General features: G+C 43.9%; 208 protein-coding genes, 4 pseudogenes and 1 other annotated feature (2 of these 213 only partly in view). Of the genes and pseudogenes, 179 read left to right on the top strand and 33 right to left on the bottom strand.

Going from position 1 to position 230,686, the window contains the following annotated elements; genetic code table 11:
• From OIU26_RS04765 to OIU26_RS04625, 29 genes are all read left to right on the top strand, one after another.
• Nucleotides 1-261: the 3' portion of a hypothetical protein gene (locus tag OIU26_RS04765; protein ID WP_264216092.1), read on the top strand. It extends 537 nt beyond the left edge of the window; the window shows 261 of its 798 coding nt (coding positions 538-798); its start codon lies off the left edge, out of view; it ends in the stop codon at nucleotides 259-261.
• Between the two features lie 123 nt (nucleotides 262-384).
• On the top strand, nucleotides 385-1,173 hold the full coding sequence (locus OIU26_RS04760; RefSeq protein ID WP_043886028.1) for a YwiC-like family protein: 789 nt from the start codon (nucleotides 385-387) through the stop codon (nucleotides 1,171-1,173).
• 15 nt (nucleotides 1,174-1,188) lie between these two features.
• Nucleotides 1,189-2,295: a TIGR04053 family radical SAM/SPASM domain-containing protein gene (locus OIU26_RS04755; RefSeq protein WP_264216091.1), complete on the top strand. Its 1,107-nt coding sequence runs from the start codon at nucleotides 1,189-1,191 to the stop codon at nucleotides 2,293-2,295.
• Complete coding sequence (hemY, locus tag OIU26_RS04750) at nucleotides 2,288-3,709, top strand: protoporphyrinogen oxidase (protein ID WP_264216090.1); 1,422 nt, start codon at nucleotides 2,288-2,290, stop codon at nucleotides 3,707-3,709. Before OIU26_RS04755 ends, hemY begins: the two co-directional genes overlap by 8 nt.
• Nucleotides 3,710-3,818: 109 nt before the next feature.
• Entirely contained in the window at nucleotides 3,819-4,526 is a 708-nt protein-coding gene (locus OIU26_RS04745; RefSeq protein WP_040103187.1) for a DUF542 domain-containing protein, read from the top strand.
• A 46-nt stretch (nucleotides 4,527-4,572) separates the two neighbouring features.
• Nucleotides 4,573-5,424: a molybdate ABC transporter substrate-binding protein gene (modA, locus tag OIU26_RS04740; protein ID WP_164964560.1), complete on the top strand. Its 852-nt coding sequence runs from the start codon at nucleotides 4,573-4,575 to the stop codon at nucleotides 5,422-5,424.
• Nucleotides 5,425-5,426: 2 nt separating this feature from the next.
• Nucleotides 5,427-6,098: a molybdate ABC transporter permease subunit gene (gene modB, locus OIU26_RS04735; RefSeq protein ID WP_264216089.1), complete on the top strand. Its 672-nt coding sequence runs from the start codon at nucleotides 5,427-5,429 to the stop codon at nucleotides 6,096-6,098.
• Nucleotides 6,099-6,296: 198 nt separating this feature from the next.
• Complete coding sequence (locus OIU26_RS04730) at nucleotides 6,297-9,971, top strand: nitrate reductase subunit alpha (protein WP_040103189.1); 3,675 nt, start codon at nucleotides 6,297-6,299, stop codon at nucleotides 9,969-9,971.
• On the top strand, nucleotides 9,961-11,550 hold the full coding sequence (narH, locus tag OIU26_RS04725; protein WP_016324613.1) for a nitrate reductase subunit beta: 1,590 nt from the start codon (nucleotides 9,961-9,963) through the stop codon (nucleotides 11,548-11,550). Before OIU26_RS04730 ends, narH begins: the two co-directional genes overlap by 11 nt.
• Nucleotides 11,543-12,109 carry a nitrate reductase molybdenum cofactor assembly chaperone gene (narJ, locus tag OIU26_RS04720; protein WP_013372382.1) on the top strand — a complete coding sequence of 189 codons (567 nt, stop codon included), beginning with the start codon at nucleotides 11,543-11,545 and terminating at the stop codon, nucleotides 12,107-12,109. Before narH ends, narJ begins: the two co-directional genes overlap by 8 nt.
• Nucleotides 12,106-12,789: a respiratory nitrate reductase subunit gamma gene (narI, locus tag OIU26_RS04715; RefSeq protein ID WP_013372381.1), complete on the top strand. Its 684-nt coding sequence runs from the start codon at nucleotides 12,106-12,108 to the stop codon at nucleotides 12,787-12,789. The genes narJ and narI overlap by 4 nt, the downstream gene beginning before the upstream one ends.
• A gap of 45 nt (nucleotides 12,790-12,834) precedes the next feature.
• Nucleotides 12,835-13,287, top strand: a complete 453-nt coding sequence (locus tag OIU26_RS04710; RefSeq protein WP_013372380.1) for a GAF domain-containing protein — start codon at nucleotides 12,835-12,837, stop codon at nucleotides 13,285-13,287.
• A gap of 1 nt (nucleotide 13,288) precedes the next feature.
• The gene (locus OIU26_RS04705; protein WP_165081900.1) at nucleotides 13,289-14,353 is read left to right on the top strand and encodes an ATP-binding protein; all 1,065 of its coding nucleotides are present in this window, start codon (nucleotides 13,289-13,291) and stop codon (nucleotides 14,351-14,353) included.
• A gap of 7 nt (nucleotides 14,354-14,360) precedes the next feature.
• The gene (locus tag OIU26_RS04700) at nucleotides 14,361-15,008 is read left to right on the top strand and encodes a response regulator transcription factor (protein WP_038978085.1); all 648 of its coding nucleotides are present in this window, start codon (nucleotides 14,361-14,363) and stop codon (nucleotides 15,006-15,008) included.
• Nucleotides 15,009-15,215: 207 nt separating this feature from the next.
• Entirely contained in the window at nucleotides 15,216-16,430 is a 1,215-nt protein-coding gene (locus tag OIU26_RS04695) for an MFS transporter (protein WP_264216088.1), read from the top strand.
• Between the two features lie 23 nt (nucleotides 16,431-16,453).
• Nucleotides 16,454-17,473, top strand: a complete 1,020-nt coding sequence (locus tag OIU26_RS04690) for a ThiF family adenylyltransferase (RefSeq protein ID WP_264216087.1) — start codon at nucleotides 16,454-16,456, stop codon at nucleotides 17,471-17,473.
• An 86-nt stretch (nucleotides 17,474-17,559) separates the two neighbouring features.
• Nucleotides 17,560-18,003: a molybdenum cofactor biosynthesis protein MoaE gene (locus OIU26_RS04685; protein WP_058830144.1), complete on the top strand. Its 444-nt coding sequence runs from the start codon at nucleotides 17,560-17,562 to the stop codon at nucleotides 18,001-18,003.
• The gene (locus OIU26_RS04680) at nucleotides 17,996-18,229 is read left to right on the top strand and encodes a MoaD/ThiS family protein (protein ID WP_025679245.1); all 234 of its coding nucleotides are present in this window, start codon (nucleotides 17,996-17,998) and stop codon (nucleotides 18,227-18,229) included. Before OIU26_RS04685 ends, OIU26_RS04680 begins: the two co-directional genes overlap by 8 nt.
• A 69-nt stretch (nucleotides 18,230-18,298) precedes the next feature.
• A complete protein-coding gene (gene moaA / locus OIU26_RS04675) occupies nucleotides 18,299-19,315 on the top strand; it encodes a GTP 3',8-cyclase MoaA (protein ID WP_264216086.1) in 1,017 nt (338 codons plus the stop codon).
• A 10-nt stretch (nucleotides 19,316-19,325) separates the two neighbouring features.
• Nucleotides 19,326-19,511, top strand: a complete 186-nt coding sequence (locus OIU26_RS04670; RefSeq protein ID WP_102163596.1) for a hypothetical protein — start codon at nucleotides 19,326-19,328, stop codon at nucleotides 19,509-19,511.
• A gap of 203 nt (nucleotides 19,512-19,714) precedes the next feature.
• Entirely contained in the window at nucleotides 19,715-20,539 is an 825-nt protein-coding gene (gene licT, locus OIU26_RS04665) for a BglG family transcription antiterminator LicT (RefSeq protein ID WP_025679241.1), read from the top strand.
• Nucleotides 20,540-20,655: 116 nt separating this feature from the next.
• The gene (locus tag OIU26_RS04660; RefSeq protein WP_165081915.1) at nucleotides 20,656-22,572 is read left to right on the top strand and encodes a beta-glucoside-specific PTS transporter subunit IIABC; all 1,917 of its coding nucleotides are present in this window, start codon (nucleotides 20,656-20,658) and stop codon (nucleotides 22,570-22,572) included.
• A gap of 28 nt (nucleotides 22,573-22,600) precedes the next feature.
• Nucleotides 22,601-24,058, top strand: a complete 1,458-nt coding sequence (locus OIU26_RS04655; RefSeq protein ID WP_264216085.1) for a 6-phospho-beta-glucosidase — start codon at nucleotides 22,601-22,603, stop codon at nucleotides 24,056-24,058.
• A gap of 225 nt (nucleotides 24,059-24,283) precedes the next feature.
• Nucleotides 24,284-25,120, top strand: a complete 837-nt coding sequence (locus OIU26_RS04650; RefSeq protein ID WP_264216084.1) for a methyl-accepting chemotaxis protein — start codon at nucleotides 24,284-24,286, stop codon at nucleotides 25,118-25,120.
• 112 nt (nucleotides 25,121-25,232) lie between these two features.
• The gene (locus tag OIU26_RS04645; protein WP_264216083.1) at nucleotides 25,233-25,391 is read left to right on the top strand and encodes a hypothetical protein; all 159 of its coding nucleotides are present in this window, start codon (nucleotides 25,233-25,235) and stop codon (nucleotides 25,389-25,391) included.
• Between the two features lie 261 nt (nucleotides 25,392-25,652).
• Entirely contained in the window at nucleotides 25,653-26,459 is an 807-nt protein-coding gene (locus OIU26_RS04640) for an alpha/beta fold hydrolase (protein WP_165081919.1), read from the top strand.
• Nucleotides 26,460-26,490: 31 nt separating this feature from the next.
• Complete coding sequence (locus tag OIU26_RS04635) at nucleotides 26,491-27,474, top strand: sensor domain-containing diguanylate cyclase (protein ID WP_264216082.1); 984 nt, start codon at nucleotides 26,491-26,493, stop codon at nucleotides 27,472-27,474.
• Nucleotides 27,475-27,517: 43 nt separating this feature from the next.
• Nucleotides 27,518-27,913, top strand: coding sequence for a hypothetical protein (locus OIU26_RS04630; protein ID WP_264216081.1), 396 nt, complete (start codon nucleotides 27,518-27,520; stop codon nucleotides 27,911-27,913).
• A 137-nt stretch (nucleotides 27,914-28,050) separates the two neighbouring features.
• Nucleotides 28,051-29,013 (top strand): helix-turn-helix domain-containing protein, encoded by a 963-nt coding sequence (locus tag OIU26_RS04625; RefSeq protein ID WP_436449016.1) that lies wholly within the window; start codon nucleotides 28,051-28,053, stop codon nucleotides 29,011-29,013.
• Nucleotides 29,014-29,101: 88 nt separating this feature from the next.
• Here OIU26_RS04625 and OIU26_RS04620 read toward each other — a convergent pair whose 3' ends face one another.
• Complete coding sequence (locus tag OIU26_RS04620) at nucleotides 29,102-30,697, bottom strand: S-layer homology domain-containing protein (RefSeq protein WP_264216079.1); 1,596 nt, start codon at nucleotides 30,695-30,697, stop codon at nucleotides 29,102-29,104.
• Between the two features lie 297 nt (nucleotides 30,698-30,994).
• Nucleotides 30,995-32,731 (bottom strand): methyl-accepting chemotaxis protein, encoded by a 1,737-nt coding sequence (locus tag OIU26_RS04615; RefSeq protein WP_264216078.1) that lies wholly within the window; start codon nucleotides 32,729-32,731, stop codon nucleotides 30,995-30,997.
• A gap of 384 nt (nucleotides 32,732-33,115) precedes the next feature.
• On the opposite strand from OIU26_RS04615, the gene OIU26_RS04610 reads away from it, so the two are divergent.
• The 4 genes from OIU26_RS04610 (at nucleotide 33,116) to OIU26_RS04595 (ending at nucleotide 35,236) form a co-directional block, all read left to right on the top strand.
• The gene (locus OIU26_RS04610; protein WP_264216077.1) at nucleotides 33,116-34,318 is read left to right on the top strand and encodes an MFS transporter; all 1,203 of its coding nucleotides are present in this window, start codon (nucleotides 33,116-33,118) and stop codon (nucleotides 34,316-34,318) included.
• Between the two features lie 115 nt (nucleotides 34,319-34,433).
• Nucleotides 34,434-34,577 carry a hypothetical protein gene (locus OIU26_RS04605; protein WP_264216076.1) on the top strand — a complete coding sequence of 48 codons (144 nt, stop codon included), beginning with the start codon at nucleotides 34,434-34,436 and terminating at the stop codon, nucleotides 34,575-34,577.
• Complete coding sequence (locus OIU26_RS04600; protein ID WP_264216075.1) at nucleotides 34,555-34,812, top strand: hypothetical protein; 258 nt, start codon at nucleotides 34,555-34,557, stop codon at nucleotides 34,810-34,812. Before OIU26_RS04605 ends, OIU26_RS04600 begins: the two co-directional genes overlap by 23 nt.
• 22 nt (nucleotides 34,813-34,834) lie before the next feature.
• Entirely contained in the window at nucleotides 34,835-35,236 is a 402-nt protein-coding gene (locus OIU26_RS04595) for a hypothetical protein (RefSeq protein WP_264216074.1), read from the top strand.
• A 128-nt stretch (nucleotides 35,237-35,364) separates the two neighbouring features.
• Here OIU26_RS04595 and OIU26_RS04590 read toward each other — a convergent pair whose 3' ends face one another.
• Nucleotides 35,365-36,369: a hypothetical protein gene (locus tag OIU26_RS04590; protein WP_264216073.1), complete on the bottom strand. Its 1,005-nt coding sequence runs from the start codon at nucleotides 36,367-36,369 to the stop codon at nucleotides 35,365-35,367.
• A 260-nt stretch (nucleotides 36,370-36,629) separates the two neighbouring features.
• Here OIU26_RS04590 and OIU26_RS04585 point away from each other — a divergent pair, with 260 nt between their 5' ends.
• The 9 genes from OIU26_RS04585 (at nucleotide 36,630) to OIU26_RS04545 (ending at nucleotide 46,277) form a co-directional block, all read left to right on the top strand.
• Nucleotides 36,630-39,392, top strand: a complete 2,763-nt coding sequence (locus OIU26_RS04585; RefSeq protein ID WP_264216072.1) for an alpha-L-rhamnosidase — start codon at nucleotides 36,630-36,632, stop codon at nucleotides 39,390-39,392.
• 14 nt (nucleotides 39,393-39,406) lie between these two features.
• Nucleotides 39,407-40,471, top strand: coding sequence for an MFS transporter (locus tag OIU26_RS04580; RefSeq protein ID WP_264216071.1), 1,065 nt, complete (start codon nucleotides 39,407-39,409; stop codon nucleotides 40,469-40,471).
• 157 nt (nucleotides 40,472-40,628) lie between these two features.
• Nucleotides 40,629-41,627, top strand: coding sequence for a helix-turn-helix domain-containing protein (locus OIU26_RS04575; protein WP_264216070.1), 999 nt, complete (start codon nucleotides 40,629-40,631; stop codon nucleotides 41,625-41,627).
• Between the two features lie 93 nt (nucleotides 41,628-41,720).
• Nucleotides 41,721-42,728, top strand: a complete 1,008-nt coding sequence (locus OIU26_RS04570; RefSeq protein ID WP_264216069.1) for a phosphotransferase — start codon at nucleotides 41,721-41,723, stop codon at nucleotides 42,726-42,728.
• Nucleotides 42,729-42,819: 91 nt separating this feature from the next.
• Nucleotides 42,820-43,980 carry an immunity 26/phosphotriesterase HocA family protein gene (locus OIU26_RS04565; RefSeq protein WP_137078976.1) on the top strand — a complete coding sequence of 387 codons (1,161 nt, stop codon included), beginning with the start codon at nucleotides 42,820-42,822 and terminating at the stop codon, nucleotides 43,978-43,980.
• 30 nt (nucleotides 43,981-44,010) lie between these two features.
• Complete coding sequence (locus tag OIU26_RS04560) at nucleotides 44,011-44,529, top strand: hypothetical protein (protein WP_264216068.1); 519 nt, start codon at nucleotides 44,011-44,013, stop codon at nucleotides 44,527-44,529.
• 35 nt (nucleotides 44,530-44,564) lie between these two features.
• Entirely contained in the window at nucleotides 44,565-45,224 is a 660-nt protein-coding gene (locus OIU26_RS04555; protein ID WP_264216067.1) for a DUF2625 domain-containing protein, read from the top strand.
• 29 nt (nucleotides 45,225-45,253) lie between these two features.
• On the top strand, nucleotides 45,254-45,697 hold the full coding sequence (locus OIU26_RS04550) for a hypothetical protein (RefSeq protein ID WP_264216066.1): 444 nt from the start codon (nucleotides 45,254-45,256) through the stop codon (nucleotides 45,695-45,697).
• A 43-nt stretch (nucleotides 45,698-45,740) separates the two neighbouring features.
• Nucleotides 45,741-46,277: an SMI1/KNR4 family protein gene (locus tag OIU26_RS04545; protein WP_264216065.1), complete on the top strand. Its 537-nt coding sequence runs from the start codon at nucleotides 45,741-45,743 to the stop codon at nucleotides 46,275-46,277.
• Nucleotides 46,278-46,384: 107 nt separating this feature from the next.
• Here OIU26_RS04545 and OIU26_RS04540 read toward each other — a convergent pair whose 3' ends face one another.
• Complete coding sequence (locus OIU26_RS04540) at nucleotides 46,385-46,972, bottom strand: alpha/beta hydrolase (RefSeq protein ID WP_264216064.1); 588 nt, start codon at nucleotides 46,970-46,972, stop codon at nucleotides 46,385-46,387.
• 348 nt (nucleotides 46,973-47,320) lie between these two features.
• Here OIU26_RS04540 and OIU26_RS04535 point away from each other — a divergent pair, with 348 nt between their 5' ends.
• Both OIU26_RS04535 and OIU26_RS04530 read left to right on the top strand, forming a co-directional pair.
• Complete coding sequence (locus OIU26_RS04535) at nucleotides 47,321-49,066, top strand: HAMP domain-containing methyl-accepting chemotaxis protein (RefSeq protein WP_264216063.1); 1,746 nt, start codon at nucleotides 47,321-47,323, stop codon at nucleotides 49,064-49,066.
• A gap of 219 nt (nucleotides 49,067-49,285) precedes the next feature.
• On the top strand, nucleotides 49,286-52,690 hold the full coding sequence (locus OIU26_RS04530; RefSeq protein ID WP_264216062.1) for a hypothetical protein: 3,405 nt from the start codon (nucleotides 49,286-49,288) through the stop codon (nucleotides 52,688-52,690).
• Between the two features lie 102 nt (nucleotides 52,691-52,792).
• Here the strand turns inward: OIU26_RS04530 and OIU26_RS04525 are convergent, their stop codons facing one another.
• Both OIU26_RS04525 and OIU26_RS04520 read right to left on the bottom strand, forming a co-directional pair.
• On the bottom strand, nucleotides 52,793-53,362 hold the full coding sequence (locus tag OIU26_RS04525) for a DUF1697 domain-containing protein (RefSeq protein WP_264216061.1): 570 nt from the start codon (nucleotides 53,360-53,362) through the stop codon (nucleotides 52,793-52,795).
• Nucleotides 53,363-53,396: 34 nt separating this feature from the next.
• Nucleotides 53,397-54,047, bottom strand: coding sequence for a hypothetical protein (locus tag OIU26_RS04520; RefSeq protein WP_264216060.1), 651 nt, complete (start codon nucleotides 54,045-54,047; stop codon nucleotides 53,397-53,399).
• 217 nt (nucleotides 54,048-54,264) lie between these two features.
• Here OIU26_RS04520 and OIU26_RS04515 point away from each other — a divergent pair, with 217 nt between their 5' ends.
• From OIU26_RS04515 to OIU26_RS04500, 4 genes are all read left to right on the top strand, one after another.
• Entirely contained in the window at nucleotides 54,265-55,260 is a 996-nt protein-coding gene (locus tag OIU26_RS04515; protein WP_113050027.1) for a hypothetical protein, read from the top strand.
• The gene (locus OIU26_RS04510) at nucleotides 55,257-56,345 is read left to right on the top strand and encodes a hypothetical protein (protein WP_264216059.1); all 1,089 of its coding nucleotides are present in this window, start codon (nucleotides 55,257-55,259) and stop codon (nucleotides 56,343-56,345) included. Before OIU26_RS04515 ends, OIU26_RS04510 begins: the two co-directional genes overlap by 4 nt.
• A gap of 84 nt (nucleotides 56,346-56,429) precedes the next feature.
• Complete coding sequence (locus OIU26_RS04505; protein ID WP_264216058.1) at nucleotides 56,430-57,371, top strand: ADP-ribosylglycohydrolase family protein; 942 nt, start codon at nucleotides 56,430-56,432, stop codon at nucleotides 57,369-57,371.
• A gap of 210 nt (nucleotides 57,372-57,581) precedes the next feature.
• Nucleotides 57,582-58,502, top strand: a complete 921-nt coding sequence (locus tag OIU26_RS04500; protein ID WP_264216057.1) for a hypothetical protein — start codon at nucleotides 57,582-57,584, stop codon at nucleotides 58,500-58,502.
• Nucleotides 58,503-58,545: 43 nt separating this feature from the next.
• Here OIU26_RS04500 and OIU26_RS04495 read toward each other — a convergent pair whose 3' ends face one another.
• Nucleotides 58,546-59,115, bottom strand: a complete 570-nt coding sequence (locus OIU26_RS04495; RefSeq protein ID WP_025365467.1) for a TerD family protein — start codon at nucleotides 59,113-59,115, stop codon at nucleotides 58,546-58,548.
• Between the two features lie 178 nt (nucleotides 59,116-59,293).
• Here OIU26_RS04495 and OIU26_RS04490 point away from each other — a divergent pair.
• From OIU26_RS04490 to OIU26_RS04415, 16 genes and pseudogenes are all read left to right on the top strand, one after another.
• A pseudogene (locus OIU26_RS04490) lies at nucleotides 59,294-61,677 on the top strand (polyprenyl synthetase family protein).
• Nucleotides 61,678-61,812: 135 nt separating this feature from the next.
• On the top strand, nucleotides 61,813-62,352 hold the full coding sequence (locus OIU26_RS04485) for a CueP family metal-binding protein (protein WP_264216056.1): 540 nt from the start codon (nucleotides 61,813-61,815) through the stop codon (nucleotides 62,350-62,352).
• Between the two features lie 282 nt (nucleotides 62,353-62,634).
• On the top strand, nucleotides 62,635-64,698 hold the full coding sequence (locus OIU26_RS04480; RefSeq protein ID WP_264216055.1) for a methyl-accepting chemotaxis protein: 2,064 nt from the start codon (nucleotides 62,635-62,637) through the stop codon (nucleotides 64,696-64,698).
• Between the two features lie 412 nt (nucleotides 64,699-65,110).
• The gene (locus OIU26_RS04475) at nucleotides 65,111-65,290 is read left to right on the top strand and encodes a hypothetical protein (protein ID WP_264216054.1); all 180 of its coding nucleotides are present in this window, start codon (nucleotides 65,111-65,113) and stop codon (nucleotides 65,288-65,290) included.
• Nucleotides 65,287-65,688: pseudogene (locus tag OIU26_RS04470) on the top strand (tyrosine-type recombinase/integrase). Before OIU26_RS04475 ends, OIU26_RS04470 begins: the two are co-directional and overlap by 4 nt.
• A 443-nt stretch (nucleotides 65,689-66,131) precedes the next feature.
• The gene (locus OIU26_RS04465; RefSeq protein ID WP_228552500.1) at nucleotides 66,132-66,419 is read left to right on the top strand and encodes a hypothetical protein; all 288 of its coding nucleotides are present in this window, start codon (nucleotides 66,132-66,134) and stop codon (nucleotides 66,417-66,419) included.
• 95 nt (nucleotides 66,420-66,514) lie between these two features.
• On the top strand, nucleotides 66,515-67,699 hold the full coding sequence (locus OIU26_RS04460; RefSeq protein ID WP_264216053.1) for a DUF3800 domain-containing protein: 1,185 nt from the start codon (nucleotides 66,515-66,517) through the stop codon (nucleotides 67,697-67,699).
• A 213-nt stretch (nucleotides 67,700-67,912) separates the two neighbouring features.
• Nucleotides 67,913-68,740, top strand: a complete 828-nt coding sequence (locus OIU26_RS04455) for a hypothetical protein (RefSeq protein WP_090889584.1) — start codon at nucleotides 67,913-67,915, stop codon at nucleotides 68,738-68,740.
• A gap of 149 nt (nucleotides 68,741-68,889) precedes the next feature.
• Nucleotides 68,890-70,083, top strand: a complete 1,194-nt coding sequence (locus tag OIU26_RS04450) for a hypothetical protein (protein WP_264216052.1) — start codon at nucleotides 68,890-68,892, stop codon at nucleotides 70,081-70,083.
• A 205-nt stretch (nucleotides 70,084-70,288) separates the two neighbouring features.
• Nucleotides 70,289-70,897, top strand: coding sequence for a TRADD-N-associated membrane domain-containing protein (locus OIU26_RS04445; RefSeq protein ID WP_044788084.1), 609 nt, complete (start codon nucleotides 70,289-70,291; stop codon nucleotides 70,895-70,897).
• A 178-nt stretch (nucleotides 70,898-71,075) separates the two neighbouring features.
• Nucleotides 71,076-71,849 carry a hypothetical protein gene (locus OIU26_RS04440; protein ID WP_044788083.1) on the top strand — a complete coding sequence of 258 codons (774 nt, stop codon included), beginning with the start codon at nucleotides 71,076-71,078 and terminating at the stop codon, nucleotides 71,847-71,849.
• A gap of 249 nt (nucleotides 71,850-72,098) precedes the next feature.
• Nucleotides 72,099-72,533, top strand: a complete 435-nt coding sequence (locus OIU26_RS04435) for a hypothetical protein (RefSeq protein ID WP_044788082.1) — start codon at nucleotides 72,099-72,101, stop codon at nucleotides 72,531-72,533.
• A gap of 289 nt (nucleotides 72,534-72,822) precedes the next feature.
• On the top strand, nucleotides 72,823-73,731 hold the full coding sequence (locus OIU26_RS04430) for a hypothetical protein (RefSeq protein WP_264216051.1): 909 nt from the start codon (nucleotides 72,823-72,825) through the stop codon (nucleotides 73,729-73,731).
• Between the two features lie 29 nt (nucleotides 73,732-73,760).
• Nucleotides 73,761-74,336, top strand: coding sequence for a DUF6037 family protein (locus tag OIU26_RS04425; RefSeq protein WP_044788081.1), 576 nt, complete (start codon nucleotides 73,761-73,763; stop codon nucleotides 74,334-74,336).
• Nucleotides 74,337-74,478: 142 nt separating this feature from the next.
• Nucleotides 74,479-75,237, top strand: coding sequence for a hypothetical protein (locus tag OIU26_RS04420; protein WP_264216050.1), 759 nt, complete (start codon nucleotides 74,479-74,481; stop codon nucleotides 75,235-75,237).
• 202 nt (nucleotides 75,238-75,439) lie between these two features.
• Nucleotides 75,440-76,378, top strand: coding sequence for an AlbA family DNA-binding domain-containing protein (locus tag OIU26_RS04415; RefSeq protein ID WP_052833380.1), 939 nt, complete (start codon nucleotides 75,440-75,442; stop codon nucleotides 76,376-76,378).
• Nucleotides 76,379-76,576: 198 nt separating this feature from the next.
• On the opposite strand, the gene OIU26_RS04410 is transcribed toward OIU26_RS04415, so the two are convergent.
• The gene (locus tag OIU26_RS04410; RefSeq protein ID WP_044788079.1) at nucleotides 76,577-76,849 is read right to left on the bottom strand and encodes a DUF6809 family protein; all 273 of its coding nucleotides are present in this window, start codon (nucleotides 76,847-76,849) and stop codon (nucleotides 76,577-76,579) included.
• 153 nt (nucleotides 76,850-77,002) lie between these two features.
• Between OIU26_RS04410 and OIU26_RS04405 the strand changes: the two genes are divergently transcribed.
• The 13 genes from OIU26_RS04405 (at nucleotide 77,003) to OIU26_RS04345 (ending at nucleotide 87,926) form a co-directional block, all read left to right on the top strand.
• Entirely contained in the window at nucleotides 77,003-77,227 is a 225-nt protein-coding gene (locus OIU26_RS04405) for a helix-turn-helix domain-containing protein (RefSeq protein ID WP_044788078.1), read from the top strand.
• A gap of 140 nt (nucleotides 77,228-77,367) precedes the next feature.
• Nucleotides 77,368-77,835, top strand: coding sequence for a DUF2691 family protein (locus tag OIU26_RS04400; RefSeq protein ID WP_044788077.1), 468 nt, complete (start codon nucleotides 77,368-77,370; stop codon nucleotides 77,833-77,835).
• A 204-nt stretch (nucleotides 77,836-78,039) separates the two neighbouring features.
• The gene (locus tag OIU26_RS04395; RefSeq protein WP_264216049.1) at nucleotides 78,040-78,939 is read left to right on the top strand and encodes a hypothetical protein; all 900 of its coding nucleotides are present in this window, start codon (nucleotides 78,040-78,042) and stop codon (nucleotides 78,937-78,939) included.
• A gap of 466 nt (nucleotides 78,940-79,405) precedes the next feature.
• Nucleotides 79,406-79,888: a hypothetical protein gene (locus OIU26_RS04390; RefSeq protein ID WP_264216048.1), complete on the top strand. Its 483-nt coding sequence runs from the start codon at nucleotides 79,406-79,408 to the stop codon at nucleotides 79,886-79,888.
• Nucleotides 79,889-79,929: 41 nt separating this feature from the next.
• Complete coding sequence (locus tag OIU26_RS04385) at nucleotides 79,930-80,775, top strand: hypothetical protein (RefSeq protein WP_264216047.1); 846 nt, start codon at nucleotides 79,930-79,932, stop codon at nucleotides 80,773-80,775.
• 80 nt (nucleotides 80,776-80,855) lie between these two features.
• Nucleotides 80,856-81,401, top strand: a complete 546-nt coding sequence (locus tag OIU26_RS04380) for a hypothetical protein (RefSeq protein WP_264216046.1) — start codon at nucleotides 80,856-80,858, stop codon at nucleotides 81,399-81,401.
• Between the two features lie 178 nt (nucleotides 81,402-81,579).
• Nucleotides 81,580-81,975, top strand: coding sequence for a contact-dependent growth inhibition system immunity protein (locus OIU26_RS04375; protein ID WP_044788072.1), 396 nt, complete (start codon nucleotides 81,580-81,582; stop codon nucleotides 81,973-81,975).
• A gap of 139 nt (nucleotides 81,976-82,114) precedes the next feature.
• Nucleotides 82,115-82,615 (top strand): hypothetical protein, encoded by a 501-nt coding sequence (locus tag OIU26_RS04370; protein WP_017428272.1) that lies wholly within the window; start codon nucleotides 82,115-82,117, stop codon nucleotides 82,613-82,615.
• Nucleotides 82,616-82,849: 234 nt separating this feature from the next.
• The gene (locus OIU26_RS04365; protein ID WP_264216045.1) at nucleotides 82,850-83,125 is read left to right on the top strand and encodes a hypothetical protein; all 276 of its coding nucleotides are present in this window, start codon (nucleotides 82,850-82,852) and stop codon (nucleotides 83,123-83,125) included.
• A gap of 108 nt (nucleotides 83,126-83,233) precedes the next feature.
• Nucleotides 83,234-84,274: an ABC transporter substrate-binding protein gene (locus OIU26_RS04360; protein ID WP_264216044.1), complete on the top strand. Its 1,041-nt coding sequence runs from the start codon at nucleotides 83,234-83,236 to the stop codon at nucleotides 84,272-84,274.
• A 1-nt stretch (nucleotide 84,275) separates the two neighbouring features.
• Nucleotides 84,276-85,052, top strand: a complete 777-nt coding sequence (locus tag OIU26_RS04355; protein WP_264216043.1) for a (2Fe-2S)-binding protein — start codon at nucleotides 84,276-84,278, stop codon at nucleotides 85,050-85,052.
• Between the two features lie 109 nt (nucleotides 85,053-85,161).
• Nucleotides 85,162-86,883 (top strand): helix-turn-helix domain-containing protein, encoded by a 1,722-nt coding sequence (locus OIU26_RS04350; RefSeq protein WP_264216042.1) that lies wholly within the window; start codon nucleotides 85,162-85,164, stop codon nucleotides 86,881-86,883.
• A 683-nt stretch (nucleotides 86,884-87,566) separates the two neighbouring features.
• Nucleotides 87,567-87,926, top strand: coding sequence for a hypothetical protein (locus OIU26_RS04345; protein WP_264216041.1), 360 nt, complete (start codon nucleotides 87,567-87,569; stop codon nucleotides 87,924-87,926).
• A 367-nt stretch (nucleotides 87,927-88,293) separates the two neighbouring features.
• Here the strand turns inward: OIU26_RS04345 and OIU26_RS04340 are convergent, their stop codons facing one another.
• On the bottom strand, nucleotides 88,294-89,043 hold the full coding sequence (locus tag OIU26_RS04340; RefSeq protein WP_264216040.1) for an SDR family NAD(P)-dependent oxidoreductase: 750 nt from the start codon (nucleotides 89,041-89,043) through the stop codon (nucleotides 88,294-88,296).
• A gap of 239 nt (nucleotides 89,044-89,282) precedes the next feature.
• Between OIU26_RS04340 and OIU26_RS04335 the strand changes: the two genes are divergently transcribed.
• The 9 genes from OIU26_RS04335 to OIU26_RS04295 all read left to right on the top strand — a co-directional run bounded on the left by OIU26_RS04335 (nucleotide 89,283) and on the right by OIU26_RS04295 (nucleotide 95,422).
• A complete protein-coding gene (locus tag OIU26_RS04335) occupies nucleotides 89,283-89,852 on the top strand; it encodes a TetR/AcrR family transcriptional regulator (protein ID WP_264216039.1) in 570 nt (189 codons plus the stop codon).
• A 10-nt stretch (nucleotides 89,853-89,862) separates the two neighbouring features.
• Nucleotides 89,863-90,105 (top strand): hypothetical protein, encoded by a 243-nt coding sequence (locus OIU26_RS04330; protein WP_264216038.1) that lies wholly within the window; start codon nucleotides 89,863-89,865, stop codon nucleotides 90,103-90,105.
• A 173-nt stretch (nucleotides 90,106-90,278) separates the two neighbouring features.
• Nucleotides 90,279-90,728 carry a GNAT family N-acetyltransferase gene (locus tag OIU26_RS04325; protein ID WP_264216037.1) on the top strand — a complete coding sequence of 150 codons (450 nt, stop codon included), beginning with the start codon at nucleotides 90,279-90,281 and terminating at the stop codon, nucleotides 90,726-90,728.
• An 88-nt stretch (nucleotides 90,729-90,816) separates the two neighbouring features.
• Nucleotides 90,817-91,230: a GNAT family N-acetyltransferase gene (locus OIU26_RS04320; protein WP_090738669.1), complete on the top strand. Its 414-nt coding sequence runs from the start codon at nucleotides 90,817-90,819 to the stop codon at nucleotides 91,228-91,230.
• 809 nt (nucleotides 91,231-92,039) lie between these two features.
• The gene (locus OIU26_RS04315) at nucleotides 92,040-92,570 is read left to right on the top strand and encodes a hypothetical protein (RefSeq protein WP_164964522.1); all 531 of its coding nucleotides are present in this window, start codon (nucleotides 92,040-92,042) and stop codon (nucleotides 92,568-92,570) included.
• 553 nt (nucleotides 92,571-93,123) lie between these two features.
• Nucleotides 93,124-93,579: a DinB family protein gene (locus OIU26_RS04310; RefSeq protein WP_264216036.1), complete on the top strand. Its 456-nt coding sequence runs from the start codon at nucleotides 93,124-93,126 to the stop codon at nucleotides 93,577-93,579.
• Nucleotides 93,580-93,600: 21 nt separating this feature from the next.
• Nucleotides 93,601-94,224 (top strand): class I SAM-dependent methyltransferase, encoded by a 624-nt coding sequence (locus OIU26_RS04305; protein WP_264216035.1) that lies wholly within the window; start codon nucleotides 93,601-93,603, stop codon nucleotides 94,222-94,224.
• Nucleotides 94,225-94,362: 138 nt separating this feature from the next.
• Nucleotides 94,363-94,731 carry a hypothetical protein gene (locus tag OIU26_RS04300; RefSeq protein WP_264216034.1) on the top strand — a complete coding sequence of 123 codons (369 nt, stop codon included), beginning with the start codon at nucleotides 94,363-94,365 and terminating at the stop codon, nucleotides 94,729-94,731.
• Nucleotides 94,732-94,822: 91 nt separating this feature from the next.
• The gene (locus tag OIU26_RS04295; RefSeq protein ID WP_264216033.1) at nucleotides 94,823-95,422 is read left to right on the top strand and encodes a DUF1801 domain-containing protein; all 600 of its coding nucleotides are present in this window, start codon (nucleotides 94,823-94,825) and stop codon (nucleotides 95,420-95,422) included.
• Nucleotides 95,423-95,511: 89 nt separating this feature from the next.
• On the opposite strand, the gene OIU26_RS04290 is transcribed toward OIU26_RS04295, so the two are convergent.
• Complete coding sequence (locus tag OIU26_RS04290) at nucleotides 95,512-96,375, bottom strand: sulfurtransferase (RefSeq protein WP_264216032.1); 864 nt, start codon at nucleotides 96,373-96,375, stop codon at nucleotides 95,512-95,514.
• 74 nt (nucleotides 96,376-96,449) lie between these two features.
• The gene (locus tag OIU26_RS04285; RefSeq protein ID WP_264216031.1) at nucleotides 96,450-97,394 is read right to left on the bottom strand and encodes a DMT family transporter; all 945 of its coding nucleotides are present in this window, start codon (nucleotides 97,392-97,394) and stop codon (nucleotides 96,450-96,452) included.
• Nucleotides 97,395-97,627: 233 nt separating this feature from the next.
• Between OIU26_RS04285 and OIU26_RS04280 the strand changes: the two genes are divergently transcribed.
• From OIU26_RS04280 to OIU26_RS04250, 7 genes are all read left to right on the top strand, one after another.
• On the top strand, nucleotides 97,628-98,533 hold the full coding sequence (locus OIU26_RS04280) for a hypothetical protein (RefSeq protein ID WP_264216030.1): 906 nt from the start codon (nucleotides 97,628-97,630) through the stop codon (nucleotides 98,531-98,533).
• 212 nt (nucleotides 98,534-98,745) lie between these two features.
• Entirely contained in the window at nucleotides 98,746-99,459 is a 714-nt protein-coding gene (dapD, locus tag OIU26_RS04275; protein WP_013372273.1) for a 2,3,4,5-tetrahydropyridine-2,6-dicarboxylate N-acetyltransferase, read from the top strand.
• A 182-nt stretch (nucleotides 99,460-99,641) separates the two neighbouring features.
• Nucleotides 99,642-100,796, top strand: a complete 1,155-nt coding sequence (locus OIU26_RS04270; protein WP_264216029.1) for an N-acetyldiaminopimelate deacetylase — start codon at nucleotides 99,642-99,644, stop codon at nucleotides 100,794-100,796.
• Nucleotides 100,797-100,853: 57 nt separating this feature from the next.
• On the top strand, nucleotides 100,854-101,963 hold the full coding sequence (locus OIU26_RS04265; RefSeq protein WP_264216028.1) for an ABC transporter ATP-binding protein: 1,110 nt from the start codon (nucleotides 100,854-100,856) through the stop codon (nucleotides 101,961-101,963).
• Nucleotides 101,953-102,765, top strand: coding sequence for an ABC transporter permease (locus OIU26_RS04260; protein WP_264216027.1), 813 nt, complete (start codon nucleotides 101,953-101,955; stop codon nucleotides 102,763-102,765). The genes OIU26_RS04265 and OIU26_RS04260 overlap by 11 nt, the downstream gene beginning before the upstream one ends.
• The gene (locus tag OIU26_RS04255) at nucleotides 102,755-103,576 is read left to right on the top strand and encodes an ABC transporter permease (RefSeq protein ID WP_264216026.1); all 822 of its coding nucleotides are present in this window, start codon (nucleotides 102,755-102,757) and stop codon (nucleotides 103,574-103,576) included. Before OIU26_RS04260 ends, OIU26_RS04255 begins: the two co-directional genes overlap by 11 nt.
• Entirely contained in the window at nucleotides 103,573-104,646 is a 1,074-nt protein-coding gene (locus tag OIU26_RS04250) for an ABC transporter substrate-binding protein (protein ID WP_264216025.1), read from the top strand. Before OIU26_RS04255 ends, OIU26_RS04250 begins: the two co-directional genes overlap by 4 nt.
• A 624-nt stretch (nucleotides 104,647-105,270) precedes the next feature.
• Here OIU26_RS04250 and OIU26_RS04245 read toward each other — a convergent pair.
• Nucleotides 105,271-106,212: a zinc-binding dehydrogenase gene (locus OIU26_RS04245; RefSeq protein WP_264216024.1), complete on the bottom strand. Its 942-nt coding sequence runs from the start codon at nucleotides 106,210-106,212 to the stop codon at nucleotides 105,271-105,273.
• A gap of 120 nt (nucleotides 106,213-106,332) precedes the next feature.
• On the opposite strand from OIU26_RS04245, the gene OIU26_RS04240 reads away from it, so the two are divergent.
• Nucleotides 106,333-107,211: a hypothetical protein gene (locus tag OIU26_RS04240; protein ID WP_264216023.1), complete on the top strand. Its 879-nt coding sequence runs from the start codon at nucleotides 106,333-106,335 to the stop codon at nucleotides 107,209-107,211.
• Between the two features lie 453 nt (nucleotides 107,212-107,664).
• Here OIU26_RS04240 and OIU26_RS04235 read toward each other — a convergent pair whose 3' ends face one another.
• Nucleotides 107,665-108,828, bottom strand: a complete 1,164-nt coding sequence (locus tag OIU26_RS04235; protein ID WP_264216022.1) for an aminotransferase A — start codon at nucleotides 108,826-108,828, stop codon at nucleotides 107,665-107,667.
• 465 nt (nucleotides 108,829-109,293) lie between these two features.
• Here OIU26_RS04235 and OIU26_RS04230 point away from each other — a divergent pair, with 465 nt between their 5' ends.
• The 4 genes from OIU26_RS04230 (at nucleotide 109,294) to OIU26_RS04215 (ending at nucleotide 112,707) form a co-directional block, all read left to right on the top strand.
• Nucleotides 109,294-109,695, top strand: coding sequence for a VOC family protein (locus OIU26_RS04230; protein ID WP_040103254.1), 402 nt, complete (start codon nucleotides 109,294-109,296; stop codon nucleotides 109,693-109,695).
• Between the two features lie 109 nt (nucleotides 109,696-109,804).
• Nucleotides 109,805-110,335 (top strand): GNAT family N-acetyltransferase, encoded by a 531-nt coding sequence (locus tag OIU26_RS04225; RefSeq protein WP_264216021.1) that lies wholly within the window; start codon nucleotides 109,805-109,807, stop codon nucleotides 110,333-110,335.
• A 198-nt stretch (nucleotides 110,336-110,533) separates the two neighbouring features.
• Nucleotides 110,534-111,943: an aspartate ammonia-lyase gene (aspA, locus tag OIU26_RS04220; protein WP_264216260.1), complete on the top strand. Its 1,410-nt coding sequence runs from the start codon at nucleotides 110,534-110,536 to the stop codon at nucleotides 111,941-111,943.
• A 167-nt stretch (nucleotides 111,944-112,110) separates the two neighbouring features.
• Nucleotides 112,111-112,707: a restriction endonuclease gene (locus OIU26_RS04215; RefSeq protein WP_264216020.1), complete on the top strand. Its 597-nt coding sequence runs from the start codon at nucleotides 112,111-112,113 to the stop codon at nucleotides 112,705-112,707.
• A gap of 88 nt (nucleotides 112,708-112,795) precedes the next feature.
• On the opposite strand, the gene OIU26_RS04210 is transcribed toward OIU26_RS04215, so the two are convergent.
• Nucleotides 112,796-115,972, bottom strand: coding sequence for a bifunctional cytochrome P450/NADPH--P450 reductase (locus tag OIU26_RS04210; protein WP_264216019.1), 3,177 nt, complete (start codon nucleotides 115,970-115,972; stop codon nucleotides 112,796-112,798).
• Between the two features lie 296 nt (nucleotides 115,973-116,268).
• Between OIU26_RS04210 and OIU26_RS04205 the strand changes: the two genes are divergently transcribed.
• The 6 genes from OIU26_RS04205 to OIU26_RS04180 all read left to right on the top strand — a co-directional run bounded on the left by OIU26_RS04205 (nucleotide 116,269) and on the right by OIU26_RS04180 (nucleotide 124,297).
• Nucleotides 116,269-117,273, top strand: coding sequence for a BMP family ABC transporter substrate-binding protein (locus tag OIU26_RS04205; protein WP_264216018.1), 1,005 nt, complete (start codon nucleotides 116,269-116,271; stop codon nucleotides 117,271-117,273).
• Nucleotides 117,274-117,300: 27 nt separating this feature from the next.
• A complete protein-coding gene (locus tag OIU26_RS04200; RefSeq protein ID WP_264216017.1) occupies nucleotides 117,301-118,965 on the top strand; it encodes a methyl-accepting chemotaxis protein in 1,665 nt (554 codons plus the stop codon).
• A gap of 204 nt (nucleotides 118,966-119,169) precedes the next feature.
• Complete coding sequence (locus OIU26_RS04195) at nucleotides 119,170-121,611, top strand: AraC family transcriptional regulator (protein ID WP_264216016.1); 2,442 nt, start codon at nucleotides 119,170-119,172, stop codon at nucleotides 121,609-121,611.
• A gap of 129 nt (nucleotides 121,612-121,740) precedes the next feature.
• A complete protein-coding gene (locus OIU26_RS04190) occupies nucleotides 121,741-122,748 on the top strand; it encodes a tripartite tricarboxylate transporter substrate binding protein (protein WP_264216015.1) in 1,008 nt (335 codons plus the stop codon).
• A 48-nt stretch (nucleotides 122,749-122,796) separates the two neighbouring features.
• Entirely contained in the window at nucleotides 122,797-123,798 is a 1,002-nt protein-coding gene (gene kdgT, locus OIU26_RS04185) for a 2-keto-3-deoxygluconate transporter (protein ID WP_264216014.1), read from the top strand.
• A 145-nt stretch (nucleotides 123,799-123,943) separates the two neighbouring features.
• On the top strand, nucleotides 123,944-124,297 hold the full coding sequence (locus OIU26_RS04180; RefSeq protein WP_264216013.1) for a hypothetical protein: 354 nt from the start codon (nucleotides 123,944-123,946) through the stop codon (nucleotides 124,295-124,297).
• 81 nt (nucleotides 124,298-124,378) lie between these two features.
• Here OIU26_RS04180 and OIU26_RS04175 read toward each other — a convergent pair whose 3' ends face one another.
• Entirely contained in the window at nucleotides 124,379-124,861 is a 483-nt protein-coding gene (locus tag OIU26_RS04175) for a DUF1641 domain-containing protein (RefSeq protein ID WP_264216012.1), read from the bottom strand.
• A gap of 12 nt (nucleotides 124,862-124,873) precedes the next feature.
• Nucleotides 124,874-127,816, bottom strand: coding sequence for a formate dehydrogenase subunit alpha (gene fdhF, locus OIU26_RS04170; RefSeq protein WP_264216011.1), 2,943 nt, complete (start codon nucleotides 127,814-127,816; stop codon nucleotides 124,874-124,876).
• A 602-nt stretch (nucleotides 127,817-128,418) separates the two neighbouring features.
• Between fdhF and moaA (OIU26_RS04165) the strand changes: the two genes are divergently transcribed.
• From moaA (OIU26_RS04165) to OIU26_RS04115, 11 genes are all read left to right on the top strand, one after another.
• Nucleotides 128,419-129,432 (top strand): GTP 3',8-cyclase MoaA, encoded by a 1,014-nt coding sequence (gene moaA, locus OIU26_RS04165; protein ID WP_264216010.1) that lies wholly within the window; start codon nucleotides 128,419-128,421, stop codon nucleotides 129,430-129,432.
• A 40-nt stretch (nucleotides 129,433-129,472) separates the two neighbouring features.
• Nucleotides 129,473-130,285 carry a formate dehydrogenase accessory sulfurtransferase FdhD gene (fdhD, locus tag OIU26_RS04160; RefSeq protein ID WP_013372251.1) on the top strand — a complete coding sequence of 271 codons (813 nt, stop codon included), beginning with the start codon at nucleotides 129,473-129,475 and terminating at the stop codon, nucleotides 130,283-130,285.
• A gap of 135 nt (nucleotides 130,286-130,420) precedes the next feature.
• Complete coding sequence (moaD, locus tag OIU26_RS04155) at nucleotides 130,421-130,669, top strand: molybdopterin converting factor subunit 1 (protein ID WP_025675143.1); 249 nt, start codon at nucleotides 130,421-130,423, stop codon at nucleotides 130,667-130,669.
• Between the two features lie 63 nt (nucleotides 130,670-130,732).
• Nucleotides 130,733-131,437, top strand: a complete 705-nt coding sequence (locus OIU26_RS04150) for a molybdenum cofactor biosynthesis protein (RefSeq protein WP_436449015.1) — start codon at nucleotides 130,733-130,735, stop codon at nucleotides 131,435-131,437.
• A gap of 89 nt (nucleotides 131,438-131,526) precedes the next feature.
• Nucleotides 131,527-132,606, top strand: coding sequence for a thiazole biosynthesis adenylyltransferase ThiF (locus tag OIU26_RS04145; RefSeq protein ID WP_434063631.1), 1,080 nt, complete (start codon nucleotides 131,527-131,529; stop codon nucleotides 132,604-132,606).
• 74 nt (nucleotides 132,607-132,680) lie between these two features.
• Complete coding sequence (gene modA / locus OIU26_RS04140; RefSeq protein WP_264216009.1) at nucleotides 132,681-133,496, top strand: molybdate ABC transporter substrate-binding protein; 816 nt, start codon at nucleotides 132,681-132,683, stop codon at nucleotides 133,494-133,496.
• Between the two features lie 27 nt (nucleotides 133,497-133,523).
• Nucleotides 133,524-134,189 carry a molybdate ABC transporter permease subunit gene (gene modB / locus OIU26_RS04135; protein ID WP_090738696.1) on the top strand — a complete coding sequence of 222 codons (666 nt, stop codon included), beginning with the start codon at nucleotides 133,524-133,526 and terminating at the stop codon, nucleotides 134,187-134,189.
• Between the two features lie 184 nt (nucleotides 134,190-134,373).
• Nucleotides 134,374-134,721 carry a DUF2294 domain-containing protein gene (locus OIU26_RS04130; RefSeq protein WP_013372245.1) on the top strand — a complete coding sequence of 116 codons (348 nt, stop codon included), beginning with the start codon at nucleotides 134,374-134,376 and terminating at the stop codon, nucleotides 134,719-134,721.
• A gap of 105 nt (nucleotides 134,722-134,826) precedes the next feature.
• The gene (locus OIU26_RS04125; RefSeq protein WP_264216008.1) at nucleotides 134,827-135,564 is read left to right on the top strand and encodes a tRNA(His) guanylyltransferase Thg1 family protein; all 738 of its coding nucleotides are present in this window, start codon (nucleotides 134,827-134,829) and stop codon (nucleotides 135,562-135,564) included.
• A 3-nt stretch (nucleotides 135,565-135,567) separates the two neighbouring features.
• Nucleotides 135,568-136,005, top strand: coding sequence for an ATP-binding protein (locus OIU26_RS04120; protein ID WP_264216007.1), 438 nt, complete (start codon nucleotides 135,568-135,570; stop codon nucleotides 136,003-136,005).
• A gap of 26 nt (nucleotides 136,006-136,031) precedes the next feature.
• Entirely contained in the window at nucleotides 136,032-136,862 is an 831-nt protein-coding gene (locus OIU26_RS04115; protein WP_013372242.1) for a hypothetical protein, read from the top strand.
• Nucleotides 136,863-136,899: 37 nt separating this feature from the next.
• On the opposite strand, the gene OIU26_RS04110 is transcribed toward OIU26_RS04115, so the two are convergent.
• Entirely contained in the window at nucleotides 136,900-137,388 is a 489-nt protein-coding gene (locus OIU26_RS04110; RefSeq protein WP_013372241.1) for a hypothetical protein, read from the bottom strand.
• Nucleotides 137,389-137,722: 334 nt separating this feature from the next.
• On the opposite strand from OIU26_RS04110, the gene OIU26_RS04105 reads away from it, so the two are divergent.
• From OIU26_RS04105 to OIU26_RS04090, 4 genes are all read left to right on the top strand, one after another.
• Nucleotides 137,723-139,189, top strand: a complete 1,467-nt coding sequence (locus OIU26_RS04105; protein WP_264216006.1) for an Ig-like domain-containing protein — start codon at nucleotides 137,723-137,725, stop codon at nucleotides 139,187-139,189.
• Nucleotides 139,190-139,401: 212 nt separating this feature from the next.
• Entirely contained in the window at nucleotides 139,402-140,280 is an 879-nt protein-coding gene (locus OIU26_RS04100; protein WP_264216005.1) for a hypothetical protein, read from the top strand.
• Between the two features lie 231 nt (nucleotides 140,281-140,511).
• Nucleotides 140,512-145,104 (top strand): fibronectin type III domain-containing protein, encoded by a 4,593-nt coding sequence (locus tag OIU26_RS04095; protein WP_264216004.1) that lies wholly within the window; start codon nucleotides 140,512-140,514, stop codon nucleotides 145,102-145,104.
• 584 nt (nucleotides 145,105-145,688) lie between these two features.
• Nucleotides 145,689-146,393 carry a hypothetical protein gene (locus tag OIU26_RS04090; protein ID WP_264216003.1) on the top strand — a complete coding sequence of 235 codons (705 nt, stop codon included), beginning with the start codon at nucleotides 145,689-145,691 and terminating at the stop codon, nucleotides 146,391-146,393.
• Between the two features lie 197 nt (nucleotides 146,394-146,590).
• On the opposite strand, the gene OIU26_RS04085 is transcribed toward OIU26_RS04090, so the two are convergent.
• The 5 genes from OIU26_RS04085 to aiiA all read right to left on the bottom strand — a co-directional run bounded on the left by OIU26_RS04085 (nucleotide 146,591) and on the right by aiiA (nucleotide 151,111).
• Nucleotides 146,591-147,202 carry a TetR/AcrR family transcriptional regulator gene (locus OIU26_RS04085; RefSeq protein ID WP_264216002.1) on the bottom strand — a complete coding sequence of 204 codons (612 nt, stop codon included), beginning with the start codon at nucleotides 147,200-147,202 and terminating at the stop codon, nucleotides 146,591-146,593.
• 158 nt (nucleotides 147,203-147,360) lie between these two features.
• A complete protein-coding gene (locus tag OIU26_RS04080; protein ID WP_264216001.1) occupies nucleotides 147,361-147,552 on the bottom strand; it encodes a hypothetical protein in 192 nt (63 codons plus the stop codon).
• Between the two features lie 29 nt (nucleotides 147,553-147,581).
• Nucleotides 147,582-148,970, bottom strand: a complete 1,389-nt coding sequence (locus OIU26_RS04075) for an amidase (protein WP_264216000.1) — start codon at nucleotides 148,968-148,970, stop codon at nucleotides 147,582-147,584.
• Nucleotides 148,971-149,015: 45 nt separating this feature from the next.
• Nucleotides 149,016-150,338 carry an MFS transporter gene (locus OIU26_RS04070; RefSeq protein WP_264215999.1) on the bottom strand — a complete coding sequence of 441 codons (1,323 nt, stop codon included), beginning with the start codon at nucleotides 150,336-150,338 and terminating at the stop codon, nucleotides 149,016-149,018.
• A gap of 14 nt (nucleotides 150,339-150,352) precedes the next feature.
• On the bottom strand, nucleotides 150,353-151,111 hold the full coding sequence (aiiA, locus tag OIU26_RS04065; RefSeq protein ID WP_264215998.1) for a quorum-quenching N-acyl homoserine lactonase AiiA: 759 nt from the start codon (nucleotides 151,109-151,111) through the stop codon (nucleotides 150,353-150,355).
• Nucleotides 151,112-151,348: 237 nt separating this feature from the next.
• Here aiiA and OIU26_RS04060 point away from each other — a divergent pair, with 237 nt between their 5' ends.
• The 4 genes from OIU26_RS04060 (at nucleotide 151,349) to OIU26_RS04045 (ending at nucleotide 152,841) form a co-directional block, all read left to right on the top strand.
• On the top strand, nucleotides 151,349-151,597 hold the full coding sequence (locus tag OIU26_RS04060) for a hypothetical protein (RefSeq protein WP_264215997.1): 249 nt from the start codon (nucleotides 151,349-151,351) through the stop codon (nucleotides 151,595-151,597).
• Nucleotides 151,598-151,743: 146 nt separating this feature from the next.
• Nucleotides 151,744-151,893 carry a hypothetical protein gene (locus tag OIU26_RS04055; protein ID WP_264215996.1) on the top strand — a complete coding sequence of 50 codons (150 nt, stop codon included), beginning with the start codon at nucleotides 151,744-151,746 and terminating at the stop codon, nucleotides 151,891-151,893.
• Nucleotides 151,894-152,205: 312 nt separating this feature from the next.
• Nucleotides 152,206-152,523: a hypothetical protein gene (locus OIU26_RS04050; protein WP_264215995.1), complete on the top strand. Its 318-nt coding sequence runs from the start codon at nucleotides 152,206-152,208 to the stop codon at nucleotides 152,521-152,523.
• Between the two features lie 57 nt (nucleotides 152,524-152,580).
• Nucleotides 152,581-152,841, top strand: a complete 261-nt coding sequence (locus tag OIU26_RS04045; protein ID WP_264215994.1) for a hypothetical protein — start codon at nucleotides 152,581-152,583, stop codon at nucleotides 152,839-152,841.
• A 1,075-nt stretch (nucleotides 152,842-153,916) separates the two neighbouring features.
• Here OIU26_RS04045 and OIU26_RS04040 read toward each other — a convergent pair.
• Nucleotides 153,917-154,084 carry a hypothetical protein gene (locus tag OIU26_RS04040; RefSeq protein ID WP_264215993.1) on the bottom strand — a complete coding sequence of 56 codons (168 nt, stop codon included), beginning with the start codon at nucleotides 154,082-154,084 and terminating at the stop codon, nucleotides 153,917-153,919.
• A 347-nt stretch (nucleotides 154,085-154,431) separates the two neighbouring features.
• Between OIU26_RS04040 and OIU26_RS04035 the strand changes: the two genes are divergently transcribed.
• Both OIU26_RS04035 and sigK read left to right on the top strand, forming a co-directional pair.
• Entirely contained in the window at nucleotides 154,432-154,803 is a 372-nt protein-coding gene (locus tag OIU26_RS04035) for a hypothetical protein (RefSeq protein WP_264215992.1), read from the top strand.
• Nucleotides 154,804-155,083: 280 nt separating this feature from the next.
• Complete coding sequence (sigK, locus tag OIU26_RS04030) at nucleotides 155,084-155,785, top strand: RNA polymerase sporulation sigma factor SigK (RefSeq protein ID WP_025365394.1); 702 nt, start codon at nucleotides 155,084-155,086, stop codon at nucleotides 155,783-155,785.
• Nucleotides 155,786-156,129: 344 nt separating this feature from the next.
• Here the strand turns inward: sigK and OIU26_RS04025 are convergent, their stop codons facing one another.
• Nucleotides 156,130-157,104 carry an alpha/beta hydrolase gene (locus OIU26_RS04025; RefSeq protein WP_264215991.1) on the bottom strand — a complete coding sequence of 325 codons (975 nt, stop codon included), beginning with the start codon at nucleotides 157,102-157,104 and terminating at the stop codon, nucleotides 156,130-156,132.
• On the bottom strand, nucleotides 157,101-157,730 hold the full coding sequence (locus tag OIU26_RS04020) for a TetR/AcrR family transcriptional regulator (RefSeq protein ID WP_090738707.1): 630 nt from the start codon (nucleotides 157,728-157,730) through the stop codon (nucleotides 157,101-157,103). Before OIU26_RS04020 ends, OIU26_RS04025 begins: the two co-directional genes overlap by 4 nt.
• A gap of 221 nt (nucleotides 157,731-157,951) precedes the next feature.
• Here OIU26_RS04020 and OIU26_RS04015 point away from each other — a divergent pair.
• Both OIU26_RS04015 and OIU26_RS04010 read left to right on the top strand, forming a co-directional pair.
• Nucleotides 157,952-158,178, top strand: a pseudogene (locus OIU26_RS04015) (sigma factor); the annotation flags it as partial.
• A gap of 155 nt (nucleotides 158,179-158,333) precedes the next feature.
• Nucleotides 158,334-158,795, top strand: a complete 462-nt coding sequence (locus OIU26_RS04010) for a DUF523 domain-containing protein (RefSeq protein WP_165079547.1) — start codon at nucleotides 158,334-158,336, stop codon at nucleotides 158,793-158,795.
• A 104-nt stretch (nucleotides 158,796-158,899) separates the two neighbouring features.
• On the opposite strand, the gene OIU26_RS04005 is transcribed toward OIU26_RS04010, so the two are convergent.
• On the bottom strand, nucleotides 158,900-159,649 hold the full coding sequence (locus OIU26_RS04005) for a YdcF family protein (RefSeq protein ID WP_264215990.1): 750 nt from the start codon (nucleotides 159,647-159,649) through the stop codon (nucleotides 158,900-158,902).
• Between the two features lie 147 nt (nucleotides 159,650-159,796).
• Between OIU26_RS04005 and OIU26_RS04000 the strand changes: the two genes are divergently transcribed.
• From OIU26_RS04000 to OIU26_RS03980, 5 genes are all read left to right on the top strand, one after another.
• The gene (locus OIU26_RS04000; protein ID WP_013372220.1) at nucleotides 159,797-160,684 is read left to right on the top strand and encodes a DMT family transporter; all 888 of its coding nucleotides are present in this window, start codon (nucleotides 159,797-159,799) and stop codon (nucleotides 160,682-160,684) included.
• A 166-nt stretch (nucleotides 160,685-160,850) separates the two neighbouring features.
• Nucleotides 160,851-161,627, top strand: coding sequence for an NAD-dependent epimerase/dehydratase family protein (locus tag OIU26_RS03995; protein ID WP_264215989.1), 777 nt, complete (start codon nucleotides 160,851-160,853; stop codon nucleotides 161,625-161,627).
• A gap of 233 nt (nucleotides 161,628-161,860) precedes the next feature.
• On the top strand, nucleotides 161,861-162,853 hold the full coding sequence (locus tag OIU26_RS03990; RefSeq protein ID WP_013372218.1) for an ABC transporter permease: 993 nt from the start codon (nucleotides 161,861-161,863) through the stop codon (nucleotides 162,851-162,853).
• Between the two features lie 18 nt (nucleotides 162,854-162,871).
• Complete coding sequence (locus OIU26_RS03985; protein ID WP_264215988.1) at nucleotides 162,872-163,765, top strand: carbohydrate ABC transporter permease; 894 nt, start codon at nucleotides 162,872-162,874, stop codon at nucleotides 163,763-163,765.
• A 111-nt stretch (nucleotides 163,766-163,876) separates the two neighbouring features.
• Nucleotides 163,877-165,418 carry an extracellular solute-binding protein gene (locus tag OIU26_RS03980; RefSeq protein WP_264215987.1) on the top strand — a complete coding sequence of 514 codons (1,542 nt, stop codon included), beginning with the start codon at nucleotides 163,877-163,879 and terminating at the stop codon, nucleotides 165,416-165,418.
• A gap of 72 nt (nucleotides 165,419-165,490) precedes the next feature.
• Here the strand turns inward: OIU26_RS03980 and OIU26_RS03975 are convergent, their stop codons facing one another.
• On the bottom strand, nucleotides 165,491-167,752 hold the full coding sequence (locus OIU26_RS03975; protein WP_264215986.1) for an AraC family transcriptional regulator: 2,262 nt from the start codon (nucleotides 167,750-167,752) through the stop codon (nucleotides 165,491-165,493).
• Between the two features lie 230 nt (nucleotides 167,753-167,982).
• Complete coding sequence (locus tag OIU26_RS03970) at nucleotides 167,983-168,696, bottom strand: expansin EXLX1 family cellulose-binding protein (RefSeq protein WP_040103278.1); 714 nt, start codon at nucleotides 168,694-168,696, stop codon at nucleotides 167,983-167,985.
• A 350-nt stretch (nucleotides 168,697-169,046) separates the two neighbouring features.
• Here OIU26_RS03970 and OIU26_RS03965 point away from each other — a divergent pair, with 350 nt between their 5' ends.
• Nucleotides 169,047-169,763: a metal-dependent hydrolase gene (locus OIU26_RS03965; RefSeq protein WP_058710248.1), complete on the top strand. Its 717-nt coding sequence runs from the start codon at nucleotides 169,047-169,049 to the stop codon at nucleotides 169,761-169,763.
• A 93-nt stretch (nucleotides 169,764-169,856) separates the two neighbouring features.
• On the opposite strand, the gene OIU26_RS03960 is transcribed toward OIU26_RS03965, so the two are convergent.
• Nucleotides 169,857-170,936: a M42 family metallopeptidase gene (locus OIU26_RS03960; protein WP_016324571.1), complete on the bottom strand. Its 1,080-nt coding sequence runs from the start codon at nucleotides 170,934-170,936 to the stop codon at nucleotides 169,857-169,859.
• A 184-nt stretch (nucleotides 170,937-171,120) separates the two neighbouring features.
• Between OIU26_RS03960 and spoVAC the strand changes: the two genes are divergently transcribed.
• The 15 genes from spoVAC (at nucleotide 171,121) to OIU26_RS03885 (ending at nucleotide 184,016) form a co-directional block, all read left to right on the top strand.
• A complete protein-coding gene (gene spoVAC / locus OIU26_RS03955; RefSeq protein WP_016821646.1) occupies nucleotides 171,121-171,627 on the top strand; it encodes a stage V sporulation protein AC in 507 nt (168 codons plus the stop codon).
• Nucleotides 171,624-172,646, top strand: a complete 1,023-nt coding sequence (spoVAD, locus tag OIU26_RS03950; RefSeq protein WP_013372210.1) for a stage V sporulation protein AD — start codon at nucleotides 171,624-171,626, stop codon at nucleotides 172,644-172,646. The genes spoVAC and spoVAD overlap by 4 nt, the downstream gene beginning before the upstream one ends.
• Nucleotides 172,643-172,999 carry a stage V sporulation protein AE gene (gene spoVAE / locus OIU26_RS03945; protein ID WP_013372209.1) on the top strand — a complete coding sequence of 119 codons (357 nt, stop codon included), beginning with the start codon at nucleotides 172,643-172,645 and terminating at the stop codon, nucleotides 172,997-172,999. The genes spoVAD and spoVAE overlap by 4 nt, the downstream gene beginning before the upstream one ends.
• A 216-nt stretch (nucleotides 173,000-173,215) precedes the next feature.
• Complete coding sequence (locus OIU26_RS03940) at nucleotides 173,216-174,175, top strand: AAA family ATPase (RefSeq protein ID WP_264215985.1); 960 nt, start codon at nucleotides 173,216-173,218, stop codon at nucleotides 174,173-174,175.
• A 3-nt stretch (nucleotides 174,176-174,178) separates the two neighbouring features.
• Entirely contained in the window at nucleotides 174,179-175,426 is a 1,248-nt protein-coding gene (locus tag OIU26_RS03935; RefSeq protein ID WP_025675588.1) for a DUF58 domain-containing protein, read from the top strand.
• Nucleotides 175,423-177,669, top strand: a complete 2,247-nt coding sequence (locus tag OIU26_RS03930) for a DUF3488 and transglutaminase-like domain-containing protein (RefSeq protein ID WP_264215984.1) — start codon at nucleotides 175,423-175,425, stop codon at nucleotides 177,667-177,669. Before OIU26_RS03935 ends, OIU26_RS03930 begins: the two co-directional genes overlap by 4 nt.
• Nucleotides 177,670-177,811: 142 nt before the next feature.
• Entirely contained in the window at nucleotides 177,812-178,342 is a 531-nt protein-coding gene (locus OIU26_RS03925) for a YqeG family HAD IIIA-type phosphatase (protein ID WP_013372205.1), read from the top strand.
• The gene (yqeH, locus tag OIU26_RS03920) at nucleotides 178,335-179,462 is read left to right on the top strand and encodes a ribosome biogenesis GTPase YqeH (RefSeq protein WP_013372204.1); all 1,128 of its coding nucleotides are present in this window, start codon (nucleotides 178,335-178,337) and stop codon (nucleotides 179,460-179,462) included. The genes OIU26_RS03925 and yqeH overlap by 8 nt, the downstream gene beginning before the upstream one ends.
• A gap of 105 nt (nucleotides 179,463-179,567) precedes the next feature.
• The gene (aroE, locus tag OIU26_RS03915) at nucleotides 179,568-180,437 is read left to right on the top strand and encodes a shikimate dehydrogenase (RefSeq protein ID WP_264215983.1); all 870 of its coding nucleotides are present in this window, start codon (nucleotides 179,568-179,570) and stop codon (nucleotides 180,435-180,437) included.
• Nucleotides 180,438-180,505: 68 nt separating this feature from the next.
• On the top strand, nucleotides 180,506-180,802 hold the full coding sequence (yhbY, locus tag OIU26_RS03910; RefSeq protein ID WP_013372202.1) for a ribosome assembly RNA-binding protein YhbY: 297 nt from the start codon (nucleotides 180,506-180,508) through the stop codon (nucleotides 180,800-180,802).
• Nucleotides 180,803-180,819: 17 nt separating this feature from the next.
• Nucleotides 180,820-181,410, top strand: a complete 591-nt coding sequence (gene nadD, locus OIU26_RS03905; protein WP_013372201.1) for a nicotinate-nucleotide adenylyltransferase — start codon at nucleotides 180,820-180,822, stop codon at nucleotides 181,408-181,410.
• Nucleotides 181,394-181,990, top strand: coding sequence for a bis(5'-nucleosyl)-tetraphosphatase (symmetrical) YqeK (yqeK, locus tag OIU26_RS03900; RefSeq protein WP_264215982.1), 597 nt, complete (start codon nucleotides 181,394-181,396; stop codon nucleotides 181,988-181,990). Before nadD ends, yqeK begins: the two co-directional genes overlap by 17 nt.
• Nucleotides 181,987-182,334 (top strand): ribosome silencing factor, encoded by a 348-nt coding sequence (rsfS, locus tag OIU26_RS03895; RefSeq protein ID WP_013372199.1) that lies wholly within the window; start codon nucleotides 181,987-181,989, stop codon nucleotides 182,332-182,334. The genes yqeK and rsfS overlap by 4 nt, the downstream gene beginning before the upstream one ends.
• Nucleotides 182,331-183,239 carry a CvfB family protein gene (locus OIU26_RS03890; RefSeq protein WP_013372198.1) on the top strand — a complete coding sequence of 303 codons (909 nt, stop codon included), beginning with the start codon at nucleotides 182,331-182,333 and terminating at the stop codon, nucleotides 183,237-183,239. The genes rsfS and OIU26_RS03890 overlap by 4 nt, the downstream gene beginning before the upstream one ends.
• A 3-nt stretch (nucleotides 183,240-183,242) precedes the next feature.
• Nucleotides 183,243-184,016, top strand: a complete 774-nt coding sequence (locus OIU26_RS03885) for a class I SAM-dependent DNA methyltransferase (protein WP_016821634.1) — start codon at nucleotides 183,243-183,245, stop codon at nucleotides 184,014-184,016.
• Nucleotides 184,017-184,088: 72 nt separating this feature from the next.
• Here OIU26_RS03885 and OIU26_RS03880 read toward each other — a convergent pair whose 3' ends face one another.
• A complete protein-coding gene (locus OIU26_RS03880; protein ID WP_264215981.1) occupies nucleotides 184,089-184,478 on the bottom strand; it encodes a tautomerase family protein in 390 nt (129 codons plus the stop codon).
• A 179-nt stretch (nucleotides 184,479-184,657) separates the two neighbouring features.
• Nucleotides 184,658-184,915, top strand: a binding site (T-box leader).
• Between the two features lie 61 nt (nucleotides 184,916-184,976).
• On the opposite strand from OIU26_RS03880, the gene leuS reads away from it, so the two are divergent.
• Nucleotides 184,977-187,415 carry a leucine--tRNA ligase gene (gene leuS / locus OIU26_RS03875; RefSeq protein WP_013372195.1) on the top strand — a complete coding sequence of 813 codons (2,439 nt, stop codon included), beginning with the start codon at nucleotides 184,977-184,979 and terminating at the stop codon, nucleotides 187,413-187,415.
• On the opposite strand, the gene comER is transcribed toward leuS, so the two are convergent.
• Nucleotides 187,396-188,241, bottom strand: coding sequence for a late competence protein ComER (gene comER, locus OIU26_RS03870; RefSeq protein ID WP_264215980.1), 846 nt, complete (start codon nucleotides 188,239-188,241; stop codon nucleotides 187,396-187,398). The two genes, leuS and comER, sit on opposite strands and share 20 nt — an antisense overlap.
• A gap of 287 nt (nucleotides 188,242-188,528) precedes the next feature.
• Between comER and OIU26_RS03865 the strand changes: the two genes are divergently transcribed.
• From OIU26_RS03865 to holA, 6 genes and pseudogenes are all read left to right on the top strand, one after another.
• Entirely contained in the window at nucleotides 188,529-189,176 is a 648-nt protein-coding gene (locus OIU26_RS03865) for a ComEA family DNA-binding protein (protein WP_264215979.1), read from the top strand.
• 87 nt (nucleotides 189,177-189,263) lie between these two features.
• Entirely contained in the window at nucleotides 189,264-189,782 is a 519-nt protein-coding gene (locus OIU26_RS03860; RefSeq protein WP_013372191.1) for a deoxycytidylate deaminase, read from the top strand.
• Between the two features lie 256 nt (nucleotides 189,783-190,038).
• A pseudogene (locus OIU26_RS03855) lies at nucleotides 190,039-192,605 on the top strand (ComEC/Rec2 family competence protein).
• A gap of 394 nt (nucleotides 192,606-192,999) precedes the next feature.
• Nucleotides 193,000-193,548, top strand: coding sequence for an RNA polymerase sigma factor (locus OIU26_RS03850; RefSeq protein WP_013311184.1), 549 nt, complete (start codon nucleotides 193,000-193,002; stop codon nucleotides 193,546-193,548).
• Complete coding sequence (locus OIU26_RS03845) at nucleotides 193,545-195,008, top strand: zf-HC2 domain-containing protein (RefSeq protein WP_264215976.1); 1,464 nt, start codon at nucleotides 193,545-193,547, stop codon at nucleotides 195,006-195,008. The genes OIU26_RS03850 and OIU26_RS03845 overlap by 4 nt, the downstream gene beginning before the upstream one ends.
• A gap of 213 nt (nucleotides 195,009-195,221) precedes the next feature.
• A complete protein-coding gene (gene holA / locus OIU26_RS03840; protein ID WP_025674274.1) occupies nucleotides 195,222-196,253 on the top strand; it encodes a DNA polymerase III subunit delta in 1,032 nt (343 codons plus the stop codon).
• 83 nt (nucleotides 196,254-196,336) lie between these two features.
• Here holA and rpsT read toward each other — a convergent pair whose 3' ends face one another.
• Nucleotides 196,337-196,609: a 30S ribosomal protein S20 gene (gene rpsT / locus OIU26_RS03835; RefSeq protein WP_013372187.1), complete on the bottom strand. Its 273-nt coding sequence runs from the start codon at nucleotides 196,607-196,609 to the stop codon at nucleotides 196,337-196,339.
• Nucleotides 196,610-196,807: 198 nt separating this feature from the next.
• On the opposite strand from rpsT, the gene gpr reads away from it, so the two are divergent.
• From gpr to OIU26_RS03730, 21 genes are all read left to right on the top strand, one after another.
• A complete protein-coding gene (gene gpr, locus OIU26_RS03830) occupies nucleotides 196,808-197,809 on the top strand; it encodes a GPR endopeptidase (protein WP_264215975.1) in 1,002 nt (333 codons plus the stop codon).
• A 232-nt stretch (nucleotides 197,810-198,041) separates the two neighbouring features.
• Nucleotides 198,042-199,301 (top strand): stage II sporulation protein P, encoded by a 1,260-nt coding sequence (locus tag OIU26_RS03825; protein ID WP_264215974.1) that lies wholly within the window; start codon nucleotides 198,042-198,044, stop codon nucleotides 199,299-199,301.
• 26 nt (nucleotides 199,302-199,327) lie between these two features.
• Nucleotides 199,328-199,837 carry a hypothetical protein gene (locus OIU26_RS03820; RefSeq protein ID WP_264215973.1) on the top strand — a complete coding sequence of 170 codons (510 nt, stop codon included), beginning with the start codon at nucleotides 199,328-199,330 and terminating at the stop codon, nucleotides 199,835-199,837.
• 71 nt (nucleotides 199,838-199,908) lie between these two features.
• A complete protein-coding gene (gene lepA / locus OIU26_RS03815) occupies nucleotides 199,909-201,723 on the top strand; it encodes a translation elongation factor 4 (RefSeq protein WP_013372182.1) in 1,815 nt (604 codons plus the stop codon).
• 417 nt (nucleotides 201,724-202,140) lie between these two features.
• On the top strand, nucleotides 202,141-203,328 hold the full coding sequence (gene hemW, locus OIU26_RS03810) for a radical SAM family heme chaperone HemW (RefSeq protein WP_264215972.1): 1,188 nt from the start codon (nucleotides 202,141-202,143) through the stop codon (nucleotides 203,326-203,328).
• A gap of 156 nt (nucleotides 203,329-203,484) precedes the next feature.
• Entirely contained in the window at nucleotides 203,485-203,961 is a 477-nt protein-coding gene (locus OIU26_RS03805) for an N-acetyltransferase (RefSeq protein WP_025674283.1), read from the top strand.
• Nucleotides 203,962-204,939: 978 nt separating this feature from the next.
• The gene (gene hrcA, locus OIU26_RS03800) at nucleotides 204,940-205,971 is read left to right on the top strand and encodes a heat-inducible transcriptional repressor HrcA (RefSeq protein ID WP_013372178.1); all 1,032 of its coding nucleotides are present in this window, start codon (nucleotides 204,940-204,942) and stop codon (nucleotides 205,969-205,971) included.
• 121 nt (nucleotides 205,972-206,092) lie between these two features.
• Nucleotides 206,093-206,665: a nucleotide exchange factor GrpE gene (grpE, locus tag OIU26_RS03795; protein ID WP_264215971.1), complete on the top strand. Its 573-nt coding sequence runs from the start codon at nucleotides 206,093-206,095 to the stop codon at nucleotides 206,663-206,665.
• A gap of 87 nt (nucleotides 206,666-206,752) precedes the next feature.
• Nucleotides 206,753-208,588, top strand: a complete 1,836-nt coding sequence (gene dnaK / locus OIU26_RS03790; protein ID WP_264215970.1) for a molecular chaperone DnaK — start codon at nucleotides 206,753-206,755, stop codon at nucleotides 208,586-208,588.
• A gap of 247 nt (nucleotides 208,589-208,835) precedes the next feature.
• The gene (gene dnaJ, locus OIU26_RS03785; RefSeq protein ID WP_013372174.1) at nucleotides 208,836-209,960 is read left to right on the top strand and encodes a molecular chaperone DnaJ; all 1,125 of its coding nucleotides are present in this window, start codon (nucleotides 208,836-208,838) and stop codon (nucleotides 209,958-209,960) included.
• 153 nt (nucleotides 209,961-210,113) lie between these two features.
• Nucleotides 210,114-211,769 carry a DcuS/MalK family sensor histidine kinase gene (gene dcuS / locus OIU26_RS03780; protein WP_080771905.1) on the top strand — a complete coding sequence of 552 codons (1,656 nt, stop codon included), beginning with the start codon at nucleotides 210,114-210,116 and terminating at the stop codon, nucleotides 211,767-211,769.
• Nucleotides 211,762-212,469: a two-component system response regulator DcuR gene (dcuR, locus tag OIU26_RS03775; protein ID WP_264215969.1), complete on the top strand. Its 708-nt coding sequence runs from the start codon at nucleotides 211,762-211,764 to the stop codon at nucleotides 212,467-212,469. The genes dcuS and dcuR overlap by 8 nt, the downstream gene beginning before the upstream one ends.
• A gap of 120 nt (nucleotides 212,470-212,589) precedes the next feature.
• Entirely contained in the window at nucleotides 212,590-213,936 is a 1,347-nt protein-coding gene (locus OIU26_RS03770) for a 2-hydroxycarboxylate transporter family protein (protein WP_264215968.1), read from the top strand.
• A gap of 63 nt (nucleotides 213,937-213,999) precedes the next feature.
• Entirely contained in the window at nucleotides 214,000-215,196 is a 1,197-nt protein-coding gene (locus OIU26_RS03765; RefSeq protein ID WP_064962102.1) for an NAD(P)-dependent malic enzyme, read from the top strand.
• A 179-nt stretch (nucleotides 215,197-215,375) separates the two neighbouring features.
• Nucleotides 215,376-215,750, top strand: a complete 375-nt coding sequence (locus OIU26_RS03760; RefSeq protein WP_016821610.1) for a hypothetical protein — start codon at nucleotides 215,376-215,378, stop codon at nucleotides 215,748-215,750.
• 24 nt (nucleotides 215,751-215,774) lie between these two features.
• Nucleotides 215,775-215,960, top strand: a complete 186-nt coding sequence (locus OIU26_RS03755) for a YfhD family protein (protein ID WP_016821609.1) — start codon at nucleotides 215,775-215,777, stop codon at nucleotides 215,958-215,960.
• A gap of 247 nt (nucleotides 215,961-216,207) precedes the next feature.
• A complete protein-coding gene (prmA, locus tag OIU26_RS03750; protein ID WP_040103299.1) occupies nucleotides 216,208-217,173 on the top strand; it encodes a 50S ribosomal protein L11 methyltransferase in 966 nt (321 codons plus the stop codon).
• A 2-nt stretch (nucleotides 217,174-217,175) separates the two neighbouring features.
• On the top strand, nucleotides 217,176-217,868 hold the full coding sequence (locus OIU26_RS03745) for a site-2 protease family protein (RefSeq protein ID WP_013372166.1): 693 nt from the start codon (nucleotides 217,176-217,178) through the stop codon (nucleotides 217,866-217,868).
• 159 nt (nucleotides 217,869-218,027) lie between these two features.
• Entirely contained in the window at nucleotides 218,028-218,792 is a 765-nt protein-coding gene (locus OIU26_RS03740) for a 16S rRNA (uracil(1498)-N(3))-methyltransferase (protein WP_264215967.1), read from the top strand.
• A 1-nt stretch (nucleotide 218,793) separates the two neighbouring features.
• Nucleotides 218,794-220,137, top strand: a complete 1,344-nt coding sequence (mtaB, locus tag OIU26_RS03735; RefSeq protein ID WP_013372164.1) for a tRNA (N(6)-L-threonylcarbamoyladenosine(37)-C(2))-methylthiotransferase MtaB — start codon at nucleotides 218,794-218,796, stop codon at nucleotides 220,135-220,137.
• 103 nt (nucleotides 220,138-220,240) lie between these two features.
• Nucleotides 220,241-220,675 carry an NUDIX hydrolase gene (locus OIU26_RS03730; protein WP_264215966.1) on the top strand — a complete coding sequence of 145 codons (435 nt, stop codon included), beginning with the start codon at nucleotides 220,241-220,243 and terminating at the stop codon, nucleotides 220,673-220,675.
• Here OIU26_RS03730 and OIU26_RS03725 read toward each other — a convergent pair.
• Nucleotides 220,665-221,687 (bottom strand): Na/Pi symporter, encoded by a 1,023-nt coding sequence (locus OIU26_RS03725; protein WP_264215965.1) that lies wholly within the window; start codon nucleotides 221,685-221,687, stop codon nucleotides 220,665-220,667. The genes OIU26_RS03730 and OIU26_RS03725 overlap by 11 nt on opposite strands.
• A gap of 289 nt (nucleotides 221,688-221,976) precedes the next feature.
• Here OIU26_RS03725 and OIU26_RS03720 point away from each other — a divergent pair, with 289 nt between their 5' ends.
• The 3 genes from OIU26_RS03720 to addA all read left to right on the top strand — a co-directional run.
• The gene (locus OIU26_RS03720) at nucleotides 221,977-223,356 is read left to right on the top strand and encodes a class I SAM-dependent rRNA methyltransferase (RefSeq protein ID WP_264215964.1); all 1,380 of its coding nucleotides are present in this window, start codon (nucleotides 221,977-221,979) and stop codon (nucleotides 223,354-223,356) included.
• Nucleotides 223,357-223,596: 240 nt separating this feature from the next.
• A complete protein-coding gene (gene addB, locus OIU26_RS03715) occupies nucleotides 223,597-227,163 on the top strand; it encodes a helicase-exonuclease AddAB subunit AddB (protein WP_264215963.1) in 3,567 nt (1,188 codons plus the stop codon).
• A protein-coding gene (addA, locus tag OIU26_RS03710) for a helicase-exonuclease AddAB subunit AddA (protein ID WP_264215962.1) crosses the window boundary here: on the top strand, nucleotides 227,160-230,686 show its 5' portion. 493 nt of this gene lie beyond the right edge of the window; the window shows 3,527 of its 4,020 coding nt (coding positions 1-3,527); the start codon lies at nucleotides 227,160-227,162; the stop codon falls past the right edge of the window. Before addB ends, addA begins: the two co-directional genes overlap by 4 nt.

The raw sequence follows: 230,686 nt of genomic DNA, 5'->3' as shown, positions 1-230,686 counted from the left end.
ATGCTGGAAGCGGTTCAGGACTGTGAGGATCAGAACGGTCCACGACAATTGGAGAAGCGCTGGAAAGATGTGCTCCCATCCAGTAAAAATGAACGCGATGTGGCTATGGAAGTATGGGGATATGCAGGATTGCTCACACCACGGGACACACCTCGCAGGCGCCGCGGCGGCAATGATGATTTTTGTTCGGTAGCAGCCTGGCAAGGAGATGACGGATACTCACAGGAAGCGCTCGACTATTACTTCGGTACGTTTTTATAAAGAAAGTGAAGGTTTATCTTCAGGTTAGGCTATTCCCCCAAACAAATAAGGGAACTCCCTGATTGGTTCAATTGGACAGAATACTTAGAATTAAAGTAGGGTGAAAAATTGAACTTTGGGGGAATGGATGATGAGTCGATTAACCGTAGCTACAAAGATGTTACACATTGTGAAAAAAGGATCAAGACTTTGAAAGGGATCAGTAGATACATCCCCAATCAGCATGGAGCTTGGGCAATGCTCATTCTTCCATTTTTGTTTGGCTTAGCTGCTTCTCCAAAACAATTCATTCATATACCTTTATTCGTATGCTGGTTTTTTATCTATTTATTTAGTTTTCCTGTTCTCCAATGGATCAAAACAGGAAACAGTAAAAGATACCGTAAACCTGTTGTTATTTACGGAGCAATACTCCTTCCTCTTTTAGCTTCTCTAGTATGGGTTAAACCTGCGTTGATCTGGTACGGAGTTCTGCTTCTGTTCTTTTTTATGGCTAATATGTATTACGCCAAAATGAAGAATGAGCGTGCTTTGTTAAATGATATTGCCGCGATTCTGCTTTTCTGCTCTTTTATATATCCTGTTGTTCATATTGGAGAAGGCGGAGATTGGACGCTAACCACAGAGCTGTTTTTGCTGTTGGTGTGTTATTTCATAGGAACGGCTCTTTATGTTAAAACGATCATCCGTGAAAGAAAAAATCCACGTTACTATTATGCGTCTATTATCTATCATCTGATCATTGTGCTGTTTGCCGCCTGGATCAAGGTGTTTTTGGTTATTCCATTTTTAATTTTGTTCATACGAGCTATATGGCTTCCTAAGTTCGAGTTAAAGGCAAAGCATGTAGGCATGGCTGAAATTGGATTTTCATTGATGCTCTATGTATCTGTGCTGTTTTTATATTTTTAAAAAGGAGAGACATCAATGATATCTTTGCAAACGCCACGAGATTATCGCGTAGACCCGTTTATCGTCATTTGGGAGGTAACAAGAGCTTGCGCATTAAAATGCCTTCACTGTAGAGCGGAAGCCCAATATAAGCCTGACCCTCGTCAGCTGACATTTGAAGAGGGCAAAAAGCTGCTTGATCAAATCGCCGAGATGAATCATCCATTAGTGGTTTTCACAGGTGGAGATCCGTTAGCGCGTCCTGATTTGTTTGAGCTGGCTCAATATGCAATTGAGGAAAAAAAGTTATCGGTTTCAATGACTCCCAGTGCTACCCCGAAAGTGACACGAGCAGCAGTCGAAAAAGCAAAGCAGGTTGGTTTATCACGGTGGGCTTTTAGCCTGGACGGTTCATGCGCGGACATTCACGATCATTTTCGAGGGACTGTGGGTTCTTATAATACGACCATGCGGGGAATTGGCTATTTGAAGGAATTGAACATCCCTATCCAAGTGAACACAACCGTGTCCCGATACAATCTTCACGATCTGGAGCGAATTGCAGAGAAGGTAAAGGAAATGCAGGCGGTATTATGGAGTTTGTTTTTTCTCGTTCCAACCGGGCGTGGTATGGAAAAAGATATGATTACTCCTGATGAGCATGAGGCTGTAATGAAGTGGTTGTATCAGATACAGCAACAGATGCCCTACGGTGTAAAGGCTACCGAAGCACCTCACTATCGAAGGGTGGTTCTACAGGAAAAGCACAAAGCAGGACAGCATAGTGCAACGTTCGAACAAAAAAGGGCAGATGTTCTGGGACGTGCCCCTAAAGGTGTAAATGATGGAGATGGATTTGTTTTTATCAGTCATGTCGGCGAAGTGTACCCGAGTGGTTTCCTGCCGCTAACATGCGGGAATGTACGAAAGGATAGTTTGGCCCATATTTATCGGAACTCTCCGATTATGAATAATCTTCGGGATAAATCTCTGCTTAAAGGCAAGTGTGGAGTCTGCGAGTTCAATACAGTCTGTGGAGGCTCCAGAGCAAGAGCTTTTGCAATCACAGGAGACTACTTGGAGAGTGACCCTTATTGTGCATATATGCCTGGAGTGGGGAAGGAAACGTGTGCTCATGAATAAAAATGCCAAAAGAGTTATGATCCTCGGTGGAGGAATAAGCGGTTTAAGTGCTGCCTTTTATGTGAAGAAGCTGGCGGAGGACAGGCAGCTTGAAGTGGAGATTACACTGGTGGAGAAAAGCGATCGCCTGGGAGGAAAGCTGCAAACGGTTCGCCAAAATCATTTTATGATCGAAAAAGGACCAGATGCTTTCCTGGCCAGAAAGACGGCTATATTGGATCTGACTATGGAGTTGGGACTGGAAGCTGATTTGGTGTCAACAAATCCGAAGGCCAAGTCGGCCTCCATTTTGCATAAAGGTAAGCTGCACACCATGCCGATGGGCTTTATTTTAGGTATTCCAACCAAGTTAACTCCCTTCATTCGGACAGGACTAATTTCTCCACTGGGAAAAGCGCGCGCAGCCCTGGATTTAATCATTCCAGGCAAGCAAGGCGACATGGATGAATCTCTGGGAGATTTTATCAAGCGGCGTCTAGGTAAAGAGGTGTTGGAGCAGATTACAGAGCCTTTGTTATCTGGTATTTACGCTGGCGATACGTATTCTCTTAGCCTCAAGTCAACCTTCCCTCAATTTAAGCAGATGGAACAAAAGCATGGAAGTCTGATTATAGGTATGGCTAAAGGGGCGGGGAGAAAGTCGGGTGCACCTAACAAATTGCCGGAAATCGCCAAGAAAAGCATGTTTCTTTCCTATCGACATGGATTATCGACCATCGTGGAGCGGTTAAAGGAAAAGCTCGACACTGTCCAATTTGTGATGGAGCAGCGTGTGGCTGAGATAAGAAAAGAGAACGGTTATCAGGTAGTCCTGGACCAAGGACAAATCATAGATGCAGATGCAATAATCTGCGCTATTCCAGCCTTTGAGGCGGCTAAATTATTTTCCGATATCACAAGTGTGAGCTGGCTTAATAAGATCAATTACGTTTCGGTAGCCAATATTTCCTTGGCGTATAAAAATTCAGACCTTCATCTTTCCTATGAGGGTACAGGATTTTTAGTTCCTCGTAAGGAAGGAAAAATGATTACGGCCTGTACTTGGTCATCTACAAAGTGGAGCCATACCGCACCTGAAGGGTATACACTCTTACGGACTTACATTGGTCATGCAGGTGCACAGGAATGGGTTCAGATGACAGACGAGGAACTAGTGGAAGCAGCCCGCAAAGACCTGAAAGATCTAATGGGGATCGATGCTCAACCTGAAATGACCGAGGTCAGTCGGTGTAATCAATCCATGCCACAATATCCGATTGGGCACCAAGAACAGATGGCGAAGGTGAGACATGATTTGTCACAGTATTTTCCGAATGTGTTTCTTTGTGGCGCTGGTTATGGAGGCGTTGGCATTCCAGATTGTATCGCTCAAGGCAAAGAAGCAGCTGAACAGCTGGTCTCAGGTTTCTTATAATCAGGCTCTTTCCACGAGTGAAAAAGGGATCACCCTAATTGGTTCAGCCTTGAGAGAGACATAGAATGAGAGTTGAGTATAAAACTGAAGTAAGATGGGGGAATGAAAAATGAGCCAGTTAACGGAAGAAACATGGGTAGCGGACATTGTGAAAGAAGTACCCAAAACAAGTGACTTGTTCCGTAAACTACGGATTGACTTCTGCTGTGGCGGGAAAATATCGCTCCGTGAAGCAGCTGCCAGCCGGGGGCTTCACGCTGGTGAACTGCTGGCGCGGGTGCATGAAGTGGAGGAAAATCAGGCACAGCACAAGCAAATGCAACCTTCCTCACTCGAACCCAAAGAACTGATCGCCTATATTCAGAATGAGTATCACACAAAGTTATGTGAAGAACTAGCGGCGCTCACACCGTATATTACCAAACTAACGCGGGTTCATGGCGAACGTTATTCGCACCTAAAGCGAGTGAATGAACTTTATACCTTGCTTAAACAGAAGTTAACGATACATATTCAATTCAAGGAAAGCCTTCTGTTTCCGTTGATTCAAGCGTTTTTTCAAGACTCGGCATTTGAGCGTGTGGACGCACTTCACTTTCATTTATCCGAGTTGCAAGAGGAGCATCAAGCGGTTGTGGATTTACTGCAGGAGCTGCGCTTGATTACCAATGGCTTTGAGCCGCTGCAGGAAGCTTGTGGTACGCATCGACTTGTATTGAAGCGTTTGGAGGATCTGGAAGCAGACATTTATAATCATATTCTTCTTGAGAATTGTACCTTAGTTGAACGTACCAGACAGGCACAACTCCATTCATAATGTAACCTCTCACTTAATGACAGGCTGAACGTAAGGAGCCAATAAAATGAAGAAATTTGTTAAACATAGTCAGGCACTCTTTTTTATTTTTGCCATTGTGTTATTACTTGCGGGGTGCGGTGCGGGGCAACAATCAGCTTCAAGTGGTAGCAGCACGGCCCAGAATGAGGTCTCCGGCCAGGATTCATCGAACAAGGCTGAAACTGTTGATCTGACCATTTCCGCAGCCGCGAGCTTAACAGATGCACTCAAAGAAATTCAACCGTTGTACGAATCATCCCATAAAGGTATTAAATTGAATTTCAACTTTGGTGGTTCTGGTGCACTGGAAAAGCAGATTGAGCAAGGAGCTCCATCGGACTTGTTTTTGTCTGCTTCGAAGAAAAACATGAAGTCTCTCGTAGATCAGCAGTTAATCGAGAGCAATCAACAAAAAACATGGCTGACGAACGAGTTGGTAGCGGTGATCCCTGCAGACGGGACGATGAGCATCACGAGTGTAAAGGATTTAACGCAAAGCGAAGTGAAAAAGGTAGCAATCGGTATTCCTGAGAGTGTTCCTGCAGGCAAATATGCACAGGAAGCACTGACGAACGTAAAGCTTTGGGATGTGCTACAGGACAAGCTCGTTCAGGCAAAAGATGTTAGACAAGTGCTGCAATATGTGGAAACGGGTAACGCAGATGTCGGATTTGTGTATAAGACAGATGCGTTGACTTCGCAAAAGGCGAAAATTGCCTTTGAGGTGGACTCTAAAACTTATTCAACGGTTGAGTACCCTATCGGGATCATCAAAGCTTCCAAGCACATCCAAGAAGCCGAAAGCTTCTATGAATACCTTCAATCGCAAGAAGCTCTGAATATTATGGCTAAGTATGGATTTACCATACCGAAGTGAGCATGCAGGCTATAGATTGGAACGAATATTGGCCTCCGATCCGATTATCGTTACAGGTTGCACTGTTATCCAGCGTTTTGGTGATCCTATTAGGCTTGTTTGCGGCATGGTCCATGTCGCGGTTAGGATTATTCAAAGGGAAAACACTCGTTGAAACCGTGCTTATGCTGCCTTTGGTACTCCCACCAACGGTAGTTGGATTTTTACTGTTAATCTTACTCGGACGAAAAAGTTGGTTTGGACGTTTGGTGGAGCAATGGTTTGGCGAGCCTATTGTATTTTCATGGTGGGCTGGGGTTGTGGCCGCGGTGGTTGTGGCTTTTCCTCTAGTCTATCGAACACTGAGAATGGGATTCGCTTCAGTGGATCAGGACTTGGAAAACGCGGGACGCTCAATGGGGGCAAATGAATGGCAGGTCTTTCGATATATCACCTTTCCGTTGATTTTCTCTTCTTTTAAAGCGGCCTTTATACTCGGGTTTGCCCGTGGGCTGGGCGAATTCGGGGCTACGCTGATGATTGCCGGAAATATTCCGGGTAAAACACAAACGATCCCTACAGCCATCTATATTGCAGTAGATTCTGGTCATCTTCCTATGGCCTGGGTATGGACATGCTCTATTATACTGATTTCCTTTATGATGCTCCTGTTAACAGGCCAAAAGAACAATTAATTTATTCATACAAGCTTCCCTCTGGTAGAGGGGGCTTTTTTTGTATCTTTCCATAGAACGAGGGATTTTCTATAGCGCTATAGGACATTCCCTAATGGGAACGGAGATGAATGAATTACATAATGAGAGTAAGCGAATGAATCTTCCCCGTGAGTTTGCGATGGGATGATTCATTCTGAAAAGGAGCGTTGATCACCGATGAAAAAAAAATACAGTCTCAACTTCTTCAAGCCAATCGAGAGCTATTCTGGAAATTGGTCAATCCTTGAAGAAAAAAATAGAGAATGGGAAAACGTGTATCGCCAGCGTTGGTCTCATGACAAAGTGATTCGTACGACGCATGGTGTTAACTGTACTGGCTCCTGTAGCTGGAAGGTTTTTGTTAAGAATGGCATCATCACCTGGGAAAATCAGCAAATCGATTACCCCTCCTGCGGTCCAGACATGCCGGAATTTGAGCCGCGTGGATGCCCGCGTGGGGCTTCATTTTCTTGGTATGAATACAGCCCGTTACGTGTGAAATATCCATATATGCGCGGTAAGTTATTGCGACTCTGGCAAGCTGCCCTCAAGGAGCATAGCAATCCGGTAGACGCATGGGCCAGCATTGTGGAAGATCCGGAGAAAGCCAAGCTCTACAAATCGGCTCGCGGCAAAGGCGGGCATGTTCGTGTGGCTTGGGATGATGTTCTGCACCTGATTTCGGCTCAATTAATTTACACAATCCGTAAGTACGGTCCTGACCGGATTGCAGGCTTCACCCCCATTCCGGCGATGTCAATGATTAGCTACGCCTCGGGAGCTCGGTTCATTTCTCTGCTTGGTGGGGAGATGTTGAGCTTTTACGATTGGTATGCCGATCTTCCGCCTGCTTCTCCTCAAATTTGGGGTGAGCAAACGGACGTACCTGAATCCTCAGATTGGTACAACGCAGGTTATCTGATCATGTGGGGCTCGAACGTGCCGCTTACCCGGACGCCAGATGCCCATTTTATGACGGAAGTACGCTATAAAGGAACGAAGGTTGTATCCGTGGCTCCGGATTTGGCGGAAAATGTGAAGTTCGCTGATAACTGGCTTGCACCTAATCCAGGTACAGACGCCGCTGTTGCACAGGCGATGACGCATGTCATTCTGGATGAGTTCTATCAAGAACGCCAGGAACCTATGTTCATTAACTATGCCAAGCAATATACAGATATGCCATTCATGATTCTGCTTGATCCCCACGAAGGAGCCTGGAAAGGCGGACGTTTTCTGCGGGCCAGCGATCTGGGGGATGCTTCACAACATGCAGATTGGAAACCGGTCATATTCGATGAAGTAGCAGGCGAAATGATGGTTCCGAACGGTACAATGGGACAGCGCTGGGAGCAAGATAAGAAATGGAATCTGATCTTGGAGCGGGAAGACGGAACAAAGGTTGAACCTGCGCTCACGGTGGTAGGTCATGACGAGCAATGGGAAGAAATCGTATTCCCTTATTTTGATAACGCAGGTAACGGAACGTTTAAACGTGTCATTCCGGCGAAAAAAGTACGTCTGGCTGATGGTTCAGAGCGTTTCGTAGCCACCGTATATGATTTGATGATGAGCCAGTATGGTGTCGCTCGCAATGATAGCCCTCATAATGCAAAGGACTATTACGATGCAGCTTGTCATTATACTCCTGCCTGGCAGGAAAAGATCACGGGAGTCAAGGCATCGGTTGTAGTGCAAGTTGCTCGCGAATTTGCTCAAAACGCAATCGACACCCAAGGACGTTCTATGATCATTATGGGGGCGGGTATCAATCACTGGTTCAACAGTGACACCATTTATCGCTCCATCTTGAACCTGGTCGTGCTGACTGCTTCCCAAGGTGTCAACGGCGGAGGCTGGGCGCATTATGTAGGTCAAGAGAAGTGCCGTCCTATTGAAGGCTGGTCAACGATTGCCTTTGCAAAAGACTGGCAGGGACCGGCTCGATTGCAAAATGCTACTTCATTTTTCTATTTTGCAACAGAACAGTGGCGCTATGAAGAAAGTGGCACCGACACATTGAAATCCCCGACTGCGGGAGATGTCAGTTACCAGCATCCGGCGGACTACAATGTGCTTGCTGCCCGGTTGGGTTGGATGCCTTCTTACCCGCAGTTTAATAAAAACAGCTTGCTATTCGCAGAAGAAGCAGCGCAATTAGGCAAGAAGTCAAACGAGGAAATCATTAACCACACTGTGGAAGAGATTAAATCGCGTAAGACCCGTTTCGCTATTGAAGATCCAGGGGCAGCAGAGAACTTCCCGCGTTCACTCTTTATTTGGCGGTCCAACCTCATTTCCAGCTCGGCCAAGGGACAGGAATATTTCATGAAGCATTTGCTCGGAGCCTCCGACGCGCTGCTTGCCCGACCGAACGAAGATCAGAAGCCAGAGGAAATCGTTTGGCGGGAAGATGTAGAAGGAAAGCTTGATTTGATGGTCGCACTTGATTTCCGGATGACCACAACGCCATTGTATGCGGATGTCGTGCTTCCGGCGGCAACCTGGTATGAGAAGACGGATTTGTCCTCAACAGACATGCACCCGTTCGTACATCCATTTAATCCGGCGGTAAATCCGCTTTGGGAATCCCGCTCAGACTGGGATATTTACCGTCAGCTGTCTGAAACCTTCTCGAACATGGCCAAAGTGCATCTGCCGGGAATATATAAAGACCTTGTAACTGCACCGCTTGGACATGATTCTATAGGCGAAATTTCGCAGCCGATGGGTCTTGTCAAGGATTGGACGAAGGGCGAGGTCGCTGCTGTACCGGGTAAAACTATGCCTAATTTCAGCATCGTAGAACGCGATTACACGAAAATCTACGATAAGTATGTCTCGCTCGGTCCCAATTTGGCTACAGGAAAAACGGGCGCGCACGGCGTTAGCTTCTCGGTAGCGGAGGAATATGAGGAATTGAAGAAGCTGAACGGGGTCTATTACGATGAGTCCATCAAAGATGGACTGCCGAAAATCCAGACAGCTCGCCAAGTGGCCGATACGATTCTCCATCTGTCGTCGGCAACCAATGGTCGTGTCTCCCAAAAAGCCTACGAAGAGGCGGAAAAGGATCACGGGGTGAAGCTGATGGACATCTCAGCCGACCGCGCAGCCGAGAAAATCACGTTCCAAAGCATTACAGCGCAGCCGCGTGAAGTTATACCGACACCGGTATTCAGTGGCTCCAACAAACAGGGACGTCGCTACTCGCCATTTACCACAAATATTGAGCGTCTCGTTCCGTTCCGGACTTTGACAGGAAGACAGCATTTCTATATCGATCATGAAATCTTCCAGCAGTTTGGGGAGTCGCTGCCTATCTATAAACCGACTTTGCCACCGATGGTATTCGGCACGCGTGATCGGGAAATCAAGGGTGGTCAGGATTCACTGGTGCTTCGTTATCTGACTCCACACGGGAAATGGAATATACACTCCACCTACCAGGATAATCAGCATATGCTTACGCTATTCCGCGGAGGTCCTACGGTATGGATCAATAACGAAGATGCAGCAACTCATGCTATTGCCGACAATGACTGGCTGGAGGTGTACAACCGTAACGGTGTCGTAACCGCCCGGGCAGTTGTCAGCCACCGGATGCCAAGAGGAACGATGTTTATGTACCATGCTCAAGATAAGCACATTCAAGTGCCAGGCTCCGAAATCACGGATACACGCGGGGGCAGTCATAATGCGCCAACAAGAATTCATCTCAAACCGACCCAGATGGTTGGTGGATACGCTCAGCTTAGCTACGGATTCAACTATTACGGTCCGATCGGCAACCAGCGCGATGTGTACGTAGCGGTACGTAAAATGAAGGAGGTTAACTGGCTTGAAGATTAAAGCTCAAATTGCCATGGTCATGAACCTGGATAAATGTATTGGCTGCCATACGTGCAGCGTGACGTGTAAAACAACTTGGACAAACCGCAAAGGTGCGGAATATATGTGGTTCAACAACGTGGAAACCAAACCTGGTATTGGGTATCCAAAACGCTGGGAAGACCAGGAGCAGTATAAGGGCGGCTGGCAGCTTCGCAAAGGGAAGCTTGAACTGAAGTCAGGGAACAAGCTGTCCAAGATAGCGCTAGGTAAAATTTTCTACAACCCCGATATGCCTGAAATGAAAGATTATTATGAGCCGTGGACCTACAATTATGAACATTTGACCAACGCTAAAGAGCAGAAGCATTCTCCGGTAGCACGTGCACAATCTGCTGTAACAGGCGAAAAAATGGATCTGAATTGGGGACCAAACTGGGAAGACGATTTGGCAGGCACCCATGTGACAGGACCTCTTGATCCCAATATTCAGAAAATCGAAGAAGAGATTAAATTCAATTTCGAAAAGTCGTTCATGTTGTATCTCCCTCGGCTTTGCGAGCACTGTCTGAATCCGAGCTGTGTCGCATCCTGCCCTTCGGGTGCTATGTACAAACGGGACGAGGATGGCATCGTGCTCGTGGATCAGGAAGCATGTCGCGGCTGGCGATATTGCATGACGGGTTGTCCATACAAGAAAGTGTACTTCAACTGGCAGACGAACAAAGCAGAAAAATGTACCTTCTGCTTCCCGCGCGTGGAAGCCGGGTTGCCAACCGTCTGCTCCGAGACATGTACTGGACGAATTCGTTACCTTGGCGTTCTATTGTATGACGCGGATAAGGTGCAAGAGGCTGCTTCTAAAGAGGATGAGAAAGATCTGTATAAAGCACAGTGTGATTTATTCTTGGACCCAAGTGATCCGGCAGTGATTGCGCAGGCCAAAAAAGATGGGATCTCGCAAGACTGGATTGAGGCAGCGCAGAACTCACCGGTCTACAAGCTTGCGATTGAATATAAGCTGGCATTCCCGCTTCATCCGGAATACCGCACGTTGCCGATGGTCTGGTATGTACCACCACTTAGTCCCATCATGAATTACTTTGAAGGGAAAGACTCCATCGAGAATCCGGATATGATCTTTCCAGCTATCGAAGAAATGCGCACGCCTATTCAGTATCTTGCCAATATGTTGACGGCGGGCGACACCCAGACGGTGAAAGAATCGCTGCAGCGGATGGCTATGATGCGCTCCTATATGCGCGCCCAGTCCACAGGACAATCTTTCGATGAAAGCCGTCTGGAACGCACTGGCATGACAGCACGTCAGGCAGAGCAAATGTACCGGCTTCTGGCCATTGCCAAATACGAGGACCGTTTCGTCATTCCGACATCGCATAAAGAGGGTTATGCCAATCCATATCGCGCCCAAGGAGCTGCCGGTTACGGTGATACTTTAGGGACTATGGATAGTTGTGGAACTCAAGGAGCTGGCTGTAGCGGTTGTAGCCTGGGAAGCTCCACAGGAATGGAAGAGCCTTCGAAAACAGGCAAGCAAATGTATGAAGAAAACTTCTACGGGGGTATTTGGCGTGATTAATGTAGCGAAACTGTATGAATTCAAGCCTTCATTCGGGTTTTTCGCCCAACAACTCATGTACCCAGAAAAGCTGGATTTTCATCCGGCTTTTCTGGAAGCATCCTTTAATCCGGATCATCCTGCGTATACGCATGCTAATATGTACTGGTCTTTGATGCAAGAGTTTAGTATGGAAGAAATCCAGGAAATGTATACGGAAACTTTTGATTTTCAAAAAAATTGCGCACTATATATGACTTACTTCAAGTTCGAAGATGCAAAGGAAAGAGGGCAAATGCTGGTCAAGTTAAAGGTCCTCTATGAAATGTATGGTCTTGAAATGCCAGATGGAGAGCTGCCTGATTATCTGCCGCTCATGTGTGAATTTCTATATGCCGCTGAATGGGTGCAGGATGCAAAGACGACAGAAAACTTCCGCATGCCCATCGCGATTTTGGAAGACGGCACCTATCATTTGCTTAAAGCGCTGGAAAAAATGGAAAGCCCGTATTTTCATCTGGTCAAGGGACTGCGCGAAACGCTTAAAGCTTGCGTAGAACAGGAGGCAGCCGCGTTATGATGATGGAGCAGTTTTTATGGGTCATTTTCCCTTATATGTGCGTGGTCATCTTTATCGTAGGTCATATCTTCCGCTATAGAACTGACCAGTTCAATTGGACGGCAAAATCGAGTGAATTTATTGAAAAGAAACAATTGATGATTGGAAGTCTCTTATTCCACTTGGGGATTATTCCTGTTATATTTGGTCATGTGTCTGGTCTGGGCATACCCAAAACCTGGATGCATGCGCTGGGTGTAAACGATCATCTATATCACATTGGAGCGGTCTATATTGGTGGAATATTTGGGGCTATGACGTTCCTGGGGATGTTGATACTTACCTCTCGACGTTTTACAATTCGTAATGTGCGCCGTTTAAGTACAGCTTCTGATTTGATTGTAAATGTATTGCTGTTGGCGCTTGTATGCATGGGGATGTTTGCAACTCTCGTAACGAATGCGGTACAGCCTGAATTCGATTATCGGGAGACGATCTCAATCTGGTTCCGCGGCCTGTTCATATTCCGTGTCGACCCGACACTGATGAGAGATGTACCGATTTCTTTCAAGCTTCATGTACTTATGGGTTTTGCGATTTTTGCGTTCTGGCCGTTTACCCGGCTTGTACATGTGTGGAGCGTTCCGTTGAATTATGTGCGCAGAAGTTATATCCTGTACAGAAGACATAAATCGAACTAGGAAAGCGGGCCCTGCCTTCTTTCCTAGTTTTATTAGGAGAGAGTGATGAATAATAAGATGGATTATCAAAGGGAGCTTGAGCGAATACGCGAACATTTCGGTTATGATTTTATGGCACTTGCTCTGGTTGAACCGGCCGAATATCAATACGTCATTAAATGGAAAAATGCCGCTGGCAATTTAAATGATCGATTTAAGCGGATTGTGCTGCAATCTGGAAAGGGCATAGCAGGAGTCGTGTTTAAAACCGGGAAGTCTGTCTTTATTCCATCTGTTCATCAATATGTTGGGGCAGAGAACCTATTTAACTATCCGATCGTTCAATCCGAAAAGCTCAAGAGTCTCGGGGCTGTGCCTCTGTGGAACGATGCTCGCGTCGCGGGCGTACTATTGGGTGGATTTCGAGAAGAACAACTGATGACCGAAGCCATGATGCGTGATTTGGAAGCCTTGGCACATGAGGGGTTTGGAGAGTTGAACGGGAAGGAAGTGATTTGAATTGACATTGTCTATAGGGACAGACTCTTTGAGTGCGCTAATGGTGAAGATGTTTGAGAACAGCACAGAAGCTATCTTCTTTTTTGATAGGGAAGGGAAAACCCTAGCCATGAATCCGGCGGCTGAGGAGATTGTAGGCGATGACGTTCTCATTCAACTCTATGAAGGACAGGACAGAGCTTTATGCGGAACATGCAGGGGCTACACAAGCGACACAGAGCCCCGCACCTGCCTTGACTGTTATTTCAATGTGCCTGAATCCGACAAATTTGCTTCTTTTCAAGTCTATTTGGAAACAAAAAGCAATGGTATGGTTCCCTATGCCGCTTCTTTCCATACCGTTGATTCTACAAATGGAATCCGGGTGCTGATGCTGAGAGATTTGACCCCGCAATTTCAGACGCAGGAAAAATTGTATCAAAACAAAATGATGAAGCATGTCATTGAAGCACAGGAAAACGAGCGTAAACGGCTTTCTAGAGAGCTGCACGACAGCGTCGCCCAGGAATTGATGAGCGCGGTTGTTGAACTACGAGTGTTAAAATACATGACGAATGATGATCAGCTCATTAAAAACATGAAGCAGACGGAAGCATCCATGACACGCTTGCTGGATGATATCCGTAACCTGTCTGTGGAACTCCGGCCTGCCACCCTTGATGATTTTGGACTTGAAGCGGCATTCCGTTCCCACTTTAAGCGGGTCGAGCAAAGCTTTGGTCTAGTGGTTGAGTTCGCATCTGATCTTCCCCAAAAGCGGTATGGAAGCGAAAAAGAAACAGTCATTTACCGCGTCTGCCAGGAGGCTGTGCTCAATGCGTTGAAGTATGCCCAGGTCGACACCATTAAAGTTTCTTTGTCCGAGCATGAACATTCGCTTCGTTTAACTGTAGAGGATGATGGGATTGGCTTTGATAAAGGGGGCAAACCTATTGGAACGGGACTTGGTCTGTATGGTATGCAGGAGCGAGCAGAGCTGGTAGGTGGAAGTTTTGGCGTCCTTTCTAATGTTGGTCAAGGAACCAAAGTCTTTTTACAAATTCCGATTGGACATGAGGAGGAATAGAAACTTGATCAAAATTGTATTAGCGGATGACCATGCCATTGTACGAAGTGGATTTTCCATGATTCTGAACTTCCAATCGGATATGGAGGTTGTCGGAACGGCTGCGGACGGTATTGAAGCGTATACTATGGTAGCTAAGCATCAGCCGGATATTTTAATTATGGACCTTAGTATGCCACCAGGCGAAAGTGGATTGATCGCTACAGGCAAGATTAAAGAGGACCACCCCGATACTAAAATTCTGATTTTGACCATGCATGACGACGAAGAATATCTATTTCATATTTTGAAGAACGGTGCTTCAGGATATGTTTTGAAAAATGCACCCGATGAGGAGCTATTGCTTGCCATACGCACCATTCATGGGGGTGGGACTTATATCCATCCTAAAATGGCTACTTCTCTTGTGCGTGAGTTCATCAAGAAAGATACAACCTCACAAACCGAAGATCCTTATGAGATCCTGTCCAAGCGTGAGTTGGAGATTCTCCCTCTGGTCGCAAAGGGATACGGTAACAAGGAAGTTGCCGAAAAGCTGTTCATCTCTGTCAAGACCGTGGAAGCGAACAAAGCTAAAATCATGGAGAAATTGAATTTAAAAAGCCGGCCTGAGCTGGTCCAGTATGCTTTAAAGAAAAAAATGCTGGATTTTTAGTTTATGAAGAAGATCATTTTTAGTCCAATAATATATCTAGAATGAATCAAGCAGCTTCTTACGGGAAGCGGCTTTTTTATTTTCAGGGACTCCCCTGACTGGGAAAGGGGAGTCCCCTATATTCGAAAGGAACGGCTAGCGGCTACAATAGGAACAGAAAAATGCAAATCAATCATTCGACAGAAAAAAGTTGAAAAGGTGAGTTAAATGATTAGAAAAATGCAGTTGCCGCTACAAACATTGAACTTGATTCTTGGATTCATGGTGTGGGTCATCATTTCTTCCCTCATGCCGTTCATTACGGAGGATATCGTGATTCCACCCGGAAAACTGGCCATGGTTACGGCGATTCCGGTCGTGCTTGGATCGATTCTGCGCATTCCGCTTGGTTATTATGCCAATATTTTCGGGGCGAGAATCGTTTTCCTCGTTAGCTTTGTTTTGCTTTTGTTTCCGGTCTACTATATCAGTGAAGCTTCTACGATGACGGATTTAATTATCGGTGGCTTATTCCTTGGAATTGGGGGAGCGGTGTTCTCGGTTGGAGTGACTTCACTGCCCAAGTATTATCCGAAGGAAAGACATGGCTTTGTCAACGGGATGTATGGTGTGGGCAACTTGGGGACAGCGGTAACGACTTTCTCTGCTCCAATTGTAGCAACACAGGTAGGATGGGCACTTACAGTCAAGCTGTACCTTATTCTATTGCTTGTTTTTATCGTTTTGAACTTCTTCTTTGGGGACCGTCATGAAGCTAAAGTCAAAACCCCGATTATGGAGCAAATCAAAGGGGTTTACAAAAATGAAAAGCTTTGGTTTTTCTCGCTCTTTTATTTTATTACGTTTGGCTCATTTGTAGCTTTTACGGTGTATCTACCGAATTTTCTCGTATCAAACTTTGAACTGGATAAAGTGGATGCAGGGATGCGTACAGCAGGCTTTATCGCGATTGCCACATTCTTCCGCCCAATCGGTGGCTGGCTGGCGGATCGTTTTCAGCCCTTGTTCCTGCTGGTAGGTACGTTTGCTGTGTATACGGTTGCTGCGATTCTTCTGGCTTTTTCACCAGACATCACCTTGTATACCGTAGGGTGCTTGGCTATCGCTGTGAGTGCAGGAATCGGGAACGGTGTCATTTTCAAGCTAGTTCCATTTTATTTTAATAAACAGGCAGGTATAGTGAACGGAATTGTATCCATGATGGGTGGCCTGGGTGGCTTTTTCCCTCCGATCTTGTTATCGACGATTCATGCCGCTACTGGCCAATATTCCATTGGGTTCATGTTGCTCTCCCAAGTGGCACTGGCTAGTCTGATCCTCGTGATATGGCTGTATTATCAAGCACGCTTCCCTGTAGCTGCCGAAGCACTCGACTCGGTGGGGCAGGGCCGCTTTAAGAAACAAAAGGAACTTCAGCAGTAAGAGAAAAGGTATGGGACATTGTGATGAAGGAACGTTATTCAAGACAGATCTTATTTAGACCCATCGGCAGTGAAGGACAACGTAATCTGTCTGAAGCTGTTGTAACCATTATCGGCTCCGGGGCACTAGGTTCCGCCATTGCTGAAACATTAGTAAGAGCGGGCGTCGGAGAGATTCACCTGGTTGACCGTGATTATGTGGAGACGTCGAATCTGCAACGCCAGCAGTTATTCACGGAGCAGGATGCTGTACAAATGCTCCCCAAGGTTATGGCTGCTGAAAAAAGACTGAAGGCGATACGAGAAGACGTACGCTTGTATACCTATCTCGACAGCCTGGATGCCGGGCTTGCTCAAGAGCTTGCTGGTAAAAGCACATTGCTGATGGATGCAACGGACAATTTTGAAACTCGGTTACTTATAAACGATGCTGCACTAAAGGCTGAAATTCCATGGATTTACGGCGCCTGTGTTGGAAGCACAGGCGTTGTTTTTCCGTTCGTGCCGGGCAAGTCGGCATGTTTTCGCTGCCTTGTGCCCTCGCTGCCAGCGATCAATCAGACCTGTGATACGGCTGGAATCATATCGCCTGCTGTCCAAGTGACGGCCGCCCTCCAATGTACAGAAGCCATGAAGTGGCTGAGCGGCAAACGTGATAAGATGCGCAGCAAGGTTCATCTATTTGATCTATGGGAAAATACGCAAATGGACATAGGGATTTCCCGCATCCGGAATCCAGATTGTCCAACCTGTGGAGAACAGCCTGAGTTTCCTGCACTGACAGCAACCCATCGCTCGGCATATGCGGCGCTGTGCGGGCGGGATGTGGTGCAGGTTCTTCCAGACCCTCATCGTCCGATCACGCTGGACGATGCAGAGAAGATGGGCAGGCTTATGGCGGAACATGTAAAAAGGACCCCTTATTTCGTTGAATTTTATGCCTTTAAGCATCGAATGATTTTATTTAAAAACGGAAGACTCCTCATTCACGGGATCGGAAGTGTTGCCAGAGGTCAAAAGCTATACCATCAGTTATTTGGTTGAACAAGAGATATAGATCCGATAAATGTAAATAATGTATAGAGTTTTTCTAGCAGAGTAGCTTGCAGGATGGCTGGAAGGTGGAAAAAATGAGTGTATTTGAAATCGTGACGGAGCCCATTCTCCCACAGGCCTATGCGGATTATGTCTTAAGACCGGAAGCAGGAGCAGTGACCCTATTTACAGGGCATGTAAGAGAGTGGACCCAAGGCGTACGGACGTTATACCTTGCATACGAAGCTTATGTGCCTATGGCCGAGAAAAAGCTTGCAGAGATTGGCCGCGAAATTGAACAGAAATGGGAAGGGACAAGAGTAGCAATTGCACATCGGATTGGTGAACTTCAGATCGGTGATATTGCCGTTGTCATCGCCGTCTCCTCACCACACCGCTCGGATGCATATCAGGCGAATGAATACGCAATCGAGCGAATCAAGGAAATCGTCCCAATCTGGAAACGAGAGATTTGGGAAGACGGAACGCAATGGATCGGACAACAAAAGAAAAAACCGGAGGAAATCAGTCATGATTAAGCTGTACTATTTTGCAGGACTCCGTGAGGTGACGGGGAAATCTGAAGAAATGGCAGATTTGGCAGGACAAACTGTAGGAGAATTATGCAGTTGGATTACAGATAAATATCCAGATATGCCGATCAAGTCTACACGAATTGCAGTAAACGAAGAGTACGCGTTGCTTACAGATGTACTGCAGGATGGAGATATCGCAGCTTTTATTCCGCCTGTTAGCGGTGGCTAGTGAAAATGCTCGTCATGTGTCCATTTCTGCAACGTCAAATACAGCTAATGAAAAAAAGAAGGTGGTCACATGAGTTCACATTCACTGAAAGACCTATTGCGGCGTCCGATCCGCGATTTACGTATATCTGTTACGGATCGCTGCAATTTCCGCTGTTCCTACTGTATGCCAAAAGAAATTTTCGGCGACGATTTTGCCTTTCTTCCCAAAAGCGAATGCCTATCGTTTGAAGAGATCCATCGCCTTACGGAGCTCTTTGTAGGCCTTGGGGTCAAAAAAATCCGGCTCACAGGCGGTGAGCCATTAATGCGGCCGAATCTTCCCGACCTTGTCTCTCGAATTTTGTCTATCAACGGAGTGGAGGATATGGGGTTGACCACAAATGGCTTGCTACTAGGGCAACAGGCTCAGCACCTCTATGATGCGGGGCTGCGACGACTGAATGTCAGTGTAGATGCTCTGAACCCCGAGCTATTTGGGCGGATGAATGGACGGGGCATTAAGCCTGCTTTTATTTTGAAGCAGATTGATTGTGCAAGAGAAATCGGATTTGAGATCAAGGTCAATATGGTGGTTCAAAAAGGTGTTAATGATTCTGAAATTTTGCCGATGGCCGCTTATTTTAAGGAGCAGGGAATAACCCTTCGTTTTATTGAGTTTATGGATGTAGGTAACGATACCGGGTGGAGCTTCAAAAAGGTTGTAACAAAAGAAGAAATTATTGAGCTTCTTAAGAATGCGTACGAGCTGGAGCCGATAGATCAAAATTACTTTGGAGAAGTGGCAAAACGTTACCGTTATAAAGACAGCGACGCGCAAGTTGGCTTTATTACTTCGGTTTCTGATTCATTTTGCTCATCCTGCACGCGTGCCCGTCTATCTTCTGATGGCAAGTTTTATACGTGTTTATTTGCTTCAGACGGATTCGATTTGCGCCAGATGCTTCGTAACGGGGCGAATAATGAGGAGCTACTCGATGCGATTACTTCAGTATGGGAACAACGCTTAGATCGGTATTCCGATGAACGTACTGAAGAGACTGCAAACAACCGAAAAAAAATTAACATGTCCTATATTGGGGGCTGACATTTTTATCATGGCAATGGGCCGTATTCAAGGTGCTGCCCCCAAAAAGAAAGCGCAAACATTTTTGTTGGCAAAACTTAAATTTGATGTTATTATGATCTTGGGATTGTTACTGAAAAGGCAAAACCCGGGACATGGAACTGGATTTCCATGTGTTGGGTTTTGCCTTTTCTTTTTGTATACAGATTTGCAATAACGCAGAAAGGTGAGTGATGATGTAGGGCTTATCTCTCTTTATGAATGCGCTTTCAATACAATGGAGTTGTAGATCTTTACTGCACTTTATAGTTTGGTTTGCAATGAAAGTTGATCGGCTATTACCGTCTTGTGACCTATCTGAAATATCGCCCAGCATCTAAATCCTTTTTTAAATTATTACGGGATCAGGGGGCAGCCAGAATGATCATAACAAAGATATTTAATAATAACGCCATAATAGCCAAAGATTCAAAAAGGCATGAATTTGTTGTTATGGGTCGTGGAATTGCATTCAAAAAGAATGCAGGAGAACAAGTAGAAGAGCATTTAATTGAAAAGGTGTTTGTGCTTAAACAAAAAGATGCTTCAGAAAAATTTAAATTATTGTTAGAGGATGTCCCTACAGAATATGTTTCGTTATGCTATGACATCATTGAATATGGAAAAAGCATATTGGAAGCACAACTGAGTGACTATGTATATGTTTCGCTTACAGATCACATGAACAATGCATTTAAAATGTTTGATGAAGGGTTTAAAAATGCGAACCCGCTCATCTGGGAAATTAAAAAATTTTATCCTAAAGAATTTGGAGTTGGCTTAAAAGCACTGGAGTTTATTGAAGACGAAACAGGTAAACGATTGTCTGAAGATGAAGCAGGGAATATAGCTCTTCATTTAATCAATGCTCAAGTAAACGGCTCCAACCATAAAGTAACTGATGTCGCTCAGCAAACTCAAAAAATACAGGATATCTTAAATATTATTAAGTACTCTTACAATATTACGCTAGACGAACACTCGACCAGCTATGAACGATTTATTACACATTTAAGGTTTTTCTTTCAGCGGTTAATTCAAAAAGAAAAATTAGCACTGGAAGATGATTTTCTATTAAGGCAAGTGAAAGCAAAGTACAAAAAAGCTTACAGCTGTATGCTAAAGATTGAGAAATACTTGGACACGGTATTATCAGATGAAGAAAAACTGTATATAACGATTCATATTCAGCGCGTAACTCAATGACCAATTGAATAACTCCTTGGATTGTTACTGGTAATGCAGGCGAAACCAACCTAGATCGAATTTGATCTATTTTGGTTTTGCCTTTTTTTATAAATACAAATAAAGGGGCAGTTACAATGAAGTATGAGACATTAGCACAAGACATCATCAGAAATGTCGGCGGCAAAGAAAATGTAAATAGTCTAACTCATTGTATTACACGCTTGCGCTTCAAGCTAAAAGATGAAAATAAGGCCAATACAGAGGTTCTGAAAAACATGGATGGTGTTGTCACTGTGGTAAAAAGCGGCGGGCAATACCAAGTGGTGATCGGTAATCATGTGCCCGAGGTTTATGCGGATGTTGCCACGATAGGTGGTTTCCAGGCAGGTGATTCAGAAGAAGCCTCAGGTGAAAAAGTGAGTTTGTTCAATAGGTTTATTGATACCATTTCAGGTGTATTTACACCCACGCTGGGTGTCTTGAGTGCCACGGGTATGATTAAGGGCTTCACAGCATTGTTTGTAGCCTTGGGCTGGTTGACCGCAACATCAGGTACCTATCAAATTCTCAATGCTTTAGGAGATTGCTTGTTTTACTTCTTCCCTATTTTCCTGGGGTATACGTCGGCCAAAAAGTTCAATGCCAACATTTTTATAGGTATGGCGATCGGGGCGTCACTTGTTTATCCAACCTTTAGCACGATAACAGCCTCGGGTAAACCGCTATACACTCTATTTAGCGGCACTATATTTGAGTCACCAGTATACATCACCTTCTTAGGTATTCCGGTCATTCTGATGAGCTATGCATCAACTGTTCTTCCGATTATCATATCCACCTATGTAGGCTCAAAAATAGAAAATTTCTTTAAAAAGGTCATCCCTAGCGTAGTGAGAACATTCTTGGTACCGTTTTTCACCTTGTTAGTTATTGTTCCATTAGCACTGATTGTGATTGGACCGCTCTCGACTTGGGCAGGTCAACTGCTTGGCGCAGCAACGCTCTTTGTGTATAACTTAAGCCCAATTATAGAAGGTACCATCATGGGTGCTTTCTGGCAAGTATTTGTTATTTTTGGATTACACTGGGGTCTTGTTCCTATCGCTATGAACAACTTGGCGGTGCTCAAATTCGATCCGATCCTCGCTGCGACGCTGGGAGCTTCCTTTGCTCAAACAGGTGTTGTGCTGGCGATTTTGTTCAAAACCAAAAATGTAAAGCTGAGATCCCTTTCCATTCCAGCTGTCATCTCCGGGATCTTTGGTGTGACAGAACCAGCGATTTACGGGATTACACTACCACGTAAGAAACCATTCATTTTAAGCTGTATAGCGTCTGCGGTAGGTGGCGGTATTATAGGCATGATGGGAACGAAAGGCTATATTATTGGCGGCTTGGGCATTTTCGCGATTCCGAGCTATATCAGTCCATCAGGAATAGACAGCGGATTTTATGGGGCTGTTATCGGTATCCTGGTAAGTTTCGTATTAGGCTTCTTGCTTATGTTCTTTGGCGGATTCAGAGATGATGAGGTGAAAGAAACGAAAAAAGAAGCGAGTACAACAGGGGCAGCAAAAGGAGGGGAAGTATTAGTAAGGCAGGAGACGGTGATCAGTCCGTTAATGGGTGACGTAAAGCCTTTATCTGAGGTAACTGATGAAGCCTTTTCCACAGGTGCTTTGGGTAAAGGGATTGCCATTGAGCCTTCCGAAGGCAAGGTTGTTTCACCTGTAGATGGTGTATTAACATCCTTATTTTCGTCAGGTCATGCCATCGGAATTACCAGTGATCAGGGCGTGGAGATCCTCATCCATGTAGGCAAGGATACGGTCAAATTAAAAGGTAAACATTTTTATCCCAAAGTAAAACAAGGGGAAGCCGTCAAAAAAGGGCAATTGCTCATGGAGTTTGATATGGAGGCGATCAAAGAGGCAGGTTACGTTCTGACTACCCCTGTGATCGTTGCCAACACTGCTAGTTACTTGGATGTCATTGAAACGGAGAAAAAGACGATTGGTTATAAAGAGGATTTATTGACGGTCATGGTCTAAGCTACCAATATTTTAGGAGGAATGAACAATGAACAATAATATAACCAAGAAGTTTCCGCAAGGATTTTTATGGGGAGGGGCCACGGCTGCTAACCAATTTGAGGGTGGGTATAACGTTGATGGTAAGGGACTAAGCACTGCTGATGTCATAACAGCCGGGACACATACTGTTTCCCGAAGAATTACGCCTGTGTTGGAAGAAGGCATGAACTATCCAAGTCACGAGGCGATTGATTTCTACCATCATTATAAAGAGGATATCCGATTATTTGCTGAAATGGGTTTCAAGGTCTTTAGAATGTCGATTGCTTGGTCCAGAATATTTCCTAACGGAGATGATACAGAGCCGAATGAGCAAGGCTTGCAGTTCTATGATCGTGTGTTCGCAGAATTGAAAAAGTACAACATTGAGCCTTTGGTTACAATCTCACATTATGAAGCACCGTTCCATTTAGCCCAAAAATATAATGGCTGGTCAGACCGCAGAGTCGTCGATTTTTATGTAAGATATTGTGAAGTTCTTTTTAACAGATACAAAGATGTCGTAAAATACTGGCTCACCTTTAATGAAATCAATATCTTAACCTTGTCTTTCGGAGTGTTCATGGCCGGAGCGATGATGCCAGAGGGAAATGGAGAGCTTGCCCATGCTACAGTGAAGGATGAGCAGGTATTGTATCAAGCTTTGCATCATCAATTTGTAGCCAGCGCAAAGGCGGTAAAGCTAGGACATGAGATCAATAAAGATTTTAAAATTGGCTGTATGATTGCTTATATGTGTTCATATCCACTTACCTGTAACCCTGATGATGTTTTGCTGGCTCAACAAAAGGATAACTTGAGTAATTTCCTATGCTCAGATGTTCAAGTAAGAGGTGCTTATCCGGGATATGCTAAACGATATTTTAAAGAACATAATATCCAAATTACGATGCAGGACAATGATGAGGATGTCTTAAAAGAAGGTTGCGTAGATTTTTATACCTTCAGTTATTATTCATCTACTTGTGTCAGTGCAGACCCCAATCAGGAGAAGGTGGGTGGCAATTTATCCATGGGATTAAAGAATCCCTACTTAAAAGCAAGCGCCTGGGACTGGCAAATCGATCCACAGGGATTGAGATGGTCCCTCAATAACATTTATAACCGATATGAAATTCCGTTAATGGTTGTGGAGAATGGTCTGGGTGCCGTGGATACCGTGGAAGAAGATGGCTCCATTCAGGATGATTATCGAATTGATTATCTGAAGCAACACATTGAGCAAATGAAAGAAGCCATTGCTGATGGAGTAGATTTAATAGGTTATACGCCTTGGGGATGTATTGATCTGGTAAGTGCGGGAACCGGTGAAATGAAAAAACGCTATGGATTCATATACGTCGATAAGGATAATGAAGGTAAAGGAACACTTGCCAGATCCAGAAAGAAGAGCTTCTATTGGTATAAGAGCGTGATCGAAACCAATGGAGAACAGCTGGATTAATGCTTAGTGTGTGTCTTCAAAAAGTTGTACAGTCAGCGCGTGCCTATTCCATAGGTATGCGCTGTTTGGATTTAAAACGACTTCCCTTCAGGAAACTACGGTAAATGTATACAAATTAGGGACTCAACCTAGCCAATAGTATGATAATTCGCTAAACACACGGGATGAAAATGTCGACATAGAGGGTAGGATGGATAACAAAATATAAGGAAGTGGATACATATTATGAATCAAGTAGAAGCTGTTTTGACTGCCATGCCGTTGATTAGAGAAGCTGCACGACAAGATGTTTTAATTTCCGTAATGAATAGGGAAAAATTTCTATTCTTTCAGTCGGGTAAAAGTTTAGTCTATGACTTCAAGGCAGGCGACCCTCTTCCTGATGTACACAAGAACTTCAAAATGCTAGTAGGCGGAGAAAAGACCAGAGTGCGTTATGATGCCGAAGTTTTTGGGTTTGCTGCTGATTCTTACTTTCATCCGATCAAGAATGAACAGAATGAGATCGAGGCAGTAATGTGCATCACCTATAGTATGGATAATCAGGATCAACTGAAGAAGTTGATGAGCCAAGCAGAGGATGTTACAAGCAAGCTAGTGGAAGGGATTCAGCATGTAGCAGCCCATTCGGAGGAGCTTAGTGCGACGGCCGAGGACATTTTAAGCAATACGAAAAAGGCGGTTGAGGATTCTGGTAATGTGACTGAGGTGGCAGGCTACATCAAGGAAATTTCAGAGCAGACAAACTTGCTTGGATTAAATGCAGCCATTGAAGCTGCTCGGGTGGGTGAGGCAGGAGCAGGATTTGGAGTGGTTGCCGCAGAAATCCGCAAGATGTCTACGGGCACCAAGGAAGCCACTGGGCGAATCGAGCAATCCTTGCAAGCTGTCAGACATTCCGTTTATAGTATGGAACAAGAGATTGCGCAGATTACAGTATCCTCCCAAGAGCAGGCCAAGCTTGTGTCAGAGTTTATGAATATTATTGATCAATTAAATGAAACCAACCAAGGCTTGAGAGGTTTAATAGAGAAAATCACGAATGATATTGATGCAAAATAAAGATTGAAAAAAAGTCTCGGTCTGTGAATTGTGCATTCCGTCATGGAAATGTAGATCACAGGGCGAGACTTTTTTTAAGTTTATAGATGAATAACTTGGAGTGGATACATGTATGAATTTGAATGGGTTGAATGAACAGAGTTACACAGAACTAGAGGATTATTGGGTGCGTGTATTTCTAAATGTAGTACAAGATCAGGATAAGGAGAACTGGGTGATTCCTTATTATAACACAGAAAGTCATGGATATGAACCCCATTTTTTCGGCTAAATCAAAATTAAGTCATAAATCCATCAGAATCATTCAAGAAACGGTTAATGAAGAGGATGACGTACACTATTGGTTAGAAACGAATGGGAAAAATGAATTAGTTATTATTTGTTCCCCATCACAGCAACATGTGCACAAGGTAAAGGGGATCATGAAACGCTGGATTTATGAATGAGATCCATTATCCATAATCAAATCTTTTCCGATATAATAGGGAAGAGAAGCCATAGAACAGATACTACCTCAGAGAGGTGATTTACAATGACCGTTGATATTCTCCTACGTAATAATGTAAAAGTGCTGGGCACAGGTAGCCAGACGATTGTGTTTGCTCACGGCTTTGGATGCGACCAGGATATGTGGCGTTATATCGTCCCTAGCTTTATCGACAACTACCAAATCGTCTTATTTGATTACGTTGGTTCCGGAGATTCTCAAATAAAATACTATGATTCCAAAAAGTACAGTGACTTGCAAGGGTATGCCCAAGATGTGCTGGATATTATGGAAGCGTTAGACTTACGAAATACCATATTCGTCGGACACTCCGTTAGCAGCATGATCGGAATGCTCGCATCCATCCGCAGCCCTCAATATTTTGAACGCATTGTCATGCTCGGTCCTTCTCCACGCTATGTGAATGACCTGCCTTCTTATTATGGAGGCTTCGATAAGAGTGATATTGATGAATTACTGGATATGATGCAAATGAACTTTATTGGCTGGGCTAGTTACATGGCGCCCATCGCTATGCAGAATCCCGAGCGAGGGGACTTAACCGAAGAGTTGGAAAAGGCATTTTGCTCCAGAGATCCTCATATTGCACGGCAATTCGCAGAGGTTACATTTTTTTCAGATTGCCGTGTCGATCTTCAGCATGCTTCGGTTCCTACGCTTATTCTCCAGTGCTCAGACGATAGTATTGCTCCAATTGAGGTAGGGGACTATTTGCATACCCATCTTAGAAATAGCAGACTTCAGCAGATGAGAGCAAAGGGGCATTATCCTCATTTAAGCCAACCAGGAGAAACGAGCAATTTAATCAAAGAATATTTAGCCAGCGTGTAGCGTGTAATATCGTATGAAAGGCAGTCATGCAATGGATATTCAATTAGATAAAGCTCCCTGTGGATACTTTTCAATTTCGGACGCTGGGATCATTCAATCGGTAAATCAAACTTTATTGGACATGCTTCTGTATGAACGCGATCAATTGCTCGGGCGGCCGATTGAAACGACAATGTCTGTTACGAACAAGCTATTTTTTCATACTTATTTTTATCCCTACATTCAGTTGTACGGGCGTGTCGATGAGATGTACTTTTCGTTTCGCACAAGTGATCGACAGGATGTGCCTATACTACTAAACGGGGTTCGCCAGGAACGAAATGGGGAAGCAGTGATTGACTGTGTAGTGCTTGTGATGCGTAAGCGTATTGAACACGAGAAAGATATACTACAGACCAAAACCAAGCTTCAGGAATTATATCAGGCTACGAATGAAGCCAACCAGAAGCTTGAACGATTGCACGAAGAATATGAAATCAAGCAGCAGGAATTAGTGAGGATCAATCTCCAGCTAGAAACGATGGCGTCAACCGACCCGTTAACTGGGCTAAAGAATAGAAGATATTTTCAAGATCAATTACTAATCAGCCTAGCCTCTTTTCAAGAGACTGGAATACCTTTTTCGCTGCTGCTCATTGATATTGATCATTTCAAAAGCATTAACGACACTTATGGTCATCCGGTGGGCGACCTGGTGCTCACTCATCTGGCAGAATTACTACAATCCATTTCACGGGAAATGGACATTGTCGCTCGTTACGGTGGCGAGGAATTTGTAATTATCCTTCCCGGCAACAATCAACAGGAAGCCATTCGTACGGCAGAAAGATATCGTTCCATGACGGCCTCAAGGGATTGGGGAGAATACAGCATTACTGTGAGTATCGGTGTGGCAACGGTTACGCAAGCCGATACGGAACAATCGATAGTTCATCAAGCGGATTTGGCACTGTATGCTTCTAAGAGTGGCGGGAGAAACCAAGTCACGCATTCAGCAAGTCTCGTAAAGAAATAAATGAGGCTTCAATAACCGCATGAAGAGTTGGGGAGTGATAAACATGGGGGAAGCGTACAAGCTGGACTGTGATACCTGTGCTTATACTAAGAACATATTTGTAGGGTTTGGTTTTTCATATATGAGTTTGGAATCCATTGCTTCGTTTGTACAGGATACTGTCCTTAAACGACGTATTGGGGAATTCATAGGCAACCCTTCGACGAGATATGCTGCTTATGACGCGATATATGTATGTCCGGTCTGTCAGGCCATCCGCAATGAACTGTTTATTGAGATGATATCGGACTCATCACAGTATAAAATTTCTTATGCTTGTCCTAGATGCGCGAGTGTTATGGAGCAGGAACACATTGAAAACAATGTGCCTGTTCATTTGAGTTGCCCAGCATGTGAAAAGGGGAAATTGAAAGCAATGTTTTATATGGATTGGGATTAATAGATTCCCCGAATATCACGTATCACTACAGCATACTCCAATAAGTCTGGTCAAACCATTCAAATTCAGCTAATATTAATGATAACGATTCTCATTTGAATCATCAAAATGAATGAAAACCTTTGAGGTGGATGCTTGTGAATTCAAATTCGTTATCATTAATATATCAGCATTATTTAGAAAAAACTCCGTTTAGAAAACAAAATGAGCATACCTATATGATGTTACCAGAAGCGGGTAACGGACATATTTACCGAGTTACAACTTACAGCGGAATCGAGATTGTGTATTCGCACATTCAATATCACGAGCCTTACCCGACGAACTTTGCTTCCAGAGGACAAATGATTGAACTTCAATTTGCACTTTCGGGGCAACGTCATGTGAATATAGCTGGTCTGGACTATACACTCCCGTCGGGGCGGGGGGCTCTTATTTTTTTACAGGATTTCAAAGCACGCTTCCATCCTCCGGTTAACGAACAATACCAATCATTTGCACTTGGTATTCCTGTTTCGTTGTTTAATTATGCGGCTTCACAGTTGGCGGCTCGTCGACAGGTAGCTATTGAATTTAATCAAATTCTGAAGGGGGCTGCATTCTATCACCTTGGTTTTGAACTGGATCACAGAAGTATAGTGATGATTGAACATTTGATCAAAGACTTGAAAAGTGTGCATAGATCGCCTTTATTAATGGAAGCAGCAGCACTAGAGATTTTAAATCGACTTATGATTCAATTATTTGATTTAACCCCCATGCCCGAAGGCTTATCTAAAGAAGATGTCAGAAAGTTGCATATGGCTCGGCAAATCCTTGAATCCAGCATGATTGATCCTCCTTCACTGATCGCATTATCCAAAAAAGTAGGATTAAACGATTTTAAATTAAAAAAAGGATTCAAAGCATGTTTTGGAACGACTGTATTTGAATATTTGCGCCAAATTCGTCTCGATTATGCGATGAAGCTGCTTCGAAGCCAGGAGAGCAATGTAACAGAAGCTGCGATGGCTGTAGGGTACAGCAATGTGAGTGCATTTTCAGAGCAATTTTTCCGGGAATACGGAGTGAAACCATCATCCTTGAAGAAAGTATTTTAAAATTTCTTTTTTGACCATTCTAAAGATATCAAGTAAACAAAAAGCTGGAACCCTGTTATAGAAAGGATGCCAGCTTTTTATTTGGTGCTTATTTTACGAAAGTTTCTGTACCCTCTGAATTGATGGTTGAAGTATGGGTACGAGACGCTTCTTCAATATTTTTGAATGCCCAGTAATCTACTGGTACATCCTTCCAAGTAGCCTGAATTGTTCCTTCCAGGGGTCCTCGCTTTAAGATAGTGTTCAAAATGGTAACAGTCTCTACTCGTGTTATATATTTATTGGGTTGGAAGCTGTTGTCGTTATAACCGGTAATCCATCCTGCATTAGCTAGCGCTACAATGGAATCTCTTGCCCAATGCTTTTCGATATCGGTATAGGGAGACGCTGCGGTTTGTGTACCTTTAAGCTGCTTCCAGGATGCGAGTATTGCTGCCATTTCTGCACGGGTAATGGGTTGCTCTGGCCGAAATGTTCCATCTGCATACCCATTCATGAGGTGCTGTGTCGTAAGCGCTATAATCGAATCCTTTGCCCAATACATGTTAGGTACATCTTTGTATGTCGTTGAGCCTTCTTTTGTCTCCAGCTTCATAATTCTAGCCATCATCGCGGCGGTTTCAGCTCGTGTAATGGACTGGTCCGGTCGGAATGTACCATCCTGATAACCCGTTATATATTTTTCATGCGCAACCTCGGATTGCTCTACGGGCATGATTTCCGGAGTCGGTACATCCGTTGTTGAAACCGATGGTGATGAAGATGTGGTTGTTTCACTGGAAAAAGATGAATCACTGCTATCCGCGTTATCCTTCTTATCTTTTTTATTACTACTGCTGCTGTCGTTACCAGTAGTAGCACCGGTTCCGCTCGTACTTCCAGTACCACCAGTGCCTGCATCTCCGTTTACAACCTGTATATACGCTTCAGAGGTACTCGGCGCGAATCGAACATCTCCACTGTATATAGCAGTAATCGGGTGGCTTCCCACACTTAAGTTGCTTGTAGTGTAGTACGCATTGGCATAACCATTCGAAATGCCCACTGGCTCCATCGTCAGCGTATCTAATATATTCGTGCCGTCCATAAGGATGACCGTTCCGGTTAAATCGCCCGAAGTTTGTGGGTTCGAAGTTGTCCTCACGCTAAACCTTACTTCTTGGCCGTGACTAGACGGATTTGGCGAACTCAGTACTGTAGTTACTGTAGGTCTCAGTGAAGGTGTAGTCGTAGGTGTAGATGCATTTACGACCTGAATGTATGGCTCAGATGTGCTGGGAGCAAATCGAGCATCCCCACTATAAATAGCAGTAATCGGATGACTTCCCACACTTAAATCGCTTGTGGTGTAGGTCGCAGTGGCATATCCATTCGCAATGCCATTTGGCCTCATCGTCAGCGTATCTAATATATCCGTACCGTCCATAAGGATAACCGAGCCGGTTAAATCTTTCGTAATTTGTGGGGTTGAGATGGTTTTGATGCTAAACGTTACGGATTGACCTTGTTTAGAAGGATTTGTCCAACTCGTTACCGTGGTTTCAGTAGCATACACAGCATCCGTTACACTAGGTGCTGGTGAGGAGGTTGCATACACAGTACTCTCGGAAAAACTCCATGTCCAGGTTCCAAATAAGACGATAACAGCAAGATAAGTTAAACAAAAAGACTTGAATTTACTCATAAACTTCCTCCATAAATTTCCGGTGTCACGATGAGCTTACTAAGATTCTCCATGATGACTAACCTACGAATATGATTTTCTTACACTACTGAATTACTATACTAAATACCTCTGAACCAATTCTGAACCAAATCAACAAAAACCGTGCCCAATTCACATCGCTAGAAGGGGATCATGATTTGCAAGCCTTTTCAGTAATTCCTCAGAACAATGCAAAAAGGGTCAACCAGAAAGAACCGGTTGACCTCATAATATGAAGAACAGTTTAGAGCGATGTTTTGGAAAGACTTATTTCCGTTAGTATTTAAATTTGACCGTTAGATCTTGTAACTTCTGTGACATATCCGACAAGGTCGTTGCCAGGCTGGTGATCTGCTGCATCGAAGCCAGCTGCTCTTCTGCAGACGCTGCAATATTCTGCGAGTTGTCCGCTGCTTGAAGCGCCAGACTGGATACGTTCTCTCCGCTCGCCGAAATCTCCTGGACACTTGCGGTTATTTGCTCCGTGATGCTCGCGAGCTCTTCCGTTTGCTGTGCGATATGATTGGTGGACGTCACAATTTTGTTAAACTGCTGCTCCGTCTCATTGGCAATTTTAATGCCGGAGTCTACATCCTGTTTTACGCGTTCCATGGTCTTAAGCGAATGCTCCATATCTTTGCGCATATTCTGAATCAACTCGGAAATCTGCCCGGAAGACTGGTTCGATTGTTCGGCCAGCTTTCTTACCTCTGAAGCAACTACGGAGAAGCCGCGGCCTTCTTCGCCTGCACGGGCAGCCTCAATTGAAGCATTTAAGGCAAGCAGATTGGTCTGCTGTGCGATATCCGTAATGGCATGTAGCATCGTGTCGATCTGTTGAGTGCGTTCATCCAGCATTCTCATAACCGCATCGGTTTCATTGACGGAATGGTTAATCAAGTCCATTTGCTTCACCGTATGTTGTACAGCAGTACCGCCAAGGCTCGCCATTTCCATCGCGTCTGCAGACGATTCAGCAATAGTCAAGGAGCTATCCGTGATCCGCTGCATGCCTATTGAAATTTCCTCAAGCGAGCTGGTTGTCTTCTGGAGCATCAGTTGCTGCTCCTTCGCACCGGCCGCCGATTCTTGAATCGCGATGGTGATATGCTCGGTTGCCTGCCCAGTATGCTCTGCACCAAGGGTTAATTCTTTCGAGGAAGCTGCTACCTGCTTTGTGGACAGGTTTACTTCACCGATCAAATATCTAATATTTTTAATCATATGATTGAAATCCTGTGCCAGCTCGCCAACCTCATCTTTTGAATTCATTTTGACTTCTTCGACCGTTAAATCACCGTCCGCAACTGCATTAAGCCGCTTTGCAATCATGATAATAGGCTTCGTAAAACGTCCCGAAACAAAGCTTACGATAATTGCTCCCAGAATAACTGCAATAGTCGTAATAATCAGGACAATATAAAGGACCTTGGTCGCCCCGCTGTTAAATTCGTTAAAATATGCTCCAGAACCGATGATCCATCCCCAATAAGGATCCCTTTCAACGTACGAAATTTTCGTCTCCACTTGATCTGTACCAGGTAAAGCCCATTTATAAGTGACGAATCCCCCGCCGTTTGTACCGGCTTCTACAAACTCTTTTCCCACATGCACACCGTCTTCCGATACGGCATTTATTAAATCCTGGCCTTCATTTGAAGGGTTCATCACTGAAACGGCATCTTGGTTGACTGCCCACGGATAACCTGTTTTACCTACAGTATATTTAATCTTTACCGGTCTTTTGTTATTAGCATCTTTTACACCGAGCAGCTCGATGCGCAGTTTTTCCTGTGCTTCTTCCAATGTTAAATTACCGGCTTCGACTTGCCCATTGAGGAAACTAATCATACCAATTACCATTTGCACACTATTCTTAAGTGCTACTTTGCCTGATTCATTCATTTCATTCTTGGAAACAACATAAGAACTGATTCCAATCACGAATGTGGGTACAATTAAAATAATCAAGCACATTATGGTTAACTTCGTTCTTAACGATCTTACCTTCATGATTGATCCTATTTTTGTTTTCACTGAGATTTCCCCCTTAGACATCGATATACAGACTCAACCCACAGCTACGCTAATTACTAAAGGCAAAAGACTGTACATCATATATCGTAATAACATGCCAGGAAATGAAGCCCTTCCATCCAGTCAGCGATGAAGAGACCGATGTAGTTCATTTCACAACGAAAGAGCGACTCTATAATTAACGACGCCCATTGGGCCATAGAATGCAGGCCATTTTTTACTGTCTGAAGACTGGCTGCTGTTTTATACGCAAAATTAAATCCGTTTAACCGCAAATTTATCCGTCTATAGGCAGTAGCTTTTTGGTATGCCCCGTATACTTCTGCATAGAGAGATTCTATAACAGAGGAGTGTACGAGGATGAATAGAATAAAAGGGAGCATCTTTTTCAGTGTATTTGTGGCTATGCTAGGGCTCATGCTTATTGCTCCGATTATGCCGCCTCTTATTCGTGAGTTAGGCTTAAAAGAAAGCCATTCCGGATTAATAATATTGCTTGGCTCTATAACGATGGCCTTAATGGCTCCAGTATGGGGAAATCTGAGTGATGCAAAGGGACGCAAGCCGGTGATTCTGCTTGGTTTCATAGGGATGTGTGTAAGCTGCCTGTTGTTTACACTTACTCTTTTTGCAGGATTAAATGGTTGGCTCAGTGGGGGGCTACTGTTAGTCCTGCTGATTGTTACACGCGGCTTAATTGGCGGCTTTATCCCGGCGGTGTTGTCATCGTCCCAAGCTTATATGGGAGATGTAACGGAAGGAGAAGAGCGTGGAAGTGGTATGGCTATTATTAGTGCGGCGAATGGGCTTGGGCTGGTATTTGGCCCCGCGATTGCAGGTGCCTTTACTTTAATAGGGCTGTTATGGCCCTTATATTTTGGAATTGTCATTGCCGCTGTTGCATTCGTGGTGTCTCTGCTGGCGATTCCGGCGGCCCATCCCGTTATTCAGCAAAAACCCGCTCGAATTAACCCCCTCCAGCCAGGTCTAAGAATGTATTTGTTTGCAGGCTTGGTTACGATGATAAGTATTGTGACTATTCAGGTTATAGGTGGTTTTTATTTTCAAGATCAGTTAGGTCTTACATCCGAAGAAACAGCAAGAGTCGTGTCCTTTGGACTTATGTTCTCCGGGGCAGCGATGCTGATTGTGCAGATCATCCAGATGAAATGGCTTAAATGGCAGCCTAAGCCGATGATTTTGCTCGGTTCTCTATTTCTGATTGCTGGAATGGCATTATTTCTGATTTCAGCCAGCTTGGTCGTTTACTATGCAGCATTCTTTATGTTTGGCATAGGCACAGGCTTACTGATGCCCGGTTTTATGGCAGGTGCTTCGCTTTCGGTCAGTCAAGAGCAGCAAGGGGGAGCAGCGGGGCTGGTAGCTGCGGTACAGGGAATTTCCGCGATCATTGCTCCTATTTTGACGACCACCTTGTATCGAGTGGACAAATATATTCCCTTTATGCTTATAGCAGTTTTGGTAGCTGTTATGGCTGTTATTATGTTGGGAGTGAGAAAAAGAAACGGGAATAGTGAGCCTGTTCCTCATAAGGCAAAATAAATAAAAGATTGGTTAGATGAATCCATAGGCTTCCAGGGTATACTCACCGGAAGCCTATATCTATTATAATAAGTTATAAGAAATTTCAGGAAAATCAGAAGGAAGTGGGGGGCTTATGGAAATCCAGCAAAAATGGGTGGCACTAAACAAAAGATATAGTTTGTACGCACCCAGTTCCGAGGCTGTACAAGCCATGTACCAATTGAAGGAAGAGCTTGAGGGCTTAGAAAGCGAGCATGCTACAGGGAACATTTCATGACCCTGCTTGCTGTAGGGATGAGGATGGTTTTGTTCTGCTTCAGAATAATTCTGATTGGCCTGAAGCGCTTCAGATTTCAGTGGAAGAGGCAAGAAATATTGAAGGGTTAGAAGATGATGAACCTTATATCTATTGTCTATTTCATATCGGCGGCGGAGATGCGATGAGGTTGAGGGAAGGAATGTGTAGGGCACTGGAAGAAGAGAAATGCGCTGCGGATTGGTTCGAGTTGTAGCCGAAGAGAGGAGTAAGAGAGAGTGACTAAGAAAGGAAAAACAGAGATTCAGACACTAATCTATCGCTATAGTGGTCCAAGAGCCAATATTGGATATACTTTTGAACCGCTGCGCTATGGAGATACAGATGAGCCAAAGCTGGAGGAGATGATCTTCATCTACGCAGATGACTTTGATATCGTGCTGTCTGTGTTAAAGTCCAAATATCCACTTGTCGATTCTGACACGGGGGAAACGTATGAGGCTTTTGATGCCTGCTGGGATAATCCGATTCAGGCGTCGGTATGGCATGAAATATTAACAGAATTGGATGCTTGGCCTGCCAAGGAGCCAGAATTACGCATATTTATCGATTCCTTTACAGCATGGGTCAGAGCGCATTTGAAGCAAGCAGATGGTATTATCGTGACCGGAAATCTGTAGAGGAAGGCAATGCACTGCAATCCGTATTTTCGCTGCTCCTCGCTTCGAGGAGCAACTGGAAAGCGAGCTGCTGGGTCAAATGCCTCGTTCTTTACATTGCATGCGACAGGCTCCTTATGGCAACTGGATTATTGACGTTGCTTCCGAATCCTGAGTAACTTTTGCTCCAATTTGGTATCACTCATAAATTTGCTGACAGATACAGCAAGCTGATATTGAATGGTCCCCATATTGTTAGCGGCAGGTTGAAGAACCCCTTTTATCGTTTGCCATAACGAAGTAGCCTGTCGGCTTTTTGCTCCAAAATGCATGATGATGTGGATACAGGTTGTAATTATATTGCGGCCAAGTCCGTACAGGAACCATTCTTTTTCCTTCGTAATAAGCGGAATGATGGTTGCCATCGTTTCCCAAGCTTCATCCCATCGTCCTGTTTCAATGAGCTTTTCTGCCAAGCTGGATGCAGTAGAACAGTAGTTACTAGAATTTTCTTCTATTTTCTCCATTTCGACCAGCTTTTTGAGAGCTTCAATTTCACCTTCTACATGGTTGCGCCATCTCTCATGATAAACGAGTGCCTGTAAATTTCCTTTGTTCCAATCCGTCTGCTCTCTGATCCACAGATCGATAAATAATGATAGATATACATCTTCCCCGAGTTCACTTGCGATATTGATGCAATCTTCAAGATCAGCTGTATCTTTGCTGAATAAATATGTTTCCAAAATCAACGCAGGGTCAAACCCGGCATATGTATCAAAATTGGCCTTCTTGGCCTGCTGGAACAAAACTTGGTCCTGCTCACGCTCATATTTTTGCAGTAAAAAAACGGCGTAGTATAGAGCATCGCCAATCCCCTGAAAACTGTTCGTTTCCCTGTCTATAATCTCATTAACGAGCAGTCTTCTCACAATCGGTTCATAATGCGGGGCATATCGATCCTCATGATTATACATAGCCAAAAGCACCTTCAAGCGATTCGTATAATTGGCATCACTTTTTCCATATTCCTCACTGTGTTGCTCCAAATAGTCAACCTTCGAAAAATCGGCGTGATCACTTATTAGACTCTGCAGCATTTCATCATAGGGTGCCATCATCTGATCCAGCAGCTTTTTGTAGTTCGTTTCCATTACTGTAATTCTCCTTTCACGGATCGGCTTAATACTACAATCCATATGTACAAAAAACAAGAGTTTACCTTTTGAGTACTGCGCTGTCGTGCGTACATATTTTTCTAATAAACCCATTTTAAGATTCGATATGAGGGATGGACATTCAACACCTGTAAATCAAGCATACAACATGCAGGGATACAACATTGCGCACAACTAATGGAAGCGTTTTAATTTGAGTATAGAAACACAAAAGAAGATCTCAGGGAGGACATAAGATGCTAAAAGTGAAAGCGCTTAGATGTGAACATGTAAACAATCCGATTGGACTGGGTTGTCTAAAGCCTCGATTGAGCTGGCAAATTGAATCTGACAACATATATGTTTTCCAAAAACGCTTCCAATTGCAAGTATCCATAAATCCTGTTTTTGAACCGCTGCTCTGGAATCATTTTTCGTATTCGGAACAATCCATTCTGTTTCCCTATGAAGGTCCTCCACTCGAATCAGGACAAAGATATTATTACCGGGTAAAAGTATGGGCTCAGGGAGCGGGTGACACCGAACCGGAGGAATCGGAATGGAGTGAGATTGGCTTTTGGGAAATGGGGCTGCTCCATGAGCAGGACTGGAAGGCACAATGGATTACAGTGAAGGATCGAAGCATTCATGAAAAGTTTCAGACAAGAGCCCCTTTTGCCGCTTCCAAGTGTTTTTTGGTTGAGGGAAAAGTGAAAAAAGCAGTCATTTATGCCACAAGCCTTGGTCTGTATGAGCTGGAGCTCAATGGACAAAGAGTAGGCGATGCCTACTTTACCCCGGGATGGACAGATTATAACGATCGTGTTCAGGTGCAAGCCTATGATGTGACTTCTACCGTTCGAGAACAACATAACCGCATCACAGCAACGGTGGGAGAAGGCTGGTACAGCGGCTATCTAGGCTGGCAAAAGCGCAAGGATACCTACGGGAACACGAATGCTTTGCTATTTCAAATGAAGATTAGCTATGAAGATGGCCGTTCAGGACTCATTTGCTCTGATTCTTCCTGGGAGGAAACGAGCTGTGCCATTTTGATGTCAGATATTTATAACGGCGAAATCTATGATGCTCGACTGGAGCAGCAGGCAGCCGAACATCGCTTCTTGAACGAACGGAAAATGATGCAGGTCGTCCCGTTTCCGTTAAGTCATCTGGTTGCTCAGGAGAACGAGCCTGTCCGTGTAATGAACCGATTAAAGCCTGTTGAACTGATTCGGACTCCTAAAGGCGAACTAGTACTTAACTTGGGTCAAAATATGGTAGGCTGGCTGGAATTTAAAGTGGAAGCCCCCGAAGGTACGGTTCTGAATCTGGTTCATGGTGAAGTGCTGGATCAGCAAGGGAATTTTTACCGAGATAATATTCGTGATGCAGCGCAGCAGATTACGTACATTTGCAGCGGCAAGGGGACGGAGATATTTAGGCCGCATTTCACTTTTCAAGGCTTCCAGTATGTGAAGCTTGAGGGCTTTCCGGCTGACGTAGCCATTGAAGATTTTACAGGCGTTGTTTTGCATTCAGACATGGCAACAATTGGCTTGTTCGAGACATCCGATCCAAAGCTGAACCAACTCCAGCACAATATTGTATGGGGACAAAAGGGGAACTTCCTGGATGTGCCGACCGATTGCCCGCAGCGTGATGAGCGATTAGGCTGGACCGGCGATGCACAGATTTTTGCCAGAACGGCCAGCTTCAATATGAATAGTGCTTCCTTCTTTCGAAAGTGGCTGAAAGATTTGGCTTACAACCAGCTGGAGAATGGGGCTGTGCCTTTTGTCGTGCCGGATGTCCTCAAAGGAACCTTTGCAGACAATATGGACCAAACGACAGCCGCATGGGGAGATGCAGCGGTTATATGTCCGTGGACGATCTATCAATGTTATGGGGATAAGCAAATTCTAGCTCAGCAGTATGACAGTATGAAAGCATGGGTCGATTATATTCGTGCCCAGGGGACCGAGGAACATCTGTGGGATACTGGTTTGCAGCTGGGAGACTGGCTGGCGCTGGATAGCGAGGAAGGAAGCTATTTTGGAGCGACCGATGGAACGCTGGTAGCGACTGCATACTTTGCGTATTCGACTCATATCTTGGCGCAGACGGCCAAACTGCTGAATCGGTATACCGATTACAACACCTATCAAAGCTTGCATGAGGGGATTAGAAGCGCTTTTGCGAACCGTTATTTTGATGACGCTGGCAAACTGACTTCGAATACCCAGACTGCACAGGTTGTGGCTTTGCACTTCGGATTGGTACCAGAAAAATATAAAAAGCAAGTGGTTCAGGAGCTCGTACGGCTGATAGAAAAAAATGATATGCATCTGGATACTGGCTTTGTAGGCACACCTTATCTATGCCTGGTTTTATCCGACAATGGCTATACAGATATAGCTTATAAAATTTTATTTCAGAAAGATTATCCTTCTTGGCTCTATCAGGTTGAACGGGGAGCAACGACCATGTGGGAGCATTGGGACAGTATCAAAGTGGACGGCTCGTTCTGGAGCACCGATATGAACTCGTTCAATCACTATTCGTACGGTTCAGTTGGAGACTTTATGTACCAAAATATTGCCGGAATCAATGTACTTGAAGCGGGCTACAAAAAGTCGCGGTTAGCACCCAAACCGCCTGTTAATCTTACTTCGGCCCATGGCAAGCTGGAGACACCTTATGGTGAGCTTGCTGTCCATTGGGAAATCGTGAATGAAGAAATGCGGATGACGGTTCACGTACCACATAATACGACAGCTGAGATTACGCTTCCAGGCGTTCTAGAGCCAGATGCATTACAACAGACCATTACTACGCAATACCCGTCGATTCAGTATCCGCCTGGTAATGTGCCACAAGAGCTGGCCGGGAAATTAGGTTCTCCCGGAGAACAGGCGATTTTCCAACTGAGTGGAGATCATGAATTGACGTTTACCGTCGGATCTGGACAGTATACGTTCCAGTACAAATACAACCAGAGGCTAAATAACATAGACTAGAGGTGAGAAGCTTGATGAATATTAAAAACAAAATATGGTTTAAAACAGCATTGTTGTCCATTTCCTTAGTCCTGACATCAGCGAGTGCTATTTCAGCTATCATCCCGATGATGCTGAACCAATTACCGGGAGTCTCCAGTTCACTGATTGAAAGCATAGTTACAATCCCATCTTTCTCGATGATGCTGTTTGTGCTGTTGAGTGGCCCGATCTCTTCCCGCTTGGGTAAAAGAAATACAGTCCTGCTAGGACTTTTGCTCGTGGTCATCGGCGGAATACTTCCTATGCTCACTACGAACATTACATGGATTCTCGCGTTGCGTTTGGTGCTAGGTGCAGGTCTGGGGATGTTCAATTCGCTGGCTGTCAGTTTAATTAGTGATTTTTTTGAAGGGGACGAACGTGCTCAATTGGTAGGCTTTCAAAGCGCTGTACAAGGGCTCGGAAGCAGCTTGGCTACCTTTGTGGCAGGACAGCTTGCCCTAATCGACTGGCCGTTTGCTTTTTTGTGCTATGCGATCACTATTCCTATCGCACTGTTGTTCTTTTTTGTCATTCCTGAACCAGAGCGTGAGGAGCCTACAGCGAGCACGACAGGAACGGGCCACAAGAGCGAGGGAATGTCCCTACCTGTACTTGGATTAGGGGCTGCACTTTTCCTGTTTATGACCTTTATCATGATTGTGTATACCAAAACAGGTATTATGATTGCTGAAAAGAGTATGCCTAACGCAGGGTTTTTAGGGACCGCTTTGACGCTGTTCTCCTTATCAACTATGATTGCAGGCTTCTTGTTCGGTAGAATATATAAATGGTTCAGAAATTACGCACCTTTTATCTCCAGTTTATTAACAGCGACAGGTTTTGTCCTGCTGTGGTTTGCTCAGAATGTGACCATGGTTACGGTTGCCATGCTGATCATTGGCTTTAGCTTTGCGCTGTTTATTCCTTATATTTTTACGATACTAACTAAAATCGTACCTAAAGGCAGTGAGACGATATCTATTTCGATTGCAATGGTAGGCTCCAATTTGGGAGCGTTTGCTTCGCCTTATGTTATCAAGTTAGTTGGGGTGTAGTCTGGGAATGAAACTGCCTCATTTTCCTTTCTCGTCTCTGCGATTGTATTTATGATTGCTGCGCTCCTCTGTCTGGGAATCGCTATTAGAGGAAAGGGAAGCAAAACACAGACGGCAGTTCACAGTTAATGGGAGTCTGAAGGAGGAGTCTGTGTTTATGAACCTTCATGAGCTGGATCAGTTGCTGAGAAGTAAAACTGAAATTGAGCTTTTACAACAGCAAAACAATCAAGTGATTAATGATCTCTCCAAAGAATCGGAAAATGAGCGATTTTTTGATATAAATCAGAATATGTATCGAATGCCTGCTTTATTTTTCTTCGGAGAACATGATATTTATATTAGCAAGCACAACAGGTTTGCTCCGATGCTGGAGCACATGCATGAATTTATTGAATTAAACTATGTTTACTCAGGTAAATGCAACCAAATTATAGCAGGCAAAGAGATTCAGCTTTGTGAAGGCCAAGTGTGTGTCCTCGATAAGGATGTGCCGCACAGCATCGCACCTTTGGGAGAAAACGATATACTGATTAATATCCTCCTGCAAAGAGAAACGATTTCATCCCTATTTCTACAGCGGCTATCTAAGAAAAAAAGTTTGATCGGCGAGTTTCTTGCCAATTCAGTCCTCCAGCATCAGCATCATAATCACTTTATTATTTTTGAGTCACAGCATAATGAAAACCTTCAATATATATTGCGTAGAATCTTGATCGAATATTTTTCCAGGCAAGAGGATTCAATGGAGCTGGTCAAGGCTTATTTGCCCATTGTATTTGGGGAATTGGTCCGTGTATTGGAAAGCGAGCATAATATTCACTTAAACCAGCAGGAAAGTAATATTACTTCTATTCTGAATTACATGGAAGAGCATTATCAGCATTTAAGCCTCCAGCAATTATCTACTCATTTTAATTACAATAGTACGTATTTAAGTAATAAGTTGAAAAAAGTAACCGGTCTTACTTACACGCAGCTTATTGCCAACATTAAACTTAATGCGGCCTATTCTTTGGTAGTGAATACCAACCTGCCATTCGAAATGATCTTTAAGCAGGTCGGATATAACAGCATGAGTTTTTTCTATAAAAAATTTAAAACAGCGTATGGTGCCACCCCGCAGAATATCCGAAACAAACAAATGAGGAAATGAAGGATACACAAGGACGTCCAATTCTAATGGGCGTCTATATTTGTTATAATAACTGCAAATTTATAAGCGGATGTTTAATAGGGAGGATACATTTTGGAAGCGGTATTAAGACGGCACTGGCCGGAGTGGGACGGGATACTACAGAGACGAACCGGAGGTTGGAATAATACGACGTATTTTGTTAAGAGCGGTGGGCGAAGTGGGGTACTGCGCATCTACGATACACACAGGGATCGGAACAAAATCGAATTTGAGCATGCGGTTTTGCAGGAATTGAGCAGGCATTCTCTATCATTCAGGGTTCCAATGCCAATCCGAACGATTACGGGAGAGACACTTGCACAGGTTGAGAAGGATAGTGGCAAATATGTGTGTCTGTTCGAATACATAGAAGGCACATCCCCATCGGAGCAGGATCCTAGCTTTGCCTATTCTTTTGGCGAGACAGCTGGCGAATTATCTGCTGCACTTGCAACACTTAATCTTGATATGACTCCAGTCTATCGGCCGTATTATGCTTTGCAGCAATCCTATCCATTATGTAACCGGGAAGTAATCCAAGGCTTTTGTTTAAACCCGCCGGAGCCTCTAAAAGATTTACATGAGGAGCTGCGTTTGATAGGAAAAGTATATGAAGAGATTATAGATTCACTTCATGCATTGGAAGACTTGCCGCATCAGCTTGTACATGGAGATTTGAACGCTTCCAATTTGTTGGTAAAGGATTCTGATCATAGTCAGGTCGCTGCCCTACTTGATTTTGAATTTTGCACGCTAGACGTTCGGGTAATGGAACCAGCGATCATCTTATCAGGATTTTTGGGACAATCGGAGGAGACAACAGCTGTTCGTGATTTTTGCCGGGGCTTCAGCCGTCAGATCCGTTTAAGCCAACCCGAGATCGACGCTTTGCCTGTGTTAATGCTGCTTAGAAAGGTAGACGTATTTCTTCATTTTGTGAGTCGCTTTCTGGAAGGAACAGATCAGCCACACGTATTGCAAGAACAGGTCAAACAGATCACAGCCGACTTGCTCCGACTGTCTACCAGCAGTAGCTGGATTCAGGAGGAACTGGCCCAAGCTGGAACAATGTATGAATAAACGAGCTACATGCCGTATTATGTTATAATTTCTGGAATAACAGAAATGAAGTCTATTGAATTAAACTCGGAACATGGAACAGGAGGAGCAGATGAATAGTTGGTTAACGAACGCGTTACGACCCTATTTTGGGCTGGAGGCGCTGGAAGAACATTGGGACGTAGTAGAAATTAAAGAAGGATATTTTATTTGTATGGATGGAGATGTTATTCGTAAGCGAATTTCTTCCAAAGAGGATGCTTATGGAGAAGCTGATGTAGAGATTTTTACTCGTGATCGGGCATTTGTTCTGCCTAAAACGGCTCGTGGCAAAGAGAAAAAACTGAATTATACAAGTGTTTCGAGCATCACAGCAGAAGGTGTGTCCTTTTCAGCAGGCATCCGAAGAGATCGTCCTATTAGTTATGTTACTGCTGTGAATAGCAAAACTGGCGTAAGATTGCCCATCACTGGATGTGAGCATTTACATAGTAAAGAAGAGATCATCGATTGGCTTCAACGTTACCCGTCGCTTGTGCCTAACGACTATGATCGTAAGCTGGAACGATTGAAGCATATGAAAAACCTGCGTTATAAAACCATTCCGGGAGACATCTTCCGCGTGGAAATAGACCTTTTTACAGATGGCTATGTACTGGTCGTCGGAGATTTGCGCCAAATGCAAAAGGATCAGTTGTTTGCAAAGGAGAGCATATGGAACAGTGTCATGACGATGCCTTTATTCGTACGTCCGTATTTGTGTACAAGTCGTGACCGTTCAATAACTTTGGAATCCATCACGGCCGCCCCGTTATCTGATACAACCTGGATTGTCATGGATGATTCCTTTATGCGAGGGTCCTACGAGCGGATAGGGCATAAAGCGTTGGCGGAAGAGGATATTGTGTTTCCGATTGGTTATGGCAGTAGCATAGATAGCAGTAAAGAAAGAATATATAGACTCTCCTGGGGAACGGGCACAATTTCCAAACCGGAAGGGAAGACAGTGTTCAAGTCTTCGCGCGAATTGTTAAATAACGGTGTATATTCAGGTGTCATTGCAGACTGTTTTGGTCCTTGGGAAGAGCGGGAGTGGCACCACACGCTGGATAACCCGTTGTATCGGGAAGAGCGCCGAAAAGCACTGGCCGAATTCGGATTCCCGGAAGACATTTCGTACGATGAGTTCAATCGCCAAACAGGAGGACTGACGCGTTCGGAATATCTCGCATATTTGACAAGAATCTATAGCGGAAAAAGAAAGATGAAATGACACGGTTATACATCCTTTTAGGAGGTACGAATGAAATATCTTAAAGATTGTCCAGAACCAGGCATGGGAACCTGGTATTTTGAAATAGACTCAGACGGCGTAGCCTATCGGCAAATTGTGATCCAAGATGACGGTACTTTTATTGCTTCTAATCGTAAGCACGAGAAATATCATTTCTTGTTAGCAGAGAAAGCGATTGATGATACAGAGCCATATTATACGAAAATTACAAAAAAAGAGTTTGAAGAAATCTGGTCCAGCAATCTTCACACCTCCAACAAGGAATGGCATCAAGTCAAAACCGCACTGCCGGTTGGGACTAAGGTAACTGGATATATTGAAGCCTTTTTTCCACACGGAACACTAATTCATATTTTCCAGCACAATGCAGTCGGATTGGCAGACACCCATTCATATGCGGAAAAGGCCCCATCCGAGTGGATGTATCCGAGGCATGAGATCACGGCGATTGTCCAAGGCTACGACGAGCTGAATCAGTGGGTGATTTTAGAGCAAACGCAAGTTTTCGAAAATCAGTTCACAGGTTGAAAGATGGATATTGGAATATAGGAAGGGGAATGGATATGCATACGTTAACGGTTGATGAGCTAATGGATCAGGACAACCATGCATGGGAAGAGGTCAGAAACATTCTGCAAGAAGGGAATAATCCATATCGCATTGTACCGGCAGAATCGGAGTCTGTTAGGGGAGATTCGCTCTACCGTTTGCAAGTGAGCACAAAATCGTACTTGGGAACGGTTGCCTATGAAACAGGAGGGATCATATTTGACCACGGATGGATCACCTTACTGGGTGCAGGTGGGCCTGAAATTTACGGTAGTTTGGCTTCGTGGAACGGGCTGCAAGAGCCAGCGAGCGTTCCTGCACTTGGGGGAATGCTGATTGTGGCCTATGATGCAGCAGGTGGCTTCTTTGGATTGGATACAGGGAAGTTTGGACGTAGCGGCCATATCTACTATTTTGCACCGGATGCATTGGAGTGGGAATCCACTGAGCTGGCCTATTCCGGTTTCTTGAGCTGGTTGGCTGAGGGAGATTTGGGCTTGTTCTACCAGACATTCCGTTGGAATGGTTGGCAGTCGGATATGGAGCAACTTCAGCCAGGAGAGGTATTTGCTTATTATCCGCCGCTATGGGCTCAGGAAGGTGGCGGAGAGACCAGCCACAAATCACCTACAGCAATAACAGAAGCGTGGCAGGCGGTGACGGATCGGGAATAGCCGCGAGTGGGAAGGGGGGACATAGGATCATGAATCATTCCATTCAATCCAAACTGATGCAGCTGAATGAAATACTTTCTCAAAATAACATTGACCATTATTACATTTATGATTATACAAGTCGCCCTAAGCTGGTACTAGCAGGGAGCTTTGACTTTAGCTATTATCACAACATAGAGATTACATTTTACGAGGTCTCGTTTCTTTCCTGTCCGGGCGGTGTATTTTCAATTGAATGCTTTAGACTGGCTAATGACAAGGAACTGGAAATGTTAAAAACTGTCTCTTACGGATTTCTTGAGGGGCCTGTGATTTGTATGGAGGATCAAACGTTTGGTACCCGATTTTTCATTGCTGCGGAAAGCTTAGATTACGAGCTCAAGACCGTTTTTTACTATAAACGTGAGAACCTTCAACCTCATGAAAGTGTGGCTGAATGGGTTGGAAAAGATGGAAAAGTTTTAAAAAGGTAGCAACAACAACTTTTAGAGACGTCAAGGTAGGAGGGTGGTTATTATGTGGAGTATTCACTTTGAACATCAATTTATAAAATGTCCGGAAGCAACTGGTGAACAAATCGCGAATTTTTTGAGCACATGGAACATCAAGCTATCGAAGCAGGAAATTCACGAAATCCAACAAAGACAAGTGAACCCTTTTCCGAAATCGTCTCCATTTTATGATCAATATAAACCGCTAGATCCTGTTAGCTGGCATTTGCCCCAAGGACAATTTCCTGATAGTTACATAGAATTGCTGAAATATTCTAATGGCGGTGAATTTCAGAATGGAGAACGTTATTTCCAGTTTTTCAATACTGAAGATTTGAGAGAAATGAACCTTGCCTACGAGCTGCCAGAATATATGCCGGGTGCCGTGTCGTTTGCGATGGATGGTAGCGGAAACCACTATATGTTTGATATGAGAGAGGAAAAAAGAAACAACGAATATCCCATTCTTTTTGCTCATTCTGGTAGTTTGGGGTATGACGAATGTGAACAGGTTGCCCATTCATTTATAGAGCTGTGTACGGAAAAATGGGCATTATATTGATATCTTGACTAAACATACGCTTTATTTTCCATAGTTCATCCATTAAAAAATGTAAAACCCGCAAGTTGGACCCTTTTTTGCCAGGTCTATCTTGCGGGTTTTTAACGCTACTTATTTTCATTCATCATTTCCATTAACACTTGATATACCATCGGTAAGGTAGTAAAACCGTCACTCTGTAAAAAGTGCCCCCCATGATCTACTTCGTGGAAATCAGCCTGCATATCTTCCGCTAGTTTCTTACTAAGTGCAAAGGGGACAATTGCGTCGTCCTTTGAAGCTATAACTACACGCTCCTTTAGCGAATTCATGATTTGCTGATCATCCAAATGGTCATTTGTAAACTCATCTAATGATGGTAGGCTTGGCACTGGGTCAGCAAAACCGGAAACGAAAATTCCACCACCCAGTGGTTCCGGGATATTTACTTGCTGCAGGTACCTTAATATGGATACACATCCCAAGCTATGTCCAATAAAATAGGTGTCTTTATGTAGAACTTTAATATTTTGTAGTAGATGCTCAATCCACTCGTTGAGTTTGGGCGCTTGCGAGTTGGGCATATCTAGTATATTTACCGAAACCCCGTCTTCCTGTAATTTGTCTTGTAACCAAGGAAACCAATGATCTGTTGGCGAAGCTGTGTATCCGTGGATTATATATACTTGTTTTTGATTTTGTATGTTTGTCACCATACGTTCTCCCCCATCATCCAGTGTTTAGATCTTAGTTTGCATATGTGTCCCACTTCATGTAAAAATCCCTCTCTAGTTTACCAAACATCCAATGCTTATGAGTACCTAAAATTGTTGATTCATGTAGCAAGCCTATGTATGAATTTGCCTATTATAATATTCATTATTTTTGCAGTACTGTAATTTGGCTAATAAATTTAAGCGCTTTCTACCGATATATATAGCATCACGTTTTGTAATCTGCTTCATTTTGTTGTATGGAGGGCAGCATCAAGAGGAAGACCAGAGTACTCGTGAAAGTTGAGAGCAGCGTGAACTATTATCCATAGACGAGCTGGAGGGGTTTGAATGAGTAACCAACTATCGGACAGGACTAAAAAAGGAAAAGGTTTTAGAGATTTAAAGATCACGACAACGATGATCTCCATGATTATGATCAGCTTAGTGGGTTTGCTCATTGTATCGTTGGTAGGAGTTATCGGTATGTATCAAGCTAAAGAGGGTCAAGGTATTTTGTATACAGATCGCTTTCAACACCAGACGAATATTCTTGAGGTCAAAAGTGACTTTTATAACATGCGAGCCAATTATACAAAAATACTCGACAATAAGGAGTATACAGATAAACAGTATAAGCAGGTGCAGAAAGGAAAAAATAGCGTTACAACTGGGCTAAATGAATTTTCACAAAGGACATTGGATACTAAGGAACAGAAATTGTTTGAGGAACTACAGAGGAGTATAGACACGTATTTTCAGGACATCGAACAGATCATGGCCGTCAAAAAGAATACTGGAACCTATGACACAGAAGAGAGAGGCCGGATCAATAAATCTAGTACGGCCATTGTTACGATGCTGACTACGATTTCAGATTATAACAATGAGCAATCCGCCAACCTATATCAAAATACGCAAAACGAGATCAAAATGCGCACAATTGTTTTAATCACAGTTCTTGCTCTCGTGTTGGCTGTTCTGATCATAATCTCCTTTGCAGCCATTCGAAATATCCGTTCCCGGATGAGCACCATTACGAAATATTGTGAAGAGATTACCCAAGGGAATTTAACGGCAGCACTTGATCCTGCCTTGCTCAAAGGAAATAATGAGATCGCTGTTATAGCTCGTGCCATTCAGCAAATGACAGATTCAACCTCAATGGTCATCACAGGGGTGATCAATGAGTCACGTCAAATTAACCAACTGAGTGATCAGACGAATCATAATATGACAGATCTCAATGAGCGGATTCGCGATGTATCAGCCACGGTCGAACAGCTGTCAGCAGCTATGGAAGAGACTTCGGCATACACCGAAAATATGAACCATTCTGCGGAAGAAATGCAGCGGGCAGCAGAGTATATCTCGGTCAAAACTCAAGAAAGAGCTCAGTCTGCCTATGATACGAGTGTAAAAGCTGAAACATTGAAGCAGGCGGCTAGTCAATCCAATAAAGCGGCCAAAGAAATTTACCAAAAAGCTAATGAAAAGATGACGGAAGCGTTAGAGCGAGCCAAGGCAGTAGACCAGATTCGTATACTTTCTCAGTCTATCTTGGAAATTACGGCACAGACCAATTTGCTGGCTCTAAATGCATCCATTGAAGCAGCTCGTGCCGGTGAGTCAGGTCGAGGGTTTGCGGTTGTAGCTAACGAGATTCGTAAGTTGGCAGACGGCTCCAAACACGCGGTAGACCAAATTCAGAGTGTTACTCAAGAGGTTGTGCAGTCTGTAGAAAATCTGACTACCAATGCCGAAGAATTACTGCACTTCTTGCAAGCCCAGGTGGGCAAGGATTATCAGCTGCTTGAGGATACAGCAGGGCAATATTACAATGATGCCGTGGAGCATACGAACACAGTCAATGATTTGAACGCCACCTCTAAGCAGGTAAATGAAACCATCCAAACCATGGTGAGAGCGATCCATGAGATTGCTACCGCCAGCGAACAGTCCGCCATATCTACCCAACACATTGCTGAGAATATGGTGTCTTCAACGGAAAAATCTCGTGAAGTGGCATACCAGTCTGATCAGGTGAAGGAAAGTGCAGCTCGACTAAATGAACTGGTTGCAGGCTTTAAAATTTAATGAGGACCATACGGTGTTGGTATTTAAATGAAGGGAGAAAAAAACGGCTGGGGAGCCGTAAGGAGGCTCCCTTTTGAACTTAATGAATTTATGGATAGTAAAAGAAAAGCCCTTTTTACAATCACAGATTACTTTATTAAGTTAGAAAGTAAAGCATGAAGTATAACACATTCATAGGATTCAAAGATGAATATATCAGTCTTAGAAAGATGGGAGATTATGAAAAATAATTATGATTTTCACGCATTATTAGATGACGTTGAATTTGAGGCGTTGGCAATAGATATTGTTCGAGTTCGAGAAAATTTAGAACCCAATGTATTTCGCAGATATCCTAAAGGTAGGGATGGAGGCATTGATGGGTATAGGTACAGTGATAATACTATTATTCAAGCAAAATGCTATAAAAATGATTTTAACATTTTGAAAGGAAGTTTGAAAAAAGAAGTATTAAAGTTGCGTAATTTGAAGCCGAGTCGATATATTTTAGTAACATCAGTTGGATTGAATAAAGAACAACAAAGGGAAATAATGGATTTATTTAAAGGATACATCCATTCTGATGAAGATATAATTGGTAGAATAGAACTAAATGAGTATCTTGCTGACCCAAAGTTTTCTATTATTCAATTAAAATACAATAATTTATGGACGCCTAGTACAGTAGTTTTTGAATATATTTTAGAAAATATTATTTTGCGTGGACCCAATAATTTTAATCAATTTCACTTAAATGAAATGAAAAATAACGTTGAGTACTACATAAAAACGAAAGCTTATCATGAATCACTTGATATTATGGATTCATATAATTGTTTATTGGTATATGGTGAACCGGGAATTGGGAAAACGATGCTAGGTTTTAATATAGCGCTCCATTATTTGATGCAAAATGAGGAGCTTGATCTTTTTTTTACAGATACTATTGAAGATGTGTATAAATTTTATCGCTCAGATAAAAAGCAATTATTTATAGTAGATGACTTTTTAGGTGTAAATTACGTCAATAATCAGATCCAAAATGGTGAATCTAAAATTTATCGAATGCTTAAGAGCATTATTAGTGGAAATAATCATAAAATTGTATTGATTTCGAGAAAAAATATTCTTTTTGAAGGTATGAAATTATTACATGAGTTAAAGGTAATAATTCAAAATATGAGTGTTGAGTTATCTTCAACTAGCTTAGAAAGCTTAGACAAGATGAGGATATGTTGGAGTATTCTAAAAAAGTCAAACTTACAGTACAGTCTTTTGCACAGCATTGTAATAGTTTCTGACAAAATTATTAATCACGATAATTATAATCCCCGATTTATTAATGATGCGATCCATCTTCTTTCTAAAATAAAGCATGATGGTATGTATCCGGGAAAAATACTGTTGGAAACATTGAAGAATCCCAATGAAATTTATGAGAGAATGTATAATCACCTTCATGAGACTTCAAAAAGTGCAGTTTATCTTGGTGTATGTATGGCGATCTTTGGATATCCGGTTGAATTAAATATTTTAAGAAAATGCTACGGGAACTTACAAGAAAGTCTTCCTTGGGAAGAGTGGCAAAGTTTTGATGATGCTTTAGATCAATTGTCCGCCTCTTTTTGTTTCGTTAGAGATATGAATTTTATCAGAACATTGACAGGTATCGACTTTGAAGCAAAAAAAACAATTATAGGATTTAACAATCATAGCATGATGGAATTTTGGAGGCATTTAATATCGAAAAATCTGTCACTGTATGGGCTAAATATTATTAAGAGTATTAATTTAATGAATCCTATTTTGTTTTTCGCTCACAATTTACTTTTACTAAATTTAATTGATGAACATAATAATATGGAGTTTGAGCAGACAATTATTCCAGGAATTATTGATAGAATCGCTAAAGATTACGAACGTTTAGATTTTATCTACTCCAATGGGCTAGAGGAATACTGTACAGATGATAGATTTACAGACTTTTATTTCTCTTCAGATTATACCAACAGTTACAATCTTAAATTAAGACAAATATTAGATTTGAATGAACAATATAACTCTCAAAAATTAAGGGATGTAATAGAAAAGTTAAAGGCGTTTTTTATTAATAGTTTGTTAAAAGATGACCGTCATGCACTTTCTGATGAAGAGAAGTATGGCGTTCCTAAGATTGTCAATAAGTTATTAAAGCAAGGGTTCGAAATCCCTGCTATGAAAGAGTTATTAGATGGCTACCGTTCTAAAATAAATTTTTTGAAATTTTACATCGTTTTTTATGAATTCGGAGATATATATGGTCAAGACTTTGACTGCTATCTCCAAGAAAACTACAACGAAATTTCTGATAATATTGTTTGGCTTATTGAGGATGATTATGAATTTTATGCATCCGATTATTTGAAAATTGAGATTGAGCAATTGTTATTCGAAGACGTTCCAGAAGTGTTCGAATTATATAACGTAAAGATTGAAAAAAAATCCCTTAAGGCCATGAGAACATTGGAAAAAACTATAAATTGGGACGGATATCCAGTAAAGTGGAATAGAATTCATTCTAACTTTGAAGAAACTTTAAATCGTAATCCTAATAAAAGCCAAGTCGAATTTCATGAAGATGATATTTTTGTGGAAGAAACAAGTGAAAGGGATTTTATGGAGGAGTTGCTTCCCTATATACATAGGGATGATCAAGATAGTTGGGATTCTTTAATTAATTTAGCTGGAATAGTAGGCTGTGAAATTACTATCATGGATCGAGTTCAAGAAGATTTGTTCATGGGAAAATCTAAATGGAAAGGAACATATTATTCTACTGATCCGCTTTTTCTCGCGAAAATTGTTGATGAATATAAACGAGGTAATAGAATAGAGAATCAGATTCGCAATTTCTTCAACAACATGTTTAGTTCAATTGATTGTTCCGAATATGAAATTCTTACCAAGATTGCAGTTGCAGCGCAGGAACATAATGAAATGTATTTTAATCGGGATAATTTGAAACAATGGCTCAATATATCAAATGAAGAATGGAACTTGATTAAAGAGAGTAGCTACTTGGGGCATAATAATGGATGGTTGTATTTTATAGCCTCTGAGATTCAAGTTTATCTATTATGTAAGAATATTAATGACCATTCATATAATAAAGTCAAAATTTTGAGCTTGATTGACTGGATTATTAACGAGTCCGAATTTCATACTTATATTTATAACGTATTTTGTATTCTTGTTGAGTTTTTTGCGGATGAAAGTAAAAATTATTTTTTGGAAAGCATTCAACCTTTTATTGAGCACATGAAGGAACTGAATGGTACAGAACAATTGGCATTTGGTTTATCTTCTGTCTATGCACTTCAAGAGATGAACGATAACCAAGAAGTATCGAGTACAATTAAAAATTGGACTTTACTTAGGTTTTTAGAAATGTTAGAAGTAGAGTTTAATGAAGTGACCTCTGATTTGTCTTATGATTTATTTCAAAGGATCGCCACAAATAAGTACGAGACAGAATGTGCAATTGATTATGAATATTGCATAGCGCACCCAGAAAAGTTAGCTCCATTGCTTACCACTTCTTCAGTTGAACAAATGATAAAGGATGATCTAACAAAGATTGATAGTTTCATCGAACAATATTTTTGAAGAATTTTTTTAAAACAGCCAGCACCTTTGTAATAAGATGTTGGCTGTTTAATCACTATATGTTTTTTTATTTTGTCTATCCCTATTTAAACACGACTGCAGTCATGCGTCCATATCCTGCAACTCTTCCTGTTCAGCCATTTGCATCAGCTTATAAATCTGACGGGTTGTGTTCACATTACGTACCGTCATTTGCTGATACAGCTTAGTGCCTACTAATTTTGTTAACCCGCTTTTTGTGACTTGTTCCTTGCTAACAGAAAACAGAACGGCCCCGGTCGTATATATGACATGCCCAATTCCCGGTTTCAAAGGAAGCTTGTCCAGAACGGTAATATCGTTAATTTCATCCCACAGAAACATTACGTCACTTTTCATCTGTGTATCATTAGCCCATTCATCCGGCAGTGCCTCCATAATGCTCTGAATCTCCTTCATATTACGGACGATGACACGGATGGGTAAGCTAAAATCCTCCAGAATCGCCTGTTCCAGTACGAGCGATAGCTCCTGGTTAGACCGCTCCTGACTGGAAAAAATAATGTTTCCAGAATTGATGTAAGTCGTCACATGCCCCATACCTGCATGTTCAAACGTTTGCTTGAGCTTCTTCATCTCGATCTTGTTGTTGCCGCCAACATTGATGCCCCGCAGTAATGCGATATAGATCATAAAAAGCCCCACCTCTCTTTAACAAATAGGATTTTTAACAGAAGGATAGGTATTTCAGCAAATACGTGGTTTGGTTCTCGCCCAGTAAGTGATGCAGCAATGGTTTTACGTGCTCGATATATGCTGCTTTGGTTTCGTATGTATCTTCATCTACCAATTCTCCCTTAAAGGTACAGGCACCTTCAATCAGGATGGAAAGAGCCGTAAAGAAGTTAGCTAAAGAGTCGGCAACCTGCTGCGCTGCGCCACCTTCAATTGCAGCATATACAGGAGAATCGGGTGCGCTAGTATCGACAATGAGTGGATCGTCATTAAACGTGGCAATTACAACATGATGGGAGGGCCACGAAGAAGACTCTTGGACAAGCTCACCAGACGTAACGAAGCGATACCCCAGCTGTTGGCGATACAGATGTTCTGGTGCGACAAAAAAGAGAACTGCGGCATCCCCAACTTCAACTGCCGCGTTTTTTAATTTGTGTGTTCTCGCTGCCTTGGCATCGATCATTTCATAGTGGCTATACATGTACGCAAGCTCAGGAGATAGAGGAATCCGACTGTCCCAGCAATCTGTTATACTCTCTGAACGGGGCTGGATATCGTGGTCTTGGAACAGCCCGTAGGCTTCATTATACAAGTTTTGCTGGTGTACAAACCGGGTAAGCGCTTCGCTCAGCTGCTTCATAGGTGTTCATTCCTTTCTAATCGGTAGGCTATGGTCTCTGAAATAACGTTTCATTTCTAGTATAAAGATATCATAATATAGAAAAGAAGAACATATGTTTCTGTATTTATGCCGCCTTGCCAGTCGATCCAGATTAATTTTACAATATAGGAGTTCGGATTAATGTGTTATGCCAGGTTCAACATGAAGTTTGTCTTGCTGTGCAAGGAGGAGAGAAATGTCTTTTTCTAAAATATACGATTACAAATTAAGAGCCTATTTTAATGAGCGTATTTCTGATTTAAGTCATGAAGATCTATTTTATTCCTATCCTGATCAAGAGCAAAATTTAAGAATATTAACTCTGAATATAAATGAGCAGGATCATATTTCTTTAGTGCGATGGCATGATTTATTTGACAGGTCGCTATTTACAAAAATGGATCATCCCATTCTAAGCGTAGCAGATGCTGAACGTCTGATTCGATTGCTTTCGCTCATTTTTAACATTTTTGATATACATAAAGATATTGCTTATAGCCAAAAAAACTTATGTTGTGTTTATTATCAATATCAAGTTTCACATCTAGCAGAGAGAGGGAATGAATTCTCGCCTACTCAGGACAGGCTACTTTTTCTTCACCAACTCTTATTTGAACTGGGTTTAGGGGATGACATTTATGATCGTCTAACGATTGAAAATAATAAGCTGATGTACAGCATGGAAGACGCACGGCAGTATGATATGCATATTCTAATTGACATTTTGCATGAGCATATTAACAAAAATGAGATGGATATAGATACCCGAGCAGCGCTAGGAAAAATAAAAATTTTGCAAGGTCAGTTGGTCAGCTTCATCCTAGGCAGTCATGATGTATATGATTTTCCGTATGACGATTTCAACAAGCCGTTTGCAGAAGCAACGATGTTTATACATGCCTATAACTCTAATAAAAATAGGGTATTAGAGGTGCTGATCGACTGTATAAATGAGCATCAATCGCCAACAGAGAAGTTCATCTCCAATTTGATCTTGATGAATTACTCCTATTTTATTCTCAAAAGTAATCCTAGCGAAATTACATATTTTAAATGTTTCTGCAAGAAAAAACCGGGAGTTTTTATGAAAGTATTATCTGCATTGCTTGAAATCAGATTTTTTATCGATAAATCCAGCTTCACAAATACGGGTATAAATTATTATTTATCCAGATTAAAAGGGGTTAAATGATGCCATTTCATCACGTTTCTTTACCTGATTTACCACAGACTATCGGACGTCTTACGGCCATTCATCCACTAAAGGGTGGCTCTCAGGGAAGCATAACCCTGCTAGCACTAAACACACAGGCAGAACTGTGGAGACTAGAACTTCGCTCTGGCAGCGCAGAATTATGCACACATATTTGTATTCCTGATTTTAATCCCCTGCAACCTGTCCAAATGGTTACCAGTCCTGACGGCAAGTATGTGGCGATCTCCAATCGATTTGGCCGACATGCGGCAGTGTATGATTTAGTCCATGCTCAAGAAAAAATGCAATTATCACGGGACGAATACCACTACGATAAAAGTATGTTTCCCCTGGCCTTTGTACATCAAGACGGTGCATGTATCCTTGTTCATGGGACGGAATGGAATCGGCTGGATCTGACGGATGTAGAAACCGGGATGCTTTTGACAGCAAGACCAACCCCTGTTTATAACAGCGAAAGTAGAGATGAGCATTATCTAGATTATTTTCATGGGAGGCTGCTGGTTTCACCAGAGGGAAAGTGGATTGCGGATACGGGATGGGCATGGGCTCCCTTAGGAGTGGTCCGAACCTGGTCATTATCAGATTGGCTGCTGAACCCATGGGAATCGGAGAATGGTTCGTCAGTTCGCCATCTTTGGCAAACCATAGATTGGGATGGGCCAGTATGCTGGACAGGACCCGATACATTGGCGGTATGGGGACAGATGGATGCCGATTTACTGGAGGAGGAAGATTGGGGAGAGGAGGGAGTGGAACCGGCGGTTGTCCTATTCGATATGACTCAGCCTGGGTATCGACGTGTGCTACCTGCGATCCCGCCTCTAAATTGTAAGCCTGAAGAAGACGGGATTTATCCATATCCCCAAGCGGATATGGCCGTTTCCGGCGACCGATTATTCTTGTGGGGAAAAGGAGTACCGCTTCAGGTATGGCGGCTTTCAAACGGTGTGCGTGAATATGTAGATACGGAGCGATTTCCGCTCATTTACCATCATGAGGCAGGGATTTTCATTGAATTAAATCCAGATAGCGGTTGTACAGCCTTAAGCTACGAATAAATGGCGTTACCAGATTTTCTTCCTTCCAGTGTTATGGAAATATACGAATTAGCTATAACAATAATTAAAGGAGTGTACATCAAAATGGCACTGATCAAGGATCGTTTTTTGGGATGCCTGGTTGGGCTGGCTGTGGGTGATGCTTTGGGAACCACAGTAGAGTTTAGCAGTCCAGGCACATTTGAACCTGTAACGGATATCGTAGGCGGCGGTGTATTTGGGTTGAAGGCGGGGCAGTGGACGGACGATACGTCTATGGCGCTCTGTTTAGCCGAGAGTATGGTGCAAAAAGATAGCTTTGATCCAGCAGACCAAATGCGCCGTTACACCAATTGGTACCACATGGGTTATATGAGCAGCACGGGAACGTGCTTTGATATCGGTGGTGCGACGAGAGCAGCACTACATCGCTTCGAGGCCACTAGAGAGCCGTATAGTGGGTCCGTTGACCCCATGACTGCCGGTAATGGCTCGATTATGAGGCTTGCACCTGTTGCCATGGCCTATGCGAACCGTCCGGAAGAGGCAGTGATGTACGCCGAGCTGAGCTCGCGAACCACCCATGGAGCAGTCGAAAGTGTGGAGGCCTGTGCTGTGCTTGCTTCAATCCTTGTGGCAAGTCTGCGGGGAGCGGACAAAGAATCCATGTTATCAGCCGACATCTGCTATAAGTGGCCGCGGCAGGAACAGCCAGCTTATTCGGCAGCCATTGAAGAAATCATTCAGGGATCTTACAAGGATAAGGAGCCGCCCGAAATACAGGGAACCGGCTATGTCATTCGTTCCCTTGAGGCTGCGCTGTGGGCATTTCACCATTCGACTTCGTTTGAAGAGGGGGCACTGCTGGCCGTAAATCTGGGGGATGATGCCGATACGACCGGGGCAGTTTACGGGCAAATTGCAGGGGCTTATTACGGGCAAAGCGGTATCCCGAGTCACTGGCGCGAGAAGCTGGCGATGAAGGAGACGATCGATGAGCTGATTGAGGCTTTATGGCAGAAGGCCGACAAGGGCCAGACATTTTAAGAGGGACATCTATAAAGATCAAGCTGGGTTGCTTTTATTATGAGCAGAACCCGGCTTTTTTTGTTCCCAATATTTTTGCCGATGACTCACTCTTGGGATAACTATCCATATCGCCATACTTCCGCCCTCCTCAGTTACATGTCGTTATGACAAAATGAAGTCCAGTACAAATCATACTTCACTTTACTGATCTTTAGAGGAGGAACTACGTTGTCACATCAATATAGACAGATTCATTCATTTGCTGATATTTCCAACTATACTAAAGGGTTTGAGATCGTTTCAACCCAATTTGGCCCTGATGGGCGCGTGTATATTTTGCTAATTGATAAAGTCCCAGAACGAGTGCGGGGGATGTTCCCGCCTGCCTCTCTTAAAGAGAGACGTACTTACAAGATACTCATTCTAGACGATCATATTGAAGAAGTGTATGTGGAGGGACAGCAGTTTAACTATCATTATGTACAGCCTCTACATCATCATCTACTGCTTGTCGGAGCGCGATGTCATTATTATGGATCCGGCCAATATGATTTAAATGGTAAAATCATTGATTATGAAGGCCGTACTGTGAATGAACTGCTGCTTGGAGACGGTATCCAGAGTGTTCAGGTTACAGGGGAAGGTACGATCTGGACCAGCTATTTTGATGAAGGTATATTTGGGAATTATGGTTGGAATGAGCCTGTGGGATCCTCCGGCCTTGTCGCCTGGAATAAAGAGGGACACAAAATATATGAGAACCAAGCGGCAGATATTCATGATTGCTATGCTTTGAACGTGATCAGCGAACAGGAAATCTGGTTTTATTACTATTCAGACTTTTCATTAGGGTATATTTCCGGTAGCGACCGTACGAATATTACGTTTGTGAATCCGAGGATTTCCGGCTGCTCCGGGGTGGCTACAGATGGGTATCACTTTTTGTTCGACGGCGGGTATGGCAAGAATGGACAATATGTCCTGAAAAAGAATGTGAAGCCAGGCAGCTTGAGCAAAGGACAACACATTCGCTTTTTAAATGACAATCAAAAGTTCCTTCAACCGCATGAACAGGATTTCAGAAAAGATCGCCTGCTGCTCCGTGAAGGTTCTCTGCTGTATCAGGTGGCTGTTGAAGAGATAGTATAAAAACCCACGTCAGACGTGGGTTTTTCCTTAACACCAAAAATACTTATTCATACGTTTTGACAAGCTCATTCAGGGAGGTAATGGTGCTGCCTTCCCCAATAGCACCGAATTTCCACTCCCCTCCATAGCGGTATACTTCACCTACACGGATGCTACACATCCCTTTATAGTCCTCTGTCAAATTGTATCGGAGAATCTCTTCATCTTGCGACGCATCCAATACTCGAATATAAGCATTGTTCACCATACTGAAATCCTTACGTCTACCAAAGCTGAAAAAACGGAATATATTCACAATAAATACGACTCTATGCACTTCAGGTGGTAGTTGTTGAAGGGATACAGTAATGACTTCATCATCACCGTCACCATGACCTGTCAAGTTGTCACCACTATGTACGACGGCCCCGCAAGGGCTATTTTTGTTTCCGAAATATACTAGATTTTTCGTCTGAGTCAGCTTGCCGTTCTCATTAAGAAGCAGTGCTGATGCATCAATATCCATGGATCTGCCCCTCATAGGGTCCCATCCAAGTCCTACTTTGAGCACGGATAAATGTGGATTATTTTTGGTTAGGTCTACCTTCTGCCCTTTAATTAGACTAATACTCAACGTTATGCCTCCCTATCATTATTTTTGTTCTACTCTGAAATTGTAGCATATATATAGAAGGATATAATCTATTCGTAACTTCACAGATTTTTTTCCGTATAAAGATAAAAACATGATCCAAATTCGTTCCCTTAGGGAGAAATGCAACCATGTTTAAACAAAATGAGAAGTTGAGGTAATGCATCATATGAATGAAAAATTTCGAGCCGATACAGGATACCAGCTGGCTGAGCAGAAGGCGCTCCAGTATTTTGCATCACTCTATAATCAGGTCAAGGATAAGACTTATGTGACTTCTCTTACAGAAGATATCCATATATGGAAAAGGAATCATATCCATTCTTCTTCATGGTTATCCTTCTTTTCGCGGAATAAGAGAAAGCCGGATACTCGGGATTATGACAGATATATTCAATGGCTGAGTTACACGGGGAAGTTAGATGAATATCTGAAGCGGAGTGTCTCTTATATTTACATGAGGGATCTAGGCAAGGCTCTAGATTCTGCACACACACAGACCCGGATTCAGCGCGTTATTGCTGACGTGAAAAGATATTTGCTTCACCCTACCCGTGCTAACAGAAGAAATCAACCGGAATTTATGAATATAGCCGGGGTGTATCGGTGGTCTCAAAAGGAAGGGATCGAAGCCACTGTAATCTGGCTAATCAACAAGCTTAACTCTGTATCTTCTCATATTCCTGAGGAAATGGATGCAGAGCACGCTCAGCGCAAACTGATTAAAATCATCATTGGGGTTATTCTGCATGTGATGGAAGAAATGGACGAAGCCGTGCCACCTGTTGAGCGTTCGCGCAGACTGGATGAAGCGATTAGGCTTGGGTACTCCTATGGGCTGACCTACCCTTTTATTGATGATCTTCTCGATTCTCAGCTGTTGACCATTCAGGAGAAAGGGCAATACTCCCATATGATACGTAACGCGCTTCTTACCGGATCTGTGCCAGAGCTGGGCGACTGGACCGGTGAGCATATGAAGTTTATTCGCTATATCCATTCGGAGCTCTCGGATGCTTTTGAGTATATTAAGGCACATCAGCGGTCAGACACACAACAAATCTTTTTCGAGCAGTCCTACGTTTTCTTTCATTCTCAAGATATCGACCGGGATAAGAATCTAGCGAAAGCCAATTACACCAATGAAGAACTTTATATACCCGTGATTTTAAAATCTGCTTCTTCCCGCTTGATTGTCCGTTCCGTCATTAGTGCTCCTGAGGATGAAGGGTTTGAGCAACGAACATTCTATTATGGTATCTATAACCAGCTTGCTGATGATTTTGCAGATATGGCTGACGATATGAGGGATGGTGCGGTAACACCCTATACCTATTATTTAAAATATCATCGTCAGAGATCGGATTTGATCAATCCCTTCGAACTATACTGGGCGGTCATCTCTCACTTGATTCATAACGTGTATGACACGGATGCTATGGCTCGCGAGGTGATACTGGATCGTGCAATAAATGGACTCAAACGTTATAAAGAACGGGTAGGTGCAGAAAAGTACAATGAAATAATGGGGATTTTTGCATCCGGAAATCCTGAATTTAATCGTCTCATCCAGAAGATGGTGGGCAAAGCAGAGGATGTAGATTTCTTCGATAAGCTGCTTCGGGATCAGATGATCAACTGAAAAATGATTCAAGAGAAAAAGAAGACTTTATGAATACGGTCAAAACAGTCCGTGACCAGATTAACAACCAATTGAAAATTACCAAGCCTTCTGGGATCGAGGCCATGAAAGAACAGCTTATTGAGGCTGCCAATTATAGTCTTGAGGGGGATGGGAAAAGGATACGCCCTATATTGACCTGGGTCATGGGTGTGAACGAATATGGCTTAGACGCATTGGCAATCGTGCCTCTTCTAAGATCATTGGAATATATGCATACAGCCTCCCTGATTTTTGATGATTTGCCTTCCCAGGATAACGCGTCTACCCGTAGAGGACGTCAGACATTACATCAGGTGCACAATAGCGCTACTGCGGAATTAACCGGTCTGTATCTGATCCAGAAGGCCATCGGGGAACAAGCATCACTGAACCAGTTCAATACTGAGACTGTACTTGCCTTGATCCAATACTCGGCCCGTAAGGCAGAGGATATGTGTATGGGTCAGGCGATGGATCTGGATTCCAAAGGAAAGGCTTTGACCTTGGAGCAGCTGAATATGATGTGCTTTTACAAAACAGGAGTGGCGTTCGAGGCTTGTCTCGTTATGCCAGCCATGCTCGCACAGGCCGAGGAATCAGAGATTGCCGCTTTGCAGAAATTCGCCTATCATATGGGGATTGCTTTCCAGATCAAAGATGATTTGCTTGATGTGGAAGGAGATACGCTCTTACTTGGAAAACCTGTGGGTCAGGATTCGGATAACAACAATTCGAATTTTGTGTCCATCCTTGGTTACGAAGGTGCCAGTCAAGAGATGTGGGAGCACTACTGTCTTGCCATGGAAGCATTAAAAGAGGTGCCCCGCAATATCGCTTTTCTGAAGCATCTAATGAATTATATTGTGAACCGGGACCGTTAAAAAGAGTTGTGTCCCAGATATGTCTGAATAAACAAGCAAAGATGTGAATATCTGGTGTCTTCATTGCCGTATTTTGTCCGTTACGGCGCATTCTCTATTATAATGTTTTAAAACGGACAAGGAGATGAACTCCAGATGAAAAAAGGAATTTTGGTCGCTTCAGGGTTGGTTGTTGCGGCATTAGGCACGTACCTGATTGCAGGAAATATGTGGAAAGAAGGAGCGGACAAGCTTGGGACAACCGATATCAAGCAATTGGTGCATGATTTCAGCGCAGGCAAGGCAACAGCCCAATCCGCCTCCATTAATTCCAGTCAGTTAATTGTTAACGAAGACCATACACAACCCATAACTTATGATTTGCCTGACAACGAGTTTTTTGTTTCGATAGCGCCATATGTAGAAGAGACCCACCCTTGTGCAACTCATAGTCTTACCGGCTGCCAAGGCGAAATAAAAAACGGAGAATTCAATGTGACCGTTCAAGACTCCGAAGGGAATGTCATTATGGAGAATGCTGCCATGAAATCACAACCCAATGGTTTTATTGATCTGTGGCTGCCAAGGGATAAAACCTACCGCATTAGCGTGAATCATGAAGGCAAAACGGCCCAAACGGAATTCTCTACATATGAGAAAGACGATACATGCATCACAACGATGCAGTTGGGTTAACGATAGAGAATAAAGGTTGAGCTTACGGATCGCTCGAACGCTTTAAGTCTGCAAAACCTCGCGTGTTCATAGCTTTTTTAGTAAAGAGCCTGCGTCTGACGGAGGCTCTTTGTGCTGCTCTAATCTTTTGCTGGAGTTACCGAACAGGTTGGGAAGAAATCTATGAGGAATCAGATAGCAAAACTTTAAATTGTGTATACTAAAAACCTATTCAAACAGCTGCAAACTTCCGACATATTATCTAAGAGCTTTTCGCTCAATATTCCTCGGGGAGATGGCAGCATGTCACAAAATATGAAGAAGCGCGCAATCAGATCATCCAGCATCGCCAACACATTGGCCATGGTCTTGTTAGTTATTATCGTTGTCGTCTTTGCAACCTTGGGGACGTTCATGTATGCGAGCACGCAAAGCATGCTTGTCAAGCAGCAAGAGGCCATGCTCCAGACCAAGACGCAGGCCACCGTCAGTCAATTTGATGCGTTATTTAAGGAAAAGGGCTCACTTGTCAAACAAATGGCAACAAATAATCTTTTTCGGCAGTATATAGAGACCACCGAATCAGCTGAAACGGTAAAAACTTCCCCACACGCTGCGGAAACCGAAGCGACTCTGGCAGCGATTGTAAAGGCAGAGCCATCATTTGCTGATGCTTGGATTGCGGGAATAGCTGGTAAAGGCTTCTTTCTACAAAATGATGGTGCTGTTTCCAAGCCGGATTTCGATATCAATACACGCCCATACTTCAAGCCAGCTGTTGAAGCAGACGGTTTATACTACTCAGAACCCTATAAGGACGTCAATACGGGGAATGTGGTCATGGGCATTTTCTATCCGATCAAGGATAGCGGTAACCAATTAATCGGATTTGCTGCTGTCGATATTGCTTTCAAAGACATCCCTGCTGTTATGCAAAGCTATTCGCTTGGAAGCACAGGCTATTCAATTCTTGCGTCCAAAACAGGTGATATTTTGTATCACCCTGATCAAAATAAAGTGCTGAAAGAAAAGATTAACGAAAGCACAGGTGATCTTGGCGAGATCGGTAAGAAAATGATTGCTGGTGAGTCTGGAGTACAGTTGATTAATGATAATGGCGAGCGTCGTTACATTGGGTATGCAACCAGTAAAGATACGGGGTGGTCCGTAGGCTTAACCATCTCTGAACAAGAGGCACTCTCAGAACTAAGAACCTTTACCTGGATTACGATTGGCGGTTTTGCTGCAGCTACCATCCTGCTGGTTATAATTTGTTATATAACGCTCCGCTATCTGTTGAGATCAATCCCGAAATTGCTTGCCAAAATCAAGCTGATTGAAAATGGGGATTTGACCGTTCAGTTTGATACGCATTCCAACAACGAAATCGGGCAAATTTCTCAAGGAATTTACAATATGGTTCAAAAAATTCAAGGCATGCTCCAAATGGTGGGCGGCTCAGCCCAAGTCTTGAATCAGTCCTCAAATGATTTGCAATCCATTTCTTCCAGAACCGCGATCACGATGAACGATACGGCGACAGCAATTAATGAAATTGCCAATGCGACGAACTACCAGTCCATCGAGACGGATAACATTTTACAAAAAACCGGAGCCTTATCCGGCCAAATTGACGAAATTGCTAATGATGCCAAAACCATCGAAACGATGGTGCAAATCTCTGCTGAGCAAAGCGGACAGGGGCTTGCGGTAGTAGATCAGTTATCCAGATGGGCGGAAGAAAATCACAATTCCACACAAGCGATGTCGGCCATCATTCAGGATATCGATCTGAGCCGTCATGAGATTTCGGGGATCGTGGATACGGTCAACCAAATTGCAACACAGACCAACCTACTGGCGCTCAATGCTTCTATTGAAGCTGCGCGTGCAGGAGAACAGGGCAAAGGGTTTGCTGTGGTTGCCGGGGAGGTTCGCAAATTGGCTGAGCAGACTGCACTGGCAACACAGGAAATCTACAAGAAGGTACGAGTCATCGAAGAAAAAACTAGCGTATCGGTTGAGCATACCGTTCATGGTCTGAAAATTGCAGAAGAAAATGCCAGATCGGTAGAGGACACGAAGCAAGTGTTCTTTAGCATTAACAAGGATTTGGAAGATTTGAAATTACGAATGATCCAGATCAGCACCAACACCTCCAAAGTCCACAAGCACAAAGATGAGATTTTGCAGGCGCTGGAGATCATCTCTTCCACCACCGAAGAGAATTCCGCTTCAACCGAAGAGGTCAGCGCCAGCACGCAGGAACAATTGGAGAGCTTCGAACAGGTTGCTGAACTATCCAAACAATTAAACCAATTGTCCAATAAGCTTCAAGACGAATTAAAACAGTTCAAGGTTGAGTAGCAAGTCTACTAGGCATGATTTTGACTTATATACAGCAAAGCCCGCGATCAGCGCGGGCTTTTTAGCGGCTTATCTTATTTTCTTAATAAAATAATCAGGCTATTCTTTTGTTTTTTCGGTGAGGTGACGGAGGAACTAGGCAAGTAAAGGCAAGACACTTTGTGATGATGAAAATTGGACTTAATGGATCAATAATTCACTCTGAAAGAATCAGGGACTTAAGATGAATATCCATCTTAAGTCCCTTTTTTTGTGTAAAATTAGATTTCCAATTTTTTGAACCGCTGATATACTAAGGAGACAAGGGGGGACAGCAGCAAGACGATTAAAGCATACATATCGCAAACGGAACGTTTTTTTGCAAGATTGCAAGGGACCGAAGCAAGCATAAATGATGCGACGGTGCAAAAATATGCGTTGGCGCTGCTCGAAACACGCTTATGTTAACCAAGCGATCAGCGCGCTGAAATTTTACTTTCGCCATGTGCTAAAGCAGCCCAAATCCGCCGCCTATATTCGTCCGAAAAAGGAGAGTAAACTGCCAGATGTGCTGTCCATGAATGAGGTTATGCATCTGTTGAAAGCGCAGTGAAAAATCCAAAGCATAAGGCTATTCTGTACCTGACGTATACATCCGGGCTGCGGGTAAGCGAAGTGGTGAGGTTGCGTCTTGAAGACTGCGACCGTGAACGGAAAGTACTGAAAATTCGTCAGGGAAAGGGCAGGAAGGATCGGCAAACGCTGCTATCCGAAGCGGCTTTTGCGGTGGTCGAGCAGTATATAGGGGGGGAGCAGCCAGCAGACTGGCTGTTTCCAGGGCAGAGGGAAGGCCGCCACCTGACGGAACATTCAGCGTAGAAAGTGTTTGAAAAAGCGCTGGCTGAAGCGGGCATTCGCAAACAGGTGAGTATCCATTCGCTAAGGCATTCCTTTGCGACCCACTTGCTGGAGAATGGGATTGATCTTCGCTATATTCAGGAACTCTGCTAGGGCATCAGAGTGTACGAACGACGGAGCGGTATACACATGTGAACAGACGGGACATTGGGCGGATTCAAAGTCCGTTGGATCGGATGAGCGGGCTGGAGGATTGAAACGCAGAAAGTGCGGGAATAGGGAGAAAAGTGCAGAATTCACGAAGTTCGTGAATATGACGAAGAGAGTATTCTTTCGGAAGTTCGTAAATAAGACGTTATCTGCAATTTCTCAAATACATTTAGGGAGGGAGAAGTAATGAAAAATCATGATGATGAAAAATCTGCCTTAGAAGAAGCTGCCGTTAGCATCTTTGTAAATTTATATATTTAAATCGCGAAGATCACTTAGAAGTAATAGAGAGACGTGAGCGTCCAGATTATATCTTAAAGAGCATAAAAGATGGATTAGTAGGTCTAGAAGTAACTCACCTATTCTACGATGCCGACGAAGCTAAAATGTTATTTGGAAGATCGGCTGAGGAAATGCATGGATTAGAAAATTCAGCAAGCTATATGCAGGTTCTTAATGAACTACTGAAACAGAAGGAAAAAAAGATAGAGAAGTATGATGCTGCATATCCAATAGTGCTTTTAATTAGGAACGCTTCTCCTATATTCGGAATGAGTGATTTTCTTAGAAATAAAAATGCAATATACAAGCCAGAAAAATACACTCATATTTGGTTTGTTTCAAAAGACGGAAATGATAATGAATGGTCGTTAAAAGACTTGCTTACTGTTTAGTCAAAGAAGTGAGAAACAGCAGATAACATAATATTCATGCATCGGACATTCGTCCTCGGTCCGGCAGTCGCCGGACACCCAGCATGCGCTGGGTCATGAATACAAGAACGTTAGATGAAATCGGCAAAGGAAAGGAAAAAAAGATGACTATTCATGATCTATATTGTGATGAATCCGGTAATAGTGGCGGAAACTACTTGGATCCTCAACAGCCATTTTATGTACTAGCAGGATGGCTTATTCAGAAAGATCAAAGATTTAAAGTAGATAGTATAGTTCAAAGATATTTGAAAGAATACTATCCCGAGAAGACTGAATTAAAGGGAGCAGAAATTCTCAAAAGTAATCAAGGTCAAAAAATCGCAAATCAACTATTTCATGAAGTGGGGAAATTAGGCTGTGTACCGTTTTATATTATTGCTGAAAAAAAATACTGTATCGCTGGAAAAATTGTTGAAACATTTTTAGATTCAGAACATAATGACATTGTTCTTCCAGTCTTTTCTTGGATGAATGGAGTGAAAAAATCAATTGCAGAGATAATCTATAATGTTTGTCCTCAATCAATAGCTAAGTTTGCAAATGTTCATAATAATCTTTTTATTGAAGGGATTAGTGATGTTCAACAGACTATTATTTCAGAATTAAATGATTCTGGTCATTACAAAATAGCTCAAGCTATAAGCGGATCATCTGGATACATGGGGGATATTCTTTGGGAAGAGACTCATTCACTAACAGCGATGAAAAACAAAGCATTACGTAGTCTAAACTTACCTACATTTGCCTCGTTTATTCAATTATCAGAGAGTTTTGCTCGCAAAGTTGGAATGAGAAAGGTTAGATTTTTTCATGATGAGACAAGACAATTTGAGGAAGCATATCCAGAAGCTTTTAACTGGTATAGAAAAGGGGGAAAAGCAACTTTTAGGTTAGAGAATGGGGCTGAGATCATTTCCGGTTTTGACTGTTTGCAAGTATTTAAGATGGTTAAGTCAACTGACAATCCAATGATTCAATTGGCAGACCTATTTGCAAGTTTTACGAATCTTTTTGCAACTAGGGTCTATTTAAATAAGAAAATATCTCATGAGACAATAGAGTTTGGAAAACTTATAATTGGTGGAATGCTCGCAAGTGATAATGAAGTTGAATTAAAAATGAATGACACAGTAACTTCTATAAATTGCCTTGCTACACTACTGAAAAGTGTGGGATTACAGGTTAAAATACCCAGAATTAATAAAAATACAGGAATTGAAAGGTACTTGAGTAAATAGTTTATCGAAGAAGAGCCGACATCATCAAACATAATATTTCTGCATCGTCGCGTTTGCTCCTTGGTCGCGAAGAGGAGTATCAGGGAAGTAATTTAGGCGACACATTCAACTGGCCAAGTCTGACGCCCCGTTCCCTTTGGTCACTTAAGCCACTTGAACGTCAGAAATGCCAAACGTTAGGCGAAATCGACTTAATGTATTGGGGGAGTTCCAATGACAGAAATTAAAGAAAAGATTTTACAAGATATTTTAAAAACAGGCTTCCCCCTTGAAATGGAAGTTGCAAATAAATTTAAAAGAAACCATTGGTCAGTAGACCATAATACTTACTATATTGACAAGGATGAACTTAAAGGTAGAGAGATAGATTTAGTCGTTACATATTTTTTAAGTAATCCTGTTTCTGTCCTTTCAAGTGATTATTTTGAACTACATTTTGTTATGCCGATCGAGATTAAACTTGCAAATAAAAAACCATGGGTGTTTTTCTCAAGCGAAACGACCCCATTTGAGCAACTGATGAATAACCAAATTATTAAGAGCTCTGTAGGTTTTAAAAGCGAACATCATTTATATTATGAATTAATTAAAAATCACGGTACTACACTGAATGAAAATTTAGGAAGATCATTTTATGAAGCTTTCTCGGGAAACGGTTCTAGGGATGACATCTATAAGGCACTTACCGGAACAATCAAAACACTAGAACATCTTATAGAAGATTGTTCCCACGATGAAGAGAAAAGTGAAGAGTATTCGAGTAGATACCTTTATCTCTATGAACCAACTATTCTTGTAAAGGGATCTATGTACGTAGCTAAAATCGAAAATGAAAATATTTTAATTGAAGAAACGGATTATGTACAAGTGGCGTTTAATTACCTGTCACCAAATTATAAGAAAAAAGACTATATTGTACATGTAATAAATCACGAGAAGTTACCGCAATATATCTCTTCTAAGGAAAGTAAAATGAAGCTTTTGTACAAAAAATTAAGTGAACTTGAAGGTATATCATTGGAAGAAGTCGACTTTGCCTAACATTATATTCACGTATTGGGCATACGCCCTCGGTCCGGCAAGAAGGATTTCGGGGAAGCAGGATTAGCCTGCCACACCTGGCATTCGCCAGGCGTCATGAATACAGGAACGTTAGGCGAAAGTGCTTGATAAGTCTAGGAGGTTGAAACGTGGAAGAAAGAATAAAAGAAACATTAAAAAAGATAAATTCCAAAATAACATTTGATATTGATATTGAGTCAGAGATTGTTGTTATTACTGACCCAAGGTGGCCTGATGAAATTGAATTTTCATTTGACAGCTCGAATTTAGATGCTTTTTTTGATGAAGTTAAAGTTTTTTTGTACAGCAAATATATACCTATTACTGGATGCTATAGAGAAGATTACTTTGAAGTTTTGGTAGATATCAAAGATTTAATTTTGGGGAATGGATTAGAAGAAGTTGAACTTTCAGGAATGCAATCAGATGGACAGAAGATATATTATGAAATAAGTGCTTATTCTGGAGAAATTAGAAAGCTAATTAATTTAAACCAAAACTATAGAGAGCTTTTAGAAGAAGATTGGTATTCCAGTCTGAAAATTTATAACTTAAATACAAATTTAAACTTTGATATTGATGATCCTAATGCTATAGAAAGTATGATGTTTATTGCAAAGTCTGTTTTATTTGAATTGTCATATAAATATTCTGTTGAACTTCGAATAATTGAACTGCCGGAATCTGATGAAAATAATGCAGATGATATAGTGTATGAACAAACAGAGGCATTAAATTCAATAAGTAATACAGTAGTGAAAGTAACTTACGATAGCGAAATGTTGAATTACTATTATCGAGCTATGATTATGGATAATAACGAGTTCAAATGCTTAGCGTTTTATCAGATATTAGAATGCATCTTTGATGAAGTATATCAATATGAACTAGTTCAAGATGTTAAGCAGATTCTAAATTCTAACTGGTTTTCAACTCACAATGAAGAACATATTTCAAAAATGATCAGATTGGTAGAGCAATATAACAACAAGAAAACAGATGTAGAAAAATTAAGAATGGTTCTAGAAAGATATTTCAAGGGCGATATACATGATAATGCATTCATTCTAGTTAATAATGAAGTAATAAATGAACTAAAAAGTCTTCATATTATTTCTAAGGAAGAAGAAATCAAAAATATATCAGTAATTGCAAAACACCTATTTGATTTTAGATGCGAATGTACCCACTCCAATAGGAAATTCCCCACAAAAAATAAGGTTTCTTTCGACAAAACCAAGTCGGAGTTGGATAGTTATATTCAATTAATAAAGATGATTTCATCCAGAGTTATTTGCAATTATAAAGTTAAAGAACTATGAATTTATAGATAAGGGTTTGAGGGATTATTCGAAAAAAAGCACCTCCGCCTAACATTATATTCACGCATCGGGCATACGCCCTTGGTCCGGCAGATGGATTTTCGGGGAAGTGGAGGCAGCCGAACACACCTGGCATTCGCCAGGCGTCGTGAATACAGGAACGTTATACAAAAGGCTCTGAAAAAATCTATTGGAGGATTCACACATGTCGTTTGATCCAGTAATTCAAATTGTACAATCTGTAACAGTAGCAGTTCTTGCAGCTTCGGTTCTGCTGAGCGTAAAACAAGCTTTTGATAGGAAACGAAGTAAAGAAGAAGAAAAAGAAGTACAAAAAGAAGTAACAAAAGCAATAGAAAATTTTTCAAATGATGAATCAAATGACATTCTACGGTTAATGAGAAGAAATGTTGGGGAGATAAAAGAATATTATACAATAAACAAACAACAAGCTAGAAATGCGTTTTCTTCAGCCTTAATTATTTGTTTCTTAGGATTTATTATATTTGCTTCAGGATTTATCAGTATCTATTTCATAGAGGACAAGAGCAATATAGTTATCTATACAACAATTTCTGGCTCAATTGTTGAAGTTATTTCAGGCTTATTCTTTTGGTTATATAGTCAATCTCTTAAACAAATCAATCTTTTTCATGATAGTTTAAGGAATACGGAAAAGTTCCTGACCGCTATACAATTAGCAGAGAATTTATCAGAAAAAAATAAAGATTTAATTTATGGATTTATTATTCAAAGTATTTTTAAAAATGACAATTTAAATATAACAAAGAATGAAAGTGATAAATCTTTTTAGCATATTCTAAGAAGTTGAGTCCTTCATATAACATAATATTCAAGATGCTGCTCCGTTGGAGCCTTGGTCTGCTGGATGGATTTCGAAGAGGCATTTTAGCAGATAACCCCTCCGGGGTTCATGAATACAATAACGTTATCTGAAAGTGCAAAGAGATATTTTAAGAGGGTGAGTATGTGTGAAGGAGAATGAAATAATAATTGAAGATTTAAGAATGTATAGGAAAGTAGGAGTGAAAGCTGAAAACGATGATAGATTAATTATTATGCAAGATGTTGAATCTTTTATTCTTGATGGGAAAAGAGTTGAATTTACAAGCCCTAATAACATTGCAATATGTTTAAGTAAAGCGATGAAAGAAACAGACTTAGCGAATAGTATTTTTGATTCCTTGATTAAATCTAAAATAAAAAATAAAGAAGTTAAATTCAACGACTCTGAAACAGTCAGTCTATTTGATTATTTTGAACATCTGGAAGTAGGAATTATATTCTCGTATACGGCAGTAGAAGCATTCGCAAATGTCGCTATCCCAGAAGAGTTTGGTTATGAAATCAAAAATAATAAAGGTATTAAGGAAATCTGGGATAAAGCTGCAATCGAACGATGGATGAAAACAACAGATAAACTCAGATACATTCTCCCCAATATATTACAATGTAGTGATCCTTGTAATAATAAATTTTGGTCAGATTTCAAAAAACTCGAAGATATTCGCAATAAATTAATTCACCAGAAAACATTTGAAATTAAACGTCGTGATGAATCAATTTACAAGAGCTTTTTCAATGAGTCTATCTTCAGAATAATTAAATCTGGATTCTTAGTAATAGATTATTTTGTAAATATGGATATTGACAATATTAACTTTCCAAATGGTTTTGGGGAAGCTAAATTATTTATTGAAGAAATTGATGATTTTCATAAACACTGGTTTCCGATAGAAGATTAGAGTCTGGATTACTCAAAGAAGAATGACCTTCAGATAACATCATATCCACGCTTCGGAGCCTTTTGGCTCCTTGGTCCGCCAGAAGCGATCGGCAGGGATGCATATTAACGTACACATCCGCACCGACTAACCGCATCGCGGCCGCTCCCGTTGGTCGCTTAAGTCGGTGGGACATCGTGGATACAGGACGTTATATGAAAGATCGGTAGACCTTTAAAAAGAGAAAAATTAGAAAAGGGGATAATAAAAATGGATGAAATTTACTTTTTAAGACATTACCTCTCGTCTCTCAAGTATCGATGTTCAAAAGCAATTCTAAATGCTCCAAGTAATTACCCGAATTATGAGCTCGGTAACGGTGTAAGAACTCCAATTGAAATTTTGGCACACATGTCTGATGTCATAAGATATGCCCAATCCGTTTTTGATAACCAAGTACAACTTAAGAAAGAATCAGGAAACTGGAATGACGAAGTACAAACATTTTTTAATGAGCTGCATAACTTAGACAATTTAATGAAATCAAATGGAATACCAAACAAAGATAGAATTATCGAAAAACTGATTCAAGGACCATTATCAGATGCAATGACACATGTTGGTCAATTGTCAATGATAAGAAGAATGGCTGGAGATTCAATACCTGGAGAGAATTTCTTTATTGCTGAAGTAAAGGTTGAATAGTTATTGATAGTAGTTCAAGCAGACCGATCCTTCAGATAACAAAATATTCACGCTTCGGGCCCTTCGGCCCTCAGTTCGCCCGATGAGGCAAAGCTGAAAGTGGATTCAGGCGAACACACCCCCACCACCCAACCGCGTTGCGGCCAGTCACTTCGTTCCTTTAAGGTGGTGGGGCGTCGTGAATACAACAACGTTAGGCGAAATTTACAAACATATAGGATTATCTTATTACCTGTACAAAACCACATGTTCATATAGTGGGTCAATTTAGTATAGAAAGGAGTTCATTATGGAAAAGTATATGATTTTCGAGAACAACTTGGAAATTATGAAAAAGGCATATTCTATCTTGAAAAGTAGCTATGCTTTTCATAATTGTACTGTACGTACACAAATGTCTTTTATTAATGGATTAGACGAGGTGAATTACAAAATATTAGATTATAAACTAAAAGCTATCCGTCAAGATTTTTCTAAAATTCTTGTTATTATGAATAGTATTGATAAAACGTATTCAGCATATCAAAAGCATGAATACGATTTTTCGTATTACTCTATTATGAATGACCAAGCAACCTCTGAGTTAGGCTGTTTTATTGAATACTTATTCGCAAAATATCGTGTGATATTGGAATATATTCAGCAGATTTTAGAAATTTGTATTCCACCAAGGTTTGATGACGGCCAAAAAAATAATTACAATCAGCTTAAAAAATATTATAAAAAGTATAATTTTTTATTGAAATATATTGCGGATAATGTTAATGGGAAAAGTGCTCTCTTGAATATGGAGTGGTTTCAACAGCTTAGAATTGAAAGAGATCTTATAATTCATGACGGTGCTACTTGTGTAGTTTTTGGAGATAAGCAAAACTTAACATTTAGAGTAATGACTACTGATGCAATGGATAAAGAGGATGATGAAGAATCAGATACATTTTTTACTAATGATAGAGGCTTGATAGATTATTCGCGCTATTGGGGATTGCATATTTCAAAATTGATTATTTTTGTTGAAATTGTTTTCGAGTTTTTGTTAATGGATAGTGAAATTACAGATGAAGCAAAATGGGTTTTAGAACATATGTTGGAGCAAGGTAAAAATGAAGTAGTTGATTCTGAGAGGGAAGTACTTCCAGATATGCAAGATGTTCTTGTGAACATGTTACATTCAATAATTGAAGAATGGGATTGCTAATAATGACATTTTATTAAGGAGTATGATAAATGATTCTAGAAGGACTCAGAACCTTAACCAAAGAAATGAGAGTAAATAATCTTGAAAGATATAAAATATCTTTTAAATTTAACAATGTAGCATTTGATGTTTTTTACTTTATAGATGAAGTTCCTTTTATCTTGATGTTCGGAGTAAAGGCATACAACTTTTACTTTGAAATTAAAGTGAAGAAAGGATTTCAAATTAATCCGACACTAAATAATAATGATTATTACAAACTATTAGAGATTTTGAATCTCAATTCATCAAGCAGTAAACCATTTAAACCGCAATATTTCTTTGAAGAATTTAATAAGAAAATTCCATTAAAGATTAATCTTGATGAAAAACCCAAACCGCATGAAATTGCTCAATTCAGAAAGGATGTAGAAGAGAGCGACAGAATCTATTTTTTAGGGTGGAGAGATAATACTCTTAGAAATGAAAACGTAAGTCCTGAAAACCTCAAGAAAACAAAAGTACTACTTGAACGGAGTGCTTATGAGAGATGCAAATTAAAGAATATTAGTAGTAGATGGACAGATGATTTTAAATTAGCTAAAGATTATTATCCACCAGATTAATCAAGTAGATTTAAACCTCGCCTAACATAATATTCACGCATCGGACATTCGTCTTCGGTCCGGCAGTCGCCGGACACTCAGCATAGGCTAGGTCGTGAATACAGGAACGTTAGGCGAAACTCTCGAAAAATAGGAGGAACTAATGAATACAAATACTGAAACCATTGAACTTACAAAAAACGAAAAGAAGAGTTTTGATTATGGTTATTGGTTTGGTCTACTGCTATTTACACATTCAAAATATTCGATGGTAGATAGTTATTTGAAAGACAAAAAAGCATATCAATTTCATGTTGAAAACCAATGGATTCGAACTAATTCCCAAACGAATGAGTCTAGACCAATTTTATATAGTGATTCGGAGGGGAAGTCTTTTATTGAGTCTTTTCAAGAGGATATCAATGAAATGAATAAGTTATTTGCAAATCAGTTTATTGTTTACAACGCTACGTTAGTCGAGTCTTTATTGCAGGAAGCGTTCATCTTTGTATTTTTACAAAAACCTCAGAGGATAAACTACATATATGAACAAATGCCGATTGAAAAAGAAAGACTTGGTTTCTGTTTGAATGAATTTCTCGAATTTGAATCGAAAGAGGTATATTTACAAACTTTGTGCAGTCGTGCAGCTTCAATTTGTATTGGAGGTAAGTTTAAAGATGCTTTAAAACGTTTGGAGAAATTACTTAAAGCTGATATGAACCACGACCACAAAAAAACTATTATTGAACTTACTGTAAAGAGAAACAGTATTGTTCATGAAAATAAAGAATACGAAGTAACTGATAATTATTTCGAGGAAATACAAGAATCGCTACATCATTTATTAGATTTTATTAGAGACAACTTAAAGAGGTTGGGAGTAACTGTGTTTGATCCAATAAATGACTATGGACTCTAATACATCAGCGATAGATTATGTTTGAGCATTCAGAGCAGTCGAGAGAATTGCCTAACAAAGTATTTACGCAACGTCGCCCCCGGCTCCTTGGTCCGGCATGGAAGGAGTTCGGGGAAATGAAGACAGCCGGACACCCAGCATACGCTGGGTCGTGAATACAGAAACGTTATGTGAAACTTAAGAAACGAAGGAGATAGTATAATTGTTCAGCAAAGAAGATATAGTAAAAATGATCAATAGTGAAGAAAATAAAGAAATTGAGTTCAAAGAATCAATTTCAGGCTTAAAAGCAGAAGATATTGTTGCCTTTGCCAATTCTAAAAGCGGCGGAGTAATCCTTATTGGTGTAAGAGATGGAGCTGCTTCTGATGGTAGGCAAATTGGGTCTATTATTGGCTGTAAGGTCAATGACTCTGCAAGACTTACTATTTTAGATAAAGCACAAAGCTGCAGGCCAGCTGTAAATCTTAATATAACTAGTCATGGAATAGACGGAAAAAATATTTATGTGATTGAAATTCCAGGCGGAGAATATAAACCCTATTGTACTGAAGGAGGAACCTATCGTATAAGAGCAGATGGAAGAAAGCGCTCATTGTATCCCAATGAGTTATTATCTTTATTTATGGAAAGTGAAAGAGAAAAATTCATTATGAGTTTTAAAGATGCAACAACTTCAATCGAAACTCAATTAGAAAAAACGAGAACTATAATTGTAGAAGAAACAAGTAAAATGGCATCTACACTCACTAACTTTGAAGAGACAGTTTATCCTACGTTAGATAGCATAGAGAGTAGCGCATCTAGTGCAGAATCGAGTTCAGATAATGTAGAAAATGCTATTACTAGTATTGAAAACAACATTAAAGATATATGGTCAGTTTTATCGCTATCTCTTCATATATTGCCTTCAATTAGATCTAAATTAGATAAAGAGCATAATAAAGATTCTCTTGAATTAATAGTCACTGAAATCACAGAGAAGTATCTGCATAAATATATTGATAATGAAGAGAGTTTAACAGACAAAAAAATAAAAGATCATATTTTCTTTCTTAGAATACTTTTTCCTAGTCTGAGTGAGAAAGTAATTATAGATGTGTGGAATAGGTCTTTGAAGAAAATAATTGGCTCTAGATAACTTGAGGAAGGTTGAAGCATCACATAACAATATATTCACGCATCGGGCATACGCCCGCGGTCCGGCATGGAAGGATTTCGAGGAAGCAGAGTCATCCGGACACCCGGCATTCGCCGGGTCGTGAATACAGGAACGTTATACGACAGAATCAAGAACAATAGAAAAAGAGGGTCATATGACCCTCTAAATACTAGAATTTTACAATTCACTTAATAGTTGTAGAGCATCTTTGAAACCTTGTATGTAGATACTTCTTTCTAGGATGGATTGGAGAGAAATTTGGGCGTCTTCGTAAAGAAAAACCGTATGTTGAAGTTGATCGGGCAAAGCATCACGAAGCGTTTTAAAATATTGATCTGTCTCCGAAGAAAGCTGAGTGTACTCCTTATGACACTCCAGAAGCTCAGTATAGAGTAATTCTAAACGTATTCTTATAAGTGGTTCTGTTAATGATTCTAATGTATTAATCATATGTTATTCCTCCTCTAATTAACTCTATAGAGTTATTATATAACCTTATAAAGTTAATTACAAGGTGAATATTTGACTTTATAGAGTTAAAACCTCGCTTTTCGTTGATGATTGCTGGTATGGGAGATAAGATAGAATTATGGAGGGGAAAAGATGAACGTAATCAAGTGCAATATACGAGAACTCATGGCAGAACATCGAATAGATGATATAACAGAATTGATGGCGAAATCGGGCTTAAGTCGGAATTCAATCAACAAGTTGTATAGGGAAACGAATATAGAAACAACAAAGCTGGAAACTTTATTCAAGCTATGCGATACATTTAACTGCAAATTATCAGATATAATTGAGTATGTACCCGAAGAAAACCAGTAGTGAAGAAGCGATTCCGTCATATAACATAATATTCACGCTGCGGGCATACGCCCTTGGTCCGGCAGTCGCCGGACACCCAGCATGCGCTGGGTCGTGAATACAGAAACGTTACATGAAATCAGCGTGAAGTGGGTGAATAAATGAATAGAGGCGTAAGTTTTGAAATTCCAAATTCTTATGGAAACCATCTTGGAGAGATTTTAAAGCCAATAGATATAACTACTTTCAGTTGGTTTATTGGTGGAGAAGAGTCATATTTTATTGTTGATGATACTTTAGGGGGTAGTCTCTTTCCAGACATGGTTACTGGAATGGATGGAGAAGATCTTAAAAAGATTATTGATTACAACAAGTACTACTTAATATTTGCGAATTTAAAGGCGTATCCAAAAGGAGCAAATATAATAGATGTAATGTCATATGAAGAATATATTGCGAGTGAGTGTCAGATTATTCTTCTTGTGATTGATAGTGTGTACATAACAGTTTACTGCAAAGACCTTGAAAAACTTGAGGACTTATATGATCACATAAAGAGAAAGGGATATAAATCTCTGGAATATATAACTGATGAAAATGATACAAGGACAAGACTATCAGTTTGGTGATTAAAAACAAAAAATGATTGTTGTAAGTAATTCAAGGAAGACGCTGAAATCTGATAACATAATATTCAAGCTGCGGCTCTAATGGAGCCTTGGTCTGCGGAATGAATTTCGGAGAGGCATTTCAGCAGACAACCCCGTTGGGGTTCATGAATATAGAAACGTTATATGAAATGGCCGTGAAATACTTAATTAGAGGTGGATTCAATGAAGCTAGAATTTAGAGACGAGATGCTTATCCCTCAGATCAATGGAGAAATATATTATTCCATTTATGACCTTGAAAATTGGCTTAGAAGAATCTGCTTGACCGTATATATGATTGAATACGGCGCTGATTGGATGAATCATGTTCCAAAGAAAATAAAAGACGGATTGGTACGTAGAATTTCTAAAAGTCAGGAGTTAATTTATTTAGATGCAGATAGTGAGGAGAATATGATATGGTCACTCACACAAGGTGAATTGGCTCAAATGCTATTCAATCCGAAGGTATGGAGTAGGATTCAAGAATTAACGGGGTTTACTCAGGAACGACTCTCTCAAAAGTTGAACGAATTAAGGGAGATTAGAAATCTTTTAGCTCATAATAGGGCACTTTCAGAACGAACATCAATAATTGCTAGAGGAATAATCGAATCACTTCACCTCGTTATTGATCGTTTTAAGAACAACTTCCTATACTCAAGTAACATGGAAATCATTGAAGATAATGCCGATGATGAAGTATGTGTTTACTTTTCGAGCAAGATGAAGGGCAACGATTGGAGTAAGTTTCAGGCGTTTATAGCAGGTGATGAAGTATTATACTCGCTAGTTTGTTTACCTATTGCGCTAGATTGTCGCTATCCAAGTGCATATAAACTTCTAAATAAATTTAATGGTGTAATGGAGAATATTCTTTCAATACAAGTAAATAAAACAGCAGATGAATTTATTATTTTAATTCCAAAAAAAATATCAAAAGATAATTGTGTTAAGATAATTGATATTTTTCTTGAGAAAGATGATTTGTTCACTTATAAGGAATTTGAAAGTCAGCATCCTAAATATATTTGCAATCCGAAGATATGGTTCTATGAGAATAGAAGGCCAATAAACGAGTAGTGGAGATTAATCGGAGAAGACGGCCACATCCTATAACATTATATTCACGCATCGGGCCATACAGCCCTCGGTCCGCCCGAGGCATTTCTGAGTAGCGGAGTCAGGCGAACAACCCTGCGGACCTAACCGCGTCGCGGTCGCCCCGTTGGGGCTTAAGGTTCTCGGATTCGTGAATAAAAAGTACGTTATGTGAAATCGATAAAACGAAAATTAGAGGACAAAAATGATTGAATTACTTGTGAAGTTTTATAAAAAGAAAGTCACATCTTATCGATTGGTATTTCGGTTTATGAGAATGAAATACACATTATTGAGAATTTCGTTTTTTCTTTTTATGGTATCGGTTTTACCAATGATTTATGGTTTGTTGATAGGCTTGGTATGGACAGAGTTTCGCACAGTAGGCATATGGTTTTTAATCCTTTTTATTTTTACATTATTGATATTGATATTCATGTTTTCACTAGTGAACAAGAAAGCTAAGATAATTGTGAAACAGAAATATGACATCAATCCGAGTGGTTGGCCTTGGCGAACACCGGAATTTGAAACAATGCAGATAGATATTCTAAAAGAACACTTAAATAGAAATCATTTGTACACAGAAAATAAAATTAAATTACTGATAGAAGGACTTGAGAAAGATATTGAGAAAAGTAAATTCCCTTCTCTTATTAATCCAGGAATATTTATTTCACTCTTTGTGCCAATTTGGATACAGTATCTCACCTTTAAGTACAAGATGATTACAACTGAAGAACAAGCTATTTCAACGTTAGTCGTTAGTACCTTTTCTATTTTAATGATAATTGTTTTAGTGAATGTTATTAAGAGATTTTCCAATGAATTAAAAGAATTAATTTTTATCGATGACAATATATATAAGAAAATGTTGTTAGAAAAACTTGAAGATACATTATTACGTTACAGAGAAGATCAAGATTTATAAGTAGCGACTTCACATAACATATTATTCAAGCAGCGGCTCCTTTGGAGCCTTGGTCTGCGAGAAGGATTTCAGGAAGCATTTCAGCAGACAACCCCTTCGGGGCTCATGAATACAGGAACGTTAGCCGAAATACTTGTAAATTCATAATTATAGGGGTTGTTTATGTGCTTGTTGTTCATTGGTCACCTGTGAATTACTCAAAAAATATCTTGAAAAACGGAATTAGAAAAAGTCGGAACGGGGTTTACTGCTTTCCTTTAACAGGACAAATTGCATTGGATCGTTGGTGGATGAAAGCATTAAAGAGATTTAGAAGAGATGGAAAGAAATATAATGGATTTGTATTTAGAGTGGAAGAGTCTGATTTTCCTGCTTATTTTGGTCATTTTATAGGACACATGACAAGTGACAGAAGCGAAAAACCTATAAAAACGCTAATTGAATTAGGTATGGAAATACAGAATACAATCATTTGGAGGATCGGAGAAAGAGCTGTATGGAATAATATCGAAGTACATAACCATGATCAGGATTTTTTAAAGCTGGGGAAGGAAGTAATTAAGAAAAACCCAGATGTTTATAAGGAAACTTTAACAGATGCAGCATTCATGGAATACATCCTAGAGGACTGTCAACTTGTTTTGACGAATTCTATAAATGCTATTCGAATCATTCGGGTTATCTCACCAACTAAAGAGTTTGGAAAAGTCTTATACAAGCAAAAGAAAGATGAGTATTTGAGTGAAAACTCGAAGAGGATCATTACTTCGGCTAACATAATATTCAAGCAGCGACTGTGTGAAGCCTTGGTCTGCAAGGTGGATTTCGAAGAGGTATTTCAGCAGACAACCCCTGATGGGGTTCATGAATACAGAAACGTTATGTGAAATATCCGCAAGGCAAACTTAAAAATAGAGGTGTCCGAATGTTAACTTACGAACAGATTACTAGTCAAATAATTAATTCGATGAAGGAAGCAGGACTTAATCCATATATTATAAAACATAACCTTGAATTGGTTACTCTAATGAAAGAATTTGAATGTCTTTGTGTAGTAAAGGATAAAAGATCTCCGTATATTACAAGAGCAGAAATTAGTTTTAGCTGGGATAGTACGATGACGGCTGAGTCTATCTATGGAGGAAATTGTGCATTATTCCATGATGAAACTGAAGAATGTTTCCATGATGAAGAGAATAGGGAAGCAGTGTTGGAACTTGAAATTAAATATAACATAGAGGCTAAAGAAGGGTTTAAAGAAGAGTCGAATTTGATAAATACAGAATTAATAACAGTTATTAATACAATAATGGAACACCAAAATAAACCTCAGATAACATGGGAAATAACACTTAATAATAATGGAGTACACTTTGTAAGATCAATTAATTTGCATCATTACTGGAATATAGATATCAATGATGAAGACTTAGATTTAGATTGGGTTTTTGAAGAAGTACGCGAGATGCTGATAAATATCGATAAACTTCCTTTTATTGAAAATAAATTATAATTAGCTCAGAAAGCGAATACATCACATAACATAATATTCACGCTGCGACTCCTGACGGAGTCTTGGTCTGCACAGGTGGATTTCGGAAAGGGATTTCAGCAGACAACCCCTTTGGGGTTCATGAATACGGGAACGTTATGTGACATACCGGAAACCATTTATTTAAGAGGGTGAAGCCATGCAACAAGTAGATCTAACCAAAACCCTTGAAGAACTTGAAGGAAAATATTGGGGTGAACCGAATTTTGCTTCTTCATTAGTGATCCAAGTACATCGATTAAGGAAGAAGCCTCTTTGTGAATTGAATAATGAAGATTTAAGACTTTTGATTGGGCAACAAATGAATCTAGATTTTCTTTTACCTCTAGCCTTAGAGCAATTAATACAGAACCCATTCGGATCAGGAGATTTATATATCGGAGATTTATTTTGTTCGATACTCAAAGTGGAGAAAGAATATTGGAAAGAACATAAAGAGTTGAAGAACGAATTGGATGAAGTGATTAGAACCTATGAAGAAGCGAGAAAGACATTAGAAGAGCACATAAGTAAATACAGAAGCGATCATTTGTAAGTAGATTCAAGAACCCCGGTACACCACATAACATAATATTCACGCTGCGGGCATTCGCCGGACACCCGACATACGTCGGGTCGTGAGTACGGGGACGTTATGTGAAACCACATAAGTTTTTAAAGGATGGATGATTCAATTGGATAATTTAGCGCTAGAGAGCTGGATTGATACACATAAAATTATGGATAGAACCTTAGAAGGTTTTTGGGTAACATTCAATAACTACATGAAAGAATGCCCAGAAGAAATTAGTTTGTTTTTTGATGAATTGAATCTAGAAGATATTAAGCCTTCAATAGATACAATTGAGTATAAAACTATTTTTCATTCCGATTATCAGATTGTAGACAGTCACTATTCCCAGCAGGTTATATCTACGTTAGACATTTACTACAAAAAAAAGAGAATAGGCTATTATAGAATGTTCTTTTATACCGATGGCGAATGCTTTGACGATAGCCTAGTTACGGAATGGACAGGCTGGTATATAACATTGAAACTTGAAGCGTTAATTGAACTTCAACAAGAAATTAAAAATGAATTGGTAAAAAATAAGATCAAAGAAGATGAAATCGAAAAAATCTATAATTTAATAGATAAACGAATATCTAAAATCAAAGTTCAAATCCATAAATAATTGTAGGTAGAAAGTTCGAAGAAGATGTGGCATCACATAACATCATATTCAAGCTGCGGCTCCTTTGGAGCCTGGGTCTGATAGAAGGGTGTCGGGGAGAAATTTCAGCAGATACTCCCTAACGGGTGCATAAATACAAGAACGTTATAGGAAATACTTGATAAAAGGAGAAAGCAAAATGTTTTAGAAATATCTGCGGATGAAAGGGTATTAAATATAGATGTTTCACCGAAAATGGTTTATGAATCCAAAGAAACATTTTATGAGTTTCCACATTCAAAATTTAATGAAGAGTACCCACAAATTTATCATACAAACCTCTGTTGTAGTTTCAATGGAACAAATGGATATGGAATGTACATTGATGCAAGAGGTAGGAATCAATGGAAAGAAAAAATGGGAGATTCTTGGTTTTGTTGGCTTGATACATTAGACGATGATTATGCAGTAATTAGTAAAAGAGCTGATAGAATTGTAAATGAAGATATAGCGGTTTACATGTCGCATTAGTCCGGCTGAAATGTCGCAAAAGTACATGGTAACGCGATGTGGAGATATATTATACTCGCCTTATATTTCGATAATGAAAATCATTATCATACATAAGGAGGTTTCACCATGAATAAAGGAACAAAGAGGCAAGCTGCCGGAAACATGGCACATGCTGACCATAAATCACGATTTTTAATGATCTGGATGCTGGCCCTTGTTCTTGTACTGACGGCTTGCGGTGCCGGAGCAGGTACAAATGGCGGCAATGAGTCTGCTACAACTCCAACGGACACGCCTTCGAATGGAGCGTCTCAGACTGCCGGAGCCTTCCCGGTTACGATCTCGCATATGAAGGGTCAGTATACGCTTAACGAGAAACCAAAGAAAATTGCTGTGCTTGATGTCAAATTTCTGGATCAATTGCTAGCCGTTGGCGAGCAGCCGGCAGGCAGTGTTATCGCTGAAGGCAATACCACATTTCCAGAATATTTAGGCGATAAGCCGGGTGACGTACAGGTTTTAGGTACACGGGACAAGCCCAATCTGGAAGCGATTGTAGCATTGGACCCGGATCTTATTTTAATGACTGATTTTCAAGAGAAAGAGTATGAGAGTGTAAGCAAAATAGCGCCCACAATCGTACTTGACTTCTACGAGGACTGGCGAGATACGTTAGCTACGGTGGCTGCGATCACAGGTAAGCAGGCAGAGGCAGAAACTGTGCGTAAGGCTTATGAGGACAAAATTGCAGGACTAAAGGAGAAGCTGTCGGAGAAATTGGGAGAGGAAACGGTAGCACTTATTCGTCCGAGAAAAGAAGGCATTCGTGTTCATGGTCTTGAGCATCGAACAGGCGGCATTCTGTATGAGGATTTGGGCTTAAAAATGCCTGCATTAGTCCAGAAGATCAAAGATGATACCTCCGTTGAAATCTCGATGGAGAAAGTTCCTGAGATTGGTGCAGATCATTATTTTGTTCTGTCTGATGAGTTGTTTGCGGCAGAGGCAGAGGCTTTGGATAGCAGTTCAGTATGGAAATCCCTTGATGCAGTTAAAAATAACCGTGCATATGATGTTAATTCTACACTTTGGATCGCTTATTATGGCCCACTTGCAATTAATATTATTGTAGATCAGGCATCGGAAGCACTGTTGGGATCGAATTAAAATGGACCATTATCTATCGACTGACTTATGGCAGCAAACGGTGGAAGAACACTCGATTCGGCTTGGTGAGCCGTCTGAAGATAATGTCCGTATTATTGCTTTGAGTCAACTACATGAAGAAGCTGCATGCCGAGAGTATTTAAGCTGGCTTCAAGAGTATATTGGTGCGCCTGACATGAGGGTAGCTGCTTCGATGTTAGCTAAGCGAATCGGCTACCTGTGGATTGCTCCGTTGCTGACCGCGATGACCGTTCATCATCAGCATGTTTCTTTTCGGCTAGACAACAGCTTTCTCTATCATCCGACGCTCACAGCTAATGAGGGGGGGACGCATTTTCCTCTTCTAGCTATGAACGGGCTTCGGGCAGAAGCACTAACTGGAGACAGGGAAGTGTGGCGGGAAAAGGTGGTAAAGGAGATGTTTGCGTTACACCTTGCACCGCTGTTAAAGACGCTTGCTGCGATTGCTCCTCTTTCGATGAGTATCCTTTGGGAGAATATCATGATACGCATTGTCCCATTATATACTCCTGAAGTAGACAATGCTGAGCAAGAAAGTCAGCACATCCAGGCAGATTTTTCATATCTGACGCAAGGAGCGCCCGGGCATTTGTTCGGTGTAAAAAGAAATCCGTTCACCCGGTTCACAAAAAATAAGGACAGCATTCCAGCCGTGAAAAGCAAGCGTACCACCTGTTGTTTTTATTACCGGATGTCAGGGGAATATTGCAGAAAATGTCCGAAAATTGACAATGAGAATAAATCTCAATTAAAATGACAACAGTAACAATTTTACTTTTGCTAACAGGCCTGGTTGTAGTTAATTGGTTAAGCCTAGTCATGTGAGTCACTCTAGCAAAGGATGCTATTGTCAGGAGATGAGAGAAATGCCGCTACAAGAACAGACAAGTCTATGGAGTGATACAACGATCAAGATGCTTGACGAGTATAGCGGTACTTTGCAGACAGGCAGTGTTCTTCGCGAAACGGAATTAACTTCGAATGTGTTGTTGCTGGCATACGGAGGGGAAGGGGAGCTTGCAATGAATGGTGAGGTTTGCCACATTGGAGCTTCTTTTGCTGGTCATGTTGTTAAGGGGACATCCTTAACGCTGACGGCCAGATCAGACGACATTTATTATATCGTGATCATGTACAAGGCTTCTTCTATGGAGGGAGCCTCTCTTGTTTTGCCTTCATATCGAAAACATCCGTTGCGCACTTCATTTGTGCAAAATTCGGTAACCCAAGCAGAATGGATCGAGAATGCAGAAAAAATCGTTGCCAAATGGCGTCGTGGCGAAGGGATGGAACGTTTTCATGCCAATGCGTTGCTTCAGGGCATGATCTACGAACTGATCATGGATTACGAACGTGATCAGGGAGGAGAAGCGTCTGACATGGTGGATGTTGTCGCTTCATATATAGCGTCGCATTATCGCCAGAATCTGGAGCTTAAAGAGCTGGCAGCCCTTGCTGGATGCAGCTTAAGACAGCTGCAGCGACGATTCAAACAAGAGAAGCAGCTCGGACTGACTGAGTATGTCATTCAGTTGCGCATGGAGAGTGCATCGCGGATGCTGCGTCACACGGATGCTCCCATCGGTGAAATTGCTGACAGAATGGGCTATCGCGACATGTATTATTTCAGTAGGGCGTTTAAGAAATATTATGGCATCCCTCCGCTGCGTTATAGGCTTGATGCCGCTTCGAAAACAGATATAGACTATGCTCATTCCTTGCAGCGGAACCGCACAGCTTCTTCATATGAGTCGGCCCAAGGCTCGGTGATATGCCATATGCGAGGGGAATACTATGTTATCGGATCTCCGAAGCGTATCGCTGTACTCGATGTGCAATATGCTGATCATTTGCTTGCGCTGGGGCTCTCTCCAGCAGGTAGTGTAGGACTAGGCAATGCAGTGTTACATTTCCCTCAAACGATCAGGGCAGGACTTCAGAATACTGAATTACTCGGAACATATGAGTACCCCGACCTGTTTGCAGTGGAGCGACTGTCTCCGGATCTAATTATTTGCACCGAGGTACATGAGCCGCACTATGAACAGTTAAGCCGGATCGCTCCAGTTCTCATGTTTAAGCGCAATGAAAACTGGCAGACTATTTTGACTCTGTTCGGTGAACTGACAGGCAAACGAGAAGAGGCAAAGCGTATTATAACGGATTATCACCGACGAACCACATTGCTGTCCGAAGAACTTGCTCCCGTTCTGGCAGGCAAGAGCGTGGCACTGATCCGTCCGCTGGATTCTCTGGTTCGCGTGCATTCTGCCTCTCATCGTACAGGGGCTGTGCTGTACCATGATCTAGGTCTGCCTGTTCCGTTATTTGTGGCAGATACCTCCGACACGGCCTATCACATCTCAGTTGACAGACTACCGGCTGTACACGCCAGCCATTACTTCTTGCTTAGCCATGAACTCATGCAGGAGGGAATATCCGCAACAGAGCAACGTGTCTGGGGAATGCTTGATACCGTTGAGCGCCAGCACATACACTCGGTCGATGCCGCGACATGGATCGGCTGTTATGGACCCACAGGCATCAATGGCATTGTGGATCAGATCGCTCAGGCTTTGTTGGCTTGATGGGAGAAGAAGTTGCTACTTGTGCGCATAGAGATTTTAACAGGAACTAAAGACAGTTCATCTTTGCCTTATGTCATAGAGGGAAAGTTGAACTGTTTTTTTATGGCCAATCCATCAGATAACATCATATCCACGCATCGGAGCCTGGCGGTTCCTCGGTCCGGCAAAGAGGATTGCCAGGGAGTGGGGGCAGGCGGACACATACGCACGGCGGCCGCTCATTTCGTTCGCATAAGTCAGAGGGACATCGTGAATACAGATAAAATATAGATACAATTGACTCTTGGGTGGGTATGGTTTTCCTTCGAAAAGTGAGACCATGGAAGTAAAAGATGCGATGACTCTAATGTTACTATTTTGGACATCTATTCTTGCATTTTTAACATGCATCAATAACAACAAGAGAAGGTAAAAAATCACCTAAAGGTTAAGAGCCGAAGGGGGAGGGGTTATTACCTGAGACTTAAAAGGGAATAAACCTCCACGCCAATTGTACTGACCAGGTGTTGACCGTACTTGGTCTTTCATTAAGGGTGTACTAACAGATGAAAAAAGATGAATCAAAGAAAAAATTAGATAAGTGAAGTGAAAAGCAAGTTAGTAAGCAAACTCATATGCGAAATACTATGCAACAATTTTAAAAATCTATTAAAACAAAAACAAGAAAATGAGGGATATGCCCAATGACATTACAGGACCTATTTAATGAAAAACCAACTCAATTGTGGAACAAAAGAATGGTTGAATACGGAGATGACCTTTTTACGGAAGAGAAATTATTAATGTGTGATAAAGTCCTGGATAACTATCTAAACCAATTAATATTATTACAAGAAACTAAACATCCTGAAAGTATTATGAAGGCTGTAGAAGAAATTGTAATTTCTTTTAATGAATTGAATGAAAAGAACGACTATTTTATTGAAACGATGGAACGTGAAGAATTGGCTGAATTTATAGATAAGGCAGCAAGACTAGCTGGATTAGAAATTGAGGAGGATCAAGATATTACAGAAGAATGGAGAGAATGGTGTGGTAATTAAGCAGGATATGTAAGTAGATTCAATGAAGTCATGAAACTTTGCATAACATTACATTCATGCATCGGGCCGAGACAAGCCCGACCCTTGATCCAGAAGAGGCATTTCGGAAGAGCAAATTCACCGGACAAACTCAACCAGCTAAGTGGCAGAGCCACCCGGCATTACGTGCCTTAAGCTGTTTGAACTTCGGGAATACCCAACGTTATGTGAAATCAACAAAATTATTTAAGAGGTAAACATGGGTGTGACTGCTTGGCGTTTTTTCTTACTTCACGAGCAAGTTGCAATAAAAATGAACATGAAATAGACGGAACTGAGTGTTTACTTCATGTTCGCCTAAATTTTTGAGAATTGAATTACAGATGGATCAATGGAACTTTGGAGGTTCAGAATTCATCGTATCGTTAAGCTGGGTCACAAAAACACCTTCGTTCGGTCCAGGGTTATTTCGAAACATTTTCGCTTCTTCCACCAGAACTTCGTCTGTATCCTTGCCAAGTATCTTTATTGTTGCATCAATGAATGAATCAAGTGGCATCGCACGCGGTTCAACGTTGTTGCTTTGAACCCATGGGGGCACAATTTCTATTACTTTTACCGATGTGTCTTTAAGCATGTACCTTTGGGACAGCGTATAGGTATGAAGTGCTGCCTTCGTCGCGGAGTATATAGCAGTTGTCGCTAATGGTACAAATCCAAGTATCGAAGTCGTGTTGATGACAACCGCTTCTTCTTTGGCCTTCAAATGCTCGATGAATGCAGAAGTCAACCGAATGGGACCTAGCAAGTTTGTAGTGACAGTCGAAATCAAAACATCCTCATCGATCACGCCCGCCGCGTCATCGGACTGTATGATGCCGGCGTTGTTAATCAAGACATTAACATCCGGGTATTCTTCGATTAACTGCTTGGCGGTCGCCTTTATGCTGGCAGGATCTTGTACATTCAATTCCACTGCGGACATGCCGGGATTCGCTTTAATCGTCTCATCCAGACGCTCTTTACGTCGACCGGAGATAATAACTTTATTTCCAAGATTGTGGAGAGCTTCTGCTAACGCACGTCCAATTCCCGAACCGCCGCCTGTAATAAAAATCGTGTTTCCTGTAAGTTTCAATTTTTAAACCTCCTAATTCAATATGATTTAAATCATTCAAAAGATTGTACAACAATAGATTTCATGATTACAGCTCCTCTAGAATTAAACATATGTTGAATCATCAACATAAATTTTATAAAGTGAATGTATCAGTGCGGTATGTGGGGTTCAATGGTTAAAATAAGCGTGGTTGTTGATTTTTCAACAGAGGACTTCGAAATGTTCATTTTTTCGGATGGTACAAAGGGGAGAAGGATATGGACAGGCGTATTCAAAAATCGAGGCAAGCCATTATTGATGCTTTTATGAGGCTAATGTCAGAAAAGGAATTCGAGAGAATTACGATCAATCAAATTGCGGAGGAAGCGAATGTCAATCGCGGAACGGTTTATTTGCATTTCGCTGACAAGTACGATCTGCGCGATCAATGCATGGAAGCTCAAATTAACGAGTTACTACGTAATTGTATGTCTGAAGATAACTTCTTTCATCTCCCTTCCAAAACCGCACTACTGCGTACGTTTGAATATTTGGAGCAGCATGCTTCATTCTACTCTATAATGCTGACGAACAAGGGAAGTACGGTTTTTCGAAACCAAATAGAGACAATGTTCCGGCAAAGTCTGTGCGAGCATCTAGATTCGATCAACCTCGATCAGGATATGAACAGGGACATTACGGTGCAATTTTTAATTTCAGCGGCAGTGGGGGTATTGGAATGGTGGATTACCCGTTCGATGCCGTATCCAGCATCGGTCATAGTTGAACAATTTTGGAATTTGCTGAACCGTGGTGTCGAGGGAGACGAAGCAACATCGTCCATTTGAGTCTCTAAATTTGGGCTTTTTTGAGGCTGTCACCTATAATATGGATATACTCTTTGCCAATTATGGGATTAATATAATTCGAAGAGATGGGGGAATATTCATTAGTTTTGATACTGGTGGAATAGTGGTTCAAATGATAGAAATAGAAATAACAGAAGAAGAGTCACTAAAAGCTCAGAAAAGTGAAAGAGATGCATATGAACTAATAATCAAACTACAAAATGAAAAAAGACCATATAAGAAAGTTCGCTGATAAAAAATTGCATATTGATTTTGAATGCATAGTGAAGAAGTTCGGTAACTTCTGATAACATAATATTCAAGCATAAGAATCCTCACGAAGCCTTGACCTGCTGGGATGGAGTTCGAGGAGGCGTTTCAACAGACAACCCTGGAAAAAATAAAAAGACAATGGAGGTATGTTGGGTGCTGACATTAGAAAAAGCTAGAAAAAATGATGCTCAAAAACTTGCTGAAATACAAAAGGCCAGTTTTGAGGATGAATCAAAGTATTTTAATATTAACGGAACCGTTGGGCCCATAGGGTATGACTCCATAAGTTGGCAAGAAGAGATGATGCAAAATTGCGAATACTTCAAGGTACTCTTTAATGGAGAAATAATCGGGGGAGCTATGATATTTGTAGAATGTAATCAAGTGCATAATCTAGGAAGGATCTTTATTGATCCAAATTTTAAAAATCAAGGAATCGGAACGAAGATGATGGAGAAAATTGAAAGTGAATTTCCAGATAGCACTGAATGGTGGCTGGATACTCCTAGCTGGAGTGTGAAGAATCATCACTTCTATTCAAAGTGTGGGTTTACTAAAGTTAGAGAAGAAGGCGACTTATACATTTTTAAAAAGACTTTATAAACTTATGTACTGTACAACGTTATGAGACATCAATGCTAAGTGTTACCAAGAAGATATTTAATGAAAAGCGTGAAAGGGAGGATTTACAATGCAGATTGATTTTGCAATTGAATCAGATTGCGAGTATATCTCGTTAAGAGACAAGCACATACATAAAACACTGATAAGACCCAAAATAAAAGAAAATGAAATCCTAATAATCAGAGAATCCAATCAAGAAATAGGTTGGATGAGATACGGATTTTTCTGGGACAACACACCATTTATGAATATGATATGGATAGATGAGGAGTACAGAGGAACAGGTATTGGTAAAAAAGTTGTCCAGTATTGGGAAGAATTAATGAAACAAAAAGGATTTGAAATGGTTATGACCTCAACACAGTCGAATGAAGGAGCTCAACATTTTTATAGGAAGCTTGGGTATAAAGATGCTGGATGCTTAATGCTTGAGAACGAACCTCTGGAAATAATATTGACAAAGGAGTTGAACAAGAATTGACGTTGAGGAAATCAATGTAAAAAGCATTTTAAGAAGAGAGTGCTAATATGTGGTGTATTTCTTCCAATATAGAACTAAAAAAGGAATTGACTTTAGACTACAGAGATTTTTTTTAATAGAGTAATCCAGAATAGACGAGACCAAATAATATTAAACAAGGATTGAAGAATATATTAAATAAGAACTAGAGGTATCACATAACATCGTTTTTCTGAAAGTGAAAGTCAGGTGGACAATCCTGCGAGGCTAAGAACCGAAGCTAGCCAGTCGCTACGCTTCTTTAAGCTTCTCGGGTTCAGGAACACAAGAACGCTATTAGACATAATTGCTGATAAAGTAATGTTGAGGTGAATGATGAAAGTATTTCAAAAAAAAGCAATCCCAATCATTGTTAGACATTATCAATTCATTTGCATTGTTGACGAGAAACCTTATGAGGTATTGTTTAGAGCTTATTCAAGGAAGTATAAAACTTCTTTTATTGAAATTTCGTTCGACTGGAAAGAATGTTATTACATTAACTTATATAGACCTTTAATAAAATCCATATTAATTGAATATTGTATAAAGCTTGGTTGGATATATGATAAACCGAAGCAAATTCTAAGAATAAAGGACAGTAGAAAAATTGTTCAAGAACTATCATTAAGGGATTATGATTACAAATAAATGTTGGCATTTTCATGCGAAGCAATTTTGTCTACGATTAAGAGAATTGCTTATAGATAGTTGATTGAGAATTTTAAACAGCTCGAAGGCGAGGATCATAAAGGGCTGATTTTGTAAGTTGAAAAGTGTTGGAGGATAGTATGGCGAACACCATTTCATTACCAAAACAATTAAATGATGTAGTTGAACCCATAGGTATGTCAAATGGATTAACATCAGTCTTTATTGAAGTTCTAGCTATTAGTGGATCACTACTAGCTAAAACGAATCGAGAAAAAGAATTAATTATTTGGCTAGCACAAAGGGACCAGTCTGTAGTTGGAATAGGAACAGTTGGTTTTGATATTGATGAAATGCCTTGGACTATAGGCTCCTTTGAAAGCGAGAAAGATTTTATACTAGATACTATTTCAAATGCAGCAGATGGTTTAGGGTGGGAGAAATTAAGCTATAAACCACGCCAAGATTGGGTTGTTAATTGTTTGAATCAATTTGGCTTAATGATTAAAGCATTCAATAAAGAAGATGTTGACATGAATAATTATACAGAATGGTCAGAAATTGAAGAGGGGGATGATAACCCTACAATTCCAAGAGGGTATCCCAAATGCGAAAAACATGATATCTATTTAAATTGTCATGGATGTATACTTTGCAATAATGGAAGCTGAATTAAGGACTATAGGTATTTCATGAAGATGGTAACAATCATATAACATAATATTCATGCTTCGGGTCATGCAGAGCTCTTGGTTTGCCAGAGAGATTTTAAAGAAGCCAGAGCAGACAGCAACCCCTGAGGGAGTTCATGAATATAAGAAACATTAGGCGAAATATGGTGGTCATACAACAAGTCAGGGAGAAACCATGAAAATATCCTTAAATAAAGTAGATGAAAATAGACTTGATGTGCTGTCAGTAGATATGGAAATTGACATAAGAAAAGAATTCAAATATTACAAGACATTCTGGGCGAATGGTCCATGTTATTGATTGGAGGAAAGCTTTATATCTAAACGCAATTGCATTACTTGAGAATGGATCATCCAATAGAGTTATTCAAAAAAGTAATTTTAAGTTTGTTGGTGAGATAGAAATAGATGCTGAAAGATATAATCATTATAGAATTCATAAAAAAATTTTTAGCAAACCCCACTTTTGGGGTTCATGAATACAAATACATTATTCTAACTAACTCAAATCTGAAAAGAGGGGTCTGAAACCATGAATGAGAAGTCGCAGTTACTAGAGGAGTTCAAGGAATGGATATGTTTTGTTTCTGAGATTCGTGAAATGGATTGGCAAATAAAGATTGCCGAAGATAAATGGTCAGTTCACGATATCGTAAGTCATATACTGCTGTGGGATAAATATTTTTTTGAAGCATCCATAAATCCGATATTAAACAATACGCCTGTGACATTAACACATATTGATTTTAATCAATTTAATCAGGGTGCTGTTGAATATGGGAAAACAAAAACCAAGGAAGAATTAATTGAAATGACTATTCAGTACCGTAACATGATATTGCAGAGTATAGAGAGTTTTGAAGACGACAAGTTTACTAAAGAATATGCTGACGGGAAGTTTACTATACTATCATATTTAAGAGATTTTATCTGGCATGATCAACATCATATAAGACAGATTGATGAGCTTAAAAGAAGAGCTATGTGAGTATATAGGCAGGTGAATAATATGAGAGATTATTGGAACAAAAGGTTTGCTGAAGAAGGAATGATTTGGGGTTGTGAACCAAGTCAAACTGTAACCCAAGCTATAGATTTGTTCAAAAAGAATAATGCACATAATATTTTGGTTCCTGGTGCTGGGTATGGGAGAAATACCAAGATGTTCTCTTCTTATTTTGAGGTTGATGGAATTGAGATATCTAGTTCAGCTATAAATCTAGCAAAAGAATGGGATTTGAAAACGAATTTTATTCAAGAATCGGTGTTAGAGTTTCGTACAAGCAAAAAGTATGACGGCATATATTGTTATGATTTATTACATTTATTTTTGTTGGAAGACCGAAAAAAACTGATACAGAATTGTGTGATGCATTTGAAGGAACAGGGAGTGATGTATTTTACGTGTTTTTCTGATCGCGATTTTAATAATGGTGTGGGTAGGAACGTTGAGGAAGGAACATATGAATACAAGAAAGGGAAATATGCTCACTTCTTTACTGAAGAAAATTTAATAGAACATTTTAATGATTTGAATATATTAGAAATGGGTTCCATAAGAGAATGTCTGACACATGCAGAAAAACAACAAGAATATGAATTAAGATATATAGTTGTTCAAAATATTGGATAGCTATTTCGGGGAAGTAATTCAACAGACACATCCTACCGCTTAACTGCCGCAAGTGGCAGCCGGACTGTTAGTCCTTAAACGCTAGGACATCGTGAATACAGATCGTTATATGTAATTGGAACCGAAGGGAATAAAAAAATGAGAATGCAAGACAAACCAATAGTAAGTATTATAGGCTTGGGATTATTTAGTCTGACACTAGTGGTGCACATTTATTTTAAATCAATTAGAACAATGGATGATGTAGGGATGGGTATATTATTGTCCCTAGTAAATGCCATATTTCTAGTCTTTCCATTGCTATGGGGAGTATTGGGTGCGGTAGAATTCTCAAGAATAATGAGTTGGAGTGAGGAAATAAAGACAAGAGAAGTGAACGAAGAAGTAGATTTAGATAAATACAAGAAAAAAATTAAGATATATCTATGTATAAACGTAATTTATTTATTGTTAGTTATATGTCAATTGGGTTATGTAATTTATAGGTGGGATGAGGTGAACATATAATAAATATAGCAATGTGACGGCTATTCTATAGATTTTCTGTAAATATATATACATAAACATTATGAGCAAAAACAATAAGGGGAGAGCTAACATGACAAATAGAGAGGAAATGAATCCTAAGGTTGATGTGTATTTAGATAAAGCGAAAAAATGGCAGGCGGAAATGGAGAAGTTGAGAGCGCTCATGCTTGACTGCCAGCTAAACGAAGAATTGAAGTGGGGTAAACCATGTTACATGTTTCAGAATAGTAACATAGCTATAATACAAGGCTTTAAAGAACACTGTGCGCTTATGTTTTTCAAAGGTGCTTTGTTAAAAGATCCCAATGGTATTCTAATCAAACCTGGGGAGGACACGCAGGCGGGGCGCCAGATTCGATTCACGAATGTTGAAGAAATCGTGGAGATGGAAGCCATCTTAAAGGACTATATTAATGAAGCCATTGAAGTGGAAAAAGCCGGGTTGAAAGTGGATTTTAAAAAGAACACAGAACTCATTTTTCCTGAAGAATTTCAAACTAAATTAGATGAAAATCCTGCCTTGAAAACTGCTTTTGCTGCATTGACGCCGGGACGACAAAGAGCATACATTATGCATTTTTCTGCACCCAAACAATCTAAAACTCGGGAATCAAGGATTGAAAAATGTATCCAGGACATTCTCGCTGGAAAGGGATTAAATGATCGATAAATTCGATGAGAGAAAAAACACACTGCCATGAGCTCAATCGCTTAAGGCAGTGTTTTGTCTTTAGAATCAGTATATCTGTTAAAAATGGATCATTCCTGTCCGGTCGCCACCGGATTTTCCTCATAGCTGATCCAATCGCTCCAGCTCCCCGGATAGAGTCTCACATTACTAAATCCTGCCTCATTCAAGGCCAGGACATTTGGACAGGCAGATACGCCTGATCCGCAATATACGATGATCTCAGCGTTCTGATCAAGGTCTGAGAAATGCTGTTTTAACTGCTCTGCGTTTTTAAATGACCCCTTTTCATCTAAAACCTCTTTCCAGAAGAAATTCACTGCACCGGGGATATGCCCCGCTGCTTGATCTATGGGCTCTTCCAGCCCCAGGTAGCGCGGACGCTCTCTGGAGTCGATCAATATAGGTGAAAAACCGATATAGGAGCCAACAGGAACAGAAGCTTCGGATATACGTTGTACTTCTTTCATACTTGTGAGCATTTGTGGCTGAATATTTGCCACAAAGGTCGAGGGAATGCGAATCGGCTGGTCTGCCGTAAACGGGAATTTTGCTTCCTTCCAAGCGCTGTAGCTTTCTTCCAGTACGTATACCTGCTCATGCCCGAGGTAGCGCAGCAGCCACCAGAAGCGGGAGGCCATCATACCGCCTTGGTCATCATAAGCGACGATGCGTGAACCTGCATTGATTCCGGCACGGCTCAGACGTGCAGCAAGTGTATCCACATCAGGTAATGGATGGCGACCCCCATGCTCGCCTAGAGGAGCGGTGAGGTCCTCTTCCAAATCGAAGTGAACCGCCCCAGGAATGTGGTCTTCATTAAATTCGGTCCGTCCAGCCCCGGCTTGTCCGAGCACGGAACGGCAGTCGGCAATAATTATGTCTGGTTCATACAATCGGGCCAGCAGCCAGCGTTTGGATACGATGGATTTCATAGAGGATTCCGCCTTCCTTTTTTTGACAGCAAATTTAATCCATTGAGTATGATTTATGAAAATGGGGTAATAAGCTAAGAGCTAACCTTCAGAGGGTGCTCATTGTCAGGCATTTCACTTTGGTGGACAACTTGCTTTTTAAAATCCGTTCCGTATCGGATGAAAACCCATACTCCAAACAGAATGAAAAAGCCTGCACCAAACTGCAAGGCAGACAGCCTTTCCCCGAGCAGCACCCATGCCAGTAGGGAAGAAATAACAGGCTCACCGAGTACCGCCATCGACACCGCGGTGGCATTTATGTATTTGAGCAGCCAGTTAAACAGGTAATGTCCGAACAGCGTAGGCACAATGGCAAGCAGCAAGAACAGCCCCCATTCGCGTGGCGCATATCCAGTAAAAGGTATAGCATTGACCACATTATACAGCGCAAGCGATGTGGCTGCGATGATAAAAACCCAAAAATTATAGACAAAAGCGCTCAAATGCTCGCGCAGATGTTTGCCCATCAGCATATGGATGGACACGGCGACCATACCCAAAAAGGACAGTGCATCTCCGAGCAGGGCTTGTCCTGAGACATGAAAATCTCCTGCACCGATGGCCAGTGAGCCGACAAAGGCCATACCCATTCCGAAGAGCATAGCGCGATTCGTGCCTGTCCGGAAAAACAAAAAAGAACCGAGCATGACAAGGATCGGTTCCAATGTCATAATAACAGTAGAGCTTGCAACGGTGGTCAGCCGCAGCGAGCCCATCCACAGCAAGAAATGCATCCCTAGCGCGATACCGGACCAGAGGATCAGCATCCACTGCTTGCGAGTAAGGCTGAATAGCTCGGTGCGGTATTTCCAGACCAATGGTAGCATAAGAAGATTGGTCAGGTACAAACGGTACATAGCGATGACGGACACCTCGGCTTCAGACCATCTGACGAAGATCGAGGAGAACGAAATAGCGATAATACCTATGATGTACAATAACTCAAAGGAAAACGACGGTTTGTGTGCTTGATTCATGTGGCAGCTCCATCCATATGAAAGAAATGAAATACGTTTATATTCCTTCTAACCGGTATCTCGAAAATGAGGTTTAATGTAGCCTATTATACCGTACCTGGCATCCCCATGGTATTAGGATTTTGCAAAATCCTGAGAATATAATCAACGGGAGCGAGGGGAAGGATTTTAAGTGAGATGCTGCATAGAACTTTTGCTGCACAAGCTCGTCTAACATCGTGGAGGTGGATTTTATGAAAAAACATAACACATTTTCAATCATACTACTGACTGTCGTGGCAGTGCTGGCTCTATCAGCCTGTGGTACGAAACCACAAACCAATAACAATGCACCTCAAGGGGCAGACCAACCGCAAACACAACAGCCGCAAGCCACTCCGGAGCCGGTCGCTGAGCCGCAGGTTAAAAAAGGCACAGGCGTATACAACGGAGCTGCTGACCCGCATACGGTAGAGATTGAGACCAATGGCGAAGCCCAATCCTTCCAGTTAGGAGAAGGACTGGATACGGTAATAGCTGGACTTAAAGAAGGTGATCCAGTAGCGTTTGAATATAACGAACAAGCAGTAGAGGGCGACGCGACAGCGAAGCAACTGACTTTAACGAAAATACAAAAGACAGAGGCTGCAACAGATGGCAATCCAAACGGAAGTTCTGGTCAGCAAGTAGGCGTAGAACGCGCGAAAACTCAAACTTTTGAGCTTACCCTTGAAGGGAAAAAGGAAAAGCAGACAGCAACCTTGACAAAGGGAGAGGGCTATTCGCTGTATGTGTTTGATCCAATGTCCCTGTTCCCTGATCAAAACCGTGTCGCTTTGGCGGTAGATGATAATTACTACGCCGAAATTAAGAAGCTGCCCTCCGACTTTAATCTAGATGAGCTTCAAAAAGATGGCGAAAAGGACCTAGCTTCCATTGGCAAGGTGCAAAAGCTGGACAAAGCAGACGTGCCTAAAGCGCTGACCAGCAGCCGCCTGTTCTTGCAAGCGAACGGTTCGAAGATTACACGACAATATATTGTTGTAGAAAATACTACGGGCGCTTTCAGCGTGAAAGTGAATATTCCACAAGGGGAGCCTGCTGAAGGATTCGAGTCCTTCATTTATACCTCGCTGGAGAGCCTGCAAGCGAATAAATAATCCTGATTAAAATTAGGATGGTCGCTGGCCTATACTTATGAATTTAAGGCAGTCAAACTGCTGAAGCTTGTTGTTTTAGGTACAAGGTTAGCGCTTCGAAGATCTAATCTGTAATTGCGAGACCTGCACTTTTGTGCTATAAAGGATGAGAGAATAAGATCATTCCGGCTTGCGAAGTCGTATGAAGCGATGAAGGAGTTGTTAGATTTAATATGTCCATCGAAATGAATACACAAGAAGTCATCAACGTGATTAAAAACAGCAAGAAAAAGACGCCTGTTAAAGTATATGTAAAAGGGGCTTTGGCTTCCGCATCTTTTGGCGAGAATGTTCAAGCTTTTATTTCTGGAGACAGCGGTGTGGTATTTGGTGATTGGGCCGATATCAAGCCGGTACTGGATAGCGCAAACGCGAAAGAAGAAGATTATGTGGTGGAAAATGACCGCCGTAACTCCGCTGTTCCTATGCTGGATCTGAAAGGCATTAATGCACGTATTGAGCCAGGCGCCTATATCCGTGATATGGTAGGCATTGGTAACAATGCAGTCATTATGATGGGCGCAGTGATTAACATTGGCGTTACGATTGGTGAAGGCACCATGATTGATATGAATGCTGTACTTGGCGGTCGTGTTAAAGTAGGCAACATGTGCCACATCGGTGCAGGCGTTGTCCTTGCAGGTGTCATTGAGCCACCATCCGCACAGCCTGTAATCGTAGAAGACGAAGTATTGATCGGTGCGAACTCGGTTGTACTGGAAGGCGTACGCATCGGTAAAGGTGCAGTTGTTGCAGCCGGAGCGGTTGTAACTGAAGATGTGCCTCCATACTCTGTAGTAGCTGGTACACCTGCACGTGTAATCAAACAAGTCGATGACAAGACTAAATCCAAAACTGAGATTTTGAAAGAACTGCGCGTTCTGTAAGAAGGCAAAGTTTTTTATGTACCAAAGGTGAACGATTCCTTGTCAGGAGTATGATAGACTGACAGCATAACATAGGGACGAAGCACAACGGACAAGGCTCGGCGGCTGCGCCGGGCTTTTGTCCTTTTGTTCTTTTGCCCGATAAGAGCTGATGAGCTATAAAGAGGAGGCGTAGCAGCATAATGAGCACAGCCGATTATCGTTCTTTTGTTCAAATACGAAGGGATCTGCATCAAATTCCCGAACCAGGGTTTGAGGAATATAAAACACAACGATACTTGCTGAACTACTTGGAAACGCTCCCTCAGGAGCGGCTGGAGATTCGTACATGGCGTACGGGCGTGTTAGTATTCATTCATGGAACGGCTCCTGAGCACCGTTATGGATATCGTTGTGATATGGATGGTTTACCCATCGAGGAAGAGACGGGTTACGATTTCCGTTCGACTCATCCCGGCTACATGCATGCTTGTGGACACGACTTACATATGACGATTGGATTGGGAATTGTGACTCACTTTGCGAGTCATCCGATGAAGGATGATCTGGTCGTGTTGTTTCAACCAGCTGAGGAAGGACCTGGTGGGGCGTTGCCTATGCGGGACAGCACAGAGCTGGCCGACTGGATGCCGGATGAAATTGTCGCATTGCATGTTGCACCAGAATATCCTGTAGGCACGATTGCCACCCGCCCGGGTATCCTATTTGCCAATACGTCGGAGCTTTTCATCGACCTCAAGGGTACGGGGGGACATGCAGCGTATCCACACAAGGCGAATGATATGGTAGTAGCTGCTTGCCAGCTGGTAGGACAATTACAGACGGTGGTAGCCCGTAATGTGAATCCACTGGATGCAGCGGTCATTACCGTTGGCAAGGTTAGTGGAGGTACGAAGCAAAATATCATCGCGGAAACCGCGCGTTTGGAAGGTACGATCCGAACGCTGTCTGCTGATACGATGACGCTGGTTAAATCGCGGATTGAGGCGCTGGTGCGCGGTGTGGAAGCTGGATTTGAATGTCAAGCGGAGATTCATTATGGCTCCAATTATTTGCAAGTGTACAACGAAGCCAAGGTGACTAAGGAATTCATGAACTGGGTCAGTAATCGGCAGGATGTGCAGCTCGTTGAATGCGGAGAAGCGATGACCGGAGAGGATTTCGGGTATTTTCTGGAGCGAATTCCAGGTCTGATGTTCTGGCTTGGGGTGGATACGCCTTATGGCTTGCACCATGCCAAGCTGGAGCCTGCGGAGGAAGCCATCGAGGTGGCCATCCGAGTGTTGACAGACTATTTTACATGCAAGTCTCAAGGGCGAATGATACGGTCTGAATAATTATGTTTAATGAAGAGAATGTAATGGAATGAAGTCGAATTTTTGAAGGAGGGTGTTATGGGAGAGCAAACCATCATCCGATTTGAGCGGGTGACCAAACAATATGACAACGATCCCCCGGTGCTGGCGGATGTCAGCTTTGAGATTGAACGTGGTAAATTCTATACACTGCTGGGTCCTTCTGGCTGTGGTAAAACGACGATTCTGCGTATGATTGCAGGGTTTGCAGAGCCGACAGAAGGCTCTATTTATTTGAATGATAAACTCATTAATCGTGTGCCGGCCAATGAGCGCCAGGTCAATACGGTTTTTCAGGATTATGCGCTATTTCCACATCTGAATGTGTTTGAAAATGTAGCCTTTGGTCTGCGGATCAAAAAGATGAACAAAAAAGACATTCAGGAAAAGGTGACACAGGCGTTGTCCTTTGTCAATCTGGAAGGCTACGGCGAACGGGAAATTTCCGAGATGTCCGGGGGACAGCGTCAGCGCGTGGCGATTGCACGGGCTATCGTCAATGAGCCTGATGTTCTCTTACTGGATGAACCTTTGTCGGCACTGGATTTAAAGCTGCGGACAGAAATGCAGTACATTTTGCGTGAAATGCAGCAGCGCCTGGGAATTACCTTTATATTCGTTACGCATGATCAGGAGGAAGCGCTGGCCATGTCAGACGAAATTTTTGTCATGAACAAAGGCAAGATCGAGCAGAGCGGTACCCCAAATGATATCTATGATGAGCCGATTAATCGGTTTGTGGCTGATTTTATCGGCGAATCGAATATTGTTCCTGGACGTATGATCGCGGATTATCAAGTGGAATTTAACGGTCGACAGTTTGAGTGTGTCGACGGAGGATTGCGTGCGAACGAACCGATTGAAATTGTGATCCGGCCCGAGGATTTGGAGATTACGAGTGTCGCTGAAGGCAAGCTGCGGGTAAAGGTGGATACCCAATTGTTCCGTGGAGTTCACTATGAAATAAGCTGCTATGATGATTCAGGGCAGGAATGGCTCGTGCATTCTACCAAAAAGGCGGAGCTGGGAAGTGAAATCGGTCTGAAATTTGACCCGGAAGCCATTCATGTCATGCGGTTTGGGGAGACAGAGGAAGAATTTGATCGGCGTCTGGAAGCCTATGAAGAGGTAGATCAGCATGTCCGGTAATACAAGAGCAGCGTATCTGCTGCCTTACTATTTATGGATTGTGCTGTTCGTGGCGGCGCCAGTTGTCCTTGTATTTTACTATTCACTGTTTGATGTGGATGGTCATCTCACATTCAGCAACTACGCTCAGTTTCTGACACCTGTTTACTTAAGCATGACGCTTAGCTCGTTTTGGTATGCATTTCTGATTACGGTATGCTCACTGCTCGTGGCGTATCCGGCGGCCTATTTACTTACTCGCACCAAGCATAAGCAGCTGTGGCTGTTGCTCATTATTTTGCCAACCTGGATTAACTTGTTGCTTAAAACGTATGCTTTTATCGGGATTTTCGGAACCTATGGTCCGGTGAATGCGATGCTAGGAATGGTTGGGTTGGGTGGTCAGCAAATATTGTTTACCAGCTCCAGCTTTGTGTTTGTATCTGTTTATATTTTTGTGCCTTTTATGATTTTGCCCATCTATAATGCGTTGGAAGGCTTGAATCCTTCACTGCTGGACGCAGCCCGTGATTTGGGAGCCTCCAAATGGACCGCGTTTCGCAGGGTTATTTTCCCGTTAACACTTTCGGGTGTGCGATCCGGTTGCATGGCTGTGTTTATTCCAGCGCTGTCGCTGTTTATGATTACCCGTCTGATTGCGGGTAACCGTGTGATTACGCTGGGAACGGCGATAGAGCAGCATTTTCTAGTTACTCAGGACTGGGGTATGGGCTCTACAGTTGCTGTGTTCCTGATTTTGGCGATGGCGATCATTATGCTGCTCACCTCGCGAACGAAACGGAGGGTGCGGCATGGCAAATAAAAACCGATTCGGAAATATTTATTTGGTGATTGTTTTTCTCGTGTTGTATGCACCTATCTTGTATTTGATGTACTATTCCTTCAACAGCGGCGGTACCATGCACGAGTTTGAAGGCTTTACACTTCAATATTACAAAGAGGTGTTCGCAGATACCCGGTTGATCATTATTGTCATTAACACTTTGGTGATTGCTTTGCTGTCGTCTGCGTTGGCTACAATAATTGGTATCATGGGTGCGCTGGCTATTCATCAGATGCAGAACCGTCGAGTCAAAAATACGCTGCTGTCGCTCAACAATGTACTAATCGTGAACCCGGACGTCATTATTGGCGCTTCCTTTCTCATTTTGTTCACGATGGTTGGAATTAAGCTGGGTTTTTACTCCGTTTTGTTATCCCATGTTGCGTTTAGTGTGCCGATTGCGGTCATTATGATTTTGCCGCGGCTTCAGGAAATGAGTCCATCTCTGGTCGATGCCGCGCGTGATTTGGGTGCCAGCCGGCTGGATGTGCTGACCAAGGTGATTTTGCCCTTTATCAAGCCAGGAATTTATGCAGGCTTTTTTATGGCGTTAACGTACTCGCTGGATGATTTTGCAGTGACCTTTTTTGTGACAGGCAGTGGCTATTCGACCTTATCAGTGGAAATATACTCACGTGCCCGTCAAGGGGTTTCCTTGTCCATCAATGCACTGTCCACGCTCATATTCCTGTTTACTGTGCTGCTGGTGGTGGGCTACTACTTTATTATGCGCAAGGCGAATCGTAATGGTAAAAAAGAGCCTGCGGCGGAAATGGGGGTGCCTAGATGAAGTCGCTTGTGCGCGTGTTTCTGTCCATTTTCATCATTTCGTTTGGTCTGATGGGCGTGGCAGCCTGGCTGAACTCCAGCCAAGGCTACTCCGGCGGTAACACACTGACGGTGTACAACTGGGGAGACTACATTGATCCTGAGCTGCTGGAACGGTTTCAAAAGGAGACGGGCATTACCGTCATTTATCAGACATTTGATTCCAATGAGGCGATGCTGACGAAAATCGAGCAGGGAGGAACTTCGTTTGATGTAGCGGTTCCCTCGGAATACGCTTTGGCTAAAATGAAGCAAGAACATCTACTGCTCCCATTGGACCATAGCAAGCTGCCGAATTTGAAGCATGTAGATTCTCATTATCTAAACCTTTCGTTTGATCCAAATAATCAATATTCGGTTCCGTATTTTTGGGGGACAGTCGGGATTGTGTTTAACCCGGTGCTGACCAAAGGCATTGATTTTCATAGCTGGGATGGCCTATGGGACCCGAAGCTGCGTAATAACCTGTTGCTGGTTGATGGAGCTAGGGAGATTATGGGCATGTCGCTGAACAGTCTCCACTATTCCTTGAATGATACAAACCAGACGCATTTGCAGCAAGCTTTGACGAAGCTAGAGAAGCTAGCACCTAATGTCAAGGCTGTGGTTGGCGACGAGATTAAAATGCTGCTGGCCAATGAGGAAGCTGCTGCCGGAGTTGTATGGTCCGGTGATGCGTCCGAAATTATGGATCAGAATGATAAGCTGGATTACGTCGTGCCAGATGAAGGGTCCAACCTGTGGTTCGATAATATAGTTATTCCAAAAACGGCCACCCATGTGGACGCGGCTCATAAATTTATCAATTTTATGATGCAGCCCGATGTAGCCGCTCAAAATGCCGAGTTTGTAGGTTACTCCACGCCAAACAAGGATGCAAAGAAATTGCTGCCTGAAGATATTTCTGGCGATGAGCGGTTCTATCCTCCATCTGAAATTACAGATAAGCTGGAAGTATACAACAATCTGGGTAAGCGAATGCTCGCTCACTATAATGAATTGTTCCTGCAATTCAAAATGCATTTAAAGTAGGGGAGTCGGACTAGGGGGTGGTGCTTTAGAGGCCGCTGCGGAGGCGGATGGTGCTTACCATCGCTGTTAAATTCCGATTTTTATGATTGAATATGTAAAGGTGAAAATCGGAATTTAAAGGCGACCGCTTACGCTTGTCCAGCACCATTCCGCCCCCTCCGCTGGGACATGCTTAAAGCAACGTACCTATTAATCCCACGCCGACGGTGAGGGAGTAGTGAGAGCAAAAAGGCCCTTGAACCACCCGTGTAGGGGGTTCAAGGGCCTTTTTTGTTTACTCACCGCGCGAAGCGGTAAGTATAGTTTTTTTCCCCGGCTATTGTCCGAAGAAAATAAAGTTGTAGACTTAGAAAATAAAGTATTAGACTGGTGAGCACTTCATTAAGCCAACTGGCAGAATAGTGAGAGAAAATGAACATTTTTAAAGCGGTGCCACTGAGGGTAAATGAATAACTGTGTTGATATTAAAGCTGGATAGATTACTATACGAAATATAAAGGTCAAATAGCCGGGTTTATTAAAAGGCAGCGATACTCCCGCTCAAACGAGTAAGGGTGTACTACTGCCGTTTCTTTTTCAGATTCGTTTTTAGATTCCTGGGATTATAGTTGCAAACTTATATAATCAATCTAAGTGAAGCACGGCTTTGCCCGAGAATTTCCGTTCCATAAGATTACGGGCAACGGTGTCAATTTCGGTCCAGGGCGCCTCCACTTGGATTCGTGGGATTAACCGCTCATCTATGACCAGCCGGGCCAGCAAACTCAGATCGTCCGCGGCTGATTGACGAGTGAGCTCCTCACCTAAAAAGAAGCTGTACAAGGTTCTTCCTCCGCTGGTCACCATATTCTTCATATCGATCATAGCAGTATTTGAAGAGGAAAACCCTACCGCAACGCAAATCCCTTGGGGCGCTAGCTGCGGCAGCAACGCCGCCAGTGTATTGCCGCCTACTGAATCGATGATCAGATCGTACGGCCCAAATTTGTTGGCTGATGAAATTGCGGAATATCCAATGATCACTTCGTCGGATCCGACCTCCCGAACAAGCTCAGCCTTCTCTTCCGTGCTTGCCGTACCTACAACGTATGCGCCGGATTGGACTGCAAGCTGATGGGCGAATAGCCCAACTCCGCCGCTAGAGCCTGTAATGAAAATTCGTTTGCCAAGCAGCATGCCGCCTTTTCGAAGTGCATAAAGAGCCGTGAGCCCTGCTACGGGGAGGGTAGCCGCCATAGTAAAAGTGAGTTTGTCTGGGATTTCGGCCAACAACGATACGGGAGCAGCCACTTGCTCGCTCCAGGCTCCCATCGGGAGCAAACCAACAACCCTGGCCCCTTTTTGCGGTCCTGCGCCGTTCTCTGCCGGCTCGATGACAATCCCGGCGAGATCCCAGCCAGGACGGCTAGATATTTCCTGATTTTTAGCGTCACTCACTTCACCGCGGTTGAGTGAGACGGCCTTCACTTGCACAAGCGCTTCCCATGGCTTAGGCTGCGGTGCGCCAACTTCCTTGAAGGCCAAATGAGACGGGGCATGCGGATCAACAACAATAGTACGAATCATATCGGTTTTCCTCCATGTTGGTATGGTCATTAGATGACCTTCATTTCAATGAGGAGTATACTTTAAATGAAGGTTCGGCCCAAGTGCAGAACTACACTTCATAAGAGAAGGGAAGAGAAGATGGATATAGATACGGAGAATTCCAGACATAGAATCGTAATGGGAGAAATTGAAGCCCTGCGGATAAAACGCCAGCAAAAGCTTGTCGATCGACCTCAACCGTCCTTGAAACGATTTACTCAACAAGAGCTGAACGACGAGGCTTTTCCTTCGTATAAAAATCTGCTGGTTGGACGTACCCGCCGCATACCGTCCCGCCAGACGATAATAAATATTGCAGAATATCTTGAGTGTACATCCGACGAGCGTAACGATTTGCTTTTGGCAGCCGGTTTTCTTCCAATTCAGACCGAACTGTATGGACGGTCGTTGGAGCGTGCATTAGAGTGGGCTCAGCAAACGATGAGGGGTATTCCTTTTCCCGCCATGGTCGTAACACATACTCAGGACATCAAGGGATTAAATGAGCCTTTTCATCAATTGTTCGAAATCCCTCTCGACCGTTCATATGACGGTTTAATGAATAGGGTCGATTTACATTTTAATTCTGGTTTTCCTATCCGGTCCCGCTCCACGTTTGACAAGGCGTCGTTTAAGCAGTGGGAGGAGCACATCATAAACGGAATACAAGCCTTTAAGAGTGAGCACATACTCTCGCGTTATGATGCGTGGTATCAAAAATTGCTGGATAGAGTTCAGAAATATAACGCGTGCGAATATCTGAGTGTGCCGGATGTAGGGGGAAATGTTGATCAAATACAAACAATTCTAGCCAGAATGGAAAGCTCCGGAGACCTTATTCCCGTACGCTACAGACAGATTTCGATTTCTGCAGGCGGCCGCTTATATCCGCAAATTGAGGTTTTCCTGCCGGTAGATTCCTCCGCGCGCACAGTTTTCGAGAACCTGGGATGTCCAGCTGATTGTGCATTTATCTAATCCGACACTTACAAGAGGATGGAATCGAAAAAGCTATTGGTAGCTGATAATTCAGAATAGGTGGTTTATTAAACTAATGGGGAACGTTAGTTGAATGACAACAGCGGCAGTCTAAGGCTTTATTTATCAAGTCTTGGTCTGCCGCTGCTTTATATTAATTGTTCAGTCTAAAACTTATTTTTCAAAAGCTGGCGATTCTTCAGTTCAAAAACCTCGCTAAATCAACAACTCTAGTCTGATACTTTATTTTCACCGAACAGCTATTCCACACACCTTATAGGATTGAGGGACTTTAAGGCGGGCAGCGAGCGAAGCGGGCCAATTGAATCTGAAGAAGCGGCAGCGTTCGCCTTTGCTGAGGGATTCTTACCTATAAATGTTTTATACAATTAAAGAATCCCCCAGCAACAGCGATCGGAAGATCAAATGGACTGCGTAGCGCCCCTAACCACCTTAACCTCTCACAATTCCTCTAACAAACCTCTCTATTTTATCCAACCCTTGCTCCAGTACATCCTGTCCGTAAGCGTAAGATAAGCGAATATAACCTTCGCCATAGGAAGAAAAAGCATCTCCCGGCACGACGGCTACTCCTTGCTCTTCCAGCAGCTTCAAGGTGAAGTCCATTGAGCTTAATCCAAAATGGGCGATGGAAGGGAAAAGATAGAAGGCTCCCTCAGGCTTCTCCAGCGGAATCCCCATATCTGTCAGTCTTCCGTGTACATAGTCACGGCGTTTGCGGTACTCTTCGCGCATCGGAAGTGCATCATCCACCCCAACGGTCAGGGCTTCCAGTGCTGCATATTGGCTAATTGAGCTAGCACAGGTCACGTTGTACTGATGTACTTTGACCATGTGCTGTGTAATCTCGGCGGGTGCAAGTGTAAAACCAATGCGCCATCCTGTCATGGAATGTGATTTGGAGAGACCGTTAATGACGATGGTACGCTCCCGCATACCTGGAAAAGTTGCAATAGATACGTGCGGTGTATCGTAAATAAGTTCGCTGTATATTTCATCTGAAATGATAAACAGATCGCGTTCCTTGAGTAAATCCGCGACTGCTTCCAGTTCTTGGTGACTCATCACCCGTCCGGTCGGATTCGAAGGATAGCCGAGAATGACTGCTTTTGTCCGCTCAGTCAGATAAGGCTCCAGTACCTCTGCCGTTAGCTTGAATCCGCTGTCGCGGGTGTCAGCCAACACTGGAATGCCACCTGACAAACGGATCAATGGCTCATATCCTGGGTAAATCGGCACAGGTAGAACAACTTCGTCTCCGGGTGACAAAATTGTGCGCAGGGTAATATCCAGCGCTTCACTGGCTCCGTTCGTCACGATAACCTCATCTTGTCCACGGTAATTCAGGCCGTATTTGCGGGCTACAAACGCTGCTGCAGCTTCTCGTAATTCCGGCAGTCCCGGATTAGGTGTATAAGTGGTTCGGCCTTCATCAATCGCCCGATGGGCAGCTTCCATAATATGCGCAGGGGTAGGGAAATCCGGCTGCCCAATCGTTAATGACAGAGTTCCGGGTAATGCGGCAACTTTATTGGCGATTTTGCGGATGCCGCTGATTTGAATATTTTTGACCTGGTCGTTAAGCAAATGCTCCATAGCGTGTGTGCCACCTTTTTCTGTATTAGAACAAGTTTACAATAATATGATCTGATTATGCTACGGCAAGAAGAATTCATTTTTACATAATTCAGGTACTAAATTGGCTAATTTGTGGTATCTTAAATATAGGATATGTTTGTAAGCGCAATCATAATGGTATTGAGATTGGGAGGCGAGAGGCACGACATTCACTTTTTGAAGAACAATAGCATCATATTGAAGATGTTTTATGATGATGAAGGGAAGCAGCTTCAACATTCAATAAATGGATAGTTAAGTGGATAAGGTGAAAAACATCTGAGGTCATTTTAGTGTACAAGACAATTCTTGGTGTAAGGCTAGGAGCTAAAGTAATGGTTGTTAGTTTAGTTACAAATGTCAGATTGATTGACTTTGTGAGATAGTTAAGATATCTTTTGTGGAGAAGTCGTATGATAAAGTAGAAGGAAGAGGTGAAGCGTCGTGGGAGTAACAGCTAAACAAATCTTTGTGAATTTACCAGTTAAAAACCTGCAACACTCCATTGATTTTTTCACTACCATCGGATTTGAATTCAACGCTCAGTTCACGGATGAACATGCAACCTGCATGGTTGTTAGTGAGCATATTTTTGTCATGCTATTGGTTGAAGAACGTTTTAAAGCATTCACTACAAAGGAAATTTCAGATGCCACGAAAAGCACAGAAGCGATTGTTGCTCTTTCGGTGGAGAGCCGAGAAAAGGTAGACGAGATTGTCCGCAAAGCTTTGGAAGCAGGCGGCAAACCCTCAAATGAGCCTCAAGATCATGGTTTTATGTATGGATGGAGCTTTCAGGATTTGGATGGTCATCTGTGGGAGTTCTTTTATATGGCAGAGCAGTAATAGAAGTAAGGGTGATTAAGTAAACGAAGTATGATGGGAAGTAATCTGTCCTAAAAAGATAGTTTACTTTCTTTCTTGTATGTTATCGAACTCATCAGGAGGGATTACAATGTCTAACGAAGTGAGAATATACCCTGTTCAAGTGCTCAGCGAAACATTGTCAGATTCACTAAGCCGGCTATTGATTGACGTGGTTGCTGATGGTGCATCTATAGGTTTCTTACCACCTCTAGGGTATCAGGAGGCAGCAGCTTATTGGAGCAGTGTGCTTGAGGATGGTGTAGTTCTGTGGATTGCCGAGAAGGACGCAGTACCTGTTGGGACGGTTCAGCTTCAGTTGGCTCAAAAAGCGAACGCTACACATCGTGCGGAAATTGCAAAGCTTATGGTACATCCGTCCGGACGAAGGCTTGGGATCGCACGCCAGTTAATGAAGGCAGCCGAAGAAGAGGCAATGCGTCAGAATAGAACTCTACTGGTACTGGATACGCGGGTGGGAGATCCTTCTAATAGATTATACGAGTCGATCGGGTTTGTGGAAGCTGGTGTTATTCCGAACTACGCTCAATCGGCCGATGGTCAGCTGCACGCCACTCGATATTATTATAAGCCTTTAAATCCGTATTACAGTCATTGCTGAGCATTTGCCGAATAACCGTGGTATTTACGGGTAATCATAACTTGTCATAGGATTACATAACCTTTTTCCGCGTTTATTCGACTGGTAAAGCACGGGAATTGGAACGTATAATGAAGAGGAGATCAGAAAAGGTCTTTTTTGTCATTTGACTGTACTGAATTGAAGAACGTAGCAAACACAGCGGAGGAATCAAAGAATATGAGGCTGGAGCATGATTTTTTAGGAACCAAGGAAGTGCCGTCAGATGCTTATTACGGTGTACAAACTCTAAGAGCAAAAGAAAATTTTCCAATTACAGGCCAACGATTGCATCCTGAGTTGATTAAAGCCATGGCGATTGTAAAAAAGGGAGCAGCGACGGTAAACATGGAACTAACCCGTCTACATCGCTCCAAAGCAGAGGCCATTATTCAGGCTGCTGACGAGATTATTCAAGGACAGTTGCATGATCATTTTATCGTCGATCCGATTCAGGGCGGCGCAGGCACGTCCATTAATATGAATACAAATGAAGTGATTGCGAACCGCGCGCTGGAGCTGATTGGCAAGCAGCGAGGAGACTATCAGGAAATCAGTCCTAATAATCACGTTAATATGGCGCAATCGACAAACGATGCTTTTCCTACGGCCGTACATTTGGCTATATTAAGTATGATTGATAAGCTGTTAGTCACCATGAGTGAGCTTCAGGAAGCATTTTCCCGCAAGGCCAATGAGTTTGATAGTGTGATCAAAATGGGTAGAACCCACTTGCAGGATGCAGTACCGATCCGATTAGGGCAGGAGTTTCAGGCTTATGCGCGTGTATTGGGTCGTGATATCGGACGTGTCCGTGCGACCAAGGAGCACCTGCTAACGATTAATATGGGTGCAACAGCGGTGGGTACTGGCTTGAACGCAGACCGCCGATATATTCAGCGTGTCGCTGAGGTACTGGCTGAGGTCAGTGGCTTTCCTGTGGAAGCAGATGAACATCTCGTAGATGCCACACAAAATACGGATGCCTATACCGAAGTGTCTGCTGCCTTAAAGATTTGTATGATGAATATGTCCAAGGTGGCTAATGACATCCGTCTGATGGCTTCTGGACCTCGTGCTGGTCTGGGAGAATTGAGTCTGCCTGCTCGTCAGCCAGGATCATCCATTATGCCGGGCAAGGTAAATCCAGTGATGTGTGAGGTCATTAACCAAATTGCTTTTCAGGTCATTGGTAATGATCATACAATTTGCTTGGCTTCGGAGGCGGGCCAACTGGAGCTGAACGTGATGGAGCCTGTACTTGTCTATAATTTGCTGCAATCGCTGGAAATTATGAAGCAGGGCTTCCACGTTTTCCGTGTTCATTGTGTGGAAGGAATTGAAGCAAATGTGGAACGGTGCCGTGAATATGTAGAGAACAGCGTAGGTATTATTACAGCGCTCAATCCGCACCTCGGATATGAGGTGGTATCACGCATTGCCCGCGAAGCAATTACGACTGGCAAATCGGTACGTGAGCTGTGTCTGCTATATAATGTACTGACTGAGGAAGAATTAGACATTATATTGGACCCGTACCAGATGACTCAGCCTGGTATTGCCGGAGAATCTTTGCTGAATCGTGAATAATATTGCGGAGTTTAGAATGTAGGCAACTTTGAGATAAAATGAAGGCAGCCCCGTCGAATTCGGCGGGGTTGCTTTTGTGTAAAACTGTATCAATGTGATAGGTGGTAACGGTAAGCCTACTAAGGAATATACCGCTTGCATGCCTGCTGTAGAAAAGGGGGAGAGGAATGCTGCTGGAGCAATTATCGGCATATAAGGAATTAGGAATAGGACTTATTGTATTACTATTACTGCTTGTGCTCACCATCAGGGGGATGGTACGTGGTCGTCGGAATCGGATTTTACGTGATCTGGACCCGCGTAAAATTGGAATTCAGGATATAGATCGTATGGAGGACGGCTCGGAATTTGAGCTTTATTTGCAGCGGCTATTATCCGCACTTGGCTATAAGGACATTTATAAAACAACCAGCAGCCGGGATTTTGGAGCAGATCTGGTATTTACAGACCGAGAAGGCGCCAGAGTCGTAATTCAGGCCAAGCGTTATGCTGTACAACATCCAGTCGGCTTGGGGGCTGTACAGGAAATTTACACTTCCATGCGTTATTATGCGGCCGATAAGTCTGTTGTCATCACCTCCGGACGTTACACGGAATCCTGTAAAACACTTGCTGCTGTCAACGGGGTTAAATTATTGGACCGCAATGATTTGGTGGATATGATTGACCTGTTTAAAGCCAAACGTCGTGAGGAGGTCATGGAACGTATAGAAAGTAAAACCGACGTGGTTGCCTCCAAATGGTGGAGCAAGAGCAAATCATAAAAGGGACTGAACTACTAGCCAACGAGATCGATGCCTGGTAGTCAGTCCCTTTTATTTTTAACATGATGATCTTTAAATACCGTTATCATCAGATACCTGTCCAGACATCCTTGGCATAGCGTTTTTCCTGTTGGAGATGATCCAACCATTGCTGCGTTTCTTCTTTACTTGTATGGTGTATATCCGCGTAGGCCGCACAGAGCGTGCCTTCAACGTCGGGGGCCATACGGCTACCATCACCGCATACATACAGATGAGCCCCTTCATCAAGCAAGTGAATCAGAGTGTCTGCATCTTCCTTCATGACATGCTGCACATATCTTTTGGGTTGATCGGGCAGACGTGAAAAGGCTGTATGAATCGTCACGATTCCTTCCTGCTCCCAGGCCTGCAACTCTTGCTTGTATAGATAATCGAGCTTTGGATCACGGCAGCCATAGTATAAATGAGCCTCGCCGAGCTGTTCTCCTCTCTCCTTAAGCACATGGCGTGTTTGGAGAAATCCGCGAAATGGGGCAACGCCAGTACCCGGACCGACCATGATGACAGGCACGGTCGGGTCTTCCGGCAAACGGAAGCCAGACTGAGGCTTTCGCACAAAAATGACAACCGGATCATCTGGTTGGAGCTGTGCCAAATAATTGGAGGCAATACCGAGGTATTCGCCCTGTCCGCTACGGGCTGGTCCACGCACAACGCTCACAGTTATACTCGCTGAATTCTCCGATTCAAGCGGAGAACTGGAAATGGAGTAGTATCTAGGCTTGAGTGGTGGTAACAGCGAGATGAAATTTTCAAATGGCAGCTCACAGGCTGGATACTTCTCCAGAATATCTAGCATCGTGACACGCTTCTTTCGTATCTCTTGATCAAAGGTGGTATCCTCTAGCAAAGCTTCGATTTCTTTCTTGTGCGGAGGACACACTGTAAAGGATGCCAGTTGCCGTAGCTGGGCTCTGGTTGCCGATTCTTGCAGTTCCACACTGAGAGTGAGCAAATCTCCTACGCTGACAGGCCGATCTAAGGGGAGATGCGCCGCATCCCGGTCACTGCCTCTCAATACGATGTAGTTTTGATCCTGCAACTTAAAGCGTTGCATTACCCTATTCACCAGCAAAGCAGGATTACGCGGCAAAACACCCAGATGATCACCCTCGCGATAGGACAATCCGGTTGGTAATTGGATCTCCAGATGCCGAGTACTGCGTTCACTTTCAGCAGCGTGCAGTTCACGATTCACAGTAACAACGGCAGTAGCTGCCTCATAGTTGGCCGCCAGAGGAGCGCTAAGTACGTCGCTTACAAACTCTATGCTCAGACTGCTGGTGTCCTGTGGTTCTGTATCACTGTGCTCTATCCCGAAAGCATTCAGCAATTCCGGCCATAAGCCGTGGTTCCAGACTTCCCAATCCTTCTCGAAGTCACCACTAGCGTCGCCCTCGCCGCGATCATACAGTCGTTTTGCCCCTTTGGCAGCCATCAGTTCATCGATCATCCTTGGAATGCGCTGATACGTGCTGGCCCAATTCCGGTCACCGCAACCAAAGACAGCGTACCTTATGCCTGCCAATTGTCCCTCATCTACCTCCTTCAACCATTCTACGAAGGCATCCGCATTATCCGGCGGATGCCCGTTATAAGATGCGGTCGTAATAAGTACCACGCCTTCTTTAGGCAAATGGTCCACATGATCATTCAGAGTTGCTATGCTGCTGTTGAAACCCCAATTCCGACCTAAATCGGCTAGTTCACCTGCAAGTCCCTCAGCTGTACCTAGATTCGAGCCGTACAAAGATAGCAAAGAAGTATCATGCTTTTCGGCATGGGGGGCTGCAACTTTTTGTTCCTCTTTTTCATGAAGTTCTTGAGCGGCACCTGGCAGCATGACGGTAGTCTGTGTGCTGCGCGGACGTACTTGAATGGTGAAGCCCTCAGGCTTGAGTGTGAGCGTTTCTTTGACCTTCAACTCATAATGAGTATGGTCAATCAGCTCAAAATGTTTCAGTACCATACCCAGCACAAGGGTGGCCTCCTGTAAGGCAAACTGTTGTCCGATACAAGCACGTTGGCCGTTGCCAAACGGTTTGTAGGCATCTTGCGGAATGGCGGATGGGTCTTCAAAGCGTTCCGGTCTAAATTCCTCAACATCTTCGCCCCAAGCCTCGGTATCACGGTGCAGTTTTGGGATGAGAACATTGACGCTGTCGCCTTTTTTTAGCGGATAGGTTCCGTCGAGCAGTGTATCTTCTTTGGCGAAGAGAGAGAAGGCGGGCGCTGTTGGCCATAGCCGCAGGGCTTCATTCAGTATCATCCTTATGTACTTGAGTTCACGCACCTGAGTATAGGAAGGCAACGAGTCGGTGAGCACGCGATCTACTTCTTCATAGGCTTTGGTTAGTGTTCGTGGATTTTTAAGCAAATAGTAAATGGCAAAGGACAAAAGTCCACTGGTCGTTTCATGACCGGCGATGAGAAAGGTAATGATCTGATAGCGGATATTTTCATCATCCAGCGTTTCTCCTGTTTCCGGGTCCTTGCCTTCCAGCATACGTGCCAGTAAATCCTCTTCTCCTTGGTTGCCCGTGGTTTTGCGTTCTTGAATAATACTGTCCACCAGAGAGAACATCGTTTCGATGTCATGTTTAAACTGTTTTTTCTTCGATAACATCAGCTTGTTTTGCAGATTGAGGCGTTGGAGCTGTCCCATCGCTTCATCCAGTGCGCGTGTCATACTGGTCACGAACGGATGGGGCTGATCACGGTAAAAGCTGTTAAAACGATAATTAAAGCCGCATAATCCGATGGTATCCAAAGTCAGCCGGGTCATATCTTCCGGTACCTCTACACTTTCATCTGGATTGAGCCGAGACCATTTCTGCACCAGCTGAACAGCAAGATCAAGCATCATATTGTGGTAACCCTTCATAGCCCGCTGACTGAAGCTTGGTAGCAATATTTGGTGGGCCTTGCGCCAGTTCGGTTCCTCAGTCCAGCTTGTGAATAGTCCGTCACCGGCAAAAGCTCGTACTTTTTGTAAGGGAGCCCATACCTGTTTGTCGAAACGGGATTCATCACAAGCATCTGCGACCAGCTTATGACCGGAAATATAAATGTTCGTTCCTTCAGGCAGATCCATGCGAAAGATGGGACCATGCTCATTAGCAAGCTTAACCAGAGACTGGACAGGGGCATGTGTATCGATCAAGGGCAGATTTCCTAAGGGACCATATGTTTTAGGCTGCGGAATTGAATTTGTTGAAGTCATTCTAAATGTAGCTCCTTTCAGTTTCAACATAGAGTGATAGTTTCAGTTTCAAAATACCTAGGTTTTTCAATGGAAATTACACTTTAATCTTTCGAGATAAACGGAAATAAATGAATTTAGACAGTTCGTATAATAAAAACAATTAAAAATATACATTTTTTACATAATAAATAAAGACATCACACTTATCACACTTCTATTAACAATGAATTTACAGAAACTCTTATGAAAAAATATGCTTTTATAACCGATATAAAGATGTTGGGGATTTGCATTTTATGTTGAGGTGATATGTCATGAAGAAACGAGCTCTATTATTAACTTTTAGGTGGATTCCCATTGTCACGATCTTTGCATTATTGGTAAGTGCATGTGGGCAATCAGACGTACAAACCAAGGCCGAACCCATTAAGGTGGGAATCGTACTGTCAGATATTGGTCTGGGTGACCAATCTTACAGCGACGCGGCTTTTCGAGGTTTGGTCAAGGCACGGGATGAGGGGAAGATTGTTTTTGAATACCGGGAAATAACTGAGACCAAGACGTATGATGCTGCTTTTAATCAGCTTGTTCAAGAAAAAGCAGATTTAATCATTGGGTTGGGTTATATGGTGAAGGACAGTTTGGAGGCCGTTGCCAAAAAGAATCCAGACCGTAAATTTTTAATCGTGGATGAAACATCGGAATTGCCGAATGTGGCCTCCATTACGTTCAAAGCAGAAGAGGGCAGTTTTATGGCCGGAGTTGTTGCCGGTTTGACGAGTCGTACGGAACAGGTGGGTTTTCTTGGAGGTGCGGAATCTCCTCTGCTGAAAAAGTTTGAAATTGGGTATCGTGCAGGGGTGCAGTCAGTCAAACCTAATGCGAAAGTTACGGCAACGTATGCAGGAGATTTTGGCAAGCCGGAGCTGGGTACGAAAATTGCAGATGACATGATCAACCAGAATCAGATTGATGTCATTTTTGCAGCAGCAGGGCTAACCGGTGTAGGTGCATTACAGGAAGCGCAGAAGCAGCATAAATTCGCCATCGGGGTCGATAGCGACCAGTTTTTTATTGCGGAAAAAGCGGTAGTGACCTCAATGATTAAAAATGTAGACACTGCAATTTATACAGTAGTCAAAGGCTTTGCAGATCATCAAAGAAAATTTACGGAGAAGGATATGGTGTTTGGACTTGCGGAAGAAGGTATAGGTTTGGCGCCTATTCGTGTCGTGACACTGAATCCGGATCAGCAAAAGGTGATGGATAATTTAATGGAAAAAATCAAATCCGGCACACTTACTGTACCCACCCAATAAATTTTCGCAAACGGAGGATGAATGCTGATGAAACTGCAAGGTAAACTGGTGCTTAACGCGATGATTTCCCTGATCGCTTGCCTGGCTTTAGTAGCTTATATCATTTTTGAATTGTTACGTATTAACGCTCAAAGCAGTAATCTTGTTCCAGCTATGTTGAATGTACAGCAACTTAATGCCTATTTGATTCAGTCGGGGCAGGCGCTGCAAAATTATTCTACTTCCATGACGGAGAGCAACAAAGCCGATGTGCAAAATCAGCTAACTCAGTCTGAAAAAACGATTACTTTGCTTTCACAGGGCATGATGCAGACCGAAGCACAGCAAAAGCGACTGGATACGATTAAAACAAAATTCAACCAATTGAAAGCAGCAACGGAAAAAGCGATGAGTGCTCAGAACAGCCCAGAATCCAAACGAGAGGCCATGCGTGCCCAGGGGATTCAGAACGATGTATTTATGCTGGATCTACTGACCAAGTCGCGTTACGACCATTACACAGAAGAGTTGACCAAGAGTATTCGTTTTACTTGGCAATTAGCCTTGACAGGCGCAGTTCTACTTCTGGTGGCGGTCGGGCTATATAATACATATACCTCCAGGCAACTTGCCCTTAGAACCCGCAAGTTAACGGATGCAGCGAAGCAAATTGCCGAGGGAAATTTAACCGTTCAACTTCCTCAAACAAAGGGCGCAGATGAGCTAGACGAGCTCAATGAATCTTTCCGTGTTATGATCGGGAACTTGCGCAGCATTGTGCTTTCCATTGATCAGGCGGGTAATCGCGTCGATCTGATGGCTCGGGATATTGATCAGCACAATGAGGCCATGAAGGAAATTGTGACACAAGTCAGCACATCAACAGAGGAACTTGCGATAGGCAGTCAGAAAATAGCTGAGGACCTGTCATCGACAGTTGGCGTGGTGGATGATATGCAGCAGAAGTTTGAATCTAATTTGCTGGAGACTACGCAATCAACCACGTATAGTGAGGATGCTTTGTGTGTCATTGAGCAGGGTGCGCGTGTTATGAGTGATCAAATGCGAATTGTTGCAGAGAATCGTTCAGCAATGTCCGAAGTGGAGCAAACAGTCAAAGAGCTGGAATCTAATGCAGCTGAGATCACGACGATGACCGGTTATGTATCTGAAATTGCCAGCCAAACGTCACTCTTATCCTTGAATGCTTCGATTGAGGCTGCGCGTGCGGGTGAAGCGGGAAAAGGCTTTGCTGTTGTTGCCAATGAAGTGAAAAAGCTGGCGAGCCAATCTGAATCTGCTGTAAAGAAAATTTATACCGCTGTTGAGGGGATCACGCAGGCTATGGATAAGGTGAAGACTTCTGTGACGCAAAGTCAGGAGTTGTTCCGCGAGCAGGAGAAGGCAACCTCCTCCACCGGAGAATCGTTTAGAGAGATTAGTGGCAAAGTGCAGCAAATTGCCGGCCAAGTCAGCAAGTTATCCATAGACATGAATGTATCGCGAGAACTGAGTGTACAGGTGCAGCAAGCTATTGAGAATATTAGCGCAATCACTCAGCAGTCCGCCGCAGGCAGTGAAGAGATTACGGCTTCCACGGTGGAGCAGAAGCGTTCCTTCGAGGAATCGGCTGAGAAGGTAAAGGAGCTTCGCCAGATTCGCGAGGAGATGCAGCGGGAACTGAATCGTTTTCAGGTGGAAAAGACGAGCTGACACTGTAATACGAATACCTATGCTGCTGACAAATGAAGGCAGGCAGCACGTAAGAAGAAGTTCTACCTTGTACAGGGAGACTTCTTCTTTTTATTTTTAATGATGTGACTTCTGTTAAGTTTGATTTGTAAAGGCAGGAAATTCCACTTCATGCGTCAAATAGATGTAGAGGTAATATGTCATCTAATATAGAGTAAGAGGAAGATGGACAACGTAGTCCGGAAGGATGAAGTTACAGGAATGTTGCGACTTAAGCTTCGTTTGATACTGAAAAATAAGCAGACAAGACTGATCCTGCTGCTCACGCTGTGCGTGTCGCTCGTGATCAGCGTGATCGGCTTGCTATCGTATTCAAGATACCGTGAAGGTTTGGATACCGAGCTGAACACACCTAATATAGAATTGTTGCAAATCAATCTGGATGTGACCAATCGGGCTTTCCGTGAGTCGGATAACAAGGCTCTGGATGCGGCTTATCATCCGGATGTAGAGTCTTTTTTACGTATTCATACGGACGGAAAGTCGGTATCTAACAAAGCTTCCGTTATAGATCGGCTTCAGAAATATTTGAAAACCCTTTCTTCGAGCGAAGAAATTTATTCGGTTGAAGTCATTTCTTTGGACAATCATGCTCTCATCTCCAGCAATTATGGTTATTTGCCCGATTGGAACCAGGCACCGGATACAACCTGGGTTCCCTGGATTCAGAACATTCAAAAAAAGCCGCTACTAATTAAACGAAGATGGTATGGCACGGATCAACAGCATGGCACGATAGAACTGCTCTCGCTGGTTAGGCCTATAGTAGAGAATGGACAGGTCATCGGTGCAGTGTTAATCAATTTGGATTACGACCGTTTTTTCTCCAAATTGTATATTCATTTATCCAACTCGCAATACGTCTATGATCTGGAGGGTGAGCTGATCTATCCCAAGCTGAGATCGTCCTTACCCTTAAATGAGATGGGCAGGGTTTTGAAAGAGCTGGATGTGAATCCTTACGCTTATGTAGAAATCGGGGATATGGAATATATGGCGAACCAGACCTTCTCTGATGTCACAGGCTGGCGTCTAGTATCACTCGTGCCGATGGACAAGCTGCTGAAAAATGTCAAGCTGGCGCGCAATATGATGCTGTGGCTGGCCTTGATCTCTATCCTGGCTGGGTGCTCAGCGGTTTACTATTACAGTTATGCCGCTTTTCGCCCCATGAAAAAAATTAATAGCCTCCTGAATTCAGGCAATAAGGGAACACGCCAGGGAGGATTGTATGATTTGGAACCCGTGATTAGCAAGTTGGTTGGAGAATTTCACCGCAAATCTTTGGTGGTAGAGCGAAGCTTGCCGGAGCTGCGATCCAAATATATAGAAGATGTCATCCAGCGTAGAATGGGTATACAGGAAATGCGTACGAAATGGGAACAGTATTTTTCCGATTGGGACCGTAATTCTTTGGTTGTTATGGTCGTGTCGATTGATCGGTATTCTATGTGGACCGCAAGCTTTCCAGAAGAGGACAAAATGCTGCTCAAATATGCGCTGAACAATATTTTGCTGGAGATGCTTGAGCCTCAGTGGAAAGCAGTCAGTGCGCCGGAGGAGGAGAATGGTCTGGTTGTCCTGCTGCAGCTCAGGGAGAGTGTATATGAAGTTGGAGCAGAGGGAGTAGCCAAAGAGAGAACATGGCTTCGTAAGAGCGTTGACAGGCTAATTCAGGTTGTTGGGGAGTATCTTCCCATGACTATTTCGGTAGGGATCGGCCATAAGGTCATAGATATTCAAGAGGTACGGGCGTCTTTTATACAAGGAAAAGAGGCGCTTAATTTACGTTTGTACGAGGGGTATGGACGTTCACATATGAATATGAGCAGCAACATAAATGTGAAATGGGATTGCATAGTGGATGTGCAATCACAGGATCAGGCTCAGGATGCAAGATTACTGGACCATCGGCGTGTGGATCTGACTCGTGCTGTGGAGTCACAGGAGCCTGGTGCAAGTGCAAAGCTAGTCAGCCAGTGGGTAGAAGAACTTCGACACTATAGGACATCTCCAAACCAAGTCTACCTATTTGTTCATGAACTGCTGGAAGATTTGCTAAAATGGTGTGCCACTCAGAGTGTGACACCGCCAGATCAGCTCTCTGATTATCATTGGAATCAGATTCTGACGCTAGACCTTCAAGACATTGAGCTTTTGCTGGCCATTATGTTGACTGATATTGAAGAAAAATGGCATGGACGCCAACAGTCCAAAGATTTTGTACGCGTACAAGAGATGATCGACTATATGGAAAACTATCTGCATTTGAACATCGGGCTTCAGGAAATTGCGGATCATGTTCACATGAGCGTGTCCTCGGTGAGCAGTATGTTCAAGGAGGAAACGGGGACTACCGTTTACGATTATTTGACTGGATTACGTGTAAAAAAGGCATGCATATTGCTATGTGAAACACATTTGAAAATTGGTGAAATTGCAGAACAGGTCGGATACCGAAATGAGAACAGCTTTATTCGTGTATTCCGCAAGTATAAACAAGTGACCCCAGGGAAATTCAGACAAATCAACAAATCTTCTAATGAATATGCAGATCGGTCAAAAGATCGGCGCTTTGGTGAAATCGAAGATAAATACGAGGATTAGGCGATAGATGTGGACCTCTACGGTGCGGTACATTGACTTCATGTAAGCGTGAACAATATGTCCGTAAAGGTTGGAGGTGACAACGGGTGCAAGATGGGCCCAGTTCATTTTTGGAGAAGAGGAAGCGTAATGAAGAAAAAGCCATGGCAAAAATATGTGCTGGTTGCGGCAGGAGTGGCTATGCTTTCTGCCTTGAGTATCAGTGAATATGTGGATCACCGTACCCTGCAGGATCACAGTCGTATATTTCCTGCGAAGCCAGTAACGCTTGTCGTTCCATATGCGGCGGGGGGCGGTACAGATATTACCGCAAGAGCGTTGGCTAAAGCCGCCGAAAAGCATCTCGGGCAGCCGATCATCGTCGTTAATCGAACAGGAGGCGGCGGTTCTGTCGGGCTGATGGAGGGAGCTGAGGCGCAGGCGGACGGTTATACCGTAACGTATCTGGTTGCTGAACTGACTACATTACCACATTTGGGACTGCTACCAATCACCTACGAGCGTTTTAAGCCGCTGCTTCAAACCAATATGGACCCTTCTGCCATTACGGTTCGGGCGGATGCGCCTTGGAAGACAGCGGAGGCATTTCTGGAGGATGCTAGGGTCCATCCAGGCAAGCTGAAAATGGGTAATGCAGGCACAGGAAGCATCTGGCACCTCGCTGCCGCGATGCTGGAGCAGAAAAGCGGAGTCCGCTTTACCCATATTCCTTATGAGGGAGCAGGCCCAGCAGTTTCTGCTTTAATGAGTGGATTCGTGGATGCTGTACCCGTCAGCCCCGCAGAAGTAAAGAAATACGTGGACGATGGGAAGCTTCGCATACTGGCGATCCAAGCAGACACTGTTTCGGAAGCGTTTCCAAAGGTGCCGACACTTCAGCAGGCGACTGGGTTACGTGTCCATTTTATCGGCACTTGGAGAGGGCTGGCTGTACCCAAGGATACACCGAATGAGGTGGCTCGAACGTTAGCGGATGCACTGATCAAGGGGACGAAAGACGAGCAATTCAGGAAGGAAATGCGGAAGCATGGGTTAGGGTTGCGTGTCCAGGATGCAGAGGCATTCGCACGTCAACTGAAGGATAGTCATGATACTTTCGCCAAATTAATTCCTGAACTCGGCTTAAGTCGCAAGTAAAACGGCCTTGTTTTTGCATTGGCAAAAACGAAAGGGTTGAATGAAGTTATGAAAATCAAACAAAATATCGATAAAATTCCTGGGGGCATTATGCTGGTGCCGCTGTTTATTGGCGCACTTTTTCATACATTTACTCCATGGGCAGGCGACTATTTTGGATCTTTTACCAAGGGGTTGATGACCGGTACGGTGCCCATTTTGGCAGTGTGGTTTTTTTGTATGGGTGCTTCCATAGATGTGCGAGCGACAGGCACTGTTTTGCGTAAATCAGGAACGCTCGTATTGACTAAAATTGCGGTCGCCTGGGTCGTGGCGATCATAGCGTCCAGATTGCTGCCCGTTGGTGGCGTAGAAAGTGGGCTATTTGCAGGTTTGTCGGTGTTGGCGCTGATTTCGGCTATGGATATGACGAACGGTGGGCTTTACGCCTCCATTATGCAGCAGTATGGCTCGAAGGAAGAGGCAGGAGCATTTGTGCTGATGTCACTGGAATCGGGCCCGCTGGTGACCATGCTTATTCTAGGTAGTACCGGACTGGCCGTTTTTGAACCGCAAACATTTGTCGGGGCCGTATTACCATTTTTGGTCGGCTTTATGTTGGGCAATCTGGATCATGATTTCCGTAAATATTTTGGAAACGCGACACAAGCCCTTATTCCATTTTTTGGTTTTGCACTAGGGTGTTCCATTGACCTGAGTGTGATTGTCCAGACAGGTATGCTAGGTATTTTATTGGGTATTTTTGTAATTATATTGACGGGAATTCCACTGATTCTGGCGGATAAATATATTGGTGGTGGCAACGGTACGGCAGGGATTGCAGCCTCCAGCACAGCAGGTGCAGCAGTGGCAAATCCAGTCATTGTTGCCAATATCAAGCCTGAGTTTTTGCCTGTTGCGCAATCTGCAACAGCATTAGTAGCCGCTTCGGTCATAGTGACCTCCATTTTGGTGCCAATTCTGACGGCATACTGGGCCAATTATATGAATCGCAAGGGGGAGCCCAAAGGTGCGGGGCCTGTAAATCCACGGGCGAATGTACCTAAATAAAGTTTGAATAATGAGGGCTCAATTCATCGACGTTACCATTACCCGGGAAATGCTGTCACAGTCATAGATACACTTTCCGTCCTAACATGATAAAACTTGTCCTAAAACGCTTCTGCCAACATACATATGTAAGCAGAGGAGCGTGATGGAATTGGAAAACAAGGTGCGTCGCTATTACCAGTTAAAGCAAAAGCAAAAAGAAATGGAAGGCGAACTGGCTGATTTGCGTAATGACATTACCGCTCATTGTGCAGAACAGGAAGTATCCGATTGGGAAATTGGCAACTACAGAGTCAGGATTGTACAGCAGCAGCGCAAGGAATACGATCATGCGAAATTGTATGATGCATTGCCTGATCCTCAATTATGGCGTTTGTTTTCCAAGCCGGACACTTCAAAAATTTCCAGCTTGCTAAAACTTAAGGTTATCGCGGAGGAGCAAATAAAAGATGCTGTTTCTCTTAAAACGGTGACCTTGTTACAAGTGGATAAAAAGTAATAAAAAGAGCTGTCCCCGTTTACGGAGCCAGCTCTTTTTATTAAATGTGGTTAGTAGTCTTCCAACTATTCATTTATTAAGCTATTGATCAGACAAACCTTTTCCCATGCCTTTGAGAAAATGAATACCGAACCCCATTGCCCGGTTTACATCCGGGTCATTCATGGCCTTCATAAGATCACGCAGCCGCGTCTTTTTATTCTGCTTTAGATGCTCTTCGGCTTCATTCAAACCTGTAGTGACGCTGTTTGCCAGTTTTTTCATCAGCCCGGGGTCTACCTCGGACAGCATCCCTGCTGCACCCATCAGATTATTGATCATGTTCGTCACAGGCTTGCGCGTCGCTTGTCCTACAGCGATTTTGGCGATGGCTTCTTTGGCTTTTAGCATAGACTGGGCTGCTTCGAGAAGACCGCTGTCATGCAGCTCCCGTACAATCTCAAGTGTCTTCTGCAATGCCGCCCCATTGTCCGCAAGATCGGCAGTCAGTTGATCCAGGGATTGTTTTTGCCGTTCTTCTGCTGTCAAAATACGTTTTCTCACAATTGAAATAGGCTTAGCCATGGTTTGACCTCCTTATTTTTGATCTACCAAATCGACGTAACCGGGACGATTCCACTTACGGTTCACTTCAACCCCATTTTGCGGATGCCGCTTTTTATAACGTGGATTGATATGAGGCAGTGGATTTTGACCATCGATCTCCAAAATTTGCATCCGTACTTTGGTTTGTTTATAGGCTGGTGTACGGGTGATGACATCAAATGCTCCACCAGTTAATAGATTGACAGCACCCTCATGGCTGGTAGAGTGCATTGGCACATAAATTTCAGTTCCCTGTACCCGGTCCGTCACCAGAACACGTAGCTTGACCGCACCATAGGGAGATTCCAGCCGAACCAGCGATCCGTCTGTAACTCCACGCTCCTCAGCCAACTCAGGGGAAACTTCCACAAATACTTTTGGAAGTTTGAGCTGAAGGCCTGTTGACTTTGTCGTCATATTTCCTTCATGAAATTGTTCGAGCAGTCGACCATTATTTAAGGTCAGATCGAATTCAGAGGGGTACTCTTTTGGTGGTACATATTCGAAAAGTCCCAAGCGTGCTTTTTTATCTGGAAAGTTAAAGCCGTTGGTATGCAAAAGCGGTGTGTTGCTGCCATCTGGCGATCCCCAATGGAAGCTGTTCCAGCCTTCCAATACGTCATAATTACATTGGGAGAAAAATGGAGTGAGCGCCGCCATTTCCTCAAAAATTTCACTCGGATGACTGTAATTCCAATCAAATCCCATGTGCTTGGCAAATTGGCTGAAAATCCACCAATCCGGTTTGCTGTCTCCTACAGGGCGGAGCGCCTCGTATAAACGCTGTACGCGACGTTCGGTGTTTGTGAAGGTTCCGTCTTTTTCGAGTGAAGGTACGGCTGGCAAAATGACATCAGCGAATTCAGCTGTCTTGCTCAGAAATACATCCTGAACGACAAGGAAATCCAAATTCGCCAGCATTTCTTGGGTATGGTTGGAGTCCGCATCCACCCATGCCATTTCTTCTCCAGCGATATACATACCTTTGAGCTTACCCGTCTCAATGGCTTCCAGCATTTGAATGTTGTCCAGTCCGCGTTGGCTTGGAATTTGTACGCCGTAGGCCGCTTCGAACTTGGAACGAATGGCATCGTTCGTTACGGGCTGATAGCCAGGGAAAATATCTGGCATCGTACCCATATCGGCAGCGCCCTGCACATTGTTATGACCACGAAGCGGATATGCGCCTGCACCCGGACGCATAAAGTTGCCAGTCACCAGCAGCAGGTTGGCAATTGCAATCGAAGTGTAGGAGCCTGCGATGTTTTGTGTCACGCCCATACCCCAGCAAATGGCCGTGCCATCCGCTTCGTGAATCATGGTTGCTACCTGAATCAGCGTCTCTTTGGAGATGCCAGTTTCCTGTTCGGCGAATTCCAAGGTGAATTTCTCCAGCAATTTCAAATATTCAGGATAGAAATTTACATGTTCCCCAATGAATTTAGCATCATGCCAGTTTTGCTCAATGATGTATTTGGCTACAGCGGATAACCATACATAATCCGTACCTTGCTTCGGACGCATGAACAGATCTGCGCGTTCTGCCATTTCATGTTTGCGCAGGTCCACCGAGATCAGCTTTTGACCATGCAGCTTATGCGCACGTTTGATGCGGGTAGCCAGCACAGGATGTCCTTCTCCCGGCGCACAGCCGACCAGTATGACCAAACCTGCTGAGGCAATGTCTTTAATCGTACCGCTGTCTCCGCCGATGCCTCCGGTGTATTGTAGACCCCATGATGCAGGAGATTGGCAATACCGTGAGCAGTTATCAACGTTATTCGTTTGGAAGACCTGACGAGCCAGCTTTTGCATCAGATAATTTTCTTCATTGGTAAATTTGGACGAAGAAATAAAGCCGAGTGCCTCGCCGCCGTAGGTTTCTTTAATCGCTCCCATTTTGTTGGCCATCAGGCTCAAGGCTTCTTCCCAGGTTGCTTCCACGAATTCGTCTCCTTGACGAATTAATGGCGAGGTCAAACGCTGATCGCTATTCACAAAATCCCAACCGAATTTCCCTTTGACGCATGTCGAAATGCCGTTAACAGGCCCCTCAGAGGTAGGTTGTACCTTCAAAATTTTGCGGCCTTTGGTCCAAACTTCAAAGCTACAACCTACACCACAAAACGTGCAGACGGTTTTTGTTTTTTTTGTACGGGTTTCACGCATCGCTGCTTCAGCTTCCGAAATTGCAAAAATACCGCTGTAGCCTGGCTCCACTTCCTTAATTAGATCAACCATTGGATTTAATAAATCTTTATTTATGCCGCTCATGAAGCCGGCCTCTCCCAGCATGGATTTTTCCATCAAGGCGTTACATGGGCAGACCGTTACACACTGACCGCAGCTGACGCAGGAGGAATCGTTAATTGCAACTCCTTCATCCCAGATCACGCGAGGGCGTTCAGCCTCCCAGTCGAGGGACAGTGTTTCATTGACCTGAAGGTTCTGACATACCTCTACGCATTGGCCGCATGCAATACATTGATTGGGATCATAACGGTAAAAAGGGTGGGACATATCCACTTCTGTGGGATCAACCTTCGGTCGATATGGATATTTTTGATGTTCAATTTCCATAAGCTCTGCGGTGTTATGCAGTTTACAATTACCGTTGTTGTTATCGCACACTGTACAGTAGAGGAGGTGATTTTCCAGCAAACGATCCATAGCCTCGGTTTGAGCTGCTTTTGCGCGATCTGAATGTAGATGAATATTCATTCCATTCGTAGCAAGTGTTGAACAGGAGCGTACAAGCTTTCCGTCTACTTCCACGATACATGTGTCACAGGTTCGGATCGGATCCACTTCGGGAACGTAACACAGTTGGGGATGGGCAATATTGTTTTCGTTGATTACTTCAAGAATGGTTGCACTGCTATTCGTTTTCAGTTCCTGTCCGTTTAATGTAATTTTGATCGTACTATCCGTCACGGTTCAGGCTCCTTTCAGATTTTGAATTTTAAAATTGGGAACAAAAAAACTCCACCATAAACACAAGTGCTCGTGTTTAAGCACTTGTGTTTATGGTGGAGTAGTGACCAAGCTCTAGGTCCTGGAGGCCAATCCGCCATAGGAGTATGTATTAATACCAGACAGTACGCACCGTCTGTATATCAATAAATTGAATATGTCATTTTCTGCATGTCATCTGGTGTAACTATAGCGTAAAATTTAAGATAGTTCAACGGTGATTTATTAAAATTTTTAATCGATAATGATTATCAATTGAGAAAGCGAAAAATCATTGACAAACGTTCCAGGATTGCTAACAATAGGAATGTATCTATTTGAGAGCATTCGTGAATGGAGTGTACGTGAGAATCGCGTATATTTTATTTGGCGCAGCGCTTGTTAGTTTGATTTTTCTATATCACATGATGTGAGGATTCGTAAAATCCTGATGTAGATAAATTAACCGGCATTTAGCAGATTCTTCGGTATTCATAAGCGAAGAAGTTGTTGTGATGCCGGTTTTTTGGTTCAGTTTAGAGTTTAAAGAGGTTTATTAATGAAGACGGATTGAGGTGAACGGGATGGCGAACCGCAGCGACGATCAATGGAATCGTCCGTTACGGGACTTGAGAATATCCGTCATAGACCGATGTAATTTTCGGTGCCGATATTGTATGCCTGAAGAAATATTTGGCCATGACTATCCGTTTTTGCCAAAAGAAAAAATATTGACCTTTGCGGAAATTACCCGCCTTTCTCGTATCTTTGTCTCGCTGGGTGTTACAAAGCTGCGCATTACTGGTGGTGAGCCTTTGCTGAGAAAAGATCTGTCCTCGCTCATTCATTCGTTAACTCAACTCGATGGGGTTGAAGACATTGCTATGACGACGAACGGTGTCTTTTTGCCTAAGTATGCAGCGTCACTGCGAGAGGCGGGGCTGAATAGAGTGACAGTTAGTCTGGATTCGCTTGATGATGATCGATTCCGCCGAATGAACGGGGGGAGAAGCAGTGTAAAGGCGGTGCTGGAAGGTATTGAGGCTGCAGCTCAAGCGGGAATGCAGGTGAAAATAAATATGGTCGTGCAAAAGGGCTTTAACGATCAGGATATCGTGCCCATGGCCGACTATTTTCAAAAGAAAAAGCATATTTTGCGCTTTGTTGAATTTATGGATGTAGGCAACACCAATGGCTGGAAATTGGATCAGGTTGTTTCCAAGCAACAGATCATCGAAACGATCCACGAGCACATGCCGTTAGAACCTGTTCCACCCCAGTACAAAGGTGAGGTAGCGACGCGCTATAGGTATCTGGACAGAGACGGGGAAATCGGCATTATTTCATCCGTTACGGACGCTTTCTGCTCCACATGTACACGGGCGAGAATTTCTGCTGAGGGCTCCTTGTACACATGCCTGTTTGCGTCTAAAGGGTACAAGCTTCGCACGATGCTGCGGTCCGAGCAATCCGATGATGAGATTAGATCTTACATTGAGCGTGTATGGAGAGGACGTACCGACCGCTATTCAGAGGAACGGTTGACTCATACAAAGCAAGCATCGTCCAAAATTGAAATGTCACATATCGGCGGGTGAACCAAAGAGCCAGCCTGTCAGAAACAAGGGAGTTGAGCACATGGAAAAGCCGGCTGAGGTAAAACGCGAGATCCTACGTTACCGGGACGGTCAGATCAAGCGTTTTGAAGACACAGTGGTGACGGAGTATCCGGTGACCATTAAAATCAATCAGCAGGAATTTGCCACCATGGTTTGTACACCAGAGTATGTAGAGGATATGGCAGTAGGCTTTTTGGCCTCTGAAGGCGTCATTCAACGGTATGATGATATCGAAGATATTTGGGTTCAGGAAAAAGAAGGATTTGTTCATATTAAAACCCGTCGGATGAATGAGTTTTATCAAAACTTTCATTCCAAACGATACATTACCTCCTGCTGCGGAAAAAGTAGACAGGGATTTTACTTTATAAATGATGCCAAAGTGGCAAAAAGAATGAATGATGCCCATGTTACGGTATCTTTTGATGACTGTTTTCGGCTGATGAATTTGATGCAAACCTCGGCACATACGTTTCAGGAGACTGGTGGCGTTCACAATGCTGCGCTGTGTGACAAAGACGGAATAATCCTGTCCAGAATGGATATCGGCCGACACAATGCGCTCGATAAAATCTATGGGTACTGCCTAAAGCATGATATTATATTACAAGATAAAATCATCGTATTCAGTGGGCGCATCTCGTCTGAAATTTTGTTGAAGGTTGCGAAAATTGGTTGTGAGGTTGTTTTGTCCAAGTCAGCTCCCACAGAGCTTGCACTTGAATTGGCAGAGGATCTCGGGATTACTACCGTCGGTTTTATACGAAGTCGTTCTTTGAACGTGTACACGCACACGGAGCGGATTGATGAACTGGTAGAATCTAAAATATAATATAAAAAATAATCAATGTAGACCATCATCGTTAACCAGCATGGAATAAAACCTTTCGAGGTATTAGTTCATGTTGGTTTTTCTTGGTGTATATGCGATGGTCAGTCCTTGTACTGAAAGGGGGGAACCTACTTAATGAACTATCATATTCAAGTATTTGCCGGACTTGCAGAACTGATGGGAAAGCCTATGATCACGGTGTCTGCTGATCAGGAAACGATGACCGTCAACGAATTAAAAGACTTGCTGTCCAAATATTTCCCTGAAGCAGCGGCCCAGTTGCAGGGGGCTTTTGTTGCCAGAAATCAAGCCTACGCCGCTCCTGAGGATCTGGTTAGTATACATGATGAGATTGCGATTATTCCTCCGGTTTCAGGAGGATGAGTTTCAATAACAGACTAGGTGAATTCGATAGATAGGGTGTATTAAAGGGGGGGCAGATGCATAATGCAATATCATATTCAATTATTCGCAGGTATGGCGGAACAATTTGGTGACGTGATCACTGTGGAACTTTCACAGGAAACGGTGACCATTGCAGACATTCGAACAAGGCTGAAGGAGCTGTACCCGGAGATAGCTTCACAACTGTCTAGTTCTTTTTTTACCCATCATAAGAAGTTGGCTTCTCCAGATGAACTTGTGCTTCCATCAGACGCAATTGCTCTTCATCAGTCAGCACCCGGAATGGAGACAGTCGTTTCAAAATGTGGCTTATACGCTATTACCTACGATCCGATTGATGCCGATGAGGTAACCTCCAAGGTACACGACCCTTCACATGGGGCTTCATTGACCTTTAATGGTACGACTCGGGAATTTACACAAGGTCAGCGAACGGTGCTGCTTGAATATGAAGCATATGTGCCGATGGCCATGAACACGATGAAGCAGATAGGTGACGAAATTGCAGATCGTTGGCCGTCAACGCGCACTGCTATTACACATCGGCTTGGTACGGTAAGGATTGGAGAGACCAGCGTCGTGATTGCTGTTTCTGCTGCGCACCGTGATGCTTGCTACGAGGCCAGTCGCCATGCTATTGAACGCTTGAAGCAAATCGTACCGATTTGGAAAAAGGAAGTGTGGGAAGACGGCTCGGAGTGGAAGGGGCACCAGCTAGGTGGCTGGAATCCTCATAACACCCCATAACTTCGAGTTAGACGGGACATCTGGACTTTTATCTTGTCTGATCAACTTGCAGCAATTAATGGATAAGAAGTATGGGGGCGTAAATTAACATGTCTGAAATGAAAAAGGACCCAATAACGGATGCTGATGCAAAAGCACACACGCAGGCGTCTCACGCCCGATATTCAAGGCAGGAATTATTCGGAAAAATCGGGCCGACAGGACAAAAAAATATCCGCAGCAAGCATGTATTAATGGTAGGTGCTGGAGCACTGGGAACTGCGAACGCGGACATGCTGGTGCGAGCGGGCATCGGACGGTTGACGTTGGTAGACCGGGATTATGTAGACTGGAGCAACCTGCAACGCCAGCAGCTCTACGACGAAGCGGATGCCCATGAACAGATACCCAAGGCAGTGGCCGCCCAGAGACGATTGCAGCAAATCAATTCGGACGTGGACATCCGTGCACTAGTCCAAGATGTATCACTGGAGGAAATCGGCGATATTGCCGCAGGGGTAGACCTCATCGTAGATGCCACTGATAATTTCGATACACGTCTGCTTTTGAACGATTACGCTGTAAAGCACCAAATCCCCTGGATTTATGGAGCGTGTGTTGGTAGCTACGGGACAACCTTTACGATCGTTCCAGGACAGACACCCTGTCTGCATTGTCTGCTCGGAACTGTACCGCTCGGCGGTGCCACCTGTGATACGGTCGGTATCATTAGTCCAGCTGTACAAATGGTGGCAGCTTACCAAAGTGCCGAAGCATTGAAGCTGCTGACTGGGGACAATTCAGCCTTACAAGGCAAGCTGATTTCCTTCGATCTATGGAATAATCAACATCAGGCGATCCAGATCAGCGCCATGAAAAAAATAGATTGTCCGACATGTGGTGAGCATCCAGTGTATCCATTTCTACAATCGGAGCATCAGGCTAAAACGGCTGTACTGTGCGGACGTGATACGGTTCAGATCCGACCAGTCACGCGTGCTGTACGTGATCTGAACGAAGCGGCACGCCTGCTATCCCGCCAAGGGGGCAAAGTGGAGCATAATCCATATCTAGTATCCGTTGTCATTGGAGCGCATCGGTTGGTTCTTTTTCAGGATGGACGTGTTCTGATCCATGGCACCAAGGATATCGCCGAGGCAAGATCTATTTATCACAAATATTTGGGTTGACTCAATAGATTTGGACCGTTATGAGATTGTATTGTCAACTCATTTCGGAATTTAGAGGACAGGGGAAAAGCAAATTGAAAAAGAGATTCGGGTACATATTCACGTTTGTTGGATTGTTGGCATGGGTTCTGGCTGGGTGTTCGTCTCCGGCTGCTGTACAGTCGACACCGTCCGCACCCAAAACAGAGTTGATTGTATCTGCCGCTGCGAGTCTTCAAGATAGTCTGAATACGCTCAAGGAACAGTATGAAAAGCAGCACCCAGATATCAAGCTTACCTTTAACTATGCGTCATCCGGTACTTTACAGAAACAAATTGAGCAGGGTGCACCCGCTGACGTATTTATTTCGGCAGGTATAAAGCAAATGAAGGCTTTAACCGATGCATCATTAGTGGAAAAAAATAGCGTACTGCTTCAAAATAAACTGGTTGTGGTTGTTCCGCAAGATAAAGCCAAGAGCACAGACAACAAGGGTATTACGCTCAATGATCTGACAAGTCCTTCTTACATGAAGCTTGCCGTTGGGGAACCTACTACTGTTCCGGCCGGACAGTATTCCAAAGAATCGCTGACAAAGGCCGGATTATGGGACAAGCTGGAACCGAAGATGGTATTCGCCAAAGACGTAAGACAGGTATTAAACTATGTTGAAACAGGCAATGCCGATGCTGGACTCGTTTATTTGACAGATGCCAAATCATCCGATAAAACAGTCGTAGCACTAGAAGTACCTGAGGAATTGCATGCACCTATCCTGTATCCAGAAGGTATTGTAAAAGCAACCAAACACAGCAAGGAAGCAGGCGAGTTTGTCGATTTTCTGCGTACAGATGAAGCCATGAGCGTATTCAGTAAAGATGGATTTTCAGCTCCAACAGAAAAGAAATAGAATTCACAGATAAAGGAGGGGGTCCCGTTGGATTGGTCGGCTTTTCTTCCTCCGGTTATCGTATCTGTCAAAGTCGCTGTCGTTGCCAGCATTATTGTCTTTTTATTAGCTACTGTGGTAGCTCGGATGATGGCGAACTGCTCGCTGCGGAGAGGAACCAGCGTGATTGAGACCGTCCTACTTCTTCCGCTCGTTTTGCCGCCCACTGTTGTCGGCTTTATATTGCTCATCTTGCTGGGAAGGAAAAGCTGGATTGGCACTGCCTTTGAAAGTCTGTTCCAGCAGACCATTGTATTTACGTGGGGAGCCGCAGTGGTGGCGGCCGTAGTTGTTGCTTTTCCACTGGCTTATCGGACGATCAAAGCAGGCTTTGAAGCTGTAGATCCCGAGGTAGAGCAGGCTGCACGTGCGCAAGGTGCCAATGAATGGCAAGTGTTTCGCCATATTACGATGCCCCTTGCCTACCGACCGCTCATTTCAGGATACATTCTCGGATTTGCCCGAGGGTTAGGGGAGTTTGGAGCTACACTGATGCTTGCGGGTAATATTCCTGAACAGACTCAAACCCTGCCTACGGCGATTTACACCGCGTCCGAGGTCGGAAATATGACACTCTCCTGGAGTTGGGTAGCCGTCATTATTTTATTCTCTTTTATCATGTTGATGCTGTCGAATCGATTGGTGAAAGATTAGTCTGTTTGGATTCAGTAATATACGCAGTCTGTCCGATCGGGCGGGCTGTGTTTTCTTTTCTACGCGTCCAATGGTAAGTATGTTCCAAGAATCACTTTCGCTTCATCTCTGTTTTATATGATAGGAATCGGTTATGATGGAAATAGTAACAAGGATTTTAGTAGATTTAGGAGAGCGGTGCGATATGAGAAAGGAAACGGGTTTTAACGAAATCATTCGAAAAGTACGTAAAGAGCTATTTGGAAAAGGCCCGGAACGCATACATACAACCTTTGTAGATAATATGGCCATCACAATGCTATACGGCAATTTAACCCCATCCGAAAAATTTCTTGCACAAGAGGTTGCAGGAAGAGAGATGGTGCATGCAGCTCGAACCAAAATGGTACAAAAAATCTATCCTGTACAGTTCAATAAAGAACTGGAGGAGTATATGGATTCCCGCTTACTGCATCTTTTTTCAGATATTAAAGTGGAGGAGGATATAGCCATCTCCGTTTTTGTGTTCGAGGATAATATTGCTGTGAAATAAATAGAAATTGGAACCCACAATATCCATATTGTTGGAGAATTCGGCTGCACCTTTGATTGATTTCGATGTTTGGATGCAATGAAAAGTGAAGGAGCCACATAGTTTATGAAAAAAGATGATTTTGGAAATAGAATGAAGGATTATGAAAATGCTTATAGGTTAAGTCTGCCCCGCCGTTTACCCGTAATTATCAGAATCGATGGTGCTCGTTTTCATACTTTTACACGTGGGATGACGAAACCTTTTGATGAAAAGCTAATCTTTGCATTATGGGAGACGTGCAAATATTTGGCCTATAATATTATGGGCTGTAAACTGGTGTACCATCAGAGTGATGAAATCTCTCTGCTTCTTACGAATTATGACAAATTAACGACACAATCATGGTTTGAAAATAATCTTCAAAAGATGGTGTCTATATCTGCCTCTTTGGCTACTGCTAAATTTAATGAGGAAATCCAGAAAGTTTATCCGGATAAGCCTCTAGCCACTTTTGATGCAAGAGCATGGGTTTTGCCTCACGATGAGGTTGCCAACTACTTTCTATGGAGACAACAAGATGCTACTAAAAACAGCATTTCTATGGTAGCTCAAGCTCATTTTAAGCATTCAGAACTACAAGGATTGAACGGAAGTCAGCTCCAAGACAAGCTTTTTGTGGAAAAAGGACTGAACTGGAACGACCTTCCGGTCTGGCAAAAGCGGGGAATCTGTATTACCAAACAACAGTATAACAAAGGAGAAGCCGTCAGAAGCAAGTGGGATGTTGATCATGACACGCCAATCTTTTCACAAAATAGAGATTATATTAACCAATATGTATACCTGGACAAGGATGTGTGAGGTTTGGAGTGTGTCATTTTTATAGGAATTCAGGCTTCGGGCAAATCGACTTTTTATAAAGAACGATTCTTCAAAACACATATGCGAATAAATCTGGATATGCTTAAAACACGAAATAGGGAAAATATGTACCTTCAGACCTCCATCGAAACGATGCAGCGTTTTGTAGTGGACAATACAAATCCCACAGTCGAAGAACGAAAGAAATATATAGATGCTTGTAAAAACAAGGGATTTAAAATCATTGGCTACTATTTTGAACCTGATTATGCTGAATCTATTAAGCGTAATGAGCAGCGCACAGGCAAAGAGTATATTCCTGAAATCGGTATTAAAAGTGTAATGAGTAAACTAGAGGTCCCAAGTTACGAAGAAGGATTTGATCAAATTTACAGCGTGATTTCGAGTGAAGGGACGTTTCGGATCGAAAAGCAACCATAGAACCGTACAATTTAGGAGGAGCATCCATGAACATACCAGAGAGATTTATCAAACGTTTTCCAGCATACGAGGACGTATTTGCCAGCGATCTTGAACATCACCGCAAACACTTTCTGCCAATTTGCTCGATTAATCTCCAATTTTTATTTCCAGAGCAGGACGAGTGGCTTCATTTTGTTTCCGTAAAAGAAATCCACGAAGGCTGTGTGGGTGAAAATACTCAGCAATTTCATACCTTATATACCAAGGAAGATATGCTGGGATTCGATGTAATTGACGGCAAATACAAATTCGAAGCAGACTGGAATTATTTTAGTCTTCATCAGAAAGCGCAGCTGGAAGCTACCTATGAAGCGCTGAAATCTACCGGGGATAAAGCGTATCTACGTATGAAGAGAGAAGTCATGGCGTTGGACGGACTGGAGCAGGTGTACACAGCTAATGAACAAGATTACGAAGCTCGCAAAGCATTTTTCTTAGAAAATAATAAAATCTATCCTTATTCCTCCTTTGGAGAGGCCAAAAAGTCTGTGGAAGAGCTCACCCACGATTTTGAGGAAAAGCAATCCAGTGGCTGGGGGCTAAGCTTTCCCGAAGTCAACGGTATTCTGGATGATATCGCATTTCAGTCTGATGAGGCTCAAAGCTACATCAAGGAATATGACGAATCCTTGGAAGAGATGCTTAAGTTCGAGCAAACTAACTTGCTTCATGTGCCTAAACGTACCAATGGTGAGACATTTACATATATCGGTTCTTTCACCGGGTATTATTTTCAAGCGTTTGGAGCTGATACGGTTTACTTATTTTATGATCGAGAATTAAAGAAAGCGGTAATTTGCTTCGAGTATTCCTAGGATATAGAAAAAGCTCCCCAGACGGGAGCTTTAAAATTTATTTCTTATTGATCTTCACGTCGTGCTCTTTGGCAAGTGTGTTAACCTGTTCACCAAAATCTCTGAATAGCTTTTTACCCTCGCTTAGCTTGGTATTACCCTCATTAATTAAGTTCAGATCCCCTTTTTCCAACGCATCGACCATCGTAATGAGTGCTTCCTTTTGAGTGCTAACTGCCTTGATGTAGGTTTCGTGGACAGCTCGTACCTCAGGAGTTTCCGTCTTTACTGCTTCAACCTTATCCAGGTATTTGGTGTATTCTGGGATAATATCATCTCGTAACGTATTGTATAGTGTTTCATCATCTGTAAAGTTATCCCCTGTCACGGATTCATATTTTTCAGTTACTGCTTTTTCATCTTGTGCTAACGGAAGCATTCCGTCATTCACATAGGTAATTAAATCTTTTTTTACTGGATCGGTAGAGCAAGCTGACAAAATTGAAAAGCAACACAATACTAGCATAAATACGGTGAGTTTTTTCATCTGTATTCCCCTTTTTTATGTATGTTTATGGGTAATTCGACGCTCATATAGGCTAAAAGTACTACCCATATCTATTTATTATATCGTATAAACAAGAGATTGGTAGGGTTTTTATGGTAAAATAGTGTCTAAAATAAGTTTATTGTCCCAGAATTATCATATAATCTATTGACTCTAGGGGTTTCTAATTTAGGGAATGAAGACTAAAAAATATTTACACAATATATTCCATTAGAACCAAGAATGTTTTATGATAGAGACAACAGCCTAGAATTGCCCTGGTTCTCCAGGGAATAGCGGGAATTCCTTAAACCATTTGAGAGGGGATTTCAGTATGAAGAGGTTCAGAAAGGCTATTTCAGTTATGCTAAGCTTGATGCTCCTGTTTGCTTTTGGGATGACTGCAAACGCGAGTCAAGGTACAGAGTTGAACAAGGAAAAACAAGCTATTGAAGCTGATTCCAGTTTTCAGCTAACAACGAACAACGAAGATGTTATTGAGCATTTAACCCGGGTGGACAAGCCTGAAGGTATTACATCCTCCGTTTATAACATGCAGGAAAATATCAATTTTAAAGCACCAGAGACATTCTCTTTGAAAAGGGAGACCCTTCCTTCCCTGAAAGCTAGTCCAACGGCAGCCACAGCTTCTTCTGCTACGTATTCAGGTACAATTACGGAAGAGGGAGGCACGCAGTTTTTATATCCGATTTATGTGAAGCCAGGTGAATTGTTGCAGGCACAGTTGGATGGTCCATTTTCAGAGCAGCTTGACTATGACTTATACTTGTACGAATTTGATATGACAACAGGGGATGTCAACCCCAATGCTATTGACGCCTCCACCTATGGAACCTATTTTAACAAGTATGAACAGGGATCGGCATCACTTCCTGAAAACGTAGGAAGCCGCAATGCTACCGGATCTGAGAAAGCTTACGCAGTTGCAGTCCATTCCAAAAAGGGATCGAGCATAAATGATCCTTTCTATTTAACCGTGGATGTAAACTCCCAATATGATGCCTATGAACCGGATGAGAGTGCTTTTCATGCCTATAACTTTACATTTAGTACAGGGGGATCTACCCTTAATTCACGCTCCATTCATTCAGGAATTGACAATGATTGGTATCAAATCACAATTCCTGCGAATCGCAATTATGATGGTTTGAATGTCAAACTGGACAGCACTTCGGAAAGCTACGGTTACAAAGCGGAAGTTTATGGGGCTCTTAGTGGCAACCAAATGGCGCTTCTGCCGCAAACCAATCATAGTGTCACTTTGAATACGGGAACCTACTATGTGCGAGTGTACACCACAAACCAGTATTCACCCGACCATTTATATGCACTCACACTTAAACCAGTACTTCGGGCTGGAAAAATTGTAATTAACGGTTATGATTCTAAAAACGGTCCGAATGACTATCCATCCTACTCTTACGGTCGCCATTATCGGGTTAATGGAAACACCAGCCTGACTGTAAAGGGTGTTGTTACTACAACGGATAATTATCCAGTAGCAAATGCACCAGTTAATGTGACATGGTTGAACCAGAACTGGACTGAAAGCAGCGGGAATCGAACTCGTACAGGTATTGGTTATACGGATCAAAATGGAGCCTTTAGTGTGACCCTTTCCCTGCCGCATTCTACGGGAAGTATTGCAGAATACTTGTCTGGTCCCATAAGCTTTACACATTACTATGATCTTTCAGGTGTAGCTGCCCAGGTGTCAGGTACTTCACTTACAGCTACAGATATTGTATATCACTTTGCTTATAGCATTTATGGCGGTTGATGTACTGTTCTATTAAGCAATGACAACGTCAGATTGTTTATTTTAACAATTTATATTCAGAGTCAGGATCTTGCTTCAAAAATTGTTCATTTTTAGGACAAAGCATATATTCATTCCATATATGCTTTGTCCGATATATATAGCAACAGGGTTACATTACATTGTACATACGCCTTAGATTGCCTGTTACAAACATGACAGGAGGAAGTAGAATGAATTTTGAACCTCTTAAAGCACAACAAGCGGTTCTTAGCTCTGGTAGCTTACGGATCAATCCGACAAGCAAGCAAGTTCCGTCCCCCCAGCTACATGAAGAAAAAGTGTCCAGGTTCGTCGTTCAGGACACCGTGGAGATTAGTGAAGCTGGCAGAAAGCTGGCTGAGGGGGATATCATGTCACATGCTGCCAAGTATTTTGGCACAACTCAGATCAACGATGCATTAAACCGGGTTTTGGAGGGCCAACCGGAAGAAGTATCCGATGCTGTGTACAATATGATTCAATCCAATTTTATCGTCGATGGAACGGTAACGGATGAGAAGCAGCGCGCGGTATTGCTGGAGATGGGAGTTTCCCAGTCCAAGTATATTGCGGATCATTACATGGAAGGCGATAAAGCCAAGGAATTTATGCAAACCATGAACCAGATAGCTGGTATTGCCTTGACACGAACCATTGATTCAGAGACCGGAGATATTAGCTACACGACTCCTACAGATCGTCCGATAGGTGCCCCTGAGGACTACGTCAAGCTGTCGGAAGTGATGAAACAGGTCGATCCTCAAAAATATACTGCGTTCATGAATGACATTAAGGGTGGAGGAAATGGATTAAGCCAGCTGTTGAGTTTTGCACAAAAGGTTCCTAAAAACCCCGATTGGATTAATAAATACAAGGAACGTACAGAACAGACTGAAGAGCTGTTAAATAAACCACAGTTAACGAATAGGTTTGACAAAGCGGATACATCCTCAGCTTCCGCGTTTATGAATAGTATGCAAAATCTTCTTAAGGAATCTTCTGCTCCTGAGGATTCTTACATGCAGAATATGCGGGGATTTTTTCGGAACTTGGGTGTTCAGGCCAATTAAAGTTTCAAAAGGGTCTCTGGGATGAGTGTTTCGAAAATTTATTACAGTTCATTTTGCTGTTCTGTTTACATCCTGTTTGGAACGAAGTATAATAACTTCAAAACATACTCGTGAAATTGAGGAAGCACCTCAAACTTAGGCATTACTGCCTTCGTTTGAGGTGCTTTTTCTATTTTAGCCAAAGCGAGTACGTAGAACTCTTTGAAAATAAAATAAAGTAAGGAGAAGTGTATGTATCGAAAAAATAAACGAAAGGTTAGGAAGCATAGTAAATGGGCGTATGGAGTACTGGCTTTACTCCTCTTATTAATGATCATTCCCATATTCCCGGAAAGGGTATCGGCTGCTACCCAAGAAATCATCGGAGGTCCTTTTTGCCAAAACAATTTGCCAGGTGGGGGCGACAGTTGGGGCTCTTGGTCAGGAAGTGGGATAGGAGCAACGGAAGTATACACTGGCATGGGTTCGGCAAGGTATAAATGTGATGGGACTACACAGCCAACAAATCGTTTTATTGATATTGGAAGATCTATTAAGACTTCTGATTACAGGGTTTTTGTTTACATTGAGGGGTCTTATCATACCGATATATATACATCTAATGCCGCAGCAGGGGACAGTTGGAGACCTAACGGAACGAATTTATATACATGGACTAATGTAACGAAATTCTATGCCAATAGCGATTACCAGGGAAAATGGATAGATATCACCGACTCTATTACATTAAGGGATGTTCGATATTTCAGAGCGATGGGAACTAGTCAACAGACAAGTAATGAAATATCCAGGTTTGGAATCCGTATTATTCCCAAATCAGACTTGATGCCTAAACCACCCCAGATTCACGCAGACGCAGAGGGACAAGCTGTTACAGGGTGGACCAAAAAGCCTGTAACCGTGTGGATCGATGGAGATGTAGCTCCTGAAGGATTAAAATACTATGAATATAGCCTGAATGGAGGAGTATTTCAGCAATATATCGGGCCTTTCACTGTCTATGATCATGGTGTAAATACAATTTATGCTCGTACAGTGGATGTGAATAACCAGTATAGTGGTCTTTCTTCCGCGAATGCCCGGATAGACAGGATGCCACCCACTCCCCCCAATATAGACGTAACAGGAAACAGTAATGAATATGCCGTTTCATTACAACCGGGTGCAGACGATTATTCTGGACTAGCTCATACTCAATTTCGGTTGACCGGCGTTGTGAATCAGGATTGGCAGAATTACGGTGGAGTGTTTCATGTGAATCAAGACGGCAAAAGCACGATATATGCTCGTTCCATTGATAGTGTCGGTAATATGAGCCAGGAGGTAAGCAAAGAAGTCACGATTGATAAAAAAGGGCCGACGGCTCCTCTTATACGGGCTAGCGAAACAAGTCCAACAAACCGTGATGTGAATATTGCCATTGAGTCAGGAAGTGACTCTACAAATGGAATTAAGATGACACAGTATCGTTTGAGTCCAACAGGGGAGTGGCTGACATACAATGGCACTTTTACATTGAATGCAGAAGGGAGTTATGAGCTATCAGCGCGGACGATCAATAATCTTGATGTGTCTAGTCCAATTGTGACTCAATCGGTCCTGATTGATCGTACCAAACCAACCCCTCCGAAAGTTGCGTTTTCTGAGGTAACGAATCCTACCCGATATATCAATAAGCCAGTACAATTTATGCTCTCGGGTGCAACGGATACTACAGCTGTACATTATGAATATCAATTGGGGTCTGGCGCTTATGTGCCTGGTTCATCGGGAATATTAAATAGTTCGGGAATTGTAGAAGTGACTGCCCAAGCTGTAGATGCAGCTGGAAATCGAAGCGTTCCGGTGACCGCAAAAACTTATATCGATTTGGAACGGCCGAGCATCCAACTGACACCCAACTCGCGTGAATGGAAAGATACCCATATTGACGTGAGGATACGATACGCCGACCAGCACTCGGGGATTGAACCATCGACAATGCAGTATAAAATTACGAACAGCCCCGATTCACCCGAAAACTGGGAGGCTGCAGCCGATCCCATAGTCCAGCTGGATCTTTCAAATGAAGGTGAATGGTATGTCCATGCGAGGGTAAAAGACCAGGCAGGAAACATCTACGAAACGGTCAGCAGTGCACTTCGCATTCAAAAGCAACCGCAGTCGGTTGTACTGTCGGCAACATCTGTACGCAACACAGAGGTTGATTTGCAATGGACTCTACCCTCTGGTCTTAACGATGGTTATGTCTATACAGTCCGGAATCTAACAACAAATGAGGTTTGGGATGTTAGCCATCCAACCAATTCTTTTACAGATAGAGGGCTACAAGGAGGACATGAATATGAGTATGAAGTGCGTTGTAGTAATCATGTAGGTGGCAATGCGTATTCCAATCGAGTGCATGTATTAACGTTACCTGATGCCCCAGATCACGTCCAGTTGCGACCGGTCTCTCGTCATTCAGCAGAAATTATGGCCGACTTTACGCCAGTATTTTCAGCTAATAAATATAGTATTACAGCAGCGGACGCAAGTACGGGAGAAATCATATTTAAGGATACGGTTACACAGGATGTGTATAACTCAATTAAGGGAATGGAGCCTGGTAAGTATTACGAAGTTTCTGTATCCGCTATAAACGACACGGGAGAGGGGGCAGCAAAGCATGTATCTTTTTTAAGTCTACCAGACAGCCCAAGCGGATTCCGAAATGTAACCGTAAGAGAAGATGGAATCGACTTGAAGTGGAATTCTGTAATCACTGCCACCTACTACGCCCTTGAGCGAGACGAGGTCTCGGTTTATAACGATGTGTATACAGAATTTACCGATACTGAGCTTCAGGCAGGAACGGAGTATAGCTATCGTATAACTGCCGAAAATGCAACAGGATTTGGAGACTACGCTCATCTCGGCGTTATGACATTGCCAGATCGGGTAACTACACTTTCAAGTGTAACCAAGGATGTATATTCTGTCGGTGTAGCGTGGCAAGATGTACAGGGGGCTGAAGGGTACATCTTGAATGTTAACGATGAACCAAAGGTGCAGATTCCGCGTGGTATCCGTTCATATACTTTTGAGGGCTTGCCAGCAGGCAGATCTGCCAATATTAAAATTCGGGCTTACAATCGAAGTGGCACGGGTCGGGATACATCTATCAACGTATTAACAAAATCTAATTCACCTATACAACTTGCAGCTGTAGATGTTCGCGAGCATAATGCCACATTGATATGGGCTCCGGTTGATGGGGCAACTCAATATAAGGTAACAATCAACGGTCAAAATTATTATAGTACGGAAGCACGGGTAGTTGTATCTGGTTTAGCAGGTGGGAAAAACTACGATTTTCAAGTGAGCAGTAGGAACAGCAGTGGTTACAGCCCACCAGCGTTGGGTCAACTGCTGACGCTTCCGCCTCAGGTACAAAATGTAAAAGTCACGGAACTTGGGAATGGAAGGATTTCACTGACCTGGGATGAAATCAAGAGCACTTCACAATATGCTGTAATCCGCAAAGATACAGGAGAAATTTTTAACACTAGAAAGGCTAATATTATACTTTCAGACATCCAGCCCGGTATAATTTACTCGTTTAGTATACAGGCGATGAATACAACGGGGGAAGGCGACATAACTCCTCTTACGTATCGCGCGTTGCCAGGTCAAATAGCAGATCGTAGCTTGGTTGTGAAAAGCGTAACGGATACCGATCTGCTTATTACGTGGCAAGAAGCTCCAGGTGCAGATGCTTATAATGTCTATAAAAATGAGATGCTTATTGGTCATACGATTGCTCACGAGTTTAAAGTAGACGGTTTAGACAGTTCTACATTGTATCGTATTACTGTTAAGCCAGTGAACACAAGCGGTGAAGGTAAGCGGGCAGAAGGTGAGGTGGAGACGCTACCGTCTCCAGAATTTGCGTTTTCCAAGATAGAAACAACCAATAGAGAATTTATCATCCATTGGGAGTCAGAACATGAAAATGATATTTTCGTCCTCGCCAGTGAAGAAGGAACTGAGCTATATCGTGGCAAGGATCGAGGTTTTATCTGGAGACAACTGAGAGAGAAGCAATTGTATACCGTTCAACTTTGGGCAGAAAATAGTCAAGGAAAACGCACGGAGGCAAAACAAGCAAACGGCAAAACTACAGGGAACACTGTGGATACAGGTGGTGGAGCAGGAGGCGCAGGGAGTGCAAAACCGATTCAGACTGTTGTAGAGGAGCCGACAGAAACAAAAACAGAGTTCTTTCAAGGCTTAACAATCGAGACGAAGCCAAATCATTTTAGTGACATCGAGCGGGTATTTAATAGAGAGAAAATAAATGCGCTTGCCGATTTGGGCGTAGTGAAGGGGACATCCAGCACGCTTTTTGAACCAAACAGACCTGTAACACGTATGGAATTCACTTCGATGCTTGTTCGTTCTCTAAAATTACCGCTCGAAACGGATATGGCTCTAGAATTCGAGGATATTAATCCATCGGCGTGGTACGTTGATCTACTCAAAACAGCAATTAAGGATCAAGTCGCTCGAGGTTTTAGCAGCAAAGTGTTTGGTCCAGATCGGGTCATAAACCGGGAGCAGGCCGCTAAAATGGTGAATAACATTATCAAGGCAACACCACAGCAAGAAAGCAGTGTATACTCAGATTCCTCTCAAATTGTAGAGTGGGCCAGGAAGGATGTACTTGGCCTAACCGAGATTAATTTAGTGCAAGGATATCCAGATGGCAGCTTCCGTGCCAAACAGGAAGTTACGCGTGCGGAAGCTGCTGAGATGATTTATAATATGCTTCAAATGAAATAACCGAAATTAGGGAGGGGGGCTGTGAGTAACGGTAATAATTGAGACTTATTTGGTTGATAACTGAGACATTTTTGGGTATATGTTTGAGACATTTTTAAACCAATAGAAACAAAACCCCTTGTTTCTATTGGTTTTTTTGTGTTTCTATTTACTATATATATTCTATATATGCTAACATATGGTACAAGGTCAGAAATATAATAGGCATTCCGTCTGTACAGTATGTTGGATGGAATACGGGATTGATACCTCAGATAACATGTGGAAATCAATTAATGACTGGGTTGGTATGATTGAGAGAACACGGGAGATTCTAAAGAATACACAATCGGTGAGTGAAATAGCACGTCGACTAGAAAGGTCCAATAATACTGTGTACAAGATCATGGGATATTTAAATAAAAATAAGCTTTTGTCAAGGGAGTTATCTAAAAAATTCGGTCCAACCAGAACATGTAGTAGTGGTTTGGTACAGATTTTTAGAGGGCTTTTAAATTGGGAGGGTAAACTCGGATTACTACAGAACTCAAGAGCGATTTTAGGTTGGAATATTAACGTTCTACTATTATTTATTTGATCCTGCTGTGCAACGGTATTTTATATTTAATGCCCTATTTGATAAAGAACATTATCAAAGGAAAACAATAGAACGTCAGAATTATAACAGTGCTGAACTTGTAGATCAATTGGAGAAAGCTCTTCAAACATTTGTGTATGAAAATCTTAAAATATCTCATAAGGCAATTGCTCGATGTCTAAAAATTCCATTTTATTCCTTTGAAGTAAACAGACTGGGTAATAGAATCTCTAAAGCAATTAGAAAGCAAAACCACAATAAGAAAAAGTTAAAGGAAAAATATCTTTGGTCACTTGCAAATGAGTACATCAAAACACACGATCATGAACAAATTACATTAAGGGATGTACTCACATTTTTAGAGATGTCTTATAGCAATATAATCACGAATTATAACGAATTAAACAATAAAATAACTTCAAAAATAGAAGAAACTAAAGAGAAACTAAGACAGAAAAGAATCAATAAATATAAGGCTGATGTAGACTTCGTGATTTCCGATTTGCTCCAAAAAGCCGGCCGGATAACAGTTTGTACAGTATTAGAATACACGGGGGTATCTTACCATACTTTATATAAATCTATGCACGAAGTATTACTGTATATCCGTAAGGAGAAAGATAGACTAAATTTTAATAAAATCCCCAAGTGCTGTACAAATCTCTTCAACTCGCATAGCAGCCATTGGCAGAAAAAAAGGGTTGTCCCATAAGTCATAAAAATGACTAGGGACGTCCTATTCTCCAATTGTAAAACAATAAGAAACCGTTCCTGGGTAAAATGGAGGTACCACCCGACCATTTGAAAGGATATGGTTTTTTTGTACATTCAATATACCATTATGAGATAAAAAGAGGAGTTACGCAGGACTATCCCTCATCCATGTTATATGGCTTTGTGGCCCCTCAATTAATGTCTATTAGCTCTTAAACCTTCAATAAATATGCGGTGTAATCCATCAAGAACTCGTTGGCTTGTAAAGCCTTCATCTTGGAGATGGTAATCGATATTGTGAAGCACGGCCAGCAGGGCTTCAATAGTATATGAAATGTCCACCCCGGATAGGTCTCCCTGTTCAACGGCCTCATTTAGCAGATTTCTGCTTATATTGCGCATCCATTGACATAACGGAGATTGTAACGGACGATGCCCGGTTGAGGCCCGGCTGACCTCACAGAGCCAAGGAACTTTCGCTTCTAAAAAAGAGACATATCTTACGATTACATGGTAAAGCCGGTCCAAGGCAGCGGTTTCTGGGGATTGACCAAGAAATGCTTGAACTTCATCAAACAAAGGTTGGTATTCTTCATACGCGATCTCCTGACATATGTCGCCCTTATCCGAGTAGCGGCGGTATAGGCTTGCTTGTCCTACTCCAGCAGTCTTCGCAATCTGATGCATATTGACATTGTAAACACCATTTTTGATGAAAAGTTCTCTAGCTGCCGCCAAAATTCGTCTTCGGTTTAACTCCTCTCTGGGAATTTTCAGAGAGACAGATTGCGATTCTGAATTCACCATAAACATCTCCCTTCATCATTAATTTAACTGTTATTTAATACGAAAAACGGACAATATGTCCGTTTTTCGTGTATAGGACATGTTGTCCGTCTTCATAATTATAATACATTTCGTGAACAATTAAAAATACATTCATTTGGGTGACCGATGAGCTTTTTTTATTTCTTGGTATAGTGCTTTTTGTAAATTGGAGGCAAATGTGGTTCAATGCCCGATAGGTCCAGTTCCTTTAAACTTGCGATCGTATGAATAAACTGCTCGTATGCTTTTTTCTTGTCGCTCGTCGTATCTGTTCCGGTTTCGGTTGATGCTTTCCTGCTAACTTCAGAGTTAAATTGCTTTTGATCCATAGATTACCCTCCATCAAATATAGTCAGGCTTACAAATCCGGATGTCTCTTGTGCCAGTCTGTATTCATTTCATAAGTATTGCCGATACCTAGTACTGTCGCTTCTTCGAAGGGGCGGCCAATCAATTGCATATTAATCGGCAGACCGGAAGGTGAGCAGCCGCAAGGCATGCTCAGGCTAGGCAAGCCAGTCAAATTGGTCGGAACCGTAAATGAGTTCAATCTGAATACACTAGCATCATCATCTGCACGTGGCGCAGTGATCGGTGTTGCCGGCGTCAACAAGATGTCGATTCCGGACAATGCATTCAAAAAATCATTGACAATTAGTTGCCGGGCCCGCTGAGACTGAAGGTAAATGGAAGCCGGAATATCTCTACTGCTTTCAAGAAACATTCGGACGTCCGGTCCATACTGTTCCAATTCTGTCTCAAGCCACTTCTCGTGGTACGAGTACATTTCCGTCATCATAATGGCCATCGTCGCACTTCTAACATGTTTGATCAGGGGCAGGCTAACTTCGATGATTTCTGCTCCCAGTTCTCGGAATTTATTGATAGCGGCCTTCATCGCAGCTTCCACTTCCGGCATCAAATCCTCGTAATAGTAGCTTGTCGGCAATCCGATACGCACACCTCTGAGACCATTCGGATACATCTTGATACCTGGCGCAGGCAGATCGACAGTCGATTCATCCTTTGGATCGAAGCCAGACATCACATCCAAGCACAGGGACGCATCCATGACACAGCGGGTCAACGGACCCGGGTGGTCCAATGACCAGGCCATTGGAATGATACCATACCGACTGACCCGACCGTACGTCGGCTTCATCCCTACGACACCGCACAAAGCAGCGGGTATGCGGATCGAACCTCCGGTATCCGAGCCTGTGCCCAGATAAGTAAGTCCAGCCGCTAAAGCAGAAGCCGAACCGCCGCTTGAACCTCCCGTTACAAGTTCAGTGTTCCACGGATTGAGGCAAGGACCGAAGTGCGGGCTAGTTGTTGTCAATCCCGCAGCGAACTCGTGAGTCTGTACTTTGCCTAGCAGAACTGTTCCAGCCTCATGTAGCTTAGCTGCAACCGTCGAATCGTAATCGGGGACGAAGCTGTTCAATATTTTTGAACCGGCAGTTGTTCGGATCCCTTTAGTGTAATATAGATCCTTATGAACGATGGGAATCCCGTGAAGGGACCCTTTGTACCGACCATGCATAATATCGCGTTCCGATTGCTTCGCTTGTTCAATCGCCAGTTCGGACGTTTGGGTAACGAAAACGTTCAGTTTCGGATTCAAACGTTCGATGCGGTGAAGCGCATGTTCTGTAATCTCTACCGGGGATATTTTCCTTGCTCGGATCCCCTCGGCCAGCTCATGAATAGCAGCAAAGGACAGTTGGGAATTTAATTTACTCATCTATTCATCCTCCGTATCTTTCGGATATGTCGTAAGTCTACCAAACTAATTACCATAGCTTCCGTTAGGATTTGCTTTTCTTGCGAATAAGTATGTCAGGATTGCCAACAGGGAAATGGTAAAATAAACAACAAAAAAAGGCATCTTTAGATCAATCATTCGGCCGACCAGCGCAGGGCCGAATGCTCCGCCTAGGAGATAGGCCAGTGTGAAAATACCCATCCCCACACCCAGCTCAGCCGAACGGAGTGTCGTCGAAACTAAATTGCTGCTAGAGGTGAGGACACCGTTGAATCCAATCATAAGGATAATGATCAATAAAGCGTCGATCCATGGCGGCAAATGTACGGATACCCCCAGTAGTATAAATCCGCTGATGACGAGACTTTGCGATATGACAAGCACGCGGGAGCTTCCGAAACGATCTGTCCAACCTCCGATCCGGGATCCGAGCAAGGCTGCACAGACGGCACCGGGAAGCATCAGCAGACCGATTTTACTAGTTGGTAAATGAAAGGAATTCTTCATCATGACAGGAAGAGTAAAGGTTAACCCCGTGTTGCATACGAAGGTAAGGAATCCAATCCCTAGAATTCGTCGGTAAGGAGCATTTTTCATGAAAGATGCATCGATAAATGGATGTTCTTTTTTCTGAATATGAGTACCGAACCATAGAAGAACTGCTGCTCCTGCAATGAGCATAAACCAATAGTTCGTAACCCCTAGCAACACCAACGCCAGTCCCGCGGAGAACAAAACAGCTCCGAGAAAATCGAATGAACCGCGGTCGTGTTTCTTGTCAGGAACATACTTGAATATCAAAGGGATAACAAATAGGCTCAGACTGGACACGATGAACAAAGCACGCCAGCCAAAGTATTGCTCCACGAAACCGCCGAACACAGGCCCGAAGCCGGAAGCAAAGGCAATTGTGGCGGATAAGGTTCCCAGCACCCGTCCCTTGACTGTAGGCTTAAAATACAGGGTTACTGCCGCATAAGACAGGGGAGAGATGGATGAGGCCCCTGCTGCCTGCAGCAGTCTTCCAATGATGACTTGCAAGTATGAAGCTGCAAAAAAGCCGATCATAGAGCCGAAAGCTAAAAGGATTAAACCAATGACATACAGCTGGCGAAAGGAAAAGGACTCCGTTAACTTGCCGTAAGTACCGGCGCCGATAGCCATCAAAATGCTGTAACCGACCATAACCCAGCTCACCTGCGAGGAGGTCAAGGCAAAGTCAGCGGAAATCGAAGGTATAGACAAATTAAACATGGTCATATTGATGTTTCCGAAAATAATGAGCAAGCAAAGTGTCCCCATTAATTTCCGCTCATTGCCAGATAAAGCCATTGATTGAGTATCCATAGCCTATCCCCCCATTACAGGAAGTCAGGAAAGGTGCGGCATTTTTGCGCCTGATCTCTATCGTGTCCCAAGAAAACATAGGACGGCCGAACATCCTGAATTAACTCCTGCATGCGAGTAATCGATTTGGCAGCTATCTCTTGATCGAATGTCAAGAACGGTACGCTATTCTCGAAGTTCTCCCAAGTATAAGCAACATCAATTGTCAGTAGCACTGGACCCGACTTTTCCGTTGTGACAAGGACTGATTGATGGCCAGGGGAATGACCCGGAGTGAATAAAATTTGAACCCCCGGAATCAATTCATGGTCACCCTCAATGATTTGATATTGTAAATCGGGCAGCCTGCACTCTAATGGAGAGTAATCCTCATTGTTTATGGCCGCATCATACTCTGCCCTTTGAATAAGGATCGGCGTATTGCGGAAATGCCCGTTTCCCCCAGAATGATCCAAGTGTAAATGGGAGCTAATGACCATTTGAATATCGTCAGGTCGATAACCGACACGCTTTAACACATTTACGATCGAGTCGCCGTCAGACATGTTGGGGACGACGCGCCCCTCACGTCTAGTCCCCTTGTAGTAATCGGGATTGTTGATAAAAGCGTCGGGCATTCCCGTATCGATGAGTATCGGCCCGCTGGTCGTTTCCAATAGAAAAGACCACACAGGCATTCCGACTAATTTCCCGGGGGCAAGGGTTCGATTAACTGCCGATTGATCTAGGAAACATTCACCTACAGGTAAAAAATACAACTTTTCAATATACATCCCAGTTTCACCCTTCATATTATAAATTCGGACAGTTTGTCCGTTTTGTTTTGATTATATCGGACAAATTGTCCGATGTCAATTTGTCATCGGCGGTTGGGCTTCGGCAAAAGCCTTACACCTGCAACAATACGCCAAGCTAAAGAATGTCGCCTAGGTGGAGTGCAAAGAAACAACGGGGCTGCGTTAAAGCCGCAGTGTACAAAAACCAAGGGGATCGCAATTGATAAGTACTCAGTGGGAAATCGAAACGCTCATCATATTATTGGACAAGAATTTGATAAAGTTGCCGGTGTAATAAACGAGCGTTTTTATTACAACGATTGTGGGCAGCTTTTGTCTACTAGAGAAGCGGGGGCACCTCCCTATCGTATGGACAAAATGCTGTACCAAATGCTAACGAGAGCACGACAGGAGATTACTGTTGTAATCTATAAAAACAAGGATATGCTGAATGCCTGTTTGAAGATAATGGGCTTAAAATGATTGATTGTAGTCAGGAGATAACAATGTTTCGGTTCAGCCATCAATCCAGCGGGAGAAAATTTTTAGAGGTAAAGATTGATTGAATAACTGCTACGGGCTGTGGAGTCGATCAGTTGGACTTAATTAATAAGGAAAGGATGAGTTTTATGAAACTAAGCCTAAGTCGAAAAGCTAATCTTGAAGGTATGCTGATAGTAGATCAAGTTACAATTGGAGGGCCGGCGGTAGAGGAGAACATCCGGTTTGAAGTATGGAGAAATGAATCGGTGAAATTAAGGTTTTTGATCGATTGGTAAAGTTAGATAAAGAACCTTTTTCGACTGTAGATCAAGTAATCAAATATATTGGAACCTATTGAGTTCAATTGATTGAGGACCTGGAAGCGGCTGCGGAGTCAATCAGATCGATTGGGGAAGTGGCCAGCCTGTAGCCGGGTGCAGGTCGATATGTATGCCAATAATTGAGGACTTGAAAAGGGGGATTTTTTATATGTATACCAATACCCGGAAAGATTCTTTCGAAACCTGAGACACAGATATGATATCTTTTTGAATGCCGAAAAGAAGCCTGACCGTCTCATAATGCTCAAGTACCTGGTGGACGAGCTCATGGACAATAAGATAGATATTCATCTATATCATTTTGGTATGTATCTGCTCTACCCTTACGCATCCCGGAAGCAAGAAGAAGATGCAGAGGCAGTTGGCAAAAAGCGATCCGAGTTTATTAGTCATCTGCTACGATTTGAATTGAAAGGCAACGATGAATTTGTATCTGAAGTGTGGTCCGATTTAATCTTACGACGGTACCCCGAAGTAGGAGAGGAAATTGTGACAGTGCCCTCTTTTAGTCAGCTTAGAATACTATTTACAGCGGATAACTTCGGAATCACATCGGAACATATTATTAGGATGCGGATTGGATAGAACCGATCTCCTGGGCTGGAACTGAAAGTCAGGAAGTGGGTTGGGGAGAAGGACCCGATGACTCCGCAGCCGAAAAAAGATGGAATGATTGAAGATCTGATTACACTTGGACACGAAGGCAGCGGCAATGGCCTGCGGCATTTTGTTGCCGGTAAGCCGATCCAAGCGGGTAGCTACATGGAGGTTAAATTTGGGGACGGCTGGATACCAGGGAGATACGAGTGGTCATTTGAGAAAGATAGCCCGATTAGAATTCACTCCTCTCGGCACGAATGGATTTCGGTCCATGAGGGGCATCTAGTCCGGGTGAAAGCTTGAATGTTGTCATGCTGTACACGTTACTGACTTACAGGATCTTGGGGAGTCAGCGGTTATTGTGATCAAATGGTGGAAAAACCACGGCATGGAGACAACTGCAGAGATTTAAGGATTGGTGGGATGAAATGTTTAAGAGATTCAAATTTTGCTTCAGGCTTTATCAAGGGCGTTCGCTTGAAACTGTTTGCATAAGTTTTATATTTAGTTTTCTCGTTGGATTATTCTTGTATTTAGGTCATGCACCAGGTTTCATGGTTGTCAATCGACATTATGGCATTCTTCTTGGATTGCTTAGCTTTAACACGAATAGTCTGGTGGCTACGAGTTCCTGGTAAAGGGACGAATATTTACGGCTATTTTCGGTGGGATAATACGATAGAAATTCATATCGGAAAGGTTAAATCACCAATGGAGTTTCAGCGTCGGATTAGAAACACAATCAAATATGCTCGTGAAAAAGGATATCTTATTGAATACACTTCCGGCATATTGACGTAGGTATGAGTTACGGTAATAGATGAGACGAATTTGGCTATACTTTTTTTGGTATATGTCTGAGACTTTTTTAGCCGGGCAGATCGCCTACAGTTTACTCAAACGGATGTTGTGTCGCTGTTGCGGTTCAGGTAGAACCAGTAGCTAAAAGGAATCTACTGGTTCTCATTTCTCTTCACAGTTATAGAATGACGAGTGATCATATTAGGGTGTGATTATGTTATTGTTGGAGGATAAGTCTCAGTTATAAAGCAAGAAAGTATCACTTATAACTAGAAATTTTAGGAATGTAAGAATAACTTTTGTCTCAAGTATAGCCATTACTCATAGAGGCGTTGTCCAGCCCCCTTTTTGTATTTTGTACTGGCTTATTCCGCAATAGCGGGATTTATATTGGACGCTCTGTAGGCAGGAACGCCATTGATTAGCGCGGTTCTTAGTTGAATGTATCGGATACCATAATAGGTGGTTGTATTATTCAATCCAGAGGAAAGTACAGCTATTTTATAATATGAAAAAGGAATTTCATTACTAAACTGATAGGTTATTTTTGCAGTGCTTGGTACAGCCTCGACTTGTCCTAACCTTTACCGCTTAAGCTGCTCTCCCAATAGAGATTATTATCGATCAAAACATTTTTCGGAAAAGTATTTTTGGTATCTCCATTCGTTGAAACGTTATCTTCAGCTATAACGACAGGTTCCATGGAAAACGAATAACTATCTGGATTTTGACTGAATTTTGTCATGTTGAACTGCCTCCCTTAGTTATTATTTCTAATTTGCTAAATATGTTGTTGTATATGATCTATATGAAACTCTCAATGAATGTATTCCTTAATTAAAAAAGGCATAATCATAAATGAGTGGCCAAGCATTATAATAGCAACCAGTTATTTCATGACATACTAGCAATGGACGGGATAAGAACCTACGTAATTAAAAATTCAAACGATATAGGAGGAAATAAGAAAAGGGTGCTATTTTCGGGTCTTTAACAAGCTCATTCTAAAGGCTAGGCTAATTTATATCGAAAAAGATTGAGAGAAACAATATAAATAACTATTTTAGGTGCGAGAAGGAGAATGTATGGAATATGAAAATATACTCTTATTATTTAGCAGATGGCGTATTCCCTTTGGATTGGGAAGTTTGTTTTAATACTGTTGAGGAATACAAAACCAAATTATTTGAGAAGTATACCGCTTCCCAAGAGTCCAATGATTTTGTAATAGGTGGATTTCATGTGCTTACCGATAAAATAGATGCAATTCTGAATTATGCTTTAGAGGATTTTCGAAAAGAATTTCCTTATAATTATGAGTTGCGTTGTCCCGCTATGATCTTCCCGTTGCCAAGAGGCGATGAGAGTAATGGTGCTGAGTTCGCTATTATTTTAAAACGAGATGAGGATGGAGATACGATAGTCTATTCCCCACTTCCATTGTCATATTTAGAAAAAAGTTAATACTCTACTGAAAGAAAATGGGGAAATCAAGTGATGAATAATGTAAAGCTATCCCGTGTTTCCCTCTGGCTATAGGAGTGCGTTGATTTGTGTCGAAGAGATCTCTAAGTTTCAAATTAAGTATTGGAGATTGCTCCAGAAAGATATCCGGCAAATTGTTACGGAGCAGTTTTCGGAGTACAGGCACGGATGGGCACCTGCCTACATACAATAAACAGACCGCAAGCCCGGTAAGTAACAAAGGCCGGTAAGTTCGCAACTACCTCAGGAGGTGTCATCCGTGCCCGGACTATTTAGTGCTATCGCTCTGTTCATCAAGGAATTGACGCTACTCGTTTCCTACGTGAAAAACAACGCCTTTCCGCAGCCATTGACTGAGAAAGAGGAAGCTCGACACCTAAAGCTGTTTGCCGAAGGCAACGCACATTCCCGTAACACACTTATTGAACATAACCTAAGGCTGGTGGCCCATATTGTAAAAAAATTCGATAACACCGGCGAAGATTTGGAGGATCTTATATCCATCGGCACCATTGGACTGATCAAAGCTATTGAAAGCTTTCAGACCGGAAAAGGAACAAAACTGGCAACATTTGCAGCCCGTTGTATAGAAAATGAGATTCTGATGCATTTAAGGTCCCTGAAAAAGACACGCAAAGACGTATCTCTCCACGATCCTATAGGGACTGACAAGGAAGGCAACGAGATTACTTTAATTGATATCCTTGGTTCCGAGGCGGACGATATTGTAGATAAGGTACAGCTCAAAATCGAGAAGAGCAAAATCTATCGCAATCTGGATATTTTAGATGACCGTGAAAAAGAAGTGGTGATTGGCCGATTTGGTCTGGAAGCTGGAGGAGAAGAACGAACACAGAGGGAAATTGCACGAGAACTGGGAATTTCACGCTCGTATGTGTCACGAATTGAAAAGCGCGCGCTGATGAAGTTGTACCATGAATTTTACAAGCAGAAGGGATAATGGATAAGGAGATATTTGAAGCCGCGTTGCTCTTGTAGAGAACGCGTTGTTTTCTAGTTCATTTATTCAATTCCGAGTCTTTATTCAAATGATCTCCAAAAAGGATCTTCTCCTGACCAGCAAACAGCATACACTTGTCTTTTGTCTTTATCAACATGCTCTGTACTCGTACTACCGTTTTTTTTCGCTTAAATAATAGCTATTTTGCTATGTATTTTCATTTAAAACGCAAATAAAAGCCTGTAGTGGTTTTCTGCACTACAGGCTAAAAATGCTTGATATTATTGGGTATTTTTACTTCGTCAGGACAAGCTTTTTCGCTAGTCGGCTCTCTTGGATTGAATTTATTTTCCTACATGCTCATCCAAAAAGCGATCTACTCTTTTGAAATATTCAGTGGGGTAATGGTTGATGGCATCGATGTGCTCCGTATTTTGCGGGTACCATACTTCTGCTTTTGGGTTATCTTTTAAGGACTCGTAAATAATTTCTGTATTTTTATAACTGATTTGCTGATCTCCAGTACCATGAATGAGCATAACTGGCTTGTCTTGCATCTTTTTTACCGCATTCATAGGAGATATGGAATCAAGATCAACCTTAAAGACCCAATTTGCCATCCATGTCGATGTATAACTGAATGGAAATGCAGGTAGACCTGAAAAGTAGGGCAAACCCTCTCTCAGAAATAGACCAGCATTACGAAAAGGACTATCCGCAATTACGGCTTTGATGTCATCACTTTCACTTGCGGCTAGCAGAGAAGTAGCAGCACCCATTGAAAAGCCGATAACTCCAATGTTATCACCCGTATGGTCTCTGGATTTTAAGTAGCTTACAGCTCCTAGCAAATCGTATTTTTCATTGAGGCCCAGTGTAATCAAGTCACCATCGGATTTACCTTGCGAGCTGAGGTCAAATGCCAATACATTGTAGCCTTTCGGAACGAAATGCTCTACTAACTTTTGGGTCCGCCCTTTGACTAAACGATTGCTCGTATATCCATGGACGACAACAATCGTCTTATCACTTGGTTTACCAGAAAGACCACTTGCAGGAAAGAATGTACCTCTAATCGTATTATCATTTTTCAAACTCTTGAACTCGATCTCTTCGTAGGGTGTTTTATCGATATTCAATTCGTAGCTGACATTAGTGTCTCTAGGATGGTGCAACAAGGTGTCTACTACTTTATAAGATATAAAAAATACAAGAGCCATTACAAGCAGAAGCACGATTCCTAGGCTCCATAAAATTTTCTTCCGTTTTTTCACACGAACGTTAAATGTCAGATCGGGTTGTAATGATGTTTGACTCATTCAGACTCCTCCGGTTTTTCTTTAGGTTGTATGGGTGCGAACAAATAAAAGGCATGCTCCTTCAGATTTTCCCACTCGGGATGCTGAATAATACTTTCTCCAAGAGTTAAGCCCACTCCATTTAAGAAAGAGATATAGGCACGAGAGATCATTGCTGGAGAAAAGCATTTGTTGAATTCTCCCATTAACTGTCCCTTGGCATAGATGCATTCGATCGCATCTGTCATTACCTTTACACTTTCAAGGACCTTCTGTGTAAGTTCAGGGAATCTTATTCGTTGTCCTAAGACAGATTGAACAAGCCGCAATTCATTTATATAGGAGTAGATATGGTTGAATTGTTCTGCCACCATGCTCTTAATCAATACGCCTGGTGTCCCTTCTTTTTTTAGACAAGCAAGCGATTTCACCTGAATATCAGCAAGCGGCTCAAGGACTGCGGCGTAGAATAAAGCTTCTTTGCTAGGAAAATATTGGAAAATGGTTCCAGGAGTCACTCCCACACTCTGCGCAATGATAGCCATTGTGGTATTAGAATATCCACTTTCTGCGAACAGGACAACAGCTTCTTCTAGGATACGTTTACGCCGCTCCAGTCTTTTTTCTTCATTGATGGGTCTTGCCAAATGTATTCCCCTTTCTTTAAACTAAACTTTCATTAATTAAATGATTGATTATTTAATTAATAATATATCTAAAATTATGACTTATAGCAAGAGTTAATTTATTTTACTTACGAGCAGGATGAACCTCAACATATAAAAATAAGCCGGAGTGCTGCCCAATATGCGCCTCAGGCTTGTTTTTATCAGATTATTTTGGATGAGTTAAACGTTCCGCCTTCCTTAAATTCGATAACACCGGCGAAGATTTGAAGGATCTTATATCCATCGGTACCATCGGACTGATCAAGGTCATTAAAAGCTTTCAGAATGGGAAAGGCACCAAGTTAGCAATATTTGCAGCTCGTTGTATAGAAAATGAGATCCTGATGCATTTGCAATCTCTGAAAAAAACACGCAAAGACGTATCACTCCATGATCCTATAGGGACTGAAAGGAAGGCAACGAGATTTGAATACAGGATTATGATTATGTCATCAGCTGGACGAATATCCTGACGGAGCGCGGACGTAGTGGCGAGTCTAAATTTTCGCACGATGACTCTTTGAGAAAATTTGTTTATACTTTAATTACTTAATATGAAAGCAATGGATATGAGGTGAACTAATGATTCTGGTAAGTTCATGTTTGGCAGGCATGAAGGTGCGATATAACGGGACGGATAGCCTGGATGTACATATTCAGAAGTTGGTAGAGGAAAAAAAGGCAATGACGATCTGCCCTGAGCTACTTGGGGGCTTTATGACGCCGAGAGAGCCTGCTGAGATTGTTGGAGGGACAGGGGAGGATGTGCTGAGTGGCACAGCCAAGGTGATCGAGTTTTCAGGCAAGGATGTCAGTGATATGTACATTAGAGGTGCGTACGAAGCTCTGCATATAGCCAGAGAGGTTAACGCGTCACTTATTGTTTTAAAAGAAAATAGTCCGTCCTGTGGGTCGGCAGCGATCTATAATGGGGCATTCGAAAACCGTAAAATCGCAGGCAACGGGGTAACCTCGGCTTTGTTAAAAAGGGAAGGCTTTAAAGTTATTTCAGAAGAACAAATATCGGAAATTTTCTTGCATTAGAATATGTAATGGTAGATCAAGCGTCTTGATCGCTTACTGGCTTATAAACTGCGGGCGCAAGACGCTTGTTTGTGCTGTGTCCGTTTTACACCTGTGTATCAACATTATTTAAGCTTTAACGCCAAAATTCCTAAATACTCTTTGAGGGCTGTCCCGGTTGTAGATATGGCCCCAGCAGACGGTGAGAGCTTGGCAGCATACAGTGACAATTTTTCACTTGCCAGATAGTCGGTTGGATAAGCTGTCGTTTGCATACCTGCGCGCTGAAATTCCAGTGCAGCACGTGGCATATGGAATGCGGAGGTCACCAGAATAGGTTTTGTGAGCTGGTGCTGTTTTAGGATTTTGGAGGTATATACGGCATTTTGCTGTGTATTCAAGGAACGATTTTCAATGAAAATATCCTTTGCCGGAATACCGAGTCCTAATAGCTGCCTCTGCGCAATATTCGCTTCATTACCACTGTCTCCAAACACTTGTCCACCGGAAAAAAGGATAGGTAGACCTGTTACTTCATGCAGTCTAGCCGCAGTGAGCAGTCGGTTGGCCGCAGATCCTAGCAGATTACCCTGTCCATTGATGTCGGGAGTTCCCTCTGTAGCTCCGCCCCCAAGTACGACAATAACATCGCCTTGAACGGTAAGGGGCTGTGGGTACTGCTTTTCCAGGCTACGGATTAACACATCTCCAACCAAATTGGTCGATGAAATATACAGCAGCAATGTGACAAGGAGCAGTACAATCGCAGGTTTACGCGCCCGTTTCCATAGCCAGATTACAAGCCCTGCCATCACGAGGATAAACAAACCGGGAGGAAGCACGAAGCTGTATAGAAATTTGATGAAATAAATCAAGTGCTGATAACCTCCTATCCTTATAAGTTTTATCTATTGGATACATTGTAACATAGGCAATTGACTGGATTCCTCTGTTGATAAAGTTGTCTTGTAGGCGTAATATATAAAATCTAGTGATTTTTTTCATAGAGGAGCGAGAGCATCATGGGAGAGTTAACGACAGCCAAGCGGATAATGATGATCGCGCTACTGGTTGTATTGTGGGGCATTTCTTGGCCCATCTATAAAGTTGCACTGGAATACACGCCGCCCCTTTTGTTTGCAGGGCTACGCACACTGTTGGGTGGTCTGCTATTGGGAGCGATTTTAGCACCGAGATGGAATCGTATTCGCTGGAAAGAAAATTGGCGAGTGTATGCTATTTCAGGTATTTTTAACGTAGTCCTGTTTTATGGTTTGCAAACAGTAGGGCTTATGTATGTTCCATCTGGCTTGTTCTCTGTGCTGGTATATCTTCAGCCGGTGCTGGTCGGCATTTTTGCATGGATGTGGCTGGGAGAATCAATGTCCAAACTCAAGGTGATTGGATTGATCATTGGCTTTCTAGGTGTGGCAGCTGTCAGTGTCGGAGGGTTTTCAGGACATGTGGCTATCGCAGGTGTAATCATCGCCATTATTACAGCAGTGAGCTGGGCGTTGGGAACCGTATATGTGAAAAAGGTCAACCAGCGTGTGGATTCGTTGTGGCTGGTCGCATTTCAATGTACGCTTGGAGGCATCGTGTTAACAGGAGCTGGATCGGTTACGGAAAGCTGGTCGGACATCGTGTGGAATGTTCCGTATGTGTCAGGGCTGGTATTCGGAACTGTGCTGGGAATTTCACTATCCTGGCTGCTGTATTTCACGTTGGTCAATTCGGGGGATGCCAGTAAGGTCGCTTCCTATACGTTTTTGGTGCCTGTGATTTCAGTATTTGTCAGTTCTATGCTGCTTCACGAATCGATTACGGCTTTTCTGCTAATCGGTCTGGTATTAATCGGCTTTAGCATTTATCTGGTTAATCGCAGAGTGAGGGTAGTGCGGCAAGCTTGAAATTAATATCTTAAAAAAGCAACAAGTAAGGACTCTGCTCAGGTAGCAGGGTCCTTTTTTATAGGTGACAGAATGCAGTGAATGATAGTAACAAGGTTCCCTCTCTAGGTAGTTGGTTAAGCTATGGATGACGGTACACTGTCAAAGAAGAAGGGAGATGCGGACGATGGCACGGAAATTGTTGATTACAGGAGCGGCGGGCACAATTGGGAAAGTACTCTATGAAGGGCTAAAAGCGGAAGGAAAATATGAAATAACCGCCGCCGATGTAAGGAGGGATGAAGAAGCAGGGATTGTCGAACTGGATATACATGATGCTGCAAGATTGGCTGAGCTTACACACGGAGTGGATACGGTACTACATTTTGCATGGATTAAGGATGAAGGGGACTTTCTCGGCAAAGTGCTGTCTGGCAATGTAAGCGGAGCTTATAAGCTGTATGAAGCTGCGGTTAAAAATGGGGTGAAACGCATTATTTTTGCCAGTTCCAATCATGCCACGGGGTTTTATAAGGTTGGCGAAACCATAGATGTAGAAGATCCCTACCGACCAGATAGTTTTTATGGATTGAGTAAGTGCTACATTGAACTGCTAGGACGGCTATATGCCGATCAGGGCAAAATATCTTCAATGAATATCCGCATCGGTAATTTTCCTGGGGATGATCGACCGCATTCGGAGCGCGCTGCTCATATTTGGATCTCTGAGCGCGATATGATCCATCTGACCGTCTGCTGTATCGAGGCCCCTTCAGAGATGAATTATCTTAATTTGTATGGGACATCAGCCAATACGGATAATTATTATGATATTGGCTACTTGGAAGAACGAATCGGATATAAGCCGCAGGATAATGCTGCTGAGTTGCTGGAGCAGGCCAAGAAAATTGGATTTCATGTGAAACAAGATGAAACCACTTTTCAGGGTGGACAAAAGGAATAGAGCAGATTGTCCAAATGTGCTTTATAATAGGCTTAAGGCGTCGATCAGGCGCCTCTTATTACACAAAACTTCACAAATATCCGAATTGTTCACTCCTCTAGACACTCCTTTGTTCATGAAGCATGAGAGGCTTCACTTTTCATTTTGAATGCGCTTACATACTATATAGTTATACGGCGGCGATGCTACAAACCTTGCAGTCGGTAATGTATATAGAGGGGGAGTGACTCACATTGAATCAGCCTATGCCCAAAAATTCTGCAATGCTTACGACGGATTCCCGCTTGAACGGTAGGCTGGGAACAGGTAGGAAACACGGTTTCTTCTATGAACTGATCCGCAATCGAGTATTATTTCTGATGTTGTTGCCCACTTTAATCTTTTTCTTCATAAATTCATACATTCCTATGGTCGGCATCTATTATGCATTTACCCAGTTCGACTTCAATACCAGCCTTTTTGAGGCCCAGTTCGTCGGACTCCAGAATTTTCGCTTTCTATGGCAATCCGGCACGCTGACAAAATTGACATTGAATACGGTCGGATACAACGCGGCTTTTATCTTACTCGGCAACGTGTTAGCGATTGTCCTTGCCATTTTACTGAATGAGTTGCGAGGTCGCTACTTTAAAAAGATCACTCAATCTGTGATGTTTCTGCCATATTTTGTTTCCTTCGTTATTCTAAGTGTCATCGTGTATAACATATTTAATTATGATAATGGTTTTCTGAACACGCTGCTGCTGCAATTCGGCGGTGAACGCGTGGATGTGTATAACAAACCATGGGTGTGGATTTTCTTGATTATCCTGTTCTACTTATGGAAAAATCTAGGCTACAGTATGGTAATCTACCTGGCAGCGATTACAGGGATCAGTGACGAATATTATGAGGCAGCTAAAATAGACGGAGCTAACATTTTTCAACGAATCTGGTACATTACCGTTCCTATGCTCAAGTCAACATTCGTTGTGCTGTTGTTATTTGCGCTGGGTAGTATTATGAAAGGACAATTTGATCTATTCTATCAGTTAATTGGTAATAACGGAGTGCTGTACAATACGACAGATATTTTGGACACTTATGTGTATCGTTCCTTGAAAGTGACTTTTGATGTGGGTATGGCTTCGGCGGCAGGCGTGTACCAATCCTTGTTCGGATTTGTACTGATCATGACCGTGAACTATATCATCCGCAAGTTGAACGACGAATATGCCTTATTCTAGAAAGGAGGACCGAAGCGGATGGCGATCAAAGAGGATGTATACACTCGGATTTTTAAAATTATTTCTTATGTGGTTATCATTGTGGCATCCATTGCTTGTTTACTCCCGTTCCTACTTATTATCTCGGCTTCACTAACCAGTAATGAATCGATTATCAGGGATGGCTATCACTTTATTCCACAGCAATTCTCGCTGGAAGGATACCGGACGGTGTTCACCTTTCCTGAAGAGGTGTTGCGGGCATATGGGGTGACGATTTTTACCACGGTTGTAGGTACGACGCTGGGCCTGTTCCTGATGACAATGGCGGGATATGTGCTGGCACGCAAAGATTTTAAATACCGCAATGCGTTTTCATTCTATATTTACTTTACGACGTTGTTTGGAGGCGGCTTGGTACCTTGGTACATCATGCTTACGAAGTATTTAGGATTGCTCGATACGTATACAGTGCTTATTTTTCCGGGATTGATGACTTCATTTCTGATTATTTTGATGAAAAATTTCATTCGTTCCTCCATGCCGGAAGAGCTGTTCGAGTCTGCTAAAATTGATGGTGCGGGTGATTTTAAAATTTATTATCGAATTGTACTGCCTTTATCTACACCGGGTATTGCCACTGTGGGGCTGTTTCTGGCCTTGGCTTACTGGAATGACTGGTTCTCATCCTCACTCTTTATTAATGACCCGCACAAATACCAGTTGCAGTATTATCTGTATAATGTAATTAACTCCATGCAATTTATTGCTCAAATGGGTGCGGGTACCGGAGTGTCCCTTTCCAACGATATGCCGACAGAGTCGACCAAAATGGCAATGGCGATCGTGGTTACGGGTCCTATTTTACTACTGTATCCGTTCATTCAGCGTTACTTTGTCAAGGGATTGACCATTGGTGCGGTAAAAGGATAAAGCGGTACTATAGAGCTGCGATGGCATGACGTGCTGACGGCGTGCCATCCAAGCAGCACTTTTTGTAAGCGTTTTATTAAAACAGACTACCATTTCAAAGGGAGGATTCACATGACATTCACAAAGAAAAGAAAACAACGCATGTCCGTCCTGATTGCAGTAATGGTCATCATGGCGCTCTTAGCTGGATGTGGAGGCGGTAGCGGAAACAGCGCACAAAAAGCAAATGGAGAGGATGATAAATCCCAAAAAGTACAGCTGCAATTTTATATGCTGGGTGATGCTCCTAAGGATCTGCCTACCATTGAGGCAGAGATCAATAAGTTGGCAGAAAAAGATCTGAATGCCACCGTCAAATTTAACTATACGACGTGGACCGACTGGGATCAAAAATATAAGCTGTTATTGTCTTCGGGTCAGCCTATCGACCTCATCTTCACAGCAGATTGGACGCAGTATCAGGCCTATGCCAAGAAGGGCGCATTCCTGCCGTTAGACGATCTGCTGCCTAAGGCCGCACCTGCCTTGCAAAAATTTGTACCTCAGGATATGTGGGATGGGATTAAAATCGGAGGCAAAATTTATACTGTACCTGGCACGTATAAAGAATATGTCACAAACGGTTTTGTATGGCGTGAGGATTTACGCGAAAAGTACAATTTGCCTAAACCGACTGATATCAAAAGTTACGAGGCTTATATGGATGGGATACGTCAGCATGAGCCAAATATGAAAACCGTATCTCTGAACAGCGATATCAAGGGAAATCTGCATGATCGATATACCGAATTAGTAACAAAGAGTGTGGGTGCTTTGCCTTATGGCATTGGTATCAAATATGAAAAACCAACAGAGGTATATAAGTTTTGGGGCTCAGATGAACAAAAAGAAGAGCTGAATACTTACAAACGCTGGGCTGATAAAGGATTCATTCCTAAAAACGTATTAAACGTAAAAGATACGCTTCAGGATCAAGTCACTTCTGGTAAAGCAGCGAGTATTTTCGGCGACAATCCAACCCGCTTTAATGACATGGTCATTAAGCTCAAAGCATCCCACCCGGACTGGAAGCTTGAGTACTATCCATTCCCGCTGACAACGGGCTATGCAACTCCGGTGCATCCGATTCATAATGGTTTTGCAATTCCAAAAAGCAGCCCGAACCCAGCCCGCGCATTGGCCTTTTATGAGAAGCTGGTGACAGACAAACGCTATAACCTGCTTACGCAATATGGTATCGAAGGCAAAAACTACGAAGTCAAAGATGGTTACTATCAAATGATAGGTAGCGGTAGTACGAATGGATTTTCACGGGAAGGTATGAACAGCTGGGCTTGGCGTAACCCGGAATACATGCTATTTGATTCAGGTTTTGACCGTGTGAAGAAGATTTTTGCTGAGCTGGATAAAATCCAGAAGCCTGACCTGTTTACCGGCTTTGCAGAGGATTATACGACCTACCAAGCAGAAAAAGCAGCGTTGGAACAGGTTGAGAAGCAATACCTGTACCCGCTCCAAGCTGGACTGATCGACAATGTTGATCAAGGTCTTGAGACCTTCGTGCAAAAGGCGAACCAAGCTGGCTTAGAGAAAATTCAAACCGAATATACAAAACAATGGGAAGCCTATGTGAAGGAGAAGGGGATCAAGTAAAACATAAGAGCAGTGATACAAAGCAGAAAAGCAAGTCTCCAGAAAATTGGAGGCTTGCTTTTTTGATGTCGCCTATTGCGCATTCGCTTTAGAACGGCGAAAATCTGTGGGCGTCACGCCCAAGCTACGTTTGAACATACGGTGGAAATAAGAGCTACTCGCAAACCCGGTTTGTTCTGCCACGTCAGCCACTGACCAGTCGGTCTGTTCCAGCAGCTCGCAGGCTTTGCGAATACGGAGTTGCTGGATGACGTCTACGATGGTGGACATGGTTTGTTGCTTATAAAGCCTACTTACATAAATTGGAGACAAATCCAACTCTTCCGCAATCTGATTGAGACAGAAATTAGGATCTGTATAGGCCTGTTCCATTCGCTCATTGATCTGTTGCACCAAGCGTTCTTGCTTCGTATTTCGTTTTTCCGCTAGACTGGAGCGAATCTGATCAAAGACCAATTGGTAATGATCAATAAGATCCTCGGCGGTCTCTAATCGATCTGCGGATGGTAATTCAGGTTTAGATTCGATAGCAAATCCATTGAGTTCACTTATATGCCGAACGGCATTATTCACACTCATGATGAGCCGGGATATTGCCACCCGAACAGAGGAAAACGGATATTTCTCCATATGCATCAACAGATCTTTGAACATCCGGTGCGTATCCTCCGTATGACCAGATAGCAGCGTATCCAGCAATTTTTTTTCTTTATCCGATGGATACACATAAGTATTTTGGACATCTTCATCTGTAGTGTTTCGTGCATTAATAATACAGCCATGACCCTGAAAAAAACGGTGCATAGATGCGTTCTCTACCTGACGGTACAGCAGATGTAGCCGTTCTGGTTGATTGGTAATCGCGCTGTAGGTTAGTGATACACTCAGCTTCAAATATTCAAAACAAGCTTCACGTATTTGGCGTAATAGGGTCTCCAGTAGTACCGTGTCTGTATGTTCGGCGGGGTCTAGAATATTGAGCATCAGCAGGACGCTATCCTCATCCATATCAACGGTTTCCACCCGGTATGTCTGCCCGCATATTTCGGAAGCGATATTCATGATTGCAAACTTGTAGGGTAGCAGATCAGGTCCACGCTCGCTTTGCCATCGGGCATATTCATCTATGCGCAGGAGTACAAGGCGATAGTCTTTGTCGAACTGGAACGTAATCCCGAGCTCGCGCAGTCGTTCCGGTTCTTCACCAGCAGGAAGATTTCGGATTCCCCGAATCACATTCCGTAAAATGTTTTGCCGGATCGTATACATACTGTTGCGTTTTTCCGATTCCAGTGAATTCATATGCACAACAATTTGGCCAATAGGCGTATACAACATTTTGGACAGCAGCCAGGAAGCCACAAATCCTGCCATTCCGATGATGGCTGCGATCAGTACCATGGCATTACGAATAACACTCGCCATTTTGATAACGCTTTCATATGGTGTGACACTAATATACTGCCAACCTAGTCCATCCGGGGAAGTATAGGAAATCAGTGATCTTTTACCATGAAATTCTTCTACAAAATAGCCTGTTTCCTGTTTTTTGACTCTGGTATGCAGCCATAGCTGTTCTTTTTCGTTCAAAGCTTCGTCTGTCAACGTCGTCCCAGATAACAGTCTGCCTTGATCGTCTAAAATATAAGCGGTCCCGCCTGAGACGGGGCTCGCTGCCATTTCCTTGTTCATCCAGGCCGCCGATACATTCACAATCACTGCCGAATTTATCGCTTCGTTCGAGTTGATTGCGTCATAACATAAATACGTATAGGCTGCGATGTCTGGGCTTGCTTGCTCTAGGCCAGCTCCGGAGTCTGAGGCAGACAGCAACGGATACGTACGTGGGATAGGCGTAAAGGGTTTGTAGTCCTGATAATGATCGAGCACGCGAATGATATCTGTATCAGCCAGTTCATGTTTGCTGAATAACCCGTTTTGGCCTTGTGATGACGCAATGTAGAAAGTGTCACTTTTAGGGTTATACACATAAATGGATTCAATATACGGCATGGAGTTAAGATAATTATTTAATTCGGTCATGGCAGCGGTTACATCATATACATTGGGTTTGGGATAATACAACAGCTTGGATAGGGTACTGCTGCGGTACATTTGGAATGCCAACGATTGAGCAATAGATGTCATGTTGATGACCTCTTTGCTTCTCAACGTCAAGCTATTGTGATTGGCTTCGAACGCCTGCTCCTTTTCCACGCGGATATAGTAGAAATAATATACAGTGGTGGATACCAGCAATGTTAGTGTTATACATAACGTAATGCTGACCAGCAATTTGCTGTGTAGCTTATGATGCTTTTTGAAATTGCTCATATGAACAGGCCTCCTGTCTGTGTGCACGTAGCTGTAAAGTACACCCTATTTATGTATTCATTATACGTATGATCTTATGAACAGGACAGTGAACAAACCGGTTCTTTGTGAAAAATAATGATTTTTCCGTAAAAAGACCGAGAACACGTTTACGCAAACTAGATTGCGTCGGTTCCCGGTCGGTTTTATTGGTTCAAATGAAAAGAAGCAAAGATGAGGCGGCACTTCAATCAGTCTGGAAATTGAACATTACCTTTAACGATATAGGCTTGGCCTGTGCCATTTTCCGCTAGAGCTGGGATGGTATCGTTCAGTACGACACCACGAATGTCCGTAATCCGTATTTTCAGAGGCTGTTTTCCTAAGTTAGTACCCAGAAAGTGGTTGTAATCCTGTTTTTCGAGATTGAGCCATTGTCCGTTTTGTTGGACTTCCATTTTTAAGACCGGATATTTATGATTACGTACTTGAATGGCTGCCCACCATTGGCTACTGCCTTCTTTAATGCGGTAAGAGACATTGCCGCTAACCGGAGCTTTGACAACTTTCCATGAAATATTGATTTTTCCATCCTTTTGATTGCCGATCAAGTTGAAGGCATTCGGAGATAGATCAAGTGCGCCACTCGGACCCTCAGGATATAAATCTGTTACATAGACGGTCGTTTTTCCTTTGGGGCCTTGAACTTCCAGATAAGCTCCAGCTAATGCGGCTTTGATTCCGTTATAATTCAGTTGTGTGGGGTTAAGCGCTGTAATTTTGGCATCAGAAGGGATAGGGTCAAGCAGTAATGCTCCTCCAGAGTAACCTGATCCTGTATATGTGGCGTACCCGGTGTATGTATCATTCCAAGCAGCTGAAGCGGGCAGGGCGAACAATACGACACTTAGCAACGATGTCAGACCGATAGTTTTGAACTTTCGAAACAGAGATTTTTCTCGCATAATCATTTCCTCCTTGTTCATTTAATAGATTTATATAGTAAATATAAACACTATATTACCTAATATTCCAAATTGTACAATAGGACTTTGAGGCAAAAAGAAAATGTTGGGAATATTTGTCGACCTACCTATGGGCCATATGGTGTGTTTTTTAAGAAATGGCTGTACAGATAAAAAATAAGGGGAGGGTTAAGTAATGAGGGCGAAACTAGGACTTTTGGATGAAGTCTTTTAAATAGAATAAGCGAACTATTGTTCTCGTTTTGATTGTCGTATACAATCGAATCATGCTGATTCAAATAGAGTGATGTCGACTCTGTGTATGCTGCAACGAAAGGATGTTATGCATCATGATGGGAAGAGCCCATTTAATTATTGGAACCGGGGTCTCCCTGTCGGTATTAGCCTTAAGTGGATACGAAGTGACTCCGGCTGCCGTGGCAGCCGCTGTGGTTGGTTCATTGCTACCTGATATTGACGAGCCTAACTCCATGCTTGTTAGCCGTGCGTTACCGAACAAAATGCTTAGACTCGTACAGCTTCTAATGATTGGGGCTGCGGGTTGGGTGTTTTTCACCCGTTTGGCTCCGCCGCCCTGGAATCTTGTTTTGGCTTTGCTGATGATCAGCGCTTCTTTTATGCCTTCACGGTCTATGCGTAAAGTGATCATTTTTCTAATTGGTATCGGCCTAGCCTGGTATGGGGAATCATATGCACCGTGGAATTATATCGCCGGGTGTCTGCTGATCATATGTACGCTTGTTCCGCACCGAGGATTGACGCACACGGTGTATGGCACAGTAGCATGGACCGCGCTGCTTTATGGTACGACACGTTTGCATGGCGATAGTATATGGCTGGCTGGAGGGATAGCGTACTTACTGCATTTATTGGCAGATTCCTTGACGAATAACGGGATTAAGCCTTTGCCACCATTCAAATGGAAGCTACGATTTAGATTAATGAGTACCGGAACCCGGAAGGGAACAAAGGTAGAAAATATCTGTATTACTTTAACAGCTGTACTTGTAGTGATTGCTTTACTTCGGTACAAACATTTAATTTGAGATCTTCTATTTTTTCTTCTATTAAAAAAACAGTCAAGTACACGTTGTATGTGTCTTGACTGTTTTTTATAGCTTCCTATTCTCTGTTACTTCTTAAGCTCGTTCAATAATGGTATTCAGCGTTGTGCGATCCAGATTTTGAACCAGCTTAATGATCAGTTCCTTGGCCGCATCATAATCATCAGTATGAATAATGGACGAGGAAGTATGGATGTACCGTCCACATATGCCGATCACGGTGGATGGCACACCAATTCCGCTCAAGTGCACTTGACCAGCATCCGTTCCCCCAGTGGAGATAAAATATTGGTACTTGATTTTGTGGGTATCCGCCATATCTTGCACATACTCCACAATCCCGCGGTGTGTAATCATACCTGGATCAAATACCCGCAACAGTGCTCCTTTACCAAGCTGTCCGTATGCATTCGGATCTCCACCCATATCGTTGGCAGCACTGCAATCCAGTGCGAAGAAAATATCCGGCTGAATCAGATTGGCAGCTGTGCGCGCACCGCGCAGTCCCACTTCTTCCTGAACAGTAGCTCCTGCATACAATGTATTGGGAAGCTGGTCCTTTTCCTTATGTAATGCCTCCAACAGCTCAAGCGCCAGGCCTACACCATATCGATTGTCCCATGCTTTAGCCATGATTTTTTTGGGATTCGCAAGTGGAGTGAAGTCACAGATCGGGGCAATAGCCGTTCCGGGCACAATCCCCAGATCTTGCGCCTCCTGTCTGCTGTCTACGCCGATATCCAGGTACATATGCTTGATGTCCATCGGCTTGCTGCGTTGCGCTTCATCGAGCAAATGTGGTGAGACAGATCCAACTACACCAATAATTGGACCATTTGGGGTCAATACTTGAAGACGTTGTGACATGATGGCTTGGCTCCACCAGCCTCCAACCGGCTGAAAACGAATCATTCCATTTTCCGTAATGCCATTCACAATAAAACCAACTTCATCCAGATGTCCTGCGACCATTACACGTGGTCCACTTTCTTGCCCGCGTAGCACACCAAAAAGACTGCCCAAACGGTCCTGCACGATTTCATCCGTATAACCGGATATTCGTTCTTTAACCCATGCCCGCAGCTCTCGCTCATGTCCAGGAATAGAAGGGAACTCTGTTAAGGTTTTAAACAATTCCAATGTTTTTGCTTCCATGATGTATACCTCACTCCTTATTAATTAACCAGTGGTCGTCATGTATTCAGTATGAATGGATTTGTACGGAATGTCCACGATATCATTTTCCTGACATAACATTTCCCCTAAAAGCTCATAATGTTAAGGAGCCAAGCAATCTGAACCGCCAAGCGCGGAACTTACGAATAAGGGGTGGTGAATGATGCCAGCTAAGTCAGGACAGCGCGGTTTTCGTACCAATTCGTCGCCGTTGTCCATAAATGAGAAAGACTATCAAAGTGTTTCCCAAAAGCATGAACCTTCCAGAAAAGTATTTGCCAATTGTGTGCGTGCTTTCCTGGTTGGAGGCGTCATCTGTGTGATTGGGCAGGCGATCCAGGAAGCCTTTATGGCAGGTATGCATATTCCCGCCAAAGAGGCTGCGGCACCGACTGCATCCATGATGATCTTGTTGTCTGTTATATTAACCTGCATCGGGGTCTACGATAAGATTGCCCAATGGGCAGGAGCGGGAACCGCTGTACCGATTACAGGTTTTGCGAACTCGATGTGTTCAGCTGCATTGGAGTATCGTTCCGAGGGATTGGTACTTGGAGTGGGCGCAAATATGTTCAAGCTGGCAGGCTCAGTTGTCGTATTCGGTGTTGTGGCCGCATTTATCGTAGGCGTTATATACGCGATCCTCGGTGTGGGGGGCAACCACTTATGAGAAGACAGGGAGGACAAACCTGGAAGTTTGAGTCGAGACCGCGCATCATTGGTAGTGCAACTGTTGTAGGCCCGGATGAAGGAGAGGGGCCGTTGTCCACAGATTTCGATTATATTTATGACAATATCGAAATAAACGAGAAAACATGGGAAAAGGCGGAACGAAGATTAATTGAGCATTCTACAGAGCTTGCGTTAATTAATTCCAATTTAAACAAAGAGGAAGTGCAATTTTTCATCAGTGGTGATCTGATGAATCAGATTGTCAGCAGCTCATTTTCGGCTAGCAAGCTTGCTATTCCCTATTTAGGCGTTTTTGGAGCCTGCTCAACGTCGATGGAAAGCTTGGCTTTAGCAGCACTTATTGTGGATTCAGAGGCGGGCGACTACGTAATGGCGGGTACAACCAGCCATAACTGTACCGTGGAAAAGCAATTCCGCTATCCTAATGAATACGGAGCACAGAAGCCCCCCACAGCTCAGTATACTGTTACCGGTTCCGGTGCGGCTATTGTGGGACATGCGAAGTCAGGAACGGTGGTCGATTGTGCTACCATTGGACGTGTAATGGATATGGGCATTAAAGATCCCTTTAATATGGGCGGAGCCATGGCTCCAGCGGCGGCGGACACGCTTTTGTCTCATTTTCGAGATACAGGCAGGGACCCAGGCTACTATGATCTTATTGTAACAGGGGATTTAGCCTCTGTAGGGCTGCCGATTGCCAAAGAGCTCCTCAAAAAAGATGGATTCGATATGAATCAAACGGAATTTAATGATTGCGGTTTACTGATTTACGACATCAATAAACAAAAGAAGGTCATTGCAGGTGGAAGTGGTTGTGGATGTTCGGCTGTTGTAACCTATGGGCATCTGTTAAAGCGGATCGAAAAGGGAGAACTACAAAAGGTGCTGGTCGTGGCGACCGGGGCGTTATTATCTCCTTTGACTACACAGCAGGGTGAAAGCATTCCTTGTGTTGCACATGCTGTAGCTTTTGAAGCGGGAGGAAAAGTATGATATTTCTATGGGCTTTTTTAGTAGGCGGTGCCATTTGTGTCGTGGGTCAGTTGATGATGGATGTTATCAAAATGACTCCGGCACACACAATGAGTACGTTGGTGGTAGCAGGTGCAATTGCGGACGCTGTCGGAATATATGATCCGCTTATCAAATTTGCCGGAGCGGGTGCGACGATTCCAATTACCAGCTTTGGTAACTCACTCGTACACGGTGCATTAACCGAATTGGAAAAGGACGGATGGCTTGGTGTCATTACAGGGATCTTTAGTCTGACCAGTGCAGGGATTTCCTCGGCGATTATTTTCTCTTTTCTGGCATGCTTGTTTGTTCGTCCAAAAGGAAGCATATAAAAGCAGGGTGCTTTAAATAGGACAAAAGTAAAATAAACTGTATACAATCAACCCTTCGGATTTGATAGCCGAAGGGTTTTTGACTGTTTCGAAAAACATATACGTGCAAGAGAAGATGGAGCTTGAATAATATGGGCAGGGAGTTAAGTGTACTCTATGTCCACCTTCATGTACAATAATAGGAAACATGTTGCTATCTAGGAGGTTTACAGAGTTATGCCCGTGCGTCAAGAATCTGTGCAGATTGTATCTGCAATACGTTGTAATCTGGAATCATGCATATTAGGGAAATCCTTTGAAATAAAATTACTGCTTACGGCTATGCTGGCGGGTGGACACATTCTGATCGAGGACGTTCCGGGTACGGGGAAAACGCAAATGATCAAGGCTCTTGCTAAATCCATGCGTGGTGATTATCGCCGCGTTCAATGTAATCCTGATATTCTACCGAGCGATATTACAGGGGTATCTATATTTCATCCACGGGACGAGCGTTTTTATTTCCGTCCGGGTCCAGTTATGACTAACATTTTACTGGCAGACGAAATTAACCGGGCGACGACGAAAACCCAGTCAGCTCTGCTGGAGGTTATGGAAGAACGAAGTGTGACGGTGGATGGGGACACTCATATGTTGCCTCATCCTTTTATGCTGTGTGCCACTCAAAATCCAATTGATTTTGAAGGTACTTATATGCTGCCGGAAGCACAATTAGATCGTTTTATGCTCAAAATCAGCTTGGGCTATCCTGATTTGGAGACGGAGCGAAACATGCTGCTTCATCATCAGACGGGCCAGCCAGCAGACCGTCTGGAGGCTGTAGCGCATATGGAACAGATTGCTGACATCCAGCAGGAAATCAGAGATATCTATATGGATGAAGCGGTGACGTCCTATTTACTCGATATTGTGCGTGCGACGAGAGAACATCCATCTGTGTTGCTGGGAGCTAGTCCACGCGCCGCACTTGCTTTTGTAATGGCTGCCAAGGCATACGCTTTTCAGGATAACCGTGACTATGTGCTGCCTGATGATGTGAAGGCGCTGGCACCTTATGTGCTGACGCACCGTTTGCTGCTTCGTCCCGAAGCACGCCTCGATAGCTCCAACGCCCAGTCCGTGCTGCAGTCCGTTCTCCGACAGGTTCATGTACCCGTACGAATGGAGCGTTCTTAGGGAATGAACATGGTCAAAAGGAAGCGCAGGCTTCCCCGGCTATCAGGTCGAATCTGGCTTATGTTGCTTATATGGGTGGTGTGCCTGCTTTATTTGTTGTTTCAGGGTGGCAAAACATCGGTCATGCTGTTGTCAATGGTTACGCTGTTAATTGTTTATCTGTGGATGGTTGGTCTGAGTGGAGTTCGTCGCGTTCAGGGCCATCGGCAACTTTCGCAAGGCTCGGAGTTCGGGGAACTACTGCATGCGGGAGATCAGGTACACGTAAAGCTCAGTCTGAGCATTCCGGGCTTTCTTCCGTTACCCTATGTCATTGTTCGCGAGGTGCTCAAGCGGCATACGGGGGAATCCTGGTCGTTTGAAGACAGTGTCATCCCCAGTATGAAAGGGGGCGGCCAGCTTACATTTCAAACCCCTGCTTTAGAACGAGGAAGCTACTATTTTGAGGAAACCGAATGTGTGAGCGAGGACATCTTTGGCCTGTTGGAGCACAAGGGCAGGTTGAATGCACGTGGTGAATTTCGGGTGCTCCCCCGAACGGTATTTATCCCCTACTGGCAGATCAATGATCGCCGTTCAAGGATGTCTGGACCGCAGACCGTTCAAACTCGAACGCGTCGTGAAACGACACAAATCAACGGTGTGCGGGATTATGTATATGGAGATCGGTTTTCACGCATCCATTGGAATGCGACGGCTCGTACAGGTAGTTGGAAATCCAAGGAATTTGAGCATGAGACGGTTCCCAAAACGATGCTTGTGCTCGACGTACAAACAAAGCATTATGTAAACGCCGATCAGTTTGAGCTAGCTGTATCTTCTACCGCTTCATTGCTGGAATATGGTGGACGGGAGCGGATGGGGGTCGGACTGTGTACAGCTGGAGAGAAGGGGACTGTTTTTCAGCCAAGTGAGCAGACGATGGAACGACAACGAATGATGCATCACTTGGTAGACATTCACACTACTTCGCAAGGTAGCTTGATGACCGCTGTAGAGAGCTGTGTGCGCCAGTTTCCGCAAGGTTGCTATTTTATACTGATTAGTCCACTGAAGGATCATCAGGCGCTGGAGCTTCTCCGTTGGGCTGATACGCGGGGGATGACCCCGTGCCACGTCTATATCGGGGAAGGTTCTGCCGAGGGAGAAGCTGAAAAGTGGATGAGCATGCTTCGTGCAAGGGGAATTAAGGGCTACGATGTTGAGAGCCTCGAAGAGCTCCCGGCTGTAATGGGGGGAGGGACACAATGAAAACCTGGTTACAATCGTTAAAGAGCTCCTGGGCCCTCGCCTTTACTTTCTTGTGGATTATTATTATTGCCATGCAATGGGTGTCTTTTGCTTCCGAATTGTGGCTGGAAGAGACAAGAGCACTTGTACTGACGACTATTACAATGCTGGCGCTGGTGAAGATTTTACTACCATTCCGTCCATGGATTGAATTTGTCGTTAAGGCGGTAACGCTGTTTTTTATTTTGTATCGGACATTAGTGTCTTACTCCATCATTATCCCCTTCGGTGGGGTAGCCAATCGTCTGGATCAATTTATATCTAACATGTCTCCTTATGTTTGGTTCTCCCTCATTGCTTGGCTAGTCATTGAAATGGTGCCGCTCATCGTTACAACGAAGCAGCGGATTCTAGTTTTTGTGGGCATCAATATCGCAGCTCTGGCGGTGCTTGATTCCTTCACACCAACTGTGCTGTGGGAGGAGGTTGCCTGGATCGTCTTTGCTGGTATGGGATGGCTAGTGACGCAACATTTGCAGTATTTTCGTCAGCATTATCCTCAAGGATGGAAGCATATTCGGCGTTATCCGTATAAAATTGCGGCCAATATTGCCGTCATTTTTGCGCTAATTATTATGGCAGGTGTGAATATGCCCGAGGTACAGCCTGCTTTGACGGACCCCTATACAGCGTGGACCCAGCGCATCAGCTCAACCACCGCCGGAACCACCAATGGATCTGGGGCGCTGAATCAGCGCATGAACACTGCATCGGGTTATAGTCGCCAGGATAATCGGTTGGGTGGAGGTTTTAATTTTGATTATTCGCCCGTTATGACCATCACAACTAATCAGCGAAGCTATTGGCGGGGAGAAACAAAACGAATCTATTCCGGTACAGGCTGGAGTGACGGTGGGAACGATGATCTAACGCCAAATGAGGTGCCGATGACCGCTGAGCTTGAAAACACACAAGAAACGCGGCATTCTACTGAACAAGTCGTACAGACCGTTACAATGCAAAATGATCAGAGCTACCCGGTTCTGTTTGGTGCCTATTCGGTGCATCGTGTCCAATCGGTGGATAGAGATTCACGGGCAAACGGGTTGCGTTGGAACCCGCAACAGGCAGAACTTCTTTGGAATCCATCCTCACGAAGAACTGCTTATCCTAAAACGTATACCTTGGTATCTCATGTTCCTGTAATCCCTGAGAAAGAACTGCGTACAAAAAGTTTTAATGAGTTGTACGGAAAAAGCAAACAGGAAGCCTATTTGCAAATTCCAGACGAATTGCCGAAGCGGGTTCGTGATTTGGCTCGGAACGTAACGTCAACGGCCAAAACGCCGTATGAAAAAGTCGGATTGCTACAGCAGTATTTACAGCAAAATTATGCCTATACGAATAATCCGGATCTTTCGCGGAAAAGAAGCAGGGATTTCGTGGATGCCTTTCTGTTTGAGATTCGGGAGGGCTACTGCGATTATTATTCCACTTCATTAGTCATGATGGCTCGCTCCGTTGGGGTTCCAGCTCGTTGGGTCAAAGGGTATGCACCTGGTCAGCAGACATTTTCCGATGATGCGACAACGGGCGATGGTGATGAAAGTATGTCCTCTTACTCCGTGACAAATGCGGATGCTCACTCCTGGGCAGAAGTCTATTTAGGAGAATATGGCTGGGTTCCTGTAGAAGCTACGCCCGGCTTTGATATGCCGTTGCTTACGGAGCAGGAGGATTCAAACACTCTAGACGCCCCAGAGGTCAAAGATCAACCAGAACCAGAGCAGCCTGAGCAGGCCCCGCAGATGGATCCAGGGGAAGGATTTAAGATTCATCCTGTAATCATAGGCTCTGCTGTTGCCATTCTTCTGCTGTGGGTAGCTTATATCATCTGGCGTAATCGGGCAGACATTCACTTTTACCTGCTGCGTTTACGGACAGGTAAGCCGCTGACCCCGGATGAGAAGGTGGTCGTCGAAACTGAACACTGGTTACGGTACATGCGAAGGAAAGGCTTTGTCCGTGCCAGCCATGAGACACTGAGGGAATCAGTCGACAGATGGTCACAAGAAGCACCGGAACGCGCTGCGATTTTACATCAGTTGCTAGGACGCTTTGAACAAGCGCGTTATAGTCCTTCGTCGGTAACCGCGGAGGATTGGCGTAGTGTTCGCCAGCAAGCCTCCCTATTGCAGAAGGGACCCTGGATGAAACGATGGGCTGGACGAAGAGCAAAGTCTGATCAGAAGGATGAAGGCTAGTCTGTTTTTACTGGGTTTGATGCCGCAATTTTTAATCTTAATCTATATGTTTAGTAAAAAGCTGTCCGTTTGTTGCGGATAGCTTTTTACTAAGCCATAGTAATATGGTATAGTTTGTCGTATGAAACTGAGGTGACCGACGTTGTTTGAAATGCTGATGCCCAAGCTACGGGTGAATACCGTCTTTGATATTGATCTTGAAGGCTTGTATGCTCAAGGATATCGCGGCATTATTACGGATCTGGATAACACGCTGGTTGGTGCAAAAGCGCCGAACGCAACTCCCGAGCTGGTGGCCTGGTTTGAAAAGGTCAAACAGGCGGGTTTTAAGCTTGTCATCGTGTCTAATAACAATATGGACCGTGTATCCGTGTTTGCTACGCCTTTGGACATTGAATTTATACATGCCGCCCGGAAGCCATCCAACTCGTCCTTTCGTAGAGCCATTCGTATGATGGGGCTTACTCCGGAAGAGACTATTATGGTCGGGGATCAAATGTTGACGGACGTGTTGGGAGGCAACCGAATGGGATTGCATACCGTTCTGGTACTACCGATATCCATTCATGATGAAGGAGTCATGACCCGATTTAATCGACGGTTGGAGCGAATCGCGCTCACAAGGTTACGTAAGAAAGGCTTATGGCTTGAGGAGGAAAAGAAGAATGACTGAAAGACCTGACGGCGGAACTGCCGTCAAATGTAGTGGTTGCGGTATCGTCATGCAGACCACTGGCCCGGACCTTCCGGGATATATTCCGGAAAAATTATTAACTCGCGAACCAGTCATCTGTCAGCGTTGCTTCCGGATCAAAAACTATAATGAAACCTCTTCGGTGACGGTAGATCAAGATGAGTTCTTGAAGCTGCTTAGTCAGATTGGGGACAAGGATGCGCTCGTCATCCACATTGTAGATATTTTTGACTTTGAAGGCAGCTTGATTTCCGGTCTACAGCGTTTTGTAGGCTCGAATCCGGTTGTACTGGCAGTTAATAAGACCGATTTGTTGCCTAAGGTGACAAACTGGAACAAGGTACGTAACTGGGTACAAAAGCAAGCGAAGGAGCAAGGGCTACGCACGGAAGAAATCGTACTGTGCTCAGCTAAAAAAAATCAGGGCTTTGACCGTCTGCTGGATGTGGTATCTGAACTGCGTGGTAACCGCGATGTATATGTGGTCGGAGCCACAAATGTGGGTAAATCCACGCTCATTAACCGCTTGATTCGTGATTACAGCGATATGGAGCAGGAACTCACAACATCCCGTTACCCAGGAACTACACTCGATATGGTGAATATTCCGCTCGACGACGGCAAGCACATTATTGATACTCCGGGTATTGTGTACCCTTGGCGGTTCAGTGAAATCGTCTCCCGCCAGGACCTGAGCGCAATTATGCCGGACAAGCCGCTGAAGCCTGCTGCATATCAGCTTGATGCCGGACAAACATTGTTTTTCGGCGGTATGGCCCGATTTGATTTCGTAGATGGTCAGCACCAATCATTTACCTGCTACATTAACGGTGGTCTTAAAATACATCGTACGAAGCTGGAGCGAGCTGATCAGTTGTTCGCTGATCATGCCGGGGAGTTATTGTCTCCGCCAACACGTGATCAATTGGCAGAGATGCCGGAATGGACCAGACATGAGTTCCGTGTTCCACGCAAATCTCCATCGGACATCTATATATCCGGTTTGGGATGGATTAGGGTAAATAGCGAGAACGGAGCTCTGGTAGCGGTTCATGCTCCTCGGGGAGTCCGTGTGCTTTTGCGGCCTGCGTTGATTTAACAATGCTGTAACCAAGTGATAGGGCGGCAAGGAACACAACCTGGTTCCTGCCGCCATTCATGTATTTGAGCGGCCTAATATTTTGCAATATGGGGGAGAACAACGATGAGCAGCGGGGAGTCTGGAGCGATCGAACGAGATCTTGTACTATTGGGCGTATTGGGTGATCCGATCAAGCACTCCAAATCGCCCCTTATGCATAAAATAGCTTTACAGGCAGCGGGGATTGATGGAGATTTTGTACCTCTTCATGTCACACCGGATCAGCTGGAGGATGCCGTGAAGGGGATTCGTGCTTTGCATTTCCGCGGAGTCAATGTGACGATTCCCCATAAGGTTGAGATTATGAAATATCTGGATGAGATTGATGAAGGGGCCAGGCTCATTGGCGCTGTCAATACGATAGTGAATGACAATGGGCGGCTCAAGGGCTATAATACGGACGGAATTGGCTACGTGCGTTCCCTCAAAGAAGAGACTTCTGTCGAGTTAAAGGGTGCAAGAATTGCTGTTTTAGGAGCCGGGGGGGCTGCTCGGGGCGTGATTCATGCCCTGTTGGAGGAGCAACCTGAATCGGTCATTATTCTGAACCGAACACGTGACAAAGCTGAACAACTGGCATTGGAGTGGACGACAGAAGCAATTCCAGTAATGGGCTATTCCAACGAGGAAGCTAGGAATGTGCTCACGACAGTGGATGTGTTGATTAATACAACCTCGGTGGGAATGTCTCCTTTATCTGATGAGCTTCCAGTGGAAACGAGTCTGATTCCGGAAGGAATCATTGTGAGTGATTTGATCTATAACCCGCTGGAAACGAGACTTTTACGCGAAAGCCGTGAACAGCGCGGCTGCACTGTACATGGAGGTTTGGGCATGTTTGTGTACCAAGGGGCAGTGGCTTTTGAGTATTTTACGGGGGTGGCCCCTGCAGTAGACCAAATGAGAGCGGCTGTGCTGAGAAGCCTGTCGTAAATCGGATTATACATTAAAATTATGGAAATGCCGCATTGCATATGTGGCGACGAAGGGGTTAAATATACATGTTAACAGGTAAACAAAAAAGATATCTGCGCTCGATGGCGCATCATTTGGACCCAGTTTTTCAAGTAGGTAAAAACGGTACGAATGAGCATCTTATGCGTCACATCAATGATGCGATTGAAAAGCGTGAGCTGATGAAAGTACAAATTTTGAACAACTGTTTGGACGACAAACATGAAATTGCGGAAGAACTGGCAGCAGAGACGGGTTCCGAGCTTGTACAGCTTATTGGAAGCACCATTATTTTGTACAAGGAATCTCGTGATCATAAGCAAATTGAGTTGCCTAGAGGATAATACGCGGGGAGAAAATTATGAAAATCGGTATTATGGGTGGTACATTTGACCCGATTCATATTGGACATCTGCTGGCTGGAGAAGCGGCAAGAGATGCCTATGAGCTGGATCAAGTATGGTTTATGCCTTCTCATATTCCTCCGCACAAGCATCAAGCGGGGGCAAGCGGCAAGGAGCGTCTGGAGATGACAAGTGAAGCGGTGGCGGGTCATCCTGCTTTTGAAGTGCTGGATATTGAAGTGCTTCGCGGGGGGGTATCCTATACCATTGACACGATCAAGAAGCTTCAGGAGCTGCATCCTGCTGTAGATTTTTATTTTATTATTGGTGCGGATATGGTGAACTACTTGCCTCATTGGCAGGGAATTGAGGAATTGGCGCAGCGGATTTGTTTTATTGGGGTGCGGCGACCAGGCTTCCAGCTTGCGTTGGATGAGTTGCCACATTATTTGCAGGACAAGGTACTGCTGGCAGATATGCCAGTGGTGGACATTTCTTCGACGGATATACGGGAGCGTGCTGCAGAAGGCCGTACCATTCGTTATCTTGTGCCTGATCGTGTACATGACTATATTACAAGGGGCGGTTTGTATGAAGTACAGCCGTGAGCAGCTAATGGAAGCCGTATCTGGTCAGATGCCTGAAAAACGCTGGAAACACACGCTGGGTGTTATGCATACCTCTGTAGACCTTGCAAAACGTTATGGGGCAGACCCGGATAAGGCAGAACTGGCGGCTATTTTGCATGATGTGGCGAAATATTGGCCTGTTCAACAGATGGAAGAAGTGATTCGTAACTATCCTGAATGTGATCAGGAGCTATTGGAGCATGACAAGCAGCTCTGGCATTCAGAGGTAGGGTACTGCGTTGCGGCAAGAGATTATGGAGTGGATGATCCGGAAATAAGGAACGCAATCCGCTGGCATACATCAGGACGTGTAGGTATGAGCCTGCTGGACAAAGTCGTGTGTTTGGCTGATTACATCGAACCAGGGCGGGATTTCCCCGGGGTTGAACATATCCGCAAACAGGCAAAGAAAAGTTTGGAGCAGGGCCTTATTGCTGGATTTGACTCTACAATTTCATTGTTGCTGGAAAAGCAAAAGGTTATTTTTCCGCTGACGGTCTTGTCGCGCAATGACTTGATTCAACAGCTAAAACAGAAAAAAACGGAGGTTCATGAATGACCCTAACGAATGAGAAATTAATGCAAACGGCGGTTGAGGCCGCTAATGATAAAAAGGCAATGAATATTGTCGCATTGGATTTGCGTGGAGTATCGCTAGTCGCGGATTATTTTGTAATCTGCCACGGTAATTCGGATACACAAGTACAGGCGATTGTAACCGAAATTCGCAAACGCGCTCATGATGAAGGTGTAGCCATCAAAGGGATCGAAGGAATGGATTCTGCTCGCTGGGTTCTAATGGATTTGGGAGATGTTGTAGTGCATGTCTTCCATCGCGACGAACGCGAATATTACAACATTGAACGACTCTGGTCGGATGCTAAGGTTGTGGAGAAGGTATGAGTTTGATCGCTGGTACTTATGTCACCATTATGGTGGATCGTGAAGTATCGCCTTTCGGCTACTTCCTTACCGTCGGCGAGCAGGATGTGCTGCTGCATTATACGGAGCTGACTCGTGAAATCGAGGTGGGTGAACGGCTGGAGGTATTTATCTTCCACGATACAGAGGACCGTTTGGCTGCAACTATGAAAAAACCGTTCTTGTCTTTGGGAGAAATGGCCAAGCTCGAGGTGGCCGATGTGCATCCGCGTTTGGGATGTTTCCTGGAGATGGGACTGGGTCGTCAACTTTTGCTGCCGATTCGTGAGTTGCCAGAAAACCGGGATCTGCATCCTCGTGTGGGTGACTACGTGTATGCCATTATGGAGCATGACAAACAAGGCAGACTGCGAGCTAAGCTGGCAGGGGAGCAGGAACTGGCTCCATTGTGCTTCCATGCTCCTAGTTCGTGGCTTAATACATGGGTGCAGGCGACGGTGTACAAGCCGCTTCAGATGGGCACATTCGTCCTGGTGGACGGGGGTGTGCTTGGTTTTGGTGCAATAGGGATGATTCATTCCTCGGAACGTAACCGCATGCTTCGTTTGGGCGAGGAGGTTAAGGTACGGGTCACGCTTGTTCGCGAAGATGGTCGGGTCAATCTGGCGATGTCGCCACGCAAGGAAGTAGGCCGTGATGAGGATGCGGATCGGTTAATTGCATTTCTGAAGGAACGTCCGGGTGGCGGCATGCCATATTCTGACGCAACGCCGCCGGATATTATCAAACAACGGTTTGGTATCAGTAAATCCGCCTTCAAGCGTGCGATGGGCAAGCTGATGAAGGAAGGACTGGTTACACAAAAAGAAAACTGGACCTACCTGGTGGAGACAATGCCTAAACCGAAGGACGGGAATGGGGAATAAAAGATGGCTTCTTACCGCAAGTTTGCCTATGTGTATGATGAGCTAATGCAGGACATGCCGTACCCGGACTGGTTGCGCTTTGCACGGCAGGCTTGGGATCGATACGGTATGCCACATACAGTGGCCGAGCTGGGCTGCGGAACGGGCTCAATTACGATTCCACTGGTTAACTCGGGCTTCGAGGTGGCTGGCATCGATTTATCCTCTGACATGCTGGCAGTAGCCCGTCGCAAAATGGAAACCACTCCTCAAGGACAGCGATTGTTTCGTGAGGGAAGCGTTCGCTGGATACAGCAGGATATGCGAGAATGGATTTTACCGGAGCCCGTGGATTCTGTCATTTCTTTTTGCGATTGCCTGAATTATTTACTTGAGGAAGAAGATATCATTTCTACTTTCCGCAGAACGTATGCTGGTCTGAAGCCTGGTGGAACCTTTCTGTTTGATGTACATCACCCCCAGACTTTTTTGCGTTATGATGAAGAACAACCATTCGTACTGGATGAACGCTCTATCTCGTATATCTGGACATGCGCATTGGACACTCCACGTTGTGAAATTGAGCATCATCTCAGTATCTTTGCGAAAGCAGAACATGAAGGACGCGATCTGTACCAGCGTTTTGAGGAAATTCATGTACAGCGTGCTTATGATCCAGACTGGATGAAGGCAGAATTGTCCAAAGCGGGTTTTCGTGATGTGAAGGTATATGCAGATTTTGAATGGGTAGAAGCAGCAGATGACGCGGCGAGACTTTTTTATGTCGCTGTAAAATAGCTAGGATTCATTGAGCTAATATAGAAAAAGAAAGACGCTTTTCATGAAGTCATGAAGGGCGTCTTTTTGCACTCATATATTCACTTTATAGTTCAGCTGAAGTTCATCACCCGGTACACCCCGAATGCCCCAATTCTGTTTCGGGGTTTCAAATATAGTAATCTCAAGATCCTGTGGAGAAATACCCAAAAGATCGTTAATTCTTTGAAATAACAGGTTGATGAGTTGCTTCTTAGCTTCTGTCGTTCTGCCTTCAAAGATACTGATCTCAATAATGGTGTACGCCTCGGAGCGATCATCGGCATATATAAAGTCTTCATGATTCATAGGGAAGAAACGATGAAACCTTTTGTTTGGAGGATAGTTGAACGCATCCACCACGGCAGAGTGAATTACCTCTGAAAGTTGCTTTTTGATCGGATTTAGCTTTTCTTTGATCCCGAAAATTTTAATCTGTGCCATGTCTCAGCTCACCTTTCTTATCTCATCTCAACTTGAATCATTGTAACTTGGAGTTATTATAAAACATTCGTATTCATGTGTCATGGACAACTAGTATGAAGATGGGGTTTAGTATCAAATGTAGTCTTTATTTGACTTTTTTCGCGGTTTTCAATATAATAGTGCCATTATTAACGGTTAAACAATCGCTGATGAGGAATAGTAGTTTTGTCTGGACATGTAGAGAGCCGGCGGGTGGTGCAAGCCGGTTGACAGTGCAAAGCGAACTCACCTCGGAGATATGTGTCCAACGCAGGAAAGCACTGTGTAGGTGTTAGCATCCTGTTATTAACACGCATCGGATCACCTCCGTTATCAGGTGCAAAGGGAGTAGAATGCGAAGAACGCTTTCTGCTAACTAGGGTGGTACCACGGGAATATAACCTCTCGTCCCTAGCGCTGACACGCTACGGGATGCAGAGGTTTTTTTGTTGCATACCGTTTGAGGAGGAAAAGACAATGACAGACACACAGCCGAAGCACGGCTATCAACCGCAAAGTATTGAACCAAAATGGCAAAAATATTGGGATGAGAACAAGACGTTCCGCACTGGGGAAGAGCCGGGCAAACCGAAGTTTTATGCTTTGGATATGTTTCCGTACCCGTCTGGAGCTGGTCTGCATGTAGGCCATCCGGAGGGATACACAGCTACAGATATTGTTTCACGTTATAAAAGAATGCGTGGCTACAACGTGCTGCATCCGATGGGTTGGGACGCCTTTGGTCTGCCTGCCGAGCAGCATGCTTTGGATACAGGTGAGCACCCACGCGAAATTACGGTAAAGAACGTAAACAACTTCCGCCGTCAAATCAAATCACTTGGCTTTTCATATGACTGGGATCGTGAAATCAGTACAACTGATCCTGATTATTACAAATGGACACAGTGGATCTTCATCCAGCTGTATAAGCGCGGTCTCGCTTATGTAGCTGAAGTGCCTGTTAACTGGTGTCCAGCACTGGGAACAGTACTGGCGAATGAAGAAGTAATTGACGGTAAGAGTGAGCGTGGCGGCCATCCGGTTATCCGCAAACCAATGCGTCAATGGATGCTGAAAATTACGGAATACGCGGATCGTTTGCTGGATGATTTGGAGGAGCTGGACTGGTCCGAGAGTATTAAGGATATGCAGCGGAACTGGATTGGTAAGTCTACCGGTGCAGAGGTTCATTTCCCAATTGAAGGCTATGACGAGCAACTCACAGTATTTACAACCCGTCCAGATACGCTGTTCGGCGCAAGCTACTGTGTGCTGGCCCCTGAGCAGGAATTGGTGGATATGATTACTACACCTGAGCAAAAGGACGCTGTACAACAGTATCGTGAACAAGCTGCTCGGAAAAGCGACTTGGAGCGCACGGATCTGGCCAAAGACAAAACAGGCGTATTCACAGGAGCTTATGCAGTGAATCCGGTGAACGGCGAAAAGCTGCCAATCTGGATTGCTGACTATGTACTAGCAGGCTACGGAACAGGTGCAATTATGGCAGTACCGGGTCATGATACACGTGACTGGGAATTTGCTAAGAAGTTCGGATTGAAAATTACTGAGGTCGTTCAAGGTGGAGACGTGGACAAAGAGCCATACACCGAGGATGGCCCGCATGTCAATTCAGGCTTGCTGAATGGACTCACCAATGAGGAAGCTATTCCGAAAATGATCGAATGGCTCGAAGCTGAGGGTAAAGGACAGGGCAAAGTTACCTATCGTCTGCGTGACTGGCTGTTCAGCCGCCAACGCTATTGGGGCGAGCCGATTCCAGTAATTCATCTAGAAGATGGAACGATCAAAACGGTTCCTGAGGATCAACTGCCGCTCGTACTGCCAGAGATGGACAATATCAAGCCTTCAGGTACAGGTGAATCCCCGCTGGCGAATGCGACAGATTGGGTAGAAATCGTTGATCCTGAGACAGGTATGAAAGCACGTCGTGAGACAAATACGATGCCGCAATGGGCAGGAAGCTGCTGGTACTACCTGCGCTTTATTGATCCGAAAAATGATAAAGAGCTTGTATCCAAAGAGAAACAGCGCGAATGGATGCCTGTTGATCTGTATATTGGCGGAGCGGAACATGCGGTTCTTCACTTGCTGTATGCCCGTTTCTGGCACAAAGTACTGTATGATATCGGCGTAGTGGAAACTAAAGAGCCTTTCTATAAGCTGGTCAACCAGGGTATGATTTTGGGCAACAACAATGAAAAAATGAGTAAATCACGCGGTAATGTCATCAATCCTGACGATATTGTAAATACGTTTGGCGCCGATACGCTGCGTATTTATGAGATGTTTATGGGGCCGCTGGAAGCAACCAAGCCATGGAATGAGAATGGCGTTGAGGGAGCGCATCGTTTTCTGTCCCGCGTATGGCGCCTGTTTGTTTCCGAGGATGGTAGCCTGAACGAAAAAATTAAAAATGACGGCGGTAGTGACGAGTTCAAACGCACCTGGCATAAAACACTGAAAAAGGTAACTGAGGACCTGGACGCATTGCGTTTCAATACAGCAATCAGCCAGCTGATGATCTTCACCAATGATGCATACAAAGCAGACCTTCTGCCGCGTGCAGCGATGGAAAACTTCGTGCAAATGCTGTCTCCGCTTGCACCGCATCTGGCTGAGGAACTATGGCAGCTGCTGGGACACAACGAGAGCATTACGTACGCGGCTTGGCCTGCCTATGATGAAGCATGGACGGTGGACGCTGAAGTGGAAATTGTCATCCAGATGAATGGTAAAATTGTACAGCGTGCAACGATTGCCAAAGATCTTGATGCCAAAGCGATGGAAGCCTTTGCTTTGTCGCTGGACAGCGTTCAGGAAGCACTGGCTGGTAAAACGGTTCGCAAGGTAATTGCTGTTCCTGGTAAGCTGGTTAATATTGTTGCCGGTTAATCGGCTTTAGGCCGAAGGAGACATCTATCTTTTGCATGTCTTCTTCATACTTGTTGTGCGTGGCCCGTATTAGCTCAGGGAAGACACTATGCAGGCTGATGTCCAACAATGCGAGAGCTTCGGCGGTGATCCCTCCGGGAACCGCTACTCTTGCTTGTAACTCGGCTGGTGTCATCCCGCCTTCCGTGAGCAGCTTTCCAGTACCGATGATCATTTCACCGGCCAATGCGCATAGTTCTGTACGGTCTATACCCGTAGCTTGAACTGCGGCTTGAATCCACTGGTCCATAAAAAAGGCCAAGAAAGCAGGGCCGCAACTCGAAAAATCCGATGTGATCCGTGTATGAGACTCTTTAACCCGAATTGGCCTGCTGATGTGGGACATAAGCTCTTCCAAAAGGGAGCGATCCTCCTCTGTAATCCGGTTTCCATGGATGCATAGTGAGGCTCCGCTTCCAATCTGGTGAGTGATACTCGGAATAATTTTGGACACTTTGGCTTTCAGTGCATGCTCCAAAATACGGATCTGTACTGGACTTGTGATAGAAACGACGATCTGCTCTTCTGTAATGACGTTGCGTATTTCATCCGTTACGGTTTTTGATTCCAGCGGCTTCACGCAGATAAATAGAATATCGCTTTCCGCTGCCGTCTCACGGTTGCTTTGAGCTGCATGCAAACCTGGATAACGACGGGCTAGCTCGACTACCTTGGAATACGTTCGGTTGCTTGCTAATATTTGCTGTGGTTTGAGTGCGTCCGAATGAATAAAAGATTCAATTAGCAGACTTCCCATGCTGCCAGTCCCGATAAATCCAACTTTCATTGTTCAACGTCCTCCTTTCATACTTTGCGGTATAGACGCTGTGCTGTCATTCTTCTTAGTGTATGCACTTGGTCTTGGCCGACATGACGAATTTTATGTCTGAACACATTAGATCATGGTTGGGGCCGCACCACTCTTTGTATAAATGCTCACAGCGAGACCGTATGGAGGTGTTTACAAACCTCCGGTTTGACGGAAATTGGACAGATTTGCTCTGTTAGATTGAGACGTTGGTCTTCAGTCGGTTCAATTCCGAAATCCATGTGGAGTAGGGGACGATACGAAAAATGAAACGCGTATGGACAGGAACGGCAATAACGCTTGCTGTAATCGGGAGTGGACTTATTTTGTTTGCCGGAGGGCAGCGCTCTGAGCCTCAAGAAGAGTGGAGTTTGCTTAACCATAAGGTGGAGCATGCTTTGGCGATAGAGTCGGAGTCAATTGAGTCGCAGCGAAGCAGTGAGTATACCCAAGGAAAGCATGCTGTAAAAGAGGCTTCAGACCAAACTGAACGCAGAGCGAATGTCGAAGCTGTTGACAATGTGAAGCATAATACTAAGCAGAGTTCTACTGGTGTATCTGCTGCTATGAGTGAAAACTCCATGGTGGGGAATTCAAGTACCGTAAAGCAGTCAGATGTTGCGGATTTGAGATCAGACACTGCTGTTGCCAGTTCGGATGCTGCAACGACGAGTAGGACAAATACGGTGAATGATTCGGTTATTCCATCCGTTTCCGGTGAAAAAAAGGTAAACATTAACACAGCGACTGCTGCCGAGTTAATGGAACTTCCGGGGGTTGGGGCTAAAAAGGCCGAGGCTATTTTGAACTATCGTAATCAGCACGGGCTGTTCAAACGCGTGAACGATTTGGATCGTGTAAAAGGAATCGGAGCTAAAATGTTAGCGAAAATGAAGCCGTATGTCAGCTTATAACTTATTTAAGTTTACGGTATAGGCTTTGAGAGAGTGGCTGTAACGGATATGTTTTACGTTTAACTTGTTTATACGGGAGAGATGGAAATGAGTGCAGATGTACGCAAGGACTGGGACACCTACTTCATGGATATCGCTTATATGGTATCCACCCGTTCGCGCTGCGCGCGGCGTCATGTTGGAGCCGTACTTGTACAAGGTAAGAAGCTATTGGGGACGGCCTATAATGGCGCACCATCCGGGGTGCCTGACTGTTCTGAGGCAGGCTGTATGATCTCGGAGGAATATGAGGTCGTTCACCGTGATGGACGGGAGGAAATGGTTAAGAAGCAGCGTTGTATTCGCACTATTCATGCGGAGCAGAACCTGTTGCTGTTTACTGACCGGATTGACCGTGAAGGCTCCTCCGTATATGTCACCGACCAGCCGTGCTGGACGTGTGCCAATATGTTGGCGAACAGCGGTATTGTGGAGATTGTATATCACCGACCTTATCCAAAAGATGCCGACAAGGTTCGTGCTATGATGGAGGAAAAGGGAATCGCCTTTCGTATGCTGGAGACATATCATCCACCACAGGAAACGCTGATGGATGTTAAAGATTAATTAATATACGAGGAAGAACCTCTGACAATGCTATTTTGTCAGGGGTTCTTTTTTTGTTTTGTGATTTGGACAGAAAGCAATGTTTTTGCGAATGGAAGGTGATTGTATTCAAGCCCAACTTGTGTTTACTAGGCCTATACTAAGTCTCACTGTTTGTTGGATTATAGGAAGTGCAGGAGCGTGTCTGTGTTCGGGACGGATACTTTTATTACTGTGGGCGGGAGTTACCCTGATTTCCCCACTTATAGCTTTACTGATGAAAATTCCCATCCGACATATGGTATTGCTATGGATTGCATTAAGTAGTGGTGGATTTCATTGGTTTTGGCATGATACGCATAATGTAAGCAGTATTCCTGGTGCTCTTCATGTATCGTCTTCTGTCATAGAAGACATGCCTGTTCAAGCAGCAGGGTTTATTGCTTCAGAAGTTGAGATTGATGGGGATCGTGCGCAGTTTGAGATGAGAGTTACTTCAATCCATCACTTTGCAAGTCAATCCAATAAGGTTGAACATCAAGGATCTATTTCTGAACAGGTCATTGTTCATATCAAGTTGGCTGCAAAGCAGGAACAGCAACTTGCGGCAGCATGGCAGCGTGGGGATGCAATCCTGCTGCGTGGCAGCTTAAAGGCACCAGCAAAAGCAGGGAACTTTGGTAGTTTTGATTACAGTAAATATCTGCACACGCAGGAAATTCACTGGCTTTTCAAGGGGGCTGGAGCCGCCTCGTTACAGAGGCAGGAGGCTTCACAGTGGAACCGCTACATATTATTCAGATGGAATGATCAGCTTAGAGGGCAGCTAGGTCAAAAAATGGAATCTGCTTTTACATCACTTCTTCAGGCAGGATATATGAAAGGCCTGGTACTTGGGGTTACAGATGAGCTGGACCCAGCAACGTATAATGAATTTACGCAGCTTGGTTTAACGCATATTTTGGCGATATCAGGTATGCATGTGGCGGTATATGCGGCCACATTATTATATTTACTCAAGTTATTACGAGTTAGCCGTGAAACCTCTCTTACGATTGTGATGGTACTGATTCCGGCTTATGTCCTGCTGACAGGTGCTTCTCCCTCTGTTGTAAGAGCGGGAATTATGGCGATGATTGGCTTGTTTGCAGCTCGGCGAGGGCTGCTCAAAGACGGACTTAATATTTTAAGTATATCTGCGTTGCTCATGTTGCTATGGAATCCATACTACCTGCTTAGCGTCAGCTTTCAGCTGTCTTTTTTGGTAACAGGTGGGTTGCTCATATATATGCCGCTTATGAAGCCGTTTTTCGCCAAATGGCCCCTCCTGATCGGTGGTGAAGTTGCGATTACAGTCACGGCACAGCTTGTTTCGTTTCCAATGACGGTATTCTACTTTAATCAATTTTCGTTATTATCATTTGCGGCTAATTTTGTACTTGTCCCCCTAATTACATATATCGTGCTTCCACTGGGTACGGTGGCCATGGGAATGGCCTTTTTATGGGGGGGTGGTGCTCGTATCCTTGCGTGGCCGGCAGAGCAATTGAACGATCTGACCTTTTGGCTTGTGAAATGGCTGAATGTAGATGATGCTTATGTGAGTATTTGGCCGTCTTCTTCTATTCTGTGGGTTCTGGCGTATTATACAGCTTTGTACAGTGTTTTGTACTGGCTCAAAACGTGGTTGATATCCCGAAGGAAAACGGGCGACATTTCCGTTGTGAATTCTACTACCATAACATTACCTATGTATACAGGATTAGAGGCTGCTGCTGAGTGGGCTGCTATTTTGCAAACGGCTCATGAACCCGAGGGTGCAGGGAAATTTGCGCGTCGACAGTGGAATGGATATCGTCATGTGGCACTGGCTTTAAGTGGTATTGCCTGGCTTGGCATACTATGTATAGGGTACCAATCTCCTAGTGAAAGAAACACGGGAGTTGTTCAGTATCTGGATGTGGGCCAAGGTGATAGCATTTTAATTACAACGCCGGGAGGGAAACATATTTTGGTGGATGGCGGGGGTACAATGGACTTTGCAACAGGAAAAAACGTTTGGCGCAAGCGTACAGATCCCTACGAGGTAGGCGCGGATACGATTGTCCCCTTGCTAAAGCAACGTGGGGTGCACCGGCTGGACGCTGTCATTTTGACGCATGGAGATCATGATCATGCCGGAGGTCTACAGGCTGTATTTGACCAAATTCCCGTATCCACCTTATTTTTTAACGGTACTCTAACAGACAAAGCCCCATTCCGGAAGTTGTTAAACTGGCTTTGGACAAGCAGATCAAGCTGTACGGTGCACATCATAGCATGGAGTGGGAACCGGACCGGGATACGAAAATTCGCTTTCTCTATCCGTTTAAGCTGGAGGAGAACGAATCTGAGCAGTTGCCAGTTATGAAGGAACAGAATCATTATTCTGTTGCCATGATTTTAGAGATGGAGGGGGCCTCGTTTTTATTCACAGGAGATATGGATGATGCTGCAGAGTCGCTGCTGCTTTCTGAATTAACCCGTTCTCCATCTCGTGTGAAAGCTCAGGAGGTAATAGGAGCTGCAAGGAAAGCTGTCGACGTTATGAAAGTGGCACATCACGGAAGTAAGTATTCCACCTCGGAAGAGTGGTTGTCCTACTGGCAGCCGAAAGTATCCGTCATTTCAGTTGGTGCAAGCAACACATATGGACATCCGAATAAAGCGGTATTGGAACGTTTGGCCGAAATTGATTCTGCCATATATCGAACAGACACAATGGGAGAGGTACAGATTCGTGCGCAGCAAGGGAAGCTGAGTGTGCGGTATCAACGCAAACGTGAACAAATAGATACAAAATGATTTTGATTATACAAAAAAACAGGCTTATAACAGCTAATAATTTGCCTGCCGTTAAATCAGATAAGGGATATCAATACTCAATCGACAATTTTTATTTTCAAGATCCGATTGCTCTGTCTTATCAATTAGAACTCATATCTGATTTTTTGACTTCCAAGAAGTTACAAAACGTTTCATGCAATTCAATAGGTTCAGTATCTAGATGTATGTAGGGGCTGAGGGAAGGTGACTACCTTCCCTTTTTCTGTTATTCTAAGGGAGGATACAATGGGGATTCTGGGCATTTTGTTATAATTTTTTTTATTAAAAAAATAAAATTAGCGTCAGACGTCTATCCTGCAACAATTTGTAAAAGGGATACGTCTGTAATATTGCAGGGAGAGGGGGATCCTTTGTGGTAGAGCAGGGACTCATCCGAGCCGCTCAATCGGGCGATCGCGACGCTCTCATTACCCTATTAAGAGAGATAGAACAGCATGTGTACCGTACGGCATATTACATTCTAAATAATGAGCAGGACGCCATGGATGCTTCACAAGAAGCCCTCATACGAATATATTCCAAAATTAACTCTTATGAGGAAAAAGCGCAGTTTAAAACCTGGGTCCAACGCATTGTAACGAACATATGCATCGACAAATTCAGAAGAACGAAGCCTTCGGTTTCCATTGACGAGCATGACATGATATTTAACGACCCCCAAAACGTGGAGGTCGAGGTGTTAACCTCTTACATGGCACAGGATGTTCGTGAGGCTATACAACAGCTCCCGGAACACCACCGGACGGTAATTGTCCTGAGATATTTGCAGGATTTCTCTTATAACGAGATTGCCGATTCTCTGGATTTGCCGCTAAATACGGTCAAGTCATACTTGTATCGTGCAAGACAACAATTGCAAGGGCTACTTCAGGAGTATCAGAAAGGTGGTGTATCAGGATGAAGTGTGGAGAAGAGGTGATGGATTGGATGCAGCGTTATGTGGATCATGAACTGGGTGAAGAAGAGACGTCCCAATTAATGAACCATATTGCGACTTGCCCGGACTGTGCGGAAAAATTTCATATTCTTCAGACACTCTCTCGCGAGCTGGAGGAATTGCCTGCGGTTTCCCCGGCGTTCAGCCTGGTGGATTCCATCATGCCTCAGCTTGATGCCATTGACCGCGCACGTGAAGAGCAGGGAAGCGCGCTTCAGGAAATGCAGCCTGTAGCTGCTGATCCTGAGCCTGGAACGGGGCCTAGACAACGTACTCAGCCTGTGCCTTGGTGGAACCGGGTGGGAGGGCGTGCTGCCATGGGCGTGGCTGCCGCTGCCGTTGTACTGGGGATTGTAGTATTCAACTTCGAGCCTAAAACAGTGCAGGATGCGGAAGGCATACTTACATCCCAGTCGCCCGAGGTGACAAGTCAGCAGAATCAGACGGAAATCCCAGGTACGACCAATGGGAGTGGAGGACGTGATGCAACCATTGGAGCGGAATCGACCAAGCCGCCATCTGAACAGGGACAAGGAGCCGATTCCTCTCTGACACCTGCAGATAAGGAACCTGACTTGGGCGACCAGGGAATAAACAGTCCAGATGACAAAAAGAATCCTTCCAAACCGGATGCTGGGAAGGTGGATGATCAGCAAGCTGGCGAGGAACCTTCAACAAAGTCTGCACCGACTAAACATTCTTCCCGTCAGGATGAAAAGCAGGGACAGCCAAACGTCGATCGTCAGGCCTCAAAGGATGACTCGTCTGCAGATGCTCCTCAATCCGATGACAAACAGTTAAAACAGAAAAAATCTGATCAACCCACGATTGCTCCTGATGAACAGCTGGATCCGAAAATGGAAAAGGCACCATTAGCAGATACGGGTACCGCTCAGGAGGATAATAGGGATGATACAAGTACAAATGATGCATCTTCGTCGCTTAGTCAGGAATTGAAGGTACAGAGTCGAATTGCTTCAAATGAAACGTCGAAAGATACGACATCCAAAAGTGTCGCCAAGGATGCGGGTAACTCCTTAGGAGCGGATAGCAGCAATGCAGCTTCTAATGATGAGCAATCATCCGTGTCACAAGACCCGGTTCGTAGAGAAGGCTTTGTATCTAATTCGCTGGTCTCTCCGGACAGCAATAATGCTTCCACCTATGGTGCCCAGTCCGCCTCTACAGATCAGTTCAACTCGCCTGATGGTAGCTATGCAGTGGCTATTGAAGGCAAAAAGCTGAAAGTGTATAAGCTTTCCGATAACGGTGTAGACCGAACAACACTGGAAGTCCGTACTCTGAAGGGTGCTTGGGTCAAAGGAAGCTGGTCAGATGACAGCCAGACCTTTATGTATGAGACGGAGCAGGATGGGACTGCAAGTAAATATACGTACACCGTCCCGCGTAGCACTGGAAAATAGTTTCCGTAAGTTGGCACACTTTTAGAAACAGAGAATAAACTATATGAACCGACGTCGTATCCCGACGGTTGAAAGTTTCTAGAGCTTTCTGCTGCCGTGTTGATATAGATGGTGGTGAAGGGATTCTGCCTAAAGGCGGGGTCCCTTTGTTTGTGTCATGACTTGCCTTCCGGTCGGATGTCAGGTACGATCAGTGGGTGGGGGGAACGGAAAATGGATGTAAAAACAGCCTCTAAGGCTATTCGCAAAGGTGATATTTCGCCAGTGTATCTGCTATATGGCAGTGAAAAATATCAAATGAAGCAGTTTGTTGATATGCTAAAAGAGAAGGTGGTGGAGGAGGAGCATCGTGACTTCGCCATTATTTCTTATGATTTAACCGAGACGCCAATTGAGGTGGTTGTGGAGGATGCGGAGACAGCGCCTTTTCTGGTGCCGAAAAAGCTAATTATTGTACGGGATACCAGTGTATTTGCAGCAGGCAAAGATAATGGAAAAATAGAGCACCGTCTTGAGACTCTGTTGACTTATATGGATAACCCGACTGACTATAGCGTCATCGTTTTTACGGTTCAGGCTGAAAAACTGGATGAACGGAAAAAGATCGTCAAGAAACTGAAAAGTGATGCCTCAGTTATTGCTTTCGCCCCTATGGGTGGAGATGATCTTGTAGCTTGGGTCCATAAGCGTGCAGCAGAAAGAGAAGTGCAGTTGGCAGCAGGAGCGGCTGAGAGACTCATTCAATACACGGGTACTGGGCTTCAATCCTTGGCTGCCGAGATAGATAAGCTGTGCTTATACGCAGGAGCGCAGGGAACGATCTCATCCGCTGACATTGAATCCCTTGTGCCTCGTAATACAGAGCAAAACGTATTTGCGATGGTTGAGGATCTGGCTAATTTGCGGCTGGATAAGGCGCTCAGTATTTTTTATGAATTGCTTAAGCAAAAAGAGGAACCAATCAAGATTGCAGCTTTGATCACACGGCAGTTTCGTATTATGTTGCAGGTCAAAGAGCTGGCAGGTCAAAGCTATTCTCAGCAACAAATTGCGAGTCAGCTCAGCTTGCATCCTTATGGGGTGAAAGTTGCAGGGGATCAAGCGCGACGCTTCCGTCCTGAGCAGCTGCGCCAGCTTCTCTATGAACTGGGCGAGCTGGACTATCATATGAAAACAGGTGTTGTTGACAAGGTGCTGGGACTCGAACTATTTTTGATGAAAATGGGAGCAGGTGCTTCAATCTAATCTCATAAAGTTATAAACTAAAAAATCCTGATCAGCCAAGGCTGGTCAGGATTTTTTCATTAACGTATAAAAGTAGCTCTTGCTTACGCTTGAGCTGTAAGAGCGTTAAGTTTTTTCGCCAAGCGGGATTTCTTGCGAGCAGCTGCATTTTTGTGGATCAGACCTTTAGTTACAGCCTTGTCCAGCTTTTGGGAAGCCACTTTGAAAGCAGCAGCAGCAGCTTCAGCTTCGTTACCTACCAACGCTGTATCGGCAGCTTTTACTGCTGTACGAAGCGCGGATTTTTGGGAAGCGTTCAACGCACGGCGTTTGTCGCTAGTTTTAACGCGTTTGATAGCGGATTTGATGTTTGGCATTACATTCACCTCCTGTAAAGGCATTACTTATGAACACAAACGTTTCACAACTTAAAATATTTTAGCATGCCACACCTCAAATTGCAATAAGAAAACATTCTAAGACGATGCAAATTACAGGATGAAAATGGATGTGCATAAACCTGCTGGGTGTCTCGCACACTATAGCCAGAGATGGTATACAAGGAGGTTTAAAAGATGGATCTGGATTTGCAGAAGTACGCGGTACGCACGGATTTGGCATTAGAGGCAAGAGAGCTGGCAGAACGGAATCAGCCTGTACCGCTGGCGGGTATAAATGAGAGTGTGGAGGAAGATAACGGTATTAAAATTACGCGGCTGGATGTATTAAATGAAGAAGGAGCCAACCGTATTGGGCGGGTACAAGGGCATTACGTTACGCTCGAAGTACCTGGCTTGCGTGAAGGCGACACTGGACTTCAGCAACGGGTAGCTATTGCCTTTGCCAAAGAAATGGAGCATTTTATACAAAAAATAGGGATTTCTAAGGTGGCAAGAGTGCTGGTGGTAGGGCTGGGAAATTGGAATGTTACTCCTGATTCTCTGGGTCCGCTTGTCGTTGAAAATTTAATGGTCACCCGTCAATATTTTGAACTGACACCTGATCAGATCAACCCTGGATATCGGGATGTGAGTGCAATTGCGCCGGGTGTTCTTGGTATCACGGGAATCGAATCCAGTGAGATCGTTCAAGGCATTGTGGATCGCACAAAACCAGAACTGATTATTGCTATTGATGCTTTGGCGTCACGTTCACTGGAGCGTGTCAATACGACTATCCAAGTGGCGGATATCGGAATACATCCAGGTTCAGGTATTGGCAACAAGCGGCGTGGTATCACCAAGGATATTATGGGGGTTCCGTGTATCGCTATCGGCGTTCCAACGGTATGCTATGCTTCGACCATCGTCAACAATGTAATCGAACTGATGAAAACGCATTTTACCAAAGAAAAAGCTTCTACCAAAGTAATTCTCGGAATGTTGGATGAAATATCAGAACCTGAGAGACTTGGGCTAGTGAAAGAGGTGCTCCAACCACTAGGGCATGATTTGATTGTGACTCCAAAAGAGATTGATGAATTCATTGAAGATATCGCGAATATCATTGCGACCGGATTGAACGCTGCTCTACATGAGGCTGTTGATCCCGACAATGTCGCCGCTTATACGCATTAATGAAAGGCTAGCAAAACCATCTTTCTAAGACACGACACAAAAATCTCTATTTAACAGGTAGCCTATCTCCTTCGAAAAGGGGTGGGCTGGACCTGTGATAGAGATTTTTGTGTTCTAGTAATTGTTCTCCGTTCATAGAGTTGAAGTATAAGAGATTTCCGCAACAGATAGGAACCCTGTGTTCTGAATGTAATAAGCGGGTTTCGACGGGACGAAGGAGGACAAGGCTCACATGAAAAAAATTCAGACCTGGAACGTCGGAAGATGGAGAAGAAAAGGTATCGAAATTTTGGCAATGGGACATACGCTTGTGCTGCTTATCATGGGCTCGGCGCTTTTATTTGTCGTTTTGGGACTAGGAGGGTTGGCAGAAAATCGTTTGCAAACCTCTCCTGTTTCTTCGATGAAAGGATTGGCAGGCTCGGTGTCCAGCGGTTTTTTCGCGGATATGCTAGGTATGGAGGTACCTCATTTGGCACAAAAGAAACAGCATTCTTCGTTGTCGGGTGAACAATGGTCGCCATTTGTTTTTCAGATGCTTACAGGTATTAATCCGCAGGATCCCAAAAGTCTCATTTCTCGTGAAATTCCTGGCATGTCTGCTGGTGCGCCTGTCTTGCTGCGCAAGGGTTCGGGGAACGACAAGGTAGAGGGTCCTACGGATTATCAGCCTGATCAGGGAACGACAGATACCCCTGGGGGTTCAGACGCAGCTGAGAACCCGCCGTCTACTACGCCGGGTATTCCGACAACACCGGAAACAGACCCTGCACGTGAGGATGATCCAGGTGATGCCGCCAAAGGGGAGAAGCGTATATTAATCTACCATTCTCATCCCAGAGAAGCATATAATCCATTACTGAGCAAAACCAGTTCTAACCCCAATTCAGGCTCTAAGTCAGCTAATGTATCAAGGGTAGGTGACTTCGTAAAGAAGAGACTGGAAAAGCAAGGGATATCTACACTGCACGTAAACAAGGATTATGCCACCACAGTTCAAAATTACAATTGGAACTACTCCTATAAATATTCACGCGCAACAGTCAAGGAGGCTTTGGCTCAAAATAAAGGTTTGACTTATCTGCTTGATATTCATCGTGATTCGCAACGTCATGGAAAAACAACAGCCACCATTAATGGACTTTCTTATGCCAAAGTGTATTTTATCATCGGACATGACAACAAAAATTGGCGTAAAAATGAAGCTTTTGCTGCTCGTATTCATGAAAAGCTGGAAAAATCCTATCACGGCGTATCACGAGGTGTATGGGGAAAAGATGGCGGCAAAGGAAACAACGGTGAATATAATCAAAGCTTGTCTTCGCATAGCATTTTGATCGAAATCGGAGGAATTGACAACACGGAGGAGGAGTTAAAACGAACTTCTGACGTTTTGGCGGATATGATCAGTGAAGTGTATTGGGAGGATCAGAAAGCCCAGAAGGCGGGCACCAACGTATCTGACACCAAAAAGAGCAATAGCGGCAATTAAATAAGGTAGCAGTTAGGGGGGATATAATGACCGGACATTTTCGTAAAAAAGCGCTTGGATTTGTGCTTCTGATCGGAGCGGGCGTGTTACTTGGCATGCAGCTGGCAGGTTCTGGTCTGCGCTCAGTCTATGGCCCGGAATGGGACGAGAATCCAGTTTCATCAGTAAATCAACAGAAAGTTGAATATGAGCAGACGGTGATTGAGGATACCCCGGCAGCTGATGCCCGAGCGCATAATCGTACGTATAATACAAGTAGAAAGGTCGAGTTTGAGCCACAAACGGACACGAACGAAGGGAATACAAACGAACGAAGTGAGGAACAGACCGCACGCTGGACACATGAATGGGATATGAAGGCTGCACAGGATGACAATACTCGGCAGGGCCTAGAGACTCCTCGTGAGCTGCTAGCCGTAAAGGCGCAGCAGGCTTCGGTGGATACCATGGCTGACAAAACGGCTGGACTGCTTCAAAATCTGTCAAGACAGGGCATTCGCTGGGTTGTATCTGTATTTGACGGGGTAACAGAATAGAAATATTGCTGACCCCCCTTACAACTGCTATAATAAGCTGATTGATACTAGGCATTGTGTGGGGGTAAGGCATGACTGACATTTTGGCAAGACAACGTAAAATTCGGAACTTTAGTATCATTGCACATATAGACCATGGTAAATCTACGCTGGCTGACCGGATCTTGGAGTACACCGGTGCACTCACTTCCCGCGAAATGCAGGAGCAAGTGCTTGACCAGATGGAACTGGAGCGGGAGCGCGGGATTACGATTAAGCTCCAGGCAGTGCGACTCACTTATAAGGCCGATGACGGCGAAGAGTACATTTTGAATTTGATTGATACACCGGGACACGTCGATTTTACCTATGAGGTATCTCGTAGTTTGGCAGCCTGCGAAGGTGCTTTGCTGGTAGTAGACGCAGCGCAGGGGATTGAGGCGCAGACATTGGCTAACGTTTATTTGGCGTTGGACAACAATCTGGAGATTTTGCCAGTGCTTAACAAGATTGATTTGCCAAGTGCTGATCCTGAACGGGTAAAGCAGGAGATCGAGGATGTTATCGGTTTGGACACGAGCGAAACCGTACATGCTTCAGCCAAAGCTGGAATCGGTATCAAGGAAATTTTGGAACAGGTGGTCAGAAGTGTGCCTGCTCCGCAAGGAAATCCGGATAATCCGCTCAAGGCGCTTATTTTCGATTCGCATTATGATCCTTATAAAGGCGTTATCGTATATGTACGTGTTGTAGATGGCAGTATCCGTGCGGGTTCGAAAATTAAGATGATGGCCACTGACAAAACGTTTGAGGTTATCGAGGTTGGAGCTTTCATGCCACGTATGACGATCGTGGATGAGCTAAATATCGGTGATGTTGGTTTTATCGTTGCCGGAATCAAGCATGTGGGCGACACTCGTGTCGGGGATACGGTAACGGATGCCAAAAATCCAACACCAGAACCGATGCCAGGCTATCGGAAAATTAATCCAATGGTGTATTGTGGTCTGTATCCGATTGAAACATCGGAATATAATGATTTGCGTGAGGCGCTTGAAAAGCTGCAACTGAACGATGCTTCGCTCAGCTTTGAACCGGAAACATCCAGTGCGCTGGGCTTCGGCTTCCGTTGCGGTTTCCTTGGTCTGCTTCATATGGACGTTATTCAGGAACGTATTGAACGTGAATTCAATATTCCACTGATTACAACGGCACCAAGCGTAATTTACCGTGTACAATTGACTAACGGGGAAACGATTGAAATTGATAACCCATCCAACTACCCGGAAGTAGGACGTATTGAACATGTTGAAGAGCCATATGTTAAGGCAGGCATCATCGTGCCAAATGATTATGTAGGTACGGTTATGGAGCTTTGTCAGAGCAAGCGTGGTGAATACGTGAACATGGAGTACCTGGATACAACACGGGTAACGATTACGTACCAGATTCCTTTGTCTGAAATCGTATATGATTTCTTTGATCAGCTTAAATCCAGCACCAAAGGTTATGCTTCCTTTGACTATGAGATTTCAGGCTATCGCCAATCTAATCTGGTGAAGATGGATATTCTGTTGAATGGTGAGCAGGTCGATGCATTGTCATTCATCGTGCATAGAGATCGGGCTTACCACCGCGGACGTATCATTTGTGAGAAGCTGCGCGAGTTGATCCCGCGGCAAATGTTCGAGGTGCCAATCCAGGCATCTGTAGGAACAAAGGTTGTTGCGCGTGAAACCGTTAAGGCTATGCGTAAAAACGTCTTGGCCAAATGTTATGGCGGCGATATTTCCCGTAAACGGAAGCTGCTTGAGAAGCAAAAAGAGGGCAAGAAGCGTATGAAGCAGGTCGGTAACGTAGAAGTACCACAGGAAGCATTTATGGCGGTACTGAAGATAGATGAGTAAAGCAGTTTGAAGTATTCGTCCATTCTTTCATGAGGCATTTGCCATGCATGGAGAATGGACGTTCTTTATTTGAGCAAGCTATTCAGGACAGAGGGCTCGTTCAAGTTCTGATTTAGAGTAATATGGCAACTATATCTTTAAATCAATCTTTAGAGTATGTTTAAAGATGTTTTTCTTTTACTGCAACACCTACACCACAAAAAATGACCGATTCGTGGTGGGCAGCAGCGGAGTGGGCCATTTGAATCTGGAGAAGGGTAGCGTTCGCCTTTACTCCCCAATTTTATCCCTAAGAGTGCTTATATAATGGAAAATTGGGGAGTAACAGCGATCAGAAGATCAAATGGAACACGAAGCGGTTGGTCTCGACCTCGGCTCATTTTCTCACTATACCCTGAATCGACAAGGAGGATCGGTATGACCGCATCCATACAAAAACATGAATATTCATCCGCGCCTCAAGCGGTTTATCTGCATATACCTTTTTGCACGAATAAATGCTTTTACTGTGACTTCAACTCTTATGTGCTCAAGGATCAGCCTGTTATGGAATATCTGTATGCCTTAGAACGGGAGATGGAACATACTGTCAAACTTCACCCGCCAGGAGAGATAAAGACCATTTTTGTCGGGGGAGGAACACCAACAACCCTCAATCCGAAGGAAATGGAATATTTTCTGAAGAGCGTTCGTACCTATTTTCCAAACTGGGCGGAAGATATTGAGTTTTCCATGGAAGCCAATCCTGGCACAACTGATTTTGAAAAACTTTCTGTGATGAAAGAGGGCGGCGTCAATCGACTCAGTTTTGGTGTGCAGGCTTTCCAGAATGATCTGCTTACAGGCATAGGTCGTATTCATAGTACAGATGACGTCTATCGTAGTTTGGAAAACGCACGTAAGGCCGGTTTGGACAATCTGTCGATTGACCTGATGTTCGGTTTGCCGAACCAAACGGTCGACATGCTGGATGAAAGCGTCAGTAGAGCGCTGGAGCTGGATCTTCCTCATTACTCTATCTACAGTTTGAAGGTTGAAGAGAACACGCTCTTTCACACGTTATACCAGAAAAATCAGCTGCCACTTCCACATGAAGATGACGAACTGGAAATGTATTTGCTTCTTATGCGTCGCATGAAAGAAGCGGGTTATGAACAGTATGAAATTAGCAATTTCGCTAAACCAGGTTTGGGAAGTAAGCATAATATGACTTATTGGCGTAATGAGGACTATTACGGTCTCGGCGCTGGGGCACACGGTTATGTTGCCAGAGAGCGTCATATGAACATTAAGGGCATTAACCCTTATGTGGAGGCAACTCGGAATGGTTTACCGCGATTGGACAGCTTTGAGGTGCCGACGGCGGAAGCCATGGAGGATTTCCTCATGGTCGGTTTGAGAATGCTGGAGGGTGTGTCCAAATCCCGCTTTGAAGCTCAATTCGGTCAGACATTGGAAGACACGTTTACAGTTCCTCTTAGAAAAATGCTGAATGCAGGATTAATCGAATCAATCGAGGATGGGTATCGTTTGAGCGAGCGCGGTATTTTATTCGGAAATGACGTATTTGCAGAGTTCATCGGTTCGATCACGGTAAATTCATAAGTTGCAAGCTTCAATACAGTACATTTTGACTTCGTAAGCAGGGCCATCATTTTATTACACCATTCTGCCACAGCAGGGTAAATGGAGTATTGCGATTCTATGCGTAATGTTGTATATTTATTCATTATATGCGGCAAGCGGCAGGAGGAGAGCAAAATGGCTTCAGTGTGTAAAGATGTATTGTGCAGAAGTGCGGTTCCTGAGGATGTGGAGCCTTTATATCAAATGATTAGCGGCTATGCAGAGCGGGGGATTATGCTGCCACGTTCAAGGGAAGTGCTTACGCGCCAACTGGAGCTGTTTATTGTTGCAGAGGTGGACGGCGAAGTCGTTGGATGTGGTTCTTTATGCAAATTGGGGGCTGATTTGGTAGAGATTCGCTCCCTTGGTATCTCTGAGGGGCATAAAGGAATGGGAATCGGCTCCAAGCTTGTGGAAGGCCTTATTAGAGAAGCACGGCGGCAACATATTCCTAAAATTATGGCACTGACCTACGAGGTATCCTTTTTTATAAAAAACGGTTTTGATGTAGTTAGCAAAGAGATTTTCCCTGAAAAGGTATGGACTGACTGCATTCATTGCAGTAAACAAAACAATTGTGATGAAATCGCAGTGTTGAAAGTACTGAACTGACCTGTCAATAATGAGGTCAGTTCAGTGTTTTTTTATCAGGACGCAGCCTTGCGTATGTGTTAAAGCTTACATTATTGTGCCCCTGTTCGTTTCTCAAATGTTTGGAGTAACCACCAAATAAATTGATGATGAGGCTCCAGTTCCGAAGGTATATCACTCAGGCTTCTTATGGGATGGTCCTTATGATAATCCGTATCATTATAAAAGTATGTAGTGCCATCTAACGGGACTTGACCTTTGTATTTATACAAGGCGACAATATATTTTTCAGACTCTCCAGTTCGGCTTGGACGATATGTTTACTCTTCCCAATCAGCTGGTGTTAAATCATCATAATGTAATATAGCAGTGACACTATATTTTATTTGCTTGGTAATGCTTGGACTGAATTCTTGTGGGTAAAATAAAATGGTATTCCATATGCTTAACAGTATTGTAGGGATCAAGATTAAGGAACACCACAAGGTTCTTAATTTACGAATTAAATGGATCACTGAAATCATAAGGGCAGCGTTCAGAATAAAAACTAGTGGCAAAGCAAGGATTCTTCCTAGGCCTGTGTACGGAAACAATTCGATTAAAATGTAAAACATACAAATTGTAGGTAAAAGAGCGATTAATGCGTATAAAAGGTTGCGGTGCTGGCTTCTCAGATCCTATTCCTCCTCAAAGACAATAAAGTTACAACAGTTTGGAGACAAAGTCTCAATTTTTTGCATTCTGTATCCCTATACATAAATACGGTTTGGATATGATGAATAATGAGGGTTTATGTGAAAAAGTGTAAACGCTCTGTTTCCATATCAATAATCAAAATGGATGTAATAAATCTCGTTTATTGAAAATACTGATCTGACTTGACAATGATCAGGTCGGTTTGGTATTTTTGTATTATCAGTTAGCACTCATCGCGAACGAGTGCTAATGATTCCATTTAACAATCATGCTATTATGGATAAACGATAAGGGGGGATTCGCTTGTTAACCGAACGTCAGAGACTCATTTTGAATGCGATTATTGATGACTACATTCGTTCGGCTGAACCAGTGGGTTCCCGCAGCATATCCAAAAGGCAGGATGTCGGATTCAGCCCAGCCACAATCCGTAATGAAATGTCGGATTTGGAGGAACAGGGCTATCTGGAGCAACCCCATACTTCTGCGGGACGCATCCCGTCTCATAAAGGTTATCGTTATTATGTGGACCATTTGGTGCCACTAAATACACTGAAGCCTATGGAAATGCGGGAACTAAAAGCCTTTTACGCCGAAAAGCTGAATGTAATGGAGCAAGTGATTCAGCATGCATCAGGCATTTTGTCCCATATGACCAATTATACTTCCATCTTGCTTGGGCCGGAGGTTTTTCATACTTCGTTGCGTCATTTTCAGCTGTTGCCGCTCAACGAAACGACGGCTGTGGCGATTATCGTGACCAATACCGGTCAGGTGGAGAATAAAACGGTGGATATTCCACCTGGAATTTCAATTTCCGAGATGGAAAAGGTTGTGAATTTACTGAACAGCAAGCTGGTCGGTGTGCCGATTTATCAGCTTAAATCACGCCTTTATACCGCGCTTGGTCAGGAAATGGAGAAGCATGTGTCTCATTTTGAGGACGCTATGAAGGTGCTGGATAAAGCACTCGATAATGAATCGGATCAGCGCTTGTATTTGAGCGGTGCGACGAACATGCTGAATCAACCTGAATTTAAAGATGTAGAAAAGGTTAAACATATTCTCGATCTGCTGGAGGAAACACCAACGCTGCTTAAACTGATGACTCCTGTAGCCGGAGCCCCTGAAATTCAAGTCCGCATCGGTACAGAAAATGATCATGAAGCATTTGCCAATTGCAGCCTGATTACTGCTACATATGCAGTAGACGGAGAAGCGTTGGGTACGATAGGTATATTGGGTCCGACGCGGATGGAGTATGCGAGAGTTATTAATATTTTGGGTATCCTGTCTAAGGATTTGACCGCAATGCTAACGCAACGGTTTAAATAGAACAAGATCGCACAGGTTGCGGTCCTACATGTTCCGCGCCGGGATACGGTTTGTATCCTGCGCGGGTGCATTGTTGCGTGCTTTTGTATGGGTAGTTATGACTTGAAGGAGGTGAAACATTTTGAAGGAAGAACAAGCGTTCCAAGATGAAAAACAACAAAATGTAAGCACAGAGGAAGCTGCCGAAACGAGCCAGCAGGAAGAGCCGGTGAATGAAGCGGCAGCACTGGAAGCCGAGGAAGAAAACACAGAGGTGGCAAAACTTCGTGCAGAGGCTGAGGAGCATCAGCAGCGGTTTTTGCGCGCACAGGCGGATTTTGATAATTTTCGCCGCCGTACACTGAAAGAAAAGGAAGACCTTGCTAAATATGCGTCTATGAAGCTTATTACCGAGTTGGTGCCTGTTCTGGATAACTTCGAGCGAGCGCTGGCAACAGCATCGCAAGGAGCGGAGTCTGAGTCATTCACCAAAGGCGTGGAAATGATTTTCCGCCAGTTTGAGAGTGTGCTTCAGGCAGAGGGAGTGACGGCCATGAATTCAGTGGGACAACCGTTTAATCCTGATTTCCACCAGGCTATTATGCAGGTAGAGAGCGAAGAGCATGATGAAGGCATCGTCGTTGAAGAGGTACAAAAAGGATACATGCTGAAGGACAAGGTGCTTCGTCCAGCGATGGTAAAAGTTAGCATGTAACTTTTTCTATATACATTAGAATTACATCATTTTGATTCAACCATTCTGGCCTGAGGGCCTCGTATATACAGAAGGAGGAATTGTCCGATGAGCAAAGTAATCGGTATTGACTTAGGTACAACCAACTCTTGTGTGGCTGTTATGGAGGGCGGCGAAGCCGTCGTTATTCCAAATCCGGAAGGCGCGCGCACAACCCCTTCCGTTGTCGGTTTCAAAAAAGATGGGGAGCGTACTGTAGGGGAAACGGCAAAACGCCAAGCAATTACGAACCCAGATCGTACAATCATGTCCATCAAGCGCCACATGGGTACAAATCATAAAGAAAACATCGATGGTAAGGAATATTCCGCACAGGAAATTTCCGCTATGATTTTGCAAAAGCTGAAATCTGACGCTGAAGCTTACCTGGGCCAAACGGTTTCTCAAGCGGTTATCACTGTTCCAGCTTACTTCAATGATGGTCAACGTCAAGCAACTAAGGACGCAGGCAAAATTGCCGGTCTGGAAGTTCTGCGGATTGTCAATGAGCCAACAGCAGCTGCATTAGCATATGGTATGGAAAAATCCGAAGACCAAACGATCCTCGTATATGACTTGGGCGGCGGTACATTCGACGTATCCATTTTGGAACTGGGCGATGGTTTCTTCGAAGTTAAAGCAACAAGCGGCGATAACAAGCTGGGTGGCGATGACTTTGACCAAGTGATTATTGATTACCTCGTAAATGAGTTCAAGAAAGATCAAGGTATTGACCTGAGCAAAGATAAAGCAGCTGTACAACGTCTGAAAGACGCAGCAGAAAAAGCGAAAAAAGAACTGTCCGGCGTGCTGACAACGACAATTTCCTTGCCGTTTATCACAGTAGCTGATGGCGTTCCACAGCATTTGGAGTTGAACCTGACTCGTGCGAAGTTTGAAGAATTGTCTGCAGGTCTGGTAGAACGTACTTTGGGACCTACTCGTCAAGCGATGAAAGATGCAGGCATGAGTGCTAGCGACATCGATAAGATCGTTTTGGTCGGCGGCTCTACACGTATTCCAGCTGTACAAGAAGCAATCAAAAAGCTGACAGGTAAAGAGCCTCATAAAGGCGTAAACCCTGATGAAGTGGTAGCTTTGGGCGCAGCAGTTCAAGCAGGTGTATTGACAGGTGATGTGAAAGACGTCGTTCTCCTTGACGTAACTCCACTGTCCCTCGGTATTGAAACCGCAGGTGGCGTATTCACCAAAATGATTGATCGTAACACGACAATCCCTACGAGCAAATCGCAGGTATTCTCGACGTATGCTGACAATCAGCCTAGCGTAGAAATTCACGTGCTGCAAGGTGAACGCGAAATGGCAGCAGGCAACAAAACACTGGGCCGTTTCCAATTGGGAGATATCCCTCCAGCACCACGTGGTGTACCGCAAATCGAAGTTACTTTCGACCTCGATGCGAACGGTATCGTGAACGTATCTGCTACAGATAAAGGCACAGGTAAAAGCCAAAAAATTACGATCACATCTTCTAGCGGCTTGAGTGACGAAGAAGTAGAACGTATGATGAAGGATGCCGAGTTGCATGCGGAAGAAGATAAGAAACGCAAAGAGTTGGTAGAAGCGAAAAACGCTGCGGACCAACTGATCTACTCCGTAGACAAAACGATTAAAGATCTGGGCGAAAAAGCGGATGCAGGTGAAGTCGAAAAAGCAAATGCAGCTAAAGAAAATCTGCAAAAAACGCTGGAATCCGACAACCTGGAAGACATCAAAAAAGCTACTGAAGAACTAACTGAAATCGTTCAGCAATTGTCTGTGAAATTGTATGAGCAAGCTGCTCAAGCAGCACAAGCTCAAGACGGAGCAGCAGACAGCAAAGGCCGTGACAATGTTGTTGATGCGGACTATGAAGTTGTTGACGAAGATCAGAAGAAAGACTAAGCAACGGATCGGGTAGTGTAACTTTACGGTATACCGGTACGTTATGATATACTGAACAGTAATTAGCAGCGTAGCTGCCTTGATAAATAACAATTAGCCTAAGGGTAACCGTTATTTCCAAGATAAATAAGCATATTACGGGTTGTACTGCCTTGAAATGATGGGAAGGTCAAAGCCGGGTCATCCCGCGCCTTTGGCTTTCCTTTTATATGTAGTGCAGACACGTTGTAGGCATGGGGGTGGAACATTGGCTGATAAGCGTGATTATTATGAGGTGCTAGGTGTCGCAAAAGGCGCTTCGGATGAAGAAGTCAAAAAGGCTTACCGCAAGCTTGCGCGTCAGTATCATCCGGACGTGAACAAGGCTGCGGACGCAGAAGCTAAATTTAAAGAAGTAAAAGAAGCTTACGATGTTCTCAGCGATGGTCAGAAGCGGGCAAGATACGACCAATACGGTCATGTAGACCCAAATCAGGGCATGGGAGGCGGCTTTGGTGGTGCCGACTTCGGTGGCGGGTTTGGTGATATTTTTGATATGTTCTTTGGTGGCGGCAACGGTCGGCGTGATCCGAATGCACCGCAACGAGGGAACGATCTTCAATATACGATGACGATTGAATTCAAAGAAGCGGTGTTTGGTAAAGAAACCGACATTCAAATTGAACGTACGGAAACATGCGATACGTGTCATGGTACAGGAGCCAAGGCGGGCACTCAACCACAGACCTGTTCCGTCTGCCATGGCAGTGGACAAGAAGAAGTGGTACAGAATACACCGTTTGGCCGCATGGTTAATCGACGCGCTTGCTCCAATTGCGGCGGTTCCGGAAAAATTATCAAGGAAAAATGTACGACTTGTAGCGGATCAGGCCGTGTCCGCAAGAAACGTAAAATTCATATTCGCATTCCGGCGGGTGTGGATGACGGCGCACAAATGCGTATCAACGGGGAAGGCGAAGGCGGTGTCAACGGAGGACCGGCTGGTGACTTGTACGTCGTATTCCGTGTGAAGTCGCACGACTTCTTTGAGCGTGAGGGAGACGATATCTACTGTGAAATTCCGCTGACGTTTTCACAGGCAGCCTTGGGAGATGAAGTTGAGATCCCGACGTTGACCGAGAAAGTGAAGCTGAAAGTTCCAGCAGGCACACAAACAGGCACTTATTTCCGTCTTAAAGGAAAGGGTGTGCCAAAACTGCGCGGCGTAGGTCAAGGTGACCAGCATATTAAGGTAGTTGTGGTAACGCCTAGCAAGCTGAGTGAGGAACAGAAGGATTTGCTGCGTCAGTTCTCTTCGCTTAGTGGAGAGCAGACACATGAGAATGAGCAGTCCTTTTTTGATCGTGTGAAGCGGGCTTTCCGAGGCGACTAAGCCAAAGTCTAAATCGCGGAGCTTCAATCATGAATCCGAGGGGACTATTCCGCAATTGCGGAATAGTCCCTTTTTTTATATTCACGTAAACACATACATAGCCATTTTTGTACAACCAAAGTTAACTATTGAGCTTCTATCAACTAGAAAGGAGTGAGTTCCATCGAAAAAATACGGACAAGTCTGCGTCGAGGTAAGCCGCTTTTAAAGCTCAGAGGTCTAATAACGCTGCTCGTATGTCTGGTTATGGCACTTGTGCTCCTGCCAGTAACACTGTTATTTGCGGAGAGAGTTGAGCTTGAAACGGAGAAGGGGCTTGAGGAAAAGGCAATGTCCATTGCTCGTACACTCGCCCATACACCGCTTATTATCGAGCAATTGCAACAGACGGGTTCTTCTCCTTCCATGCAGGAGTATGTGAAGAAGGTCTCAACAGCGAATCATATCCAATTCGTCGTGGTTATGGATATGAAGGGAATTCGTAAAACGCACCCCGATGCTAGGAGGATCGGCAAAGCCTTTGTCGGAGGAGACGAGTATACTGCACTTCATGGTCAGGAGAGTGTGTCCGTTGCAAAGGGGACATTAGGCATGTCCATGCGTGCCTTTTCCCCCGTGTTCAGTGTGACGGGAAAGCAGGTAGGGGCAATTGTTGTTGGTATATCCATGCAAGATATACAGCGGGCCCAGGAAGGCAACACCCGTCTTATTGCTATCGCCATTGGTATCGGAATGTTGATTGGCACAGGAGGAGCGGTTGTGCTGGCTCGTAAAATCAAAAATATGCTGGTCGGTCTGGAACCGCCGGAAATCGCACGTTTGCTGGAGGAACGCAGCGCGATGTTGCAATCCATCAAGGAAGGAGTCATTGCAGTGGATGAATGCGGTCGTATCATGCTGATGAATGCAGAAGCGATCCGTCTACTGAGGCAAGCGGGGATTGAAGACTTCTCATTCTCTGGACAGGAAATTACTGTTTATTTATCTGCTTTCCGATTACAAGAGGTTTTGGAAGTAAGCACTCCACTGATGGATGAGGAGATGGAGTTGGGTGGGATCACCTTGCTGACCACCAGTGTTCCGATACGGGTCAAAGGAAAAATTGTCGGAGCCATTGTAACCTTTCGGGATAAGACGGAGATGAACCAGCTTGCGGAACGGTTGACCGGAGTTTCTTTGTACACGGAAGCACTACGCGCACAGGCTCATGAATTTATGAACAAGCTGCATGTCATTATGGGGATGGTGCACTTGCGAATGTATGATAAACTGGAGCACTATATTATGGATGCCGTCGAGCATCATCAAGTAGAGATAGGTTCCATTACTCGGCAGCTTAAGGACCCAGTTATGGCGGGGTTTGTATTAGGAAAATTAAGCCGGGCCAGAGAGGCAGGGGTAAGTTTTGAACTGACTCCGGGTAGTCACTTACCTGAATCCAGTCAAACTCAAACGACTCACGAGCTGATTACTATTCTTGGCAATCTGTTTGATAATGCGGTGGAGGCGATGGAATCTCTGGAGCACAAGCGGATTACCCTTTCACTTTATTATGAGGAAAATCAGAAGCATGGCTGTCTGACCTGTATCATGTGCGACAATGGTCCGGGTATACCGGAGGACCTTGTGAAGGCTATTTTTGAAAAAGGTTTTTCCACCAAGGGAGAGTCACGAGGGATGGGACTTTATCTAGTGGCGCAAAGCGTGAAGAGGCTACAAGGTAGTGTAAAGTTGATCCCAGTCGAGCAGGGGTGCTGTTTTCAGATTAAGATTCCATACATTATAGCGGGGAATGATGAACATGATTAATGTCCTGATTGTAGAAGATGATCCGATGGTTGCAGAATTTAACCGCAAATATATGGAGCAGGTCGAGGGATTCCAATGTAGCGGTTGGGCTTCTTCGGTGGAAGAGGCTAAGAAATATTTAGCTGAACAAGCCATTGATCTAATATTGCTGGATGTGTATATGCAAGAAAGTAATGGCCTCGATTTACTGTCATTCATACGGGAGGCTGGAGTGAATGTGGATGTTATTGTCATCTCAGCTGCAAGTGACATGAGCAGTGTCAAAAAGGCGATGAATTTTGGCGCTATGGATTATTTGATCAAGCCTTTCCACTTTAACCGTTTTCTAGAGGCACTTACCGGGTATCGAGAGCACATTAGTATTGTACGTGAGCGCAGTCTACTATCGCAGGAGGAGCTGGATCGACTGATTTATCATAAAAGCTTGATTAAAGACTTGGCACGGTTGCCCAAGGGGATAACGAAATCCACGCTGGCTATGATATGGAATTGTATCCAGCAGCATCATAAGGTTCTATTTTCCACGGAGGATATTGCGGAGAGTGCAGGGATTTCCAGGGTGTCTATGCGCAAGTATTTGGCTTTTATGACAGAGATTGAAGTGCTTTCTATGGAAACTATATATGGTACCATTGGACGCCCTGTTTACCAATATCAGGTTTTGCCGCAGGCAGAAGGAATCATCAATAGTTATATTTAGCCCTATTTCTGATTACTTTAGTTACAAAAGTTAGTTCTTAGTTTTAAAACCAAATAAAGCGTTTTCCAAGGTGTAGAATGGGAACATGATCATCATTCTTCACTTTATGGAGGGAGATTTATGGAAAATGCTACGAACCAGCCTGTCATTCAAAAGGGGCAAAGATGGAGTAAAAATACTGTAGATGGGTTTAGGATGCTGGGGAGGATAAAGGTGGGAGTGATTCCTCTTCCGCTATATGCCGTGATCGCGCTAATTGTTTATGCGGCTGCAATTACAGAAAGACTTCCGAACGATCTATTAGGCGGGTTTGCCGTCATCGTGATTTTAGGTATATTGCTCAGTGACCTGGGAGCCAAACTTCCGCTGCTTAAACATATAGGCGGGCCAGCCATTTTATCCCTTATGGTTCCATCGTTAATGGTATTTTGGAATATGTTCAGTCCATCTGCGATGGGGGCTGTGCACACGCTTATGAAAACCTCGAATTTTCTTTATTTTTACATCGCATGTCTAGTAACCGGCAGTATTCTTGGTATGGATCGCAAAATGCTAATGAATGGAATTGTCAAAATTTTTGCCCCCATTATCATAGGATCTATTGCTGCTGTTGCCGTCGGTATGCTGGTGGGTATGGCTTTTGGCTATAGTGCTTATCATACATTTTTTTTCATCATCATTCCGATTATTTCCGGCGGGATTGGAGAAGGCATTTTACCGTTGTCCATTTCGTATGGAATGGTACTGGGCAAGGATTCTGCAGTATTCGTATCCCAGTTTATCCCGGCTGCAATTATCGGTAACATTGTTGCAATTATAGGGGCAGGCGTCTTGAAGAGATTAGCGGAGAAAAAACCAGAAACTTCCGGTAACGGGAGGTTGTTAAAACTCGAAAAAGACAAAGGTGAGTTATCTCCGGTAAACTTGGGACAATCCGTTTCTTTTCCATTAATGGGTGGTGGTCTGTTGTTGGCTTGTACTTTCTTTATTGTGGGTAAGCTGCTGGAGCCGTATCTCCATATTCCAGGACCGATTCTCATGATTCTGGCGGCGGCATTAATTAAGTGTGTTCAGATCATGCCGAACACATTGGAGCAGGGAGCTTTTCATTTGTACAAATGTATAACCGCTAGTCTGACGTGGCCCTTGATGGTGGGGTTAGGTATTTTGTATGTGCCATTAGATAGTGTAGTTGGGATTCTAACGGTTCCTTATGCGATTACCTGTGCATCTGTAGTGGTTGCATTGATTGTTACTGGATACTTCACAGGAAAATGGATTCACATGTATCCCGTAGAAGCTGCTTTGGTGACCAGTTGTCGCGGCGGATTAGGGGGCACGGGCGATGTAGCCATTCTGTCTGCATCCAATCGGATGGAACTGATGCCTTTTGCCCAAATTGCTACACGGATTGGCGGGGCGGGCACGGTCATTTTAGCCACCTTGTTACTCCAATTATGGAGCTGATGAGATTTATACACAGGACTGAGTTTCATATCCAAATAGAGGCATGAAAGGACGGAGAAAAATATGAGCAGTTTAATAGATGAAATTAGAGAATTACATGCAGGTGGCAAAATGGAGACCTTACCCAAGAAGCCAATTGAAACGATGGAGGGGTTATCCAAAGTTTATACGCCGGGTGTAGCTGAAATTTGCATGGAAATCGCCAATGACCCAGCCAAAGCATATCAATTAACGATCAAAAAAAATACAGTAGCGGTCGTATCAGATGGAACCGCGGTACTTGGATTGGGAGATATCGGGCCAGAGGCTGCTATGCCTGTGATGGAGGGTAAAGCAGTACTGTTTAAACAATTTGCAGGTGTCGATGCATTCCCCATCTGTCTCAATACGAAGGACCCTGATGAGATTGTTCAAATTGTCAAAATGATCGCTCCTGCCTTTGGCGGCATTAACTTGGAAGATATATCTTCGCCACGCTGTTTTGAGATTGAAAGACGGTTGAAGCAGGAACTCGACATCCCAGTATTTCATGATGATCAGCATGGTACGGCAGTTGTTGTATTAGCAGGTTTGGTCAATGCACTAAAGGTATGCGGCAAAAAAATGGAAGATGTCAAAGTCGTATTTGCTGGGATCGGTGCGGCAGGTATGGCCTGCTCCCGTATGCTGCTCAAGGCAGGGGTACGCAATCTGATTGGCGTGGATCGGCAAGGAGCCATTCACCGTGGTGTAGAATACAGTAACCCGCATTGGACAGAGTATGCGAACATGACTAACCCGCATAATTTAAGTGGAAGCTTATCTGAGGTAATTGTGGGAGCTGATGTTTTCATCGGTGTATCAGGTCCAGATATACTGACTGTGGAAGACATACAGAGCATGGCAACTGATCCTATCGTGTTTGCTATGGCGAATCCGAAGCCAGAAATTGATCCGGCTGTAGCCTTACCTTATGTGCGTGTGCTTGCTACCGGCCGCTCCGATTTTCCTAACCAGATTAATAACGTATTGTGCTTCCCGGGAATTTTTCGGGGCGCTCTGGATTGCCATGCCAAGACGATTAACGAGGAGATGAAACTGGCTGCCGGGCTTGCCATCGCTGATGCGATTTGCCCTGAGGAGCTAAGTGAAACTTATATCATACCGAATGTTTTTAATGCGAAGGTGGTTCAGAAGGTACGGGATGCTGTTATTCGCGCAGCCTGGGAGACAGGAGTAGCCATGTCAGGAGAAGCTCCGGCAGCTACTTTACATCCGTAAAAGTTATGTTCTTCACAAACTTTAGTTCACGGTCTTGGTCTGCTGTTCTTGATAATGTCTGTATCCGTTTAGCTTTCGTGGAGAATATAAAGTCTTGCCAATGAGCAGGATATAACAAAGCGTAACGATCTATGTTCTCAACCAAAGTTACGCTCAATACTACACAGGGAGATTTTGGGATGGGCGAAAAAAATATTTTGGCGTATTTCAAAAGTCCTGAGGAAGCACAGGGAGCCGCGAGAAAATTGGAGGCTCTCAGGGTAACGGATATGTCGATAGATCGTTTTAGCCGGTATCCGCGGCAGTCTACGGGCAACGCCGGACTGCCTGTGTTCTCGGGACAGATTAGCAGCTTGTCCTCACTCACACAGGGCGTGGATTTTACAGATGCGTCTCCTGCAATACTGGCTGCGGCTGATCCTGCTGCCAGTGGCATGAGTGATGGAGGACAAGGTGGACCGACCGGCCGCGATATTTTGTTGACTGCGGTGGTGGATGAATCCATTCATCATCAGGCGATGTCTATTGTGGAACAAGCGGGTGGAATGCTGTGACAAGTTTGGAAGGAGCAGTGACCGATGTCTAAAAACAAACGGTTCGATAAAGTGCTGACCAAAACCGAGAAAATCAAACGCATGCAATCTGCCAAAAACGAAGATGTTGAGTTCTCGGCAGAGCAGGCAGATGCTGAGGATTTGGAAGCGATCCGGCGTAGTGAAGTAGCTGACCGCCGTCAGCAACGTATCATAAACGACAACGAGTAGAATACAATAAGGCGGGTATCCCACCAAAAAGGTGATTTGCGGGATAGCCCGTCTTATTTGTGTTTTCCCCTTGTTCTATTCATTATCCGCTATATGCTGTTGCGCTAAAAACTAGAGGGCTAAAGACAAAGGCAGTAGTCGCAGGTGTTTGATTTTCAATAATGAGTCCATCTGCTTTTTTGAACTCCTATGCGAGTATATAGTACAATGTAGTGTATGCATGTGAAATGAGGAGGAAATGTAAACCATGTTGTGGAATGAAATTACAATACATACAAGCGAGGAAGCCGTCGAAATGATTTCGAATTTTCTGCACGAAGCAGGTGCAGGAGGGGTTTCCATTGAAGAATCCGGTTCGCTCAACAAGCCGCGGGATACGTCTTATGGACAGTGGTACGATCGCCCTTTGAACGATATTCCTGAAGGACAAGCGATCATCAAGGGCTATTTTGCTGAAGAAATAGACATGGACAGCGTGCGTGCACAAATTGAGCCGCGGGTTGAACAATTGAGAACATTTGATATTGACCCTGGCGAGGTTCGGTATGAGCTGAAAACGGTCAACGAGGATGACTGGGCTAATGCCTGGAAACAATATTTCAAGCCTTTGCGTGTATCGGATCATTTGACCATCAAACCGACTTGGGAAGAGTATGAGCCTGCGAGTGAAGATGAAAAAATCATTGAGCTTGATCCGGGTATGGCCTTCGGCACTGGTACACATCCGACGACATCCCTTTGCCTAAGAACGCTGGAATCCGTGATTCAGGGTGGAGAAGAAGTCATTGATGTTGGTACAGGCTCCGGTATCTTAGCTATTGGAGCGATAAAGCTGGGAGCAAAGCATGTACTTGCCTTGGATCTCGACCCGGTGGCAGTATCGAGTGCGCGTGAAAATACGCGTTTGAACGGACTGGAGGAACGTATCACCATTAAAGAAAGCGATTTGCTCTCTGTACTCAATGCAAGCGATCCAACGCTGGGGATCCAGCTGCCAGTCAAGCTGGTCGTAGCTAATATTTTAGCTGAGATCATTTTGCTGTTCATTGATGATGTATATAAAGCCTTGGAGCCAGGTGGTATTTATATTGCTTCAGGGATTTGGAAGAACAAAGAAGAGGTTGTCGAATCTGCGTTGAAAGCAGCTGGCTTTGAGATTGCCGAAATCAACCGGGATGAAGATTGGCTGGCGTTTGTAGCGAGAAAGAGGTAAGCATGGATTTTTTACAAAGTATTTTTCGGGTAAATTTAAATGTCCTTCCATTTTACTTGCTGGCGGTGATCATATCGTTTACGGTGCATGAGTTTGCTCATGCGTATTATGCCAATAAATTTGGCGATCCTACGGCCAAGCTACTTGGGCGCGTGACTTTAAATCCGGCAGTGCATATTGATCTGCTGGGTACGCTGTTACTGTTGATCGGAGGCTTTGGCTGGGCCAAGCCAGTCCCGGTCAATCGTGACAATTTTAGCCGTCCGCGCCTCATGGGCATTATTGTATCGGCTGCTGGTCCGCTGAGCAATCTGCTGCTTGCATTTGTGACTACGCTGATCTATGCTGTGCTGCTTCATTTTCAAGTATTGCCGGGAATGGAGAACCAGCGGGTGGCACAGGCAATCTATTTATTTATCAATGCACTGATCAATTTGAATCTGTTTTTGTTTATCTTTAATTTAATTCCACTGCCTCCACTCGATGGCTACCGGATTGTGGAGGATGTGGCTCCCACTCCTGTGCGCCGCAAGCTTCAGCAGTTTGAGCAATGGTCGATCTTTATTTTTCTGCTTATACTGATAATTCCGCAGGTACGAGCTGTAACGATTGAACCTCTTTACACGCTGTCTCAGATGATTTATATACAGTTTTTGCAGTTTTCTTTTTACATTACCGGACTGTTCGGAGCCTAAGGGCTCCCTTTTTTTTACGAGAATCGGTATAACATAAACAGAAGAGGGAACAGACTGGTCATACAGGCGCAAAAGATGATATGATGGTGCTTGGTGATTTTATCGGAATTTGTACGGAACGTTAGTGGATAATAGTTATTTTAGAATAGGTGTGAGAGAATGCAGCGTTATTTTATTCCGGCAGAGCAATTTCTAGAAGATCACGTAATTGTTACGGGTGAGGACGCGCGACATATCGCCAAAGTCATGCGAGGCCGTAGTGGTGACAAAATTATAGTCAGTGACGGGGTATCCAGGGAAGCGCTGGCTGCATTGGATACGATTGAGCAGGACCATGTAAAAGCGACGATCATCGAGCTGCTGGAGATGACCTCTGAACCGTATGTTCAGATCACCATCGCGCAGAGTCTTCCTAAAGGGGACAAGATGGAGACGGTGATGCAAAAATGTACAGAAATCGGAGCCACCGGGTTTGTACCGTTTTTATCCGAGCGTACGGTCGTACAGTATGATGCCAAAAAGGAAGGCAAGCGACTGGAGCGTTGGCGCAAGATTGTGAAGGAAGCGGCTGAGCAAAGCCATCGCAACCGGATTCCGGAAATTAGCGCACCCCTGACGTGGAAAGAACTTCTGGCTTCTTTTGCTGGGTATGATTTGATATGTTATTGTTATGAAAAAGAGCAGGGGCGGCAGCTACGGGATGTAATCCAACTTTTCGCAGGACAATGGGCGTCCACAGACAAGCCGCGTGTGCTGATAGTGGTGGGCCCGGAAGGCGGCTTTACTGAAGCGGAAAGCCTAGAGGCCGAGCAGGCCGGGGCACAGTCTACAGGACTGGGAAGACGTATTTTGCGTGCGGAGACCGCAGGTATGGTTGCATTGGCATGCATTTTATATGAGACAGGAGAAATGGGAGGGGTTTAATATGCCATCAGTGGCATTTTACACATTAGGTTGTAAGGTAAACTTTTATGATACAGAAGCGATCTGGCAGCTGTTCAAAAAAGAAGGTTATGAGCAGGTAGATTTTGACGAGCAGACCGCTGATGTCTATTTAATTAATACATGTACGGTTACGAACACCGGTGATAAAAAAAGTCGTCAGATCATTCGTCGCGCGATTCGCCGAAATCCAGATGCCATTGTGGCAGTGACGGGCTGTTACGCTCAAACTTCTCCAGCTGAAATTATGGATATTCCAGGTGTTGATCTTGTTATTGGTACGCAGGACCGAGATAAGATTATTCCGTTTGTAAAGGAGATCCAAGAGTCGCGTCAACCTGTAAACGCGGTGCGTAATATAATGAAGACCCGTGTGTTTGAGGAAATGGATGTACCTGATTTTGCTCATCATACCCGCGCGTTTCTAAAAATTCAGGATGGCTGTAATAACTTCTGCACCTTCTGTATTATCCCGTGGTCGCGGGGCTTATCCCGCAGCCGTGATGCGGCGAGCATTATCACACAGGCGCGTCAACTGGTGCACGCAGGCTACAAGGAAATCGTACTCACGGGTATCCATACGGGTGGTTATGGCGACGATATGGATAATTATGACCTATCCGATCTGCTGTGGGACCTGGAGAAAGTGGAAGGGCTGGAACGTATTCGTATCAGCTCGATTGAAGCCAGCCAGATTGATGAAAAAATGCTGGACGTGCTGAAACGCTCCAATAAGCTGGTTCGCCATTTCCACATACCGCTTCAAGCAGGGGACGATACCGTGCTGAAACGGATGCGCCGCAAGTACACGACAGAAGAGTTTTATAACAAAATGCTTATGATTCGAAAAGCAATGCCAGATGTAGCGATTACAACAGATATAATTGTCGGCTTCCCTGGAGAAACGGACGAAATGTTCCGCAATGGCTATGAGCTGATGAAAAAAATCGGTTTCTCGGAAATGCACGTGTTCCCGTATTCCAAGCGTACTGGAACGCCTGCGGCGCGTATGGAGGATCAGGTTGACGAGGACGTGAAAAATGCGCGTGTGCGTGAGCTGATTGAACTGTCTGAGCAAATGCAGCTGGCATATGCTGAGAAGTTTGTTGGTCAGGTGCTGGAGGTTATTCCTGAAGTAGCTCCTAAAGGGACAGAAGATAGCGGCATACTCTACGGTTATAGTGACAATTACATTCAACTGGTGTTTGAAGGTAATAAGGATCTGGTTGGTAAGGTGTGCCGCGTGAAGCTGACGAAGGCAGGCGTTAATGAAAGTGAAGGCCAATTGGTCCGCGTATTGGAGAATGGGCTGCAAACAGCTTTGTAAAACAAAAAGAGCCTGAACAGGCAATAGCGATGGCCAACAAGGATTTCGCCTTTCCTTACAGAGAGGACGGAATCCTTGTTGCGCAAGGAAAGGAGATTACAGGATGGCAGCAAAAAAGGAAATTTCCGCAGGTGGCGTAGTGTTCCGCAAACAGGAGGAGCAACTTGAAATTCAGCTGATTACTGACCGATATGGCAAGATATCTTTGGCTAAAGGCAAAATGGAACCAGGTGAAACAATCGAACAAACAGCTCTACGTGAAATTCGTGAGGAAACAGGGCTGAACGGGCGAATTATTCAGCATGTGGATATGATTGCTTATACGTATCAGCACCCTGAATATGGGGAAGTGGACAAGGAAGTTCATTATTATCTCGTAGAGGCACTGGATGGGAATTTACAGGCACAGATTGAAGAAATCAAAGGCGTCGCATGGCATACGCCCGAAGAAGCTTGGCGTCTTCAGCGCCAGGGTGGATATGACAACAATGATGTCATTCTAAGCAAGGCGCTGTCCTTGTTAGGAATTAACGTTTAGTTCTATGGAGGGACATACGCTCCTCTATACGTGTCCATATAGGTAAATAACAGAGAGGCAAGGCAAGCAGAGAACTGATGACGTTAAACAGGGTTTGGGCATGCGCTACCTTGGCCCCAGGTTCAGTAGATATCCAGGCAGCGGCCATATCCAGCCCGGGGATTAACGGCATAAAGAGCAATGCCCCACCTACGTTCAGTAATACGTGGGACCAGGCCACAAATTTGCCTGATACGCTGCCGCCAACAGCGGCAATCAGGGCAGTCACGCAGGTGCCTACATTGGAGCCGATGACGATGGCGATTCCTACATCAACTGGCAAGGCACCCGCAGCAGCCAGGCTGATTGCCATACCGATGACGGCTGCGCTGCTGTGAACCAGTGCGGTCAGGCAGGCTCCAGCAGCGAAGGCCCACCACATGTTGGCTGCAGCATGATCAAGAAACCAGCGGAATAGTCCGGCCTGTTCAATCCAGGGGCCGACGGCTTGCATCACACGGATACCTGCCAGAATCAGCGAAAATCCGGCAAAGACGAGGCTGATAAATTGTACAGCCTGTGGGCGGCTGAGCCCATTAGAGCTGGGTGAAGCTCCGGCAGCTGCATACTGGCGGCCAGCGACCGTTTCTCCCCACAGAACGGCAGTGCCCCAGCAGAGCAGTGAACCGCATAGCAACGGAACAGCCAGCTTGCCAAGCTGAAGCCCCATCAGCTCGGTCGTCAGGCAGGTGCCAATATTGGTGCCGAGAATGATGCCGAGCGTGCGGCCGTAGGTCAACAGCCCGGCGTTGACCAGTCCGATCGTCAGCACCGTTACGGCGGTGCTGCTTTGCAGTAGGGCGGTAATGCCTGAGCTGAACAGCATTCCCCGCCAAGGGGAAACCGTAGCCCGGTTTAGCCAGCGGGTAAGGAAGGGGCCAGCCAAATGCCGGAGGGCAGCTTCCATCAGCTTCATTCCGCCTAAAAAAATAAGCAGCCCACCGCACAGTGGGAGTATAACATGTATGAACACGGCCATAGCCCCCTTTTCTAGGTGAAAATACTTATGTAACAGCCTATGATCTGTCAAGGACAGCCATGACAAGCATGGGTGAGCAGTTTTTTACGGAACAATAATTTTGAAGTATCTTCACAAGCTTTAAAAGCGTGACATCGATATACAGGCGGGCAGTAGCAAAGCGGTTCGTTTGAATCTGGAGAAGCGCCAGCGATCGTACGAACAAATGAACCGCGGAGCTGCGTCCCATCGAACACCACACTTTTAAGGACTTTAAGTAATTCAAGAATAGGAGTGAAGGATTTTGCCTTCAGTAATATTAGAACGTAGCCGCAAAAAAAGGCTGGAGCAAGCACACCCTTGGGTGTTTAAAAATGAAATAGCCAAGATTGAGGGTGATCCAGAAGCAGGTGATTTGGTCAACATCCTTAACCATCAAGGTCGTTATTTGGCGACAGGTTACTATAATCCTGCTTCGCAAATTACAGTGCGTGTGATGTCCTATGAGCCGCTGGAAGTGATGGACCAAAGCTTCTTTGCCCAACGTTTCCGTAATTGCTTGGAGCATCGCGAACGCTTTGTGACTGGGGGGAACGCTTATCGCTTGGTGTACGGCGAGGCTGATTTTTTGCCTGGGCTGATTGTAGACCGTTTTGGTGATGTATTGGTCGTTCAGCTGTTAACGCTTGGCATGGATCGGCGCAGGGAAGAAATCAGAGATGCACTTGTTGAAGTCATGGGGCCAGTTGGTATATATGAGCGTAGTGATGTATCCATCCGCGAGCTGGAAGGGTTGGAACAGACGAAAGGTCCTTTGTACGGCGATTGCCCGCGCCATGTGGTGGTGACGGAAAATGGCTTACAAATCAAGGTCGATATCGAAGAGGGCCAAAAGACTGGCTATTTCTTTGACCAGCGTGAAAATCGCGCAGCCATCGCGCCGTTGATGACAGGTTGGGGAGCGCGTAGCGGAATTACGTTACAAGAAGTAGCTGCAACCCCAGGTGATGACGCCACAACGGTCATGAAGCCTGTGAATAAAAGTGGTAAGGTGGTTGAATTCCCATTCTGGGACGGTGCAACTGTATTGGAATGTTTTTCACATACAGGTAGCTTTACGCTCAATGCGTGTAAACATGGTGCGAAAAAAGTAACTTGTCTGGATATTTCTGAACATGCGATTGAAAGTGCTCGGGATAATGTGAAGCTGAACGGTTTTGAGGATCGCGTCGAGTTTGTCGTCGACGATGCTTTTCAATATTTACGTAATCAGGTGAAAGGTGTAGAGGAGCGCACCGCGCGAGCGGGGGGCAAAGGAGATACATCCAAGCCGCTGATTGCGGGTGGCGGACGCACCTTTGACGTAGTTATTCTGGATCCGCCAGCTTTTGCCAAAACGAAGAGTGCTGTCAAAGGAGCTACACGTGGATATAAAGATATCAACCTTCATGGGATGAAGCTTGTCAATGAGGGCGGTTATTTGGTAACGGCGAGTTGTTCGTTCCATATGCGGCCAGAGCTGTTTTTGGACACGATTAAGGAAGCGGCGGCAGATGCCGGCAAAATCCTCCGACTGGTAGATTGGAGAGCGGCAGGGAAGGACCATCCTCAAATTTTAGGTGTGGAGGAAGGTCATTATTTGAAATTTGCCATCTTTGAAGTGCGCAGCCGGACACGGCTGTAGACTTCATACCCTTGTCAAAGTTAATTTATTTTTAGGCGATAAAGATAACTAGGTGAAACAAACTCATTTTTAGTATAAATCAGTCCTGTAGAGAAGGCTTGCACCAAGCCATCCTGCGGGACTGTTTGTTTTTGAGAAGGGATCAATTGCTACAACATGGCAAACGTACGTTCTTTTCTCCTTTGCCTGATATGCTATACTGTTTAATAGAATGTTTTTGGTTGGAAAGGAGGCCGCATCATGTCGGTCCGCTTATTGATTGGCCGCTCTGGTAGTGGTAAAAGCACGTTAATCCGCAATGAAATGACGTCTATGTTACGTGAGGAGCCGCTAGGTAAACCTATGCTGTTACTTGTGCCCGAGCAATCGTCATTTGCTTCAGAGCATGCGTTGCTTACAGAAGCCGGAAACGGTATTCAGGGGTCGGTGCGCGCCCAGGTGATGGGATTCCATCGTCTTGCCTATTTAGTCATGCAGGAAACAGGGGGTTCAGCCCTGGTGCCTGTAACAGAAGAAGGCAAGAAGATGCTTTTATATAAAATTATTCGTCGTCGCAAGGATGAACTGAGTTTGTTTAAGGATTCGGGAGACCAACTCGGTTTTGTGGATCGGTTGAATACGTTGTTTACAGAGTTAAAGCAGTACGGAAATGATGCTCGGTCTGTACCGGAACAACTGGAGAGAATGCATGCTGCGGGGGAGTCCGCCCCGATATTAAGAGGCAAGCTGAAGGATATCAGTCTAATCTATGAGGATTTTGAACGGGAGCTGACGCTTAAATATATCGATGGTGAAGATACGCTTCGCATGCTAACAGAACAGATTGCACAGTCTTCACTTATACGCGGAGCAGATATTTGGATGGATGGCTACCGAAGGTTTACACCGCATGAATATAAGGTGGTGGAGCAGCTTATGCTGCACGCCTCCTCGCTGACGGTGGCGTTGACCTGTAACCGCAGCTACGAAAGTGGCCAGCTTCCGCATGAGCTGGATTTGTTTCATCCTTCGGCGGCTACCTACGTCAAGCTTAAAGGAATGGCAGACGAGCTGATGATTGAAACGCAGACACAGTTATTACGTCCCGATCCGATACCGAGATTTAAGGAGCGTCCAGCGTTGGCGTATTTGGAGGCTAATTTCGAACATCGTACAGGGCTGCGGAATCAGGAACAGCGGATGCGGCTACAGCAGCTACGAGAGCAATGGGCAGATACACAACCGGAGGGCATAAATCTGTATGCTGCGGCAAATCGCCGTGCCGAGCTGGAAGGAGCCGTACGCGAAATGCGCCGCCTGGCCCGTGAAGAGGGCGCGCGTTATCGGGAGATGGCCTTGTTTGTGCGTCATATTGAAGATTATGAGCCATGGGTGGAACCGATATTCAAGCAATATCAGGTCCCGGTATTTTTGGATCAGCGGAGAAGTATACTTCATCATCCCTTAGTGGAATTGATTCGGGCTTCACTGGATATCGTGCAGCGACGCTGGCGATATGAGGATGTATTTCGTGCGGTCAAAACAGACCTTCTATTGCCGCTGGACGGTCGAGTGAGCCGCGAGCAGATGGACCGTCTGGAAAACTATGTGCTGGCCTGTGGAATACAAGGTAGCCGTTGGACAGATGGCCGACTATGGCAGGCTGTGCCCAGTTTGTCGCTGGAGCTGGAGGAACAGGAACGTAACCGTCAACGGGATGAAACGCTGGATTTGATGGAGTTGTGCCGAGATGTGATTGTGACGCCTTTACATGCTTTTGAGAAGCGTATGGGTAAGGCACGAACGGCGCTCGAGAAGTGTGAAGCCGTGTATCTGTTGCTGGAGGATGCAGAAATTGGTCACAAGCTGGACGCCTTCATTCATCAGGCAGAGGAATCAGGAAATCCTGAGCAGGCGAAGGAGCACCGCCAGGTATGGGATGCGGTGCTTGAATTGCTGGATCAAATCGTCGAAATGATGGGTGATGAGAGACTGGATACTGCTTTGTTTGCGGGTGTGCTGGAAACGGGATTGGCTGAGTTCCGTATGGGGCTTGTTCCACCGGCTCTGGATCAGGTACTGGTCGGAAATACGGACCGTACACGTGTATCCGGTATTCAACATGCCTTTGTGCTAGGGATGAACGAAGGAGTAATGCCGGCTGTGTTCCATGAGGATGGTGTGCTGAATGAGCAGGAACGTACGGCATTGAACGAACAAGGCGTAGACCTGGCACCAGATATGACAAGACGTCTGTTGGACGAACGCTTTCTCGCTTATACGGCCCTTACCTCAGCCGGTAAAAGCCTATGGATGAGCTATGCGGTGACTGATGAAGAAGGCAAGCCATTGCTGCCGTCAGAGTTAGTGCGACATGTGCGGCAACTGCTTCCTGGTCTGGATGAACGTCCACTGGCCGGATACCCTTTGCCTGGAGACGCTTGGACGACGCAATGGGAGTATGCTTCCCATCCGTCCGAGGCTTTGCCGCAGCTCATTGCGCAATTACGGCATTGGCGGCGTGGCGGTGATATTTTATCTCCCTGGTGGGAGGTGTATAACTGGTATGCCAGCCAGCAGGGGCGTGAGAAGGACAAGCTGCGTCAGCTGTTGACCTCACTTTTTTACGAAAATCATGCCGAAATGCAGAAGGAAACGAGTCGCCGTCTATATGGCAGCAAGCTGCGCACCAGCGTATCTCGTATGGAACGTTTTGTCGCATGTCCATTTTCTCACTTTGCCTCTCACGGTCTTCGTTTGAAGGAACGTCAAATGTATCGTCTGAAGGCTCCGGATATCGGACAATTATTCCACGCAGCGCTTGGTGAGATGGCGATCAATCTGCGTGAACGCAATGTCAGCTGGGGAAGTCTCAGCACCGAGGAATGTCGCCAAGAGGCGGAAAGTACGGTTGAGCGTTTGGCACCTCGTCTGCAAGGCGAGATTTTAATGAGCTCCAAGCGGTATGGCTATATTTTGCGCAAGTTAAAAGACATCGTGAGCCGTGCTTCGCTAATTTTGGGTGAACATGCACGGAGAGGTAGCTTTGAGCCGATTGGGCTGGAGTTGGACTTTGGACCAGGTCAGCCGCTTCCTCCGTTAAGCTTCCGACTAGATAACGGCGTTGTGATGGAAATTGTCGGACGGATTGACCGTGTGGATGTGGCAGAAGGAGAAAAAGGATTACTTCTGCGTGTCATTGATTACAAGTCCAGCCAAAAGGATCTTAAGCTACATGAGGTGTATTACGGCTTGTCCCTGCAAATGCTCACGTACCTGGATGTGCTGTTGAATGCGGCGGAGGAATGGTTGGGCGAGACTGCTTATCCGGCGGGTACACTGTATTTTCACGTCCACAATCCGATGCTGCAATCACCTAATGGCCTTAGCGCAGAACAGGCTCGTCAGGAGCTTTTGAAACGCTTTAAGATGAAGGGATTGTTGCTTGCGGATCGGGATGTAGTTGGGCAAATGGATACAGCATTGGACAAGGGATATTCCTCTATTTTACCTGTTGCGGTGAAAGCAGACGGCAGTTTTTATAGCAGTGCTTCCGTTGCTTCGCCTGAACAGTGGGATAGCCTGTTAGCGTCGGTGCGCAATAACATTCGGACGATTGGTACACGGATGACAGAGGGCGATGTTGCCATTGAACCTTATCGCATCCAGCAAGAAACGGCATGTACCTTCTGTTCTTTTAAGCCTGTTTGTCAATTTGATGACAGTTTGGAAGGCAGTGATTACAACCAATGGGGGAAACCGGGTAAGGATCAGGTCTGGGATCTGCTCGGTCATACACAGGAAGGGAAAGGAGGAATGAAGCAATGATAGGCACGTCAAACGCTAAAGGCTTGCCGAAGCCGGAAGGAAGTATGTGGAGTGATGATCAGTGGCGTGCCATTTCGGAGTCTGGTAACAACATGCTGGTCGCGGCAGCGGCGGGTTCTGGTAAAACAGCAGTGCTGGTAGAGCGTATTATTCGCAAAATTGTCGATCCCCAGCTCGGCTTCAGTGTGGATCGGTTACTGGTGGCGACCTTTACGAAGGCTGCAGCCGCTGAAATGCGTCAACGGATACGCGAAGCCCTGGAACGTGTGCTGGAACAGGAACCGGAAAGTGAACATGTGCGCCGACAGCTATCGTTGTTGAATCGGGCTTCAATAACGACGCTTCACTCTTTTTGTATGGAGGTCATCCGCAGGCATTATCAGGCCATTCCTCTTGATCCCGGCTTTCGGATTATGAATGAGCATGAAACAGAATTGCTGCGCCAAGAGCTAATAGAAGAACTGTTTGAGGAGAAATATGAGGCCCATGATGAAGGCAGCACATTCCGCAGACTGGTCGACTGGTTTAGTGGAGAACGCACCGATGATGCCATGTATGTGCTTGTTCAGCGGTTGTATGACTTTTCGCAAAGTCATCCTTGGCCGGAGCATTGGCTGCGGGAGACGGCAGCAGCATTTCGTGTACAGGATGTAGCAGCTTTGGGGGAGACGCCCTGGGTTCGCAGTATTTTGGCGGATGCTGCACTTTCGTTGCGCGGAGCAGCGAGTTTGCTGGAGCAGGCGTATGAAACAGCTATGCAGCCTGGCGGTCCTGCACCCTATGCCATGACGCTGCAAGAAGATGCGGCGATGGTGAAGGAATTGCTGCAGGAGCTGGAGACACAGCCGTGGGCATCCCTGTATGATCATTTTCAGGTAGCGTCCTTTGGTAAGCTCAAGCCAGTCAAAAAAGATCAAACCGAGCCTGCATTGCAGGAACGGGCTAAGACGCTACGCGAGGCTGCCAAGAAAATGATTACAGATATGAAGGCTTCCCTGTTCGGTAGGAGAGCAGAAGCTTATTTGGAGGAACTGCATGCGACGGCTCCTCTGATGGACGAACTGGTGGAGACCGTGATTGCCTTCGGGGAACGATTTCAACAGCACAAGCAGTCAAAAGGACTGGTGGATTTCGGGGATTTGGAGCATTATTGTCTTAAAATATTAAGACATCCCGACTCTACTCCCTACAAGCTGCTACCTTCCGATGCTGCACTTGAATACAAGGCGCAGTTCGACGAGGTGTTGCTGGATGAGTATCAAGATACGAATACCGTACAGGAAGATATCGTTAGACTGGTATCACGCGAGGAACCGGGTAACCGTTTTATGGTGGGAGACGTGAAACAGAGTATTTATCGGTTTCGACTGGCCGAGCCAGGGCTGTTTTTGAATAAGTATCAACGGTACGGTATGCAGGAGCAGGAAGATGGCTTTTTGATTGATCTGGCGCGTAATTTTCGCAGTCGGGAGGAAGTTGTCGATGCGGTTAATTTGGTGTTCCGCCAGATTATGAGTGTGGATGTAGCGGAAATTGAATACGATGAACGAGCATGGCTGGTGCACGGCGCGTCCTATCCCGAGAAGACAGAGCAGGAAGCTGCGTCTGCATACGCACCTGAGCTGCTGTTAGTTGATAAAGGTGGACGTGGTCTTTCCGAGACTTTGGAGCTACCTGAAATGGGGGACGAATCGGCTTTACAGGAAAGTGAGCTGGCCGAGCTTGCGGAGCTCGAAACGGCACAGTTGGAGGCTCGTGCGATCGCGCAACGGATTAAGGAGCTGACTGGAGATACTGGACAACCACTGTTGATTTACGATAGGGGATTAAAAGCCATGCGTCCAGCAGTCTACGGTGATATTGTCATTTTGCTTCGTTCAGCAAGCGTATGGGCTCCCTTAATTGTCGAGGAACTGCGGCTTGAGGGCATTCCAGCCTCTGGAGAGCAGACGACAGGCTTTTTTAAGGCAACGGAAGTTGAAGTGATGTTGTCCCTCCTGCACATTATTGATAATCCGCAGCAGGACATCCCGCTTGCATCCGTGCTTCGTTCGCCAATTGTAGGCTTGACCGAAGATGAACTGGCACAAATTCGGCTAGAGAAGCCGGATGGATTATTTTATGATGCATTGCTGGCGGCAGCAGGGACTGAACAAGTCGAGCAGAGTGTAAAAGGGACTTCTGCTGACGTATTGGAGATGGATCTTTTCACTGAGGACTCGCTATCTCCACCCCACTCTGTCCATAGGGACGACGGCAATACGTTGTCTGCCCGACTACGTTCATTTTTGCGTAATTTGGACGCATGGCGGCAGGAAGCCAGACAAGGCAGCTTAAGCGCATTGATTTGGAATGTGCTGGAGGAAACAGGATATCTGGATTGGGTGAGTGGATTGCCTGGCGGCTCACAGCGTCAAAGCAACCTACGGGCCTTATATGACCGAGCGAGACAGTATGAGATTTCTACGTCCAACCGTGGCTTGTTCCGATTCCTGACCTTTATTTCCCGTCTGCGGGAGCGGGGCGGTGATTTAGGATCGATCAGTGGGGGGACTGAACCCGATCAGGCTGTCCGCATTATGACCATTCATAAAAGTAAAGGACTTGAATTTCCTGTCGTGTTTATTGCGGGGACGGCAAAAATGTTTAATCAGCAGGATCTGAATGCGCCGTTTCTTATGCACAAGGAGTTGGGATTTGGTCCTAAATATGTGGAGGAACAAAACCGTGTCAGCTACCCTACGCTGCCTAATTTAGCGATCCGTCGACGCTCACAGCTGGAGCTGTTGGCTGAAGAAATGCGTGTGCTATACGTAGCGCTTACGCGTCCGCGTGAAAAGCTGATTATGACTGGAACCGTGAAGGATCTCGCTTCCCGCGCAGCGGGTTGGGCACGTGCCAAGGAGCATACGGAAACAGTATTACCAGACTATATAGTGGCGGCAGGTCGCAGCTATCTGGACTGGGTAGGTCCTGCATTGATTCGGCATCCTTCTGCGATTTCGCTGAGGGAAGCGGCAGGTGATCAGGATGGGTATTATCACAGACTGGAACACATGCCGGGGGCAGACTGGTCATTTAAAATCGTAGCCTCAGAAACACTTTCTGGCTCTCGTGTGAACACGGATCAAGAAGAAGAGGTATCGGCCGAAGAGCGCCAAAAGAAAACAGAAGCACTGAGAAATGTCGAGCTAATCGAATTGAACGAAGAGAGTGAGACGGATGTTGCTGCGGCTCTTTCCTGGACCTACCCGTATGAACGGGCGGGCAAGACAGCAGCCAATACATCGGTCACAGAGATGAAAAGATGGCTGGAGATGCAGGAGATTGGATCGGACGATTGGCTGAATCTATCTTCTATCTCCCAACAAGCAGACTTACCAGAAGATCGTGAAAATTCTGACACTAGGGGCAGTCAATTACATTTGCGCAGACCTAAGTTTATGGGAAATCAGCGACTGACTCCTACGGAACGAGGGACGGTCTATCATACGTTGATGCTGCATTTGCCCTTAGATGGAGT

It is taken from the genome of Paenibacillus sp. BT-177 (assembly GCF_025846815.2).
In the GTDB taxonomy this organism is placed as follows: domain Bacteria; phylum Bacillota; class Bacilli; order Paenibacillales; family Paenibacillaceae; genus Paenibacillus; species Paenibacillus polymyxa_C.
This window is presented reverse-complemented; position numbering and strand designations above follow the sequence as displayed.

What these genes read in the sequence shown, in the direction of transcription:
- OIU26_RS04760 (WP_043886028.1), top strand. Translation starts at nt 385, where the DNA reads ATGGATGATGAGTCGATTAACCGTAGCTACAAAGATGTTACACATTGT.
- OIU26_RS04755 (WP_264216091.1), top strand. Translation starts at nt 1,189, where the DNA reads ATGATATCTTTGCAAACGCCACGAGATTATCGCGTAGACCCGTTTATC.
- hemY (WP_264216090.1), top strand. Translation starts at nt 2,288, where the DNA reads ATGAATAAAAATGCCAAAAGAGTTATGATCCTCGGTGGAGGAATAAGC.
- OIU26_RS04745 (WP_040103187.1), top strand. Translation starts at nt 3,819, where the DNA reads ATGAGCCAGTTAACGGAAGAAACATGGGTAGCGGACATTGTGAAAGAA.
- modA (WP_164964560.1), top strand. Translation starts at nt 4,573, where the DNA reads ATGAAGAAATTTGTTAAACATAGTCAGGCACTCTTTTTTATTTTTGCC.
- modB (WP_264216089.1), top strand. Translation starts at nt 5,427, where the DNA reads ATGCAGGCTATAGATTGGAACGAATATTGGCCTCCGATCCGATTATCG.
- OIU26_RS04730 (WP_040103189.1), top strand. Translation starts at nt 6,297, where the DNA reads ATGAAAAAAAAATACAGTCTCAACTTCTTCAAGCCAATCGAGAGCTAT.
- narI (WP_013372381.1), top strand. Translation starts at nt 12,106, where the DNA reads ATGATGATGGAGCAGTTTTTATGGGTCATTTTCCCTTATATGTGCGTG.
- OIU26_RS04710 (WP_013372380.1), top strand. Translation starts at nt 12,835, where the DNA reads ATGAATAATAAGATGGATTATCAAAGGGAGCTTGAGCGAATACGCGAA.
- OIU26_RS04695 (WP_264216088.1), top strand. Translation starts at nt 15,216, where the DNA reads ATGATTAGAAAAATGCAGTTGCCGCTACAAACATTGAACTTGATTCTT.
- OIU26_RS04690 (WP_264216087.1), top strand. Translation starts at nt 16,454, where the DNA reads ATGAAGGAACGTTATTCAAGACAGATCTTATTTAGACCCATCGGCAGT.
- OIU26_RS04685 (WP_058830144.1), top strand. Translation starts at nt 17,560, where the DNA reads ATGAGTGTATTTGAAATCGTGACGGAGCCCATTCTCCCACAGGCCTAT.
- OIU26_RS04680 (WP_025679245.1), top strand. Translation starts at nt 17,996, where the DNA reads ATGATTAAGCTGTACTATTTTGCAGGACTCCGTGAGGTGACGGGGAAA.
- moaA (WP_264216086.1), top strand. Translation starts at nt 18,299, where the DNA reads ATGAGTTCACATTCACTGAAAGACCTATTGCGGCGTCCGATCCGCGAT.
- OIU26_RS04670 (WP_102163596.1), top strand. Translation starts at nt 19,326, where the DNA reads ATGGCAATGGGCCGTATTCAAGGTGCTGCCCCCAAAAAGAAAGCGCAA.
- licT (WP_025679241.1), top strand. Translation starts at nt 19,715, where the DNA reads ATGATCATAACAAAGATATTTAATAATAACGCCATAATAGCCAAAGAT.
- OIU26_RS04660 (WP_165081915.1), top strand. Translation starts at nt 20,656, where the DNA reads ATGAAGTATGAGACATTAGCACAAGACATCATCAGAAATGTCGGCGGC.
- OIU26_RS04655 (WP_264216085.1), top strand. Translation starts at nt 22,601, where the DNA reads ATGAACAATAATATAACCAAGAAGTTTCCGCAAGGATTTTTATGGGGA.
- OIU26_RS04650 (WP_264216084.1), top strand. Translation starts at nt 24,284, where the DNA reads ATGAATCAAGTAGAAGCTGTTTTGACTGCCATGCCGTTGATTAGAGAA.
- OIU26_RS04645 (WP_264216083.1), top strand. Translation starts at nt 25,233, where the DNA reads ATGAATTTGAATGGGTTGAATGAACAGAGTTACACAGAACTAGAGGAT.
- OIU26_RS04640 (WP_165081919.1), top strand. Translation starts at nt 25,653, where the DNA reads ATGACCGTTGATATTCTCCTACGTAATAATGTAAAAGTGCTGGGCACA.
- OIU26_RS04635 (WP_264216082.1), top strand. Translation starts at nt 26,491, where the DNA reads ATGGATATTCAATTAGATAAAGCTCCCTGTGGATACTTTTCAATTTCG.
- OIU26_RS04630 (WP_264216081.1), top strand. Translation starts at nt 27,518, where the DNA reads ATGGGGGAAGCGTACAAGCTGGACTGTGATACCTGTGCTTATACTAAG.
- OIU26_RS04620 (WP_264216079.1), bottom strand. Translation starts at nt 30,697, where the DNA reads ATGAGTAAATTCAAGTCTTTTTGTTTAACTTATCTTGCTGTTATCGTC.
- OIU26_RS04615 (WP_264216078.1), bottom strand. Translation starts at nt 32,731, where the DNA reads ATGAAGGTAAGATCGTTAAGAACGAAGTTAACCATAATGTGCTTGATT.
- OIU26_RS04610 (WP_264216077.1), top strand. Translation starts at nt 33,116, where the DNA reads ATGAATAGAATAAAAGGGAGCATCTTTTTCAGTGTATTTGTGGCTATG.
- OIU26_RS04605 (WP_264216076.1), top strand. Translation starts at nt 34,434, where the DNA reads ATGGAAATCCAGCAAAAATGGGTGGCACTAAACAAAAGATATAGTTTG.
- OIU26_RS04600 (WP_264216075.1), top strand. Translation starts at nt 34,555, where the DNA reads ATGCTACAGGGAACATTTCATGACCCTGCTTGCTGTAGGGATGAGGAT.
- OIU26_RS04590 (WP_264216073.1), bottom strand. Translation starts at nt 36,369, where the DNA reads ATGGAAACGAACTACAAAAAGCTGCTGGATCAGATGATGGCACCCTAT.
- OIU26_RS04585 (WP_264216072.1), top strand. Translation starts at nt 36,630, where the DNA reads ATGCTAAAAGTGAAAGCGCTTAGATGTGAACATGTAAACAATCCGATT.
- OIU26_RS04580 (WP_264216071.1), top strand. Translation starts at nt 39,407, where the DNA reads ATGAATATTAAAAACAAAATATGGTTTAAAACAGCATTGTTGTCCATT.
- OIU26_RS04575 (WP_264216070.1), top strand. Translation starts at nt 40,629, where the DNA reads ATGAACCTTCATGAGCTGGATCAGTTGCTGAGAAGTAAAACTGAAATT.
- OIU26_RS04565 (WP_137078976.1), top strand. Translation starts at nt 42,820, where the DNA reads ATGAATAGTTGGTTAACGAACGCGTTACGACCCTATTTTGGGCTGGAG.
- OIU26_RS04560 (WP_264216068.1), top strand. Translation starts at nt 44,011, where the DNA reads ATGAAATATCTTAAAGATTGTCCAGAACCAGGCATGGGAACCTGGTAT.
- OIU26_RS04555 (WP_264216067.1), top strand. Translation starts at nt 44,565, where the DNA reads ATGCATACGTTAACGGTTGATGAGCTAATGGATCAGGACAACCATGCA.
- OIU26_RS04550 (WP_264216066.1), top strand. Translation starts at nt 45,254, where the DNA reads ATGAATCATTCCATTCAATCCAAACTGATGCAGCTGAATGAAATACTT.
- OIU26_RS04545 (WP_264216065.1), top strand. Translation starts at nt 45,741, where the DNA reads ATGTGGAGTATTCACTTTGAACATCAATTTATAAAATGTCCGGAAGCA.
- OIU26_RS04540 (WP_264216064.1), bottom strand. Translation starts at nt 46,972, where the DNA reads ATGGTGACAAACATACAAAATCAAAAACAAGTATATATAATCCACGGA.
- OIU26_RS04535 (WP_264216063.1), top strand. Translation starts at nt 47,321, where the DNA reads ATGAGTAACCAACTATCGGACAGGACTAAAAAAGGAAAAGGTTTTAGA.
- OIU26_RS04530 (WP_264216062.1), top strand. Translation starts at nt 49,286, where the DNA reads ATGAAAAATAATTATGATTTTCACGCATTATTAGATGACGTTGAATTT.
- OIU26_RS04525 (WP_264216061.1), bottom strand. Translation starts at nt 53,362, where the DNA reads ATGATCTATATCGCATTACTGCGGGGCATCAATGTTGGCGGCAACAAC.
- OIU26_RS04520 (WP_264216060.1), bottom strand. Translation starts at nt 54,047, where the DNA reads ATGAAGCAGCTGAGCGAAGCGCTTACCCGGTTTGTACACCAGCAAAAC.
- OIU26_RS04515 (WP_113050027.1), top strand. Translation starts at nt 54,265, where the DNA reads ATGTCTTTTTCTAAAATATACGATTACAAATTAAGAGCCTATTTTAAT.
- OIU26_RS04510 (WP_264216059.1), top strand. Translation starts at nt 55,257, where the DNA reads ATGATGCCATTTCATCACGTTTCTTTACCTGATTTACCACAGACTATC.
- OIU26_RS04505 (WP_264216058.1), top strand. Translation starts at nt 56,430, where the DNA reads ATGGCACTGATCAAGGATCGTTTTTTGGGATGCCTGGTTGGGCTGGCT.
- OIU26_RS04485 (WP_264216056.1), top strand. Translation starts at nt 61,813, where the DNA reads ATGAAAAAAGGAATTTTGGTCGCTTCAGGGTTGGTTGTTGCGGCATTA.
- OIU26_RS04480 (WP_264216055.1), top strand. Translation starts at nt 62,635, where the DNA reads ATGTCACAAAATATGAAGAAGCGCGCAATCAGATCATCCAGCATCGCC.
- OIU26_RS04475 (WP_264216054.1), top strand. Translation starts at nt 65,111, where the DNA reads ATGCGTTGGCGCTGCTCGAAACACGCTTATGTTAACCAAGCGATCAGC.
- OIU26_RS04465 (WP_228552500.1), top strand. Translation starts at nt 66,132, where the DNA reads ATGTTATTTGGAAGATCGGCTGAGGAAATGCATGGATTAGAAAATTCA.
- OIU26_RS04460 (WP_264216053.1), top strand. Translation starts at nt 66,515, where the DNA reads ATGAATACAAGAACGTTAGATGAAATCGGCAAAGGAAAGGAAAAAAAG.
- OIU26_RS04455 (WP_090889584.1), top strand. Translation starts at nt 67,913, where the DNA reads ATGACAGAAATTAAAGAAAAGATTTTACAAGATATTTTAAAAACAGGC.
- OIU26_RS04445 (WP_044788084.1), top strand. Translation starts at nt 70,289, where the DNA reads ATGTCGTTTGATCCAGTAATTCAAATTGTACAATCTGTAACAGTAGCA.
- OIU26_RS04435 (WP_044788082.1), top strand. Translation starts at nt 72,099, where the DNA reads ATGGATGAAATTTACTTTTTAAGACATTACCTCTCGTCTCTCAAGTAT.
- OIU26_RS04430 (WP_264216051.1), top strand. Translation starts at nt 72,823, where the DNA reads ATGGAAAAGTATATGATTTTCGAGAACAACTTGGAAATTATGAAAAAG.
- OIU26_RS04425 (WP_044788081.1), top strand. Translation starts at nt 73,761, where the DNA reads ATGATTCTAGAAGGACTCAGAACCTTAACCAAAGAAATGAGAGTAAAT.
- OIU26_RS04420 (WP_264216050.1), top strand. Translation starts at nt 74,479, where the DNA reads ATGAATACAAATACTGAAACCATTGAACTTACAAAAAACGAAAAGAAG.
- OIU26_RS04410 (WP_044788079.1), bottom strand. Translation starts at nt 76,849, where the DNA reads ATGATTAATACATTAGAATCATTAACAGAACCACTTATAAGAATACGT.
- OIU26_RS04405 (WP_044788078.1), top strand. Translation starts at nt 77,003, where the DNA reads ATGAACGTAATCAAGTGCAATATACGAGAACTCATGGCAGAACATCGA.
- OIU26_RS04400 (WP_044788077.1), top strand. Translation starts at nt 77,368, where the DNA reads ATGAATAGAGGCGTAAGTTTTGAAATTCCAAATTCTTATGGAAACCAT.
- OIU26_RS04395 (WP_264216049.1), top strand. Translation starts at nt 78,040, where the DNA reads ATGAAGCTAGAATTTAGAGACGAGATGCTTATCCCTCAGATCAATGGA.
- OIU26_RS04380 (WP_264216046.1), top strand. Translation starts at nt 80,856, where the DNA reads ATGAAGGAAGCAGGACTTAATCCATATATTATAAAACATAACCTTGAA.
- OIU26_RS04375 (WP_044788072.1), top strand. Translation starts at nt 81,580, where the DNA reads ATGCAACAAGTAGATCTAACCAAAACCCTTGAAGAACTTGAAGGAAAA.
- OIU26_RS04365 (WP_264216045.1), top strand. Translation starts at nt 82,850, where the DNA reads ATGGTTTATGAATCCAAAGAAACATTTTATGAGTTTCCACATTCAAAA.
- OIU26_RS04360 (WP_264216044.1), top strand. Translation starts at nt 83,234, where the DNA reads ATGAATAAAGGAACAAAGAGGCAAGCTGCCGGAAACATGGCACATGCT.
- OIU26_RS04355 (WP_264216043.1), top strand. Translation starts at nt 84,276, where the DNA reads ATGGACCATTATCTATCGACTGACTTATGGCAGCAAACGGTGGAAGAA.
- OIU26_RS04350 (WP_264216042.1), top strand. Translation starts at nt 85,162, where the DNA reads ATGCCGCTACAAGAACAGACAAGTCTATGGAGTGATACAACGATCAAG.
- OIU26_RS04345 (WP_264216041.1), top strand. Translation starts at nt 87,567, where the DNA reads ATGACATTACAGGACCTATTTAATGAAAAACCAACTCAATTGTGGAAC.
- OIU26_RS04335 (WP_264216039.1), top strand. Translation starts at nt 89,283, where the DNA reads ATGGACAGGCGTATTCAAAAATCGAGGCAAGCCATTATTGATGCTTTT.
- OIU26_RS04320 (WP_090738669.1), top strand. Translation starts at nt 90,817, where the DNA reads ATGCAGATTGATTTTGCAATTGAATCAGATTGCGAGTATATCTCGTTA.
- OIU26_RS04315 (WP_164964522.1), top strand. Translation starts at nt 92,040, where the DNA reads ATGGCGAACACCATTTCATTACCAAAACAATTAAATGATGTAGTTGAA.
- OIU26_RS04310 (WP_264216036.1), top strand. Translation starts at nt 93,124, where the DNA reads ATGAATGAGAAGTCGCAGTTACTAGAGGAGTTCAAGGAATGGATATGT.
- OIU26_RS04305 (WP_264216035.1), top strand. Translation starts at nt 93,601, where the DNA reads ATGAGAGATTATTGGAACAAAAGGTTTGCTGAAGAAGGAATGATTTGG.
- OIU26_RS04300 (WP_264216034.1), top strand. Translation starts at nt 94,363, where the DNA reads ATGAGAATGCAAGACAAACCAATAGTAAGTATTATAGGCTTGGGATTA.
- OIU26_RS04295 (WP_264216033.1), top strand. Translation starts at nt 94,823, where the DNA reads ATGACAAATAGAGAGGAAATGAATCCTAAGGTTGATGTGTATTTAGAT.
- OIU26_RS04290 (WP_264216032.1), bottom strand. Translation starts at nt 96,375, where the DNA reads ATGAAATCCATCGTATCCAAACGCTGGCTGCTGGCCCGATTGTATGAA.
- OIU26_RS04285 (WP_264216031.1), bottom strand. Translation starts at nt 97,394, where the DNA reads ATGAATCAAGCACACAAACCGTCGTTTTCCTTTGAGTTATTGTACATC.
- OIU26_RS04280 (WP_264216030.1), top strand. Translation starts at nt 97,628, where the DNA reads ATGAAAAAACATAACACATTTTCAATCATACTACTGACTGTCGTGGCA.
- dapD (WP_013372273.1), top strand. Translation starts at nt 98,746, where the DNA reads ATGTCCATCGAAATGAATACACAAGAAGTCATCAACGTGATTAAAAAC.
- OIU26_RS04270 (WP_264216029.1), top strand. Translation starts at nt 99,642, where the DNA reads ATGAGCACAGCCGATTATCGTTCTTTTGTTCAAATACGAAGGGATCTG.
- OIU26_RS04265 (WP_264216028.1), top strand. Translation starts at nt 100,854, where the DNA reads ATGGGAGAGCAAACCATCATCCGATTTGAGCGGGTGACCAAACAATAT.
- OIU26_RS04260 (WP_264216027.1), top strand. Translation starts at nt 101,953, where the DNA reads ATGTCCGGTAATACAAGAGCAGCGTATCTGCTGCCTTACTATTTATGG.
- OIU26_RS04255 (WP_264216026.1), top strand. Translation starts at nt 102,755, where the DNA reads ATGGCAAATAAAAACCGATTCGGAAATATTTATTTGGTGATTGTTTTT.
- OIU26_RS04250 (WP_264216025.1), top strand. Translation starts at nt 103,573, where the DNA reads ATGAAGTCGCTTGTGCGCGTGTTTCTGTCCATTTTCATCATTTCGTTT.
- OIU26_RS04245 (WP_264216024.1), bottom strand. Translation starts at nt 106,212, where the DNA reads ATGATTCGTACTATTGTTGTTGATCCGCATGCCCCGTCTCATTTGGCC.
- OIU26_RS04240 (WP_264216023.1), top strand. Translation starts at nt 106,333, where the DNA reads ATGGATATAGATACGGAGAATTCCAGACATAGAATCGTAATGGGAGAA.
- OIU26_RS04235 (WP_264216022.1), bottom strand. Translation starts at nt 108,828, where the DNA reads ATGGAGCATTTGCTTAACGACCAGGTCAAAAATATTCAAATCAGCGGC.
- OIU26_RS04225 (WP_264216021.1), top strand. Translation starts at nt 109,805, where the DNA reads ATGTCTAACGAAGTGAGAATATACCCTGTTCAAGTGCTCAGCGAAACA.
- aspA (WP_264216260.1), top strand. Translation starts at nt 110,534, where the DNA reads ATGAGGCTGGAGCATGATTTTTTAGGAACCAAGGAAGTGCCGTCAGAT.
- OIU26_RS04215 (WP_264216020.1), top strand. Translation starts at nt 112,111, where the DNA reads ATGCTGCTGGAGCAATTATCGGCATATAAGGAATTAGGAATAGGACTT.
- OIU26_RS04210 (WP_264216019.1), bottom strand. Translation starts at nt 115,972, where the DNA reads ATGACTTCAACAAATTCAATTCCGCAGCCTAAAACATATGGTCCCTTA.
- OIU26_RS04205 (WP_264216018.1), top strand. Translation starts at nt 116,269, where the DNA reads ATGAAGAAACGAGCTCTATTATTAACTTTTAGGTGGATTCCCATTGTC.
- OIU26_RS04200 (WP_264216017.1), top strand. Translation starts at nt 117,301, where the DNA reads ATGAAACTGCAAGGTAAACTGGTGCTTAACGCGATGATTTCCCTGATC.
- OIU26_RS04195 (WP_264216016.1), top strand. Translation starts at nt 119,170, where the DNA reads ATGGACAACGTAGTCCGGAAGGATGAAGTTACAGGAATGTTGCGACTT.
- OIU26_RS04190 (WP_264216015.1), top strand. Translation starts at nt 121,741, where the DNA reads ATGAAGAAAAAGCCATGGCAAAAATATGTGCTGGTTGCGGCAGGAGTG.
- kdgT (WP_264216014.1), top strand. Translation starts at nt 122,797, where the DNA reads ATGAAAATCAAACAAAATATCGATAAAATTCCTGGGGGCATTATGCTG.
- OIU26_RS04180 (WP_264216013.1), top strand. Translation starts at nt 123,944, where the DNA reads ATGGAATTGGAAAACAAGGTGCGTCGCTATTACCAGTTAAAGCAAAAG.
- OIU26_RS04175 (WP_264216012.1), bottom strand. Translation starts at nt 124,861, where the DNA reads ATGGCTAAGCCTATTTCAATTGTGAGAAAACGTATTTTGACAGCAGAA.
- moaA (WP_264216010.1), top strand. Translation starts at nt 128,419, where the DNA reads ATGGCGAACCGCAGCGACGATCAATGGAATCGTCCGTTACGGGACTTG.
- fdhD (WP_013372251.1), top strand. Translation starts at nt 129,473, where the DNA reads ATGGAAAAGCCGGCTGAGGTAAAACGCGAGATCCTACGTTACCGGGAC.
- moaD (WP_025675143.1), top strand. Translation starts at nt 130,421, where the DNA reads ATGAACTATCATATTCAAGTATTTGCCGGACTTGCAGAACTGATGGGA.
- OIU26_RS04150 (WP_436449015.1), top strand. Translation starts at nt 130,733, where the DNA reads ATGCAATATCATATTCAATTATTCGCAGGTATGGCGGAACAATTTGGT.
- OIU26_RS04145 (WP_434063631.1), top strand. Translation starts at nt 131,527, where the DNA reads ATGTCTGAAATGAAAAAGGACCCAATAACGGATGCTGATGCAAAAGCA.
- OIU26_RS04130 (WP_013372245.1), top strand. Translation starts at nt 134,374, where the DNA reads ATGAGAAAGGAAACGGGTTTTAACGAAATCATTCGAAAAGTACGTAAA.
- OIU26_RS04125 (WP_264216008.1), top strand. Translation starts at nt 134,827, where the DNA reads ATGAAAAAAGATGATTTTGGAAATAGAATGAAGGATTATGAAAATGCT.
- OIU26_RS04115 (WP_013372242.1), top strand. Translation starts at nt 136,032, where the DNA reads ATGAACATACCAGAGAGATTTATCAAACGTTTTCCAGCATACGAGGAC.
- OIU26_RS04110 (WP_013372241.1), bottom strand. Translation starts at nt 137,388, where the DNA reads ATGAAAAAACTCACCGTATTTATGCTAGTATTGTGTTGCTTTTCAATT.
- OIU26_RS04105 (WP_264216006.1), top strand. Translation starts at nt 137,723, where the DNA reads ATGAAGAGGTTCAGAAAGGCTATTTCAGTTATGCTAAGCTTGATGCTC.
- OIU26_RS04100 (WP_264216005.1), top strand. Translation starts at nt 139,402, where the DNA reads ATGAATTTTGAACCTCTTAAAGCACAACAAGCGGTTCTTAGCTCTGGT.
- OIU26_RS04095 (WP_264216004.1), top strand. Translation starts at nt 140,512, where the DNA reads ATGTATCGAAAAAATAAACGAAAGGTTAGGAAGCATAGTAAATGGGCG.
- OIU26_RS04085 (WP_264216002.1), bottom strand. Translation starts at nt 147,202, where the DNA reads ATGGTGAATTCAGAATCGCAATCTGTCTCTCTGAAAATTCCCAGAGAG.
- OIU26_RS04080 (WP_264216001.1), bottom strand. Translation starts at nt 147,552, where the DNA reads ATGGATCAAAAGCAATTTAACTCTGAAGTTAGCAGGAAAGCATCAACC.
- OIU26_RS04075 (WP_264216000.1), bottom strand. Translation starts at nt 148,970, where the DNA reads ATGAGTAAATTAAATTCCCAACTGTCCTTTGCTGCTATTCATGAGCTG.
- OIU26_RS04070 (WP_264215999.1), bottom strand. Translation starts at nt 150,338, where the DNA reads ATGGATACTCAATCAATGGCTTTATCTGGCAATGAGCGGAAATTAATG.
- aiiA (WP_264215998.1), bottom strand. Translation starts at nt 151,111, where the DNA reads ATGTATATTGAAAAGTTGTATTTTTTACCTGTAGGTGAATGTTTCCTA.
- OIU26_RS04055 (WP_264215996.1), top strand. Translation starts at nt 151,744, where the DNA reads ATGAAACTAAGCCTAAGTCGAAAAGCTAATCTTGAAGGTATGCTGATA.
- OIU26_RS04050 (WP_264215995.1), top strand. Translation starts at nt 152,206, where the DNA reads ATGGACAATAAGATAGATATTCATCTATATCATTTTGGTATGTATCTG.
- OIU26_RS04045 (WP_264215994.1), top strand. Translation starts at nt 152,581, where the DNA reads ATGACTCCGCAGCCGAAAAAAGATGGAATGATTGAAGATCTGATTACA.
- OIU26_RS04040 (WP_264215993.1), bottom strand. Translation starts at nt 154,084, where the DNA reads ATGACAAAATTCAGTCAAAATCCAGATAGTTATTCGTTTTCCATGGAA.
- OIU26_RS04035 (WP_264215992.1), top strand. Translation starts at nt 154,432, where the DNA reads ATGAAAATATACTCTTATTATTTAGCAGATGGCGTATTCCCTTTGGAT.
- OIU26_RS04025 (WP_264215991.1), bottom strand. Translation starts at nt 157,104, where the DNA reads ATGAGTCAAACATCATTACAACCCGATCTGACATTTAACGTTCGTGTG.
- OIU26_RS04010 (WP_165079547.1), top strand. Translation starts at nt 158,334, where the DNA reads ATGATTCTGGTAAGTTCATGTTTGGCAGGCATGAAGGTGCGATATAAC.
- OIU26_RS04000 (WP_013372220.1), top strand. Translation starts at nt 159,797, where the DNA reads ATGGGAGAGTTAACGACAGCCAAGCGGATAATGATGATCGCGCTACTG.
- OIU26_RS03995 (WP_264215989.1), top strand. Translation starts at nt 160,851, where the DNA reads ATGGCACGGAAATTGTTGATTACAGGAGCGGCGGGCACAATTGGGAAA.
- OIU26_RS03985 (WP_264215988.1), top strand. Translation starts at nt 162,872, where the DNA reads ATGGCGATCAAAGAGGATGTATACACTCGGATTTTTAAAATTATTTCT.
- OIU26_RS03980 (WP_264215987.1), top strand. Translation starts at nt 163,877, where the DNA reads ATGACATTCACAAAGAAAAGAAAACAACGCATGTCCGTCCTGATTGCA.
- OIU26_RS03975 (WP_264215986.1), bottom strand. Translation starts at nt 167,752, where the DNA reads ATGAGCAATTTCAAAAAGCATCATAAGCTACACAGCAAATTGCTGGTC.
- OIU26_RS03970 (WP_040103278.1), bottom strand. Translation starts at nt 168,696, where the DNA reads ATGCGAGAAAAATCTCTGTTTCGAAAGTTCAAAACTATCGGTCTGACA.
- OIU26_RS03965 (WP_058710248.1), top strand. Translation starts at nt 169,047, where the DNA reads ATGATGGGAAGAGCCCATTTAATTATTGGAACCGGGGTCTCCCTGTCG.
- OIU26_RS03960 (WP_016324571.1), bottom strand. Translation starts at nt 170,936, where the DNA reads ATGGAAGCAAAAACATTGGAATTGTTTAAAACCTTAACAGAGTTCCCT.
- spoVAC (WP_016821646.1), top strand. Translation starts at nt 171,121, where the DNA reads ATGCCAGCTAAGTCAGGACAGCGCGGTTTTCGTACCAATTCGTCGCCG.
- spoVAD (WP_013372210.1), top strand. Translation starts at nt 171,624, where the DNA reads ATGAGAAGACAGGGAGGACAAACCTGGAAGTTTGAGTCGAGACCGCGC.
- spoVAE (WP_013372209.1), top strand. Translation starts at nt 172,643, where the DNA reads ATGATATTTCTATGGGCTTTTTTAGTAGGCGGTGCCATTTGTGTCGTG.
- OIU26_RS03940 (WP_264215985.1), top strand. Translation starts at nt 173,216, where the DNA reads ATGCCCGTGCGTCAAGAATCTGTGCAGATTGTATCTGCAATACGTTGT.
- OIU26_RS03935 (WP_025675588.1), top strand. Translation starts at nt 174,179, where the DNA reads ATGAACATGGTCAAAAGGAAGCGCAGGCTTCCCCGGCTATCAGGTCGA.
- OIU26_RS03930 (WP_264215984.1), top strand. Translation starts at nt 175,423, where the DNA reads ATGAAAACCTGGTTACAATCGTTAAAGAGCTCCTGGGCCCTCGCCTTT.
- yqeH (WP_013372204.1), top strand. Translation starts at nt 178,335, where the DNA reads ATGACTGAAAGACCTGACGGCGGAACTGCCGTCAAATGTAGTGGTTGC.
- aroE (WP_264215983.1), top strand. Translation starts at nt 179,568, where the DNA reads ATGAGCAGCGGGGAGTCTGGAGCGATCGAACGAGATCTTGTACTATTG.
- yhbY (WP_013372202.1), top strand. Translation starts at nt 180,506, where the DNA reads ATGTTAACAGGTAAACAAAAAAGATATCTGCGCTCGATGGCGCATCAT.
- nadD (WP_013372201.1), top strand. Translation starts at nt 180,820, where the DNA reads ATGAAAATCGGTATTATGGGTGGTACATTTGACCCGATTCATATTGGA.
- yqeK (WP_264215982.1), top strand. Translation starts at nt 181,394, where the DNA reads ATGAAGTACAGCCGTGAGCAGCTAATGGAAGCCGTATCTGGTCAGATG.
- rsfS (WP_013372199.1), top strand. Translation starts at nt 181,987, where the DNA reads ATGACCCTAACGAATGAGAAATTAATGCAAACGGCGGTTGAGGCCGCT.
- OIU26_RS03890 (WP_013372198.1), top strand. Translation starts at nt 182,331, where the DNA reads ATGAGTTTGATCGCTGGTACTTATGTCACCATTATGGTGGATCGTGAA.
- OIU26_RS03885 (WP_016821634.1), top strand. Translation starts at nt 183,243, where the DNA reads ATGGCTTCTTACCGCAAGTTTGCCTATGTGTATGATGAGCTAATGCAG.
- OIU26_RS03880 (WP_264215981.1), bottom strand. Translation starts at nt 184,478, where the DNA reads ATGGCACAGATTAAAATTTTCGGGATCAAAGAAAAGCTAAATCCGATC.
- leuS (WP_013372195.1), top strand. Translation starts at nt 184,977, where the DNA reads ATGACAGACACACAGCCGAAGCACGGCTATCAACCGCAAAGTATTGAA.
- comER (WP_264215980.1), bottom strand. Translation starts at nt 188,241, where the DNA reads ATGAAAGTTGGATTTATCGGGACTGGCAGCATGGGAAGTCTGCTAATT.
- OIU26_RS03865 (WP_264215979.1), top strand. Translation starts at nt 188,529, where the DNA reads ATGAAACGCGTATGGACAGGAACGGCAATAACGCTTGCTGTAATCGGG.
- OIU26_RS03860 (WP_013372191.1), top strand. Translation starts at nt 189,264, where the DNA reads ATGAGTGCAGATGTACGCAAGGACTGGGACACCTACTTCATGGATATC.
- OIU26_RS03845 (WP_264215976.1), top strand. Translation starts at nt 193,545, where the DNA reads ATGAAGTGTGGAGAAGAGGTGATGGATTGGATGCAGCGTTATGTGGAT.
- holA (WP_025674274.1), top strand. Translation starts at nt 195,222, where the DNA reads ATGGATGTAAAAACAGCCTCTAAGGCTATTCGCAAAGGTGATATTTCG.
- rpsT (WP_013372187.1), bottom strand. Translation starts at nt 196,609, where the DNA reads ATGCCAAACATCAAATCCGCTATCAAACGCGTTAAAACTAGCGACAAA.
- gpr (WP_264215975.1), top strand. Translation starts at nt 196,808, where the DNA reads ATGGATCTGGATTTGCAGAAGTACGCGGTACGCACGGATTTGGCATTA.
- OIU26_RS03825 (WP_264215974.1), top strand. Translation starts at nt 198,042, where the DNA reads ATGAAAAAAATTCAGACCTGGAACGTCGGAAGATGGAGAAGAAAAGGT.
- OIU26_RS03820 (WP_264215973.1), top strand. Translation starts at nt 199,328, where the DNA reads ATGACCGGACATTTTCGTAAAAAAGCGCTTGGATTTGTGCTTCTGATC.
- lepA (WP_013372182.1), top strand. Translation starts at nt 199,909, where the DNA reads ATGACTGACATTTTGGCAAGACAACGTAAAATTCGGAACTTTAGTATC.
- hemW (WP_264215972.1), top strand. Translation starts at nt 202,141, where the DNA reads ATGACCGCATCCATACAAAAACATGAATATTCATCCGCGCCTCAAGCG.
- OIU26_RS03805 (WP_025674283.1), top strand. Translation starts at nt 203,485, where the DNA reads ATGGCTTCAGTGTGTAAAGATGTATTGTGCAGAAGTGCGGTTCCTGAG.
- dnaK (WP_264215970.1), top strand. Translation starts at nt 206,753, where the DNA reads ATGAGCAAAGTAATCGGTATTGACTTAGGTACAACCAACTCTTGTGTG.
- dcuR (WP_264215969.1), top strand. Translation starts at nt 211,762, where the DNA reads ATGATTAATGTCCTGATTGTAGAAGATGATCCGATGGTTGCAGAATTT.
- OIU26_RS03770 (WP_264215968.1), top strand. Translation starts at nt 212,590, where the DNA reads ATGGAAAATGCTACGAACCAGCCTGTCATTCAAAAGGGGCAAAGATGG.
- OIU26_RS03765 (WP_064962102.1), top strand. Translation starts at nt 214,000, where the DNA reads ATGAGCAGTTTAATAGATGAAATTAGAGAATTACATGCAGGTGGCAAA.
- OIU26_RS03760 (WP_016821610.1), top strand. Translation starts at nt 215,376, where the DNA reads ATGGGCGAAAAAAATATTTTGGCGTATTTCAAAAGTCCTGAGGAAGCA.
- OIU26_RS03755 (WP_016821609.1), top strand. Translation starts at nt 215,775, where the DNA reads ATGTCTAAAAACAAACGGTTCGATAAAGTGCTGACCAAAACCGAGAAA.
- prmA (WP_040103299.1), top strand. Translation starts at nt 216,208, where the DNA reads ATGTTGTGGAATGAAATTACAATACATACAAGCGAGGAAGCCGTCGAA.
- OIU26_RS03745 (WP_013372166.1), top strand. Translation starts at nt 217,176, where the DNA reads ATGGATTTTTTACAAAGTATTTTTCGGGTAAATTTAAATGTCCTTCCA.
- OIU26_RS03740 (WP_264215967.1), top strand. Translation starts at nt 218,028, where the DNA reads ATGCAGCGTTATTTTATTCCGGCAGAGCAATTTCTAGAAGATCACGTA.
- mtaB (WP_013372164.1), top strand. Translation starts at nt 218,794, where the DNA reads ATGCCATCAGTGGCATTTTACACATTAGGTTGTAAGGTAAACTTTTAT.
- OIU26_RS03730 (WP_264215966.1), top strand. Translation starts at nt 220,241, where the DNA reads ATGGCAGCAAAAAAGGAAATTTCCGCAGGTGGCGTAGTGTTCCGCAAA.
- addB (WP_264215963.1), top strand. Translation starts at nt 223,597, where the DNA reads ATGTCGGTCCGCTTATTGATTGGCCGCTCTGGTAGTGGTAAAAGCACG.